The 230,686-nt window shown below is 47.8% G+C and carries 196 protein-coding genes, 6 pseudogenes, 1 riboswitch and 1 other annotated feature (2 of these 204 only partly in view); of the genes and pseudogenes, 119 read left to right on the top strand and 83 right to left on the bottom strand.

The window, feature by feature from the left end; all coding sequences use genetic code 11:
• Positions 1-2,984, bottom strand: partial view of a ribonuclease E gene (rne, locus tag EA26_RS15640; protein ID WP_039429839.1) — the 5' portion only. 181 nt of this gene lie to the left of the window's left edge; the window shows 2,984 of its 3,165 coding nt (coding positions 1-2,984); the start codon lies at positions 2,982-2,984; its stop codon lies off the left edge, out of view.
• Positions 2,985-3,582: 598 nt separating this feature from the next.
• Here rne and rluC point away from each other — a divergent pair.
• On the top strand, positions 3,583-4,536 hold the full coding sequence (gene rluC, locus EA26_RS15635) for a 23S rRNA pseudouridine(955/2504/2580) synthase RluC (protein WP_039429837.1): 954 nt from the start codon (positions 3,583-3,585) through the stop codon (positions 4,534-4,536).
• Positions 4,537-4,556: 20 nt separating this feature from the next.
• Here rluC and EA26_RS15630 read toward each other — a convergent pair whose 3' ends face one another.
• Entirely contained in the window at positions 4,557-5,141 is a 585-nt protein-coding gene (locus EA26_RS15630; RefSeq protein WP_039429834.1) for a Maf family protein, read from the bottom strand.
• Between the two features lie 149 nt (positions 5,142-5,290).
• Here EA26_RS15630 and yceD point away from each other — a divergent pair, with 149 nt between their 5' ends.
• The 14 genes from yceD (at position 5,291) to ptsG (ending at position 17,636) form a co-directional block, all read left to right on the top strand.
• Positions 5,291-5,815, top strand: coding sequence for a 23S rRNA accumulation protein YceD (yceD, locus tag EA26_RS15625; protein WP_039429832.1), 525 nt, complete (start codon positions 5,291-5,293; stop codon positions 5,813-5,815).
• A 36-nt stretch (positions 5,816-5,851) separates the two neighbouring features.
• Positions 5,852-6,022 (top strand): 50S ribosomal protein L32, encoded by a 171-nt coding sequence (rpmF, locus tag EA26_RS15620; RefSeq protein WP_039429829.1) that lies wholly within the window; start codon positions 5,852-5,854, stop codon positions 6,020-6,022.
• A gap of 9 nt (positions 6,023-6,031) precedes the next feature.
• Positions 6,032-7,057: a phosphate acyltransferase PlsX gene (gene plsX / locus EA26_RS15615; RefSeq protein WP_039429823.1), complete on the top strand. Its 1,026-nt coding sequence runs from the start codon at positions 6,032-6,034 to the stop codon at positions 7,055-7,057.
• A gap of 5 nt (positions 7,058-7,062) precedes the next feature.
• Positions 7,063-8,013 (top strand): beta-ketoacyl-ACP synthase III, encoded by a 951-nt coding sequence (locus EA26_RS15610; protein ID WP_039429821.1) that lies wholly within the window; start codon positions 7,063-7,065, stop codon positions 8,011-8,013.
• A gap of 73 nt (positions 8,014-8,086) precedes the next feature.
• On the top strand, positions 8,087-9,010 hold the full coding sequence (gene fabD, locus EA26_RS15605; RefSeq protein ID WP_039429819.1) for an ACP S-malonyltransferase: 924 nt from the start codon (positions 8,087-8,089) through the stop codon (positions 9,008-9,010).
• Positions 9,011-9,034: 24 nt separating this feature from the next.
• The gene (gene fabG / locus EA26_RS15600) at positions 9,035-9,769 is read left to right on the top strand and encodes a 3-oxoacyl-ACP reductase FabG (RefSeq protein WP_039431599.1); all 735 of its coding nucleotides are present in this window, start codon (positions 9,035-9,037) and stop codon (positions 9,767-9,769) included.
• 165 nt (positions 9,770-9,934) lie between these two features.
• Entirely contained in the window at positions 9,935-10,171 is a 237-nt protein-coding gene (acpP, locus tag EA26_RS15595; protein WP_039429816.1) for an acyl carrier protein, read from the top strand.
• Positions 10,172-10,262: 91 nt separating this feature from the next.
• Entirely contained in the window at positions 10,263-11,504 is a 1,242-nt protein-coding gene (gene fabF / locus EA26_RS15590) for a beta-ketoacyl-ACP synthase II (RefSeq protein ID WP_039429813.1), read from the top strand.
• Between the two features lie 80 nt (positions 11,505-11,584).
• Positions 11,585-12,388 (top strand): aminodeoxychorismate lyase, encoded by an 804-nt coding sequence (pabC, locus tag EA26_RS15585; RefSeq protein WP_039429810.1) that lies wholly within the window; start codon positions 11,585-11,587, stop codon positions 12,386-12,388.
• Entirely contained in the window at positions 12,385-13,401 is a 1,017-nt protein-coding gene (gene mltG, locus EA26_RS15580; RefSeq protein ID WP_039429807.1) for an endolytic transglycosylase MltG, read from the top strand. Before pabC ends, mltG begins: the two co-directional genes overlap by 4 nt.
• Complete coding sequence (tmk, locus tag EA26_RS15575; RefSeq protein WP_039429805.1) at positions 13,401-14,039, top strand: dTMP kinase; 639 nt, start codon at positions 13,401-13,403, stop codon at positions 14,037-14,039. The genes mltG and tmk overlap by 1 nt, the downstream gene beginning before the upstream one ends.
• A gap of 2 nt (positions 14,040-14,041) precedes the next feature.
• Positions 14,042-15,004 carry a DNA polymerase III subunit delta' gene (locus EA26_RS15570; RefSeq protein ID WP_039429803.1) on the top strand — a complete coding sequence of 321 codons (963 nt, stop codon included), beginning with the start codon at positions 14,042-14,044 and terminating at the stop codon, positions 15,002-15,004.
• Positions 14,995-15,762, top strand: a complete 768-nt coding sequence (locus tag EA26_RS15565) for a TatD family hydrolase (protein WP_039429800.1) — start codon at positions 14,995-14,997, stop codon at positions 15,760-15,762. Before EA26_RS15570 ends, EA26_RS15565 begins: the two co-directional genes overlap by 10 nt.
• 443 nt (positions 15,763-16,205) lie before the next feature.
• Positions 16,206-17,636, top strand: coding sequence for a PTS glucose transporter subunit IIBC (gene ptsG / locus EA26_RS15560; protein WP_039429798.1), 1,431 nt, complete (start codon positions 16,206-16,208; stop codon positions 17,634-17,636).
• A gap of 678 nt (positions 17,637-18,314) precedes the next feature.
• On the opposite strand, the gene EA26_RS21785 is transcribed toward ptsG, so the two are convergent.
• The 3 genes from EA26_RS21785 to EA26_RS15550 all read right to left on the bottom strand — a co-directional run bounded on the left by EA26_RS21785 (position 18,315) and on the right by EA26_RS15550 (position 20,925).
• A complete protein-coding gene (locus EA26_RS21785; protein WP_139046422.1) occupies positions 18,315-18,407 on the bottom strand; it encodes a MetS family NSS transporter small subunit in 93 nt (30 codons plus the stop codon).
• Positions 18,408-18,409: 2 nt separating this feature from the next.
• On the bottom strand, positions 18,410-19,870 hold the full coding sequence (locus EA26_RS15555; protein WP_039429795.1) for a sodium-dependent transporter: 1,461 nt from the start codon (positions 19,868-19,870) through the stop codon (positions 18,410-18,412).
• Positions 19,871-20,328: 458 nt separating this feature from the next.
• Positions 20,329-20,925 (bottom strand): outer membrane beta-barrel domain protein, encoded by a 597-nt coding sequence (locus tag EA26_RS15550; RefSeq protein WP_039429793.1) that lies wholly within the window; start codon positions 20,923-20,925, stop codon positions 20,329-20,331.
• Positions 20,926-21,049: 124 nt separating this feature from the next.
• Here EA26_RS15550 and cydH point away from each other — a divergent pair, with 124 nt between their 5' ends.
• Positions 21,050-21,142, top strand: coding sequence for a cytochrome bd-I oxidase subunit CydH (cydH, locus tag EA26_RS21780; RefSeq protein ID WP_139045625.1), 93 nt, complete (start codon positions 21,050-21,052; stop codon positions 21,140-21,142).
• Positions 21,143-21,157: 15 nt separating this feature from the next.
• Positions 21,158-22,336, top strand: coding sequence for a patatin-like phospholipase family protein (locus EA26_RS15540; protein ID WP_039429788.1), 1,179 nt, complete (start codon positions 21,158-21,160; stop codon positions 22,334-22,336).
• Positions 22,337-22,366: 30 nt separating this feature from the next.
• On the opposite strand, the gene pyk is transcribed toward EA26_RS15540, so the two are convergent.
• Positions 22,367-23,815, bottom strand: coding sequence for a pyruvate kinase (gene pyk, locus EA26_RS15535; protein WP_039429785.1), 1,449 nt, complete (start codon positions 23,813-23,815; stop codon positions 22,367-22,369).
• A gap of 262 nt (positions 23,816-24,077) precedes the next feature.
• Between pyk and mlc the strand changes: the two genes are divergently transcribed.
• Both mlc and EA26_RS15525 read left to right on the top strand, forming a co-directional pair.
• Positions 24,078-25,295: a sugar metabolism global transcriptional regulator Mlc gene (mlc, locus tag EA26_RS15530; RefSeq protein WP_039429783.1), complete on the top strand. Its 1,218-nt coding sequence runs from the start codon at positions 24,078-24,080 to the stop codon at positions 25,293-25,295.
• 216 nt (positions 25,296-25,511) lie between these two features.
• Positions 25,512-26,453 (top strand): chemotaxis protein CheV, encoded by a 942-nt coding sequence (locus EA26_RS15525; protein WP_039429780.1) that lies wholly within the window; start codon positions 25,512-25,514, stop codon positions 26,451-26,453.
• A 103-nt stretch (positions 26,454-26,556) separates the two neighbouring features.
• On the opposite strand, the gene EA26_RS15520 is transcribed toward EA26_RS15525, so the two are convergent.
• From EA26_RS15520 to EA26_RS15505, 4 genes are all read right to left on the bottom strand, one after another.
• Positions 26,557-29,631 carry an error-prone DNA polymerase gene (locus tag EA26_RS15520; RefSeq protein WP_039429777.1) on the bottom strand — a complete coding sequence of 1,025 codons (3,075 nt, stop codon included), beginning with the start codon at positions 29,629-29,631 and terminating at the stop codon, positions 26,557-26,559.
• Between the two features lie 6 nt (positions 29,632-29,637).
• Positions 29,638-31,041, bottom strand: coding sequence for a Y-family DNA polymerase (locus tag EA26_RS15515; protein WP_039429776.1), 1,404 nt, complete (start codon positions 31,039-31,041; stop codon positions 29,638-29,640).
• Between the two features lie 4 nt (positions 31,042-31,045).
• Complete coding sequence (gene imuA, locus EA26_RS15510; RefSeq protein ID WP_039429774.1) at positions 31,046-31,735, bottom strand: translesion DNA synthesis-associated protein ImuA; 690 nt, start codon at positions 31,733-31,735, stop codon at positions 31,046-31,048.
• 144 nt (positions 31,736-31,879) lie between these two features.
• Complete coding sequence (locus tag EA26_RS15505; RefSeq protein ID WP_039429772.1) at positions 31,880-32,620, bottom strand: YciK family oxidoreductase; 741 nt, start codon at positions 32,618-32,620, stop codon at positions 31,880-31,882.
• 131 nt (positions 32,621-32,751) lie between these two features.
• On the opposite strand from EA26_RS15505, the gene sohB reads away from it, so the two are divergent.
• The 16 genes and pseudogenes from sohB to EA26_RS22625 all read left to right on the top strand — a co-directional run.
• Entirely contained in the window at positions 32,752-33,813 is a 1,062-nt protein-coding gene (gene sohB / locus EA26_RS15500; protein ID WP_039429770.1) for a protease SohB, read from the top strand.
• A 228-nt stretch (positions 33,814-34,041) separates the two neighbouring features.
• A complete protein-coding gene (gene cmk, locus EA26_RS15495) occupies positions 34,042-34,722 on the top strand; it encodes a (d)CMP kinase (protein WP_039429769.1) in 681 nt (226 codons plus the stop codon).
• Positions 34,723-34,831: 109 nt separating this feature from the next.
• Positions 34,832-36,502, top strand: a complete 1,671-nt coding sequence (rpsA, locus tag EA26_RS15490) for a 30S ribosomal protein S1 (RefSeq protein WP_039429766.1) — start codon at positions 34,832-34,834, stop codon at positions 36,500-36,502.
• 246 nt (positions 36,503-36,748) lie between these two features.
• A complete protein-coding gene (ihfB, locus tag EA26_RS15485) occupies positions 36,749-37,030 on the top strand; it encodes an integration host factor subunit beta (protein WP_039429764.1) in 282 nt (93 codons plus the stop codon).
• Positions 37,031-37,166: 136 nt separating this feature from the next.
• The gene (locus EA26_RS15480) at positions 37,167-37,433 is read left to right on the top strand and encodes a LapA family protein (RefSeq protein WP_039429761.1); all 267 of its coding nucleotides are present in this window, start codon (positions 37,167-37,169) and stop codon (positions 37,431-37,433) included.
• 15 nt (positions 37,434-37,448) lie between these two features.
• A complete protein-coding gene (gene lapB, locus EA26_RS15475; RefSeq protein ID WP_039429760.1) occupies positions 37,449-38,618 on the top strand; it encodes a lipopolysaccharide assembly protein LapB in 1,170 nt (389 codons plus the stop codon).
• Between the two features lie 66 nt (positions 38,619-38,684).
• A complete protein-coding gene (gene pyrF, locus EA26_RS15470; RefSeq protein WP_039429758.1) occupies positions 38,685-39,380 on the top strand; it encodes an orotidine-5'-phosphate decarboxylase in 696 nt (231 codons plus the stop codon).
• 435 nt (positions 39,381-39,815) lie between these two features.
• Positions 39,816-40,838, top strand: a complete 1,023-nt coding sequence (locus EA26_RS15465; protein ID WP_081946318.1) for an ABC transporter permease subunit — start codon at positions 39,816-39,818, stop codon at positions 40,836-40,838.
• Positions 40,838-41,881 (top strand): ABC transporter permease, encoded by a 1,044-nt coding sequence (locus EA26_RS15460; protein WP_039431597.1) that lies wholly within the window; start codon positions 40,838-40,840, stop codon positions 41,879-41,881. The genes EA26_RS15465 and EA26_RS15460 overlap by 1 nt, the downstream gene beginning before the upstream one ends.
• Before the next feature lie 27 nt (positions 41,882-41,908).
• Positions 41,909-43,750 carry an extracellular solute-binding protein gene (locus tag EA26_RS15455; protein WP_039429755.1) on the top strand — a complete coding sequence of 614 codons (1,842 nt, stop codon included), beginning with the start codon at positions 41,909-41,911 and terminating at the stop codon, positions 43,748-43,750.
• Positions 43,751-43,773: 23 nt separating this feature from the next.
• Positions 43,774-44,640, top strand: coding sequence for an ABC transporter ATP-binding protein (locus tag EA26_RS15450; protein ID WP_052079803.1), 867 nt, complete (start codon positions 43,774-43,776; stop codon positions 44,638-44,640).
• Positions 44,641-44,642: 2 nt separating this feature from the next.
• Complete coding sequence (locus EA26_RS15445) at positions 44,643-45,473, top strand: ABC transporter ATP-binding protein (protein WP_039431592.1); 831 nt, start codon at positions 44,643-44,645, stop codon at positions 45,471-45,473.
• Between the two features lie 231 nt (positions 45,474-45,704).
• Positions 45,705-46,571: a hypothetical protein gene (locus EA26_RS15440; protein ID WP_039429753.1), complete on the top strand. Its 867-nt coding sequence runs from the start codon at positions 45,705-45,707 to the stop codon at positions 46,569-46,571.
• Between the two features lie 31 nt (positions 46,572-46,602).
• On the top strand, positions 46,603-50,721 hold the full coding sequence (locus tag EA26_RS15435) for a zinc-dependent metalloprotease (protein ID WP_081947170.1): 4,119 nt from the start codon (positions 46,603-46,605) through the stop codon (positions 50,719-50,721).
• Between the two features lie 84 nt (positions 50,722-50,805).
• Entirely contained in the window at positions 50,806-52,383 is a 1,578-nt protein-coding gene (locus tag EA26_RS15430; RefSeq protein ID WP_039429748.1) for a hypothetical protein, read from the top strand.
• 246 nt (positions 52,384-52,629) lie between these two features.
• Positions 52,630-52,729, top strand: a pseudogene (locus tag EA26_RS22625) (IS200/IS605 family transposase); the annotation flags it as partial.
• A gap of 90 nt (positions 52,730-52,819) precedes the next feature.
• On the opposite strand, the pseudogene EA26_RS15425 reads toward EA26_RS22625, so the two are convergent.
• From EA26_RS15425 to EA26_RS15415, 3 genes and pseudogenes are all read right to left on the bottom strand, one after another.
• Positions 52,820-53,908: pseudogene (locus EA26_RS15425) on the bottom strand (IS256 family transposase).
• Between the two features lie 138 nt (positions 53,909-54,046).
• On the bottom strand, positions 54,047-54,826 hold the full coding sequence (miaE, locus tag EA26_RS15420) for a tRNA isopentenyl-2-thiomethyl-A-37 hydroxylase MiaE (protein ID WP_039429745.1): 780 nt from the start codon (positions 54,824-54,826) through the stop codon (positions 54,047-54,049).
• A gap of 69 nt (positions 54,827-54,895) precedes the next feature.
• Entirely contained in the window at positions 54,896-55,660 is a 765-nt protein-coding gene (locus EA26_RS15415) for a hypothetical protein (protein ID WP_039429744.1), read from the bottom strand.
• A 336-nt stretch (positions 55,661-55,996) separates the two neighbouring features.
• Between EA26_RS15415 and cysB the strand changes: the two genes are divergently transcribed.
• Together cysB and EA26_RS15405 are read left to right on the top strand one after the other, a co-directional pair.
• The gene (gene cysB, locus EA26_RS15410) at positions 55,997-56,971 is read left to right on the top strand and encodes an HTH-type transcriptional regulator CysB (RefSeq protein WP_039429742.1); all 975 of its coding nucleotides are present in this window, start codon (positions 55,997-55,999) and stop codon (positions 56,969-56,971) included.
• Positions 56,972-57,026: 55 nt separating this feature from the next.
• The gene (locus EA26_RS15405; RefSeq protein WP_039429739.1) at positions 57,027-58,232 is read left to right on the top strand and encodes a methyltransferase; all 1,206 of its coding nucleotides are present in this window, start codon (positions 57,027-57,029) and stop codon (positions 58,230-58,232) included.
• Positions 58,233-58,361: 129 nt separating this feature from the next.
• Here the strand turns inward: EA26_RS15405 and ald are convergent, their stop codons facing one another.
• Positions 58,362-59,486 carry an alanine dehydrogenase gene (ald, locus tag EA26_RS15400; RefSeq protein WP_039429737.1) on the bottom strand — a complete coding sequence of 375 codons (1,125 nt, stop codon included), beginning with the start codon at positions 59,484-59,486 and terminating at the stop codon, positions 58,362-58,364.
• A 156-nt stretch (positions 59,487-59,642) separates the two neighbouring features.
• Here ald and lrp point away from each other — a divergent pair, with 156 nt between their 5' ends.
• The 5 genes from lrp to serS all read left to right on the top strand — a co-directional run bounded on the left by lrp (position 59,643) and on the right by serS (position 66,578).
• Entirely contained in the window at positions 59,643-60,137 is a 495-nt protein-coding gene (gene lrp / locus EA26_RS15395; protein WP_039429735.1) for a leucine-responsive transcriptional regulator Lrp, read from the top strand.
• A 145-nt stretch (positions 60,138-60,282) separates the two neighbouring features.
• Positions 60,283-63,156, top strand: coding sequence for a DNA translocase FtsK (locus tag EA26_RS15390; RefSeq protein WP_039429732.1), 2,874 nt, complete (start codon positions 60,283-60,285; stop codon positions 63,154-63,156).
• 70 nt (positions 63,157-63,226) lie between these two features.
• The gene (gene lolA / locus EA26_RS21775; protein ID WP_039429729.1) at positions 63,227-63,823 is read left to right on the top strand and encodes an outer membrane lipoprotein periplasmic chaperone LolA; all 597 of its coding nucleotides are present in this window, start codon (positions 63,227-63,229) and stop codon (positions 63,821-63,823) included.
• A gap of 6 nt (positions 63,824-63,829) precedes the next feature.
• The gene (locus EA26_RS15380) at positions 63,830-65,179 is read left to right on the top strand and encodes a replication-associated recombination protein A (protein ID WP_039429726.1); all 1,350 of its coding nucleotides are present in this window, start codon (positions 63,830-63,832) and stop codon (positions 65,177-65,179) included.
• 91 nt (positions 65,180-65,270) lie between these two features.
• Positions 65,271-66,578 carry a serine--tRNA ligase gene (gene serS / locus EA26_RS15375; protein WP_039429724.1) on the top strand — a complete coding sequence of 436 codons (1,308 nt, stop codon included), beginning with the start codon at positions 65,271-65,273 and terminating at the stop codon, positions 66,576-66,578.
• Between the two features lie 44 nt (positions 66,579-66,622).
• Here serS and bioA read toward each other — a convergent pair whose 3' ends face one another.
• The gene (gene bioA / locus EA26_RS15370) at positions 66,623-67,903 is read right to left on the bottom strand and encodes an adenosylmethionine--8-amino-7-oxononanoate transaminase (RefSeq protein ID WP_039429720.1); all 1,281 of its coding nucleotides are present in this window, start codon (positions 67,901-67,903) and stop codon (positions 66,623-66,625) included.
• A gap of 141 nt (positions 67,904-68,044) precedes the next feature.
• Here bioA and bioB point away from each other — a divergent pair, with 141 nt between their 5' ends.
• From bioB to bioD, 4 genes are read left to right on the top strand one after another with little or no spacing between them, the layout of a single operon-like run.
• Positions 68,045-69,097 carry a biotin synthase BioB gene (gene bioB / locus EA26_RS15365; protein ID WP_039429718.1) on the top strand — a complete coding sequence of 351 codons (1,053 nt, stop codon included), beginning with the start codon at positions 68,045-68,047 and terminating at the stop codon, positions 69,095-69,097.
• On the top strand, positions 69,081-70,238 hold the full coding sequence (gene bioF / locus EA26_RS15360; RefSeq protein ID WP_039429716.1) for an 8-amino-7-oxononanoate synthase: 1,158 nt from the start codon (positions 69,081-69,083) through the stop codon (positions 70,236-70,238). Before bioB ends, bioF begins: the two co-directional genes overlap by 17 nt.
• Positions 70,235-71,035 (top strand): malonyl-ACP O-methyltransferase BioC, encoded by an 801-nt coding sequence (bioC, locus tag EA26_RS15355; RefSeq protein WP_039429714.1) that lies wholly within the window; start codon positions 70,235-70,237, stop codon positions 71,033-71,035. Before bioF ends, bioC begins: the two co-directional genes overlap by 4 nt.
• Positions 71,032-71,715 carry a dethiobiotin synthase gene (gene bioD, locus EA26_RS15350; protein WP_039429711.1) on the top strand — a complete coding sequence of 228 codons (684 nt, stop codon included), beginning with the start codon at positions 71,032-71,034 and terminating at the stop codon, positions 71,713-71,715. Before bioC ends, bioD begins: the two co-directional genes overlap by 4 nt.
• Positions 71,716-71,787: 72 nt before the next feature.
• Here bioD and EA26_RS22065 read toward each other — a convergent pair whose 3' ends face one another.
• The gene (locus tag EA26_RS22065; protein ID WP_167520851.1) at positions 71,788-71,955 is read right to left on the bottom strand and encodes a hypothetical protein; all 168 of its coding nucleotides are present in this window, start codon (positions 71,953-71,955) and stop codon (positions 71,788-71,790) included.
• 321 nt (positions 71,956-72,276) lie between these two features.
• On the opposite strand from EA26_RS22065, the gene htpX reads away from it, so the two are divergent.
• The 9 genes from htpX to EA26_RS15305 all read left to right on the top strand — a co-directional run bounded on the left by htpX (position 72,277) and on the right by EA26_RS15305 (position 79,457).
• Entirely contained in the window at positions 72,277-73,146 is an 870-nt protein-coding gene (gene htpX / locus EA26_RS15345) for a protease HtpX (RefSeq protein ID WP_039429709.1), read from the top strand.
• Positions 73,147-73,341: 195 nt separating this feature from the next.
• Positions 73,342-73,761 carry a nuclear transport factor 2 family protein gene (locus EA26_RS15340; RefSeq protein WP_039429707.1) on the top strand — a complete coding sequence of 140 codons (420 nt, stop codon included), beginning with the start codon at positions 73,342-73,344 and terminating at the stop codon, positions 73,759-73,761.
• Positions 73,758-74,483 (top strand): SDR family oxidoreductase, encoded by a 726-nt coding sequence (locus EA26_RS15335; protein ID WP_039429704.1) that lies wholly within the window; start codon positions 73,758-73,760, stop codon positions 74,481-74,483. The genes EA26_RS15340 and EA26_RS15335 overlap by 4 nt, the downstream gene beginning before the upstream one ends.
• Positions 74,484-74,498: 15 nt before the next feature.
• Entirely contained in the window at positions 74,499-75,782 is a 1,284-nt protein-coding gene (locus tag EA26_RS15330) for an NAD(P)/FAD-dependent oxidoreductase (RefSeq protein ID WP_039429702.1), read from the top strand.
• Positions 75,782-76,600: a DUF1365 domain-containing protein gene (locus tag EA26_RS15325; RefSeq protein WP_039429700.1), complete on the top strand. Its 819-nt coding sequence runs from the start codon at positions 75,782-75,784 to the stop codon at positions 76,598-76,600. The genes EA26_RS15330 and EA26_RS15325 overlap by 1 nt, the downstream gene beginning before the upstream one ends.
• Positions 76,594-77,853, top strand: coding sequence for an SAM-dependent methyltransferase (locus EA26_RS15320; RefSeq protein WP_039429697.1), 1,260 nt, complete (start codon positions 76,594-76,596; stop codon positions 77,851-77,853). The genes EA26_RS15325 and EA26_RS15320 overlap by 7 nt, the downstream gene beginning before the upstream one ends.
• Positions 77,850-78,356 (top strand): DUF2878 domain-containing protein, encoded by a 507-nt coding sequence (locus EA26_RS15315; RefSeq protein WP_226978259.1) that lies wholly within the window; start codon positions 77,850-77,852, stop codon positions 78,354-78,356. Before EA26_RS15320 ends, EA26_RS15315 begins: the two co-directional genes overlap by 4 nt.
• On the top strand, positions 78,325-78,909 hold the full coding sequence (locus EA26_RS15310; protein WP_081947161.1) for a chalcone isomerase family protein: 585 nt from the start codon (positions 78,325-78,327) through the stop codon (positions 78,907-78,909). Before EA26_RS15315 ends, EA26_RS15310 begins: the two co-directional genes overlap by 32 nt.
• A gap of 29 nt (positions 78,910-78,938) precedes the next feature.
• The gene (locus EA26_RS15305; protein WP_039431586.1) at positions 78,939-79,457 is read left to right on the top strand and encodes a DUF3833 domain-containing protein; all 519 of its coding nucleotides are present in this window, start codon (positions 78,939-78,941) and stop codon (positions 79,455-79,457) included.
• A 64-nt stretch (positions 79,458-79,521) separates the two neighbouring features.
• Here the strand turns inward: EA26_RS15305 and purB are convergent, their stop codons facing one another.
• The 3 genes from purB to mnmA all read right to left on the bottom strand — a co-directional run bounded on the left by purB (position 79,522) and on the right by mnmA (position 82,787).
• Positions 79,522-80,892, bottom strand: coding sequence for an adenylosuccinate lyase (gene purB, locus EA26_RS15300; RefSeq protein WP_039429695.1), 1,371 nt, complete (start codon positions 80,890-80,892; stop codon positions 79,522-79,524).
• 142 nt (positions 80,893-81,034) lie between these two features.
• Positions 81,035-81,652 carry a high frequency lysogenization protein HflD gene (hflD, locus tag EA26_RS15295; protein WP_039429692.1) on the bottom strand — a complete coding sequence of 206 codons (618 nt, stop codon included), beginning with the start codon at positions 81,650-81,652 and terminating at the stop codon, positions 81,035-81,037.
• Between the two features lie 10 nt (positions 81,653-81,662).
• Entirely contained in the window at positions 81,663-82,787 is a 1,125-nt protein-coding gene (mnmA, locus tag EA26_RS15290; RefSeq protein WP_039429691.1) for a tRNA 2-thiouridine(34) synthase MnmA, read from the bottom strand.
• Positions 82,788-82,978: 191 nt separating this feature from the next.
• Here mnmA and EA26_RS15285 point away from each other — a divergent pair, with 191 nt between their 5' ends.
• Positions 82,979-83,248 carry a hypothetical protein gene (locus EA26_RS15285; RefSeq protein ID WP_039429689.1) on the top strand — a complete coding sequence of 90 codons (270 nt, stop codon included), beginning with the start codon at positions 82,979-82,981 and terminating at the stop codon, positions 83,246-83,248.
• A 117-nt stretch (positions 83,249-83,365) separates the two neighbouring features.
• Complete coding sequence (locus EA26_RS15280; protein ID WP_039429686.1) at positions 83,366-84,670, top strand: inosine/guanosine kinase; 1,305 nt, start codon at positions 83,366-83,368, stop codon at positions 84,668-84,670.
• Positions 84,671-84,720: 50 nt separating this feature from the next.
• On the opposite strand, the gene EA26_RS15275 is transcribed toward EA26_RS15280, so the two are convergent.
• A complete protein-coding gene (locus EA26_RS15275) occupies positions 84,721-85,134 on the bottom strand; it encodes an H-NS histone family protein (RefSeq protein ID WP_039429684.1) in 414 nt (137 codons plus the stop codon).
• A gap of 456 nt (positions 85,135-85,590) precedes the next feature.
• Positions 85,591-85,772, top strand: a riboswitch (Lysine riboswitch).
• Between the two features lie 110 nt (positions 85,773-85,882).
• Between EA26_RS15275 and EA26_RS15270 the strand changes: the two genes are divergently transcribed.
• The 9 genes from EA26_RS15270 to hisIE all read left to right on the top strand — a co-directional run bounded on the left by EA26_RS15270 (position 85,883) and on the right by hisIE (position 94,990).
• Positions 85,883-87,484 carry a Na+/H+ antiporter NhaC family protein gene (locus EA26_RS15270; protein WP_039429683.1) on the top strand — a complete coding sequence of 534 codons (1,602 nt, stop codon included), beginning with the start codon at positions 85,883-85,885 and terminating at the stop codon, positions 87,482-87,484.
• A 179-nt stretch (positions 87,485-87,663) separates the two neighbouring features.
• Positions 87,664-87,800 (top strand) — a sequence feature (His leader region).
• Between the two features lie 44 nt (positions 87,801-87,844).
• Positions 87,845-88,741, top strand: coding sequence for an ATP phosphoribosyltransferase (gene hisG, locus EA26_RS15265; protein WP_039429680.1), 897 nt, complete (start codon positions 87,845-87,847; stop codon positions 88,739-88,741).
• A gap of 5 nt (positions 88,742-88,746) precedes the next feature.
• Positions 88,747-90,042: a histidinol dehydrogenase gene (gene hisD, locus EA26_RS15260; RefSeq protein ID WP_039429677.1), complete on the top strand. Its 1,296-nt coding sequence runs from the start codon at positions 88,747-88,749 to the stop codon at positions 90,040-90,042.
• 10 nt (positions 90,043-90,052) lie between these two features.
• Positions 90,053-91,093, top strand: coding sequence for a histidinol-phosphate transaminase (gene hisC / locus EA26_RS15255; RefSeq protein ID WP_039429675.1), 1,041 nt, complete (start codon positions 90,053-90,055; stop codon positions 91,091-91,093).
• A 58-nt stretch (positions 91,094-91,151) separates the two neighbouring features.
• Positions 91,152-92,225: a bifunctional histidinol-phosphatase/imidazoleglycerol-phosphate dehydratase HisB gene (gene hisB / locus EA26_RS15250; protein WP_039429673.1), complete on the top strand. Its 1,074-nt coding sequence runs from the start codon at positions 91,152-91,154 to the stop codon at positions 92,223-92,225.
• A 13-nt stretch (positions 92,226-92,238) separates the two neighbouring features.
• On the top strand, positions 92,239-92,853 hold the full coding sequence (gene hisH, locus EA26_RS15245) for an imidazole glycerol phosphate synthase subunit HisH (protein ID WP_039429671.1): 615 nt from the start codon (positions 92,239-92,241) through the stop codon (positions 92,851-92,853).
• A gap of 12 nt (positions 92,854-92,865) precedes the next feature.
• Positions 92,866-93,603 carry a 1-(5-phosphoribosyl)-5-[(5-phosphoribosylamino)methylideneamino]imidazole-4-carboxamide isomerase gene (hisA, locus tag EA26_RS15240; RefSeq protein ID WP_039429668.1) on the top strand — a complete coding sequence of 246 codons (738 nt, stop codon included), beginning with the start codon at positions 92,866-92,868 and terminating at the stop codon, positions 93,601-93,603.
• Positions 93,585-94,358: an imidazole glycerol phosphate synthase subunit HisF gene (hisF, locus tag EA26_RS15235; RefSeq protein ID WP_039429666.1), complete on the top strand. Its 774-nt coding sequence runs from the start codon at positions 93,585-93,587 to the stop codon at positions 94,356-94,358. The genes hisA and hisF overlap by 19 nt, the downstream gene beginning before the upstream one ends.
• Positions 94,355-94,990 (top strand): bifunctional phosphoribosyl-AMP cyclohydrolase/phosphoribosyl-ATP diphosphatase HisIE, encoded by a 636-nt coding sequence (gene hisIE / locus EA26_RS15230; RefSeq protein WP_039429664.1) that lies wholly within the window; start codon positions 94,355-94,357, stop codon positions 94,988-94,990. The genes hisF and hisIE overlap by 4 nt, the downstream gene beginning before the upstream one ends.
• A 235-nt stretch (positions 94,991-95,225) precedes the next feature.
• Here hisIE and EA26_RS15225 read toward each other — a convergent pair whose 3' ends face one another.
• The 4 genes from EA26_RS15225 to EA26_RS15210 all read right to left on the bottom strand — a co-directional run bounded on the left by EA26_RS15225 (position 95,226) and on the right by EA26_RS15210 (position 98,411).
• The gene (locus EA26_RS15225) at positions 95,226-95,726 is read right to left on the bottom strand and encodes a YchJ family protein (RefSeq protein WP_039429661.1); all 501 of its coding nucleotides are present in this window, start codon (positions 95,724-95,726) and stop codon (positions 95,226-95,228) included.
• Between the two features lie 65 nt (positions 95,727-95,791).
• A complete protein-coding gene (locus EA26_RS15220; RefSeq protein ID WP_039429659.1) occupies positions 95,792-97,006 on the bottom strand; it encodes an EAL and HDOD domain-containing protein in 1,215 nt (404 codons plus the stop codon).
• Between the two features lie 121 nt (positions 97,007-97,127).
• Entirely contained in the window at positions 97,128-97,856 is a 729-nt protein-coding gene (lpxH, locus tag EA26_RS15215) for a UDP-2,3-diacylglucosamine diphosphatase (protein WP_039429655.1), read from the bottom strand.
• 60 nt (positions 97,857-97,916) lie between these two features.
• On the bottom strand, positions 97,917-98,411 hold the full coding sequence (locus EA26_RS15210; protein WP_039429653.1) for a peptidylprolyl isomerase: 495 nt from the start codon (positions 98,409-98,411) through the stop codon (positions 97,917-97,919).
• A gap of 200 nt (positions 98,412-98,611) precedes the next feature.
• Between EA26_RS15210 and cysS the strand changes: the two genes are divergently transcribed.
• Positions 98,612-99,994, top strand: coding sequence for a cysteine--tRNA ligase (gene cysS / locus EA26_RS15205; RefSeq protein ID WP_039429650.1), 1,383 nt, complete (start codon positions 98,612-98,614; stop codon positions 99,992-99,994).
• Positions 99,995-100,069: 75 nt separating this feature from the next.
• Entirely contained in the window at positions 100,070-100,648 is a 579-nt protein-coding gene (locus tag EA26_RS15200) for a thymidine kinase (RefSeq protein WP_039429648.1), read from the top strand.
• Positions 100,649-100,700: 52 nt separating this feature from the next.
• Here EA26_RS15200 and EA26_RS15195 read toward each other — a convergent pair whose 3' ends face one another.
• Positions 100,701-101,555, bottom strand: a complete 855-nt coding sequence (locus EA26_RS15195) for an NAD-dependent epimerase/dehydratase family protein (protein ID WP_039429646.1) — start codon at positions 101,553-101,555, stop codon at positions 100,701-100,703.
• Between the two features lie 133 nt (positions 101,556-101,688).
• Between EA26_RS15195 and EA26_RS21900 the strand changes: the two genes are divergently transcribed.
• Complete coding sequence (locus EA26_RS21900) at positions 101,689-101,850, top strand: hypothetical protein (protein ID WP_160173462.1); 162 nt, start codon at positions 101,689-101,691, stop codon at positions 101,848-101,850.
• Here the strand turns inward: EA26_RS21900 and EA26_RS15190 are convergent.
• The gene (locus EA26_RS15190) at positions 101,840-102,073 is read right to left on the bottom strand and encodes a TIGR02647 family protein (protein WP_039429644.1); all 234 of its coding nucleotides are present in this window, start codon (positions 102,071-102,073) and stop codon (positions 101,840-101,842) included. The two genes, EA26_RS21900 and EA26_RS15190, sit on opposite strands and share 11 nt — an antisense overlap.
• 339 nt (positions 102,074-102,412) lie before the next feature.
• On the opposite strand from EA26_RS15190, the gene EA26_RS15185 reads away from it, so the two are divergent.
• The gene (locus tag EA26_RS15185) at positions 102,413-103,777 is read left to right on the top strand and encodes a coiled-coil domain-containing protein (protein ID WP_226978261.1); all 1,365 of its coding nucleotides are present in this window, start codon (positions 102,413-102,415) and stop codon (positions 103,775-103,777) included.
• 236 nt (positions 103,778-104,013) lie between these two features.
• Positions 104,014-104,856 (top strand): formate transporter FocA, encoded by an 843-nt coding sequence (gene focA / locus EA26_RS15180; protein WP_039429643.1) that lies wholly within the window; start codon positions 104,014-104,016, stop codon positions 104,854-104,856.
• Between the two features lie 42 nt (positions 104,857-104,898).
• On the opposite strand, the gene EA26_RS22475 is transcribed toward focA, so the two are convergent.
• Positions 104,899-105,027: a hypothetical protein gene (locus EA26_RS22475; protein ID WP_264299472.1), complete on the bottom strand. Its 129-nt coding sequence runs from the start codon at positions 105,025-105,027 to the stop codon at positions 104,899-104,901.
• A 775-nt stretch (positions 105,028-105,802) separates the two neighbouring features.
• Between EA26_RS22475 and torE the strand changes: the two genes are divergently transcribed.
• From torE to EA26_RS15160, 4 genes are all read left to right on the top strand, one after another.
• Complete coding sequence (gene torE / locus EA26_RS15175) at positions 105,803-105,979, top strand: trimethylamine N-oxide reductase system protein TorE (RefSeq protein WP_039431579.1); 177 nt, start codon at positions 105,803-105,805, stop codon at positions 105,977-105,979.
• 47 nt (positions 105,980-106,026) lie between these two features.
• The gene (gene torC / locus EA26_RS15170; RefSeq protein ID WP_039429641.1) at positions 106,027-107,211 is read left to right on the top strand and encodes a pentaheme c-type cytochrome TorC; all 1,185 of its coding nucleotides are present in this window, start codon (positions 106,027-106,029) and stop codon (positions 107,209-107,211) included.
• Positions 107,212-107,235: 24 nt separating this feature from the next.
• A complete protein-coding gene (gene torA / locus EA26_RS15165; RefSeq protein WP_039429640.1) occupies positions 107,236-109,698 on the top strand; it encodes a trimethylamine-N-oxide reductase TorA in 2,463 nt (820 codons plus the stop codon).
• Positions 109,699-109,864: 166 nt separating this feature from the next.
• Complete coding sequence (locus EA26_RS15160) at positions 109,865-111,604, top strand: glycoside hydrolase family 36 protein (protein ID WP_039429638.1); 1,740 nt, start codon at positions 109,865-109,867, stop codon at positions 111,602-111,604.
• Between the two features lie 47 nt (positions 111,605-111,651).
• On the opposite strand, the gene EA26_RS15155 is transcribed toward EA26_RS15160, so the two are convergent.
• Positions 111,652-112,863, bottom strand: a complete 1,212-nt coding sequence (locus EA26_RS15155; protein ID WP_039429635.1) for a putative manganese transporter — start codon at positions 112,861-112,863, stop codon at positions 111,652-111,654.
• A gap of 210 nt (positions 112,864-113,073) precedes the next feature.
• Here EA26_RS15155 and EA26_RS15150 point away from each other — a divergent pair, with 210 nt between their 5' ends.
• Together EA26_RS15150 and EA26_RS15145 are read left to right on the top strand one after the other, a co-directional pair.
• Positions 113,074-113,979, top strand: coding sequence for a manganese-dependent inorganic pyrophosphatase (locus EA26_RS15150; RefSeq protein WP_039429633.1), 906 nt, complete (start codon positions 113,074-113,076; stop codon positions 113,977-113,979).
• 142 nt (positions 113,980-114,121) lie between these two features.
• Positions 114,122-114,511 carry a DUF2750 domain-containing protein gene (locus tag EA26_RS15145; protein ID WP_039429631.1) on the top strand — a complete coding sequence of 130 codons (390 nt, stop codon included), beginning with the start codon at positions 114,122-114,124 and terminating at the stop codon, positions 114,509-114,511.
• An 80-nt stretch (positions 114,512-114,591) separates the two neighbouring features.
• On the opposite strand, the gene EA26_RS15140 is transcribed toward EA26_RS15145, so the two are convergent.
• The 7 genes from EA26_RS15140 to pspF all read right to left on the bottom strand — a co-directional run bounded on the left by EA26_RS15140 (position 114,592) and on the right by pspF (position 121,917).
• The gene (locus tag EA26_RS15140) at positions 114,592-115,380 is read right to left on the bottom strand and encodes a DUF2927 domain-containing protein (RefSeq protein WP_226978262.1); all 789 of its coding nucleotides are present in this window, start codon (positions 115,378-115,380) and stop codon (positions 114,592-114,594) included.
• Between the two features lie 53 nt (positions 115,381-115,433).
• Positions 115,434-116,219, bottom strand: a complete 786-nt coding sequence (locus EA26_RS15135; RefSeq protein WP_039429629.1) for a peptide ABC transporter ATP-binding protein — start codon at positions 116,217-116,219, stop codon at positions 115,434-115,436.
• Positions 116,216-117,211 (bottom strand): peptide ABC transporter ATP-binding protein, encoded by a 996-nt coding sequence (locus EA26_RS15130; RefSeq protein ID WP_039429627.1) that lies wholly within the window; start codon positions 117,209-117,211, stop codon positions 116,216-116,218. The genes EA26_RS15135 and EA26_RS15130 overlap by 4 nt, the downstream gene beginning before the upstream one ends.
• Positions 117,211-118,098, bottom strand: a complete 888-nt coding sequence (gene sapC, locus EA26_RS15125; RefSeq protein WP_039429625.1) for a putrescine export ABC transporter permease SapC — start codon at positions 118,096-118,098, stop codon at positions 117,211-117,213. The genes EA26_RS15130 and sapC overlap by 1 nt, the downstream gene beginning before the upstream one ends.
• Positions 118,085-119,047, bottom strand: a complete 963-nt coding sequence (locus tag EA26_RS15120; protein WP_039429624.1) for an ABC transporter permease — start codon at positions 119,045-119,047, stop codon at positions 118,085-118,087. Before EA26_RS15120 ends, sapC begins: the two co-directional genes overlap by 14 nt.
• Positions 119,047-120,663 carry an ABC transporter substrate-binding protein SapA gene (sapA, locus tag EA26_RS15115; protein WP_039429621.1) on the bottom strand — a complete coding sequence of 539 codons (1,617 nt, stop codon included), beginning with the start codon at positions 120,661-120,663 and terminating at the stop codon, positions 119,047-119,049. Before sapA ends, EA26_RS15120 begins: the two co-directional genes overlap by 1 nt.
• A gap of 219 nt (positions 120,664-120,882) precedes the next feature.
• The gene (gene pspF, locus EA26_RS15110; protein WP_039429619.1) at positions 120,883-121,917 is read right to left on the bottom strand and encodes a phage shock protein operon transcriptional activator; all 1,035 of its coding nucleotides are present in this window, start codon (positions 121,915-121,917) and stop codon (positions 120,883-120,885) included.
• 226 nt (positions 121,918-122,143) lie between these two features.
• Here pspF and pspA point away from each other — a divergent pair, with 226 nt between their 5' ends.
• The 3 genes from pspA to pspC are packed head-to-tail and all read left to right on the top strand — an operon-like array spanning position 122,144 to position 123,445.
• Entirely contained in the window at positions 122,144-122,815 is a 672-nt protein-coding gene (pspA, locus tag EA26_RS15105; RefSeq protein ID WP_039429618.1) for a phage shock protein PspA, read from the top strand.
• Positions 122,816-122,829: 14 nt separating this feature from the next.
• Positions 122,830-123,063 carry an envelope stress response membrane protein PspB gene (pspB, locus tag EA26_RS15100; RefSeq protein ID WP_039429614.1) on the top strand — a complete coding sequence of 78 codons (234 nt, stop codon included), beginning with the start codon at positions 122,830-122,832 and terminating at the stop codon, positions 123,061-123,063.
• A complete protein-coding gene (gene pspC / locus EA26_RS15095; RefSeq protein WP_039429612.1) occupies positions 123,056-123,445 on the top strand; it encodes an envelope stress response membrane protein PspC in 390 nt (129 codons plus the stop codon). Before pspB ends, pspC begins: the two co-directional genes overlap by 8 nt.
• A gap of 144 nt (positions 123,446-123,589) precedes the next feature.
• On the opposite strand, the gene EA26_RS15090 is transcribed toward pspC, so the two are convergent.
• Positions 123,590-124,480 (bottom strand): IS982 family transposase, encoded by an 891-nt coding sequence (locus tag EA26_RS15090; protein ID WP_039429610.1) that lies wholly within the window; start codon positions 124,478-124,480, stop codon positions 123,590-123,592.
• A gap of 19 nt (positions 124,481-124,499) precedes the next feature.
• A complete protein-coding gene (locus tag EA26_RS15085) occupies positions 124,500-124,739 on the bottom strand; it encodes a LexA family protein (RefSeq protein WP_020432846.1) in 240 nt (79 codons plus the stop codon).
• Positions 124,740-124,812: 73 nt separating this feature from the next.
• Here EA26_RS15085 and EA26_RS15080 point away from each other — a divergent pair, with 73 nt between their 5' ends.
• From EA26_RS15080 to EA26_RS15070, 4 genes and pseudogenes are all read left to right on the top strand, one after another.
• Positions 124,813-125,937, top strand: coding sequence for an IS630 family transposase (locus EA26_RS15080; RefSeq protein WP_039428535.1), 1,125 nt, complete (start codon positions 124,813-124,815; stop codon positions 125,935-125,937).
• 13 nt (positions 125,938-125,950) lie between these two features.
• Positions 125,951-126,043 (top strand): annotated as a pseudogene (locus EA26_RS21770) (IS5/IS1182 family transposase); the annotation flags it as partial.
• 54 nt (positions 126,044-126,097) lie between these two features.
• A pseudogene (locus tag EA26_RS15075) lies at positions 126,098-126,508 on the top strand (YjaG family protein); the annotation flags it as partial.
• 16 nt (positions 126,509-126,524) lie between these two features.
• Complete coding sequence (locus tag EA26_RS15070) at positions 126,525-127,766, top strand: mechanosensitive ion channel family protein (RefSeq protein WP_039429607.1); 1,242 nt, start codon at positions 126,525-126,527, stop codon at positions 127,764-127,766.
• 679 nt (positions 127,767-128,445) lie between these two features.
• Here EA26_RS15070 and EA26_RS15065 read toward each other — a convergent pair.
• Complete coding sequence (locus EA26_RS15065; protein ID WP_052079801.1) at positions 128,446-129,396, bottom strand: IS982 family transposase; 951 nt, start codon at positions 129,394-129,396, stop codon at positions 128,446-128,448.
• Between the two features lie 92 nt (positions 129,397-129,488).
• Between EA26_RS15065 and EA26_RS15060 the strand changes: the two are divergent.
• The 4 genes and pseudogenes from EA26_RS15060 to EA26_RS15045 form a co-directional block, all read left to right on the top strand.
• Positions 129,489-130,247: pseudogene (locus tag EA26_RS15060) on the top strand (efflux RND transporter periplasmic adaptor subunit); the annotation flags it as partial.
• A 1-nt stretch (position 130,248) separates the two neighbouring features.
• Positions 130,249-131,334, top strand: coding sequence for an efflux RND transporter periplasmic adaptor subunit (locus EA26_RS15055; protein WP_039429605.1), 1,086 nt, complete (start codon positions 130,249-130,251; stop codon positions 131,332-131,334).
• Positions 131,327-134,434, top strand: a pseudogene (locus EA26_RS15050) (efflux RND transporter permease subunit). The gene EA26_RS15055 and the pseudogene EA26_RS15050 overlap by 8 nt, the downstream one beginning before the upstream one ends.
• Before the next feature lie 81 nt (positions 134,435-134,515).
• The gene (locus EA26_RS15045; protein WP_039429603.1) at positions 134,516-135,082 is read left to right on the top strand and encodes a DNA-3-methyladenine glycosylase I; all 567 of its coding nucleotides are present in this window, start codon (positions 134,516-134,518) and stop codon (positions 135,080-135,082) included.
• 70 nt (positions 135,083-135,152) lie between these two features.
• On the opposite strand, the gene EA26_RS15040 is transcribed toward EA26_RS15045, so the two are convergent.
• Positions 135,153-136,364: a cystathionine beta-lyase gene (locus EA26_RS15040; protein WP_039429602.1), complete on the bottom strand. Its 1,212-nt coding sequence runs from the start codon at positions 136,362-136,364 to the stop codon at positions 135,153-135,155.
• A 112-nt stretch (positions 136,365-136,476) separates the two neighbouring features.
• Positions 136,477-137,931: a cardiolipin synthase gene (cls, locus tag EA26_RS15035; protein ID WP_039429599.1), complete on the bottom strand. Its 1,455-nt coding sequence runs from the start codon at positions 137,929-137,931 to the stop codon at positions 136,477-136,479.
• Between the two features lie 347 nt (positions 137,932-138,278).
• Between cls and EA26_RS15030 the strand changes: the two genes are divergently transcribed.
• The 3 genes from EA26_RS15030 to EA26_RS15020 all read left to right on the top strand — a co-directional run bounded on the left by EA26_RS15030 (position 138,279) and on the right by EA26_RS15020 (position 141,411).
• The gene (locus EA26_RS15030; protein ID WP_039429598.1) at positions 138,279-139,622 is read left to right on the top strand and encodes a sodium-dependent transporter; all 1,344 of its coding nucleotides are present in this window, start codon (positions 138,279-138,281) and stop codon (positions 139,620-139,622) included.
• Between the two features lie 135 nt (positions 139,623-139,757).
• Entirely contained in the window at positions 139,758-140,450 is a 693-nt protein-coding gene (locus EA26_RS15025; RefSeq protein ID WP_039429597.1) for a TIGR01621 family pseudouridine synthase, read from the top strand.
• 28 nt (positions 140,451-140,478) lie between these two features.
• Positions 140,479-141,411 (top strand): class I SAM-dependent methyltransferase, encoded by a 933-nt coding sequence (locus EA26_RS15020; protein WP_039429594.1) that lies wholly within the window; start codon positions 140,479-140,481, stop codon positions 141,409-141,411.
• Positions 141,412-141,473: 62 nt separating this feature from the next.
• On the opposite strand, the gene EA26_RS15015 is transcribed toward EA26_RS15020, so the two are convergent.
• The 8 genes from EA26_RS15015 to EA26_RS14980 form a co-directional block, all read right to left on the bottom strand.
• Positions 141,474-142,517, bottom strand: coding sequence for an FAD-binding oxidoreductase (locus EA26_RS15015; RefSeq protein ID WP_039429592.1), 1,044 nt, complete (start codon positions 142,515-142,517; stop codon positions 141,474-141,476).
• A gap of 60 nt (positions 142,518-142,577) precedes the next feature.
• A complete protein-coding gene (gene hcp, locus EA26_RS15010) occupies positions 142,578-144,239 on the bottom strand; it encodes a hydroxylamine reductase (RefSeq protein ID WP_039429590.1) in 1,662 nt (553 codons plus the stop codon).
• Between the two features lie 165 nt (positions 144,240-144,404).
• Positions 144,405-145,937 carry a nitric oxide reductase transcriptional regulator NorR gene (gene norR, locus EA26_RS15005; RefSeq protein WP_039429589.1) on the bottom strand — a complete coding sequence of 511 codons (1,533 nt, stop codon included), beginning with the start codon at positions 145,935-145,937 and terminating at the stop codon, positions 144,405-144,407.
• A 177-nt stretch (positions 145,938-146,114) separates the two neighbouring features.
• Positions 146,115-146,723, bottom strand: a complete 609-nt coding sequence (locus tag EA26_RS15000) for a CDP-alcohol phosphatidyltransferase family protein (protein ID WP_039429586.1) — start codon at positions 146,721-146,723, stop codon at positions 146,115-146,117.
• The gene (locus EA26_RS14995) at positions 146,716-147,363 is read right to left on the bottom strand and encodes an ATP-binding cassette domain-containing protein (protein ID WP_039429584.1); all 648 of its coding nucleotides are present in this window, start codon (positions 147,361-147,363) and stop codon (positions 146,716-146,718) included. Before EA26_RS14995 ends, EA26_RS15000 begins: the two co-directional genes overlap by 8 nt.
• On the bottom strand, positions 147,329-149,038 hold the full coding sequence (locus tag EA26_RS14990; RefSeq protein ID WP_039429582.1) for an ABC transporter permease: 1,710 nt from the start codon (positions 149,036-149,038) through the stop codon (positions 147,329-147,331). Before EA26_RS14990 ends, EA26_RS14995 begins: the two co-directional genes overlap by 35 nt.
• 9 nt (positions 149,039-149,047) lie before the next feature.
• Positions 149,048-150,193, bottom strand: coding sequence for an ABC transporter substrate-binding protein (locus EA26_RS14985; protein WP_039431568.1), 1,146 nt, complete (start codon positions 150,191-150,193; stop codon positions 149,048-149,050).
• Between the two features lie 377 nt (positions 150,194-150,570).
• Entirely contained in the window at positions 150,571-151,017 is a 447-nt protein-coding gene (locus EA26_RS14980) for an META domain-containing protein (RefSeq protein WP_039429580.1), read from the bottom strand.
• 191 nt (positions 151,018-151,208) lie between these two features.
• Between EA26_RS14980 and EA26_RS14975 the strand changes: the two genes are divergently transcribed.
• Complete coding sequence (locus EA26_RS14975) at positions 151,209-151,463, top strand: DUF1289 domain-containing protein (protein WP_039429578.1); 255 nt, start codon at positions 151,209-151,211, stop codon at positions 151,461-151,463.
• A 114-nt stretch (positions 151,464-151,577) separates the two neighbouring features.
• On the opposite strand, the gene EA26_RS14970 is transcribed toward EA26_RS14975, so the two are convergent.
• From EA26_RS14970 to radD, 7 genes are all read right to left on the bottom strand, one after another.
• A complete protein-coding gene (locus EA26_RS14970; RefSeq protein ID WP_039429576.1) occupies positions 151,578-151,799 on the bottom strand; it encodes a hypothetical protein in 222 nt (73 codons plus the stop codon).
• Between the two features lie 373 nt (positions 151,800-152,172).
• Positions 152,173-153,894, bottom strand: coding sequence for a bifunctional UDP-sugar hydrolase/5'-nucleotidase UshA (gene ushA, locus EA26_RS14965; protein WP_039429573.1), 1,722 nt, complete (start codon positions 153,892-153,894; stop codon positions 152,173-152,175).
• 651 nt (positions 153,895-154,545) lie between these two features.
• Entirely contained in the window at positions 154,546-154,824 is a 279-nt protein-coding gene (gene rplY / locus EA26_RS14960) for a 50S ribosomal protein L25 (RefSeq protein WP_039429570.1), read from the bottom strand.
• Positions 154,825-155,021: 197 nt separating this feature from the next.
• Complete coding sequence (locus EA26_RS14955) at positions 155,022-156,359, bottom strand: ATP-binding protein (protein ID WP_039429568.1); 1,338 nt, start codon at positions 156,357-156,359, stop codon at positions 155,022-155,024.
• Positions 156,349-157,008: a response regulator transcription factor gene (locus EA26_RS14950; protein WP_039429567.1), complete on the bottom strand. Its 660-nt coding sequence runs from the start codon at positions 157,006-157,008 to the stop codon at positions 156,349-156,351. The genes EA26_RS14955 and EA26_RS14950 overlap by 11 nt, the downstream gene beginning before the upstream one ends.
• Before the next feature lie 12 nt (positions 157,009-157,020).
• Entirely contained in the window at positions 157,021-157,410 is a 390-nt protein-coding gene (locus EA26_RS14945) for a PepSY domain-containing protein (protein WP_039429565.1), read from the bottom strand.
• A gap of 81 nt (positions 157,411-157,491) precedes the next feature.
• Positions 157,492-159,237 carry a DNA repair helicase RadD gene (gene radD, locus EA26_RS14940; protein WP_039429562.1) on the bottom strand — a complete coding sequence of 582 codons (1,746 nt, stop codon included), beginning with the start codon at positions 159,235-159,237 and terminating at the stop codon, positions 157,492-157,494.
• Between the two features lie 73 nt (positions 159,238-159,310).
• Here radD and rsuA point away from each other — a divergent pair, with 73 nt between their 5' ends.
• The 3 genes from rsuA to EA26_RS14925 all read left to right on the top strand — a co-directional run bounded on the left by rsuA (position 159,311) and on the right by EA26_RS14925 (position 162,113).
• Positions 159,311-160,012: a 16S rRNA pseudouridine(516) synthase RsuA gene (gene rsuA / locus EA26_RS14935; RefSeq protein ID WP_039429560.1), complete on the top strand. Its 702-nt coding sequence runs from the start codon at positions 159,311-159,313 to the stop codon at positions 160,010-160,012.
• Between the two features lie 239 nt (positions 160,013-160,251).
• A complete protein-coding gene (locus EA26_RS14930) occupies positions 160,252-161,454 on the top strand; it encodes a Bcr/CflA family multidrug efflux MFS transporter (protein ID WP_039429557.1) in 1,203 nt (400 codons plus the stop codon).
• Positions 161,454-162,113, top strand: coding sequence for a DUF2913 family protein (locus EA26_RS14925; RefSeq protein WP_039429554.1), 660 nt, complete (start codon positions 161,454-161,456; stop codon positions 162,111-162,113). The genes EA26_RS14930 and EA26_RS14925 overlap by 1 nt, the downstream gene beginning before the upstream one ends.
• A gap of 23 nt (positions 162,114-162,136) precedes the next feature.
• Here the strand turns inward: EA26_RS14925 and EA26_RS14920 are convergent, their stop codons facing one another.
• Entirely contained in the window at positions 162,137-163,588 is a 1,452-nt protein-coding gene (locus EA26_RS14920) for a DUF2867 domain-containing protein (protein WP_039429538.1), read from the bottom strand.
• A 109-nt stretch (positions 163,589-163,697) separates the two neighbouring features.
• On the opposite strand from EA26_RS14920, the gene EA26_RS14915 reads away from it, so the two are divergent.
• The 8 genes from EA26_RS14915 to fabV all read left to right on the top strand — a co-directional run bounded on the left by EA26_RS14915 (position 163,698) and on the right by fabV (position 175,646).
• Positions 163,698-165,074 carry an MATE family efflux transporter gene (locus EA26_RS14915; RefSeq protein ID WP_039429536.1) on the top strand — a complete coding sequence of 459 codons (1,377 nt, stop codon included), beginning with the start codon at positions 163,698-163,700 and terminating at the stop codon, positions 165,072-165,074.
• A 112-nt stretch (positions 165,075-165,186) separates the two neighbouring features.
• Positions 165,187-165,858: an ABC transporter ATP-binding protein gene (locus EA26_RS14910; RefSeq protein ID WP_039429534.1), complete on the top strand. Its 672-nt coding sequence runs from the start codon at positions 165,187-165,189 to the stop codon at positions 165,856-165,858.
• Positions 165,839-168,292 (top strand): FtsX-like permease family protein, encoded by a 2,454-nt coding sequence (locus tag EA26_RS14905; RefSeq protein WP_039429533.1) that lies wholly within the window; start codon positions 165,839-165,841, stop codon positions 168,290-168,292. The genes EA26_RS14910 and EA26_RS14905 overlap by 20 nt, the downstream gene beginning before the upstream one ends.
• Positions 168,292-169,428, top strand: coding sequence for a lipocalin-like domain-containing protein (locus EA26_RS14900; protein ID WP_039429532.1), 1,137 nt, complete (start codon positions 168,292-168,294; stop codon positions 169,426-169,428). The genes EA26_RS14905 and EA26_RS14900 overlap by 1 nt, the downstream gene beginning before the upstream one ends.
• Positions 169,429-169,728: 300 nt before the next feature.
• Positions 169,729-170,886, top strand: coding sequence for a Na+/H+ antiporter NhaA (gene nhaA / locus EA26_RS14895; protein ID WP_039429530.1), 1,158 nt, complete (start codon positions 169,729-169,731; stop codon positions 170,884-170,886).
• Between the two features lie 411 nt (positions 170,887-171,297).
• Positions 171,298-171,924 (top strand): TetR family transcriptional repressor PsrA, encoded by a 627-nt coding sequence (gene psrA, locus EA26_RS14890; RefSeq protein WP_039429528.1) that lies wholly within the window; start codon positions 171,298-171,300, stop codon positions 171,922-171,924.
• A gap of 61 nt (positions 171,925-171,985) precedes the next feature.
• Positions 171,986-174,268, top strand: coding sequence for an acyl-CoA dehydrogenase (locus EA26_RS14885; protein ID WP_039429525.1), 2,283 nt, complete (start codon positions 171,986-171,988; stop codon positions 174,266-174,268).
• Positions 174,269-174,443: 175 nt separating this feature from the next.
• Positions 174,444-175,646 carry an enoyl-ACP reductase FabV gene (gene fabV, locus EA26_RS14880; protein WP_039429524.1) on the top strand — a complete coding sequence of 401 codons (1,203 nt, stop codon included), beginning with the start codon at positions 174,444-174,446 and terminating at the stop codon, positions 175,644-175,646.
• 69 nt (positions 175,647-175,715) lie between these two features.
• Here fabV and EA26_RS14875 read toward each other — a convergent pair whose 3' ends face one another.
• Complete coding sequence (locus EA26_RS14875; protein ID WP_039429521.1) at positions 175,716-177,395, bottom strand: aspartate:alanine antiporter; 1,680 nt, start codon at positions 177,393-177,395, stop codon at positions 175,716-175,718.
• A gap of 181 nt (positions 177,396-177,576) precedes the next feature.
• On the bottom strand, positions 177,577-177,840 hold the full coding sequence (locus tag EA26_RS14870) for a GrxA family glutaredoxin (RefSeq protein ID WP_039429518.1): 264 nt from the start codon (positions 177,838-177,840) through the stop codon (positions 177,577-177,579).
• A gap of 275 nt (positions 177,841-178,115) precedes the next feature.
• On the opposite strand from EA26_RS14870, the gene EA26_RS14865 reads away from it, so the two are divergent.
• On the top strand, positions 178,116-179,369 hold the full coding sequence (locus EA26_RS14865) for an iron-containing alcohol dehydrogenase (RefSeq protein WP_039431565.1): 1,254 nt from the start codon (positions 178,116-178,118) through the stop codon (positions 179,367-179,369).
• A 38-nt stretch (positions 179,370-179,407) separates the two neighbouring features.
• Here EA26_RS14865 and EA26_RS14860 read toward each other — a convergent pair whose 3' ends face one another.
• From EA26_RS14860 to EA26_RS14840, 5 genes are all read right to left on the bottom strand, one after another.
• Positions 179,408-180,262 carry a MurR/RpiR family transcriptional regulator gene (locus EA26_RS14860; protein WP_039429516.1) on the bottom strand — a complete coding sequence of 285 codons (855 nt, stop codon included), beginning with the start codon at positions 180,260-180,262 and terminating at the stop codon, positions 179,408-179,410.
• Between the two features lie 318 nt (positions 180,263-180,580).
• A complete protein-coding gene (gene panP, locus EA26_RS14855) occupies positions 180,581-182,236 on the bottom strand; it encodes a pyridoxal-dependent aspartate 1-decarboxylase PanP (RefSeq protein ID WP_039429513.1) in 1,656 nt (551 codons plus the stop codon).
• Positions 182,237-182,406: 170 nt separating this feature from the next.
• Positions 182,407-182,919, bottom strand: a complete 513-nt coding sequence (locus EA26_RS14850; RefSeq protein ID WP_039429511.1) for a hypothetical protein — start codon at positions 182,917-182,919, stop codon at positions 182,407-182,409.
• 72 nt (positions 182,920-182,991) lie between these two features.
• On the bottom strand, positions 182,992-183,897 hold the full coding sequence (locus EA26_RS14845) for a LysO family transporter (RefSeq protein WP_039429509.1): 906 nt from the start codon (positions 183,895-183,897) through the stop codon (positions 182,992-182,994).
• Between the two features lie 333 nt (positions 183,898-184,230).
• Positions 184,231-185,151, bottom strand: a complete 921-nt coding sequence (locus tag EA26_RS14840; RefSeq protein ID WP_039431562.1) for an HDOD domain-containing protein — start codon at positions 185,149-185,151, stop codon at positions 184,231-184,233.
• Positions 185,152-185,508: 357 nt separating this feature from the next.
• On the opposite strand from EA26_RS14840, the gene EA26_RS14835 reads away from it, so the two are divergent.
• The gene (locus EA26_RS14835) at positions 185,509-186,096 is read left to right on the top strand and encodes a TfoX/Sxy family DNA transformation protein (protein WP_039429508.1); all 588 of its coding nucleotides are present in this window, start codon (positions 185,509-185,511) and stop codon (positions 186,094-186,096) included.
• Positions 186,097-186,153: 57 nt separating this feature from the next.
• Here the strand turns inward: EA26_RS14835 and EA26_RS14830 are convergent, their stop codons facing one another.
• From EA26_RS14830 to EA26_RS14820, 3 genes are all read right to left on the bottom strand, one after another.
• Positions 186,154-186,702, bottom strand: coding sequence for a hypothetical protein (locus EA26_RS14830; protein WP_039429505.1), 549 nt, complete (start codon positions 186,700-186,702; stop codon positions 186,154-186,156).
• 215 nt (positions 186,703-186,917) lie between these two features.
• Positions 186,918-187,415, bottom strand: a complete 498-nt coding sequence (locus tag EA26_RS14825; protein ID WP_039429504.1) for a response regulator — start codon at positions 187,413-187,415, stop codon at positions 186,918-186,920.
• A complete protein-coding gene (locus EA26_RS14820) occupies positions 187,408-189,342 on the bottom strand; it encodes an ATP-binding protein (RefSeq protein ID WP_039429501.1) in 1,935 nt (644 codons plus the stop codon). Before EA26_RS14820 ends, EA26_RS14825 begins: the two co-directional genes overlap by 8 nt.
• Before the next feature lie 188 nt (positions 189,343-189,530).
• On the opposite strand from EA26_RS14820, the gene EA26_RS14815 reads away from it, so the two are divergent.
• Both EA26_RS14815 and serC read left to right on the top strand, forming a co-directional pair.
• Positions 189,531-190,793 carry a DUF945 family protein gene (locus EA26_RS14815; protein ID WP_039429498.1) on the top strand — a complete coding sequence of 421 codons (1,263 nt, stop codon included), beginning with the start codon at positions 189,531-189,533 and terminating at the stop codon, positions 190,791-190,793.
• Between the two features lie 125 nt (positions 190,794-190,918).
• Complete coding sequence (gene serC / locus EA26_RS14810; protein ID WP_039429496.1) at positions 190,919-192,013, top strand: 3-phosphoserine/phosphohydroxythreonine transaminase; 1,095 nt, start codon at positions 190,919-190,921, stop codon at positions 192,011-192,013.
• A gap of 103 nt (positions 192,014-192,116) precedes the next feature.
• Here serC and EA26_RS14805 read toward each other — a convergent pair whose 3' ends face one another.
• Positions 192,117-193,946, bottom strand: coding sequence for an ABC transporter ATP-binding protein (locus EA26_RS14805; RefSeq protein ID WP_039429494.1), 1,830 nt, complete (start codon positions 193,944-193,946; stop codon positions 192,117-192,119).
• A gap of 139 nt (positions 193,947-194,085) precedes the next feature.
• On the opposite strand from EA26_RS14805, the gene EA26_RS14800 reads away from it, so the two are divergent.
• Genes EA26_RS14800 through fhuB form a run of 4 tightly spaced genes read left to right on the top strand, consistent with a single transcriptional unit; the run spans position 194,086 to position 199,899 of the window.
• Complete coding sequence (locus EA26_RS14800) at positions 194,086-196,170, top strand: TonB-dependent siderophore receptor (RefSeq protein ID WP_039429491.1); 2,085 nt, start codon at positions 194,086-194,088, stop codon at positions 196,168-196,170.
• 53 nt (positions 196,171-196,223) lie between these two features.
• Positions 196,224-197,009, top strand: a complete 786-nt coding sequence (locus EA26_RS14795) for an ABC transporter ATP-binding protein (RefSeq protein ID WP_039429488.1) — start codon at positions 196,224-196,226, stop codon at positions 197,007-197,009.
• Positions 197,000-197,932 (top strand): iron-siderophore ABC transporter substrate-binding protein, encoded by a 933-nt coding sequence (locus EA26_RS14790; RefSeq protein WP_052079799.1) that lies wholly within the window; start codon positions 197,000-197,002, stop codon positions 197,930-197,932. Before EA26_RS14795 ends, EA26_RS14790 begins: the two co-directional genes overlap by 10 nt.
• Entirely contained in the window at positions 197,929-199,899 is a 1,971-nt protein-coding gene (gene fhuB / locus EA26_RS14785) for a Fe(3+)-hydroxamate ABC transporter permease FhuB (protein ID WP_039429486.1), read from the top strand. Before EA26_RS14790 ends, fhuB begins: the two co-directional genes overlap by 4 nt.
• Before the next feature lie 59 nt (positions 199,900-199,958).
• On the opposite strand, the gene cydC is transcribed toward fhuB, so the two are convergent.
• The 3 genes from cydC to trxB all read right to left on the bottom strand — a co-directional run bounded on the left by cydC (position 199,959) and on the right by trxB (position 204,527).
• On the bottom strand, positions 199,959-201,680 hold the full coding sequence (cydC, locus tag EA26_RS14780; protein ID WP_039429483.1) for a heme ABC transporter ATP-binding protein/permease CydC: 1,722 nt from the start codon (positions 201,678-201,680) through the stop codon (positions 199,959-199,961).
• Positions 201,673-203,460 (bottom strand): heme ABC transporter permease/ATP-binding protein CydD, encoded by a 1,788-nt coding sequence (cydD, locus tag EA26_RS14775; RefSeq protein ID WP_039429481.1) that lies wholly within the window; start codon positions 203,458-203,460, stop codon positions 201,673-201,675. The genes cydC and cydD overlap by 8 nt, the downstream gene beginning before the upstream one ends.
• Positions 203,461-203,567: 107 nt before the next feature.
• On the bottom strand, positions 203,568-204,527 hold the full coding sequence (gene trxB, locus EA26_RS14770) for a thioredoxin-disulfide reductase (protein WP_039429479.1): 960 nt from the start codon (positions 204,525-204,527) through the stop codon (positions 203,568-203,570).
• A gap of 434 nt (positions 204,528-204,961) precedes the next feature.
• Here trxB and EA26_RS14765 point away from each other — a divergent pair, with 434 nt between their 5' ends.
• The gene (locus EA26_RS14765; protein WP_039429478.1) at positions 204,962-205,621 is read left to right on the top strand and encodes a 2OG-Fe dioxygenase family protein; all 660 of its coding nucleotides are present in this window, start codon (positions 204,962-204,964) and stop codon (positions 205,619-205,621) included.
• A complete protein-coding gene (locus EA26_RS14760) occupies positions 205,605-206,840 on the top strand; it encodes a cysteine desulfurase-like protein (RefSeq protein ID WP_039429476.1) in 1,236 nt (411 codons plus the stop codon). Before EA26_RS14765 ends, EA26_RS14760 begins: the two co-directional genes overlap by 17 nt.
• 361 nt (positions 206,841-207,201) lie before the next feature.
• Here EA26_RS14760 and EA26_RS14755 read toward each other — a convergent pair whose 3' ends face one another.
• Entirely contained in the window at positions 207,202-208,026 is an 825-nt protein-coding gene (locus EA26_RS14755; RefSeq protein ID WP_039429473.1) for a DUF2797 domain-containing protein, read from the bottom strand.
• Positions 208,027-208,364: 338 nt separating this feature from the next.
• Between EA26_RS14755 and EA26_RS14750 the strand changes: the two genes are divergently transcribed.
• Positions 208,365-209,684: a diguanylate cyclase gene (locus EA26_RS14750; protein WP_039429470.1), complete on the top strand. Its 1,320-nt coding sequence runs from the start codon at positions 208,365-208,367 to the stop codon at positions 209,682-209,684.
• A 137-nt stretch (positions 209,685-209,821) separates the two neighbouring features.
• On the opposite strand, the gene EA26_RS14745 is transcribed toward EA26_RS14750, so the two are convergent.
• The 3 genes from EA26_RS14745 to EA26_RS14735 form a co-directional block, all read right to left on the bottom strand.
• Entirely contained in the window at positions 209,822-211,192 is a 1,371-nt protein-coding gene (locus EA26_RS14745) for an SLC13 family permease (protein ID WP_039429468.1), read from the bottom strand.
• Between the two features lie 215 nt (positions 211,193-211,407).
• Positions 211,408-212,085: a SanA/YdcF family protein gene (locus EA26_RS14740; RefSeq protein WP_039431556.1), complete on the bottom strand. Its 678-nt coding sequence runs from the start codon at positions 212,083-212,085 to the stop codon at positions 211,408-211,410.
• A 187-nt stretch (positions 212,086-212,272) separates the two neighbouring features.
• Positions 212,273-213,961 carry an NAD-dependent malic enzyme gene (locus tag EA26_RS14735; protein WP_039429466.1) on the bottom strand — a complete coding sequence of 563 codons (1,689 nt, stop codon included), beginning with the start codon at positions 213,959-213,961 and terminating at the stop codon, positions 212,273-212,275.
• 240 nt (positions 213,962-214,201) lie between these two features.
• Between EA26_RS14735 and EA26_RS14730 the strand changes: the two genes are divergently transcribed.
• Positions 214,202-216,550, top strand: a complete 2,349-nt coding sequence (locus EA26_RS14730) for a helicase-related protein (protein ID WP_039429465.1) — start codon at positions 214,202-214,204, stop codon at positions 216,548-216,550.
• 320 nt (positions 216,551-216,870) lie between these two features.
• Positions 216,871-217,260: a hypothetical protein gene (locus EA26_RS14725; RefSeq protein ID WP_039429463.1), complete on the top strand. Its 390-nt coding sequence runs from the start codon at positions 216,871-216,873 to the stop codon at positions 217,258-217,260.
• A 96-nt stretch (positions 217,261-217,356) separates the two neighbouring features.
• Here EA26_RS14725 and EA26_RS14720 read toward each other — a convergent pair whose 3' ends face one another.
• From EA26_RS14720 to EA26_RS14690, 7 genes are all read right to left on the bottom strand, one after another.
• Entirely contained in the window at positions 217,357-218,460 is a 1,104-nt protein-coding gene (locus tag EA26_RS14720; protein WP_039429461.1) for a phosphoribosylaminoimidazolesuccinocarboxamide synthase, read from the bottom strand.
• Positions 218,461-218,660: 200 nt separating this feature from the next.
• Entirely contained in the window at positions 218,661-219,053 is a 393-nt protein-coding gene (locus EA26_RS14715; protein WP_039429459.1) for a SulA-like leucine-rich domain-containing protein, read from the bottom strand.
• A gap of 338 nt (positions 219,054-219,391) precedes the next feature.
• A complete protein-coding gene (locus tag EA26_RS14710) occupies positions 219,392-219,574 on the bottom strand; it encodes a hypothetical protein (protein WP_039429456.1) in 183 nt (60 codons plus the stop codon).
• A 175-nt stretch (positions 219,575-219,749) separates the two neighbouring features.
• A complete protein-coding gene (locus tag EA26_RS14705) occupies positions 219,750-220,745 on the bottom strand; it encodes a tetratricopeptide repeat protein (RefSeq protein WP_039429453.1) in 996 nt (331 codons plus the stop codon).
• Positions 220,746-220,841: 96 nt separating this feature from the next.
• Positions 220,842-221,507: a YiaD family glycine zipper/OmpA-like lipoprotein gene (locus EA26_RS14700; RefSeq protein ID WP_039429451.1), complete on the bottom strand. Its 666-nt coding sequence runs from the start codon at positions 221,505-221,507 to the stop codon at positions 220,842-220,844.
• An 88-nt stretch (positions 221,508-221,595) separates the two neighbouring features.
• Positions 221,596-222,285: a DUF2786 domain-containing protein gene (locus tag EA26_RS14695; RefSeq protein WP_039429449.1), complete on the bottom strand. Its 690-nt coding sequence runs from the start codon at positions 222,283-222,285 to the stop codon at positions 221,596-221,598.
• A gap of 154 nt (positions 222,286-222,439) precedes the next feature.
• Positions 222,440-223,126: a DUF3334 family protein gene (locus EA26_RS14690; RefSeq protein ID WP_039429446.1), complete on the bottom strand. Its 687-nt coding sequence runs from the start codon at positions 223,124-223,126 to the stop codon at positions 222,440-222,442.
• 214 nt (positions 223,127-223,340) lie between these two features.
• Here EA26_RS14690 and ydiJ point away from each other — a divergent pair, with 214 nt between their 5' ends.
• The 3 genes from ydiJ (at position 223,341) to EA26_RS14675 (ending at position 228,622) form a co-directional block, all read left to right on the top strand.
• Positions 223,341-226,370, top strand: coding sequence for a D-2-hydroxyglutarate dehydrogenase YdiJ (ydiJ, locus tag EA26_RS14685; RefSeq protein ID WP_039429438.1), 3,030 nt, complete (start codon positions 223,341-223,343; stop codon positions 226,368-226,370).
• Positions 226,371-226,413: 43 nt separating this feature from the next.
• The gene (locus tag EA26_RS14680) at positions 226,414-226,875 is read left to right on the top strand and encodes a methyltransferase family protein (RefSeq protein ID WP_039429436.1); all 462 of its coding nucleotides are present in this window, start codon (positions 226,414-226,416) and stop codon (positions 226,873-226,875) included.
• A 154-nt stretch (positions 226,876-227,029) separates the two neighbouring features.
• Positions 227,030-228,622 carry a S1 family serine peptidase gene (locus tag EA26_RS14675; protein ID WP_039429434.1) on the top strand — a complete coding sequence of 531 codons (1,593 nt, stop codon included), beginning with the start codon at positions 227,030-227,032 and terminating at the stop codon, positions 228,620-228,622.
• A 71-nt stretch (positions 228,623-228,693) separates the two neighbouring features.
• Here EA26_RS14675 and EA26_RS14670 read toward each other — a convergent pair whose 3' ends face one another.
• Both EA26_RS14670 and hutH read right to left on the bottom strand, forming a co-directional pair.
• Positions 228,694-229,419: a DUF3581 domain-containing protein gene (locus tag EA26_RS14670; RefSeq protein WP_039429431.1), complete on the bottom strand. Its 726-nt coding sequence runs from the start codon at positions 229,417-229,419 to the stop codon at positions 228,694-228,696.
• 164 nt (positions 229,420-229,583) lie between these two features.
• Positions 229,584-230,686, bottom strand: partial view of a histidine ammonia-lyase gene (gene hutH / locus EA26_RS14665; RefSeq protein ID WP_039429429.1) — the 3' portion only. The gene runs 433 nt beyond the window's last position; 1,103 of the gene's 1,536 nt are visible here — the last part of the coding sequence; its start codon lies off the right edge, out of view — the gene reads right to left on this strand; the stop codon is at positions 229,584-229,586.

Below are 230,686 nucleotides of genomic sequence, written 5' to 3'. Positions count from 1 at the left end.
GCACTCACCGCTTGCTTTTCCAGCTTGGGCTGAGTTGCCTCTACCGGTGCTTCGACTTTGACCAGATTCTCTGCCGATTCCTCTTTGCTTTCTACCTGAGAAGAAGTCGTTTCCAGAGTCGTCACTTCAGCATTAGTTTCATCAACCGTTTCTTCAACGGCAACCGAAACCTGTTCAGCCGTTTCTTGAGCTGATTCGTTCACAGCTTCCACGTCTGCTTGTGATGTAGGTTCCTTTGCTGCAACGAAAGATTCTTCTGCCACAATGACAGCTTCTTGTGCATCGACAGGCGTTGCCACTTGCTCAATAACTTCAACAGCCGCTTGGTTGTGCTGAACAGAGTCTGCTTTCTGCTGTTCATGGTTGTCACGTCGAACAATAACTTTACCCATGGCGAGTTCTGGGCAAGCAACACCACCTTGTAAAACCACTGCTGATTTGACAACGGTTTCTGTCACAGGCTCTTTCGCGACTTGCTCTTTCTTCGCAACTGGTTTTGGAATGTAGCGCGGCATTACCTTACCCATTGCCATTTCTGGTGACGCAACACCACCTTTACGTAGGCGGAAAGGATTTGGACGGCGGTCACGACCACGACGACGGCGTTGCCCGCTGGCACGAAGATGACGTGGCGAACGACGATTGCGGCGTGGTTTCGCCTCTTTATCTTCGTCTTGCTCATCGACATTGTCTGTATCAATGGTTGCGGCGGTTTGAAGCGCTGCTTCAACTGGCGTAGCAACGAAACTTTCGTTTTGCTCTAGCGCAGGCGTCGCAGCCAATACGTTTTCTTCTACCGTTTCGTCTTGAACCTGATCTTTCACGCGTACAGATTTGTTCAGTTTACGACGCTGACGACGCTCTTTAACTTTCTCTGCCTTCACATTAGCTTTAACAGAATCCAGCTTCTGTGCCCCTTGTGCTTCTGAAGCGAGCTGTAAACCTTTTTCCGCGACTTTAGGGTTCGCTTTGTTTTCTACAGGTGCTTCTGCTTTCACCGGAGCCGCTTTCGGCTTACGCTTTTGTTGTTGGCGCGGTTTCGCGTTTTCATCTTGCGTGGACTCTACGGTAGCACTCTCGTCACGTGGCTTACGGCGACGTTTGTTGTCACGAGGTTCACGGTTGTCACGAGGCTCACGACTGTTAAGACGGCGATCATTACGATCGTGACGTTCACGTTTCTGACGTTTGTCGTCTTTTTCGCCTTCGCTTTGCGTCTGCTGTTTCTCTGTCTCAGCTTTGTCTTGTGCAGAGCCAAACAGGAAGTTACCCAGCGCACTAAAGAAGCGGCTAAACAAGCCTGGCTGCTGTGGCTGAGGTTGAGCTTCTACTTCTTTCACTTGTGGTGCTGGTTTTGGTGCAGGCGCCGATTGCGCCGGAGAAGCGAAACCTTTCAAAACAGGTTCTTCAATGCGTTTCGACTTGAATTCTGTTTCTGAACTCTCTTTTCCTTCCGCTTCTTTCATTGCTTCCAGTTTCTTCGGTAGCAAGTAAGAAAGCAGATCCACCTCTTCGCCTTCGCGTACACGGATCACTTCAAAGTGCGGTGTTTCCATGTCGGAGTTTGGCACCACAGTGATCTTCACTTCTTGAATGCGTTCAATGTGGTTCACTGAGCGACGTTTTTCGTTCAACAGATAAGAAGCAATCGGTACAGGTACCACAGCCAATACTTGGGCGGTATTGTCTTTCAGTGCTTCTTCTTCAATTAAACGCAAAACAGAAAGCGCTAGAGATTCGTTATCGCGAACCACACCTGTGCCGCTACAACGAGGACAAATATGATGGCTTGCTTCTGCTAAAGAAGGGCTCAAGCGCTGACGCGACATTTCCAGCAGACCAAAGCGTGAAATGCGGCCAATTTGTACGCGTGCACGATCGAGACGTACCGCTTCTCGCAAACGGTTTTCCACTTCGCGTTGGTGGCGCACTGGTGTCATATCAATGAAATCGATCACCACCAGACCACCTAAGTCACGCAGACGCAACTGGCGAGCGATTTCGTCGGCTGCTTCTAAGTTGGTGTTTAGAGCGGTTTCTTCAATGTCGCCGCCTTTAGTTGCACGGGCAGAGTTGATATCAATTGAAGTCAGTGCTTCTGTTGGATCAATAACAATAGAACCACCAGAAGGTAGGCGCACTTCACGTTGGAATGCGGACTCGATCTGGCTTTCAATTTGATAGTGACTGAAAAGCGGCACTTCACCATCGTACTTCTTCACACGGCTGATAAAGTCTGGGCGAACCAGTTGAATGTGCTCTTTGGCACGTTCAAAAATGGTGTTGCTGTCGATTAAGATCTCACCAATGTCGCGACGTAAATAATCGCGGATAGCACGAACAATGACGTTACTCTCTTGGTGGATCAAAAACGGTGCTGGATTTGATTCAGAAGCGTCTTTGATTGCCGCCCAGTGATTGAGCAGTACATTTAAATCCCACTCGAGTTCTTCTGCACTTTTGCCTACCCCTGCGGTGCGGACAATCAAGCCCATACCTTGTGGTAGTTCGAGTGTGCTTAAGGCCGTTTTGAGATCGGTTCTCTCGTCACCTTCGATACGGCGAGAAATACCACCTGCTCGAGGGTTATTTGGCATCAGCACTAAGTAGCTGCCCGCCAAAGAGATGAACGTGGTTAAAGCCGCGCCTTTACTACCACGCTCTTCTTTCTCGATCTGTACGATCACTTCCTGACCTTCTTTTAGCACTTCTTTAATGCTCGGACGGCCTTGGTAGGTGTAACCATCAGGGAAGTATTCTTTGGCGATTTCTTTGAGAGGGAGGAAACCGTGTCGCTCAGCACCGTAATCGACGAATGCGGCTTCTAAGCTTGGTTCAACGCGTGTGATACGCCCTTTATAGATATTTGCTTTCTTCGATTCATGCCCAGGACTCTCGATATCCAAATCGTAAAGTCGCTGGCCATCAACCAAAGCGACACGCAACTCTTCTTTTTGAGTTGCGTTAATCAACATTCTTTTCATTGAAAATTTCTCGTTGTCTTTATCTTTTGTTGTCTTTTGTCTCTGTCACAAAGTTCGCTATCTCATGGTGCCTGATCCCGTGGTTTACAGATTGCAGCCTCCCGGCTGGAGGGGGATGCTCTAGGGCACGTCAGTCATCACAAACAACATCGGTTGCCTGTGAGCCGCATCAATATCGGTAATTACTCAACATGAGTGTGCGATGAGTAGTGTGACAGTTATGTTGATGTTGAGATGTCTTACGCCAGTTGCCGCATTCAAACGTCAACAAACTACTCGGTGTGCTTGTGGACAAACGGTCGGTTATATACAAGTAATCAACCGGACCTACCTTCGCAGTCGTGAACTATAGCAGTGCGACGGAGTATCAGCAATCGCCTTTGACGCAAACGTTGAAAGTTTTTAGCTTGAGTTCAATTTTACCTATTGCCGCTGTTGGCTTTATAAACAATTGGTGGGTGATTAGTAACCTGTGGGTAACTTTATTGTTGGGAGAACAAAGCGAGAACGAACCTTATGGCGCAGATAGGTAAATTTTGTCGTTAAGGGAAAAGAAAGACTCTGTGAACTTAAGCCCGTTTACGTTTACAATAGCGCCATGAACGAAATCAGAACGAAAGTCCAATCCGTCGAAATCGATGAGGATATGGCTGGTCAACGCATTGATAATTTCTTGCGTAACCAATTAAAAGATGTCCCTAAAAGCATGATTTATCGAATCGTGCGTAAGGGAGAAGTGCGAGTAAACAAAAAGCGCATCAAAGCAGAGTACAAGTTGCAAGCTGGCGACGTGGTACGTATTCCACCCGTAACGGTGGAAGAAAAAACACCAGAAGTCGCACCCAGCACCAAACTCAACCGGGTAGCAGAGCTTGAGCAGCAGATTATCTTTGAAGACGATCACTTGTTGATCCTTAATAAACCCTCTGGCACGGCGGTACACGGTGGTAGCGGTTTAAAATTTGGTGCGATTGAAGCGCTACGAGCGTTAAGACCGGAGGCGCGTTTTTTAGAGCTGGTGCATCGTATTGACCGTGACACCTCTGGAATCTTACTCGTGGCTAAAAAGCGCTCTGCATTACGACATTTGCAAGCGCAGTTTCGCGAAAAAACAGTTAAGAAGTATTATTTCGCGTTGGTGATGGGTGAGTGGAAAAACAGCTGTAAGGTGGTTAATGCTCCACTGTTGAAGAATGAAGTGAATAGTATCGTTCGCGTTAATCCGAATGGCAAACCTTCTGAAACACGCTTTAGTGTGCTGGAAAAGTTTACCCAGGCGACGTTAGTGCAAGCGAGTCCGATTACCGGCAGAACGCATCAAATTCGTGTCCATACACAGTACAGCGGCCATCCTATTGCGTGGGACGATCGATATGGTGATCGCCGATTTGATGCTTACACAGGTCAACATGGCTTAGATCGTCTGTTTCTGCATGCGGCCAACATACGTTTTGTGCACCCGGCTACCGAAGCGTCAATGGAGATCAACGCGCCGATGGGTGAGCAGCTAGAGGCGGTGCTAGCCTCTCTTCGAAGTGAGAAAAAGGGATGATGGTCATCCCTTTATTCTGATTATCCCAGTACTTTACATCCGTGTTTTTCCAGTATATCGACCAGATCAATGAGAGGCAGCCCGATCAAGGTGTTGGGATCTTTGCCCTCTAACCGTTCAAACAGCGCAATGCCTAATCCTTCACTCTTGAAACTGCCAGCGCAGTAAAAAGGTTGTTCTACATCGACATAGTATTCAATTTGTGCTTGGGAAAGCTGGCGAAAGTGGACGCGAAAGGTATCTAGCTTGCTCAGCGTTTGTCCAGTTTGGCTGTTAAATACGGCTAAACCGGTATAGAAATCAATGCTTTTACCACTTTGTGAGAGTAGTTGTTGTATAGCCTGCTCTCTAGAGAGTGGCTTGCCAACAATTTCTCCACCAATCACGCAGACCTGATCGCTGCCAATGACTAAGCTTGGTTGGGTCAGTGAACAAGATTCCGCTTTGGTTTGTGCCAATCGTAAAACCAGATCTTGTGGAGATTCGCTTGGCAAAGGCGTCTCATCACAAATTGGCGATTGGGTCGTAAAGGGCAGCGACAGTTTTTCAAGCAGTTGCTGGCGAAATGGCGAGGTAGAGGCTAAAACTAGTTGGTAATTTTCCATTTTAATTTACAATTTGGCAGAGCATTTTTCCTAGCATAACGGATCAAAAGCGACCCTTGCTAATGCTCTGTATAGCAAGCGCAAAAAAGTATAACTTTTTTGCCTTTTTCTTTGACTAATTTCTATTTGGAAGATAATATTCGCGCCCTATGCAAAAGGTAAAAATACCGCGAACGGTGGATCCGGCGAAGGCTGCTCAAAAAAGATTGGATTACGATGGTATCATCCAAGCCAGTCTGTTTAAGCGTCTTGCTGAAATGACCGAAGGCGTAAAACGCGACGCAGAAGTCTATTTGTCATTTGAGATAGATGAACAGCGACTGGTTGTTATCTCTGGTAAAGCTAACATCGAAGTCGATTTAGAGTGTCAACGTTGTAATGAGTCATTCACACATCGCTGTGAAGTAGAGTTCACTTACACTCCCTATTACAGTGAGAAAAGTGAGCAAGATGCCCCAGAATGTTACGATTTGGTAGATCTTAACGAGTACGGAGAAGTCGATCTCATTCAATTGGTTGAAGACGAGTTCATTCTAGAATTACCTCAAATTGCCATGCACGATGAAGCGGATTGCAGCGTTGATTCAAATAACATGGTATTTGGCGATATTCCTGAAGAAATTGAGGAAAGCAAACCAAATCCGTTCGATGTTTTAAAAAGCTTAAAGCAATAAGCTTTACGCTGAACCCATAACATAGGAGTAGGGTCAATGGCCGTACAACAAAACCGTAAAACACGTTCAAGACGTGGTATGCGTCGTTCACACGATGCGCTAACTACAGCAGCTCTATCTGTAGACGCGACTTCTGGTGAAACGCATCTACGCCACAACGTAACCGCTGAAGGTTACTACCGTGGCAAAAAGGTTATCAACAAGTAAGGTTGACCTTTGCAAAGTATTACCGTTGCACTTGATGCAATGGGCGGGGATTTTGGTCCTCGCGTCACAGTGCCTGCCGCCGTGCAGGCACTGTCTCATTTCCCAGAGCTAAAAGTGATTCTCACAGGTGATCAACCTTTGATCACAACTCAACTTTCCCGATTAGGTTATAAACCTGACTCTCGTCTGACTATCCGGCATTGCAGTCGTGTAATCTCTAACTCGGAAAAACCTTCTCTGGCACTTCGTAACAGTCAAGACAGTTCGATGCGTTTGGCGATTGAACTGGTTTCTGATGGTAAAGCGGATGCCTGCGTCAGTGGTGGTAACACCGGCGCTTTAATGGCCTTATCTCGTTTTATTCTCAAACTACTGCCTGGCATAGACAGACCTGCATTAGTGTCTGCATTACCCACCGTGTCCGCTGGCCGCAGTTGGATGCTGGACTTAGGGGCGAACGTCTCTTGTGATGCTGACAGTTTGTTTCAGTTTGCGGTGATGGGGGCTGCGCTCGCCGAAGAGCACCTGAATCGTGTACCCAAAGTAGCAGTATTAAATGTGGGTGTTGAGGAGATTAAAGGTAACGATGTGGTCAAACGTTGTGCCGAATTACTTTCCCAAACCGACGCGGTCAATTTTGTCGGCTTCATTGAGGGAAATCAGATTCTACAGAATGTGGCCGACGTGATTGTCTGCGATGGTTTTGTCGGTAACGTTTGTCTTAAGGCGAGTGAAGGCACCGCTCAGCTCTTTATTGAAAAAATAAAAAATAGCATGGCGACTTCGTCTATAAAGGGTTGGATAGCTAAAAAACTGCTTTCTGGGCTATTTTATGAATTAAAAACACTGAACCCCGACCAGTATAACGGCGCAAGTTTGCTAGGATTGCGCGGCATTGTCATTAAAAGTCATGGAAGTGCTGATGTATCTGCGGTTGTTAACGCCATAGGCGAAGCAGTACACGAGGTCAAACGACAAGTACCAAGCCGGATAAGCGATCGTTTGGAAGCGGTTTTACTCGAGAGGCATTATTAGTCTTCATGTATAGCAAAATTTTAGGTACTGGCAGCTACTTGCCATCTCAGATCCGCACCAACGCTGATCTCGAGAAAATGGTAGAGACGAGTGACGAGTGGATTGTGACTCGTACAGGCATCAAAGAACGTCGTATTGCGGCAGAAAACGAAACTGTTGCGGATATGGGTTTCTATGCCGCTGAACATGCCATTGAGATGGCCGGCATTGATAAACATGACATTGATCTCATCATTGTCGCGACGACTAGCGGTAGCCATACTTTCCCTTCATCTGCGTGTCAGGTTCAGGCAAAGCTTGGCATTAAAGGCTGTGCAGCATTTGATCTCGCCGCCGCCTGTTCCGGTTTTATTTATGCACTATCGGTCGCCGATCAGCATATCAAAACAGGGATGTGCAAGAATGTCCTTGTAGTGGGTTCAGATGCGCTGTCAAAAACGTGTGACCCGACCGATCGTTCAACCATTATTCTTTTTGGTGATGGTGCGGGTGCGGTGGTATTAGGCGCAAGTAACGAACCAGGGATACTCTCGACACACATTTATGCCGATGGTGAATTTGGTGATTTACTTAGCCTTGAAGTACCTGAGCGTGGCAAAGACGCCAACAAATGGCTGCATATGGCGGGTAATGAAGTATTCAAGGTAGCAGTGACGCAACTGTCTAAGCTGGTGAAAGACACCCTGGACGCTAACGGCATGCATAAATCTGAGTTGGATTGGTTAGTGCCACATCAGGCGAACTACCGAATCATCTCAGCAACGGCGAAAAAGCTTTCGATGTCTTTGGATCAAGTGGTTATTACCCTAGATCGCCACGGGAACACCTCTGCCGCCACGGTGCCGACAGCATTAGATGAAGCGGTACGCGACGGCCGCATTAAGCGTGGTCAGACATTATTGCTCGAGGCTTTTGGTGGTGGTTTTACCTGGGGTTCGGCCCTAGTACGCTTTTAATTAAGAGTTTCATATTAAAGTCGTCAAATTGCAACGACTTCCCCTTATTTTGCTTTGGTTAAGGAAAATTGCTATGAGCAAGTTTGCTATTGTATTCCCAGGTCAGGGCTCACAAGCTGTAGGTATGCTTGCTGAACTTGGCGAACAATACGACATCGTAAAAGAGACTTTTGCGCAAGCCTCAGAAGCGCTTGGTTATGACCTTTGGTCTTTAGTGCAAAATGGCCCTGCGGAAGATCTCAATCAAACTTTTCGTACCCAGCCTGCTTTGCTGGCCTCATCTGTCGCGATCTGGCGCATATGGCAGCAATTAGGTCTTGCGCAACCTGCGAACTTGGCAGGTCACAGCCTAGGTGAGTATTCGGCGTTGGTCTGTGCGGGTGTTATCGACTTTAAACAAGCGATCAAACTGGTTGAACTGCGTGGGCAATTGATGCAAGAAGCGGTTCCTGCAGGTACCGGTGCGATGTATGCGATTATCGGTTTAGATGATGACGCTATTGCAAAAGCCTGTGAAGAAGCCGCGCAAGGTGAAGTGGTTTCTCCAGTGAACTTCAACTCTCCGGGTCAAGTGGTGATTGCGGGTAGTAAAGATGCGGTAGAGCGTGCGGGCGTGCTGTGTAAAGAAGCGGGTGCCAAACGTGCTTTGCCTCTACCAGTTTCTGTACCATCGCATTGTGCGCTGATGAAGCCTGCGGCAGACAAGCTGGCTGTTGCACTCGAAGCTCTCGAATTTAATGCCCCGCAGCTTTCGGTTATCAATAACGTCGATGTGGTTGCAGAAACCGACCCTGCGAAGATCAAAGATGCCCTTGTTCGTCAGCTTTACAGCCCAGTTCGTTGGACCGAAAGCGTAGAGCTAATGAGCAATCAGGGTGTGGAGAAATTACTTGAAATGGGTCCCGGTAAAGTATTAACCGGTTTGACCAAACGCATTGTTAAGTCTCTAGAAGCGGCAGCGGTGAACGATATGGCTTCGCTGGACGCTGTAAAATAATAAGGAAAACCAATGACAGACTTATTGAGTTTAAGTGGCAAAGTTGCCCTAGTGACAGGCGCAAGCCGTGGTATTGGCCGCTCGATTGCGGAAACCTTGGTTGAACGTGGTGCAACCGTTATCGGTACTGCGACATCAGAAAGTGGCGCAGCCGCCATTTCTGAATATTTAGGCGAAAATGGCAAAGGTTTTGCGTTAAATGTCACCCAAGCTGAGTCAATTGAGGCTACACTAAAGGCCATCAACGATGAGTTCGGTGCGATTGATATTTTGATCAATAATGCAGGTATCACGCGTGATAATCTGTTAATGCGCATGAAAGATGACGAATGGAGTGACATTATGGACACTAACCTTACGTCTATCTTCCGCCTGTCAAAAGCGGTTATGCGTGGCATGATGAAAAAGCGTGATGGTCGCATTATCAACGTCGGCTCTGTTGTTGGCACTATGGGTAATGCAGGGCAGGCAAACTACGCAGCCGCTAAAGCAGGTGTGATCGGCTTTACCAAGTCTCTCGCACGTGAAGTAGCATCGCGTGGTGTGACAGTGAACACGGTTGCCCCTGGTTTTATCGAAACCGACATGACTCGTGCGCTCAATGATGAACAACGTGCCGTCACTTTGGCGAATGTACCAGCAGGTCGTCTTGGTGATCCTCGTGAAATCGCTGAAGCTGTGGTATTTTTGGCGTCGCCAGCGGCGGCTTACATCACTGGCGAAACACTTCATGTGAATGGCGGTATGTATATGGTTTAAATTTTGTGCAGCATCTGTGCATGATTTAGGTCAAATATGTAATGAAAATCGGTTAAAATCGCGTAAATTGTGGTTTGACCAGAAAAGTTAGCCTTGCAACTTTTAATAGATTGAATAAACTACGGAAAACATCGCATAAAGCGAACTCTGTAAAGGAAAAGAAAAATGAGCAACCTCGAAGAACGCGTAAAGAAAATCATTGTTGAACAACTAGGTGTTGACGAATCTGAAGTGAAAAACGAAGCTTCTTTCGTAGATGACCTAGGCGCGGATTCTCTAGATACCGTTGAGCTAGTAATGGCACTAGAAGAAGAATTCGACACTGAGATTCCAGACGAAGAAGCTGAAAAGATCACAACTGTTCAAGCTGCTATCGACTACGTGACTGCTAACGCAGAGTAATAGTCTCTCCCAGGCGGTCACCTAGACCGCCTGTGTTTTTTCCAACTTCTTCTATCCTCCCATAGAAACTCAATTCCCGGAGAATTATATCGTGTCCAAGCGTCGTGTAGTTGTCACTGGCATGGGTATGTTGTCACCGGTCGGCAACACTGTAGCAGATTCATGGAAAGCCCTGCTGGAAGGCAAAAGTGGTATCGTCAATATCGATCATTTCGATACAACTAATTTTTCTACCCGTTTCGCCGGTCTGGTAAAAGACTTCAATTGCGAAGAGTACATGTCTAAAAAAGATGCTCGTAAAATGGATTTGTTTATCCAGTACGGCATCGCAGCAGGCATTCAGGCTCTGGATGACTCAGGTCTGGAAATTAACGAGCAGAACGCACATCGTGTTGGTGTGGCGATTGGTTCTGGCATCGGTGGCCTTGATTTAATTGAAACTGGCCATACCGCTCTAGTCGAGAAAGGCCCACGTAAAGTGAGTCCGTTCTTTGTTCCTTCAACCATCGTTAACATGGTTGCGGGTAACCTATCTATTATGCGTGGTATGCGTGGTCCGAATATCGCTATCTCTACCGCGTGTACAACTGGCCTGCACAATATTGGTCACGCTGCGCGTATGATCGCTTACGGTGACGCCGACGTTATGGTCGCTGGTGGTGCAGAAAAAGCATCAACACCGCTTGGCATGGCTGGTTTTGGCGCGGCGAAAGCGTTATCGACCCGTAATGATGAGCCACAAAAAGCGTCTCGCCCTTGGGACAAAGACCGTGACGGTTTTGTGCTGGGTGACGGTGCTGGCATCATGGTATTGGAAGAGTATGAACACGCTAAAGCACGCGGCGCGAAGATTTACGCTGAACTGGTTGGCTTTGGCATGTCTGGTGATGCTTACCACATGACCTCTCCGAGTGAAGATGGTTCGGGCGGCGCACTGGCGATGGAAGCGGCGATGCGTGATGCTGGAATTGTCGGCACACAAGTTGGTTACGTGAATGCTCACGGCACATCAACACCAGCTGGTGATGTGGCGGAAATCAAGGGTGTTAAGCGTGCTCTTGGTGAAGAAGGCGCGAAACAAGTTAAAGTTTCTTCAACTAAGTCAATGACTGGGCACCTTTTAGGCGCCGCAGGCTCGGTTGAGGCTATCATCACGGTGATGTCATTGGTTGATCAGATTGTTCCACCAACCATCAACCTGGATAACCCAGAAGATGGATTAGAGATTGACCTCGTGCCGCATGTTGCACAAAAAGTGGAGATGGAGTACGCCATCTGTAACTCTTTCGGCTTCGGTGGTACTAACGGTTCTCTGATCTTTAAGAAAATCTAAGTGCTTTAGAGTTTAGAAACTTGTATTTAAACGGCTTGATGCTTAGCATTGAGCCGTTTTTGTTTTTTAGGGATGCTGAAATGTTTTGGGTAAATGGTGTACCAAGTGAGATGGTTTCGCTTACCGACCGTTCATTTCAATATGGCGACGGATGCTTCACCACTATGTTGAGCCGGTATGGGCATATTGAGCACTGGCCTCTGCATATTGAACGTATGCAGGCGTGTCTAAGCGCATTGCATATTCCCATTCCCGACTGGTTACAAGTAAAACAGTGGCTAGACTTAGCGGTACTTGCCGATGAAAAGGCGGTGCTTAAACTGCATATTAGTCGAGGTCTTGGTGGGCGAGGGTACAGTTTTTCCGAGGTAACGCAGCCACTCGTGACGATCTCAAGTGCTTCCTATCCACCGCATTATGCCGCTTTACAACAAACAGGCTTGCAACTGGGGGTGTGTCAAACCCGTTTAGGTATTAATCCATTGCTTGCCGGGCACAAACATAACAACCGTTTGGAGCAGATTTTGTGTAAAGCGGAGATGGAAAAGCAAGGCTATCAAGACGGCGTCACCTTAAATGTGCAAAATCATGTTATTGAAACTACAATGGCCAATCTTTTTTGGCTCAAAGAGTCGGTTTTGTATACCAGTGATGTGTCGCAAAGTGGTGTGGCAGGTATTATGCGTCGTTTGATCCTCGCTCAAGCACAGCATGACGGCATGACAGTTAATGTGATTGATGCGCAGATAGCACAGTTACTTGATGCTGACGAAGTGTTTGTTTGTAACTCGTTGCTTGGTGTAGCGCCGGTGACTCGCATACAAGATCGCAATATGCCGATTGGTGAGATGACACGATACTTTCAAGGAATTTTCTGTTCGTGATTAAGAAGTTATTAGCCGTAATTATTGTTGCTGCCATCGTCATCGCGGTGGGTAGCCAGTATGTTTTATCGCAGATCAAGCAGTATGTGGAACTGCCAGTGAACATCGAACAAGCGCAAATTATCACAGTCCCAGTAGGCAGCGGATTTAGCCGTGCGCTGATCTTGCTTCAAGAGAAGCAATGGATAGGTGACACACCCTTTGCCCGTCTGCTACCGAAACTCTATCCTGAGTTGACGCAGATTAAAGCGGGCACCTATCAAATACGACCAGAGATGTCGCTCTATGATGTGTTGGTGCTCTTTAACGAAGGCAAGGAGCATCAGTTTAGTATCACTTTTGTGGAAGGAAGCCAGTTTAAAGAGTGGATTGAACAGATCGCCAATGAGCCGTACTTGATCCACAAGCTTGAGGGATTAAGTGAAGAGGAGATCGCCAAGCAGTTAGATGTGCCTTATACCAAGCTGGAAGGACTGTTTTTAGCCGAAACCTACCACTACACCATGGGAACATCGGATATTGAACTGTTAAAACGAGCGCATAGTAAACTGAATAAAATACTCGACAAGCATTGGCAGAGTCGTCAGGAGAAGTTGCCACTGCAATCCGCTTATGAAGCGCTTATTTTGGCTTCTATCATTGAAAAAGAGACGGCGATCGACGATGAACGCGAGCGAATTGCCTCAGTCTTTATCAATCGCTTGAATAAAGGTATGCGTTTACAAACCGATCCGACGGTGATTTATGGCTTGGGGGAACACTACGACGGGAATATCCGCAAGAAAGATCTTCGCACGCCGACACCGTACAATACTTATGTGATCAATGGCTTACCACCAACACCGATTGCGATGGCGGGTGAAGCCTCTATTCAAGCGGCATTAAACCCAGAAAAAAATAGCCACTACTTATACTTTGTTGCCAGTGGGAAAGGAGGACACGTTTTCTCGAAAACATTGGCAGAGCACAACAGCGCAGTACGTGCATATTTACGAGAATTAAGAAAAAAATAATGAACAAGACAAAATTTATCGTCGTAGAAGGATTAGAAGGCGCGGGGAAGAGTACCGCAATCAGTACCGTTTTGGATGTGCTTGGTCAGGCTGGTATTCAAGATGTCGTGCAGACTAGAGAACCCGGTGGAACCCCGTTAGCAGAAAAGTTACGTGCTTTGGTTAAAGAAGAACACTCAGGTGAGCATCTACACGATATGACCGAGTTGCTGCTGCTGTATGCGGCACGTGTGCAACTGGTGGAGAACGTGATCAAACCTGCTCTTGCCCAAGGGCAATGGGTGGTGGGGGATAGACATGATATGTCCTCACAAGCGTATCAGGGCGGCGGGCGTCAGATCTCTCCGCTATTGATGAAAAATCTGCGTGATACCGCGCTTGGTGAATTCAAACCAGATTTTACCATTTACATGGATATCGATCCCAAAGTGGGGCTTGAACGAGCTAGAGGGCGTGGGGAGCTTGATCGAATTGAGAAAATGGATATCAGCTTTTTCGAACGTACACGTCAACGTTATTTGCAGATTGCCCAAGCGGATCCATCAGTAGTGATTATCAATGCAGAACAAGCGATCGATGCGGTTGCGCAGGACATTCGCACCGTACTGCAAAAATGGTTAGTGGAAACACAGGATTGAGGATGGTACACGAGTATCCTTGGCTAGAAAATGTGTGGCGTGGGTTACAAGCGTCAATGGCAGCGCAGCGGCTACCTGGTGCGGTTTTGTTGCAAAGTGATGCCGATTTAGGCGTCGAAGTTTTAGTGGATGCGTTTGCTGCCGCTTTGCTGTGCAAAACCTACCCTGATCAAGCCTGCGGGTTTTGCCATAGCTGTGACTTGGTGAAGTCCAATAATCATCCCGATCTCCATCGTATTCTTCCCGAAAAGGAAGGAAAAGCAATTGGCGTCGAACAGATTCGCCATTGTAATCGCTTAACGCAGGAGTCGTCCCAGTTGGGAGGTTACCGACTTTTTATCATTGAACCTGCCGAAGCAATGAACGAGTCAGCCTCCAACGCGCTGTTGAAAACCTTGGAAGAATCGGGTGAGCAGTGCCTTTTTCTGTTGGTCAATCGGGATAAAAAGCGCTTGTTGCCAACGATTGTCAGCCGCTGTCAACAATGGACGGTAACGACGCCAGATCTCAATGCCGCGGTAGAATGGCTGCGTCAGCAGGGCGTGAAGGACGTTGCAAAAGACTTACTTAAACTCAGCCACTATTCACCACTGCAAGCCAAAGCGATGGCGCAAGCCGGAGGGGTTGCGGAGTATCAAAAATTAGAGGCGCTTTTTCTCAGTGTGCTGACCCAACCTTGGGGCGATATCACCGAGTTGGTTTCGTTAATACAAACGTCTTCGCAAAGAAATCTGACTTGGTTGTGGTATCTATTATCTGATGCGCAAAAAGCGGCATTTCGTTTAGACAGTCAAGATCTCTTGTTTGGCAGTCAAACATTGAGTCACTACCCACTTATCCGTTTGCATTCTGCTATGGAATCGCTCACGCAACTAATGCAACAATTGCGTACGTTTCCCGGCTTGAATGAAGAACTTCTTATTACCAACTGGATTATAGAAATCCGAGAGGCACTATGTTTGTAGACTCTCATTGTCATTTAGATAAGTTGAACTATGATGACCTGCATCTGGACATTGCAGATGTGATTAACAAAGCAAAACAAGTCAACGTCGACCAACTTCTCTCGGTGGGTGTGACTTTGGATTCTTTCCCCAAAATGCTTGAGATGATTGAGCCGTTTGACAATGTTCGTGCTTCGTGTGGTGTCCATCCGTTGGATGTCGAAAGCGATTTTTGTTTGGCTACGCTAAAAGAGTACGCCAGTCATCCGAAGGTTGTTGCCGTAGGGGAAACTGGGCTTGACTATCATTACCAACCTGAAACAGCTGCGCTGCAGCGCACTCGCTTTGAACAGCACGTAGAGCTTGCTGTAGAACTTAACAAGCCACTTATCATCCACACGAGACAGGCGAGAGAAGATACGCTGTCCATTTTGAAAAGTGGTGCAGCTGAGCAATGTGGGGGCGTTATTCACTGTTTTACTGAGGATATGCCTTTTGCTCAAGCCGCGATGGAACTGGGTTTTTACATTTCGATTTCAGGGATCGTTACGTTTCGACAAGCTACTGAATTGAAGGAAGTGGTCAAAAACCTACCATTAGACCGCTTGCTGATTGAAACCGATTCCCCTTATTTGGCTCCGGTTCCTCATCGAGGCAAGGAAAACCAACCTGCGTTTGTTGTCGAGGTTGCTGCATATATTGCCCAGCTTAAAGGCATCTCCTTAGCGGAGGTTGCGCAAAAAACGAGCCAAAATTATCGAGATCTTTTTTTGCGATAAAAATATAAAAACCGTTCAAAAAGAGAGCATTTGCTCTCTTTTTTTTCGTTATGTGTGTCGAAATAATCTAATGGCGCTTGTTAACGAAATGTGTTGATTGATTTTGCGACTATTCACCTAAATGTAATTTTGTTACTAAAAATAACATCGTAGCTCATTTTATTTACGCTATAAAATTAATTTTATTAATTACAAAATCATTTAAAAACAACAAGTTAATTTACTATTCATACCTATTGACAGACGTAAATGTGTGTGATCTAAGGCTTGTTTTGAAACTAAATTTCGTAACTTTGTAGAAAGTTTGAGTGGCATCAAGATATATTTAGAGGCGGAAAATATAATGACAAATGTGGTTACATTTTCATTGGGTGCTAACATTTAGGCTACGGGGGTGTGCCGTTAGAACCCAAAATACTAATAACTTAATCAGGAGCATAAACATGTTTAAAGACCTTTTTGCTAACCTGCAAAAAGTTGGTAAAGCTCTGATGCTACCAGTATCAGTTTTACCAGTTGCGGGTATTTTGCTTGGCGTAGGTGCTGCCAACTTCAGCTGGCTACCAGAGGTGGTTTCTCACCTAATGGAGCAAGCAGGTGGTTCAGTATTTGGTCAAATGGCACTACTATTTGCGGTAGGTGTGGCACTTGGCTTTACCAATAACGATGGTGTTTCAGGTCTATCGGCTATCGTTGGTTACGGAATCATGGTTGCAACGCTAAAAGTGATGGCAACCGTAATGGGTGCAGACAAAATCGACACGGGTGTCCTAGGTGGTATCCTTGCTGGTGGTGTGGCTGCTTGGGCATTCAACCGTTTCTACAAAATTCAACTTCCAGAATACCTAGGTTTCTTCGCTGGTAAACGTGCAGTGCCGATTATCACTGGTTTCCTATCTATTATTCTTGGCGTGATTTTGTCATTCATCTGGCCACCAATTGGTGCTGCAATTGCATCGTTCTCTGATTGGGCTGCGCATCAGAACCCAGTAACGGCATTTGGTATCTATGGCGTTGTTGAACGTTCTTTGATCCCATTCGGTCTACACCACATCTGGAACGTACCATTCTTCTATGAAGCGGGTACCTGTGTGAATGGTTCAGGTGAAACAGTACACGGCATCATGACCTGTTTCCTAACTGCTGATGACGCAACTCGTGCAGCGGGTAATGGTTTCGGTCAGCTAGCGGGTGGCTACCTGTTCAAGATGTTTGGTTTGCCAGCTGCGGCGTTTGCTATCGCTCACTGTGCTAAACCAGAAAACCGTGCGAAAGTAATGGGTATCATGGCGTCAGCAGCTCTGACTTCATTCCTAACCGGTATTACTGAGCCAATCGAGTTCTCATTCTTGTTCATCGCTCCAGTATTGTACGCAATCCACGCAGTGCTTGCTGGTCTGGCTTATGTGCTAACTAACTCACTGGGTGTTGTACACGGTCACACCTTCTCTAACGGTTTCATCGACTTCGTAGTTCAATCTCCACGTGCAGAAAACATGTTGCTGCTCGTTGGTTTGGGTGTTGCTTACGCAGTGCTGTACTACGTTGTGTTCACTTTCGTTATCCGTGCAATGGACCTGAAAACACCAGGCCGTGAAGATGAAACTGCAGACGCAACTGCAACATCAGGTACTGAATTAGCAGGTGAACTGGTTGCAGCCTTCGGTGGTAAAGCGAACATTACTAACCTAGATGCATGTATCACTCGTCTACGTGTGTCTGTTGCTGATACTGAAATCGTTGACCAAAACAAACTGAAAAAGCTAGGTGCGGCAGGCGTAGTTGTTGTATCAGGTGGCGTACAAGCTATCTTCGGTACTAAGTCTGACAACCTGAAAACTGAAATGGATGAGTGGATCCGTAACCACGGTTAATTTTCCATCGTCATGTGAAAAGGAGGCTTCGGCCTCCTTTTTTATTTTGCATCTTTTAGTGTTTATTTACCTGCTCACGTGAGTGGCTTTTGTTGTTATCACATTAGCTTTGCATTCCAGATTTTCTTAATTGAGTTATTCGCATAACCTGAGAAGTCGTGTTGTCCAGCGGTTTAAGGGGAAATGGCGTTCAGCGCTATTCTCCGACATTCATTCGGCTGAAACTCTTGAGTAAAGGTCGGTTTCTAGAAATCAGGCGCACAGTTTCAATGGTCGCGAACTGTTTCGTCTTTCCTTAAATATCTAACGTCCTCTGACTAAGCTTTCGGTATTCTAGACAGATTTCCTCTCAATTGGTTCGCTGTAAGGTCGAGTCTGATCATCCAGACGTTAATGACACGCTATCTGGGCTGACTTCAGACTATCGAGAATTTAGGCGGTAGAGGAGAAAAGCGAGTTGTTTCATTCGTTTCTGTTGGTCTAAACGTCGGTGGTATTTAACTGATGGAGTCGTGCTGTAAACAGGAGCAATGGCGGTGATTGAATTAGGATGATTATCACAATGTTTGGAACACGGAAGGCAATAAATGAAAGGCTAGAGTGATTAGTACTTAAATAAATGGTAGGTGCAAAAAAGCCGGCTCAAAAGAGCCGGCTGGAAAACAGATTGGATAGCGTTTACTTATCCATTGCGCGCTTAATGCAAATTGCCGCGCCGCCCCAGGTAATTCCTAGGCCAATAATCATCATGACGATCGCACCAGTTGTCATAATCATGCCTCCTTGCGATTGGTTAAGTTGATGGCAAAGCCAAAGATAAACAGAGCGCCGATCACGGCCCAACCCAGTGTCAGATCGTAGCCACCATAACCTTCCGTGAGTAGAGCCTGCAGCTTGGTTGCCAGAATCACCGCCAATACCGCTGGTGTGATGAACTTCAAGCAAACATCGAACCAAGTGCCGATGGTGAAGTCCGAAATATTGTTCACATAGCCACGGACGTCTGCCACTTTGTTAAGTAGCCATGCCATTAGCACAATCTCCACCAGACCACCGAACATGATGCCGACGTTATTAGCAAAGTGGTCAACTAAATCAAGTAGTAACAAGCCACCATTGGTTGCAAAGGCCATTGAAACCACCACACCAACACCCACTACAACGGTTGCCGCTTTTTTACGGCTCCAGTTAAGTTTGTCGATGATAGCGGACGTAACTGCTTCCATAATCGAGATGTGTGAGCTTAATCCAGCTACGGCAAGAGCGAAGAAGAACAGTGGGCCTAAGATATAAGGCGCAGGCAGTAGGTTGATCGCCGCTGGAAGCGTCACAAAGGCCAGTCCCACACCCGCAGAAACGACTTCGGTAAGTGGTTTGCCTTGTTCTTGCGCCATGTAACCAAGCACAGAGAAAATCATGATGCCTGCTAGGATAGAGAAACCACAGTTAATTAACACCGTCATAAAGGCATTATTTGTGATGTCTGATTTCTCTGGCAAATAACTTGAGTAAGCCAGCATAATGGCAAAGCCGATACTCAGGGTAAAGAAGATCTGTCCGTAAGCGGCTGCCCAAACTTTGACATCCCAAATTTTGCTAAAGTCAGGAGTAAACATATAGTTCACGCCATCTAAAGCGCCAGGTAGGAAAATCATGCGTCCAATCAGAATCAACACCATGATGAACAGAATAGGCATCATGATCTTGGAGGCACGCTCAATGCCGGATTTTACCCCGCCCACAATCGCTGCATAAGTGATTGCCCAAGCAATCAACATAGCAATCGCAATCTTCCACTGAATACTACCTAAGTTAGTGGGTGAGTTATCACCCAGACCAAGATACTCACTGAAGAAGAAAGCGTTCGTATCCGTTCCCCAACTTTGGGTGAAAGACATACCAAAGTAAGAAATTGTCCAACCAATTACAGCGACATAATAGACCGCAATCACGGCGGCAACACCAACTTGGAACCAACCCAGCCACTCAAACTTGGCATGGATTTTAGCGAGTGTTTTTGGCGCTGAGCCACGGTATTTTTGACCCATACTGAACTCAAGGATCATGAATGGAATGCCCGCGGTGATCATGGCAAAAAGGTAAGGAATAAAAAATGCGCCACCACCATTTTCATAGGCCATATACGGAAAACGCCAGATGTTTCCCAAACCTATCGCTGAACCTACAGCGGCTAAGATGAACCCCGCACGGGATCCCCATTGTTCTCGCTTCATATAAGACTCCTATACGACTCCCTGAGGAATGAAGCTTTTCTGCTCAAGTTTTTTGACTAGAGAAAGGAATAACGGTAATTCACAATCAACTTAGTAATTAACCTATTGATAACGTAATTCTTAGTGTATATGTCGTTATCGGCAGAAAAATCCAGAATAAAATGTTTAATTGTTGGATGTGTGTTTGCGAAATCTGAAATATTCAGCTGTCGCTTAAGCAGAAGACTAGCGATTTATCCGGTGCGGCGCAATAGATGACATTTGTTAATTTTGGCGATTTGTCTGGTTTATATCTTGTAACAAAGGGAGATGGCAGATCGATCGTGGCTGAGTATTGGTGGTGTGACAGACTATTATTCTGTAATTGAGCAAGTGTCTTGGAAGATAAACTGTTTTTGCCCACTAGGGTGTATGGCTAGTTTTTATACACCCTTGCAGCAGATATTGTTGTGCGGTTGTTAAAACTTGAAGGTCAATCCCAAGTTGGATTGCAACTGATTCATCCAGTCGGTTTCGAAACGAATAACGCAGTTCTGTCCAGCCTCTGATGAAGTACAAACACCCGATGTGTCATTATCGACCACAGTACCTAACCAGCGCAGTTGTGCAGTGAGTGCGAGATTGTCACTCACTTTATACTCGATACCGCCGAATATACTGGCTGAGAAGCCAAATTTTTTATCCGCCCAATCCACATCGGCATAGGAACTACCTAGCCCTAGTCCAAGATAGCCAGTGAACCCAGATTGGGATGGATAGTAAATACTGCTTTGGAAATGTAAGTAGTGAAAGCCGTATTGATTTTCGACACCTTGCAAATCTGATCCTTGGTAGGAATAGAAAAAGCCGACACGACCTTTCTCAAGTGGTGTTTCTAAGGCAACAGCATAGCTTGTCGAAGGATTGAGATCATAGCTTTTACCCGTATTATCTTCTACCGCACCACCTCCGATGAAACCGAGAAATGGTGTAATCATCACATTCGATGTTTGTGCCTGAACTTGCGTGGTGATCATCAAGCTGATAACAGCCAAAACGAGACTTCTACTTAGCATATAAACCCCTTTATCTCCAATTATTTAATTGTGATACTAGCTTCAAATTCGCGCTGGCATATTAGACAGTTCTTGAACATAATTCTTACAGCTGTTATTACTTTGTTACAGCATGGAGGTGCCTATGGAACACGATCTGAAAACAGCCCTAATCATCACAGCAACTGTGTTTGCGGTTCTACTCTCGTTTGGTTTTATTGCGATCGCTGCCGCTTAAAATCAGGTAACAGCGATGGCAATAAACAGTGGTATTGTCACGAACGGTTACATCAATCTGGATACGGAGCGTTTTGCGAAGTACCAGCATGGGAAAACCGCATTGGTCGCTCAAGGGGGCGGACAGAGAGGAATTTTCACCGCAGGTGTGCTGGACGCTTTTATTCTTGCCAATTTCGACCCTTTTGACGAGTTCTTTGGAACGTCTGCGGGGGCGTTAAACCTTTGCTCTTATCTATGTCGACAACACGGGCTCGGTAAAGCATTCATTACCGAATTGACGACGTCTCAAGAATTTTTCAATCTTTTCAGTTATATCAGGAACAAGCAGTACTTAGGGTTGGATTGGGCCTTGGATAAGATCTGCGCTTATCCTTACAAGCTTGACCTAGACCTAGGAGAAACGAGCTTGGCATATCGTCAAGCTTTTGCTTCTGTAACAGACACCAGCACGCTCACTGATAAGTACTTGCCGATCTTTGGGCCCAATTGGTATCAAACTATGCTGGCAACTTGTGCGATTCCTAAACTCTATTCCAATCCAGTGACGATTGGCGGGCGCGAATATGTGGATGGCGGTGTCTCAGCCTCCATTCCTGTTCAGGAAGCTTGGCGCCGTAACGCCAGAGCCATTATCGTGATTCGAACGGAGCCGTTTGTGTTGCCAGAAAAAGCGGATGTCAAGCAATCAGCCGCTGTGCAGAGAGAGGAAATTGAGTGGTTTCGCCGCTCTTTTGGCAGCGTGCAAGGTAAGTGGCAGAGTCGGCTCAATCGATGGAAAGACGACTGGAGTCATTTCTTCCAGCAGCAAATTGCCGCATCCCAAAGTGAAAAAGGAGAGCCTATTCGCTTGCTGAACGGAGGGCGTTGGTTGTTTGGTGCCGATAACATTTATCGTCTTAGCCATCTTATTGGCGACAACTTTGATTCAGGATTGGCGGATATGCTGATGGTGCACTATCAGACCTACACCTTAACGCGAGATTTTCTTGCCAAACCGCCAGATGACACCTTTGTGATTCAAATAACGCCGGATGGACCGTTACGTTCTTCGTCGTTGCTTAGCGATAAAAAAGATCTACTGGCGGATTATGAGTTAGGTGTACAAGCGGGAAATCGGTTTATTGCTCAGTACGAATCGCTGCGACAGGGGCGAGTGAGAGAAACTTTGCTTCGTTTAGATGAAAGCCAGTAATCACTGGCTTTCCCATCACTAAAGCAAAGCTTATTCGAACACAGGTAAGATGCGCATACAGTTGGTCGAGCCTTCTACATCCATAATGTCACCTTGGGTGATAATTACTAGGTCGCCAAATTCCAACAATTTTTTCTTTCTTAGCGTATTGAGTGCCGCAAGCGCAACATCGAAGCCTGTCTCCACTTTGGTATCAAAGAAAACGGGTGTGACACCGCGATAGAGCGAACAGCGATTGAGAGTGCGTTCGTTAGGCGATAGAGCAAAGATGGGCAGTAGAGAGTTAAGTCTAGATGTCATCAGCGCGGTGCGACCAGATTCCGTTAAGGTGACCATCGCTTTAACTCCCTCCATATGGTTGGCTGCATAAATGGTGGACATGGCAATGGTTTCTTCAGCGGTGGCGAACGATTTATCAATTCGGTAGTTTTGCGTACCTGCTTCAATCATCTTCTCTGCGCCGATGCACACTTCCGCCATGGAACGAACGGTCTCAACCGGGTATTTCCCCGCGGCGGTTTCGCCAGAGAGCATCACCGCATCGGTTCCATCGAGAACCGCGTTAGCGACGTCCATGACTTCGGCGCGTGTCGGCATGGGGTTTTCGATCATGGACTCCATCATTTGTGTCGCAGTAATCACCACGCGATTGAGTTCTTTGGCGCGGCGGATCAGCTTTTTCTGCACACCGATTAATTCAGGGTCGCCAATTTCAACCCCCAAATCGCCGCGAGCCACCATGATCACATCGGAAGCCATGATGATGTCATCGATATTTTCGTCATTCTTAACCGTTTCAGCCCGTTCCACTTTAGCCACCAGCTTGGCCTCTAATCCGGCATCCCGAGCGAGGCGTCTGGCGTAATTCATGTCTTCACCATTGCGAGGAAACGAGATGGCTAAGTAATCCACTTGGATTTCAGCGGCCGTTAGGATGTCTTGTTTGTCTTTTTCAGTGAGTGCGTCAGCCGATAAACCGCCGCCTTTTTTGTTGATGCCTTTGTTGTTGGAGAGCGGTCCGCCGACAATCACTTCGGTATGAACTCGATTTCCCTCGACGTTTAATACCTGCAATTGCACTCTGCCATCATCCAGCAGCAGAATATCATTTAGCCCAACATCTCTTGGTAAAGCTTTATAATCGAGACCGACCGAGTATTGATCCCCTTCGCCTTTGGGTAGGTCGCTGTCTAACGTAAATCGGTCGCCGACATTGAGTTCTATTTTGCCTTCTTTAAACGTCGATACACGAATTTTTGGGCCTTGCAAATCACCCAAAATCGCTACCTGTTTGCCTAATTTAGCCGCAATGGTGCGCACTTTTTCCGCACGTTGTTTGTGATCCTCTGTACTGCCGTGTGAGAAATTCATCCGCACTACGTTGGCTCCTGCGCGGATTATCTCTTCCAAATTATTACCTTTGTCAGTTGAAGGGCCTAATGTAGTGACAATTTTTGTTCTTCTAAGCTTGCTGGTCATAGAGACTCCAGGAATGTGTGTGACACTTTCTATTGAGAAGCGTGGTCGGTTTATGGCTGACTTTCCAGCGTTACAGGAAATTTTTCATTTAAAAATAAGTTATCCAAGAATAGATCTACCAGCGACTAATTTGTGGATATTTGATTGAATACACAAAGATTCATGTTTATACGTGATGCTTGTCACGGGGTTATATCAATTCACTTCACAATTACTTCGCAAAGTAAAAAAATTACCCAGTTATAGAATGTTGGAGTGCAAGATGTACATGGCTCAACCGGGCCATATTGATCATATCAAACAGATCAATGCTGGTCGTGTATATAAACTGATTGATCTCAAAGGGCCAATTTCCCGGATAGACTTATCCAAAGAAAGCCAACTGGCACCAGCGAGCATCACAAAAATCACCCGCGAGTTGATCGAAGCGCATCTTGTGCATGAAACAACAGTGCAGGAAGCGACCAGTCGTGGGCGCCCGGCGGTTGGGCTTCAGGTAAATAACGCCGGTTGGCAATTTCTCTCGATGCGGTTAGGCCGCGGCTATCTGACGATTGCACTCCACGAGTTGGGCGGCGAAGTGCTTATTGATACCAAAATCGATATTCATGAACGCGATCAAGAGGATGTGTTAGCCCGCCTTCTACACGAAATCGAAGAATTCTTTCAAACGTATGCAGAGCAGCTCGATCGCGTTACCAGTATCGCGATTACGCTACCTGGCTTGGTCAATTCTGAGCAAGGCATTGTGCTGCAAATGCCCCATTACAATGTTGAAAATCTCGCATTGGGCCCTGAAATCTATAAGGCCACCGGATTACCTGTTTTTATCGCTAATGACACCCGCGCTTGGGCGTTGGCCGAAAAGTTGTTTGGTCACTCGCAAGAAAATGAGAACTCCGTATTGATTTCGATTCACCACGGTCTTGGCGCTGGGATCATCCTAGACGGTCGAGTACTGCAAGGACGGCATGGCAACATTGGTGAGTTGGGTCATATTCAGATAGATCCCAACGGCCGTCAGTGCCATTGTGGAAACCGAGGCTGTTTAGAGACGGTGGCCAGTTCACAAGCCATACGCCAAGAGGTGTTTGAACGTATCGCTCAGGGAGAAGAATCCATTTTGTCTGGCATGGAAGAGATCACCATTGAGAGCGTTTGTGAAGCGGCGGCGAATGGCGATCCGCTGTGTGTCGCTGTGATTGAAAAACTTGGCCGCTATTTGGGCTCAGCGATTGCTATCGTCATTAACTTATTTAACCCAGAAAAAATTCTTATTGGCGGAGTCATTAACCAAGCCAAAGACGTACTGTATCCCTCGATTCGCCAATGTATTGAAGAGCAGAGCTTGCCCGTTTATCACCAAGATCTTGAGTTAGTCGAATCACGCTTTTATAAGCAGGCGACCATGCCCGGGGCAGCGTTAATTAAACAGGCGCTTTACGATGGTTTATTGCTGATGAAGGTCGTCGAAGGTTAACGACCCATTTTGGCCTGAATAAGCGTCAGGCCAATGCTGTTGTTATGAAATTTCAATTCTCTCGCATCTCGCTATTGCTCTTACGCCAGGTTTAGTGAGCTGCTTATCCCAAATCAGGCAAGTTGATTGCTATCTATTTTTCATTCATGTACTTTTGCTATGGCTTGCATTTTTTAGGCTATTTTTAATAGAGTTTTAACCCATTTAGGATGTTGTATGTCTGGAGTTTTAAATACTGTAGACCAGCGAACCAATCTGGTCGGCGAAAACCGTCTGGAGCTTTTGCTGTTCAGTTTGAATAGCCGTCAGTTATTTGCAATCAACGTGTTTAAAGTGAAAGAGGTGATGAAAGTGCCTCCTCTCACTAAACTGCCTGGCGCGCATTACAACATTCGCGGTGTTGCATCGTTGCGTGGTGAGCCTGTGCCTGTCATTGATCTTAGACGCTCTATCGGTTTTCCACCTTCGCAAATGGCTGGTCAAGAAGAAAACCTGATCATTACGGAGTATAACCGTACGGTACAAGGCTTCTTGGTAGGACAGGTACGCAACATTATTAACACCGCGTGGACCGAAATTCAGCCGCCGCCAAAAACGTCCGGACGCAGCAATTACCTCACCGCCATTACGCAAGTGAAAGAGGGCGACAAAACACAGATTGTCGAAATCATCGATGTGGAAAAAGTGTTGGCGGAAATTGTCGACTACGACGTGTCCATCTCAGAGGAAGTGCTTGATGAGAAACTGGTCAAAAACATGGTTGGGCGCAATGTGTTGGTTGTGGATGACTCTTCAACCGCGCGTAATCAGATCCGCGATACACTTTCGCAGCTCGGTCTGAATATTATTGAGTGCCGTGATGGCCTCGAAGCACTGAGATTATTGAAATCCTGGTGTGATGAAGGCAAGGACTTGACCAAAGAGTTACTGTTGATGATTACCGACGCCGAAATGCCGGAAATGGATGGCTATAAGCTGACACACGAAGTGCGAAGCGATCCAAGAATGGCCAAACTCTTCATCACCTTAAACACATCACTCAGTGGCAGTTTTAATGAAGCCATGGTGAAGAAAGTGGGTTGTGACCGCTTCATCTCCAAGTTCCAACCAGACTTGCTGGTGGAAGTCGCGCAAGACCGCTTGCGAGAAATCCTATAAGTGCCTCAGATTTGTTGCACATCACCAGAAAGGAAGCGAGCGCTTCCTTTTTTGATGCATGTTTCTTAGGTACAAAAAGAGTGTCTTCGCCGCGAGATATGGATTAGTGAAAGTCACGCGAGTGAGTACTCAGTTCTGCCAGATGTGGTGTCAGGTCGATGAGCTTGCCTGCAATTACATGAATTACCTCGCCCTCTCTTTCTAAAATGCCTTTCACCATCAATGCCTTTGCAGAAAGATAAGCGTGCTTTTGCGCTCTTGCAGTGGCTTGCCAAACGACCACGTTAATATTACCAGTATCATCTTCTAGGGTGACAAAAGTAACGCCCGTCGCGGTTCCCGGTGCTTGGCGACCCGTTACCAAACCTGCGACGGTTACGGCAGAGCGATGAGAAAGCTGGCTTAGCTCCTGACAACGTACGAATTTGGGCAACATTCCGGCCCGTGACAACATAGTGATGGGATGTTGGCCAAGAGAAACGCCCGTGGATGCAAAATCTTCAATCAAATTCTGGTAGTCACTCGGCGTGGAGTGAAGCGAGTGGTCACTACTTAGCATGCTGGAAAATAGGGGTAAGTCGCTCAGTGAGTCCATCACTTGCCAGCGAGTCTGATAGCGATTTCCAGAAATGCTGTGCAGTGCGTTGGCCGACGCCAAACTTTCCATATCTCGCTGGTGATTAAGTGTCTGCTTGACCGCATTAATCGTCTGGTAACCTTGTGCCGGGCGGTGCTGGATCAGCCGACGGATTCCTTCTTCGCTTAGCCCTTTGACTAAACTCAGCCCTAAGCGAATCGCAAGCGGCCTTTGCCCAACACGTACGAGAGTGTGCTGCTTTTCAGAGCCGTTAACGCACACAGGCAACACCTCGATACCATGTCGCTGCGCATCTTGAATAAGTTGTGATGCACTGTAAAAACCCATCGGTAAGCTGTTGAGTAAAGCCGTATAAAATTCAGCAGGGTAGTAATGTTTGAGCCAGGCGGAGCAGTAGGCGAGTACCGCAAAAGAGGCAGAATGACTTTCAGGAAAGCCATACTCGCCAAAGCCGCAAATTTGTTCAAAAATTCGTTCGGCAAATTGCGCTTCATAGCCGCGCTCAAGCATGCCATTGATAAGTTTCGATTTAAATTTGAACACGCTACCATTTTTCTTCCAAGCGGCCATCGCACGACGTAGCTGGTCTGCTTCACCGCCGCTAAAGCCTGCGGCGACCATCGCCAGTTTGATCACTTGCTCTTGAAATATTGGCACACCTAAAGTGCGTTCTAATACCGCTTGTACCTCTTTGGATGGGTAAGTCACGGCTTCTTCTTTGCGCCGCCGTTTTAAAAATGGGTGGACCATATCCCCTTGGATTGGCCCTGGGCGAACAATCGCAATTTGGATCACCAAGTCATAATAATTGGCTGGTTTTAAGCGTGGCAGCATGCTCATTTGAGCACGTGATTCAATCTGGAAGACACCAATCGTATCAGCACGTTGGATCATCTTGTACACCTGAGGATCGTCTTGCAGGCGGGTGATCTTGGCGAGGGAAAGCGTACGGTGATGGTGATGTTGAATCAATTGAAAGCAGCGTCGGATCGCCGTCAGCATGCCTAGCGCCAGTATGTCGACTTTCAGTAGCCGCAGGCTTTCAAGATCGTCTTTATCCCATTGAATGATCGTTCTTTCCGGCATCGCCGCGTTTTCCACCGGTACTAGCTCATACAGTGGGCCTGCGGAGATGACAAAGCCGCCCACATGCTGAGAGAGATGTCTGGGAAAGCCAATAATCTCGTTAACCAAGTGAATAAAATGCTGCCCTTTAAGTGAATCAGGCTTGAGGCCAAGTTCAACAATTTGTGCCTGCCAGCCGAGCGAGCGATCGCGGCGATTAATGTTTTTAATAAAAAACTCTAGCTGAGTCTCTTCCAGCCCAAGCGCTTTACCCACTTCTCGCAGTGCGCTTTTGAAGCGGTAGGTGATCACGGTTGCAGCTATCGCTGCTCGCTCTCGACCATATTTGCGGTAAACGTATTGGATAACCTCTTCGCGGCGTTCATGTTCAAAATCCACGTCAATATCAGGCGGTTCATTACGTCCTTTGCTAATAAAACGTTCGAACAAGACCGAGATTTGACGAGGATCGACCGAGGTAATTTCCAAGCAATAACACACGATAGAATTCGCAGCTGAGCCCCGGCCTTGATAAAGAATGTTCTGCCGTTTGGCAAACATCACGATGTCGTGAATGGTGAGGAAGAAAAAGGCGTATTGGAGCTCTTTGATTAATGCCAATTCTTTGCTAATGGTCTCCTCGATATGAGCAGGTACGCCGTTGGGAAAACGGCGATATTTGCCCGCATGGACGAGGTGCTGTAAATAGCCGTCGGGGGTAAAGCCATCAGGGATCAGTTCACTTGGGTATTGATATCTCAGCTCATCAAGGCTGAAGGTACAGCGTTTAGCAATCTGTACACTTTCGGCTAGCCATTCGGCTTTGAAGAGCTTTTGCAGTTTCCCGGCATCGCGCAAACTGCGCTCGGCATTGGTTAATCTATCCGCCCCCAGCTCTTCGACAGTGCAGCCTTGGCGAATGGCCGTTAAGGTGTGTTGTAAGGGCAAACGTTCGCTGTGATGCATGAGTACGCCGCCACAAGCGGTGATGGGTAGATTGAGCTCTTTGGCGAGAGATAGACAATGCTCGCGGTACGTTTGGTCGTCATGGTGCAGATGTCTTTGCAACCCGATCCAGAGCCGGGAAGTATGGTAGCGTTGCAACCATCTTCCCCAATGCAGATCGCGGCTTTTCCCACAAGGCAACCAAAGGATCAAACAGTGCTTGGCAGACATCAAATCCCACTCCGATAACTGGTATTCTCCTTTAGTGCAGCGTCTTCTGGCGTTAGTAATAATCCGGCATAACTCAGCATACGCAAGGCGGTCTGGGCACAACAACAGGCATTGGCACTCACCGCTTAACCAAAACATGCTGCCAACTATCTGACGGATGCTGAGTTGATGCTCTTTGATCGCGGTATGAGCTCGCACAACACCAGCTAGTGAGCATTCATCGGTGATGGCAATGGCGTGATAACGGAGAAAATCCGCTTGTAAAACCAGTTCTTCTGGATGCGAAGCGCCAGTGAGGAAAGAGAAGTTACTTTGGCAAAAAAGTTCGGCGTAAAGCATCGTCAATCAACAGAAAAGTCCGTGAACAAACCAGCGTTGCTGTGGATCGCGAAAGATCCATAGCCACTGACCATCATGAGTTCGGGCGATGAAGTAGTCGCGCATTACATCATCTCCATCCCACCAACCGCTGACCACTCTTTCTGGCCCGTGAATTAAATCGACTTGTTGGCGCAAAACCTTAGGAGTAGTTAGAAGAAAGCTAGGTCGCAATGCATGGCAATCAGGAAGGCGATGTGGGGACGACTGCAAAACGGGCCGATAGTCGGTGGCTTTTTCTGGCCGTGGATCTTGCTTAAGGGAAGGTTGTACAACGGCCTCGTTACCCAGTTTAGCCTGCAACAGCGAACAAAGCTCAGCAGCGGATAGAACGCCAGTCGATTTTGAAAACAGCTCCGCTTTATTGAGCCCATGCTCACCTAGCCTTTGCACTTCAAGCGTTAAACGCGTTACGGGGGCGTCTAAGGTTAAAGATTCCAGTGTTAGGCAAGCAAGCGTTTGCCACTTGTGCCAGAGGTAATCTCCTTGTGCTGAAGTAAAAATAACACGCTTGCGCTGTCCTTCGCGTTGTTGCAATGTCAGTGCTAATTCATAGGCAACCTGATCTTGTAATCGGAGGTGGTTTTCAAGCTGCTTTAATAACTTACTCAATGGCTTTTCTAACCACTGCACATTTTCAATCTCATACAGTAGCTCAAGTTCTTGGCGAAAATGGGCGGGCGGGTGATAAAAATCGACGGGATGTTTAAATTGCCCGGTCAGCCTACCGAGATAGTTGACCAGATCGATATCAAAACGCCGTGCAACCTCTGCAAGAGGCAAAGCCAATAAATCCGCTAAGGTGTTAATCCCGACGCGGCGCAGTTTCTCGACCGTTTCAACGGACAGTTCAGTGCATTGCAAATCGTGCTGCCCTAAGCGCAGGGCAATAGCGTCACGATCATCACTTAGCAAATCATTGCCTGCTTTGGCAAGCAGCATGGCGGCAAGGGGAGAGTAAGCACAAGCATAATGGAAGCGCAGTGAAAGCGGTTTTAAATGAGCCGATAAAACTTGCCAGTAACCTGCGAGGCCAGAGTACAACTGCAACATATGGCTAGCGCGGATCAACAGTCCTTGCGGAGGCATCAGCACCAGATCGGCGGTCACCAGATAGAGCCATTGGGCGATCTCTTTGAGCCTATTGTTCTCAATGTCTGCATCATAAGGCACGACCTGCAAATGGGCACAAAGTGCAGCAGCGCTTGCAAGGCCCATATTAGGCTGAACTCCGGCTGCTTTGGCGGCCGCATTGCTTTGCATGACCTGGTGAGAGTGCTTATTGACGATGGCAATTGCAACGTCCTTCTCTGCTTCGGCAAGACTGTCTAATTGCAAAGCGGGAAAATGGAGATAGAGCCATAGATTCATCGTACTAGCCCTCTCGAACCACAGGAAAAGAAAGCACGCTATCGGGTAACGTCGCGCTCGGTAAGGTTAACGATGTAAAGAGTGGCCGAAAGTCGATCTCAGTGGTACCTCGTGACCAACCGCCTTTGCGCTTTTTCACCTGCACACAGAGGCCAAATGGTCTTGGCTGTAGAGTGAGGCTGAGTGATACAGGTAATGAAAGACGCATGGGTTGCGGTAAACGAAAAACGAAAAGTAGACTGGCGCCTTGTTCACTGGCAACTTGGAGCCGTTTCACCTGATGGATTTCAAGCTCGTTTTGCCACAGCAAAACGCAGCGACAAGCGCCACTTTTTAAACATTGTTCTGCCGCCCACAATGCTTTTTTGGCCGAGTCAGGCAGGAGAACGAGCGTTTCTGCTAACGGATAGCCTAAGTAAGCGAAAAAGGCGGCATTAACCTGAGCTGGTGGTTGCAGCAAAACGACCATGCCTTCTTGGAAGCGTTGTTGCAACAAGGATGTCAGCAAACGCAGCTCGCCAATCGCCAGTTGAGACTCTATCTCCACCACGCCGTGAGAAGGAAAACCGCCACCAAGTAGATGATCTAGCTCGGTATAGCCTGAGCTTATGACAATGCCACTCTGCTCAGTCGAGGTTTGATCGGCTTGCCAGATTAAGTGCTGATTTTTTAAAGTTTGAATGATATCTTGCATAGAATGACACCTGTATATACATACAGTATATTGATGAGGGAGAAACTGGCAAGAAAATTTAGCGGCAAAAATGAAAAGGGCCACAATACGAAAGTACTGCGGCCCAAAAAAGTAGAGAGTTACTCAAACAGTGAAAGGCGATTATTAACGCTTTGGTTGAGCATCAATGCACTGACCATTGACCTGTGTGGCTGGATCCATCAAGTGCAGATAAAGCGGCATTAAGTCTGCCGGTGTTTTCAAACTATTTGCGTCTTCGCCAGGGTAAGCTTTCTCGCGCATGCGGGTACGGGTAGCACCCGGATTAATCGCGTTCACACGTATCGGCGTATTGCTCATTTCGTCGGCCAGGATCTGCATCATACCTTCAACGGCAAACTTAGAAATCGAGTACGAGCCCCAGAAAGAGCGGCCTACATGACCCACCGTTGACGAAGTAAAAATAATTCGTCCTGCTTCAGCTTTACGCAATAAGGGTAGCAGCGCTTGTGTCATCAGAAACTCCGCCTTGACGTTGATTTGCATCGTATCGTCAAAGTCTTCTTCGCTGATCTGATCAAACGGGCTTAAAGTGGCGAGCACACCAGCATTATGTAATAGGCCGTCTAAGCGACCAAACTGGCCTTCAATGGTCTCCGCCATATCGATGTAATTTTGCTTGCTTGCACCCTTGAGATCGAGCGGAATAATCGCCGCTTGAGGGTAACCCGCCGCTTCAATTTCATCGTAAATACTTTCGAGGTTTTTGACGTTGCGGCCTAATAAGATAACGGTCGCGCCGTGTTTTGCGTAGGTTAGGGCTGCTTGGCGACCGATGCCAGCACCAGCACCTGTTACCAGAATCACTTTATTGTTCAGGGCATCTGCAGAGGTTGAATAGTCCACCGTGCTCAATCCTTCTTGATTTTTTTGTATGGTTCCTATGTTGCAAAATCAAACAGATATGCAACGGAAAGTCTTGGTAATCGTGACAAGATGGTTACAATACACTAATTCACACTTTAGGGGGTATCACATTGGAATTTTTATTGGACTATGGCCTGTTTTTGGCCAAAGTTGTCACCTTTATTGTGGCGGTGGTAGTGCTGCTGGTGCTGGTTAAATCAGTCAGTAGCAAATCATCTTCGAGAAAAGGCCAACTGGAAGTGACGGATCTATCTGAGCAGTACAAGCATACGGTTGAGCATTTAGAACATTACCTGCACGATGAGGCTTTTCTTAAAGCTCGCGATAAAGCGAGTAAGAAAGAAGAAAAAGAGAAAGACAAAGCGCGCGATAAAGAGATCAAAAAAGCAGCCAAAGAGGGACGTTTAGAGAGTAAACGCGAGTCGCATCTGTTTGTGATCGATTTTCATGGCAGTATTGATGCCAAAGAAGTGGCTTCGCTCAGAGAAGAAGTGACTGCGATTTTAGCGGTCGCAAAACCCGGAGATGAAGTGTTACTCCGCTTGGAAAGCGGTGGCGGTATGGTTCATGGCTATGGGTTGGCCTCTTCGCAGTTGGATCGCATTAAAGCGGCCGGGTTACCTTTGACCATCTCGGTCGACAAAGTGGCTGCTAGCGGCGGCTATATGATGGCCTGTATCGCTGATAAGATTGTCTCTGCGCCATTTGCGATTGTCGGCTCGATCGGTGTGATTGCGCAGTTGCCTAATTTCAATAAATTATTGAAAAAGCACGATATCGAGTTCGAGCAGCTAACGGCTGGTGAATACAAACGCACCCTCACTATGTTTGGTGAGAACAGCGACAAAGCCAGAGAAAAATTCAAGCAAGAGCTGGAAGAAACGCATGGACTCTTTAAAGATTTCATTCGTCAGCATCGCCCTGAATTAGATTTAGATAAAGTAGCCACTGGCGAACATTGGTTTGGTACTCAGGCACAAACGCTTGGTTTAGTCGATGAGATTGCCACCTCAGATGATCTGATTGTGGCCGCTTGTAAAGAGAAAACGGTGCTTTCAATTCACTATACACAAAAGAAAAAGTTGGCCGATAAATTAGCGGGTGTGGCTGGCAAAGTGGCTGATGGCGTACTGCTGAAATTGGTAGAAAGAGGGCAAAAACCCATCTTGTAAAAAGAACCATATTAAATCGACAGCTCTGAGCAAAGCAGCCTGCAAACCTCTAGCGGTGAGAGTAAAAGCTTTCACCGCTTTTCTTTTTTGCCACTGCATTGAGAAAACATTTCCATGTGCAATGCTTTACACGGCTTTTATCCTCGCCCGAGAAGCGGTTTCGCTCTATAATATGCGCCGCTGATATGGGGCATACGCCCGAAGAAAGAAAACAAAGTGGAGAAGAACATGTCCTCTCAGACTCCGGTGATCACCGTAGATGGACCAAGTGGTGCAGGTAAAGGCACTCTTTGTATGTTGCTGTCGAAAAAGCTCGGCTTTCAACTATTAGATTCTGGCGCAATTTACCGTGTCTTAGCATTGGCCGCGATTCATCATGGTGTGGATACCGAGTCGGAAGATGCGCTTGTCCCGCTAGCTACACATCTTGACGTACAATTTATTGCTGAAGGCGACTTGGTCAAGGTGATTCTTGAAGGTGAAGACGTTTCTAAAGAGCTGCGTAAAGAAGAAACCGGTATGGCGGCGTCAAAAGTTGCAGCATTGCCACGAGTGCGTGAAGCGCTATTACGTCGTCAGCGTGCGTTTGAAACGGCCCCGGGTTTGGTGGCGGATGGCCGTGACATGGGTACCGTTGTTTTCCCACAAGCGCAGGCAAAAATTTTCCTTGATGCCAGCGCGCAAGAGCGTGCGCATCGACGCCTTAAACAGTTGCAAGATAAAGGGTTAGATGTTAAATTTGACGACCTTTTGAGCGAGATCCAAGAGCGTGACGACCGAGATCGTAACCGCCCAGTGGCACCATTACGCCCTGCAGAGGATGCGCTTGTGCTCGATTCTACGTCGATGAGTATCGACGAAGTGGTCGAAAAAGCACTACAATATATCGAATCGAAGCTGGCTGAGTAATTCTGCTCAGGCAGGTAAGAACGTCGATCGCAAGGATGATGATTGGCGAATTTAATAACCCCATGCGGTAGGATACCCATGGCAGTTTAATTTTTTGAAGATTAAATAAATGACTGAATCTTTTGCTCAACTCTTTGAAGAGTTTCTAAACGAGACTGAATTCCAACAAGGTACTATCGTTAAAGGTACTGTAGTTGCTATCGAAAACGGCTACGTTCTTGTTGACGCAGGTCTTAAGTCTGAGTCTGCAATCCCAGCTGAACAGTTCAAGAACGCTGCTGGCGAACTTGAAGTTGAAGTTGGTTCTGAAGTAGACGTTGCTCTGGACGCTGTAGAAGACGGTTTCGGTGAAACTCAACTTTCTCGTGAGAAAGCGAAGCGTCACGAAGCTTGGATCGTTCTTGAGAAAGCTTACGAAGAAGCTGAAACTGTTGTTGGTATCATCAACGGTAAAGTTAAAGGCGGTTTCACTGTTGAACTAAACGGTATCCGTGCTTTCCTTCCAGGTTCTCTAGTAGACGTACGTCCTATCCGTGACACTGCTCACCTAGAAAACAAAGAGCTAGAGTTCAAAGTTATCAAACTTGACCAGAAGCGTAACAACGTAGTTGTTTCTCGTCGTGCTGTTATCGAATCTGAAAGCAGCGTAGAACGTGACGAACTTCTAGAGACTCTACAAGAAGGCAGCGAAGTTAAAGGTATCGTTAAGAACCTGACTGACTACGGTGCGTTCGTAGATCTAGGTGGCGTTGACGGCCTGCTACACATCACTGATATGGCGTGGAAGCGCGTTAAGCACCCATCTGAAATCGTTAACGTTGGTGACGAGATCCTAGTTAAAGTTCTTAAGTTCGATCGTGATCGTACTCGCGTATCACTAGGTCTGAAGCAACTAGGCGAAGATCCATGGGTAGCAATCGCTAAGCGTTACCCAGAAGGTCACAAACTGTCTGGTCGCGTTACTAACCTAACTGACTACGGCTGTTTCGTTGAAATCGAAGAAGGCGTTGAAGGTCTAGTACACGTTTCTGAAATGGATTGGACTAACAAGAACATCCACCCATCTAAAGTTGTTAATGTTGGCGACGAAGTTGAGGTTATGGTTCTGGAAATCGACGAAGAGCGTCGTCGTATCTCTCTAGGTCTGAAACAGTGTAAAGCTAACCCATGGCAGTCATTCGCTGAAGCTCAAGCTAAAGGCGACAAAGTTACTGGTAAGATCAAGTCTATCACTGACTTCGGTATCTTCATCGGTCTAGAAGGCGGCATCGACGGTCTAGTTCACCTGTCTGATATCTCTTGGAACGTACCAGGAGAAGAAGCAGTTCGTGAATTCAAGAAAGGCGATGAAATCTCTGCAGTTGTTCTAGCAGTAGACGCTGAGCGTGAGCGTATTTCTCTAGGCGTTAAGCAAATGGAAAATGACCCATTCAATGCTTATGTAGCTGACAACAAGAAAGGCGTTCTAGTAAACGGTACTGTAACTGCAGTTGACGCGAAAGGCGCAACCATCGAGCTAGAAGATGGCGTTGAAGGTTACATCCGCGCTTCTGAAGTATCACGTGACCGTATCGAAGATGCATCACTGATCCTGAGCGTTGGTGACAAAGTTGAAGCGAAATTTACTGGTGTTGACCGTAAGAACCGCGTAATCAACCTGTCTATCAAAGCGAAAGACGAAGCTGAAGAGCAAGAAGCAATGGCAAGCATCAACAAAGCGGACGACGCTGCGTTTGGTAATGCAATGGCTGACGCTTTCAAAGCAGCTAAAGGCGAATAATTTACGTCTTAGAAAAGGAGCCGAAAGGCTCCTTTTTTTTGTCTGCGCGTCACACAAGTTAAAAATCATAGTATTGATTTCAGAAGATATTTACACAAAGTCTTGATAGTTTTGCTGATAAATCTACACTTATCTTTAAAAGAGGTAGTTGGGTGGTGGATTTTTCACTACATTTTGTAGCAAGTGTTTGTTGGAATTGATATTACTTACTATAATGAGTGGTAAAAATGACTCGAAGGGGAAACTATGACTAAGTCTGAGTTGATTGAAAGACTCTGTGCTGAACAGACGCATCTGTCAGCGAAAGAGATTGAAGATGCTGTCAAAGATATTCTGGAGCACATGGCTTCGACTTTAGAAAGTGGCGATCGTATTGAGATTCGTGGTTTTGGTAGTTTCTCACTTCATTACCGTGAGCCACGAGTTGGCCGAAATCCTAAAACAGGTGACAAAGTGGAATTGGAAGGTAAGCACGTTCCACACTTTAAACCGGGCAAAGAGTTACGTGAGCGCGTAAATCTTGGCTAAGTGAACAGAATATTGACGAAAAGCGGCATACTTAGCGTATGCCGCTTTTTTATGATTAGATAATTGCTATTATCCGTGGTCTGGAGAATCGTTTTCCTGCATAATCTATCGGCTAACACTCGAAGGGTGATGAAACATGAAAATTATAAAAATCATTGCTGTTATAGCTCTCTTTCTTATAGCTCTGGCTTTAGGCTCGCAAAATCAGCAAGTTGTTACATTTAACTATCTTTTGGCAAAAGGTGATTTCCATTTATCAACTTTGCTTGGCGTGGTTTTTGTTGCGGGATTTGCTCTCTCTTGGGCGATCTTTGCGAGTATCCAATTTAAGATGCAACTGAAGTTACGCAAATTGAACAAGCAGTTGAAAAAACAGAATACCCAAATGGAAAAGCAAGCCTAAGGACAAGTTAGCTGAATGCTTGAATTACTCTTCTTGTTACTCCCGATTGCGGCGGCTTACGGATGGTATATGGGCCATCGTAGTGCACAGGATGACAAGCGGAAACACTCTCATCAGATCTCCCAGCAATACATGACGGGTCTTAATCTACTCTTATCTGATCAATCAGATAAAGCGGTGGATCACTTCATTGAGCTACTACAGGTCGATAATGAAACGATCGATACACATCTAGCCTTGGGCAATCTGTTTCGCTCTCGAGGCGAGGTTGATCGTGCGATTCGTATTCACCAAAACCTTATCTCTCGCTCCGGCCTGACATTGGATCAAAAAAACCTAGCTCTGCAACAGTTAGCGAAAGATTACATGGCTTCCGGCTTTTTAGATCGGGCGGAAAAGATTTTTGAGCAACTTGTCGAAGAACCGGATCATCGTGATGCGGCTTTGCAGCAGCTGGTGAGCATCTATCAACAGACTCGTGAGTGGGAGAAAGCCATTCACTATGCTCATTTGTTACTCAAAACAGGCAAAACGTCGATACGTAAAAGTATTGCGCATTACTGGTGTGAGCTGGCGATGTTGGAACAGGCAGATGGCAATCGCACCAAAGCGATTGGCCATTTTAAGAAAGCCTTAGCAGAAGATCCGAAATGTGTTCGTGCTTCGATCTCACTTGGACGAATTTATCTCGATACTGAAGAGTATCGCAAAACCATCCAGCACCTGACCGCTGTGCTTGAGCAAGATCCCGACTTTGTCAGTGAAGCATTGCCCATATTGGCGGAATGCTACCATCACTTAGGGCAAGAAGATGAGCTGGTGGAATTTCTTCGCGAATGTATCAATAAGAAAGCGGGCGTATCGGCAGAATTGATGCTAGCTCAGCTTGTCGCACATCACGATAGCGTTGCTGCGGCTCAAGAGTTGCTCACCAGACAACTGATTAAAAACCCAACCATGAAAGGTTTCTATCGTTTGATGGATTACCACCTCACGGAAGCGGAAGAAGGGCGAGCAAAAGAGAGCTTGACCACCTTGCAAGCCATGGTGGGTGAACAACTGAAAGTTAAACCTCACTATCGATGTCGAAAATGTGGTTTTTCCACCCACTCACTGTATTGGCATTGCCCCTCTTGTAAGGGGTGGGGGACGATTAAGCCAATCCGAGGATTGGACGGTGAATAGTTTTAATGCAGTTGGTATCAAAGTACCAGCTGCATTTTTTTAGCAATGAGTATATTAGGAGATGAAATGATCGACCAAAAAGTTATCGTGGCTTTAGACTATGACAATCAAGCTGACGCGTTAGCCTTTGTGGACAGAATTGATCCCATGTCATGTCGCCTGAAAGTCGGCAAGGAGATGTTTACACTATTTGGTCCGGATTTCGTTCGTGAATTACACAAGCGTGGTTTTTCTGTCTTTTTGGATTTGAAATTTCACGATATCCCAAATACCTGTGCCAAAGCCGTGAGGGCGGCCGCGGAGTTAGGGGTATGGATGGTAAACGTGCATGCCAGTGGCGGTGAACGTATGATGAGTGCTGCTCAAGAGATTCTACTGCCGTACGGAAAAGAAAGGCCGCTTCTAATTGGGGTTACTGTGCTGACCAGCATGGAACAGAGCGATCTGGCAGGCGTTGGCTTAGATATTGAGCCTCAGCAGCAAGTGATGCGTTTGGCTTCTTTGACAAAAAATGCAGGTTTGGATGGTGTAGTCTGCTCGGCACAAGAAGCAACACTATTGAAACAAAATTTAGGGCAAGAGTTTAAATTAGTCACTCCGGGTATCCGTCCTCAGGGTTCAGAGCTAGGGGATCAACGACGTATTATGACTCCGGTCGAAGCAATCGCCGCAGGATCCGATTACTTAGTGATTGGCAGGCCAATCACTCAAGCAGCAAGCCCAGCAGATGTACTAGAGTCTATAAATACAAGTCTTCTCTAGTTTCATAGGTTCGCCATGTGATACTTATGAGGCTATAGTGTGAAATAGATCGCATTATTTGCGGATATTTATAAAAAGTTCTAAATGCATAAAAATGCACAAATAATGAATTTTATTTGTGCATTTTCTATTTTTACCGGAGGAGATAGTTCGGTAAACCTTGATGAAAAGGGAAACTATTGACTAGTTCAATAGTACAAAATGGAAAGATAGAAAAGATCCGTGATTATCTATTCAAGATGTGAAGCTAATGTGACAGGCATATTAGCAGTTTCGAATTTGATATCAGTTCAGTATTTTGTTTTAAATGCATGCCTAGCTGTCAAATCATGGCGGCTTAGGTGATCGAGTACCTTCTGCTTGGTCATGATTTTGTTGTAACGGGATTGTTGCAACTTTGGGAACTGATTTGTCACAGCATGGAGCTCGTTGTAGGTGTTATCGTATATCCTCCGACGTATGGCCTTAATTGTCCCTACGTTTCTCGGCATCACTATCCTCATTTTTGCGATTACGCGATTTGTGCCTGGCGGGCCAGTGGAGCGTATGTTAGCAAGCATGCATTCTGGCAATGACACCGCGACCGTCAATGTTGCAGGAAATAACTCGGCACTTTCTGAAGAGCAAATGGCCGAACTCAATGCATTTTACGGCTTAGATAAACCCGTCTTTGAAGCATACGCAGAGTGGCTTAGCCGATTATTGGTTTTAGATTTTGGCGAATCGACACGCTATTACGAACCCGTTGGTACGATGATCGCTGAACGTCTGCCTGTTTCGCTATTTTACGGTGGTATGACCTTTTTTATCAGCTATTTCATTTCCATCCCTCTGGGTTATTTTAAAGCGATCAAACACGGCTCTGTTTTTGATTCAACCTCTTCCATTCTGATCTTCGTGGGTTATGCTTTGCCCGGATATGTAGTTGGCGTTTTTCTTATTACTGTCTTTGCATACAACCTTGAATGGTTTCCAATGGGGGGATTTGTCGGGGATGATTTTTCCGATTACGAAACATTTTTAGAGCAAGTGAAAGATATTATGTGGCACGCAATATTGCCGCTCATCTGCTATTTAATTGGTGATTTTGCCACCTTAACCATGACGATGAAAAATAGCCTAATGGAGAATCTGTCTTCCGATTATATTCGTACCGCGATTGCCAAAGGCCTACCATTTCAAAAAGCGGTACGTAAGCATGCTCTGCAAAATAGTTTAATTCCCATTGCTAGCCACTTTGGTAATTCATTGTTGTTCTTTATGACGGGCTCCTTCTTAATTGAGGTTATTTTTAATATCGATGGTATTGGTTTACTCGGTTATGAATCGATTATTGAACGAGATTATCCCGTTGTGATGGGAATTGTGGCAATTAATGCAGTCATGCTGATGGTTGGAAATATTTTATCGGATCTCTGCGTAGCGCTAACGGATCCACGAGTGAGGTTCGGCGCATGATGATCAATGTAAGCCCTTTAACACAGAAGAAAATTCGTGCATTTAAAGAGATTAAGCGTGGTTACTGGTCATTTATCATCTTGGTCACTTTGCTGGTGCTCTCGCTGTTTGCTGAATTTCTCGTCAACAGCAAAGCGCTGGCGGTGAAATATAATGGCGATTGGTTTTTCCCTGTGGTGAGTGATGTTCGCCCAGGCACTGATTTCGGCTTGGACTATTCAAGCGAGACGGATTACCGCAGCTTGCAAAACCAATTTGCACAAGAAGGTGGCTCCAATTTCGTGCTGATGCCACTGGTGCCATGGAACCCTTACGAGCAAGATTTTAGCGGTGATTTCCCGCCTGTTGCACCAGATGCCCAAGCCAAACACTACCTCGGCACCGACGTGATTGGCCGCGATATTCTTGCCAGATTGGTGTATGGCTTTCGAACTGCGATGGGGTTCGCTCTTGTGACGATGGCGGTCTCCTATGCCATAGGTACCGTTGTCGGCTGCGCGATGGGTTTCTTTGGAGGTAAGTTCGACCTTTTTGTTCAGCGGCTTATCGAAGTTTGGTCTATGGTGCCTTTTCTCTATGTCATCATGATTTTGGTCTCCATTACACAACCCACTTTTGCCCTCTTTGTGGCGATAAACGTATTATTCGGCTGGATGGGGATGACGTGGTACATGCGTACCATGACCTATAAAGAGTCGGCTCGAGAATATGTTCTGGCTGCGAAAGCGTTGGGGGCGTCTACTTGGCGTATTTTAATGCACCACATCTTGCCAAATACCATGGTGATGATTGTCACGCTCGCACCATTTACCATTGCCGGGAATATCACGGCGCTGACTGCGCTGGATTATTTGGGATTAGGTCTGATGCCACCAACGCCAAGTTGGGGTGAGTTGTTACAACAAGGAAAGTCGAATCTGGATTCACCTTGGATAGTCTCGTCCGTGGTCACTTCCATCGTTGCCATTCTTGTCATGGTGACGTTTATAGGCGAAGCGATCCGCGCGGCATTTGATCCTAAAAAATTCACCAGATACGTATAGAAACGCCAAAACAAGGAAGAAACAGAAATGAAAAATAATAGAGTGGCGCTGTCCGTTTTTGCTGCGTTAGCGGCAGTCAGTTTTAATCTTCACGCACAGAGCTTGCCTGCTGACATCAATTGGATCAGCAATAACGAGGAACCGCTATTCGCCTCACCGGAAGCGAAACAAGGTGGGACACTGCGTACATACTTGACCAGTTTTCCGCAAACATTGCGTAGCGTTGGCCCTGATGCTAACTCGGGTCTGCGTCACTACTTTATGGATGGTGCGCCCAAATTAGCTCAGCGTCATCCAAATACAGGTAAGTGGATACCGCAATTAGCAGAAGCGTGGGCGTTTGATGCCGACAATAAAACGGTTTACTTCAAACTGGACAAAAACGCTAAGTGGTCTGACGGTGAGAAAGTAACCGCTGACGATTATGTCTTTATGATGAAATACTACCAATCGAAAGACATTATTGATCCTTGGTACAACGATTTCTTCACTAACAGCATCAGAGAAGTGGTGAAGTTTGACGATTACACTATCGCGATCAAAACGTCGACGGCGCAAAGCACCGATGCATTGATGGTGTTGATCAATATGCCAAGCAATGGTTTACAGCCGCGTCCACAACACTTTTTTAAAGGGGCTAAAGACGACAACAACGACGGCATGCCAGATAACTTTGTTCGTGCTTTTAACTTCAAAGCAGAGCCGACGACGGCGGCGTATTATATGGCGGATGTCGAAAAAGGTAAGCGCGTGACCTTTAAACATGTTGGTGACGACTGGTGGGGCTACCACAATCGTTACTACCAAAATCGCTACAATGTTGACAGGGTACGCATCAGCATCATCCGTGACCAAGACATCGCGTTGAAACATTTTGAGAAAGGCAACTTAGATTATTACGACATGATTTTGCCGGAATTTTGGCATAGCAAAGCGGATTCTGAAGGCTTTAAAAAAGGACATATCCACAAGTTTTGGGGCTACAACCAAGCGCCACAAGGTGCTGGTGGCTTGTGGATGAACACCGCTATGCCACTACTGGATGATATTAATGTGCGTAAAGGCATCATGTCTGCAACAGACTATGATGGCATGATTGTCAATATCATGCGTGGTGATTATTCTCGTAAGCCCCATGGCTTGGGTTTTGGCCATGGTCAATACGATAAGCCAGACAACAAAGCGCCTGAGTTTGATGCAGCAAAAGCAATTGAATACTTCGAAAAAGCCGGTTTTGATAAAGTGGGGGCTGATGGTATTCGCGTCAACACCAATGGCCAGCGATTATCCTTCTCTATCACCTATGGCTATCAGTCATGGACGCCTCGTATTGCCTATCTCAAAGAGCAAGCGAAACTGGCCGGTTTAGAATTTACTTTAAACTTGGTCGATGGCTCTTCGGCATTTAAATACATTTTGGAGAAAAAGCATCAACTGGCTTTCCTAAACATGGGGTCGGGCGAAATTCCGGCTTATTGGGAATACCTCCATTCGGACAACGCGAATAAACCGCAAACCAACGCCCACACGAACTTCAGCAGTCCTGAATTGGATAAGCTGATCGAAGCCTATGATGCGGAGTTTGACGAGCAAAAACGCTACCAGCTCTCTCATCAAATTCAGGACTACGTTAGTGACGCAGCCATTATTGTTCCTGGATATATGGTGCCCTATACCCGAGCCGTTCACTGGCGTTGGCTGAAAATGCCAGCAAATCCAATGACGAAGAAAACCGAAGATTTCTTCCATCCTATGGAAATCAGCAATTTCTGGATCGATCAAGATGTGAAGAAAGAGACAGAAAAAGCGATGAAAGCAGGCAAGACGTTCCCTGAAGTCACGGTTGTTGACGACAGATTTAAGCTGTAACCAAAGGATATAGGGTCAGGAAGATGGACAGTGAAGTTGTACTAAGTGTCAGAAACTTAGAAACTGAATTTCTAACAGACAGCGGGCCTGTGCAAGTACTGCATGGCGTCAGTTTTGATGTCAAAAAAGGCCGCACACTGGGCCTAGTGGGAGAGTCAGGATGCGGTAAAAGTGTCACCTCGATGTCCATCATGGGGTTATTACCGAAACCTTACGGGCGGATCATCGGCGGCGACATCCTTTACCGTGGGAAAAACTTGGCTGCGCTACCGGCACAAGAAATGTACGCCATGCGTGGTGATCGCATTTCTATCATCTTCCAAGACCCTATGACGGCGCTGAACCCAGTGCACACGGTCGGCAAACAATTGATGGAAGTGCTTAAACTGCACCGCCCAGAATTGAGTCGCAGTGAACGCCGCAGTCATGCATTGGAGATGCTGAAAAAAGTGCATATCCCGATGCCGGAGAAGCGCTTGGATGAGTATCCCCATAACCTTTCTGGCGGCATGAGACAACGTGTCATGATCGCTATGGCGTTGGCTTGCAAACCTGAAATATTGATCTGTGATGAGCCGACTACAGCGCTGGATGTGACTGTACAGGCATCTATTCTTGATCTGATCAATGAGTTGCAACAGGAAACGGGTATGGCCGTCGTTTTTATCACTCACGATCTCGGGGTGGTAGCGGAGATTTGTGACGATGTTGCAGTCATGTATGCAGGAAAAATCGTCGAGTATGCGGACGTCTTTGAGCTGTTTGATGCCCCCAAGCACCCGTACACAGAGCGCTTAATGGGACTCATGCCGAGCCTAGAGCATGCCCCTAAACAGTTGATTGAGATTAAACCCATCGATATCAGCAAATTTCCGGAATTCAGAGGGTGATCATGGAAGAGATATTGAGAATCGACAATCTCAAGCAACACTTTGTTTCGGGTAAAAAATTGTTTGCCAAAGGGTACACAGTCAAAGCCGTTGATGGGGTATCTCTTTCGGTTAAACGTGGTGAAACGCTTGGTCTCGTGGGCGAATCAGGGTGTGGCAAAAGCACCTTGGGCCGAACCATTTTAAAATTGTTCGAGCCTACTGAAGGCAAAATCTATTTTGAAGGGCGGGATATTACCCAACTTAGCCCGAAAGAGATGCGTCCTTTGCGTAAAGAGATGCAGATTGTTTTTCAAGATCCGCTCGAGTCGCTCAATCAACGCCATACCGTTGGCATGATTTTGGAAGAGCCGTTTATTATCCATAAAGTGGGCACGGCGGCAGAGCGTAAACAGTGGGTAGTTGAACTACTTGAAAAAGTCGGTCTACCAGCGAATGCGGTCAGCCGCTATCCGCATGAATTTTCTGGTGGACAGCGTCAACGTATTGGTATTGCCCGAGCCATTGCGCTTAAGCCTAAATTACTTATTTGTGATGAATCTGTATCGGCGTTGGATGTTTCCGTACAGGCACAAATTATTAATTTACTCTTAAGACTGCAGCAAGAAATGAATCTGGCCATGATATTTATCTCTCATGATTTATCAGTAGTGAGACAAGTATCCGATAATGTTGCCGTCATGTACTTTGGAAAAATAGTGGAATACGGAAAATCGATTGAACTTTATGATAATCCACAAAATGAATATACAAAGAAATTGCTTTCTGCTATACCAATTACTCATCCAAAGTATAGAAAGAAAAAGCGAGAACTCCCTCGGAAAATTTCGTAGCGAAGCTATATAAGCCAAAGCACTTTTTTAAAATACAGATTTATTTCAATTGATTTAGCATTAGTTACATTAGTAAAAAATGAATAAGGATTTAATCGCAAAGATACGCTTTGCGGTTAAGAGGTTTATCGAGGTTATTATGCCACGAAGGACACGTGCATTTTAAAATTGATAAACTGTTTAACTTTAAGTTTATTCTAATAAACTTAATTTTCATGGAAGTTAAAAAGTATGCAGCACACAACAAAGTGGAAGGTGACGCCACTTGCTGTGATATTAGCCGCATTATTCTCAACCTCAGCCTTGGCCGATGAGGATAATACGGTTGACAACAGCGGGGCAGAATCGACCCAAACTGAAGAGAGCGCATCTTGTTTTGTTTGTAATGTGAGTGGAGCCGTCTCTCTATCTTACGATACAAATATTTATAACAAGGATGATCATCGTTCTGTTCGCAATCTCTCTTGGAGTGGTGATCTAAGCTACAAGCTATCTAGCAACACCAAAGTTTACTTTTCGACTGGTGGATATCGAGCCTTTGAGGACGAAACCGGCACTTACGCGACGGATTCTGTTCTAGGTCTGAGCTATTCGAATCTCTACAATTTTGGTGAAACTGGAAAAATTGGTGCAAGTGGACAATTCACTATTCCGACCTCCGAATCCTCTGAAAAAGACGAATTGCAAACAGCGTTTCGTCTTTCGGTTCCTGTCACGCTAACAGCGTGGGACATTGACTTTAGTATTTCTCCTCGTTTGAGAAAGAATTTTCATAAATATAAAACAGCTGGCGGTAAGTCACTTACCGAGTGGACATATTCGCTGTCTACTTCGGCTGTAAAATCGTGGGATTCTCTTTCTATCGGTATAACTGCACTTGGAGGGAATACAGTTAGTTATCAGGGGACTCGGAGAAATAGTTGGAACTACGAAGGTTCACTGTATGCAGATTATAGCTTCAGTGATAGTTGGTCGATGACATTGACCGCATCATCTTCTGGTTTCTATCAAGATGCGGAAAGAGGCACCATAGGAAATATAGATCTGCTCGATCAAGAGAATGCCTCATATACAGCAACAGTAACGTTCTCCTTCTAGGAATAAAACAAATAACAAGGATTTCTAAATGATGTTTAAAAGATTAGCTCTTGCATCTGCAATTACAGCATTATTAGCAGGCTGTGGAGCCGATGATCAGGCCTATGACCATGTTGAAAGAGATGCGAAAGAAATCGCGGTAAAAGATCTTAAAGATGGTCGTTGGTTTTATGTTCCAACCACTGGAGCGGCACCTCGCTTCGCTTTAAACCAGTTCCCTTTCTTACAAGGCGATCCTCGCTACGTAGAGCTTTGCTTTACTAAGGAAGGCTTGGAAGTACGCAGCTATGATAAGAACTACCCAAATGCGCATTTACCAAAAGATGAAAATAATTATTGTGGTGATGACAAGTTTGTAGCCGATGATGACACGGTTAACTTTGCTCAAGTTTTGACTATCCCAGGTGATTTCGCTGCATATCGTTGCCAAGAAGACTCCTACGGTGACTGTACTAATGAAGAAGAAGTCAACGATGATGCAAGCTTAAGTTATAGAAAGAAAACACACTTTACGCCTATACCCGAGGATCTAGAAGTCTCTGAGTTTAACATGGAAGATCTTTATGGCCTTACGGATGGCGTTTCTGAGCAAGGCACACCAAGGCTTATTTCTTGGGAATTCGATCCAAAGAAAGGTGTTCTTAACTTTGAACTAGAGCGTACGTTCCGTGTCGATATGGACAAACTTACCGACTATATCGATTTTGATACCAAAGCTAGCATTTCAGATGCTTTGGTTGATGGCGCGTTCAAATCGCGTTTCTACTATTCATTAGTGCATGAGAGTGTAATTGCCACCGAAGGTTATCAACCCATTTTGTACCCAGTAGGTGACGAAAACGATATCGGCTTTTTTACAACCGCAACCAAAGCACTCAATCCTATCACTAACAAGTATGATCGCGATGTTGTTTATCTTAATCGCTTCAATCCAAACCAAGAGTCAATCAAATACTATCTGACAGACAATTTCTTTGAAGAGAAAAACAAAATCTTCTTAGATGCCACGCTGCAATCTATTGAAAAAATGAACCAAGCTTTGAACGTGTTTGGCGCAGATGCAGGGAAACCGGAAATTGAGATTGTCAACAAGTCTCAACCCGCAGGTGTGCATCCTGGTGACTTACGTTACAACGTGATCAATTTGGTCGATGAACCATTAGCAAATGGTCTTCTTGGATATGGCCCTTCGGTATCTAACCCGATGACTGGTGAGATCATAAAAGGTCATGTCAACCAGTATGCGGGCGTTTCACGTACGACGGTTCCTTACAACTGGGACAATTTAGCTCGCTTTTATAATCGCAATCAGTTGGATACTAACGGTTTGGATCCCTTGCCGTCCGAAGATAAGGCAGCCAAGACAGAAGTAGAATCTCGTGTGGCATCGTTGGCGACTATGGCGGCAATAGCAAAACTTGAAGCCGATGAAAACAGTCAAGTGCCTATGATAAGTAAAGAAGAACTGTTACCGGGTAGGCTAGCAACGAAAAATCCAACGTCACTGGTTAAGAACTTTAACGACGATATGGTTTTTGAAGATGTGGTTGCCGCTGAAGAAAACCGACTCGCTTTTTGGTCAGAAAATAATGTGTACCCAGTTGAGGCAACGTGGGTCTCTTCTACGAGCAAAGCAATGCTCGATAACTTGAAGTTAGATGATGATCGCTACTTTGACATTAAGATGGATGACTCTGGAAATGAGGTTTCACGTCAACTAAAGCGTTGGAAAGCACTACCTAAAGATCTACAGACTATCGTAGCGAATGCAATTACGGTCGCTACATACAGTAATACTTTGGTTCATGAACTTGGGCACAATATGGGATTGCGCCATAACTTTAAAGGGTCAAACGACAAGGCAAACTATTATACTTTGGAACAAGCTCATAAGTTAGGATTGACAAATATTCCAGCTTATAGCTCTACAATGGATTACGCACCAAGCATGTTGGATGAGACACCAACATGGGGGTTATATGATATTGCTGCCTTTAAGTTTGGCTATGGTCGAAAAGTAGAAACTATTCAAGCTGCTTCTGTTGCAAAACCAGAACCGTTGGTCGAGCCTAGTGCGAACGCTTCTGAAGAAGAAAAAGCAGCTTATAGTGCCTATCTTGCTGCTAAGAAAGCCTACGAAGAGAGCTTTGCTTATAAATTTGGTAACAATCCAGCAAATGAGTCACTGATGGTCTGCTCAGAAGTAGAAAAGCTATCTGGGCAAAACGACGGTAAATCACTTTACAATTGTGACTTTAGTCGCTTCGATGCTGCTGCGTTGAGCGGTAATGTCGATGATTACGCAAAAACACGCTATGGCGTACTTTATTACTTAGATAAAGCAAATGAGATTGAGCGTAAAAAATACGATTTCTGTACAGACGGAAATGTCTCTTTGAACAGTGATTGTAACCGCTTTGACGAAGGAACAACGTTAGATGAGATTGTTTCTTACGAGTGGCAAAATTATTTAGATAGTTACGATCGTCGTAATCTGGCTGTATACAGTACGACGGGATTATATTCATCAGACTATCCAAACTACATTGTTCGTCGTTATTCAGAAATGTCGTCAATTAGAGACAAAATGGAGGATCTAGAACGTATTGATAATATCTACACGAATCTAGGTTACAGCGCGAGTACTGATAAACCAGGAGATTTCTTACTACGCTTAGCTTCAAATCCTACTTACTGTATGGATGGCAGATCAACGAATACTTGGTTCTGTGATTATGCGTATGGTGCTCAAAAAGCGGCTGCATTCTTCCTTGATGTCCTTCGTACACCAGAGCATCAGTGTGTGATCGAAAATGCTTCTGGTACGCAAAAAATAGTCTCATTGGGCAAATTGTTGGACAACAATTCACATCTTATTCCTGCTGATTACGATTTAGCGGCAGCAAACTGTTTTGATAAGCTAGCTGCAGAGTTTATTGAGAGTTCTGACAGTGGATATAAATCTGTCGCGGAAACGAAGAATGGCCGTTTCTTAACGTCAATTGGTAGTATTGATCCAGATTATCCGTGGTCGAACGCGGTTTCTGTGCTAGGCAACTGGCCAGATAAAGCATTGGCAAGCTACTTCTTGGCACGTCGCTACTCAAATCGCTATACCGATGAAGTCAGTTTCGCTTCGTTGCTAGATATACCTGGTGTTCAAGCGGAATACGAAAACATTATGGCGAATATTGTGGCTGGTAAGTCATTGAATAAGCCAGTAGAACTTGTGGATAAAGCAGGTAACGCTTATACGAATCTGAAGGGTGTTAATGTCAATATTCATCTGACAGAACAAATGGAGTCACTATCTCCAATGCCACGCGGTATCAGGACGTTCTTTGGAATATCTAATCGCAGTCGAGAGCGTATTGCTGACGTTATTCTTAATATGGGCGTAAGTCAGATGAAATCGAACGATTTTAAAGTGAAAGCACGTGGCAAAGCCCAGTTTGATTCGTTCACTAAACAGCAAGATCGCTATGGCATTATCGCTGGTGACAAAGTTGAGTTTGTTATTGATGGTAAGAAGTTTGTAGCAACTAAATCTAATAAGCTGGCTTACAGTTATGCAAACCAACTCGTTACTTCAGATGGTTACGATTTGAAAACATACTTGGACGGTTACGATGCTGCTGTTTTAGCAACAATTGCATCAAATATTGATAAGGCATGGGGAGTATTCCGCACGGATATTAAACCTGCGTACCATGATGCGGTTCTATTGTTTGACGCACCTATGGTAAACGCAATGAAAGTTGCTATCGATGCAGATATCGCAGCAGATGTAGAACTTATTTCTACTTCATTTAATAGCTTTGTTACCGCCAATATAACGGCTGGCGATATTGTGTATGATAATGTCGCATCAACACTTAGCTATAAAGGAGGCAAAGCACACAGTGTTGACGATGTTTACGCTGCATATTACGACGCTTTTCTTCTGATATTTAATGAATATGGTGATGACATGATGTTTGCTGTCGATAATGTGTACGCAGGTTATACAGCGGCAGAATCGGCGGATAAAGATCTATGGTCAAAAGACCTAAACTTAATCCAAGCTTACCTAAAAGGTGATATTGGTGCAGTGGCTGGTAAGTATTATGAGCTATTAGATAGACTGCCAAATGCAGATAGATTTAATTAAATGAAAACTTAGAAATAAATACAAGCCCAATGTTTTGGGCTTGTATTGCATTAAATATTTTAAAACGAACAGTATGGATAGAAAATGAAAAAATTAAGTATGTATATAAGTGGGTTATTAGCTGGTTCAGTATTAAATCCGGTATTTGCCACAACAGAAATTGATCCTAGTATTCTTGAGGGGCGAGATACTATTGGTAAAATAACTATTCCGAGTAAGTGTGATAGTGCAATATGTATGGAAGTCGAAGGTGATTATATCCTAGACTTAGAACCGGATAATGATGAGATCCCCGCCAACGAAGGAACCGTAGTAATAAAAAATCCAAACATAAATATTGTCTATCCTCTTGGAAATGACAACCCTATTTACGATGTAATAATTGCTTCAGGCGTTCCTTTGAAGAGTACGCTGGAGGATTTGTTTATTTCTGGACCTGATTCAACACCGATGCCTTGGTATTTAAATAGGAACGGAGCTTATAGCGACTGTCAGGGAGAATGTTCTTCTTCTGATTCTAAAGATGAAAAAAAAGATTCAGAAAAAGATAAAAATGAACCAGAAAAAGATAAAAATGAACCAGAAAAAGATAACAATAAAGACTCTGATAGTAAAAATGAAAATGGCAAAGAAGATTCAAAGTCTTCGAATTCAGAGGAAAAATCTAATACTGATGTTATGTTAGAGGTAGTCGACCGTGTAGCTACCATGTTTGAAAATATGTGGGACTCCACTATAAATGGTTGGAGTGCAGATGCCGATGTAGAAGTAGGTGAAGAATATTCTGTTACAGAAAATGGAAAAACGGTAACATATAAAGGGAAATCCACATATAGTTTTACATTTGGTAAGAAAGGACCTGGTAAAGGCAAGAACAATTTCAGTATAGATGGTTGGGATAATAGCACATTCGATATTTCTATTGTCAGTAGCAGAGATATATTGTCTGATGGCATAGATCTGGCAGACAACCCATGGAGAGAATTTGACTCATTTGACTTTACGTCCGGTAGTTTGAATGCCTTTAGTATTAAAGATAATAGTTTTGTTTTCAACTTTTTCTCAGATGCGATAAATAAAAATGGGTTGGTTTATCTTGGAGGCGATTTAAATGCTCTTTCAAATGAACTAGTTAGTCGAGAAAATCCTATGAATCTTACTCTTTTGGATCTTGCTAATATGAGCCAAATTAAGTTGGTTGACTTAATGTCGGATCCAATAGTCGGTAGTAAGTTGGCATTTATTCCGCTGGGAATGTTATACTCTGAAAATGCAATTCATGCTAAGTTGCAGACTTTGAATACGGAAGAAGATATGGTTAAGTTTAGAGATGAGATGCTAAACTTAACTTTAGGGAGCATGGTGGCAATTAAAGGTTTTGATAGTATCACGTTACATGAATTCCTCTCAGATCCAAGTATAAATGATCAAGTATCAAAACTCAGACTTTTAGATCTTTTAGATGAAGATGTTGTATCCTATGCCCTTAAAAAAAATAACGATGATTCTGCTGTTGATAGTGTTCTAGGAGATAGAAACAATACGGGTGTATTATTTGATGAGAATAATGCAAAGCTTATTGATTCGAAGCCGATTGATCCATCTCTAACGCTTTGTTCATCTAATATCCAGTTTTGTTCAGAAATGTCTATTATTTATTAATGTTCTCCATTGAATTTATATTAAATATATCCATATAATTGAATTGATAATACTCTTGTCCTTCCATTGCTTTTAAATGAAAGGACATTTTTTATTTTAAGCCCTTAACCAGGTGGTTATTATTTAGTTTGGCTTTGCTTGTAAAACTACTCATGCTAGACGCTTCCTTAATTTTCCCAGAAGTTAAAGAGGACAAATAAAATGAGTAGATATAATCAAGCTTCCCACGTATTTTGGCAGTGTCGTAAGTTTCCGTATCTACGAAAGAACAGGTTGTGGAGAAACCACTTTGGCAAAAAGGCTATTTGTCGATAGTGTTGGAATCAACGAAGGAATATTATGCTGATATATACGGCATCAAGAGAAACAAAAGCGCGTGAAGCAACAACAGTCGGTGCTAGGAGGGCGTTCAAAAATCTGTGTCAGCTAATTTTGGCTAAATATCTAAGACGTCATCCAAGCGCCCCTCGAAGTGGATCGCTAGTTGAGACAATGTCATATTCCAGTTCTGGATTGGCATTGTCTATTTCTAGGAGGCGTTCAATATCCCAGCGTACAGCAGCTTAAGCAAGCTGTTTTCGTTCGGGAAACCGCGCCCTTAGTCTTGGTTAGTTTACGGAACTGACGGTGTACCGCTTCAATCGCATTCGTGGTGTAGATAGCCTTACGAACGTACTCCGGATACTTGAAGTAAACCGATAGATTTTCCCATTTATTTCGCCAAGAACGCAGTACGATCGGGTACTGTTGACCCCATTTCGACTCTAAGCGCTCCAGCTCCATCTCAGCAGCTTCTTTGCTGACAGTACGGTAGACTGGCTTCAGGAAAGCCTGTTAGCCCATCTACGCAGGCGATCAAGATATCTTCAACGCCACGGTTATACAAATCTGTCAGCACTGATAGCCAATAGTTTGCCCCTTCTGACTCTGATAGGTACAGTCCAAGAAGTTCCTTTTTACCTTCAATGTTTGACCCTAGGATCGTGTATATCGCTTTACTGACATAGCGTCCGTCTTCTTTAATTTTGTAGTGGATTGCATCGAGCCAGACAAACGGATAGAGCGCATCGATCGGACGTTGCTGTCACTCCTTCAGCTCAGGTATCAAACGGTCGTTAACACCTGTGATGGTCGCCTCAGAGATATCAATGCCATACATATCTTCTACGTGACCACGGATATCACGGTAGCTCATACCGAGCGAGAACATGGATTGGATCTTACGGTCGATCTCATCAGTCAGCTTGGTCTGGTTTTTTTTAACTAATTGCGGTTCAAACGACCCTAAGCGGTCACGTGGGGTATCCAGTTCAAAAGTGCCTACAGAAGACTTAATCGTTTTCTTGCTGGAGCCATTCTTTCGGTTTGGTTGTTCATCATTTTCCAGATGTTGTTCCAGCTCTGCCTTCAAGGCAGCTTCGGTGATCTGTTTGATGAGAGGAGTTAAGAAGCCATTTTTGCCAGTCAGGTCTTGGCCGGACTGAAGGGCTTTAATGGCTTGCTCTAGATCGAAGTTTTTGGTCATGTGGCATTCCTGTTTTGTATATCATCCTGAAATGACACAGATTTCTAAACACGACCGATGCTAGACTAAACAAAAGTCCTCCTTGCAGGGGGCTTACACAAAGCCACCATTTTTAGAAGGAGGTAATTTTCTCTTACATCACTTGATATACAGCGGCACACCACTATGAAACTTAAAGTCATCGTCTGGCGAAGAGACAAGCTGCGCTTCGATTTCGCCAAAGTAGGTGATTCTTGCACTGATATCTTTTCCTGCGATTTGCTCGGCTAGCGAGAGATAATCTTGGTAATGCCTTGCTTCTGAACGTAGCAAAGAGATGTAAAATTTCGCGATTTCATCATCCATGTGCGGAGCCAGTTTGGCGAAGCGTTCACAAGAGCGAGCTTCGATATAGCCACCGATGATCAACTTATCAATCAGTGTTTCAGGTTCGTGAGTCTTCATGTGTGAGAGCAAACCTTTTGCATAGCGACTGGCCGGAATGCTTTGATATTCAATCCCACGGCTTTGCATGATTTCCAGTACCTGATAAAAGTGATGCAGCTCTTCTTTGATAAGCAACACCATCTTATCTATCAGCTCTTGGCTGTAGGGTGAGTTTGATTTGGCCATAATCGCTTTAGAAATATTGCTCTTTCCCTTGAGCGTTTCAATCGAGCCAATCCCGCGATACGCAAAATCTTCATAGGGTTTAAACCAATCCAGCAGTGTGTGTGCGCTTTCTTTATCAACCGCGTATTTGCGGATAAGATACATGGCAGATTGGCCTGCTTTCAACTCACACAGTAAGTGATCGAGCAAAATAGTAGCTAGATTTTCTGGCTTTTTGGCTTGCTCAACCCATTCATCCGGTGTTTCACAGTGCAAAAAAGTGTGGATAGGCGCGAGTAGCTCCTGATAGGCATCGAGACTGATCATAGTTCTGTTCTAACAAAGTAAAAAGGCCGCCAATGGCGACCTTGTTGATTGGAAACCTGGAAGCGGATTCTACCACTTTTTCTTGTCACCGAAGAGTGCATCCATATCGTTATTGCGCTCTTTATCTTCCATCTGCTGCAACTCTTCAGCGTGCTTGTCGGAACGACGTTTATCGAGCTCACTGAGCATCATATCAAGCTTCTCTTTGGCTTGGATGGAGTAGGCGTCGTTTTTGGTGCTGAGGACGTCAATGCCTTTACGCAGCAGCTGTACCGCTGTCCCAGCTTGCCCACGAGCAATCGAGTCATTGGCACGTTTAATCACGTTTTCAATGTTAATGCGGATCTGCATGGTTTCCAAACGAGCGTTTTCTTCTACATAGGCTTGGGTTTCAAAACGGCCTTTGTTGTGTTCATTTCGAATGGTTTCACGCAAACGCTTAACCAATTTGAGCATCACAATGGCTTGCTTATCGCTGGTGGGCACTTTAAACGCAGTGCTTTCGCCGCCTTGATAGTTGTTCTTCAGATGTTCAATTTGCTGCTTCATGCCTTCAACTCGCTGTGCGAGTTGTTTGCTCTTAGGATCTAACGCCGCCATGTTTTCCAGCGCATCCAAGATGCGATTGTTAAGGCAGACAAGCAATTCCTTGCTAAAAGGAATATGGTGCGCATGACCAATCAGCTCTTCTGTGGCATCAATGATAGCAACGTAGCGGGCGGATTCTTGTCGTTTCGCGGTTTCCACTTTGACCTTGTACTGGAGCATGATGTTGTAACCAAGAACTAAAACCAGTAATACGGCGACCAAAGCGATAATTAAACCAATATTCATATCTGTGTGTGTCTGCTTTTATTATTGACGGCTAACAAGTAAGGATACACGAACACAAGGCGTTCATGCACCTATTAATCATATTCTTAGTGATTATTGCTGTTCTGAAAAGGATTAGTAATCAAAACTTACGAATCTAAGTAAAGAATGAGGCGTGGATTACAAAATAGTCGTCTGGTCGCGTCCTGAGCTGTGAAGGGATAGAAACTTTGTAATTTCGCTGTTCTTTATACGCTATCCACGTTATAACCTATTATTATATTTGAGAACCTAAAATGCATGGTTTTTACTCATGTGGATGAAGTTTAGTTATGAGTAACGGACTACGAGGCGACTATGAAACTGCAACAACTGAAATACATCGTTGAGGTTGTCAATCACAATCTCAATGTGTCTGCGACAGCAGAGAGTCTGTATACCTCACAGCCGGGTATCAGTAAGCAAGTACGATTGCTGGAAGATGAACTGGGTATTCAAATCTTTGAGCGAAGTGGAAAACATCTTACGCAAGTGACCCGAGCGGGTGAGGACATCGTACGGATTTCCCAAGAAATTCTCGCGCGAGTAGAAAGCATCAAAGCCGTGGCTGGTGAGCACACCCATCCGGAAATGGGTACGCTGAACATTTCAACGACCCACACTCAGGCCCGCTATGCGTTACCTGATGTGATTAAAGGCTTCACTGCCCGTTATCCGAAAGTTTCTCTGCATATGCATCAAGGCACGCCAAGCCAAATGTCAGAAGCCATTGCCAAAGGCACGGCTAATTTCGCCATTGCGACTGAAGCACTACACCTCTATCAAGATGCCGTTATGTTACCTTGCTACCACTGGAATCGTTCAATTGTCGTGCCGAAAGATCATCCGCTGGCGCGCAAAGAGAAAGTAACTATTCAAGATTTAGCCACTTACCCATTGGTGACGTACGTATTTGGTTTCACAGGGCGCTCTGAGTTAGATACGGCGTTTAATCGTGTCGGCCTCACTCCGAAAGTCGTCTTTACCGCGACGGATGCCGATGTGATCAAAACCTACGTGCGTATGGGAATTGGCGTTGGTGTGATTGCCAGCATGGCAGTCGATAAAGAGCAGGATAAAGATTTGGTCTCGATTGATGCCAGCCACCTGTTTGGTGCCAGCACCACCAGTATCGGTTTTCGTCGTGGGACTTTCTTGCGCTCTTATATGTATGATTTTATGGAACGTTTTGCACCGCACCTGACTCGCCCAGTGGTTGAGCAGGCGATTTCGCTCAAATCGAACGCGGAAATTGAAGAAATGTTTAAAGATATCGTTCTACCTATCCGCTAAACGCTTTCCAAGCGTATCGACTTCCTCCAAAATACCTGCTTGTTTTGGGGGAAGTATGCAAGCTCAATTTCATTTCATAAACGACTGGTTGCTGGAAAACGAAGATCTCTGGCGCTTCGAACCTTTTCACCGCAGTTTAGCCAACACACTGCCTTGGCAAGCTTCCCATCCTGAACTCTGCAACTGGCTGTCTCTGTTGAGCCATCAGCAAATCGCACAACTTAAAACACAGCCAGAAATACTGGAGGAGCAGCTAAAGCCTTTCTTCCCGAGTTTATCTATTGTCAAGGATATGGCGGATGTTGCTTCGCTCAACAAAAGGCAAATTAGCCTATCATCGATGATTAGCAACGGTATTCCAGGTCGAAAGTTGCAGCAAATTACCGCGATGGGCGCCGTTTGTCTGGATCACCACGCTGGTGATTCGTGGTTAGAATGGTGCGCGGGAAAAGGATATCTCGGACGCGTGTTGGCGGGCGAAAGTCAGCAGCCTGTTACTAGTTTTGAATATCAGCATGCTTTGTGTGAAGAGGGCCAAAAAGCGGCGGACGAGCTCAATTTGGCGATGTCGTTTGTTCAAGGCGATGCGTTTGATGAGCGATCTAAGCGGTTTTTTCACCCCAATCAACACGCGGTTGCACTGCACGCGTGCGGTGATCTTCATGTCCGCCTGATACAGAACGGTACGAGCGCTAACGTTGCCGCAATGAGCATTGCGCCCTGCTGTTATCATTTAATTCAGGATGAAGCTTATCAAGCGTTATCGATACCCGCGCAGCAATCCAAACTGAAGCTGAGTAAAAAAGAGCTACGCATTCCTTTGCAACAAACCGTTACCGGTGGTGAGCGCGTCAAACGCCAACGTGAGCAGGAAATGATTTATCGACTTGCTTTTGACTTGATATGCCGAGAGCAGTTGCAGCTGCAAGAGTACGTGCCTGTGCCCAGTATTAAAAAATCGCAATTAAATGCAGGTTTTGCAGCATTTTGCCGCTGGGCCGCGACGCAAAAGTCGTTGTGTTGGCCTAAGGTCGATTATGACCGTTTTGAAACATTGGGTGAAGAGCGCTTCTGGCGTATGGAGCGATTGAGCTTAGTGCAGCAAATTTTTCAGCGTCCGTTGGAAATGTGGCTAGTCTATGATCGAGTGCTTTTTTTGCAGCAGCACGGCTATCATGTCGATCTGTTCACCTTTTGCGAACGCAGGGTTACACCAAGGAATCTGCTGATCCAAGCGCGAAAAATGGCACCTACCAAGTGACATTGCTGTGAAATTGATTTTTTGATAGATCGTTTTTTCATAATTTATATGAATAAAAGAATAAAAAAAGCTCGCATCAGTGGCGAGCTTTTTGCGTCTCTAGCCGAGTGTTCGACTAGCGGAGTAACCTTAGTTGAACATAGCAATAGCGTCAGCTGGTGCGATGTACTCAAGGTTGAAGTTGTCTGCAACTTCTTTACAAGTGACTTTGCCGTGAATGACGTTCAAGCCTTTTAAGAAGCCTTTGTCGTCAGTCAGTGCGCGCTGGTAACCCAGATTAGCCAGTTTCACGATGTAAGGGAGGGTGGCATTGTTCAATGCGAAAGTGGACGTACGTGCAACTGCACCTGGCATGTTGGCCACGCAGTAATGAACCACATCATCAACGATGTAAGTCGGTTCTGCGTGAGTGGTCGCATGAGATGTTTCAAAGCAGCCGCCTTGGTCAATCGCCACGTCAACCACCGCCGAGCCTGGCTTCATTTTCGCAATGTGTTCTTTGGTTACCAGTTTTGGCGCTGCTGCACCCGGAATTAATACGGCACCGATAACAAGATCCGCTTCTAGAACGTGCTTCTCGATCGCATCTTCTGTAGAATAAACCACTTTAGCGCGGCCTTGGAATTCTTCGTCCAGTTTACGAAGCGTGTCTACGCTACGGTCAAGGATAGTGACATCCGCACGTAGACCAACCGCCATGCGCGCTGCGTTCGCGCCCACAACGCCGCCGCCGATAACAACGACTTTTGCTGGTTCAACGCCAGGTACACCGCCCAGAAGAAGACCACAACCGCCGTGAGACTTCTCAAGAGTCTGTGCACCAGCTTGGATAGACATACGACCAGCAACTTCAGACATCGGTGCGAGTAGTGGCAAGCGACCCATATGATCTGTTACAGTCTCATAGGCTATGCAGACAGCTTTGCTCTTGATTAGCTCTTCAGTTTGTGGAAAATCTGGGGCTAAGTGTAAATAGGTAAATAAAATTTGCCCTTCACGAAGCATTGCACGTTCGACAGCTTGAGGTTCTTTAACCTTTACAATCATTTCTGCTTTCGCAAATACGTCAGCAGCAGTAGGAAGAATGGATGCGCCTGCAGCAATATAGTCATCGTCTGAAAAACCGATGCCTGCGCCGGCATTAGTTTCAACAAACACTTGGTGACCATGAGAGATCACTTCTCTCACGCTGACTGGGATCATGCCAACACGGTATTCATGGTTCTTGATTTCCTTTGGAACGCCAATAATCATCCTGACTCCTTAAGTTATTATGGTTGTATTGACTATGTGTAGGGTAGTATTGTCGAATTAACGCCTAGTATAGGTGGGTTTAAATGAAATTTGATACTGAATATTAAAAAGTTGTAGTATATTTTTTTGCAAGGAAGTAATAAGGTGGAATAAAAAATGGCAGACAACTACAAAAAGCCGTCCAAGGATCTAGACCGTATCGACCGCAACATTCTGAATGAGTTGCAAAAAGATGGTCGAATTTCAAACGTAGAACTCTCAAAACGCGTAGGCCTCTCGCCAACGCCGTGTTTGGAGCGTGTGCGCCGTCTCGAACGTCAAGGTTACATCACGGGTTATACCGCGTTGTTAAACCCTCAGTATCTTGACGCTTCTCTATTGGTATTTGTTGAGATTACGTTAAACCGTGGTGCACCGGATGTGTTTGAGCAATTCAACACCGCAGTGCAAAAGCTTGATGATATCCAAGAGTGTCATCTGGTTTCTGGTGACTTCGACTATTTGCTGAAAACTCGTGTATCTGACATGGGGGCCTACCGTAAATTGTTGGGTGACACGCTTTTGCGCCTACCTGGTGTGAACGACACGCGAACCTACGTCGTTATGGAAGAAGTGAAGCAAAGCAATCAGCTGGTGATTAAAACCCGTTAAATTCTTGTAAGGAAAGCAGGTTATATGCCTGCTTTCGCAGACGAGACGTTGGGTTTTTCCTTTCGATGTGGTTAAATCAACTTATTAATCCGAGCGGCTTTGGCCGCTCGGAGTGTTTCAGATTAATAATGATTCAAGTTGATTTATGTTCAAAGAGAACGCGAAGAAAGTCGAAACGATTATAAAAACAAGCGAAGAGCCTCAGTCTTCCCGTCTGAACGGTTTTCAACGTCTCAAAGAGTGCGGTCTGATCCTCGGCGTGCTCAGCTCTGTTTTTCTAGCGATAGCACTCATCACTTTCAGCCCAGCCGATCCTTCTTGGTCGCAAACGGCTTGGGGCGGGGGAATTAGCAATGCCGGCGGCATTTTGGGCGCTTGGATCGCCGATACCCTCTTTTTTGCTTTTGGCTTATTGGCCTACCCACTTCCTTTGTTACTCACCATCGCTGCGTGGGTATTCTTCCGCAAACGAGACGAAGACGAACACATCGACCTGATGCTTTGGGGAACGCGTTTACTTGGTCTCGTGATTCTGATCCTGACCAGCTGTGGTTTGGCGGACATCAACTTTGATGATATCTGGTATTTCTCTTCTGGTGGCGTGATTGGCGATGTATTGACTAACTTAGCCTTGCCTGTGCTCAATTTATTAGGCACCACGTTAGTGTTGCTCTTTTTATGGGGGGCGGGCTTTACCTTGCTGACTGGGATTTCTTGGTTAGCGATTGTTGAATCGCTCGGCAATCTGGCTATTGGGTTGTTTGTTTGGCTAGTCAACAAAGTGCGTGGTGACGCGGGTGAGACATTGGAGCCTCAGTTACAAAATATCAGCTTAGAACGTGAGTCGTTAGATACGCCTAATGTGAGCGAGAAAACGCAAGACTTGCCGCAGCACCATGATGAAGAATATCTTGAAGAGTCCGCTGTGGCCGCTTCGCCGCAAACTAACTATCCCATTCATATGCCTTCTCAGGCCAATTACCACGCAGACATTGCGCCAGAAATGCCGCAAGAAACGCGCAGTCAAAAGCTGACGGCGACGATTGAGGAGTTGGAACAAGAGGCGATGTTTGCTGATGACATGCCAACTGAATCGCCCCTCTATTCGCAGCCTACAGCGTCACCCGTAGAACCAGCGCCAGAGAACGCAGAGCCGCTATGGCTTCAAGATGAGCCATCGTTTGAGCCTGTCATTTCGGCCTCCGAGCTGGATAAAATCGGGGATGAAATGGGTGAGCCGCATCGACGTGAACCAGTAATGTCGAGCTTGGAAGACGATCTCGATTCACCGCCTTGGATGCAAGAGGCAGAAGAGTATGAAGCGCAAACTCCGCTTGAGCAGCAATCGTGGTCTTTGTCAGAAACAGAGACATCTGCGTCTTATGAAAATGACGAGAGTGAAGAAGAGTCTCAAGCTGATGAAGATGTCACCGCTTTTCAGAATATGGTCAGCCAAGCACAGCAAAACATGGCAGGGGCAAACAATCCGTTCTTGATGAAAAAAGAGCAGAACCTGCCTGTACCACAAGAGCCGTTGCCGACGTTAGAGCTGCTTTATCATCCAGAAAAGCGAGAAAATTTCATCGATAAAGAAGCGCTGGAGCACATTGCGCGTTTGGTGGAATCAAAACTGGCCGACTACAAAATTAAAGCGCGCGTTGTGGGGATTTTCCCCGGCCCTGTGATTACGCGTTTTGAGTTGGATTTGGCGCCAGGGGTGAAGGTTAGTCGTATATCCAGCTTATCGATGGACTTGGCGCGTTCGCTGTCTGCTATGGCGGTGCGTGTTGTCGAGGTGATCCCCGGCAAGCCTTACGTCGGTCTCGAACTGCCCAACATGAGCCGCCAGACCGTCTATCTCTCTGATGTGATTGCGAGCCCTCAGTTTGAGCAGGCCACCTCACCGACCACCGTGGTGCTGGGGCAAGATATTGCGGGTGAAGCGTTGGTTGCCGATTTGTCTAAGATGCCACACGTGCTGGTGGCAGGTACCACGGGTTCCGGTAAATCTGTCGGGGTCAACGTGATGATCCTGAGCATGCTGTATAAAGCTAGCCCTGAAGAGGTGCGCTTTATCATGATCGACCCGAAAATGCTTGAGTTGTCTGTCTACGAAGGTATTCCGCATCTGTTAGCCGAAGTGGTGACCGACATGAAGGATGCTTCTAATGCGCTGCGCTGGTGTGTGGGTGAGATGGAGCGTCGCTACAAACTGATGTCAGTGATGGGTGTCCGTAACATTAAAGGCTTTAATGAAAAGCTGAAAATGGCCGCAGAAGCGGGTCATCCGATTCACGATCCGTTGTGGAAAGAAGGCGATAGCATGGATACGGAGCCGCCCTTGCTGGAAAAACTGCCCTACATTGTGGTGGTGGTTGATGAGTTTGCCGACTTGATGATGGTGGTGGGTAAAAAAGTGGAAGAACTGATTGCTCGCTTGGCGCAAAAAGCGCGCGCCGCAGGCATCCACTTGATCCTCGCGACCCAGCGTCCTTCGGTCGATGTGATCACGGGTCTAATCAAAGCAAACATTCCAACCCGAGTGGCGTTTACCGTGTCAACCAAAACGGACTCACGAACTATTTTGGACCAAGGTGGCGCGGAGTCGTTACTGGGAATGGGTGATATGCTCTATCTGCCTCCCGGTTCAAGTCACACGATTCGCGTTCATGGTGCGTTTGCTTCCGATGACGATGTGCATGCCGTGGTAAATAACTGGAAAGCGCGTGGCAAACCCAATTATATCGAAGAGATTGTCAGCGGCGATCAAGGCCCCGATGCACTGTTGCCGGGAGAGCAGATGGAAAGCGACGATGAGTTGGACCCGCTGTTCGATCAGGTGGTCGAGCATGTGGTTCAATCGCGCCGTGGCTCTGTGTCTGGCGTTCAGCGTCGCTTTAAAATTGGTTATAACCGAGCCGCACGGATCGTAGAGCAACTCGAAGCGCAGGGCATTGTCAGCGCGCCGGGCCATAACGGCAATCGAGAAGTCCTAGCTCCCGCGCCACCCAGAGATTAATGAACTTACGGATTGAATCGCCGTCCAATAACACGAGTTTTCTCGCCACAAGTTGTAGAAAGGTAGAAAAATGAAGAAATGGTTTACGTTGATGTTTCTAAGCGCGTCGGTAATGGCTTCCCCACAGGAGGAGCTCAGCAACCGCTTGGCGATCAACGATGGCTTTAGCGCCCAATTTTCCCAAACGGTCCTCAGCCCCGAAGGGGAAACCATTATGGAAGGGGAAGGAACCGTTGAAATTGCTCGTCCGAGTCTGTTTCGCTGGAACACCGCTTTCCCGGATGAAAACCTGTTAGTTTCCGATGGCAAAACGCTCTGGTACTACAGCCCTTTTATTGAACAGGTCAGCATTTACTGGCAAGAGCAAGCGACGGAGCAAACCCCCTTTGTACTACTAACACGCAATCGAGCCAGTGATTGGCAGAATTATCGCGTTGAGCAACAAGGCAATGTCTTTACCTTAATTCCGAAAGCAGTCGATTCGACTCAAGGCCAGTTTCAAATCGATATCGACGCCAAAGGCATAGTCAATGGCTTTAATGTGATTGAGCAAGACGGCCAAAAAGGGCTGTTCAAGTTCAGCCAAGTAAAGCTGGGCAAACCGAATGCCGACAGATTTACCTTCGCCATTCCAGAGGGAGTGGAAGTGGATGATCAAAGGAATTAATCGCTCGTGACCAATTACACGTTAGATTTTTCAGGGGACGAGGATTTTCGTCCCCTTGCTGCTCGTATGAGGCCAGAAACGGTAGAGCAGTATATCGGTCAGCAACATATTCTCGGGCCGGGAAAGCCGCTGCGCCGAGCATTGGAAGCCGGCCATTTGCACTCGATGATTCTTTGGGGCCCACCCGGCACGGGTAAAACCACCTTGGCTGAAGTGGCCGCAAACTACGCCAATGCGGAAGTAGAGCGTGTTTCTGCGGTGACATCGGGGGTCAAAGAGATCCGTGCGGCGATTGAAAAAGCGCGTGAAAACAAACTTGCTGGGCGACGAACCATTTTGTTTGTCGATGAGGTGCACCGTTTTAATAAATCTCAACAGGATGCCTTTTTGCCCCACATTGAAGATGGCACGGTGACGTTTATTGGCGCGACCACGGAAAACCCTTCTTTCGAACTCAACAACGCATTACTGTCGCGAGCGCGAGTGTACAAGCTCGCGTCACTTAGTAGCGATGAAATCTTGCTTGCTCTGCGTCAAGCAATCGAGGATAAGTCGCGCGGCTTGGGTAACATTTCTGCGTATTTTGCCGACAACGTTCTAAGTCGCCTCGCTGAGTTGGTGAATGGTGACGCGAGAATGTCACTCAACTATCTGGAACTGCTCTACGACATGGCCGAAGAGAATGCGCAAGGCGAAAAGCAGATCACCTTGGCGCTGTTGGCCGAAGTGGCGGGAGAAAAAGTCTCCCGCTTTGATAACAAAGGCGATATTTGGTACGACCTGATCTCCGCGGTGCATAAGTCGATTCGCGGATCGAATCCCGATGCGGCCTTGTATTGGGCTGCGCGCATGATTGCCGCAGGTTGTGATCCACTCTACATCGCCCGCCGTCTGCTGGCGATTGCGTCTGAAGACGTTGGTAACGCGGATCCAAGAGCGATGCAAGTGGCACTCGCCGCGTGGGATTGTTTCACCCGTGTAGGTCCGGCAGAAGGTGAACGCGCGATCGCACAGGCGATCGTCTACTTAGCCTGCGCGCCGAAAAGCAATGCCGTGTATACCGCGTGGAAACAAGCGCTGGCCGATGCCCACAACTTGCCCGAATATGAGGTGCCATTCCATTTGCGCAACGCGCCAACCGGACTGATGAAAGATCTCGGCTACGGTGAAGGCTATCGCTACGCACACGATGAGCCCGGGGCTTACGCTGCGGGAGAACGCTACCTTCCATTAGAAATGGCATCACGTAAGTACTATCAGCCAACAAACCGCGGTTTAGAGGGCAAAATCGCGGAAAAGTTAGATTACCTGGCTAATTTAGACGCAAATAGCCCACAAAAGCGCTATGAAAAGTAGGCGTTTTTGGATACATTTATTCGGTTAATTTTTTCAACGTGTTCGTCTGGATTGAGCACGTCATTTCACAACAAAAAGCATAGGATTAACAATGCTGGATTCTAAATTACTTCGTACAGAGCTGGATGAAACAGCTGCTAAACTGGCACGTCGTGGCTTTAAGCTGGACGTAGAGACTATTCGTGAACTTGAAGAACAACGTAAGTCCATTCAAGTAGAAGTTGAAAATTTACAATCCACGCGTAACTCCATCTCCAAGCAAATTGGTCAGCTTATGGCCGCTGGCGACAAAGAAGGTGCAGAAGCGGTTAAGCAGCAAATCGGTTCTCTAGGTTCTGATCTGGATGCGAAGAAAGTCGAGCTTGACGCGTTGATGGCAAAACTGGAAGAGATCACGCTTTCTGTTCCAAACCTGCCAGCCGATGAAGTACCAGATGGCAAAGATGAAAACGACAACCTAGAAATCTCTCGCTGGGGTGAGCCGAAAACTTACGACTTCGAAGTGAAAGATCACGTTGACCTAGGCGAAATGGGCGGTGGTTTAGACTTCGCCAGCGCAGTAAAAATCACGGGCGCACGCTTTATCGTAATGAAAGGTCAGTTTGCCCGTCTGCACCGTGCAATCGCTCAGTTTATGCTGGATCTGCACACGGAAGAGCATGGCTATACAGAAATGTATGTGCCTTACCTAGTTAACGCAGACAGCCTATTCGGTACTGGTCAACTGCCTAAATTTGGTAAGGATCTGTTCCATACTGAGCCGTTGACGGAAAAAGCCAGTGACGAAGAGCCGCGCAAGCTTTCTCTCATTCCAACGGCTGAAGTTCCTGTGACTAACTTAGTGCGCGATACCATCACGGACGAAGCGGATCTGCCAATCAAGATGACGGCACATACGCCGTGTTTCCGCTCTGAAGCAGGTTCTTATGGTCGTGATACGCGCGGTTTGATCCGTATGCATCAGTTCGACAAAGTGGAACTGGTTCAAATCACTAAACCTGAAGACTCAATGAACGCCTTGGAAGAGCTGACTGGTCATGCAGAAAAAGTACTGCAGCTGCTCGAGCTACCTTACCGTAAAGTGCTACTTTGTACTGGCGACATGGGTTTCGGTTCTCACAAGACTTACGACTTAGAAGTGTGGGTGCCTGCGCAAAATACCTACCGTGAAATCTCTTCATGCTCAAACATGTGGGATTTCCAAGCACGTCGCATGCAAGCACGCTTCCGTCGTAAAGCAGAGAAGAAACCAGAGCTGGTGCATACTCTAAACGGCTCTGGTTTGGCCGTTGGCCGTACCATGGTTGCGATTCTTGAAAACAACCAAGAAGCAGACGGTCGTATTGCCATCCCAACAGTGCTGCAGAAATACATGGGCGGCGCAACGCACATCGGTTAATTTGATCAAATCAATATCAAACCCAGCCTCTGCGCTGGGTTTTTTTATATCAAAAAACACTCTTCTCTTTGTAACGCGCTCTCGATGGCGTTGACCAGTTTTTCAATATGCTCTCGCTCACTGATAAAGGGCGGCATGATATAGATCAGTTTGCCAAATGGACGAATCCACACGCCGAGCTCGACAAACAGAGCTTGGATCTCTTCCATATTGACTGGACGATGAGTTTCAACCACGCCAATCGCGCCTAGCCAGCGCGTCTCTTTGACGATTGGGTAAGCTTGCAGTGATGGTAGTAATTGAGAAAACAGTCGCTCAATCTCACTCGTTTGCTTCTGCCAATCTCCTTGTTCGATTAGCTCTAAACTCGCCGTTGCAACCGCGCAGGCGAGGGGGTTGCCCATAAATGTTGGTCCATGCATAAAGCAGCCAGCTTCCCCGCTGCACACGGTGTCGGCGACCTGTTTGCTGGTCAAGGTAGCGGACAGCGTCATATAACCGCCCGTCAACGCTTTTCCTACGCACAAAATATCCGGTTGAACATCAGCGTGTTCACAAGCAAAGAGCTTGCCTGTGCGGCCAAAACCCGTGGCGATTTCATCGGCAATCAGCAGCAGGCCATATTGGTCACAAAGCGTTCGGACACCTTTTAAAAACTCAGGATGATAGATGCGCATGCCGCCAGCGCCTTGGACGATAGGCTCTAAGATCACCGCCGCCAACTGAGTATGATGCTGGTTGATTTGCTCGGTGAAATGGGCTAAATCGTCTGGGTTCCACTCATCCCAAAAACCGACCGTGGGCGAGTTGGCGAAAATATGCTCCGGTAAAAAGCCTTTGTATAAAGAGTGCATGGAGTTGTCAGGGTCGGTGACCGACATTGCGGCGAACGTATCACCGTGATAGCCGTGGCGTAACGTGAGGAATTTAGGTCGAGATTCACCTTTGGCGTGCCAATATTGCAACGCCATTTTCAAACTGACTTCTACAGCCACCGATCCCGAATCGGCTAAGAATACGTGCTCAAGGTTGCTCGGTGCGAGTGATAGCAGTTTCTTGCACAGATTAATGGCGGGTTGGTGCGTGATGCCACCAAACATGACATGGGAAACTCGATCAATCTGAGCGTGCGCCGCAGCGTTAAGGTGTGGATGGTTATAGCCATGAATGGCTGACCACCATGAGGACATACCGTCAACCAGCGTTCGACCGTCTTCTAACTGCAGTGTCACACCTTGCGCGGCACTGACCGGATAGCAGGTCAGAGGTGTTAAGGTTGAAGTGTAAGGATGCCAGATGTGGCGGCGGTCGAAGGCTAAATCCATGTGTTGTTCCAATAATTTGATGTTTAAAAAATAACCCAATGTAAACTTTGTTGTGTTTGATTTCGTTGACAGTTTATCGGGACTCAGTAGACTGTCAACAAAACGAAAACGACTTAACAAAAAGTTACGCAAGGAATACACGTGGAAGTACGTCACAACTGGACTCATGCACAAGTGCGTGAGCTAATGGATAAGCCTTTTATGGATTTGCTTTTTGCAGCGCAGCAAGTTCACCGTCATTACCATCCCGCCAACCAAGTGCAAGTCAGCACTTTGCTGTCGATTAAAACCGGCGCTTGCCCTGAAGATTGCAAGTATTGCCCGCAGAGTGCTCGTTATCAAACTGACGTTGAGAAAGAGCGCTTAATGGAAGTCGAGCGGGTGCTGGATGCCGCGCAGAAAGCGAAAAACGCAGGTTCTACGCGTTTTTGTATGGGTGCTGCGTGGAAAAATCCGAAAGAGCGTGATATGCCGCTGCTCAAAGAGATGATCCAAGGGGTTAAAGGGATGGGGCTAGAAACCTGTATGACGCTGGGTATGCTCACGCCTGAGCAAGCGAACCAGCTTGCCGAAGCGGGCCTTGATTATTACAACCATAACCTTGATACCTCGCCAGAGTTTTACGGCAACATCATCACCACTCGCACCTATCAAGATCGCCTAGATACACTTTCTCACGTGCGTGACGCGGGAATGAAAATCTGTTCTGGCGGGATCATTGGCATGGGTGAGAGTGCCCATGACCGCGCCGGATTGCTGGTGGAATTAGCCAACTTGCCGGTTCATCCGGAAAGTGTGCCGATCAATATGTTGGTCAAAGTCAAAGGGACGCCTCTGGAAAGCGCAGAAGATGTCGATCCTTTTGACTTTATTCGCTTAATTGCCATCGCCCGCATCATGATGCCGCAATCGGCGGTACGTCTCTCTGCTGGCCGTGAAAATATGAATGAGCAGATGCAAACCTTATGTTTTATGGCGGGTGCCAACTCCATTTTCTACGGTTGCAAACTTTTGACCACTCCCAATCCATCCGAAGACAAAGACATGTTGCTGTTTAACAAGCTGGGGATTAACCGCCAGCAAGTGTCGCAAAAACCGGATGAAATTGAAGAAAACGACTTGCTTGATCGCGTGGTAGAACGAGTGGCTGCTCGTCCGGCGAAAGACGACCTGTTTTATGACGCCAGCGTTTAAGTCCAGAATTGAAGGCGCGCTTTCGCAAAGAGCGCAGCAAGGTTTGAGCCGGCGCACTCAGGTGATTTTCTCTGGCAACCAAACCGAGCTCGAATGTGATGGCAAACGCTATATCAACTTCTCTGCCAATGATTATTTGGGTTTAGCAAACGACCAGTCACTAGTGCGCGCATGGCAGCAAGGACTGAGTTTATACGGCTGTGGCAGTGGCGCGTCGCCTATGGTGACGGGGTTTTCCCCGGCGCACAGCAACCTTGAAGCAGCCTTATGCGATTGGTTAGGCTTTGAACGGGCCATCTTGTTTGGCTCGGGCTTTGCGGCCAATCAAGCCATGTTGTTCAGTTTGTTAGAAAAAGGCGATTTTCTTTACCAAGATAAACTTAATCACGCCTCTTTGCAGGAAGCTGGCCACCTTTCGTCCGCGACGATGAAACGGTGGAAGCATAACGACACTCGTCATCTCGATACTTTGCTGGATGCAAAAGGGTGCAGCCTCGTGGTTACTGAGGGCGTTTTCAGTATGGATGGCGATCTCGCTCCGTTGGCAAACATTGCTCAGGTCGCCAAGCAAAAAAACGCTTGGCTGGCGATCGATGATGCCCACGGCATTGGCGTGCTTGGCGAGGAAGGGCGGGGCAGTTGCGATTTGGCTGCGATTAAACCAGAGCTTTTGGTGGTCACTTTTGGCAAAGCGTTTGGCTTGTCTGGTGCGGCGATCTTATGCGACCAATCCACTGGCGACTATCTGGCCCAATTTGCCCGTCATCATGTCTATTCGACGGCGATTCCACCCGCTCAGGCGTTTGCCTTAACCCACGCGATTGAGATGATACGTACGCAACGTTGGCGAAGAGAAAAGTTAGATGAGTTGCAACAAACGTATGCTCTGTTGCTGAAAAATGAGGCGGGCTACGTTGATACATCGACACCAATAAAACCTTGGATTATAGGTGATGCACAACGCACGATGGCTGTCTCTGAGCACTGTCGCCAGCAAGGCTTATGGCTGACGGCGATTCGTCCGCCAACCGTTTTACAAGGAACTTCGCGTTTGAGAATTACCCTCACCGCTAACCACAATACCGAGCAACTTAAAGTGCTGGCTCGCAGTTTGCTGCAGGCGATGGGAGAGAGCAAGTGAAGCAAGCATTATTAACCGACACAGCCAATAGCGATAAACAGGCGATTGCCTTGGCGTTTGGTAAAGCAGCGAAAACTTACGATCAACACGCGGCGTTTCAGCGTGATGTGGGTCATCGGTTGCTGGAGAAAATGCCAGAAGACCTCACTGGGCGGCGTGTTTTAGATCTTGGCTGCGGTACTGGCTATTTCTCAGAGTTGCTGCGAGATAGGGGAGCTTCGGTGGTGTGCGCTGATCTCTCGCCACAGATGTTAGCAACGGCTCGCAAACGCTGTGGCGATTGGCGCGTCACCTATCAGGTTGCTGATGCCGAAGCTTTGCCTTTTTCTGCCACTAAATTTGATTACGTTTTTAGCAGCTTGGCTTTGCAGTGGTGCCAGGATTTGGCCTATCCGCTGAGAGAAATCAAACGCGTGCTCAAGCCAAAAGGCATGGCGTTTTTCTCCACATTGTTGGATGGTTCACTGCTGGAGCTGAAAACCGCGTGGCAAAAAATTGATGCATATCAACACGTCAACCATTTCATCTCCGCCAATCAGGTAAAAATTGCGTTAGCGCAATCTCATTGCCATAACCATCATCTAGACTTGACCGACATCACAGTTTGGTACCCATCAGCGTTTGCCGTGATGCGAGATCTCAAAGGTATTGGGGCGAATCACGTAAGTGGTCGTTCACATGGTTTAACCAGCCGCAAAGTATTGACGCAGGTTGAGCGCGAGTATCAAACATTTCAAAACCATCTGGGGCATGTACCGGCCAGTTATAAGGTTTGTTTAGGGGTTATAGAGATATGAGTAGGGCATTTTTTGTTGCAGGTACGGATACCGATGTTGGCAAAACCGTGGCTTCAAAAGCCATTCTTCATGCGTTGGCAGCGAGAGAGGTAAAAACGATCGGTTACAAGCCCGTGGCTGCGGGCAGTGAAAAAACGGCCGAAGGTTGGCGAAATTCCGATGCGCTGCACCTGCAAGCCGCTGCAACAGTTGACGTTGCTTATGAGGATGTTAACCCGTATGCGCTTGAGCTACCCGCTTCTCCTCACATTGCGGCGAAACATGAACAGGTCACTATTGACTATGCCCTTCTAAGTGACAAGTTGGCGCAGCATAAGCAAAATGCCGATGTGGTGTTAGTCGAAGGCGCTGGCGGCTGGCGTGTGCCCATCTCAGATGAAGAAAGTTTGTCTACTTGGGTACAACAAGAACAACTGCCCGTTATTTTGGTGGTCGGTATCAAGTTAGGTTGCTTAAGTCACGCGCTGTTAACGGCAGAAGTGATCAAATCCGACGGCTTGAACCTGATTGGCTGGGTGGCCAATCGAGTGAATCCGGGGACCGAACACTATGCCGACATCATTGAAATGTTGGAAACGCGCTTAGCGGTGCCTAAGCTCGGAGAAATTCCTTATATTCCCAAAGCCAAGCGCAAAGATTTGGGTAAGTACATTGATGTCACTGCACTACTTGGGGCATAACGTGCCAAGATAATCGCTCAAATAAAAAGAAGAAGGGCTGCCTGTTGGCAGCCCTTCTTGCGTATTCAAAACTTACTTGTCTTGCACCAGCCCCATAAGAGCTTGCTGAGTATCAGAGATTTGCTTGGCAACCTGCTGCTCTGTCGAAATGCCTAGTTGTTGCTTCGCTTCCTCTTCAGAAATTCCCAGATGGCAGCACAATAGATCAATCGCCATTTGATAGTTGTTTGACTCTACCATAATCATTCCCTTAGTTTGATGGATGACGTCAATCTCAATTCCCTACCTAGCCGTACTTCGAGAATTCATCGACGTTGTTTTGTCTGCTAGAGAATCTATCATGATCAACAAGAACCACAATAAGACCAAAGTCTAACGATTTTGTTTAAATAACTATGCGTTATTTTTGCCTATTTTATACATCATTACCCACCATCTATTAGTAAACAAATGTTGCAATTTATCGCTTAACCTTGTTTTAAAAAAATTAGACTATATCTATCAGTCAAAGAAGTCAGATCACACTGACGTTAAAGTAAAAAGCTTCCCTGGAGAAAAGTCATGAAGCGAGTCATGTTGTTCTTAATCACCAACCTAGCTGTCGTATTGGTACTGAGCTTAGTGTTGAATATTGTTTACGCCGTTACCGGAATGAAACCGGGCAGCCTATCCGGGTTACTGGTTATGGCGGCGGTGTTTGGTTTTGGTGGTGCGTTCATCTCGCTGATGATGTCAAAGAGCATGGCATTGCGCTCTGTTGGCGGCATGGTGATTGAAAGCCCACGTAACGAAACCGAACATTGGTTGCTGCAAACGGTTAGCCGTCAGGCGCAGCAAGCGGGCATTGGTATGCCGACGGTGGCCATCTACGATTCACCAGACATCAATGCGTTTGCCACAGGGGCGAAACGTGACGATTCACTGGTGGCCGTTTCAACCGGGCTGTTGCATAACATGACCCGTGATGAAGCTGAAGCGGTCTTGGCCCATGAAGTGAGCCATATTGCCAATGGCGACATGGTGACCATGACGTTAATGCAAGGCGTGGTGAACACCTTTGTTATCTTCCTATCGCGTTTTATTGCCAATATGGTGGCTTCAAACGACGATGAAGAGGGCGAAGGCAGCAACATGATGGTCTACTTTGGTGTCTCTATCGCTCTGGAGTTGGTCTTTGGTTTCCTCGCTAGCTTTATCACCATGTGGTACAGCCGCCACCGTGAGTTCCACGCTGATGCAGGCGCGGCTCGCTTAGTGGGTAAAGAGAAAATGATTGCGGCGCTGGAGCGTTTGAAGATCAGCCAAGAGTCGAAACTGGATGGCACTATGATGGCGTTTGGCATCAATGGTAAACAGTCGCTGACTGAACTGCTGATGAGCCACCCGCCACTGGATAAACGAATCTCTGCTCTACGTGGTGGACAGTTCTAACCCCAGTGCATCTGCTCTTACTCAAGGCTTGGTTGAAAAACCAAGCCTTTTTCATATTCAGTGATCGCTTCCTCTCTTTTTTGCGTATCAAATTGCACAAGATACTTATACAAAATAATTCTTGTACAACTTTGACAAGCTGTTCTATCTTGTACGTAGATAAAAGTTGTACAACTAATCTGGGAGGCGGTGTTAATGGATGTATCACGGGTGGCGCAATGTTATCAAACCTTGAGTAAGGACAATCTGTTTTTACTTGAGCAGATTTACCACCAAGACGTGGTGTTTGAAGATGCCGCGCATCGTCTCGAAGGCTTTTCCAATCTATTTGATTACTTTCAGGCTTTGTATCGCAATGTGATTCGCTGTGATTTCTCTATCCATGAGCGCTGCCAAATGGAAGACAAAGGCTTTATTACTTGGACCATGACACTGCAACACCCCAAGCTCAAACAAGGCTGTGCGATTGAAGTGCAGGGCGTTTCCCATCTACGTTTTTCTGAGGGTAAGGTGATTTATCACCGCGACTACTTTGATCTTGGCGAAATGCTTTATGAACATCTGCCGCTGCTCGGTAGTGTCATTAAGGCGATTAAAAAGAGGCTAGGGCAATGAGTACAGCGGTTTTAATCACTGGCGCGACCTCAGGCATCGGCAAAAAACTTGCCCAAGATTACGCGGCGAGTGGCGTTGACGTGATTGCGTGTGGGCGTAACCAAGCCGCATTGAATGAGTTAGCGGCACACAGCCCCCGTATTTCCTGCTTGCAGTTTGATGTCACTGACTATGAGCAGACGAAAAAGGCTTTGGCGGCTCTGCCTTTTACCCCAAGCATGTGGATTTTCAACGCTGGCGACTGCGAATACCTCGACCATGGCGTGGTGGATGCCAAACTAGTGGCACGAGTGATGAATGTGAACGTGATGGGCGTGGTGAACTGCATTGAGGGTTGCCAACATCACTTTCAAGCAGAGCATCGATTAGTGATTGTCGGCTCGATTGCCTCAGAGCTTGCGTTGCCAAGAGCAGAAGCTTATGGCGCGTCGAAAGCCGCAGTGAGCTACTTTGCCAGAAGTCTGGCTCTTGACTTGCAACCTAAAGGTATCACCGTCTCGGTGGTTTTCCCGGGTTTTGTACAAACGCCTTTGACCGATAAAAACACCTTTGCTATGCCGATGATGATATCGGTCGATGAAGCTTCACAAGCCATTCGAACTCAACTGAACGCGGGCAAAGAGTTCCTCTATTTCCCCGCAGGCTTTACCACCATCCTACGTTTAATCGCTTGCTTGCCTTATCGCTGGGCAAAGGTGGCTAACGTCAAAACTGCTGTTTAATAATAAGGATCAAGCATGAAGATTGCGATTATAGGCACTGGAATTTCAGGGCTCACCTGCGGTTACTACCTACACAAAGAGCACGATGTCACTTTGTTCGAAGCCAACGATTATGTCGGTGGTCACACCGCCACCGTGGAGATAGAAAAAGATGGCCAGAACTACGCGATTGATACTGGGTTTATCGTTTATAACGACCGCACCTATCCCAACTTCATGAAAATGATGGACGAAATTGGTGTGCAAGGCTTGCCGACGCAGATGAGTTTCAGTGTGCGCAACGACAGCAATGGTCTAGAGTACAACGGACACACCGCCACCACGCTGTTTGCGCAAAAACGCAATTGGTTTAAGCCACAGTTTTATCGCTTTATCGGCGAAATCTTACGCTTCAACCGTCTGGCCAAGCAGGCGGCGCAGGATTCCTCAGCGCAAGTGCAGACACTCGGCGAGTTTTTGCAGTTACATAGCTTCAGTGACTATTTTAGTGATAACTATATTCTGCCTATGGGCGCAGCAATCTGGTCTTCGACTTTGGCTGACATGCGCGCGTTTCCGCTGACTTTCTTCTTGCGTTTTTTCCTCAATCACGGCTTGTTGGACATCACCAACCGCCCACAGTGGTACGTGATTAAGGGGGGCTCCAAGGCGTATATTCCTCCACTGACACAAGGTTTCGCCGATAAGATTCGTTTAAATAGCCCGGTCAGCAAAGTGGTGCGCCAAGCGGATAAGGTGGTACTGCATGTCAATGGCCAAACCGAGTGGTTCGATCAAGTGATTTTCGCCTGCCACAGCGATCAAGCGTTGCACATGTTGCACGATGCCAGCACAGCGGAAACCGAGATTTTGTCGGATATGGCCTACCAAGCCAATGAAGTGGTTCTGCATACTGACACCTCGTTATTACCCAAACGCAAAGCCGCTTGGGCCTCATGGAACTATTTTTTAGATGGTCATGCCGAAGAAGCGCAGCGCCTGCCTTCACTGACTTACAACATGAACATCTTGCAGCATATCCAATCAGAGCACACGTTTTGCGTCACGCTAAATCGCAGCGAAGCGATTCAACCAGACAAAATTCTGCGCCGTTTTGTCTACCACCATCCGGTCTTTACCACTCAGTCGATTGCCGCTCAGGCACGTCGTGAAGAGATCCAAGGGCAACATCAAGCTTGGTTTTGCGGCGCCTATTGGTACAACGGTTTTCACGAAGATGGCGTGCGCAGTGCGCTCGACGTGGTGAAAGCAATCTCTGCTGCAGCGCAATCTGAGGCGCAGCACAAAGGAGCGGCATGATGGCAAGCCCAGCCCAAAGTCAGTTGTACGTCGGCACTGTGCGTCATAGGCGCTTTACGCCGGTACAACACGCGTTGAATTACCCACTGTTTATGCCAGCGATTGATCTCGATGAGCTGGAAACATTGCAGCAGTCCGTTTGGGGTTTCGGCCAGCGCTGGTGGCATTGGGCGAGATGGAAACGCAGTGACTACCTAGGCAGCGGCGATCTAAAAACGGCGGTGCAAGAGAAAGTACGCCAACTGACTGGGGTCGATTGCCAGGGGAAAGTGATCGCAGTCTGTCATCTACGTTATCTCGGGCTCTACTTCAGTCCGGTCAATTTTTATTACTTGCATGACGCTGAGGGGAACTGGCGCTACATGTTGGCGGAAGTGAGTAACACACCGTGGAATGAGCGCCACTACTATGCGGTGTCTGCCAATCAAGACGACCAAACATATGGTTGGACGCAACAAAAAGCGTTCCATGTGTCGCCGTTTAACCCACTCGATCAACAATATCAATGGCGACTGAAACCACTTGGTGATCACTTGAGTGTTCATCTTGAGTGCCACAAAGGCGAAAAACACTTCGATGCGACCATGGCGATGAAAGCGTTGCCATTCAACAGCAAAAACTTGTTGATGCAGTTGATCAAAATGCCGAGCCAGACAGTAAAAGTGGTGTTCGGTATTTATTGGCATGCGTTAAAGCTGTGGCTAAAAGGGGCTCCCTTTTATTCCCATCCTAAATACCAGTCTGATTCGCACCCAGACAAGCAAACGTCAGCAACAGAGACAAAAAATAAAAAGCGCAAGGAGAATTCTGCATGCTAAATACGTCATCCATGGTTATGCCTCGTCAGCTCTCTACCACGCAAAAGGCGGCGCGCAGAATCATTTTCCAATGTCTGCAGAAGATGGAAACGGGCACTCTGACCGTTATTGAAAGCTTTCACACTGAGAGTCGCGAACGCAGCGAGCGCTTTGGTACCCCGGGTAACGATCTCTCTGGGACAAATGTCGTTGCGACGATCGAAGTCAAACATCCCGGCTTTTACTCGCGTGTGTTACGCGGTGGCAGTATTGCTGCCGGAGAAGCCTACATGGACGGTTGGTGGGACAGCCCGGATCTCACGGCTCTGATGAAGCTGATGGCCCTCAACTTAGCGGCCTTAGACGGTTTGGAAGAGCAAAGTAGCTGGCTGAGCAAGCTAGTGTATAAAATGGCCCACTGGGCAAATCGCAATACCCAGCAAAACTCGAAAAAGAACATTCATGCGCACTACGATCTTGGTAACGATCTCTATCGTGCTTTTCTTGATGAAAATATGCTCTACTCGTCGGCGATTTTTCAGCAGGAGACCGACAGCTTAGAGCAAGCGCAAATCCAAAAGATGGATCGTTTGTGCCAACAGTTGAAACTCAAGTCCAGTGACCACGTGATCGAAATCGGCACAGGCTGGGGAGCGATGGCGGTCTACATGGCTAAGCACTACGGATGTAAGGTGACCACCACCACCATCTCTGAGAAGCAATACGAATACACCCAGCAGTTGGTCGACAAGCTTGGCTTGTCTGAGCAGCTCACCCTGCTCAAGCAAGATTATCGCGATCTGCGCGGTCAATTTGACAAGCTGGTTTCGATTGAAATGATTGAAGCGGTGGGTAAGCAGTACTTGCCATCTTACATCAAGACCTGCCAATCACTGCTGAAACCCGGTGGTCTGATGGCGATTCAGGCTATTACCATCGCCGATCAGCGTTATGAGTACTACAGCGATAACGTCGATTTCATCCAGAAATACATTTTCCCCGGTGGCTTTTTGCCTTCCGTGACCTCGTTGACTCAGGCAACCACACAACACAGCGACTTGCTGTTGAGGGATCTTTACGATATCGGCCTCGACTATGCCAAAACCTTGGCACACTGGCACCGTCGCTTTAATCAAGCCGAAACTGAAGTGCGTGCTTTGGGTTATGACGAACGCTTCATTCGCATGTGGCGCTACTACCTGAGCTACTGTGAAGGGGGCTTTTTAGCACGCACCATCAGCACAGTGCACATGACTTTTCAGCGGCCTGCATGATGCGATTGTTGCTTGTCTCGACTTGGTTTCAACTTGGCTGGTTTTTGTGCGTGCTCGGCAAAGAGACTTGGCAGTGGGCAGCGCTCGGCTATGTGATTGCCACCTTGCTGTGGAGTTGGAAAACCCAGCCTCGGCAGCTGAAAAGCATCGCTATAGTTGCCATCAGTGGCATAGTGTTGGACAGCATAAACCAGCAAGTTGAGCTGCTCAACTTTGTCTCCGATGCGTTACCGCTGTGGATGGTCTGCTTGTGGTGGCTGTTTGCTTGGTATGCCAGCCAGCTCATTTCGGTTATCAGACGCTTTCGCCGCGCGCAAGTCTGTTTGATTGGCGGCATCGCAGGCGCGTTGAGTTACATCGCGGGTGAGCAGTTGGGCGCGGTGCAGTTTGGTTACGGCTTTTTGCTGACGGCCTTCATTTTGTTGATGCAGTGGATATTGATAACGTTTTGCATACTCAAGGTATACGACAATGAAAATTTCGTTCGTGAAAGCGCGTGTTAAGCACACACTGATTGCAATGATGTTTATTGTGATGAGCGTTGCGTTGCCGGTGAAAGCGCAACTGAGCGGTGCGGATACCCAGAATTGGCGCCAATGGCGCACCGTTGGCGAGGCGCAGCTAAGCTGGCTGTTTTTTGATATCTACCAGTCTCGCCTTTTGACCTCAACCGGGCGTTTTGAACAGGGGGCGGATGTCAGTCCTCATCCATTAGCTCTGGAGATCAATTACCTGCGTGATATCAGCCAAAAAGATCTGCTCAAAGCAACGCAGCAGCAGTGGCAAAAACTCGGTTTTTCGAAAGCGGCGCAACAACGTTGGATAGCGGTCCTCAGTGAGCTTTTTCCGGATGTTCAAACGGGTGATAGCCTGACCTATTTGACCAACGGGCAAACTGGACAACTGATGTTTAAACGCTTGGCGCAAAGTGACTACGAAGTGATTGGCTATGTGGCCGATGAAGAGCTCAATGACGCTTTTTTATCCATTTGGTTATCGCCGCAGAGCAATTATCCGCAGCTTCGTCAACAACTGATAGGGCAGGTAAGCCGATGAAATGGACATTGACATTACCAGCGAATGGGATGAAAAGCTGGTTGATCACCTGCTTGTGTTTTCTGTTGAGTGCGTGTTCAGCGGATCTCAACCAGTACAAAGCAACCTCGCCGACTTTTGATCTTTTTGGCTATTTTGCAGGAAAGACACACGCATGGGGTATGGTGCAAGATTACAGTGGCCAGCAGACGCGGCGATTTGAGGTCACTATTGTCGGCCAAGTCAGTGGTAACCAACTTACGCTGGTGGAAGACTTCGTGTTTGATGATGGCGAAGTCGACCAGCGCATCTGGACAATTACTCGCCTAGCGAATGGCCAGTATCAAGGAGAAGCTGACGATATTATTGGCGTGGCTCACGGCGCCGAGCAGGGCAATGCGCTGCAATGGCGGTACGACTTTGAACTGAAAATGGATGACGGCACGGTGACGGTTGCTTTTGATGATTGGCTGTATCGTCAAGATGACAAGCATGTGTTCAATTTGACCAAAATCAAGAAGTTTGGTATCGAGGTCGGGACGATTACTCTCTTTTTCCAAAAGCAATAATAAAGTTTGCTGAACAAAAAAAGGTTGATGTTTTTGCATCAACCTTTTTTTAACGCTGAGCGACTTACAGTTTATCAGTCAGCTCAATCGCTTGACCGATGTAGTTTGCTGGCGTCATCTCTTTCAAACGCGCTTTTTCGTGCTCTGGAAGCTCAAGGCCGTCGATGAATTGACGCATCGCTTCACCGTCTACGCGCTTACCACGAGTGAGCTCTTTCAGCTTCTCGTATGGTTTTTCAATGCCGTAACGGCGCATCACCGTTTGGACTGGCTCAGCCAGAACCTCCCAATTTTTGTCCAGTTCAGCAAGTAGTGCCTCACGGTTGACTTCCAGCTTGCTGATGCCTTTAAGCGTCGATGTGTAAGCGATGATGGCGTAACCAACACCCACACCTAGGTTACGCAGAACCGTTGAGTCAGTTAGGTCACGTTGCCAACGAGAGATAGGCAGTTTTTGCGCTAGGTGACCGAATACCGCATTGGCAAGACCAAGGTTACCTTCCGAGTTTTCAAAGTCGATTGGGTTCACTTTGTGCGGCATAGTTGAAGAGCCGATTTCGCCAGCAATGGTTCTTTGTTTGAAGTGACCAAGGGCAATGTAACCCCAAACGTCACGATCGAAGTCAATCAAAATGGTGTTGAAACGGGCCACGGCATCAAACAGCTCAGCGATGTAATCGTGTGGTTCGATCTGAGTTGTGTATGGGTTCCAAGTCACGCCAAGCGACTCAGTGATGAACTCTTCTGAGAATTTGTGCCAATCAAGCTCTGGATAAGCAGAAAGGTGAGCGTTGTAGTTACCGACCGCGCCGTTGATTTTCGCTAGGATCTCAACATTCTCGATCTGCTTGTATTGACGCTCCATTCGGTACGCCACGTTTGCCATCTCTTTACCCATGGTGGATGGAGAAGCTGGCTGACCGTGAGTACGAGATAGAAGAGGAATGTCGCGATATTCCACTGCCAACGCTTTGATGGCGTCAATCAGGTTACGGATTTCTGGCAGAATCACCGTTTCACGTGCTTCTTTAAGCATCAGAGCGTGAGAGGTGTTATTGATGTCTTCTGAGGTACAAGCGAAGTGGATAAATTCGTTTACTGCGTGCAGTTCAGGCTCGTCCGCCACTTTTTCTTTTAGGAAATATTCAACCGCTTTAACGTCGTGATTAGTGGTGCGTTCGATCTCTTTAATACGAAGTGCATCTTGCTCAGAAAAGTTTGCCGCGATGTCATCAAGGAATTGGTTAGCTTGGGCACTGAACGCTGGGACTTCTTTGATTGCATCGGTTGCTGCAAGCTTTTGTAACCAACGGATTTCAACGATAGTACGGTACTTAAGTAAACCGTATTCGCTGAAGATTTCGCGCAATGCAATCGTCTTACTTCCGTAACGGCCGTCTACTGGTGAAACAGCTGTCAATGCTGACAGTTCCATGATGTTCTCCTGAATTGGGTTTCTAAATTTTGTGAGCGTTATACCAATAACTGTGGCAATTGTCACGAATATTGCGCAATCGTTTGCGCGGGTTTATTTTAGCCTGAAAAAGTTAGCTCGCGTTTTATCGCGAGCTAAACAGTTACATTCTGGCCAAGAGAATTTGGGCCTGTTCGATCATCTTCTTACGACCGAAAATCAAATGGCGACGTTTGCCGCCAACCTGACGCCACAATACGGCGCAGCGAATACCAGAGAGCAGTAGTGCCCGAACCTTATGCTGATTGGCAGTTTGACGCAGCATAGCAGGGGTTCCGTTTACCTGAATGCGTGGGCCAATCGGACTCACTACGTCAAGATAAACGCTCGCTAAGTTGCTTAGCATCTGCTCTTCAAGGAGATCGTAGTGCTCGGTTTGACGCTGTAACATCTGAATTCTGTCGCCGAGCTGAGCCATTGCATCGTTACGACGTACCAGCTTTCTTTCCAAGGCCATCAGACTGATCAGATAGCGAGTAATTTCGTTGCCAGAAGGGGTACTGTCGATGCCTTTGACCAGACACTCCAACCCCAATTTGAGGCTTTGCTCATGGCCAAATACATCCAGTGTGTTGGCTGGATTGGTATTCACGATGGCTTTCATCGACGTTTCAAAGGCATCTTGATCACAATGTCCGTTTTTCGCCACTTCTTGAACCAGTGCCACAGCTTGGCACATGCCAGCAAATGCGATAGTGCGGTCATAAAGTGTATTCGCCACGTAACGTCTCCTAAGCTTGAGTGTATGGAATGCGTTTTTCGATGATACCGCCACCAAGGCAAACGTCGCCCTGATAGAAAACCGCCGATTGCCCTGGAGTTACGGCAATTTGCGCCTCATCAAAGATCACTTTAATGTTGTCATCATCAATAGGAATGATTGTACAAGCAATATCTTGCTGGCGATAACGAGTTTTTACGCTGCATTTCATCACTTCGCGAATTGGCTCACGATCCACCCAGTGCAGTTGAGAAGCCACTAAGCCTTCAGATTTCAACAGCGGGTGCTCTTGCCCCTGTACGGCGATGAGCACATTGCGTTGCAGATCTTTTTCGGCCACAAACCAAGGATCTTCATTACCGCCACCGCCTTTGCGGCCACCAATGTGCAAGCCTTTACGTTGACCTAAAGTGTGGTACATCAAACCTTGGTGCTGGCCAACGACTTCACCCTCTGGCGTTTCAATGTTGCCCGGTTGAGCGGGCAAATAGCGGCTAAGAAAATCGGTGAATTTGCGTTCGCCGATAAAGCAGATACCGGTCGAGTCTTTTTTCTTCGCGGTGATCAAACCTTGTTCTTCAGCGATACGGCGTACTTCGGGTTTTTCCAGTTCACCAACCGGGAAAAGGCTGCGCGCCACTTGGTCGTGGCTCAGGGTATACAGAAAGTAACTTTGGTCTTTATTGCCATCCAAACCACGCAGCATTTGCGGCTTTTCACCGTTAGCGGGGAAGGTACGACGCACGTAGTGACCCATCGCAATGTAGTCTGCCTCAAGAACTTCATCGGCAAACTCAAGGAAGGCTTTGAACTTAATTTCTTTGTTACAAAGAATGTCTGGGTTTGGCGTTCGACCTGCTTTGTACTCGGCAAGGAAATATTCGAACACATTGTCCCAATATTCTGCGGCAAAATTAATCGTATGCAGGTGAATGCCAAGTTTATCGCAAACAGCTTGAGCGTCCGCTAAATCTTCGGCTGCGGTACAATACTCAGAGTTATCATCTTCTTCCCAGTTCTTCATAAATAGGCCTTCGACTTGATAGCCTTGTTGTTTGAGGAGATAGGCAGAAACCGATGAATCTACACCGCCGGACATGCCAACGATGACCTTCTTTTGGCTGTTATCAGACATTACTTAACACCACTTCAATTAACTGGACGCAGATTCTAACAGAAAGCATACAGCGGCAACAGATCCGCGACGGCAATCACAAATCGTTTTGCCGAATTTTCCCGCAAAATAGTTCTGCCATCGATAATAGAGTGCGTAGAGAAAAGCGAACTGTGGCATAGTGGGCCAAATTTCAAATCGGAACAGAGTTTATGAGTAACGAAAACCAGTTTATAGAAGAAGCAGAATTGATTGAAGTCATCGAAAATCAACTCGAAGATAGCAATCCAATTAAAGTGAAAGAAACCTTGATGCGTTTAATGATGACTGGCCATTCGCGTGAGGAAGCCATTGCGATGATGGCATGCGCTGTTTCAATAGAGATTTTTGATGTGATGCGAAATGAAGGAAAATTCAATCTCAAACGTTACGCCGAACACCTCGATCAGCTACCTGATCTGGGCTTTATGGAAGGGGAATAATCGTACGCAAAAGAAAAAGAGCAGGGCAAACGTTTGCTATAATTGCCTTTATTGCCGCTGGTTAGGCAGCAGGTTAGAATCCGCTCTCTTTTTTAACCCCTTACTCAGACGAACACTATGAAATTTCCCGGACAACGCAAATCAAAGCATTATTTTCCTGTACATGCCCGCGATCCGCTGGTGAGCCAAGCGCAGGAAAGCAAACGAATGACGCGTACACATGTTATCGGTATTGACCAAACTTTGGTGGATATTGAAGCGAAAGTGACGTCAGAGATGATTGAGAAATACGGTCTGAGTAAAGGTCACTCATTGGTTATTGATGACCAAACGGCAGAAGCACTTTATCAGCAATTAAAGCAAGAGAATTTGATCACCAACGAATATGCGGGCGGGACAATAGGAAATACATTGCATAATTACTCTGTATTGGCCGATGATCGCTCAACGCTACTCGGTGTCATGAGCCAAGATATTAAAATTGGCAGTTACGGCTATCGTTATTTATGTAATACATCCAGCCGTATGGATCTCAATTACTTGCAAGGTGTGGATGGAGCAATAGGCCGCTGTTTTGCGCTAATTACCGAAGACGGTGAACGAACGTTCGCGATCAGTGAAGGCCAAATGAACCAATTGAAACCGCAAAGTATTCCTGAAAAGATTTTTAAAAAAGCATCAGCTCTGGTTTTGACGGCTTATTTGATTCGTTGTAAAGAAGGCGACCCCATGCCGGAAGCGACAATGAAAGCGATCGAGTACGCGAAGAAATATAATGTGCCCGTCGTACTAACCCTTGGTACTAAGTTTGTTATTCAGGATGATCCACAGTTTTGGCAAGCATTTATCCATGATCATGTCACGGTCGTGGCGATGAACGAAGACGAAGCCGAGGCATTAACTGGTGAAAGCGATCCGCTTGCGGCTTCAGATAAAACTCTCGATTGGGCTGACTTGGTATTGTGTACCGCTGGTCCGCTTGGGTTATTTATGGCCGGTTACACCGAAGAAAGTGCAAAACGTGAAACATCACTGCCTCTTTTGCCAGGCTGCATTGCAGAGTTTAATCGCTATGAATTTAGTCGCCCGACGCGAAAAGCCTCATGTGAAAACCCAATTAAGGTTTATTCACATATTTCACCATATATGGGCGGCCCTGAGAAAATTAAAAATACCAATGGTGCGGGCGATGCGGCGCTTTCTGCGGTGTTGCACGATATGGCGGCGAATAAATACCACAAAGAGAATGTGCCCAACTCAAGCAAGCATGTGCACGAATTTCTCACTTATTCATCTTTTTCTCAAGTGTGTAAGTATGCAAATCGTGCCAGTTATGAAGTTCTTGCTCAGCACTCACCGCGTTTGTCACGTGGCTTACCAGAACGGGAAGATAGCTTAGAAGAAGCGTATTGGGAACGTTAAATAGAAAACAAAAAAGGCTCCGCAAGGAGCCTTTTTATATAATGCAAAGCTTAGATTTCGAAATCTTCTAGAGATTTACCTGCATCTAACTGCGCTTGAATTGCTGATGGAGTACGACCTTGGCCTGTCCAAGTTTTTTCTTCGCCGTTCACATCAACATATTTGTATTTGGCAGGACGTGGAGCACGTTTACTTTTACCTTTGCTCTTGCTTTTGGTTTCGCCAGAAAGCGCGCTGATTAGCGCATCAACGTCAATGCCATCTTTTGCAATCTGCTCTGCAATCGCAGCCAGTCTTGCTTCTTGTTCAGCTTTTGCCGCACGCTCTTCCGCTTCCGCTTCTTGACGTTCAGCAACAACCGTTGACAGTTTGTCTAATGCTTCTTCTAGTTGCTCTAGAGTGAGTTCTCTTGAGTAAGCACGTAGGCTGCGAATATTAAGTAGAGTCTTTGTTAGTTCCGACATAACCTTTCCTATGTTAAGTAAGTCGACATCGCAATAATAATATCGAGGTTCAGATAAAACGAATAAGATTAAATTCTTTACGTTGCTAATATTAACGCTAAATACGATATAAGCAATATTTATAGTGTTTTTTTTATTGTTTAATCGTTACTAACTTTATATCTCACGTCTTTACTATAGACATATGCTAGCCGCGCAAATTTCTGTGACAAATGTTATGCATTGAGTGTAATTCATATCTATGATTCATAGTTGAGCGTGATAAAAATGACGCCTCCTTTTTTACATACTGGCGCAACAGGATACATATCGTGACCATTTTTCCTTGTTTTATTAGGTGATGTTTTTAGACAGATGTATTGCAAAGCCAATGAGGATGAGTACAATGACGTCTACCTGATGCGGTAACTTAGTTGGTTTGTTGTTTTTATAAACAATAAATGGTTAAAAATAAGTTATCGCCGTAGAGGCGCAACGACAAAGAGTAACTATTATTGGGGTGATGCCAATGAATAATAGTGAAAGGTGTAAGTTGCCGAAGTAAGTTGCATATCAAAGCGGCTTGCTGGTGTTGTATTCGAATAGGAACAACACTGCCATAGTCTTTTATGTATAAACTATGGAGCGCTACTGTAGGGTTGGGTGAAGTGTTCACTTCCCTGTCGCTTAGTTCAACAAAAACATCGGAAATTTTTCTGACGGTTTGTTCTGCAGTAGATCTCTAACCAAAAACTGGTTTTTGAAGATCATGAATTTAATAGATTTTTCTACATCTCCGATTTCTTTACTACCGCCAATAGTAGCCCTTACCCTAGCGATATTGACCCGTAAGGTGCTGGTTTCTCTGGGCGTTGGTATCATTCTCGGAGCCATTTTGCTCAACAGTTACTCTGTAATCAACGCAGCCACTTATGTTGGTGAAAAAGTATCAGCCGTTTTCGTTGAAGATGGCGGCCTCAATACTTGGAACATGAGTATTGTGGGTTTTCTTTTGCTACTCGGTATGACTACAGCGTTACTCACTCTTTCCGGCGGTACTCGCGCCTTTGCAGAATGGGCACAATCGCGAGTAAAAAGTAAGCGCGGTTCTAAATTGCTTGCCGCATTTTTAGGCGTGTTCATTTTTGTTGATGACTACTTTAACAGCCTAGCTGTGGGCGCAATTTCTCGCCCAGTTACCGATCGATTCTACGTTTCTCGCGCCAAGCTGGCTTACATTCTCGACTCCACCGCCGCGCCGATGTGTGTCGTGATGCCAGCGTCAAGCTGGGGTGCGTACATCATGACCATCATCGGCGGTATTTTGGTTTCACATGGCATCACTGAATATTCAGCGTTAGGGGCTTACCTGCGTTTGGTTCCAATGAACTTTTACGCGATCTTTGCCTTGCTGATGGTGTTTGCTGTCGCTTGGTTTGGCCTTGATATTGGTAAGATGCGTGAGCATGAAATTGCCGCTTCGCAAGGACGTGGATTCGACAATGACGCGGAAACCGATCTTAAAGAAGCCCATGAAATCGACGAAGAGCTGGATATCCGAGAAAGCGAAAAAGGAAAAGTATCCGATCTCGTCTTACCAATCGTTGCTCTGATTATTGCCACTGTGGCTTCGATGCTTTATACCGGCGCACAAGCGCTGGCTGCCGATGGAAAAGCGTTTAATTTTCTGGGAGCATTTGAAAATACGAATGTTGGCACTTCACTGATTTACGGTGGTTTAGTCGGTCTAGCAGTAGCGCTGTTTACCGTGCTAAAACAGGGCCTTGCCTTGGTCGAAATTGCTCGCACCTTGTGGATTGGCGCGAAATCAATGTTTGGCGCGATTTTGATTCTTGTGTTTGCCTGGACGATCGGCTCGGTGATTGGCGACATGAAAACAGGCTCGTACTTGTCGACGATGGCGCAAGGCAATATTGATTCCCATTGGCTACCTGTGATTCTGTTCCTGCTTTCCGGTTTGATGGCGTTTTCAACCGGCACCTCTTGGGGTACGTTTGGCATTATGTTGCCAATCGCTGGTGACATGGCGGGCGCGACCGACATTGCGTTGATGCTACCGATGTTGAGTGCAGTCTTGGCTGGTTCAGTCTTTGGTGATCACTGCTCGCCGATTTCAGATACCACGATTTTGTCATCGACCGGGGCGCGTTGTAATCACATTGACCATGTCGCGACTCAGTTGCCTTATGCACTTGCTGTTGCACTTGTCTCGTGTATCGGCTTTGTGGCTCTGGGCATGACGGCGTCAGTAACGCTCTCTCTGGCCGCTGCGAGTGCCGCTTTCATCGTAGTGTGCGCGGTGTTTTCTTGGATGTCTAAGTCCAAAAGAGTGAGCTTGCAAAAAGCTTAACTTGATGATTTATAAAAAGTAAAATGGGAGGCCAACGCCTCCCATTTTATTTGTCATATACAAATTGGTCATTTTTGAAAATAAACTATTGCAAAATTTCCACAGCTTGGTTAGTGTGGATAGCAACAAAGTCAACGACGTAAAGAGCAAATAAGTATGCGCAGTTTTGTAATGAACATTCATCACCATCATCACCCAGCCTAGTCTTTCGGGAGATGAGCGCATACCCGGGAGACAGGAATCTTCCGGAGGTGAAAATCGTCGAATTCAGATTTTAAACCCTCGGGAGACCAACATCTTCCGAGGGTTTTTTAATTTCAACGGTTTAACTATTTCAAATTGAAGCACAGGGATTATGTCATGCCAACACAACGTTTAAGAATTGCCATTCAGAAAAAAGGCCGTTTGAGCCAAGAGTGCCAACTGCTGCTGAAAAAATGCGGTGTTAAGTTCAACATTATGGGTGAGCGCCTCGTGGTTCACTCTGAAAATATGCCTATCGACTTACTCTTAGTCCGTGATGACGACATCCCAGGTTTAATCATGGATGGCGTGGTGGATCTCGGTTTCATCGGGGAAAACGTCTTGGAAGAGGTGCGCTTGGAGCGCAAAGCGACCGGGACTGCGTGTCAGTTCGAAACATTAAGACGTTTAGATTTCGGTGGCTGTCGTCTATCGATTGCCTTGGATAAAGACGCGGTGTACAACGGGCCTAAAGATTTAGCTGGTAAACGTATTGCGACCACCTATCCGCAGCTACTCAAAGCTTACATGGATGAGCAAGGCGTGCCATTTTCGACCTGTATGCTGACTGGCTCGGTTGAAGTGGCTCCGCGTGCAGGCTTGGCGGACGCGATTGCTGACTTGGTCTCCACTGGAGCCACTTTAGAGGCAAACGGTTTGAAAGAGGTTGAGGTCATTTTCCAATCGAAAGCGACGCTGATCCAACGAGCAGGGCAGTTTGACGCAGACAAACAAAATCTGATTGAAAAACTGCTGACTCGTATGCAAGGGGTTCAGCAAGCAAAAGAGTCTAAATACATCATGTTGCACGCACCTGTGGATAAGCTGGAACAGGTAAAAGCACTTCTTCCTGGTGCGGAAGATCCAACGGTACTGCCGCTGTCTGCGGAAAAGCAAAGAGTGGCGGTACATCTGGTGAGTTCAGAAAACCTTTTCTGGGAAACCATGGAACAGCTGAAAGAGCTCGGTGCGAGTTCTATCCTAGTACTGCCAATTGAGAAAATGATGGAGTAAGCAGCATGAGAACGGTTGTATGGCAGTCACTCAGTGAAGCGCAGCAAGATTCACTGCTCGAAAGACCAGCAATGGCAGAAGGCGCGAACATTACCGCTGCAGTAACTGCAGTGATTGAGAAAGTGCGCCAAGAAGGTGATGCGGCCCTGTTGGAACTGACCGAAAAATTTGACCGAGTCAAACCTGCATCGATTCGTGTCAGTACCGCAGAGATTGATGCGGCAGCAGAGCGCCTTTCGGAAAAGATGAAGCAAGCGCTGCAGCAAGCGTATGACAATATTTCCAAGTTCCACAAAGCACAGAAACCCACACCGATTAAAGTAGAAACTCAGCCTGGTGTGGTGTGCGAGCAAGTGACTCGCCCTATTCAAAAAGTGGGCTTGTACATTCCTGGCGGCAGCGCACCACTGCCTTCCACGGTTTTGATGCTGGGTGTGCCGGCACAGATAGCCGGTTGTCGTAAAGTGGTGCTCTGTTCACCGCCGCCAATCGCGGACGAAATACTCTATGTCGCCAAACTGTGTAATATCGACGAGGTGTATAACCTCGGTGGCGGACAAGCGATCGCAGCGATGGCTTACGGAACGGAAACGGTTAGCAAAGTCGATAAAATATTTGGTCCTGGCAATGCTTATGTCACCGAAGCGAAACGTCAGGTCAGCAAAGATTTTCGCGGTGCTGCGATTGATATGCCAGCAGGCCCATCTGAAGTGTTGGTGATTGCAGACGATACCGCAGATGCGGAGTTTATTGCGGCCGACCTGCTTAGCCAAGCAGAGCATGGCCCTGACTCTCAGGTGGTGCTCGTGACCCCTTCGGTGGTGATTGCTGATAAGGTGACCGATGCGGTTCAGCGTCAGCTCAAACAGCTCAGCCGAGCCGAGATTGCGCAAAAAGCGTTGGCATCGAGCCTCATCATCATTGCTGACTCGCTTACTCAAGCGGTCTCTATCTCCAACTATTACGGGCCAGAGCACCTGATTGTGCAGACCAAAGCGCCACGTGAACTGCTGCCACTACTGGATAACGCGGGTTCCATCTTCCTTGGCGATTGGTCGCCAGAATCGGCTGGTGATTATGCATCTGGCACGAACCATGTTCTGCCAACCTATGGTTACACTCGAACCTACTCAAGCTTAGGGTTAGCCGATTTCTCCAAACGCATGACGGTTCAGGAGCTCTCTGCGGAGGGGCTGAAAAACTTAGCGCCAACCGTTGTCACTATGGCCGAAGCCGAAGGGTTGGATGCGCACAAACGTGCCGTGACCATTCGCGTGGAAAAATTACAGTCGCGTCGATAAGGAAGAAAAAATGGAAAAATTAGCGCGTAAAAGTGTGCAACAACTGACCCCTTATCTCTCAGCGCGTCGCATCGGTGGTTGCGGTGATGTGTGGCTTAACGCCAATGAATCGCCATTTGACAATGAATATCGTACCGATTTCACCCGCTTGAATCGTTATAGTGAGTGTCAGCCGAAAGGGCTAATCGCCGCTTATGCGGCGTATGCTGGGGTAGCGCCAGAGCAAACCTTGACTTCTCGCGGTGCTGATGAAGGCATCGAGTTGCTTATCCGGGCGTTCTGCGAGCCCGGACAAGATGCGATTCTCTATTGTCCGCCGACTTACGGCATGTACTCGGTCAGCGCAGAAACGATTGGTGTAGAGCGAAAAACGGTGCCGCTGACGGCGGATTGGCAACTCAATCTCAACGAGATTGAAGCTAATTTAGATAAGGTCAAACTGGTGTTTGTCTGTAGCCCAAATAACCCGACAGGCAATCTCGTCAAACGCGAAGACATTATTACCCTGCTTGAGATGACCAAAGATCGTGCGATTGTGGTGATGGACGAAGCCTACATCGACTTTTGTCCAGAAGCTTCGACGGTGGGTTTGCTGAGTGAATATTCGAACTTAGCGATTTTGCGTACCCTTTCCAAAGCCTTTGCCTTGGCAGGATTGCGCTGTGGGTTTACCTTGGCCAACGAAGAGTTAATCAACGTATTGCTCAAAGTGATTGCTCCCTATCCGGTGCCCGTGCCAGTGGCAGAAATCGCCATGCAAGCGCTATCTGAGGCGGGCTTAGCGCGTGCGAAATACCAAGTCCTCGATTTGAACGCCAACCGTGCCTACTTACAAGTTGGTCTTTCTATGATCCCAGGATTGCAAGTCTTTGAAGGCTGGGGTAACTACTTGTTAGTGAAATTCCCTGATGGTGATGCGCTATTTAAAGCCGCGTGGGAGACGGGAATTATCCTGCGCAATTCACCGATTGAGGATTGTGTCCGAATCAGTGTTGGTAATCGTGAAGAGTGTGAGAAGACACTCGGTTTTATTCGCAATTACTACTCGTAAAGCAGAATGCATCGCCCTGAGCCAGCATGGACTTAGGGTAAAAAATAAGGAAGTGAGCGTGAGCAAGCAACAAAAAATTCTTTTCATCGACCGAGATGGCACCCTGATTGTCGAGCCACCGGTGGATTTTCAGGTAGACCGTCTAGACAAGCTGAAACTGGAGCCATTTGTTATTCCAAGTCTGTTATCGCTGCAAGCGGCAGGTTACCGCTTGGTGATGGTGACCAACCAAGACGGTTTGGGGACCGACAGCTATCCGCAGGAAGATTTCGACGCACCGCACAATATGATGATGGAGATTTTCGAATCTCAAGGGGTAAAGTTCGACGATGTATTGATCTGCCCCCATTTTGAGCGTGAGAACTGTTCGTGTCGTAAACCTAAGCTTGGCTTAGTCAAAGAGTACTTACAGGCCGGGAAAGTGGATTTCCAGAACTCTTACGTGATTGGCGATCGTCAAACGGATCTCCAACTTGCAGAAAACATGGCCATTCGCGGTATTCAATACCACCCAGAAACCATGAGCTGGAAACAGATCCTAAAAGATCTCACCTTGAAAGCGCGCGTTGCTGAGGTAGTTCGCACCACCAAAGAAACTGACATCAAAGTGGCGGTTAATCTTGATGAGCAAGGTGGTAATGAGATCTCTACTGGCCTTGGGTTTTTCGACCATATGCTCGATCAAATTGCCACGCACGGCGGATTCAAAATGGTGTGTCAAGTGCAGGGCGATCTGCATATCGATGATCATCACACCATCGAAGATACCGCACTGGCGCTTGGTCAGGCACTGAAAGAAGCGCTGGGTGATAAGCGTGGTATTGGCCGTTTTGGTTTCAGCTTGCCAATGGACGAATGTTTGGCGCAGTGCGCCTTGGATCTCTCTGGCCGACCATACCTGAAATTCGACGCGAAATTTGGCCGCGAGCAGGTCGGCGATCTCTCCACCGAGATGGTGGTGCATTTCTTCCGTTCGCTCACTGATACCTTAGCTTGCACACTGCACCTTTCTTCCTCGGGTGACAATGATCACCACATCATCGAAAGCTTATTCAAAGCGTTTGGTCGCACTTTGCGCCAAGCGATTAAAGTGGAAGGAACCGAATTGCCAAGCAGCAAAGGCGTGCTTTAAAGGAGAGAAAACCGTGACACAACAGAAAGTGGTCATTATTGATACAGGCTGTGCCAACGTCTCTTCGGTAAAATTTGCCATTGAACGTCTCGGCTACGATGTGGTGATTTCCAGAGATCCGCAAGTGGTTCTCTCTGCCGACAAGCTGTTCCTTCCGGGCGTAGGCACTGCGAGTGAAGCGATGAAAAACCTCGCAGAGCGCGATCTGATTGATCTTGTTAAGAAGGTAGAAAAACCGCTGCTCGGTATCTGCTTGGGCATGCAACTCTTGGGTAAGGTTTCTCAAGAAAAAGGCCAAAAAGCGGACGAACTGGTTGAGTGTCTTGGCCTGTGTGATGGCGAAGTGAAGCTACTTGAAACGGGCGATTTACCGCTGCCGCATATGGGGTGGAATACCGTGTCGGCAAAAAATGGGCATCCTCTGTTTAAAGGCATCGAGGAAGGGGAGTATTTTTACTTCGTCCACAGCTTTGCGATGCCAGTCGGTAGCTACACCATTGCAGAATGTGAGTACGGCAACCCGTTCACCGCCGCAGTGCAAAGTGGTAACTACTACGGCGTGCAGTTCCACCCAGAGCGTTCTTCAAAAGCGGGCGCGCAGCTGATACAAAACTTCTTAGAATTATAAAAGGGATTTAGTGTGATTATTCCAGCTCTTGATTTAATTGAAGGACAGGTCGTTCGCCTCTATCAGGGTGATTACGGCCAAGTCACCGAATACAAAGTCGACCCCGCAGAGCAGTTTAACTTGTACCACCAAGCTGGCGCCAACTGGCTGCACTTGGTGGATCTCACGGGGGCGAAAGACACCTCGGCACGCCAACTTGATTTGATTGCCAAACTGCTTGCCAGTACACCAGCGCATATTCAAATCGGCGGTGGTGTGCGCACAGAACAAGACGTAGTGGATCTGCTGGAAGCAGGCGCACAGCGCGTTGTGGTTGGTTCAACCGCAGTAAAACAGCCTGAATTAGTAAAAGGTTGGATGGAAAAATACGGCGCGGAGAAAATCGTTCTGGCGCTAGACATCAACATCGACCAAGACGGCACGCGCAAAGTGGCGATTTCTGGTTGGCAAGAAGATTCGGGCGTTACCATCGAAGCGCTGATTGACGATTACCTGACCGTCGGCTTAAAGCACGTACTTTGTACCGATATTTCCCGCGATGGCACCTTGGAGGGCTCTAATGTTGAATTGTATGTGGATTTGTGCAAACAGTACCCACAAGTGCAGTTTCAATCGTCTGGTGGCATCGGCTCGCTGGCGGATATTGAAGCTCTGAAAGGCAGTGGTGTGGCGGGCGTGATTGTTGGTCGAGCGCTACTTGATGGCAAGTTCAGCGCAGAGGAGGCATTTGCATGTTGGCAAAGCGAATAATTCCGTGTTTAGACGTTCGTGATGGGCAAGTGGTGAAAGGCGTTCAGTTCCGTAACCATGAAATCATCGGTGACATCGTTCCTCTGGCTAAACGCTATGCAGAAGAAGGCGCTGACGAGCTGGTGTTCTACGATATTACCGCTTCAAGCGATGGCCGCGTGGTCGACAAAAGCTGGGTGGCACGAGTAGCCGAAGTGATCGACATTCCCTTCTGCGTCGCTGGTGGGATTAAATCTGCCGAAGACGCAGCACGCATTCTTGAGTTTGGCGCTGACAAAGTGTCGATCAACTCGCCGGCATTGGCCAATCCGCAGTTGATTACCGACCTTGCGGATAAATTTGGCGTGCAGTGCATTGTGGTTGGCATCGACTCTTATTTCGACAAAGAAACTGGCCAATATCAGGTTTACCAGTTCACTGGTGATGAAGCGCGCACTAAAGCGACTCAGTGGCAAACCCGAGACTGGGTGCAAGAAGTGCAAAAGCGCGGCGCCGGTGAAATTGTGCTCAATATGATGAACCAAGACGGCGTGCGTAACGGCTACGATATTGAGCAGCTCAACATGGTGCGTGAAGTGTGTAAGGTGCCGTTGATTGCCTCTGGTGGTGCAGGTGCAATGGAGCACTTCGCACAGGCGTACCAAAAAGCCAATGTGGACGGCGCGCTGGCGGCATCGGTATTTCACAAGCAGATCATTAATATCGGTGAACTGAAACAGTATTTAAAACAACAGGGTATTGAGGTACGAGTATGAGTTTTAGTACAGCAGACGTGAACGCCCTGCAGGGACGGATTGATTGGCAGAAAGTCGACGGTTTGGTACCAGCCATCGTACAAGATTTTCAATCGAGCCAAGTGCTGATGATGGGTTACATGAATCAAGAAGCATTGGCAAAAACAAGTGAAACAGGGCAAGTGACGTTTTTCTCTCGCACTAAAGAGCGTCTTTGGACCAAAGGGGAAACCTCAGGCAACGTTTTGCAGTTGGTGAACATCGCGTTGGATTGTGACAGTGATACCTTGCTGGTCAAAGTGAAGCCGATCGGTCCGACGTGCCACACTGGCACGACAACGTGTTGGGATGGCGATGCGCAAGCGGAGTCACAAATGGTGTGGCTTCATCAACTTGAGCAGCTACTGGCTGCCCGCAAGAGTGCCGATCCTGACTCTTCCTATACCGCCAGTTTATACGCTCGCGGTACCAAGCGTATTTCGCAGAAAGTGGGCGAAGAAGGTGTTGAAGTCGCGCTTGCGGCGACGTCGGGCGATAAGGCGGAACTAGTGTGTGAATCCGCCGACTTGATTTATCACTTGTTGGTGCTTTTGCAAGATCAAGGCCTGTCGCTGAGTGATGTGATCAACAAGCTCAAAGAGCGTCATAAGTAAGGGAAGTTAAAGGTCCTAAGTTATAGGACCTAGATCCTAGGTAGGGTGCGCGGGGAGTCTTGCGCACTTTATTTATTTTAGCAAGTGTTATGGAATACAGATGCTTCGCTTACAGAATACGCAAATGTTGAAATATCTATTAAGTATATGAGCAATAATCCGTAATCCGTAATCCGTAATCCGAGATTTTAGGTCCTAGAACCTAGAATCTGCCTTTTAAACCTAGAACCTGCTTTCACCCACAACACTTCTTAAACTTTTTGCCACTACCACAAATACAGGGATCATTGCGCCCGACTTTCAAGCTGCTAATGGATTGACTAAGACGTGGGTCTGGCTCGGCTTCTTCGTCTGGAAACGTGCCATCAATGTAATACCAAAGCCCCTCTTCTTTAACGAAACGTGAGCGTTCGCTTAAGCAATATTGCTTGTCGTCTTCCTTAAAGTAGGCCTTGAACTCGACAAAACCTTCGTTCTCGTTGCTTCCCGCTTCTGCTTTGACCACTTCAAGCTTGCACCAATCATTCTCAATGGATTCAGCGATGCCTTCGCGCTGTTCTTCGGCATGGCAGCTTGGGTGGTAGGTATTCACAACGTAATCGACCAAACCCAACACATGAGCAGTGTAGCGCGAGCGCATCAACTGTTCCGGCGTTGTCGCATTACTATGATTACGGTGTGCTTTTTCACAGCAGTGTTGATAGGTGAGTTGAGAACCACAAGGGCATAAAGACATAACGGTATCCAGCTAAAATAGAAACACAAAGCCCTCGCTAGGAGGGCTTGCGGCAATATACTCGATTACGATGTTTGCGAAAGCAGTTCTTGTGTCCAACTAGTCGCTTGGCTGTAGGCTTTACACAACTGATTTTCACTGATATCGAGCTGTTGTTGATATCTGCTGGCCAGTTCCCAGTCCGCTTGTTCGTAAGCGATGATCATCGAGAGTAGATAGCCAAGCAATCCTTCTCGCTCGATAAGAGCAGTTTTGACTTCTTCGTCGACCGGAATGTCGTTCAGGATGTCGTTGAGTGGTTGGTCAAGCAGGGAGTCTAAAAGTGAAAATAGACCAGTTAGAAATGCTTGCCCCGGATCGTACTGCGCTTTGGTGTATCCAAGCAATAGTTCGCAAGCTCGAGCGCGTTGCACAGCGAGCGCGTAGAGCGAATCCGGCTTATCTTCTTGTACCGATGCCACCGCAACCAAAGAGATAAAGCGTCTTAATCTATCTTCACCAAGGTAAATTAGAGCCTGACGAAACGACTTAATTTTCGCCGCTAAGGTGTAACCCGAGTTGACATAGGTCATCAGCTTGTAAGAGAGCGTCACATCAATGGAAAACAGCCGTTCCACTTCATTAAAATCTATCGGCTCGTCGGCGATCTCTTTACAAAGTTGCACCACGGTGAGAAACGAAGGGTTGAGCTTCTTTTTCTGAATCATTTCTGGCTTACTAAAAAAGTAGCCTTGAAAATAGTGAAAGCCTGCATCGATCGCTTGTTCATACTCTTGATAGGTTTCGACCTTCTCTGCCAAGAATTCAATATTAAGGCGGGCGAGTGATCCAATATAGACGGCCGCTTTCTCAATCGGGACGATACGGATATCAAATTTAATAATGTGGATAAAAGGCAGAAAGCGTTTCCAAGCACGGTTCGGCACAAAGTCATCCAAAGCGATGCGATAGCCTGCACGGTGCAGCGTTTTAATCGCTTCAAGTAGTTCATCCGTCGGCGGACAATCTTCTAAAATCTCTACCACTAAGCTTTCTTTGGGAAACAGGGTAGGGACGAGATTGAGCAGGCTTTGATAGGGAAAATTAACAAAACCCAGTTTGTTGCCCAGCGTGCTGTAATGGGTGGACAAAAAATGATCGGACAGCAGACGGCTGGTAGCCAGCTCCGGCTCAACTTCAGGAAAGGTATTTTTCGGTCCATCCCTGAACAGGAGCTCGTAGCCAATCGTCTTTTTATTCCGGTTTAGAATGGGCTGTCGTGCAACGTATGAATACTTCAAGTGGTTTACTTAATCTGATCAACGCAGTGAGTTTGTCTTGATGATAGCGAGTTTTAACAAAAGATCTATGTTCAATACGACAGTTTGCCAACCCGGTCATCTCTTTACTTTTTGTTGTCTCTTAAGCGGTGAATGGCCGAGTTTGCAGCTCACACCGTTCTGCCGTGACACGTAAAACCGAGCCTTGTTGATACCAGTCGCCAAGAACAATACGTGTCATTTGTCCTTGCGCATTTTCGAAGTGATGGACGTTAGGTCTGTGGGTATGGCCATGAATCATCAGTGTAACCTGATATTGCGCCATCACCTTTTCGACTTCTTCCTGATTGACGTCCATAATCTCAAGTGATTTATGACTCTTGTCGTCGCGAACACCGGACTGGACTTTGGCAACAATACGCTTTTTGATCATCCAAGGAATGCGTTTAAACAGCCATTGCAGCCAAGGTTGATGCACGGTACGGCGAAATTTTTGATAGCTGACATCATCGGTGCAAAGAGTATCACCGTGTAAAATCACCGCCTTTCGTCCATACAGATCTATGGTAGTGACGTCTGCCAGCAGCGTTATGCCCGTTTGTTTGCAAAAGCGCTTACCCAGCAGAAAGTCACGGTTTCCTTGTACGAAATAAACCGCAACGCCGCTTTCGGTTAACCTTTTGAACTCGGAGCGAATTTGATTGGCAAACGGCGTTTGGTCATCATCGCCAATCCAAAATTCAAACAGGTCGCCCAAGACATAAAGGGCATCCGCGTGAGGCGCTTCATCACGCATAAAACGGACAAAACACTCGGTAATGTCGCTGCGTGCGGGACTAAGGTGCAGGTCTGAAATAAATAGTGTCGTCATAGAAATAAGGGGAGGCATTGCCTCCCCATCAACTCTTCGTGTTGAAAATACCGCGAGCTATTACGCGTGAATAGTGGTGCCAGTGATAACCACTTCTTCTAGTGGTACATCTTGATGCATGCCACGAGAACCTGTGCTCACACCTTTAATTTTGTTCACTACATCCATGCCTTCAACCACTTCACCAAACACACAGTAGCCCCAACCATCTAGGCTTTCAGAGCGGAAATCCAGGAAGGTATTGTTGTTTACGTTGATGAAGAACTGTGAGCTGGCTGAATGCGGTTCCATGGTACGCGCCATTGCGATAGTACCGATTTTGTTGCTCAAACCGTTGTTCGCTTCATTTTTGATCGGTGAACGGGTTTGTTTTTCACGCAGACCCGATTCCATGCCGCCGCCTTGAATCATAAAACCATCGATAACACGGTGGAACAGAGTGTTGTCGTAGAAACCGTCACGGCAGTACTGTAGGAAGTTCGCACTGGTTTCCGGTGCTTTTTCTTCGTTCAATTGAATCTTAATGTCACCAAAATTTGTGTGCAGGGTGATCATGCGCTGTTCCTTTACTGTTTTTGTCAAAATGAGAATTCTAGCCTAAGTTCAGTCGCATGCAAACGCAGTGCGAACATTTCGAGGTTTTGTGTCTGAAGTTTAGCCGTTTATCGTTTTATCGGTTAATTGCTATTACCTATTAGAGATTGAGTTGATATACTCGCCCTCCTGTAATTCATTCACAAGCTTAGATAGAGATCATGTTGAAGATATATAACACACTCACCAGACAGAAAGAGGAATTCAAACCAATTACGGCCGGTAAAGTTGGCATGTATGTCTGTGGGGTGACCATCTATGATCTTTGTCACATCGGGCATGGCCGCACGTTTGTGTCGTTTGATGTGGTTTCTCGTTACCTTCGCTACTTAGGCTATGACCTGACATTTGTGCGTAACATCACTGATATCGACGACAAGATCATCAAACGCGCAGCCGAAAACGGTGAATCGTGTGACTCACTGACCGAGCGTCTGATTGGTGAAATGCATGCCGATTTCGATGCCTTGAATATGAAGCGTCCGGATGTCGAGCCGCGTGCCACTCAATACATCCAAGAGATTATTGAGCTGGTCGAGAAGTTGATTGAGCGCGGTTTTGCCTATGTGGCCGACAATGGCGACGTGATGTTTGAAGTCAATAAGTTTGACGAATATGGCAAGCTGTCGAAGCAAGATCTGGATCAACTGCAAGCGGGTGCTCGCGTGGATGTGGAAACGGCCAAACGCTGCCCACTGGATTTTGTTCTGTGGAAAATGTCTAAACCGGGCGAACCAACGTGGGAATCGCCATGGGGCCCGGGTCGTCCGGGTTGGCACATCGAATGTTCTGCGATGAACTCGTCAATTCTTGGCAACCACTTTGATATTCACGGCGGCGGCTCGGACTTGCAGTTCCCGCACCACGAAAACGAAATCGCGCAATCTTGCTGCGCGCATGACACCAAGTACGTTAACACTTGGATGCACAGCGGCATGGTGATGGTCGACAAAGAGAAAATGTCAAAATCACTCGGTAACTTCTTCACCATTCGCGACGTGCTGTCTCACTACGATGCAGAAACGGTACGCTACTTCTTAATGTCAGGTCATTACCGCAGCCAACTAAACTACAGCGAAGAGAACTTAAACCAAGCACGTGCATCGCTTGAGCGCTTGTACACTGCCCTGCGTGGTTTGGATCTCAGCGCCGCACCAGCCGGTGGTGAAGAGTATGTAACGCGTTTTACCACCGCAATGAACGACGATTTCAATACCCCAGAAGCGTATTCAGTGCTGTTTGATATGGCTCGCGAAGTTAACCGCTTAAAAACCGAAAGCCTCGAGAAAGCGAGCGCGCTTGGTGCGCTGATGCGTGAACTGGCGGATGTGATTGGTATTTTGCATCAAGATCCAGAAGCGTTTCTCAAAGGCGATGCCGGTAATGACGATGAAGTGGCTGAAATCGAAGCACTGATCAAGCTGCGTAATGACTCGCGCGCGGCGAAAGATTGGGCTAACGCTGATTTGGCTCGCGACAGACTCAACGAGATGGGCATCGTTCTGGAAGATGGCCCAGAAGGGACGAGCTGGCGTCGCAAATAATTATATCTTTTTAAAAAGGGCTGATTATTCAGCCCTTTTCTTTGAATCTTTCACTTTTCATTTAGGTAGCAATCTGTGGCTCAGATGTATTTTTACTACTCAGCAATGAATGCGGGTAAATCAACAACGCTTCTTCAATCGGCATTTAACTATCAAGAGCGGGGCATGACGCCGGTTATTTTTACCGCCGCATTGGACGATCGTTATGGTGTCGGCAAGGTGAGCTCTCGCATCGGTTTGCAAGCAGAAGCGCATTTGTTCACTGGCGAAAGCGATCTTTATCATGAGATTGCCAGATTAAACCAAGCAGAAAAACGGCACTGTGTACTGGTGGATGAAAGCCAGTTTTTGTCGAAAGAGCAGGTCTATCAGTTGACTGAAGTGGTCGATAAGCTTGGCATCCCAGTGCTGTGTTATGGTCTGCGCACGGATTTTCTCGGTGAGTTGTTTGAAGGCAGCAAGTATCTGCTTTCGTGGGCTGATAAGTTAATCGAGCTGAAAACCATCTGTCACTGTGGCCGAAAAGCCAACATGGTCATTCGCACCGATGAGCATGGTAATGCCATTGCAGAGGGGGATCAGGTGGCTATTGGTGGCAATGATCGTTATGTGTCGGTTTGTCGTCAGCACTACAAAGAAGCGCTTGGCAAGTAACGTATTATAGGGCTGCCTTGAGTTTTTTATGGCAGCCCGTTGTCTAACCTTCTTACTGCCCCTTTGCCTCACTAGGCAGTGACAAGGCATCCAAAGTGGATTGATAGTGAAACTCAAACCCCAGCGAGAGCAGCTTTTCGGCGCTGATCTCTTTATCTGCTACATCGACTATCTCAGGTAACATCACGGGCATCCCTGCCGCGTCTAAAGCGCTTTGATAAAACGTCGCCTTATCGACGGTGCGCGGCGTTGTCACGTTGAGGATCTGATCATCAGCATGAGTGACGGCAAAAACCGCGGCACTCACGGCGTCTTGCTGATGCAACATATTGGCGGGTGCAAGGCGGCTCACTTGCTTTAAGTGTGCGACAAATCGTGCCGGATGACGTTGTGGTCCAATCAAGCCACTCAAGCGCAAAATGGTGAAAGGGTGGCCAGATTGAACGAGTGCGTTTTCTGCTTGCAGCATGATGCGCGCTTTGTCGCTAAATTGGTGATTATTTTGCGCTATCGCCAAATTGGCCGCATCTTCGACCATTTTCTCAGCACGATTTGGATAAACCGTGGTTGAGCTTATCATTATCACCTTAGTTGCAGGTGAGCTGCGAAGCGCATCGACAATCAGTTGCCAGTGCTGGGCATACTCAGCGCCTTGGCCCTTGCGAAAGCCGGGAGGAAAACAGCCAATGACCACGTCAAATTTTCTTGTATTGAGATAGTGGCTGAGCTGTTGGTGTGCATCAGAATGATTGAGATCCAGCGGCCATTTTCTGCTTTGGGGGAAATCGAGGCTTTCGAGCGCCTCTTGTGAGCGACGGGTAATAAACACCGTATGGCCAAGCGTTGTGAGTGTTTGTGCTAGAGGGAAACCGAGCCAACCCGTTCCAATGATAAGAATGTTTTTCATCGCTAAACCTTAAATCAATTTCTCAAAACAGTACTTATTGCAACATTAAGCGCATCTAAACAGTGTTCTGCTAAAAATGCCAGCCGAATTACGCTAACGCTTGCAAGTGGACTTTCTCCGTCAGCGAGTGAAAATGAATGAGAAGCTATTGGTCGAAAAACAGCTCCATATTGCCTTTAAAAACACGCCACTGGGAATTCAGTGGCGTGATACTTTTAATCAAGGATTGGCTCAAGTTGATAGGCTGGCCGTTATTGAGCGCGTTAAGCGTCTATTCAATACGACTAAGAACTGAGTACTCTAAGCGTACGCTCCGCATGCTCCGCGACTTCAATTCCTTCGTCGGTCAAATAACCGCCATCAATTTGTGTGCATAACCCTTTGTCAAATAGACGTTTTACCGCTTCTTGCGCCGATTGAGAGGCTTCTTTGTGAACTTTAATACCTGTGGCTGCGCTACTTAAATCGAACTGAAGTAATAGGTTCAGTTCTGCGATGTGCTCTTCGGTAAATTTCATGGACATACTCCGATTATCATTGTGGTTTCAACTTAGTACGACTGAGCGCGTCTGACAATGAATAAGGTCAAGAAATGTTAAATGCCTGAAAGATTGTGCTTCATTTTGTGCACTGAAAAAGCCTTTATACAAGAAACGCTGTTTTATTATTCGTCTAATCAATGCAACGTATTATTTGCCCATCAGTTGTATTATATTTAGGAAAGTTTATGAAATGAGCGGTGTGTTGGTTGCAACGTCAACGCGTTTTTGTAAGTGGTTGTCGACCCAGTCTGTGTGGCAATACTTTTTCACCAGAAAGCAAAAAAGCAGCCAATGAGTCGTAGAAAAGGAAAAACAATGAAAAAGATGAAATTAGCATTGGCGGTCTCAATGCTGTTGACGATTGTTGGCTGCCAATCCACTCCAGAAGAGAACGCGACGGCGAGTGAAACCAACCAAGCAAGCCAAGATACCAGTGCGCCATTTAAGGGTGTGCAAAAGTCTCACAAGTACTGGGTTGAGACTTTGGCAGAGGTGAGTGCTCTTAATATCTATGCGCCAGAAAACTACCGTGATCTGCTCAATGCTTGGAAAGAAGCTGGCAAGATCTATGCGGAAATAGAGAAAGAGCCGTCACTTGCGGGTAAAAGCTACTCACTCTTTTCGAGCGATACTTATGCGCAAGCGTACGATGAACAGATTAAATTGGTTGAGCAAAACTATCGCGCTCTAGAAACCTTAAAACAAAAAGCAGACGTTATTCTGGCCGATTCGATTGCTCAGATGGAGTATCTCGATGAGATCGACGCGGTGAGCTACTACAAAGCGGATTACGATCGCTTGGCGGTTCAGTACAAAAAACTCTTCACTTATGTGGTGGTCGATGAGCTCCAAGACGCTCAAGCGAAGCAGGTGGAGTTCCTCAACAACGCTAAACAACTTGAAATCAAAGTCGTTAAGAAAATCTACATTCTTCCGCTACAGCAAGAACTGAAAACGTTGAAGAAAGAAGATTTTAACGAAGTTGCGCCAGTGAGTTTTGCGACAGCGGAAAACGTGGTGAATATTGCGGCCAATATCGCGCAGACCAACCCACGTGACAAAACGGCGATCGAGCAAGCTGTGTTTAATGCGAAGTTTGAAATCGAGCACGTTAAGCAAGTGACTCACCAAGTGAAGTTATTGGCTTCAGTGAAAAGTAATCGATTCGAAAGCTCCGTATTGGAAATCGAGAACAAGTTGCTAGCGATTTCAAAAGCCGTGGATGGTTCTGACTACCGCAACGTGATGTTGCGTGAGCAGGCAGAGAAAATTTTAGCCAGTGTGGAAAGAATGCATGCCGCCGATAAGACATCGGATTTAGCCGATGAAGTGGCAGCCCTAAAACGCACAGTGGCTGAACTGAATGCGAAAAGCAGCGAGCAACAAAAAGCGCTAGAGAAAGCCAGCAAGCGCGAAGCTTCTCTACAAGCGCAAATTGATCGCGAAGCATCGCACATCAAGAGCCTTGAAGAGCTGATTGCGAATCTGAAACAGCAGTTAGCGCTGAGCCAAACTATTCCAGCGAAAAACGCCGCCGATACGCCTGCACAAGCAGAAACTGCCGATGTTGTAGAAGGTGTTGATGCAGCGGTAGCAGAAGCACCTGTAGCGGAAACGCCTGTAGTAGAAACGGAAGCGGCAGCAGTAGATGAAGTGGTAGAAACCACAGTCGCTGAGTAGTGTTCAACCCCTTATCCTTCGCCCTGATATTGGTTTCATTATCAGGGCGTTTTTGTATTTGGCATCCCTGAAGCTTGTTTTTTAACAACAAAAGGGATCTACAGAGTGTGATGGACGATTGTTTTATCGTCACGAAAGCAACAAATTTTGTAAGCATTCCAAATGCCCCTTGAAAAAGTCTGGAAAAGGAGAGATTATCCGCGCCATTCGGAATTGTTTCTAAATGTAACTCGTCAATGAACTTCAATCAGTTTGATTCGCTACTGCCACCTCAGGCTGCTGAAAGAGCGGCTGAAATCGGTGAAGGCAAAGCAACTAAAGACCCAGTGAAATCTTTTTTACTCGCTATATCTGCGGGTATTCACATTGGTATCGCGTTTGTTTTCTATACCACAGTCACAACCGGCGCTGGTGATCTCCCTTGGGGGATGACGCGTTTAGTCGGGGGCTTGGCTTTTAGTTTGGGCCTGATTTTAGTTGTGGTGACGGGCGGAGAACTTTTTACCAGCTCGGTACTTACTCTTGTGGCAAGAGCAAGCGGAAAAATCTCATGGCGGGTGCTGTTTAAAAACTGGATGGTCGTGTACGTGGGCAACTTGGTTGGGGCCATTTGGTTGGTGGCTTGTATGCTGACCACCAAACAGTACATGTTTGACCACGGACAAGTCGGGCTAAACGCCATGGCTATTTCCCAACACAAACTGCATCACGGTTTCTTTCAAGCCGTAGCGCTTGGCATCATGTGTAACGTGCTGGTTTGTATTGCTGTTTGGATGACTTTCAGTGGTCGTACGCTAACCGATAAAATCACGGTGATGATTTTACCTGTGGCGATGTTTGTCTCGGCGGGTTTTGAGCACTGTATTGCCAACATGTTTCAGGTTCCGATGGCGGTCGGCATAAAGCTGTTTGCGCCAGCGGAATTCTGGCAAATCACCGGCGCGAATATCGCTGACTATGCTGATTTGACCATGAGCAATTTCTTAATCAATAACTTACTGCCAGTGACGTTGGGGAACATCATTGGTGGCGGTGTGTTTGTCGGTATGTGGTATTGGTTAATCTACCTAAGAGACTGATAAACAATAGGGCAGGCGCGAGTCTGCCCTTTTTTATGCATGTCATGCCTGAAATTCAATCCACTCCTTGAGTTCGACCAACTCTTCGGGTTCATGTTTGAGCCAGTCTAAAACTCCTTCCTCTAACTCATTTTCGTGTCGGTGCAAGCTTGCCACGCCAAAAGTTTCCATTATCAAATGTCCTTATTGAAGCCATTGCTAAAACGATAGTGGCTGGATATTACAAAAGTGTGATTTGCACATCAGCAAGCGGAGCCTAGCGACAACGCAATGGCGAGAAAGATATTCAGGTTATCCACATTTTCTGTGGATAACTTGTCGCAAAGCGCGTGTGTATCTTTTTATTCGCTAACTTATCTAAAAATAACAAGTTAATCATTGCTTATCTGGGCGTTTTAGTTGCGATTTTATGTTGGAAAAATGGCGATAACGGCATCATTTCTGTTATTTGGTAGAAAATGCGTTGGCTAAAGTAATTAATCGTCAATGAAGTGGCTTACCAGCAGAAATGGGACAAGCATCTGTAGTGCAAAATAGGTCTATTTCCGACGTATATTTCGCAGCGAGAGCGCTTTTTGGCGATATGGGAATTTAGCATCTGCACTACAAGTTTTTTACATGCACACGTTTCTTAACGGCGAACTTCCCTACTTTTGCCATGAAATTCTCTTACGTTTCGCATTTTAATGTTTCACTAATGTTTCCGTTTTAACGAGTTTGCAAACACAGTAATTTGTCACATTTTTTCATAAGTTTATACATGAAATATCAATCAGACACATCTCTGGATGAGCTCAAAAAAGTGTTGAATAACAGGCGCTGAAAGCCGAGATTTGATTGAACCCTACAAATGGAATGGTCTAACATTTTGCTAAAGATGACGTTAAAAACCTCGTCGCATTCGATTGAGGTAAGAAAAACAAACCAATACAAAGTAGGCAAATGTATGAGTGATGTTAACAAAATTGAGAGTGGTGAAAAACGCTCCCTAGAGTGGCAATCCTTTCTCTTCATTACGGTCGTTCTCTTTCCTGCGTTAAGTATCGCTTTTGTCGGCGGGTATGGATTTATTGTCTGGATGCTACAAGTGTTCTTTTTCGGTCCTCCTGGCGGTCACGGCTAATCCTTAACCTCAGTCCATATCTTCGACACGTTTTTAGAGAACAAACCATGAAATCTATGATCATTAAAATTTGGCGCACTATGTCGCGCCCGGCGATGCATATCAGCTTGGGGGTGTTGACTATGGGCGGCTTTCTCGCTGGGGTAATCTTCTGGGGCGGTTTTAATACGGCCTTGGAAGCAACCAACACAGAAGAGTTTTGCATCAGTTGCCATACGATGCGCGACAACGTTTATCAAGAACTGCAAGAGACGGTGCACTGGAAAAATCACTCAGGCGTTCGTGCCACTTGCCCAGACTGCCATGTTCCGCACAACTGGACGGATAAAATTGCACGCAAAATGCAAGCGTCTAAAGAGGTGTTTGCACAGGTTTTTGGTAACTACGATGAACCCGGTGTATTTGAAGCTCGCCGTATCGAATTGGCTAAGCATGAGTGGGAGCGTTTCTCGGCCAACAAATCGCTTGAGTGCAAAAATTGTCACGATTATGACTCGATGGACTTCTCGCTGATGTCGCCGACTGCGCGCATTCAAATGAAGCAAGCAGCAGAGAAAGATCAGAGCTGCGTCGATTGTCACAAAGGCATTGCGCATAAGCTGCCAGCGGGTATGGACAGCATTGGCGGCATCGTTGGCGACTTAGAACAGATGGCCTCCAATACAGATTACTCGGTCGGAAAAGCACTGGTGAGTGTGCGCCATCTGCCACTCTATTTTGACGCTCAGGGCACCAACGAAGCGGGCCTACTGAACCCGGCATCTACAGTTAAAGTTTTGCAAGCGAAAGGCGAATATGTCGAGGTTGAGATCGATGGCTGGCGTAAAGCCAAAGGGTTTGGCCGTGTTATCCAAGAGGATTTCGGCAAAAACATTGCAGTGGCCTCGCTATTAAAAGAAGCCTCACTGGATGACAAAATGGTGACTACGGGCGAAGAAAAAATCGATGAGCTCACGGGTCTGCCATGGGAAAAAGTAGCGGCGAAAGTGTGGCTCAAAAAAGAGTCCATGCTCAATGACATCAACCCTGTGTGGGAAAAATCGAGCGAAGCGTACAAAACCAACTGCTCGGTCTGTCATACCCAACCAGATGAGGCGCATTTTGATGCTAACACCTGGCCGAGTATGTTCGATGGGATGTTGGCGTTCGTCAACCTCGATACCGACAGCGAAGCATTGATCCTCAAATATCTACAGAAGCACTCTTCAGATTATGCTGAAGGTCATCACTAATAAGCCTTGGATGGAGTAATTTACATGGCGATTACGCGAAGAAGTTTCCTCAAAGGGGTTGCAACGACAAGCGCAGCCTCAGTTATTGGTCCTAGCTTATTAGCATCGGCTTCGGCACACGCGGTAGAAACCACTGGAACTTGGAAGGTCTCTGGCTCTCACTGGGGCGCATTTCGCGCCCACATCTATGCGGGTAAAGTGCAAGAGATCAAACCGCTTGAGCTGGACAAAAATCCGACCGAAATGCTCAACGGCATTAAAGGCATCATATACAGTCCATCGCGCGTTCGCTATCCGATGGTGCGCTTAGATTGGCTGAAAAAACATAAGTACAGTGCGGATACACGCGGCAATAACCGTTTTGTACGTGTGACTTGGGATGAAGCGTTAGATCTGTTCTATCGCGAACTTGAACGGGTGCAAAAAGAGTACGGACCTTGGGCGCTGCACGCAGGCCAAACAGGTTGGAACCAAACGGGGTCATTCAACAACTGTACGGCGCATATGCAGCGCGCTGTTGGCATGCACGGTAACTACATTACCAAAGTGGGCGACTACTCGACTGGTGCGGGTCAAACGATTTTGCCGTATGTACTCGGCTCCACCGAAGTGTACGCGCAAGGTACCTCTTGGTCTGAGATTCTAGAAAATGCTGACAACATCATTCTGTGGGCGAATGATCCGGTGAAAAACCTGCAAGTGGGTTGGAACTGTGAAACTCATGAGTCGTTCGCTTACCTTGAGCAGCTAAGAGACAAAGTCGCGAAAGCTGAGATCAAGGTGATCTCGGTCGATCCGGTGAAGAACAAGACGCAGCGTTATCTGCAAAACGAACATTTGTACGTGAACCCGATGACCGACGTCCCATTCATGTTGGCGATTGCGCACGTGTTATACAACGAGAATCTGTATGACAAGAAATTCATCGAAACCTACTGTCTCGGTTTTGTTGAGTTTATCGATTATGTTCAGGGTAAAACCAAAGACAAAGTGGCGAAAACACCGGAATGGGCAGCAGAGATCTGTGGCGTGCAAGCAGACAAAATCCGCGAGTTCGCGCGCATGTTGGTTGGCGGGCGTACGCAAATCTTGATGGGCTGGTGTATTCAGCGCCAGGAACACGGTGAGCAGCCCTACTGGGCGGCAGCGGTTCTGGCGGCGATGATTGGCCAAATTGGTCTGCCGGGTGGGGGCATCTCTTACGGTCACCACTATTCAAGCATCGGTGTGCCGTCGACGGGTTTTGCCGGCCCCGGCGGTTTCCCGCGCAACCTAGATACTGGCATGAAACCAAAATGGGACAACAATGACTTCAATGGTTACAGCCGTACTATCCCCGTAGCGCGTTGGATCGACTGTCTGCTAGAGCCAGGTAAAGAGATCAACTACAACGGTGGCAAAGTGAAGTTACCGGATTTCAAGATGATGGTGATTTCCGGCTGCAACCCATGGCACCATCACCAAGATCGCAACCGTATGAAGCAAGCATTCCAGAAGCTACAAACCGTAGTGACGATTGATTTTGCTTGGACGGCAACGTGTCGCTTCTCCGACATCGTGTTGCCCGCGTGTACCCAGTGGGAGCGCAACGACATCGACGTATACGGCTCTTACTCAAGCCGCGGCTTGATTGCGATGCACCGTTTGGTGGATCCTCTGTTCCAGTCGAAGCCCGATTTCCAAATCATGAAGGAACTGACGGAACGTTTCGGTCGTAGCGAAGAGTACTCACGCGGTATGAGTGAGATGGATTGGATTCGCAGCCTCTACAACGACTGTAAGAAAGCCAATCAAGGCAAGTTTGAGATGCCAGAGTTCGATGAATTCTGGGAAAAGAGTGTGCTGGACTTTGGTCAAGGCAAACCTTGGGTTCGTCATGCCGACTTCCGTCAAGATCCGGAAATTAACCCGCTTGGCACACCATCAGGCTTTATCGAAATCACGTCGCGTAAGATTGGTCGTTACGGCTATGAGCATTGCCAAGAGCACCCAATGTGGTTTGAAAAATCGGAGCGCTCGCACGGTGGCCCGGGCTCGGACAAACATCCGTTCTGGTTGCAGTCGTGCCACCCAGACAAGCGTCTGCACTCGCAAATGTGTGAATCCGAGGCGTTTCGTGCCACGTATGCTGTGCAAGGTCGAGAGCCTGTCTACATCAACCCGCAGGATGCTAAGGCCAAAGGCATTAAACAGGGCGATTTAGTGCGCGTGTTTAACGATCGTGGTCAACTGCTGGCTGGGGCCGTTTTGAGCGACAGTTATCCGCGCGGTGTGATTCGAATTGAAGAAGGGGCATGGTACGGTCCGCTGAGTGAAAAATTGGGGGCGATGGATACCTATGGCGACCCAAATACGCTGACTCAAGATATTGGCTCGTCTGAGCTAGCTCAGGCGACCTCGGCCAACACCTGTATTGTCGATTTCGAGAAATTCACGGGTAAAGTCCCTCCGGTGACCTCATTTGGTGGGCCAATAGAAGTGGCTTAAGCATTGACGTGTTATCTACCAGCCTTCGGGCTGGTATTTTTTTAGCGCTTTCTCATGGTTGAAATATGCTCAGTCAGTACAAAGCGTGAGACAGCTAACACAGTGCGGAAGGCGTGTTGTTTGATAATAAAATTATCAACCTAAGAAGAAAGAAAAGAAGAAAGCCATGATGCACACGTTAGCCAACCATATTGAGTTCGAACTTATCGACGACGACCTCGCCGTTTGTATCGGGCAAAACCAAGCCCATTTTCGCTATCAAGGCATTCACGCCCGCACGGTAGGTTCGCGTTTGGTGCTGTTACAAACGCCGTTTAACTTTCCGGCTGAAGCACAATTGCATGGCGATGGGTTTCAAATGTTGGCGCAAACGGGCGGCACACGTCAGCATGTTGTTGATATCGGTCGCTGTGCCGACAATAGCGAGCAATATCGCCTCTATCCCGCCCACGCAAACAAACGTTACTACAATACTCTCGTGGTCGAAGAGCCGAACGGTTACACCTTGTTTGGCTTTACCTCTTGTCACCGTTTTGCTGGCTATTTTGAATTGGTCGAAAACGGCCACACGTGGCAGTTGTTGGCGTGTCTTGACGGAGAAGAGACTCAAGTCACCGATTGGACCAGTAATATGCTTGAGTCGCTGACCATTCTCACTGGTGAGTCACTGTCGTCTCTCTATGCCGAATACGCGGCGATGATTGGTAAACATCACCCAGCGCGCCGCGGAGTGACACAAACCGCGCCCATCGGCTGGTGTTCGTGGTACGCCTATTATGCTGACGTGACGGAGCACGACATTCACGCCAATTTGCAGCAGATGGAGGACTATTTGCCGGATCTCGAGTGGGTACTGCTGGATGATGGTTATCAGGCGTTTATGGGCGACTGGCTGACGCCTTCGGCAAAATTCCCCTCAGGCATCAAACAAGTGATTACCGATATCCGCGCCAAAGGTAAAAAGCCCGCCATCTGGCTTGCCCCTTTTATTGCGCAGCCCGAATCACAGCTGTTTCGTCAGCATCCCGACTGGTTTGTTCGCCATGCCGATGGGCATCTCCTTAAAGCTGAAGAGATCACCTATGGCGGCTGGCGCTGTACGCCATGGTATCTGCTCGATACCTCACATCCTGAGGTGCAAGACCACCTAACCCAAGTGGTGAAAACCATGCGCGAAGAGTGGGGTGTGGAGCTGTTTAAGCTGGATGCAAATTATTGGGGAGCGCTCAAAGGTCATCGCTATATTCAAGGTATCACCTCGGTCGAAGCGTATCGACTTGGTATGCAGGCCATCGCCAAAGGTGCGGGAGAGGCGTGGCTGCTAGGCTGCAATGCGCCAATGTGGCCGTCGCTTGGTCTGGTGGATGCTATGCGTGTGTCCGACGATGTTGAACGGCATGCGGCACGTTTTGAGCAAATCGCCAAAGAGACTTTCTATCGCAGTTGGCAGCATCGTAAGTTGTGGCAAATCGATCCAGATTGCGCCACGTTTACTTCGCTCTCCAATCAGGGCGCAAGTCACGCAGACTATGAGTTTCATCGCACCGTGCTACTTGCCAGTGGTGGTTTGCTACTGAGTGGCGATCCACTGCCGGAGCTCTCCGCTTTTGCCAAGTCCAGCCTGAGTAAATTGATGGTGCGGCAGAAACACAATCAGGAAGCGGCGAAATTCACCGCGCTCAGTCTCGATCACGCTTTTTTGAAACTCACAGAGCACAACGATCTGCACTGCTTGTTCAATTATCATGGGCAAGAGGAAAAAACTATCACCTTGATCGCCGACACTCCCGTGTATTGGTATGACTATTGGACACAAGAGCGGTTAAGCGAAGAACCCTGCCAGATGTTTATTTTGTCGCTGGCCAAGGGGCTAAACGCCAAAGCGATTTTTACGCACCGAAAATAGCGAATAGCGCCCCCCTCGCGAGAGGGGGGCACGGCCGATAAAGTGGTTTACTCAAACAGAAACAGATAACCATAACCGACCAAAAACGCCGGGATAGACGAGTAAATCGTCGCAATCAAGGCCGCTTTGGGCGCCATCGCAATCGCAGGGAAGAGCGCATCACCGTCATTAGAAATGGCATTTGCCAATTGTGCTGACAAAGGAACTGCGCCAGAAAGGTACAAACTTGTGACCAAAATCTGCGGACCGCATCCGGGCAGCATACCAACCGCTAAACCAACCAGCGGCATCCATAATCCCCAACCTGCCAGCGATTCGGTGAGATTGATGCCGGAAAAATGGTTGAACAGCTCAAAGGCGAGAAAAGCCATGATTACCCAAGCGCTGACGAAATTGGTGTCTTGCGCCGCTTTTTGCATTGGGTGTGAGCCCGCCTTTTTGTCATCTTCAGCCACCGTCGACTGGTAATCCTGTAACTCTTTGGTGAGCGCCCAAAGCAACATACAAACAATGGCTAACACAGCACCCAGCCATTCAATGCGCTCTTCACCAAGGCCCAACCACTGATTGATATCAACTTGAAATGAGCCAAGCAGGGCAACGACAGCACCTGGTACAATCATCCATTGCCAGAACATGCCTTGCAGATTAATCGCATGCTGCTGCACCTGAGTAAGATCTTCAGACGTTTTTTGGCACGAGACATCACACACCGCTTTTTCAGGTTTGTTTGGACGCAGAAAATCATCGGCATGAAAGTAGTTTACCGTCAGGCCCGAAAGCGTACCCACTACTACACCAAGAGCAACCACACCCAACCCAGTGATGGGCTCGCTGGCCAGCAAAAGAAACGCCGCATCGCCCATAGTGGCGGTCAATACGGCAACAATAGCGCCAAAGCCAATTCGCCCGCTGACAAACTGAGTGGTGACGACAATCGCACCGCCACAGCCGGGTAGCGCGCCTAACAGGGCGGCAAACAATACCTGATAGTTCCGAGAATAATGGTACAAACGGGTTAGGGCGTTATCTTTTTTCACCACAAGCGCCAAGTAATGATAAATCACTAAAGTGAGCGCGACATAACAAGAGACAGCCCAAAATGAGTCAGATAAGGCGGCAACCGTCAGGGCTTGAGTGCTTGGCGTCACCAGTAAAGCGACCAGGAATACAGGTAACACCAGACGTTTGTACGCAAAGTGAAACTGTGAGAGATAAAATGGATTTGTCCATTGTTGTACAGATTTCGTCATCTCCATAGGCACCTCACCACATACAAATAGGAATTATTCTCATTATATGTAAATGACAATTATTCTCAAATGATTTCATGCCCTTTGTTTGAAACAGCGCTTTTCTTGTTTTCGGCCAATGACATTCTAAAAAAATCAGGTAAAGTATGCGGCTTTGTGAGCATACCCGCTGAGCGGTAGCGTGGCGGGAATAACAATATTGAGATAGGAAAGACAATGATTCTAGTTGTAGGTCATAAAAACCCGGACAGTGACAGCATTTGTGGCGCTTTGGTGGCAACTGAGCTTTTGAAAGCTCGTGGCCTTGAAGCGAAAGCGATTCGCCAAGGCGAAATCAACCGCGAAACTCAACACATTCTTGAAACCGCTGGCGTTGACCAGCCAGAACTGCGCACCAGTGTTGCAGGTGAGAAAGTGTGGCTGGTTGACTACACGGACTTGGCTCAAGCGCCAGATGACATCAACGAAGCAGAAATCTTGGGTATTGTTGACCACCATCGTTTGGGCGACGTGATGACTGTCAATCCACTTGAAGCATGGATCTGGCCTGTAGGCTGTACCTGCACCATTTTGTTCAACCTGTTCAAAATGGAAAATGCGCCAATTACACGTGAGCTGGCAACACTGATGATGTCTGCCATTCTTTCCGATACCGTTGGTTTCGCTTCTCCAACTTGCACGGAAAAAGACAAAGCGGCAGTGATGGAGCTGGCAGAATTGGCTGGCGTGGCGGATCTTGATAAGTTCATCAAAGATCTACTGATTGCTAAAACAGACATTGAAGGATTGTCTGCGGCGCAGTTGGTGGAAAAAGATCTTAAAGCTTACCCATTTAATGGCCGTGATGTGGTGGTTGGTCAGGTTGAACTGGCGACGCTTGAGCAGGTTGATGGCATGATTAATGCGCTTGAAGCGGATCTGCAACGTCGTTGTGACGAGCAAGCGCTGGCGTTTGCAGCCGTGATGCTCACCGACATCACAACTGCGCAGACACGTTTGATTTACAAAGGTGAATGGGCTGAGAAATTGGCAAAACACGAGAAAGACGGTTTGCTGATGATGGAAAACACCTTGAGCCGTAAAAAACAAGGCTGGCCTTGGCTGCAAGTTGAGCTGGCTTAACCTGCGGATGAGCGCGGAGTGTTTGCACTCGCGCTGGTAGAAGTATGGGGATTACCCCATAATGGAAACGCCCATTTGCGACCGCAGGTGGGCGTTTTTACTGGTCAATTTTGACCCATAACGGCACGAGCGGAGATTCGCCATGACGACCCCTTTATCTCAAGATCAAATCCGAACTATCAACAGCTACGACCAAGAGCAGCGCCTGCGTTACTGCATTAAAGAGATTGTTGCCCAGCGCCAAGTGTGGATCCTCACCGATGAGCATGGCTGTGTGATGCTCAACAGTGACGAAGACGAGTGCGTGCCAGTCTGGCCAAACAAAGAATTTGCCGAAGAGTGGGCAACCGGCGATTGGCAAGAGTGCCAGGCGGAGTCTATTTCGCTCAATAAATGGCACAGCCGTTGGACGCAAGGTTTGGAAGAAGACCAACTGTCGGTCGCAGTTTTTCCTAGTATCAACGAAGAAGGGGTGATTCTGTTCCCTGACGAGTTCGATTTTGAGCTGAAAAAACAGGCCGCTCGCAAATAAGCTGGCTGACAGAAAAGTGATAAGTATAGAAACGGCGCATGTGAGCGCCGTTTTTATTTCAAGCAGTATTTTTCGCCCAATCAGTAACCTACTAGCGCAAAAAGCTCCGCACTCTTGGCCGTTTTAACCGCGTTTTTCAAGGTACCATCGTGCTCGAACTGACGTAAAACCCGCTCAATGACGGGTTTGACTTCGCTTTCTGACATGCCTGCTTTAATTTCTGGATGATAGAGCAGGGTAATCAATACCACATCCAGCGGTGACAGCAGCTCTTCCGGTGAGTGGTCATTAAATATCGAAGGATAGGCCTCATCAGAATCATTCGGTAAGCCAAGCACTTGGGTAATCTCTTCCACCACGCAGGCGACCAACTTGCCATATTCTCGCGCCTTATCGACCGGGATCACCACAGCGCCAGAATAGATCGCGCCATTTTTTTGCTTGAAGCCTGCTTTACAAATGGCGCTGGCGAGCTCTTCGTCAGACGCTTTGCCTATCCATTGACTCACCACTTGTTGATAGTTTGCTTCTTGAGTGAACACCCAAACCACGTTGGCTTTTTGTCGGCTATTGGTGACTTCAATCGTCAATCCCGTGAGTTGTGCTAAATGGGCGATGTGCATTTGTAGCAGTTGATTGTGCAGCGCTTGGTCACCAACTTGATGCTCAACAAAAATAGAGATGGGATCTTGCCATTTGCGGATGGGCTTTTCGCCTGGGCTGTATTCGTCACGCAACGCCACTTGAATAAAGGCATTTTCGATATACGCCGGGTCAAGCCAAGTCTCGATATTTGGGGCAGAGTACAGGGCGGGAGAGAAAAGCAGCGCAAGAAATCCTTTCCACAGCGACTTCATCTTGAGATTCATTAGTGACTCCAATGCGTGATCTTCTCAATCGCCCAATGTTATTTCTGCCGAGATCAATAATGAACGGGCGCTTTGTAGAAATGGTTTTCAACCAAGCGTTGTGTGATCGGGTGTTGAGGATCGCCAAGGACCAGTTGTGTCTCACCAGACTCGACTACATCGCCATCATGCATCACCATCACTTTGTCCGTAATGTGTTTGATGATACCTATGTGTTGCGATACATAGACAAACGACACGCCCATTTCCTCTTGAAGTTCAAGAAAGAGGTTGATGATCTGCGAACGCATGGCCATATCCAAACCGTTGAGTGCTTCATCGGCGACAATAACCGAGGGTTGCAGAATAAGCGCTCTGGCCAAACAAACACGCTGCTTTTGCCCGGTGGCCAGCATCTGCGGGTAAAAGTAGGCATGTTCAGGCAGCAAGCCAACACGCAGTAAAGTGTCTTTGACACGTTTGAGACGCGCTTCTGGTGGCATGTTGGTATTTCGTTTCAGCGGACCTTCCAAAATTCGCCCAATCTGAATGCTCGGATTGAGCGAGGTGTTAGGATCTTGGAATATCATCCGGATCAGCTTGCAGCGCGTGGCGTAATCTTTGTGTTCCAGTCTTTCACCATTGACGCGGATCTCGCCTGAGGTGGGTTCAACCATCCCCGCCAGCATGCGAGCCAGAGTCGATTTTCCAGAGCCGTTTTGACCGATAAAACCGATCGTTTGCCCTGCTTCTAGGGTAAAACTCACCGGTTTGACCGCATGCTGAACTTTGCGTCTAAACAAGCCTGAACGAGTGACAAAATCTTTGCACAGATTGTCCACTTCCAGCAGAGCACTCATGAATCTTTCTCCGTATTAAGAGGGAAATGACAACTGAACTTATGATTTTTAATTCGTCTTGCGTAAGGGATCTCCACACATTGGCGCTGCGCGTATGGACACCGAGGGCCCAGTCGACAGCCTATAGGCAAATGCTGCAGAGGCGGAATGGAGCCGGGCAAGGATTGCAATTTCTGTTTGTGCGGGATCCAGTGGTTAAAATCGGGCATAGCTTTAAGCAGGGCGTCCGTGTACGGATGCTTAGGCCCTTCCAAGATTTTGTCGGTATCTGCCGATTCGACCGATTGGCCACAATACATCACAGTGATACGGCTAGCCCACTGGGTAATATTGGTTAAATCGTGGCCGATCAACAAAATAGTGGTGTTGTTAAGCTGGTTCATGCGACTGAGCAGACGCAAGATCTGATTTTGTGTGATCGGATCTAAGTCATTGGTCGGCTCGTCAGCGATAAGCAGTTTTGGCGCGGTGGCGATGGCCATCGCAATCATCACTTTCTGACATTCCCCATCGGTTAGCTCATAGGGGTAGCTTTTCATCAAGCGCTCGTGATCTTTGATACCCACTTTGTGCAGCAAGGCTATCGCGCGTTTTTTGCGCCATTTAAAGCGCTCCCACCATTTTCCATCGAAAGTGCGCGATGGAATCGATTCAATCAGCTGATGGCCAACCTCTTCAGAAGGGTCCAAACAGGTCGAGGGTTCTTGAAAGATCATCGCGATATCGCGAGCAATAACACGCCGCCGCTCGCTCGGAGTGAGCTGAAGCAAGTCAATGTTACCGAGTCGCATACGGTCTGCGGTTATTTTCCAGTTATCCTTACACACGCCGACAATTGCTTTCGCGACCAAGCTTTTACCCGAGCCAGATTCGCCCACCAAGCCACGAATTTCCCCTTCATTCAAGGTTAAACTCATTCGGTCAACCGCTTTGACCAAGCCTTGAGGGGTTTCGATTTCTATTGTCAAATGACGAATATCTAACAGCGGCATTATTCAATCCCCGCATTGAGCGCGCGGCGCACGCCTTCGCCGACCAAGTTGATCACCACCACAGTAAACATGATCGATAATCCCGGCAGGGTCACCGTCCACGGCGCCAAATAAATCAGTTCAACCGAATCACCAATGATTGCGCCCCATTCGGTGCTGGGCGCTTGTGCACCAAGGCCAAGAAAACCGAGTGCGGTGATATCGAGAATTGCCACCGAGAGCGCCAAGGTCAGCTCAGCGGCGATAACCGTCAGCACATTCGGCAAAATTGAGTTCCACAGCAAATAGAAGTCATTTGCTCCATCAAGCCGCGCGGCCATAATGTAGTCTTTCTCTACTTCTGTGTGCACCGCTATGTAAACCGAGCGAATAAAACGCGGGATAAGCGCTAAACACACCGCGAGCAGCACTGTCATCTCGCCAACGCCGAAAAACGCCACAAAGATGATCGCCAAAAGGAGCGAAGGGATGGACATAATGGTGTCGAGCAAATGGTTTAAGGTACTCGACAATAGGCCTTTGGTCATGCCAGCCAAAATGCCGATGGCGCAGCCAATCAAAGCGGCGATAGCAGTGACGATGACGGCAGCGCCGAAGGTCGGTTGAGTGCCCATGATCAAACGCGACAAAATATCGCGGCCAAGGTCATCGGTGCCGAGAAAATAATCCACAGTGCCTGCCGGGTTCCATGACGGCGGATGCAAAAGCTGGCTGGTTTGCGCTTGTGGATCGTAAGGCGCGAGCAGCGGCGCAAACAGCGTGACGAGCGTGATCAGCGCCAAACACCATAAACCAAACATCGCAAGATTATTACTGCGGAAACTACGCCAGAAACGCTCGAATTGCGTTGGAATATGCTCTTCCTGGTAGACGCTATCGGTTAGCATACCATTCCTTCCTTACCAGAGGGTTTATCATCGCGCCAATCAGATCGGACAGAATGTTCGCCGTCAGAACCAACGTAGCCACTACCATAACGCCTGCCTGAATGGAGACATAATCTCGGTTGGAGAGGGCATCAAGCAGCCATCTTCCTACTCCAGGCCAGTTAAAAATCGACTCGGTAATGATAACCAGCGTCAGCATACTGGAAAGCTGTACGCCCACTTTGGGGATAATTGGCGGTATGGCATTGCGCATTACGTGTTGGGTGACAATCTGCCTGGTGGTCAAACCTTTGATTCGCGCAGCACGAATGTAATTCTGGCTCATGACATCGGCCACAGAAGCACGCATCAGGCCAATCACCTGTGTGGTTGGCGCGAGTGCCAGTACCAAGCAAGGGAGCACTAAATGCTCAAGTACACTTTGCAGTGCATGCGCTTTGTAAGGTCCTTGAGCCAAAAACGCATCAACAATAGCGAAACCGGTGACATGTGGAATTTCGTAGAGCAAGTCATAGCGGCCCGACACGGGGAAGAGTTCAAAGTGCAACGAAAAAACCATCAACATTAGCAGGGCGACCCAGAAAAGCGGCGCAGAGTATCCTGACATGGAGATGAATGAGATGGTGGTGTCGACCCATTTTCCTTGCTTCATACCCGCAATCGTGCCAAACGGAATACCGATAAATAGCGCCAGTAGAAAGGCCAGAATACACAACTCCAGTGTCGCGGGAAACACCACTGCCAGCTCATCAAAGATTTGGTTGCCATTCTTACTCACGCCAAAATTAAGCTGAGTTAATTCGCTGAGATAAAGCTGCCAACCTTGCCAAAAATCCGCTCTCGCCCAGACGGAATCAGGCTCTAGACGCAGAATGGAAAAGCCAGCGATGGTCAGAATCGTCAGCGTAATGACAAACAGATTCAGTCGTCGAACCGTGTACCAAAACATTAATAGGTTCTCTCCACACTGTCGAAAGGTTGTGAGTTAAACGGGCTGGATTTAAAACCAACCAGGGATTTGTCGTGGGCGCGAAATTGCACACCGTGTGCCAATGGAATGACAGGAAACTCTTCATTGAGGATGTTCTGTGCTTGGCGATATAAGTTTAAACGATAACGATTTTTTTCGGTTTCAAGCGCCAGATCGAGCAGAAAATCGAAGTCACTGTTGCACCACATCGCCACGTTAATGCCAGCAAGCTCTGAATTACACGACAGCAGTGGGCGCAGAAAGTTATCCGGATCGCCTGTGTCAGCGACCCAGCCAGTGAGAATCAGATCCGCGGCCGTTTCGTCTGGCAATACTCGCTCGAAACGCTCTTCATAAAGCAGATTGAGTTGAATCCCAATATCGGCCAAATTGGCTTGAATCAGTTCTGCGGTTTTGCGTGGGCTCGGATTGTAGGCACTTGGCTCAGATGGGACCCACATAGATAGCGTTAATCCGCTCTCATAGCCCGCCTCACGCAGCAGGGCTAAGGCGTAGTTACGGTCAAAACGGATTTTGACGCTATCTTTTTGGTAAGCCCAAGAACTTGGTGGCAGCAAGGTGTAAGCGAGTGTCCCTGTGCCATAGTAGACAGAATCAAGGATATTTTGTCGATTGATGGCTAAGTTGAGCGCCTGTCTAACGCGGACATCTTGTAGCGCTTGATGGCTGGTATTGATGGCTATAAACGCAACGTTCATTGCAGGTGTTGCCGTTAGAACCATGCTGGGGTGCTTTTCAATCACGGGGATCTGGCTTGAGATCGGCGAGCTAAGCACATCGCATTCGTTACGCAGCAATTTCGCTAAAGTGCCTGTTCCGCGCTGAGAAATATCGAACACCACTTGCTCCATCTTAACTGGCCCTCGCCAGTAATGCTCATGGCGGCGCAGACGAACCAGATCGTTGATTTGGTACTCTTCGAGCGCAAAAGGGCCGCTACCCACAGGGTAGAGATCCAATTTCTCTTTGCTGTCTTGTTGTGCCAACTGATGGCCATACTCGGCGGAAAGGATCACCGCGTGGCTGGTGGCGAGATTCGATAAAAAAGCAAAGTTAGGACGGCTAAGAATGAATTTTACCTGATGATCGGAAAGGGCAACCACATCGGTTAATAAGTTCGCTAGATCGATTCCCGTAAACCAAGGATAACTGCCACCGCCAACCAGATGGTAGGGGTGTGTTGGGTCAATGATACGGCGAAAACTGAACACTACATCTTGCGCGTTGAGGTTGCGCGTTGGGGTAAACCAAGCCGTATTTTGAAACGCGACATCAGTGCGCAAATTAAAAATGTATTCGGTGCCAGATTTATTCACCTGCCAATCTTGGGCAATACTCGCTATCGGTTGATGTGTGGTGGGATCCAACGTGAGCAGGGTATCGTAAATTTGCGGACTCAATGCGTCTGCAGTAATCCCGCTATCAATCAGCTGAGGGTTAAAAGTTTTCAGATTACTCTGGCCACAGAAAACAAAACCGCTCTTACGGATTTCCGTGTGGTCAACTTCATTACCACATCCCGTAAGCAGGCCGATGCCAATCAATCCGAATGCAAGCTGTATTAATGTTTTCATAAAATGAAACGTTTCGTATGGATGAGCTGAGAATCAGCGTCAAAATAGCGCACTAATCTACCATTTTTATCACTGGGGTCCAAACACAAATTCGTTTTTCAGCAAGGCGTTATAACGGCTATTTTTCTCATCAGCCGAAGTATGCCAACTCGAGCAAACGGACTCTGGTGATTGTGTTAAGTGTAACATTGTCACGCTGCTTTTTCGTGCTAGGTTAGGCTAGTTTTGCCCAACTAATGCGTATTTTCTCACCATGCCGCGAAACTGATGATAACTCAAGCCGAGCAAGTCAGCCGCTTGGCGTTGATTGTATTTGCTCTCTTCCAGTACTTGTGTGAGTAGCAAGATATCTTGATTTTCTTGCCACTGTTTATAATCCAATGGGAATTTAAACTCGGTGGAGGGAGGTTCTTTCGCTGCGCTAGGGTTGCTCTCTTCTTGGTTAGCGGGCGAAGCCGCCAGAGTCACTAAGGCGTTTTTCTGTGTCCAACTGGTGGCAAATGGATTGAAACTTAGTTCGTCGATGGGATCAGGATCGAGCCCGTGGCGGTAGATAGCACGTTCGACCACGTTTTTTAACTCACGCACATTGCCCGGCCATGGGTATTCGTTCAACTGGTTTTGGGCGTTTTGCGTAAAACCGACGAAGTAATCGAGTTTTAGCTCGCGACACATCTTGATTGCATAGTGTTCGGCCAACAATAAGATATCTTCGCGACGCTCTCGAAGCGGCGGCAACATAATGACGTCAAATGCCAGCCTGTCTAACAAGTCGGCGCGAAAAACACCGCTTTCTGCCATTTGCGGTAGATCAGCGTTAGTCGCGCAAACTAAACGCACATCGGCGGTCAGTGATTGGTGACCACCAACTCGCTCGTATTCGCCGTATTCAATCACCCGCAGCAGCTTTTCCTGAACCATAAGCGGTGCTGTCGCCAGCTCGTCGAGAAACAAAGTGCCACCTTCAGCCCGTTCGAAACGGCCTTTGTGCTTTCCTTTTGATCCCGTAAACGAGCCAGATTCGTGACCAAACAGTTCAGAATCAATCAAGCCTTCACTGAGTGTTGCGCAATTGAGCGACAACAATGGCTTATCCCAACGTTTTGAGAGATAGTGAAGCCGCTGGGCGATCAACTCTTTTCCCGTACCACGTTCGCCAATGATCAAGACCGGGCGCTCAATAGGTGCCAGTTGCGATACTTTGTCTAGCACAGCAAGAAAAGCCGGCGATTCACCGATAAGGTTTTGCTTCATAACATCCTTCTCATGGTCAGCAGAGGCGAAGTGGTAAAATTTGCCAAAAATTGGTGAGAATCATCATAGCATAGTGTGGTGATCAGACAAGTGACTTGCTATCTGCATGAAAAAAAAAGAAAATTTAAGTTGGCACGCTTATTGTTATACCTTTAGCAAGCAAGTATTTTATGTCGTGCACCCTAACACAGCGCACGAGTCCAGAGAGTCACAGAGGAGTTTCATTATGGGCATTTTTTCTCGCTTTGCAGACATTATCAATTCCAACATCAGCGCATTGCTCGACAAGGCTGAAGACCCGGAAAAAATGATTCGTCTCATTATTCAGGAAATGGAAGACACACTCGTTGAAGTACGCACCAACTCGGCTAAAGCGTTAGCGGATAAAAAAGAGCTGGCACGTAAAGTTGAAGCGATGGAAGCACAGATCGCCGATTGGCAACAAAAAGCGACCTTAGCGTTGACCAAACAGCGTGAAGATCTGGCGCGTGCCGCGCTGATTGAAAGACAAAAATTGCAAGATATTATCAAAGGGTTGCATACGGAGCAGACCTTAGTTGAAGAAACCATCGAAAAGTTGACGGGGGAAATCGGCAAACTGGAAACCAAAATTGCCGAAACACGTGCCAAGCAGCAAGCGCTGACCATTCGCAATCAAGCGGCGTCAAATCGTCGCGATGTACAACGTCATCTAAGTTCTGGCCGCACCCATGAAGCGATGGCAAAGTTTGAACAGTACGCGCGTAAAGTCGATGAGCTTGAAGCGGAAGCGGATCTCTACGCCAACAGCGGTGCGTCCAAGTCACTTGAACAAGAGTTTGCAGAACTTCAGGCGCAAGACGAAATTGAACAAGAGCTGGCAAAGCTAAAAGAACAAGTTAACTCACAAGAAAAATAATCCAAGGAGCCACTATGACGACATTTGTGATCGCTGGACCATTAATTGTCTTTCTGATTTTTGTCGCACCACTTTGGTTGTTCCTTCATTACCGTAGTAAGCGCAAAGCCAGCAGCGGGCTATCTAATGTCGATCTGCAAAGGCTAGAGTCTCTATCGGAGCGAGCGGAATCGTTGCAAAACCGACTAGAGACTCTGGAGCGCATTCTCGACGCAGAAACACCCGATTGGAGGCGCAGATATGAGTGATAGAGAACTATACCGTGACCCGGTGAATGGCAAACTTTCTGGAGTATGCGCAGGCATTGCCAACTTTTTCGGTGCGGAAGTGTGGCTGATTCGTATCTTGGTGATTTCGGCGGCGCTACTCGGCGGCAGCTTTCTCGTAATCTTGGCCTATGTCGCGATGACGTTGATGCTGGAGAAGCAGCCGGTGAGATATGAAGAGAATCTCAAGGTAAAACAGGAACACAAACTCAAAGCAAAGCCTTGGCAGGCTGGGCAAAGCGCGGAAGAGCTGCTGTCTGTGTTGGAAAGAGACTTTAGTAAAATTGAAGGCAGGGTACGCGATATGGAAGCGTATGTGACGTCTAATACGTTCAAAGTGAACCGCGAGTTTAGCAAGCTCTAAGCGAACTAATACCCTAAAATCAATAAGAAAAGTGAGAGCAAGCTTCGGGCTTGCTCTTGTTTTTTGCTGATTCTAACCTTGTTCAAGTTCTAAACTGGAACAAAAAGCGTATGTCATCTAAGGTTTAGTTAACCTGAGATCGGTTTAAGCCATCGCCATCAATCCTGATTTTTCAGTGGTTGTGATGTTTAACGATGGCTTCTCTGGTTTTAGGCAGTAAGCGATTAATCCACCGAGTAAGTTCAACATGAAACCATGTAGACTTCTGTGTCTAGAATGCTCTATCTGAGAGATATTCTTTAGTTGGTCGTTGATGGTTTCAATGATGAACCGTTTAGACAACATCGCTCTGTCCCAAGCCGCTAATACCTTAGGTTTCATGTTCTTCCGTTGAGTGGTAACAAGGGTAATCCCGCCCTTTTTCAAATCGTCAGTAAGTGCCTTACTGATATAGCCTTTATCAGCATAAAGCTTATCTAATAGCCCTTTTGACAGCTCCCGAACGGGCTTTCTGTCATCCGTATTAGCGGGCGTAAGTTTAGCTGCCACAATACCGCCAAGATGATTGGTAATAATGTGCAGCTTAAATCTATAAAACCAACCCATTGTTCCTTTACCTCTTGCCGCTGTTCCTTTGAATACCTTGTGTCTTGGTATGCGTAAGTTATGGCAGACTTTAATACTCGTAGAATCAATAAACTCAATACCAGTAGGCTCTCCTATAACGTGGGTAAAGAAAGAACTTAGTGGTATAAGCACGGATGGCATCACTTCAAGAAATCGGGTGTAGCTGAGGAGTGTTGGAAAATCACTTTTGTAATAACGACAGATAATTCCCAGATAAAAATTTTTGAAATCACGTTGGTGAGACATATGGAAAGCGACAATGATGGTCATAATTTCGCTTTCAGACATTCGTCCTTTCCGGTTACGTTTCCTATCGCCACTTTCGAGTTGAAGTTTTTGCCATTGGGGTAGAAAAGCCTTACAAAAATCATCGACATGACAGAATAAGTCTACTAGTACCGTTTCCATTTAATTCTGATCGATTGAGCTACCAATCCAATGGTAGCTCTTTTACATCAATAGCCACCTTGATACTTCGGCTGACACCAGCTTCTTTCGTTATCAATCCACGCTCTTCAAGCTTCAATAACATCTGATGAACACTTGGTGGTGATACCTCAAAGTAATCTTGTAGATCTGCATGAGCTGGCGCTCGTCCATTCACTTTGGTGTAGTAGTAAATATAGGCCAGATACTGCCCTTGTTTCTTGGTGTATTTCCCAGACATTTTCCCATCTTAGATCGACATTTTTACCGGAGTATGATCAATTGTTGGTTTTAAGAATGAAGCCTATCATGCCATGAATATCTCCTACCGTGTTGAACTAACTTGTGAAGAAATTGCTGAACTTAACGAACTCACCAGTAAAGGGAAGCACAACGCCAGAAAGCTAAAACGTGCCCAAATCCTTTTACTGGCAAATCACAGGCAACATACAGACGCTGAAATATGCCAGCTCTTAAACACCAGTACTTCAACGGTCTATAGAACCAAACGCGGTTTTGTTGAAGAAGGCCTGCAATCTGCCCTGGAAGAAGGAAAACGTCGTGGGCAGCCGAAGGCATTAAGCTCAAGCGAGGAAGCCACACTTATCACTATCGCCTGTACCAAGCCACCTGAAGGGGTCGCTCGCTGGACGCTTTCTTTAATTGCAGACAGGCTGATTGCTTTGACGGACTTAGAAAGTATTTCTCTGGAAACAATCCGCTCACGACTTAAGGAAAATCAACTCAAACCATGGCAGAAAAAAATGTGGTGCATTGGTCAACTCAATGCGGACTTCATTGCACAGATGGAAGAAGTTTTGGAGTTGTATGCTCAACCTGCCAACCCCAAAGAGCCGGTCATTAACTTCGATGAGGCCATGAAGCAGATGGTTTCCCATACAAGAGAGCCTATTTCAGCTAAACCTGGACAACCAGAACGCATCGATTATGAATATCGCAGGGAAGCGGTAGCGAATATCTTCCTGATGTATGACCGACATAATGGTTGGCGACATGCGAAAGCAACAAAAACCAAAAAGTTCGAAGACTTTGCTTGGTGCATGAAAGAGTTAGTTGATGAACATTACCCGGATGCAGAGCAAATTCATGTTGTATTAGACAATTTTACCACTCACAAGGCTGGCGCACTTTATCACACGTTCCCTGCGGGAGAGGCTCGTCGAATATTAAGGAAAATCACTTTCCACTATACTCCCCCTCATGCCAGTTGGCTCAACATGGTGGAGATTGAGATCGGCGTTATGAATCAGCAATGCCTTAATCGACGTATCGGGAGTTGGGAGGAATTACATCGGGAACTTAAAGCTTGGGAGACTATGCGCAATACAGAGAAAGCATCCATTGAATGGTTGTTTGATGTAGACAAAGCCCGGAATAAACTTCACCGGGCTTATGATGAACTAACCATTCAAAACTAAATGGAAAGGGTACTACAATGCTCAGGTTGGTGAAACTTACGCGATGATTAAAGCGCTGAACAAACTTACAGGACTTGGTATGCCTGAAACTCAGTGTATTGTATAAGAATCAACCAATTGCAGGCAGTTTGGTTCTCTGACCGAATTACGCAACAAAGCCGTTAAAAATGCGAAGATCAACTTCGAACGTCAGTTAGAAAAGTTAGAAGACTTAATTCCAACCACGGATGAGTTTGAGCTTTATTTGGTGTATCCCGCTATTGATGCTTGTGAGGCATTGTCTACCTTACTACATGGTTTGTTGGATCGCGATGATCTGTACGAATCAATGCAAAAAATCAGTCAGATTTCAGTGCGAACGGTGGCGCAGTTGGAAGAAGCTCAAACCGGTGATAAGATTACCAATGATAATCAGAAAGAGAATGAAGCGGTATGTGCGGAGTGGGATGTGCAATGGGCGATTTTCCGACCATTACGTGAAGCGACAGAACGTGATATTGATTTAATTAAAGATTTACGCCAAGAATTGCGTGACGAGTGCATGAGTAATATTGGTTTAACCCTAGATTAAGAAAAAGGAGTAAAGCATGCTGGAATCCATGGCTCAGTGGTTGAGTCAGTATGATATTGAAATATCCCAAGTGATTCATGTTGCTGAAGCGCTGGGCTTAATCATGCTGATTGCCATTGCTATCCATGTCCTGTTACATCGGGGTGTGGTTGCTTGGTTAAAAAGGCATGCTGAGCAATCTCACGCGTCTTGGCGTCATGTGCTCTTTGCTGGCAACTTGTTTAGCCGTATTGCATTGTTGATACAAGGCATCGTGATCGGCATTCAAGCCAAATGGTGGCTTTCTCCTGACAGTGCTATTCGGGAGGGAATCTTAACGTTTGTGGCGCTATGGATAGTGGTTTATGCCTTGCTAACCTTATATTCGCTATTGAATGTTTTGGAAGTGTTGCTTGCTCGGACTCCCGTTGGGCGAAATATGCCCCTAAAAGGCATTGCCCAAAGTCTCAAAATTATCTTATTTATTATTGCGGCTCTGCTTGTCACCTCTGTTTTAATTGGGAAATCGCCATTGATTCTGCTCAGTGGTGTTGGTGCGATGACCGCAGTGATCATGTTGGTATTTAAAGACCCCATTTTGGGCTTAGTGGCTGGCGTTCAGCTCTCAGCGAATAAAATGCTCAGTGTGGGGGATTGGCTAGAAATGCCTAAATATGGTGCTGACGGTGATGTTATTGATATCAGCTTAACCACCGTTAAAGTTCAAAATTGGGACAAAACCATCACCACGATTCCCACGTATGCACTGATTTCCGATTCTTTTAAAAACTGGAAAGGCATGCAGGAATCTGGGGGGCGGCGGATTAAACGCAGCGTGCTGATTGATGCATCCAGCGTTCATTTTTTATCTGAGCGCGAAATCGAGTGTTTAACCCATGCTCAGTTACTTGAACCTTATATAATACAGAAGGTTGAGGAAATTACGGCTTATAATCGAGCCCACAACGTGGATGAGAGTTACCTGATCAATGGTCGCCGCCTGACGAACTTAGGCAGTTTTCGAGCATATTTAGAGCGTTATCTACGAGCTCATTCTGATGTTCATCAACAGATGACGTTGATGGTGCGACAGTTGGCCCCTACCCATGAAGGGATTGCTTTAGAGCTATATTGTTTTACTGCTACCACAGTTTGGGTGGAATACGAGCGTATTCAATCTGATATTTTTGACCATCTTTATGCGGTGTTGCCAGAGTTTGGTTTACGGGTCTCTCAAGCTCCTACTGGCAGTGATATCCGTCAGTGGCAGAAGCATTGATATTCAAAGAAAAGCGTTTTCGATATCGATTTTTTCAGCCTGAAGAGCATCATCCCCGCGTAGGCGCAATGCTGATCGTTTAAGGAGAATGAATAACTTGAACGATCCGTAAATTCAAGCAAACTACTGGCTCGACTGAAAGGAGCCCGTATGTTTGCTGCTGAATTAGAAGACTTTTCTTCAAGCTACCCACTGCAGAGCGATTACTTACATGTCTTGAATGCTCACCTGCTTATTGAGTGGGTAAACAACGCATTGAGTATGACATCCCATGCGACGGTCCGACGTTGAAAAATTCAGCTACAAGATGTTCTCAGACTCGTGATTGGCATGTCTTTGCTGAGACAGGAATCTATCTAGCGGCTAAGGAAGCGAAAGTCAGCCCCCTGAGAATTAGCTTTAAATTCGGTTTTAAGGTGGTTTTGTATATGTCAGACGAGCAACTTACAGTCGATACCAGCACGACTCAAAGATTTAACTGATGACCTGAAAGATTTCATTCTCCCCAAACCAGACCGCCCAAATTATGAACGGTCGGTCAAGATAAGGCCCAATAAATATCCTTTAAAGAGTAGCCGAAAGAAGAAGTATTCTTAATCGAACAGCATTGCGCGTAGGCGGGGAGCTCATTTTATTTGGTGGAGAATACGTTTATTGTGGTTCTTCTTCATCTCGGCTTTCAATCACACCATGCTCTTTTTTCCATAACTCCCAACGTTCGGTAGCAAGTTGCTGCATGAACTAAGCAATTACTCTCTAACAGCTCAAATTCTTGAGCTGTTAGATCTAGACTGGGCTTTCTATCCCTCAAGCAGTACGCGATTAATCCTCCCAACAGATTCAGGATAAAACCATGCATACTTCGATGGCGAGAATGCTCGATATACGAAATGTTCTTCAACTGGTCATTCACTGTCTCGATAATAAAACGTTTTTTCAGTAACGCTCGGTCCCATAAAGAGATAAATTTCTTCTTCATGTTCTTACGAACCGTGGTAATGAGTTCAACGCCCTTATCCAGAAGCTCACCTGTTAAAGCTTTGCTGATATAGCCTTTATCACCGTACAGTTTCCCCCAGATTGTATCAGCCATCTCTGGTACTGGCTTCCTGTCATCTTCATTGCCTTTAGTCAATTTGAGGGCGACAAGCTCGCCTAGGTGATTGATGATCAGATGAAGTTTGAAGCCGAAAGACCAGCCCATCGTCCCCTTTCCATGGCAGGCAACACCTTCAAACACTTTATTTCTTTTGGCTCGAATGATGTGGCAAACCTCAATCTTGGTCGAGTCTACAAACTGGATACCCGTAGGCTTACCTAGCTTTGATGTCAGATAACTGCACATTGGCACGACTACGCTAGCCGTCATACCAAGGAATCTCGTGTAACTTAAAAGGTTTGGAAAGTATTTGGTCAGATTACGGCACACATAGAGCAAATAGTAGCTCTTGAAATCTCGATAGTGGGATTGGTGAAAGTGAATAAGGATGGTCATTATCTCAGCTGGAGATAGCTTACAGGCCCTACGGCGCTTGAGTTCACCGACTTCGATGAGTTGCTGTTGCCACTGCTCAATAAACAACTGACAGAAATCATCGACATCACAGAAGGTTTCAATTAATTTGTCCATGCTCTTTCCTTGGAGGTATCTGTTCCTTTTGGTCGAATGATCAGATCGGGGAACGAGCAATTAGTTCCTCTGCCAGCTCAGTTTCTTATCCAGAGTTCAGGTTACTTAGCAAACAAGCCAAAGCGAATTTTACCTTGGCTGACGTGCAGTATGAACGCTTTAAAAAACTGCGTGCTGACAAAGTGGTTTCAGAACAAGACTTTGATCAGGCTCAAGCCAATCATAATTCGGCGCGTGCCACCTTAGAGCAAGCGGAAGCCAACTTGCGGTACACCAAGCTTGTTGCTCCTTACGACGGTACCGTATCGCTGGTTGTGGCGGAAACGCACGAATACGTTGGCGCGAAGCAGGCGGTCATGAATATCCAGAGCAATCAACTGTTAAAGGTGATTTTCCAATTGCCAGACCATCTGCTCGGGCGTTTTTCATCAGAAAAAGAACCCATGGCCAGTATGAAGTTTGATGCTTTTCCTGAGCATGAATTCCCTTTGCGTTTTCAAGAAATTGATACGGAAGCCGACTCCAAAACAGGCAGTTACAAAGTCACCATGATTATGGAGCGCCCTCAAGAGCTCGGGGTATTACCTGGCATGGCCGGTAATGTGCACCTTGTGGCGTCTTCCAATACCGCAACGCAGATCCCCAACAATGCCATTTTTATGCGTGAGCAACAGCAGTATGTCTGGCGTGTGGATGAACAAGGTATCGTTCAGGCTGCGCCGATTGAACTCAATCCTAAGCGTGAAGTATTGAGCGGACTGCAGGATGGCGACAAGATCATTATTTCTGGTGTCAGTGGTATAGAAGCAGGAATAAAAGTGCGTGAATGGATCAAAGAGCGAGGGCTGTAACGTGAAGCAATGGACATATTTTAGCGCGTTGGCCTCCATCGTGCTGCTGAGCGGATGTGGAGAGGGGCAACAAGCCATAGCGCCAGCGATTCCTAACGTAAAAGTAGCAGGTCAGGTAGACAGTGCAACGCCAGACACGCTTTATTTTCCTGCGGTGGCTCATGCCGCACAGAGATCTCAATTGAGCTTTCGCGTCGCGGGTGAAGTCACTAATCTGCATGTTCGTGAAGGGGATAGGATCCTCAAAGGCGCAGTGATCGCAGAACTCGACCCAACCGACTATCGATTAGAGGTTGAAAATGCCCAAGCGCGCTTTTCCGTGGTGGACAGCCAGTTCAATCGCTCCAAGCCTTTGGTTGAAAAAGGGCTATTGGCAAAATCGCAATTTGATGAAATTGCGGCGCAAAGAGAAATCGCCCTAGCCGAATTAGAACTGGCTAAATTACGCCTCTCATTTACTCAACTGAAAGCGCCGATGGATGGCATTATCTCTCGCGTTAATGTGGAGAAGTTTGAGAACGTGCAAGTTGGCCAGCAAGTGGTCAATATCCACAGCTTGGATGCGGTAGAAGTGTTGATTCAATTGCCAGATCAGCTTTATACCAATCAGCCATCCCAAGAAAAATTATCGCAAATTCAAGCAAGTGTCCGTGTTCCCAGTGGCAATGAATATGTGGCAAGTGTTCAAGAGTTCACCACAGAACCCGATCCTACAACGGGCACGTTTACCGTCACCTTGTCGATGCCTATGCCGAAAAACGAATTTATTCTTGACGGCATGGCAGTGGAAGTGACAGCGAGAGGAGAGCAAGTGGGATTGGATCTCAATCGAGGGATCCGAGTGCCAATCGAAGCGGTATTCAATGCTGACGGTGATTCGCTCAATGCTGACAATAAGTTTGTCTGGATTGTGAACGCCGATAGCACGGTAAGTAAGCGCAAAGTTGTGGTCGGTAAAGCTTCGAAAGAGAGCGTGCAGATCTACCAAGGCTTAAACAAGGATGATCAAGTCGTGGTCGCGGGAATTGCCAGACTGCGGGATGGTATGGCGGTGAAAGTGGTTGCTCAGGAGGCTGGCAATGAATGATAAAACACAACGATCGCCTCAAAGCGACCAAGAAATAGCGGGAATTGCGGCCTATTTTATTCGTAATCGTGTGATCAGTTGGATGATTTCGTTGATTTTCTTGATTGGTGGCACGGCGGCCTTTTTTGGTCTGGGGCGTTTGGAAGACCCTGCTTTTACTATTAAAGACGCCATGGTGGTGACCTCCTATCCCGGAGCAACACCGCAGCAAGTCGAAGAAGAAGTGACCTATCCGCTAGAGAAAGCCGTTCAACAGCTTCCATATGTAGACGAAGTGAACTCCTTGTCGAGTCGAGGATTGTCACAAATCACCGTCTCAATGAAAAAGAACTACGGGCCAAATGACTTACCGCAGATTTGGGATGAACTTCGTCGCAAAGTCAATGACTTGAAAGGCCAGTTACCGCCGGGTGTTAATGCTCCACAAGTGATTGATGATTTTGGTGATGTGTACGGCATTTTGTTGGCGATAACCGGGGAAGGTTACAGTTACAAAGAGTTGCTGGACTACGTTGATTATTTGCGTCGAGAGCTGGAGCTGGTGGACGGAGTTAGTAAGGTATCGGTGTCTGGGCAGCAACAAGAACAAGTGTTTATTGAAGTTTCGATGAAGCGCTTGAGTAGCCTTGGTCTCTCTCCCAATACTGTGTTCAACTTACTTTCAACCCAGAATGCGGTATCGGATGCCGGGGCGATTCGCATTGGTGATGAGTACATTCGCATACATCCTACTGGTGAGTTCCAGAATGTGGATCAACTGGGCGACTTGATCATCACAGAGAGTGGCGCGCAAGGGTTGATATATTTGCGTGATGTAGCAGAGATCAAACGCGGGTATGTTGAGGTACCGAGTAACATCATCAACTTTAACGGCAAATTGGCGTTGAATATTGGCGTTTCCTTTGCTCAAGGGGTCAACGTGGTGGAAGTCGGTAAGCTGTTTGACCGACGTTTGGCCGAACTCAAATATCAACAACCGGTTGGGATTGATATTGCAGAAATTTACAGTCAGCCGAAAGAAGTGGATAAATCGGTGAGTGGGTTTGTCGTGAGTCTCGGGCAAGCCGTGGCGATTGTGATTATTGTCTTGCTGTTTTTTATGGGGTTACGCTCAGGTCTACTGATCGGTTTGATCTTATTGCTGACAGTGCTCGGTACCTTCATCTTCATGCTGTATTTTAAGATCGATTTGCAACGTATCTCCCTAGGAGCTTTGGTTATCGCGCTGGGGATGCTGGTCGATAATGCCATTGTGGTGGTCGAAGGAATCTTAATTGGCACGCAAAAAGGCCGGACACGTCTTCAAGCCGCGACGGATATTGTCACGCAAACCAAATGGCCTTTGCTCGGCGCCACGGTGATCGCAGTAACGGCATTCGCACCGATTGGTTTGTCACAAGACGCAACGGGTGAATACTGTGGCACGTTGTTTACGGTTCTATTGATTTCTTTAATGTTGAGCTGGTTCACCGCTATCTCCCTAACCCCATTTTTTGCCGATCTCTTTTTTAGAGGACAAAAAGTAAATGCGTAGCAAAATGGCGACGAGGTTGATCCGTACCAAGGGATGATTTTTGTCGTATACAAAAACTTTCTCGAGTTCTGTATGCGGCGTGCGTGGCTGACAATGGGGATTCTATTAGTCGGCTTGTTTGTTAGTTTGTATGGTTTTACCTTGGTTAAACAGGCGTTTTTCCCATCGTCGACCACACCGATATTCCAAGCGGACATCTGGTTGCCTGAAGGCACTGATATCCGCGCGACCAACACCAAACTCAAAGTGTTGCAAAACTGGCTGGCTGAACAAGATGGTGTGGAACATGTCACCACAACGGCGGGTAAAGGTTTACAGCGTTTTATGCTGACTTACGCACCAGAGAAAAGCTACGCAGCCTATGGCGAAATCACCACTCGCGTGACGAACTATGAAGCACTGGCACCGCTGATGGCGAAGTTTCGCCAATATGTCGGCAATCATTTTCCTGAAATTAACTACAAACTGAAACAGATTGAATTAGGCCCCGGTGGCGGCGCGAAAATCGAGGCGCGTATTGTGGGATCGGATCCGACGGTGCTACGCACTATCGCATCACAGGTGATGGATGTCATGTATGCGGACCCCGGTGCTACCAACGTCCGTCACGATTGGCGAGAACGGACTAAAGTACTTGAACCGCAATTTAATGAAAGCCAAGCACGCCGCTATGGCATCACTAAATCGGATGTGGATGAATTCCTCGCGATGTCATTCTCGGGAAAAGCGATCGGGGTCTATCGTGATGGGACAACTCTGATGCCGATTGTGGCGCGTTTGCCCGAAGCTGAGCGTGTTGACATTCGCAATATCGAGGGTATGAAGATTTGGAGCCCGGCCTTGGGTGAGTACATTCCATTGCAGCAGGTTACCTTGGGGTATGAACTCAAGTGGGAAGATCCGATCATAGTGCGGAAAAACCGCAAACGCATCCTCACTGTAATGGCCGACCCGGACATTTTAGGTGAAGAGACCGCCGCGACACTACAAACGAGATTGATGCCAGCCGTTGAAGCGATTTCGTTGCCTCCCGGCTACTCGTTAGAATGGGGCGGAGAGTATGAATCGTCGCGAGATGCGCAGACGTCACTGTTCCAGACTATGCCAATGGGTTACCTGTTCATGTTCTTGATCACCGTGTTCCTGTTTAATTCAGTTAAGGAACCTCTCATCGTCTGGTTAACGGTACCACTGGCGGTGATTGGTGTGACGACTGGGTTACTTGCGCTCAATACCCCATTTGGCTTTATGGCGCTACTTGGCTTCTTAAGCCTCTCGGGCATGTTGCTGAAAAATGGTATTGTGCTACTGGATCAGATCGAAATAGAAATGAAATCGGGTAAAGACCCTTATATTGCAGTGGTTGATGCCTCACTCAGTCGTGTGCGTCCGGTGTGTATGGCGGCAATAACCACCATTTTAGGCATGGTGCCGTTACTGCCTGATATTTTCTTCAAACCGATGGCAGTGACCATTATGTTTGGTCTTGGATTTGCGACGGTACTGACATTGATTGTCGTGCCTGTGTTGTATCGTCTGTTCCATAAAGTGGCCGTGCCGAAATAGGGCTCGGGAGAGCATTGATTTGATGCGCTTTGTTGGGTGAGGTTATCGTGACCGCAAAGCGCATTGTTTAGGGATGATAGAATGACAGAACAGAATACCTGTGCATGGGCGATGAACCACCCCTTGGAGCGTGAATATCATGACGCTGAATGGGGCAAGCCTGTTTATGATGACAGAAAATTATTTGAATTTATTACCTTAGAAGGGGCTCAAGCTGGGTTGAGCTGGATTACGGTGCTGAAAAAGCGCGAAGGTTATCGTCAGGCATTTGAGGATTATGATATATCGCTTCTCTCTACGTATGGTGAGGAGCGTGTCGCTGAAATTATTGAACAGTTTGATGTGGTGAGACATAAAGGAAAAATTGCTTCGGTGTTTAGTAATGCAAAAGCGGCGATTGCGCTGCAACAAGAGTTTGGCTCACTCAGCAACGCGTTGTGGCAGTTTGTCGAGCATAAACCTGTGGTGAATCCGTGGACGTCGATGCAGCAAGTTCCTGCCTCTACAGAGCAATCAAAAGCGATGAGCAAGTTTTTGAAAAAACGTGGGTTTAAGTTTGTTGGAGAGACGATTTGTTACGCCTTCATGCAGGCAGTTGGTATGGTCGATGATCACGTGGTTGGCTGCCCTTGTAAAGCGCAACCCTAACTCAGGTATGAGTAAGACAAACCCTTTAACACAACTCGCCCTCTACAATGGAGGGCGAGTTACCTCTAGACTACTGACTGAGTGAAACTTCTTTTTCTAACAGCACAGCGTTGTAGCGTTCAAGCCCAGCTTGTAGATCGGCAATCAGGTCGTTGATATCTTCCAGCCCAATATGTAGGCGAATGAGCGTGCCTGTAAAATTTGGATTGGCGATGGTGCGCAGGCTGTTAAAGCTCTTGGGCTCATTGGCCAAGATCAAGCTTTCAAACCCGCCCCAAGAGTAGCCCATGCTAAAGTGTTGCATTCCATCTAACAGTGCCGTGGTCGCTTTTGGGCAGCTGGTTTTTAGCACGAATGAAAACAGTCCGTTACCACCAGTGAAATCGCGCTTGAAAAATTCGTGCCCCGGACAGCTCGGTAGAGCGGGGTGGCGAACATGGTCGACTTCGGGGCGCGTTGCGAGCCATTCGGCAACTTTTAGGCTGTTTTCCGCATGTTGGCGCAGACGCACGTCCAAAGTACGAATGCCGCGTAGGCCAAGATAAGCGTCATCTGGCGAAACGCACTGGCCCATCAAGTAGCTTTGCTCGCGCAGTTGATCCCAGTATTGCTCGCTGGCAACCGCGGTGCCTAACATCACATCAGAATGACCAACGATGTACTTAGTTGCTGCTTGAATGGAAATATCGACACCATGTTCAAATGGCGAGAAATTCACGCCTGCCGCCCAAGTGTTATCCAGCATGACAATGATGCTGTGCTCGTGAGCGATGCGCGCGAGTGTCGGAATGTCCTGTACTTCCATGGTGATAGAACCCGGAGATTCGGTAAACAGCACTTTGGTGTTCGGTTTGATCAGTGAACGGATGTCTTCACCGATCATCGGATCGTAATAAGTGGTCTCAACGCCGAATTTTTTAAGGATTTTGTCACAGAAGTCGCGGGTGGGTTCATAGCAGGTATCCACCATCAACAGATGGTCGCCGGACTCGACGAACGAAAGAATCGCGTTACTGATGGCTGCGGTGCCGCAGGGGTAAAGCGCACAGCCCGCGCCACCTTCAATTTCCACCATCGCTTCTTGAAAGGCAAAGTGCGTTGTCGTACCGCGACGTCCGTAGAACAAGGTTTTGTTGGCGCGATTTACCATCGCATGATGCTTTTCCGCCACACTCTCAAAAACGACAGTCGAAGCGCGTTGTACTGGAGGGTTTACCACTCCGTTGGTCCATTTTTTATTGCGTCCCGCCGTCACGAATTTTGTTTGTTTGCCTTCCGACATATCAGTTCCTTGTCCCAAATAAGAATCCTCTATTTAAAACATGGACAGCAGGGGATTGGCAAGGGGACAAGCCAAACAAAAAAGCATTTCTTAAAAGCGTTTGGCCTAACGTTCACAGCAAAGGATTAAACAGATAAAAGAGCCTTTCAAGGAAGCGAGAATAGAGGCTGCGTTCATTCCATTGTTGTAGTCGTAGTTTGTGTGACTGCGCTTTATATTCTTGCTGGAGCTGGTGCATCTCTAAGGTAAATTGCAGATCCTCAATAGCGAGCGTGACTTCGAAGTTCAGCCACAGGCTGCGCATATCAAGGTTGACCGTGCCGACTAGGCAGAATTGCTTATCGATGACGACCGATTTGGTGTGCAGTAAGCCGCCGTAAAACTCATAGATTTTCACACCCGCTTCCATTAGCTCAGTATAAAAAGCGCGTGAGGCCCACTGCACCATCATGGAGTCGTTCTTGTGCGGAATGATCAACTCAACCTGAATCCCTCTTTGCGCGGTCATTTTGAGTGTTTCGAGCAAATCGGCACTCGGCACAAAGTAAGGGGTTGTGATCGTCACTGAGTGGTTGGCTTGGTTGATCGCCAGCGTCAGCGCTTGATAGATCAGATACTCAGGCATACCTGGGCCAGAGGGAACCACTTGAATGGGATGCTTGTGCAGCTCGGCATCCAAAGGGCATTCGGGTAATCTAGGCAGGAATCGAGAGCCAGTTTCCACTTCCCAGTCCCAGCAATGGATGGCTGAGAGCACATTCACCGTAGGCCCGGTGATACGCACCATGATGTCGATCCACTGTCCGACGCCGCTGCTCTGTTTGAAAAAAGCCGGGTCAACCAGATTCATTGAACCAGTGTAAGCAATTTCATCATCTATAACGATGATCTTGCGATGTTGGCGTAAATCGAGTCGGCGTAGGAATATCCGCCAAGGACTCACTTCAAGTGCCTGAACCACGTGAATGCCGGCGGTTTTCATCATCGAATACCATGGGCTACGGAAAAAGCGTGGGCTGCCTGCGGAATCGAGCAGCAGTTTCACATCCACCCCTCGTTTGGCTGCTTGAATCAGTGCAGAGGCGACCGAATCCGCAAGCCCTCCGGGATGCCAGATGTAAAACACCATACGGATACTGCTTTGCGCCGCTTCGATATCGCGAATTACAGAATGCAGTATCTCGTCTGGTGAGCGTTGCAGCGAAAGCGAGTTACCGCTTAGAGCGGGTAAGCCGAGGCGATTGTTACACAGCTCATCTATCCGATAGATATGGTGCCCCATCGATTCTGGTGTGTGCGCTTGGCAATCGTTTAGTTGCGAGAACCATTTCGCGTAGGGAGTAAACATCTCTTTGGCTCGCTCGGCGCGTTTACGGCCTAAGTTCAACTCACCAAACAGGAAATAGCAGGCAATGCCCAACACAGGCAAGATGTAGATTATCATCAGCCATGCCAGCGAGACGCTCACAGCTCGTCGCTTCAACACAACTCGCAAGGTGACCCCGGCAACCAGTACCCAGTATAAACCGATGCCTGCCAGAGTAAGAAAGTGGTAGAACTTATCCATCATGATCTCTAAACATTTTTTCTCGTTTTCGATAGTAAGCGCAAACGCGCCAATTAGGAATAGGTAGTAAATGATACCAGTGTCACGCAAACAGAATGAATATGTTTAAAGATTGTTAACAACAGGTCGTAAATGTTGCATTGTGGGCAAATAATCAGCGGTTAATGATGATTATTACAGTTGTGGCAGGAAATTATGTCAGCCGGGCTTTCAATTTTATGCTCAAACTGATTTACTTGCCACATTAATGATTTGGCCGATATTTTCGATGGGTGTACAAAAATTATTACACCTCATCGTTTGACGCCGAAACAAGATAAAAAGCAAACACAACAGCGGTAACAATTATGGCAAGTAACAATCGAGGCCACTTCTCATCGAGACTTGGCTTTATTATGGCGGCAGCAGGTTCGGCTGTCGGTCTGGGTAATGTTTGGGGATTCCCAACCAAAGCGGCGAGCAACGGCGGCGCAGCATTTTTAGTGATCTATTTGGCGATGGTTTTCCTACTGGCATTTCCTATGCTGGTGGCTGAATTGACGATTGGTCGTCATGGTCAATCGAACCCGATTGCTTCACTGCGGACGATTTGGACGAAAAATCGCGCAGCCGCAGGCTTGTTTGGTTTGATCGCCATGATCGCCGCTTCCATGATCCTCAGTTTTTACTCAATTTTGGCAGGTTGGTTGATGGGTTTTGCCGCAGCGCCTGCATTGGAAGTGGTCGGTTTACAAAGCGCAGCCGACTGGCTGGTCAACTTCGGTGGTGCGCGTAACGTCGTCTTAGCCGTTCTATTCTCGCTCTTAACCATTCTTGTTGTGCAAAAAGGCGTCGCCGATGGTATCGAAAAGTGGTCAACTCGCTTAATGCCTATGCTGTTCGTCCTTTTCGCGGTGATGATCGCGTACATTTTTACTCAAGATGGAGCGATGGAAGGCCTGAAAATGTATCTGATCCCTGACATTTCCCACATCACGCCAAGCTTGATGGTCGATGCGATGGGACAAGCTTTCTTCTCGCTCTCTTTGGGCGTGGGCTCAATGATGGTGTACGGCTCTTACCTGCAAAAAGAGGTCAATATTCCCAAAACCGCTGGCCAAGTCGCGGCAATTGATACTGGCGTGGCGTTAGCGGCGGGCTTGCTGATTCTTCCGGCGATGTTTGTTGCTAAAAACAACGGCGTGCAAATTTTTAACGATGCAGGCCAGTTGATGAGCTCTGGTGACTTGGTGTTCGCGGTGCTGCCTGCAATGTTTGATACCATGGGCGGGATCGGCGTGATTCTGGGCATCGGTTTCTTTGTGCTGATGGTGATTGCTGCGTTAACGTCTTCGATCTCTTTGCTGGAGGTGCCTGTCTCCTGTGCGCAAGATGAGCTGAAAATGGAGCGCAACACCGCGACTTGGCTTATTGGTGGCGCGATCCTCATTGTCAGTATTGTCATTTCGCTGAACTTTGGCGCTCTGTTTGGTCTAGTTGCTGATATTTCAACCGTTTACATGCAGCCTCTGCTCGGTGTGGTATGGGCTATCGTGGTGGGTTGGATCTGGAATCGCAACAACCTGCTCAACGAGCTGAAAGAAGGCAACCCAGACATCGCTCAGGGCCTGTTCTGGAAAATCTGGCCTTGGTATGTGCGCATCGTCTGCCCGGTAGCGATCATGACTGTGTTCCTCTTCTCGATTTTATAACCTTTTAAGCCCCGCAAGGGGCTTTGCTTCTTGCGGCTCGTCTTGCTGGTATTCAGAGTGAGAAAAGGTATACTTCGCCCCTCATAATGAAACCAGCCATGGTGATGGCTGCCACCCGAAAGCTACTTGACTACCATGTTTGACATTCTGTTTACTCACCCTGATTTTCTCATTATCAACAAGCATCCTAATGTCTCCGTACACAAAGATGATGGTGAGACCATGTTATTGCATGAAGTGGCAAAGCGAAGTGGTGATACACAGCTCTATCTTATCCACCGTCTCGATAAAATGACCTCAGGTATTTTATTGCTTGGTCGACACGCCGCTGCGGCCAGTGCGCTTTCACGCGCTTTTGCCGAGCGTAAGGTAGCCAAATTTTATCTAGCGCTTGGAGCTAAAAAACCGAAGAAAAAGCAAGGGCTGGTGATTGGCGATATGGAACGCTCGCGCCGCGCCGCGTGGAAGTTACTCAGCAGCAAGCATAATCCTGCGATTACCCAATTTTTCTCTCTGGCGGGGGAGCCTGGAGAGCGACTGTTTTTATGTAAGCCGCACACGGGGAAAACCCACCAGATCCGCGTCGCGCTCAAATCGGTTGGTTCCGCGATCATCGGCGATGCTATCTACAATGCGGGTAGTGAAGCAGATAGAGGCTATTTACACGCATTTTGCCTCTGCTTTTCCTACCAAGATGAAGCGTTCCACTTTGTCTGCGACCCGCGACACCAGCCTGCGTTAGGTGAAAAATGGAATAGCGATGTGGTTTCACAAGGCATTGAAAGCTGGCTGACGCCTTGGCAGCTGTCGTGGCCGACCATCAAATAATCAAACAACCCATCAAAAAGAGAATTCAATGCAAGTTTCCCAACTGACGCAGTTTTTTCAACATATCGAAGTGCAATTGGCGAGTGTACCTGATGAAATACGACGTCTGTTTCACGGCCGTGGTCGCCGTTTTATTGGCTTAGAACAAATCACTTGTGATTGGCTGCAAGGTCAGATGATCGTCAATCTGTTTCATCAAGTTGACCAAGACTTTTTGACTGAGCTAAGAGCGGGTTTACTGCGCTTTGCACAGTCGGACATCTGGCGGGAGAAGCAAGGCCGCTGCATGCTGATCCAACATCGCTACGCAGAGGGTGCGCCGTCAGAAGTGCTGCTGGGCGATCTGGATGCACGTCCTGTGGTAGTTGAAAGTGGCCTTAAATATCAATTGGATATTGGACGCAATCAAAACTTTGGCCTGTTTTTGGACATGCGCTTTGGTCGTGATTGGGTACGTGAGCACGCTAAACAGAAGAATGTGCTCAATCTGTTCGCCTATACCTGTGGCTTTTCACTGGCGGCGATCGCCGGAGGGGCGGACAAAGTGGTCAACGTCGACATGGCGAAAGCCTCGCTGTCCAAAGGGCGTGAAAACCATAAACTCAATGGACACAACCTCAATCAGGTGTTCTTCCTTGGCCATGATATTTTTAAATCTTGGGGCAAAATCAAAAAGGCAGGCCAATACGATTTGATCATTATTGACCCACCGTCGTTCCAAAAGGGCAGCTTTGCGCTGACATCCGATTACAAGAAGATTTTACGCCGTTTACCCGACTTACTCGCCACGGGTGGAGAGGTGCTGGCCTGCGTTAACTCGCCTTCCGTGAGCAGCGACTTTTTGATTGAAAGTATGCAAGAGGAAGCGCCATCACTGACTTTTCGCGAACGTTTGCTCAATCCGCCGGAGTTCATGGACATCGACAGCGAAGCGGCGCTGAAAGTGCTGCGCTTTAGCTAACGTCACATCGCCAAAACTGCCACATCGCAAAGACAAAAGCGCCACCTCGGCGCTTTTGCCCTTTAGCCTAAAGTCACTTCAAGATCCGATTCTATTTGTGACGAACACGCTAACACAAAGCCTTGTTCTATCTCTTGTGCACTTAAGGTTTCCTGACTGCTGGAGATGACCGAACCGTGGCGAACTTGACATTTACACGATCCACAGAGACCACTTCGACAGGCGACAATCAGGGGCAGTCCTGCGCCCTCTAATACGTCGGCCAACACTTGGCCTCGCTTGGCATCAATGGTTTGTGCAAAGTTTGGTACGCTTACCTGTACCTCTTGTTCGCTTTGCACAGGCGATGGGTTTTCGGCAGGGGTAAAGCTCTCATGATGAAACTGCTGCATATCAAAACCAAGTTGTTGCAAGTAAGCTTGCGTATCTTGCATAAACTGGTTCGGCCCACACAAATAGACGGTCCGCTGGTGCAAATCAGGCACCAGTTTTTGCAGCCACTGTGCATCCAATCGGCCTTGAGGGTGGGAGGTGCCTTGGGCATTTTTCAGCAGCAAGTGCAGATGGAAATCGTCGTAGACACTTTGATAGGTGTGCAAATCGTCAAAATAGATGGTCTCATCGGCAGAGCGGGCTACGTGTAGAAAGGCAATATCGACCTTTGCATCGTTACACAACCAGTATTTCGCCATGGCGAAAACCGGAGTCACACCACAACCCGCGCTGATCAGCAGTGCTTTTTGTTGCCCATGGCTCCATTTGGGCGGGGAATCGATGCAGTTAAATTCGCCAGCTGGGGGAAGTGCTTGTACTGTGTCGCCCAGCAGCAGTGACTCAAAAATGTAGTTGGAGACCAAACCACCTTCCACACGTTTAATGGTGAGCTGCAGGTAATCTTCGCCAGAAAGTGAACTTAACGAATAAGCGCGAAAAACCCACTTCCCCTCAATTTCGACGCCCAATGTGATGAATTGTCCGGCTTTGAACTGGAATAGCTGCGATTCTGACAATTCTGCCAAACAGATACTGACGGTGTCATCGGTTTCAAAATATTTGTCGATGCAGCGCAGTGTCACTGGCGTATTGCCTTGCCATTGAAAAAACATAGAACTCTCTTTGTGCAAATCTGTGGTGCCCCTTTTTCTGGGGCACCAAGGTGGAGGGAATTACGCGGCAAGGATCGCGTTGAGGTCGTCTTGGACATTACCGATGCTGCGCATATCGAACTTCTCTTGAATGATGGCGATAAGATTCGGGGTGAGAAACGCGGGCGCGCTGGGGCCGGTGTAGATGCCTTTGACGCCGAGAGCGAACAGAGTCAGCAGAATCACAATCGCTTTTTGTTCAAACCAAGAGAGCACTAAAGTCAGCGGTAGATCATTGATGCCACAATCGAACTCTTGCGCTAAGGCCAAAGCGAGCTGGATAGCGGAGTAGGCGTCATTACACTGACCAACATCGAGTAAACGTGGAATACCGTTGATCTCACCAAACTGATTTTTGTTGAAACGGAACTTACCGCAGGCCAGCGTGAGGATCAGAGTGTCTTCAGGCGCGGCGGCAGTGAAATCGGTGTAGTAGCTGCGTTCTGCTTTGTCGCCATCGCAGCCGCCCACTAAGAAGAAATGTTTGATATTGCCTTGTTTGACCTGATCAATCACGGCCGGAGCGGCGTTCATCAGTGCGTTGCGACCAAACCCGACGGTGATAATTTGCTCGATTTCATCATGTTGGAAGCCCGGCTGCGCGAGTGCACACTCGATGACGGCGCTAAAATCATCACCTTCGACGTGAGCCACGCCCGGCCAGCCAACGATGCTACGGGTAAACAGGCGCTCAGCGTACTGACCGACATTTGGGTTCAGCAGGCAGTTGGACGTCATGACAATTGCCCCTGGAAAATTGGCGAACTCCTTCTGCTGGTTTTGCCACGCACTGCCGTAGTTACCGACCAGATGCGGGTACTTATGCAGTTCAGGATAGCCATGGGCAGGCAGCATTTCACCGTTGGTATAGACGTTGATGCCCGTCCCTTGCGTTTGTTGCAATATTTTCTCCAAGTCATGCAAATCATGGCCAGAAACCAGAATACATTTGCCTTTGACCGGTTTAACATTCACCGCCGTCGGCTGCGGATGACCGAAAGTGGCCGTCTCTCCATGGTCGAGCATCGCCATCACCTGGTAGTTCATCAAACCGATCCGCATGGAGCAATCGAGCAGTGCGCTGAGATCGTCGGGATCGCTGCCTAACCAGGCCATGATCTCATGGTACTCGGCGTAGATCTCTGCACTGGTTTGCTCCAGCACTCGGGCATGTTCCATGTACGCTGCCGCACCTTTTAATCCGTAAAGGCAAAGTAGACGTAAGCCGATGACATCTTCATGCACACTCCCTTTACCACGGTTGACGGCGACTTGAGGCGCTATAGCGAGGATCTCAGCGGCAGCGCTGGGGAGTGCAAAATCGGCTACCTTGGGGAGTTCACCCAATGCTTGGGAGGAGAGTGCGCTCGCTGAAAGTACCGCGTTTTTCAACTGGGTTTTGTACTGTTCTGCAGTCGAGGTCAGCGCTAGGATGCGTTCGGGATCGAAGTTGACGTTAGTCAGAGTGGCAAAAAATGCTTTTGGAGCCCACTGATCGATTTCATCGTTGATGATATTGAAACGACGCGCTTGGGTTGCCCAAAAAGAGACGCCTTGCAAGCAATAAACCAATACATCTTGCAGGTCTGAGACTTCAGCGGTTTTACCGCACATACCTTGGGCGAATGAACAGCCTTTTACTACAGGGGTTTGAATTGTCTGTTCACATTGAATACAGAACATTTTGCTTCTCCGGTCATGATTATGTTGATCAAGTTTCCCCCAGAGAGCAGATAGCGTGCCATAATTTAACTTATTGATATATATAAATTAAATTGTTTTTTCTTGAGTGTTGTGATGTCTAAATAACAACGTGTTTGTTGTCATTTAGACATCGGACTCTGTTTTTCACGCTGTTTGAATGCCTAATTTTTTACCTAGGCGATAGAGATTGCCGCGATCCATCTGCAAAAATGTGGCGGCTTGTGACCAAATTTGGTTCGATTGGCTCAAAGCATGCTCAATCAAATCCTTTTGATATTGCTCTACTAACTCGCGCATTGGCTGGCTGCTTTTGGGTAAATAGTGTGATGTGTTTTTTACATCATCAAAGGCGAGTGAGGCATCAAAGTGGCTGAGCAGAATGGTCTGTGCCCCTTGCTGAAAAGCATGCAAGGCTGCGCGGGTTAAGCTGTGTTCTAGCTCACGTACATTGCCGTGCCAAGGGAGCGACTCAAGCTTGGTTAACACCTTCGGATGCACGTGCAGGTTAGGTGCATTGAACTGATGGCGCACTTTTTCTAACAGATATCCTGCCAGAACGGGCACATCGCCTTGCCGCGTTCGCAAAGGAGGGACGTGAATAGGGAACACGTTGAGGCGATGAAACAGATCGGCGCGGAACGTGCCCTTTGCAACTTCGCTGTCTAACTGGCGGTTGGTTGCGGCGATGATGCGCACATTGACCAACAAGTGTTGATCGCTGCCGACACGTTGTAGCTCCCCTTGTTGGATGACTCGCAAAAGTTTTGCTTGCAGGATGAGTGGCAGTTCACCCACTTCATCAAGGAAAATGGTGCCGCCATCGGCCAGTTCAAATTTGCCAGCACGGTGAGAGTTAGCGCCAGTAAATGCCCCTTTCACGTGGCCAAACAGTTCGCTTTCTGCCAGTCCTTCCGGGAGCGCCGCACAGTTGACATAAATCATCGGTTTATCACTGCGGTGAGATTGTGCATGGACTTCATGGGCGACCAACTCTTTGCCTGTCCCGGTTTCTCCCGTGATGAGAACCGCGTAGTCTGATTGTGCCACCGTGGCGATGCTGCGGCGTAATTGTTTAATTTGCGGGCTCAACCCAACCAGTTCGCCGTGCTGCGAGCGTGCTTGCTGGATCAGGGTTTGCGTGATGTGCTTGTGCTGACGATTTTGTGCTTTTAGAGCGGTCAGCTGAGCGATGTTACGTAGTGTGGCGGCGGTGAGCGCGGTAAAGGTGTCGATAGCGACCGGATCGATGCGATCAAACGCGCCAACAGTGAGTGCGTCCATGGTGAGCACGCCGACTAATTGCCCTTCAACGTAGAGGCTGCAGCCCAAACAATCATGCACATCAATACCTCCATCGTCACTGAGCAACGCACCGTCAAAGGGATCTGGCAGCGAGCAATTGGCATCGAATCTGATTGGGGTGCGACTTTGTACAATTTCATTCAGGCGAGGGTGCGTTTTGGGGAAATAGCGTCGTCCGAGTACCGCGGTAGTTAGCCCTTTCACCGCAACTGGGGTAAGGAAACCTTCGGCATCGAAAATGAACAGACAGCTTGCATCGCAGGGGAAGACTTGTGTCACCCCGTCAATCAGGTTTTGATACTGCTGTTGATCGGAAAGCGTGGAGCTAAGGTTAAGGGCAATATTGAGCAGCACTTGGTCAAAATGGGCAGACATAACTCGTTCCTGAGAGAAAATATGCCCGCCATGCTAACAACTTGATGTGCTTTTAACATCGAGAAATGAGGCTAAGTGATGTGGGATTGACGACGATCAATTTTGCCTACTTCGCTTGGTTTTATCCGCGCAAGGTTGCTCCCTAAAGACGCACCGAAAACCGGCTTTGTCGTCCCATTAGCTTTTCAATGTGTGAAAACCGGAATAAATCCGAGTAAAGGTTGTGAACCAGCAAGCCGCGCCAAACAGGTAAGCAATCAGGGCAAAATGGTGCGGGAAGAGGCAAAAGGCGATAAAACAGGCGATGGTTTCTGTCCCTTCGGTCAGACCGCTCATGTAATACAGCGATTTATGTTGATAGACAGGGTTATCAATGCCGCGTTTACTGGCGAGCACCGTGAAAGCGAGAAAACTACTGCCAGTCCCGACAAAGGAGAAAATGAGAAATGTCCCCGCTATGGCATTTTGCTCCGGATTGGCCAGTACAAAACCAAATGGGATCAGTGAGTAAAAAAGAAAATCCAAACTGATATCGAGAAATCCACCCGCATCGCTGATACCTTGCATGCGCGCCAGTGCGCCATCTAATCCGTCACAAATGCGGTTGAGCACAATAAAAGCCAGTGCCCAGTGATACTGTTGCCAAACTAGGGCGGGAAGCGCCAAACAACCGATGGCAAAACCGACCACTGTGGTTTGGTTGGCGCTGATCCCCAACTGATTAGCCAGTTTTGCGCTGTGGGTTAACGGCCAGCGAATGGCTTTGATTGTGAAACGGTCAAGCATTTTCCTTCTCCCAAGGCCAAGTCAGACAGCGGCTTCCTGCCGGGGTGTCATCCTCGTCGTGAGTCACCATCAAAGTTGGGATGTTCGCCTGTTGCAGTTGTTCGACCACCCACTGGCGAAATTGAGCACGCAAATCTTTATCCAGCTTGCTATAGGGTTCATCCAGCAGCGCCACCTTGGGTTGGGCCAACAGCATACGCGTCAGGCTAATGCGCGCGCGCTGTCCGCCGGAAATTTGGTCGGGAAAGGAGTTGGCGAGCATAGTGAGCGAAATGGACTTCAGCGCTTCCATCGCGTGAGTTTTGCGCTCGGCGCCCTTGATATTATCAGGCAGGGCAAAAGCTAAATTTTCCCAAACCGTTAGGTGAGGAAACAGTAGGTCGTCTTGAAACAAGATGCCGACTTGGCGTCGATGAGCGGCGAGGGTATCAAGCTTCTCACCATCGAGCCAAATTTGCCCACTATAGCGAAAACCGCTAGCAAGGTGGCCCGCGATTGCATCCAACAAGGTCGACTTACCACAACCGCTTGGCCCCATTAGTGTGACGATCTCGCCTTTTTGCACGGTGAGATCCAACGCGGAAAACAGTGGCTCGCCGCTGGTTTTATGGATGGCGAGGTTTTCGAGACAAAGACTCATGGATGAGTAACCCTTTTATGGAAATACGACGATATTTTGCCTGCCAACGGCTAACGACGATCGCGATGGAAAAAAACAGCAATGGCAGCAATGCTTGCCAGAGAGCATAAATGGCGGTCACTCGCCGATCAAAACCGCTCGACAGAGCAACCGCTTCGGTCGTAATGGTGATGATACGGCCTGCACCCAGCATTAAGGTTGGTAGATACTGTGCCAAGCTGACGCTGACACCGACCGCCCAAGCAAAGGCGACAGCTGGCAGCAAAATAGGTAATTTAACTTTAAGCCAAACTTGCAGTGGTGATTTACCTAAACTTAACGCGACGCGAGTCAATCCTTGATCAAAGCTTCGCCATGGGCCACCCAACGATAGATACACGAACGGAAACGCAAAAAAGATATGCGCCCAGCAGACCCAAAAAAAGTAGCCGTCGCCGCTTAGATAAAGTGTCACGACTTGCATGCCAAATAGGATTGAGAGTTGAGGGATCAACATAGGAATTGCGATCACGTAGCCAGGAACTTGCCAGCGATAGCGCAGCCGATATTCATGAGCAATCAGTGCTAGCAACAACGCAATTGATGCACAGATAACGGCGATAAGCATACTTTGTTGCAATACGCCCAGTGTTCCCTGCCACTCGTGTTGCCAGAAACGCAAGCTAAACTGACTGGGTATCAGATCAGGAAAACGCCAACGCTGGGCAATGCTCCACAGCAGTAAAAGGGGTGCCATCAATACGGTAAGCAGGGCGATAGACAGAAAGAGTGCTCGTCCTGGTAAAGCAAAACCAAACCGACCAGCGTATTGCCATCGTCGATATTTCTGTGTCACAAGCCATTCAACCACTCTGGCAAAGGCTATCAGCAAGCTGGCGACGGCAAACAGCACCACAGCGCCAGCGGCAGCGCGTGGTAACAGCGATAGATCGGGATCGTTGAACCACTGCCATACCAATACGGCAAACGTGGGAGGATTGGTCGGGCCGATGATGAGTGCCACATCGACCACCGACAAGCTGTAGGCGATGACGGCGAGCATCGGGAAACGCAGTTTGCTGAACCATTGAGGAAAAATGCATTTCCACCAAGTTTGTGCCGAGTCATACCCCAACGAGTGACAAACTTTCTCAACTTGTTCGACTTTCAACTGGCGCAAAATAGGAATGCTCATTAACAGCAAAAAGGGCACTTCTTTTAGTGCGAGCATTACAATTAAGCCCAGCGCGTAAGGGTCTTTAACCAATAGCGCCAGATCGTTAACGGTCTGATCGCTGGGATCGTAACCAAAGCACTGCTGTAAAACGCGCATGCCTAGTCCTGTCGGGGCAAACAAAAAAGCAAAACCAATCGCAAATGCGACGTGCGGCATGGCGAGTAACGGCGAAAGGCTTAGTTCCACTTTGCGCCAAAATGTGCGATTCCAAGTTGCCTGTAAGATGGTAAATGTTATCAAACAGGCAAGATAGCTGCTTAGGATGGCGGAATAAAGTGTCAGACCAATCGACTGCCAAACGCCATGCCAGGCAAAAACGGCGGAAAAACCAGTCAGTGAAAACTGATTGAGGCCGATAGGCGGTACATAGCCAAGCGCGGAAACCATCACCCCAATCAGACCCGGTAGGGTCGGGAGAATACACACCGCGATCATGGCGAGATAAAGCGCTCTTAGCATCGGTTTATCTTAGTTGCCGTAACGCTTGAGCCACTCTTTCTCCAACGCCGATTGCCAGCTTGGATGAGGCTCGGCAATGGATTTAAACTGCTGAGTGTTTTTCGCACTGCCTGAGAGATATTGGCTGTTCAACACCGAAGGATCTCCCCAAATGTTCAGATCGCCTTTGCGCGATTGAGCTTCTGGGCTGAGCAAGAAGTTGATCGCAACGCGTGCTCCAGCGCTGGCGTTGGCATTCCATGGAATCGCGAGAAAATGAATGTTCGAGAGTGCCCCCGCGTCCATCGCGTATGCTTTGGTGGTTGGGGCTAAATTGCCGCTTGCTTGAGCTGAAAAGACCGCATTGGGATTGAACGTAATCGCGAGATCCGTTTGTCCATCATCCAGCAACTGGAGTGATTCTGCGGTGCCAGCCGGAAACTGTTTACCGCCACGCCAAGCCACTTTGTGAAACTGGTCTAAGTAAGCCCAAAGAGGCTGGGTGATTTTTGCAAAGTCGGCATCAGAGACTGGTTTTTGCAACGCAGGGTCGTTTTGAGTCAACTCAATCAACATCGCCTTAAGAAAACTGGTGCCATGAAACTCCGGTGGGCGAGGGTAGGTTAAGCGATTGGGAAAAGCTTTCGCGTAGCTGAGCATTTCCGCAAACGAGCGAGGGGGGTTATTCAGGTTTTGCGCATCATGAATAAAGACCAACTGGCCAACACCCCATGGCGCTTCCAAACCATCGGTGGCGACCGAAAAGTCGACTGTGACGGGCAGTGATTTATCCACGTATTGCCAGCTCGGTAGCTGCTCGACAAAAGGACCGAACAGCAGTTGGTTGTCTTTCATCGATTTGAAGTTTTCACCGTTGATCCAAACCATATCAACACTACCGCCGCTATTTTTGCCCGCCGCCTTTTCTGCAATCAAACGCGCGGTGGTTTGTGCAATGTCGCTTACTTTGACGTGGTTTAGAGTGACATTGTAGCGCGCTTTTAACTCACTCCCTGCCCACTGCAGATAGCGATTGATCTCTTGGCTGCCGCCCCAAGCGTGAAAATAAACTGTTTGCCCATCGGCTTGCTGTTCAACTTCTTGCCAAGTTTCTGCGTAGCCAGAAGCAGTCAATGTGGTGGCTAAAATACCAAGGGTGCTCAAAAGCTTTTTCATACGTAATCCGTGTTTTTCGTTGGTTAGCTTGCAACGGTAAAGCCACTGGCGAGCAGCCAATGGCTTTGTTTCCTCTAGTGGATACTAATCTATCCCCTTTGATTATCAACGCAAAGTTAATAAAAATCGCCCTCAAGGAGATTGATCTGAGTGGTGAAAAGTCAAGAGTCATTGTTTGTTAGAAAAGAGAGACCAGATTAAGGTTGAAATTCTTTCAATAGGGAAGGAGATTTTCATTGATTGCGCAATGTGTTGGCTAATCGATGAAGATGGCCGCGTTTTAAGAGCGGTTCAATCTCTTTGGTGCTTGGACAACACAGAAGAAAAAAGCAGCGTGACGCTGCTTTGTAAAAGGCGTTGTTGAGGATATTGGAACGTTAGTTCACCCAATCACGCAGAGTAAAAACTAACTCGTGCTGCGCATTTTTTAAGGTCAAGGTTTGGTTTGTCAAAGTCACCTCACTCCAATTAGTGAGAGTGCTGGAGACTAGCTGTTCAACTTGCATCTGTTCTTCGTGACACATTTTCATCGTCATCGCCATTTTCTCGATACGCAGCTGCGCCCCTTTGAGTTCGGCTTGGCCAAAAAATTGGTTACAACCCGCAAAACCGTTGGCGGTAAGATTTTCTCCAATTTCTAAGCGTGGAATGAGAGTGGCTTCATTTTCTGTCAGCGCTTTTCCATCAATATGGCTTAACTGCCAGTGATGGTGCTGCAGATCTTGCGCGCTTATTGAGGTCATAGAGTTTCCGTTGCTAACACAGGCGCTCAGTAGCAAAGGGAGAGAAATTGCTGCGAGCAAGGTTTTTGAACTAAGCTTCATAATATTGATTCCTAATGAGCAAAACAGAGCAAGTATAGTTAAGCGCACGGCGTATTTGTCAGTTTAAGGTCATCATTCTATGGGCTTTTTTGACTGGCTTATGCGAAGGTCAAACTTTGTGGAAAATCGGCTTCCACGATGTTGAGTGACCAGATTAGAGTAGAACGAGAAATTCAGTAAACAGGACGGATATGGAACAGCTCGAATTTTTCAACGTACCCAGTCCTTGTGTGGGCGTCTGTACGGTCGATGACAAAGGCTATTGCAAAGGGTGTATGCGCAATCGTGACGAGCGCTTTAACTGGCTGACGTTTACCTCTGCGCAGAAACTGCACATCATCAAGCTCTGTCGTCAGCGTTATCAGCGCAAACGCGTGGCGGGTAAAGCCAACAAACCATCTCAGCAGGACGACACTGGATTTTCACCACAACAGGAACTGTTTTAAGCTCCCCTTTCTCTCGACGGAAAATGACCAAATCAACTCTCGATTCCCGGCCTAGATTGACAAAGCACTCTGTTAAGCCGGGAATTTGTCACCATTGCTCCCTATCATCCACGGCTATTTCATCGCCCAACGATCGCTTATCCAACCGCCAGCATGTTCGTCGAAATGGCAACCAGAGAAACGATGGTTTGTCTCGGCATCCGATTTGCTGTTAGGATTTTCCGTTAATAGTTGATGAATGTAGTTGGCCATGGGGTCATTACACGCTTGCTGTTCTCTGCGAGTGACCACTTCTTTAATAAGTTGCAGTCTGTAGCTATTGCTGATTCGTTTCATTTTTGACCTCCCGAACTCGATGCAGCAGTCCAAACACACTGGCGTTTACGCACTGCTCACTGAGGCACACATCGCGGTGTCCCCATGGTTCGGGGTCTTTAAACAGACACAAATTGTATGAGAGCAGTATTTTTAACGCCAAACTCTTCTTTCTACAGCAATCATCATGCTCTGCGCGCGAATAGAACGGCGCAGAGTCAATCAATTCAGCTGACTGAAAGACAATATCAAACATAGAAGTCGCTTAAACGGCCGTCAATCGTACTTTAAACGGTTTTTTATCAGCTAACGAAAAGCCACAGCAAATTCATAAGATTACCCGCACAAAAAAAACCGGAGCACTGGGCTCCGGTCTGAGGGAAAGGTTGAAAGCTTATGCGCCCGGCTGAGCAGGTGCAGGACACCCTTTCACCGCTTGGCCGTTGCTGAAGTACTGAACGTTGTTCAAGTTCTTCTCGTAGTCAGATGCAGAAATCGATGGGTTTTTAACGAAAAACTCACGCAGCACCGACGCATCGGTCATTTGAGTTGATTGAACATTGATGACAGGGTAGTTGTCTCCGCCAGCGGCACTGAAGCTGATCACAGCGAAGCTATAACTCGCGTTGAGATCAAAGCCTTTGTTGTTGATGTCTGTAATGGTGACTTGTTTGGCATCACAATCTACCGACATGGTAATGTTGTCGAGCTGCGCGTAACCGCCAGAACCGGCCGTTAAAGTGGCCACCACATTCAAGTAATCTTTGACCTCTTGGCCGGTCATGGTTGCTTTGGTAACAAAGTTGCCAAATGGCTGAACCGTCAGTACGTCGCGGTAGGTAATATCACCCGCCTCGATAGACGCGCGCACACCACCAGAGTTCATCACAGCAAAATCCGCGTCGACTAAGTTGTACGTGCGATAAGCTTCACCCAGCAAGTGACCTAAGTTGGTTTGCTGTGAACGGACGATAGCGCGATCGCCAATCAGGTTGCCATCGGTCTCTGAAACTTTCTCATCCAGTAGCGCTTGGCCTTGTTTCTGATAAGGGTAAAGGAGCGATTTTACCGTTGGGTCAGCTTTGATCTCGTCGGTAATAAATTGATATTTTCCGTCCGTGTCTTTCTTCTTCAGGTTGACCGGAATCAGGGCGTAATTGGCTAAATGCAGCTTGCCATCATAGTACTCGAAGTCAGCACGACCAACGTATTTGCCCCACTCATGTGCTTGCATGATGTAAGTGCCGTTCTGTTGATCTGGAGCACAGGCATCGCCTGGCTTAAAGTTGGCATATTGATTGGTGCCCGGTTCCATACAGACGGGGTTTTGTGAGTGGCCACCAATAATCGCATCCAACTGGCCGGATTCCAACGAGCGCGCGAGCATTACGTCGCCAGGTGCTTCAGTACCATGTGTTCCGTTGGCATAGTGGCCCATGTGCGTTGTAGCAAAGACAAGATCCACTTTCTCGTTAGCTTCGATTTCTGCCAGAACTTTCTTGATTTCCGTTTGCGGATCGGCAAAGTGGATGCTCGCCACGTTGTCTGGGGTGACCAGCTTCGCGGTATCTTTCGTGGTTAGGCCAACCACAGCAACTTTTACGCCATTGAGATCAAATACTTTATACGGCTGGAAGTAACGCTCATTCGTGACTTTACCATCGGCGTCTTTTTTGTAGATGTTGGCCGCCAACATTGGGAAGTCAGCCAGTTTTGCTTGCTTGTCCAACACGCTAAGTTCGTTATCAAACTCGTGGTTGCCGACCGCCATGGCATCATAGCCGAGCAGATTCATGCCGATAAAATCAGGTTCGGCGTCTTGCATGTCGGACTCTGGAACACCCGTGTTGATGTCACCACCAGAGAGCAGAATTGAGGTGCCACCATTGCTCGATACTTCTGCGCGGATCGAATCAATCAGCGTCTTACGCGCTGCCATACCATATTCACCGTTGCTGTTTTCCCAGAAACGGCCGTGATGGTCATTGGTGTGCAGCACCGTAAATTTGGTGCAAGAAGCTGCGGTGGCACAGGTGACTGAGTTATCGCTATCTGAACCACATCCCGCCAGAGCAATACCGACGGACAACACCAACAGGGATTTGGAGAACTTCATAAGGGATCCTTTCTTTGTGATTTCTATATCGCTACGGCGTGCAATATACGTAATTAATATTAAATTTTAGTGATCCTAATCTTATTAGTACTTTTGTTAGCAGGGGAAATTTATGAGCTTGTAATCTTTATCGGAAAATACACAAATTTAGTGTTTTGGCTGAGGTGTTTTATTAAATTCAAATAAATCTGTGATTTGGGTCGTTGAAACTGAGCTGATTAAGATATGAAAAACAAGAAGTGCGTAATTGGTGAACAATATTAGCTGGTTTTTTGACGCACTGTAGAAATTAGTGACTGAATAAGAAATATTTGATTAAGATTTGGTCTGTTAAAAGAATGGGATGAGAAAGGTACCTCCGTTTAACGTCACCGCAGTGTGATTATATGTGCCCTAAATTATTTAGGAAGTGCTAATTAATCATCTTGCTCTTTATGATCTTTGTTCATTTTCAAAATAGATCAGTGAACAAACAATATGTTCGAGAAGACCAATTTAAAATAGAAAAGAAAATCAGTATTGATAAAAAGTGAAACCCCAGAGGTGGTAAGTCTCTGGGGTCTCGAATTTTTAGATTGTCCGGTTGGTAAGGCCGTAAATCTTATTTATGCAAAAGGCTGGAAGTTATCCATTTAATTCCTTGGTAGGGAATTAGATACGGATGAAGTCCATGTGCTCAACTTTTGGCTTGAACGCGTGACGTTGAACGTCTTGTGGCTTAACCTTAACTTCTTCGCCAGCGATCACTAGAGTGATTGCTTCGTAGAATGCTGGTTTGTCCATTTGGTTCACGATGTCATCGTGGTTCAGAGCGATTGCAACTGGTGCTGCTTCTCCGCCGTATACAACAGCAGGAAAATTACCAGTGTTACGTAGGCGGCGGCTCGCACCTTTACCTAGTTCAGTACGTACGACTGCTTCGAATTTCATAGTTTTACTCTCAAATTAGTAAACATTTTTAACTTCATATTCTGTAATGCGACCTTACAGATATATGGGAAAGCTTCAAGCGGAATCAAGATTCCTGTTAAAGCGAGCGCGGATACTAGCACTCAATTGCGCTCTGAGCAACTGAAATTGCTGTGAATACCCCCATGCCTCAGCTTTTTCTATCAGAAACGGCAGACTTATGCCGATTTGAGTGACAAAATGGCTTTCAGGCCACCCAGCTGACTTTTTTCTAGCGTTAGCTGACCTCGATAACTGTGCGCCATTTCGGAGACGATGTTCAGCCCAAGACCAGTGCCTGCGGTGGTTTCATCGAGCCTGACACCGCGATGGGTCACCCGTTCAAGATGTTTTTCGTCGATGCCAGGTCCGTCGTCTTCAATCACAATGTCGATAGTGTTTTTTTGGCGGATTGCATAGATACGAATGAAACTTTTGCCCCACTTGTAGCTGTTTTCCAGCAAGTTACCAAGCATCTCATCCAAATCACTTTGCTCGACGGCTACGTCAAGTTCATCATCCAGCTCATTGACCAGTACGATTTCTCGTTCGGCGTAGACTTTATCAAACGCCATAGCGATGGCGTCGACACGTTGGCTTGGGTTGGATTTGACCGAGAGAATGTTCATCGCTCCTGCCATTCTTGCCCGGCTCAAGTGGTAATCAATGTGGTTTTGGATCTGTTGCAACGACGGTAAGAGGCGCTGTCTTTCTGACTCGTTAAGCTGCGATATTTCATTTTTCAGCACCGAAAGCGGCGTTTTTAGGGAGTGGGACAGATTGCCTGCGTGGTGACGTGCGCGCTGTAGCAGTTCCTGATAGTGAAACAAGAGAGCGTTGAGGTCTTTAATTAGCGGTGCTACTTCCGCGGGATAGCTTTCTTGCAACTGATCTTGCTGGCCTGATTTCAGTGCCTTGAGTTCTTGTTGCAGTTTATTGAGCGGACGAAATGACCACGCGATCTGCATGCCAATCACGCTCATTACCCCAAACAGCAGCAGCCCGAGAATCATCCACAGCTGTTTAGTGAGCTGGCGTAGGGTCTCTTTGACGGGGGTTTCATCGATGCCAATCACAATGGTTATCGGGGTCGAAAACTCGGGCAGATATAGGCGCTGTTCTATCGCGATCAAGTTCTCTTCCTTGGCTCCAATGAGACGCTGACCAAGTGGAGTTGCTTTGGTTTGGATGTTTCTGTCCCACAGTGAACGGGATCGTAGAGTTTGCTCACCCAATGTCGCGTTCCAATAGAGCCCACTGTAGGGCTGACTGAAACGGGGGTCAGAAAGACGCGCAGGGAGCAATAAATTACCTTGAGCATTCGCTTCTAAGTTGGCGGCGATTTCGTCCATGGCAAGCTGCAATTGGCCTTTGATATCACTGACTAAGTACTCTTTGACGAGCGTGGGAATACCAACTCCCGCAGCGAGGAGCATTGAACTAACCCAAAGAAATGAAGCGAAAAAGAGACGCCGCTTAAGGCTAAGGCTCTTGAGTAAGTCCAGTTTAGCTGGCATCAAGTTGGTACCCTAATCCGCGTACGGTTTTGATGATGTTTGGCGCGATTTTTTTGCGGATACGACCGATAAACACTTCAATCGTATTGGAATCGCGGTCAAAGTCTTGCTTGTAAATGTGTTCAACCAATTCCGTACGGGAGATCACTTTGTCGGCGTTGTGCATGAAATAGGCGACTACCTTGTACTCAAGTGCGGTTAAGCTGACGGGTTGGCCTTGCCACATCACCTTGGAAGAGCGGGTGTCGAGGCTCAAATCGCCAACTTGCAGTACGGGCGAAGCGTTGCCAGAGGCTCGGCGCAGTTGCGCTCGAATACGGGCGATCAGCTCGACCATTTCAAACGGCTTGGTCAGATAATCGTCTGCACCCGCATTTAACCCTTCTACGCGCTGGGTTAAGGTGTCGCGTGCGCTTAAAATGACGACGGGCGTATTGATGTTTTCGTCGCGTATGCCTTTAAGGACAGTAAGCCCATCTAATTTGGGCAGCCCCAAATCAAGCACGATGGCATCCCACTCTTCTGACGTGGCCCGATACAGGGCGTCAATGCCATCTTGCGATAACTCTGGTACCCATCCCGTTTGCTCGAGAGATTGAACAATTTGCTCGCCTAAACGCGGCTCGTCTTCAACAACTAAAATTTTCATCGGTAAGAAACTCTATTTTTTGATCACGTCTTGTAGATTACGCCCTTTGATTTCCATCAGTTCTAAAGTGGTCGCGTTATACTCGACTTTAATGACGTTGTTCTCATGCACCAATTTAAGCTCATATACCCACTCGTTGTCGTCTTCTTCAAGTTCTACTTTAATTAAACGTCCATTGAGCTGCTTGTCCACGGTGGCATAGAGTTCAGAGAAGGGCTTAATCAACCCTTTTTTAACCGCGTCGTACACTTCATCCTGATCCTCATCAAATTCGATGCGCGCGCCTTCTTTGTGAGCATCTTGAATGAGTTCATGCCCATTTTGTGTGTCGTTGCTGGCGAATGCTGGCATGGTCAGCATACAAGGGAGTATCAGCGCAAGCGCCAGTGTTCGGTTTCGCATATCCGGCCCCTACATTACAAAGTTGCCCGAGTATAAAACTGGCAAGATGAATAGAAAGTGAACTTGCCCACGGGATGGGGTTTAAGGACGGTTTTGTAACTCATCTTCAAAAATCTTGTCGCGCATTTTCCAAAAACGACCGCTTTTGCGGGCGATAACAAATTGTGGTGGGCGAAAACGGTGTTGATTAGCGACCACTCTGCTTGGCGTGGCATCGTCAAAGGGCCGATGTTTGTCCGCTAAATGGGGGCGAACAAACTGACTCTTGAACATGGCCTTCTGCTTGTGGGTGGTGAGGGACCAAAACTCATGCACCTGAGCTTGGTTTTCGCCCAAATAGCTGACTTTCAACTGGGATTTTCCTTGCGCCGTTTTATGAACGCTGAGCACCATCTCGAGGCATTCAAACACCAAAGCGTCTTTCAGACTCAGGGCTTCTTTGAGCTTTTTGTCGGGGTCCACCAAGGTAGCATCGCACTCGTGACAAATTCGCGCTGCGATGTCGTTATCTGCACCACATTGGTTGCAATACTTGGCGCGGAAACGGTAGCCGCAATGTTCGCGTTCGCCGCTCTCTTCATCGGTGAAATAGCCTTGGCAGCGCCGGCCAAAGTGCTCAAGCAAAAAACCGTTGCTGTCTAACTTTCCCCAAAAATTATTGTTAAAGCCGCAGGCGGGGCAGGGAATGGTAATGATTTCACTGTCAGAATCGGGCTTAGGATCACCCACTTCGGGTTGATACAGATCGTAATTATTACCTGCGTAGTCCAGCACCAAACACTCTTCTTTACCCGGTGCTAGCCGCAGACCGCGACCGACAATTTGTTGATAAAGACTAATCGATTCGGTTGGGCGCAAAATGGCGATGAGATCGACATGCGGCGCGTCAAAGCCGGTGGTCAGTACCGAAACATTGACGAGAAACTTTATTTCACGCGCTTTAAACTGGCGAATAATCGCGTCTCGCTCTGGCGTTGGCGTATCGCCAATCACAAGCGCAGTTTCATTTTCTGGCAACAAATGGTGAATTTCTTGCGCGTGTCTGACGGTGGCCGCGAAGATCATCACCCCTTGCCGCTGTTGGGCAAGCTGGATAATTTGCTGAACAATCTGCGGCGTGGCGCGTTTGGCGTTATCGATCACCATATCCAGCTCAGCTTCTTTATAGCGCCCGGTATTGGCGGGTTTTAGCTGGGAGAAATCATACGAGAGCACAGGCGCATCCATCATTCGCGCTGGGGTGAGAAAACCTTCGTCGAGCAAATAACGTATCGGTAATTCGAAAATGCAATCACGAAAAAAGCATGGCTCTTCACTACGCACTTGTCCGCGGCTGTGGTATTGATAAATCCAACCGACACCGAGGCGATAAGGCGTGGCGGTCAGGCCGAGTATTTTCATCCCCGGATTAAGATCTTTTAGGTGCGAGATCACTTTCTGATAACTGCTCTCTTTGTCTTCCGGAACACGATGGCACTCATCGATCACCAGCAGAGAGAATTGATTGCGAAAAGATTCCAAGTTGCGTACCACCGACTGCACCGAGGCAAAAACCACTTGATGCTGCGTCTCTTTGCGACCTAGCCCCGCGGAGAATACCGAGCCTTTGAGCCCGTATCCTTCGTACTTGGCGTGGTTTTGTTCCACCAGCTCTTTGACATGTGCCAGCACCAAAACTCGGCCGCGCGCTAGCCTTGCCAGTTCGGCAATCACTAAACTTTTGCCTGCCCCTGTTGGCAGCACGATCACCGCCGGTGTGGAGTGCTGACGAAAGTAGTGGATAACGGCCTTTACCGAGTCGGCTTGATAGGGTCTGAGGGTGTACATGAAAACGGTGAAATCACTCAACTATTCTTTGCAGGGTCGCTATAATACCCGACCTTAACCAGTTGAGGTATTCATGCGTTTAGATAAATTTCTTTGTGATGCGCTGGGCGCGACACGAAAAGAGGCGACAAAAATCCTGAAAAGCGGGGAAGTCACCGTCGATGAACAGGTACAAAAAAGCGGTGCGTTCAAAGTCTCTGAGCAAAGCGTGGTTGAATGGCAAGGTCGCGAGCTGGCCGTGCAGGGGCCGCGTTACATCATGCTGTATAAACCAGAAGGGTTTGTGTGTTCTCACGAAGATGGTTTCAACCATACGGCTTTTGTTCTGCTGGACGAAATCAAAATGGACGAGCTTCACTTTGCTGGTCGATTGGACGTGGATACCACTGGCTTGGTGTTAATCACCGATGATGGCAAGTGGTCCCATCGCATCACGTCTCCAAAGCATAAGTGCGACAAAACCTATCGCGTTTGGCTCGCCGACCCGATTGGCAGCGACTATCAGGAAAAGCTGGCGGCAGGTATTCAACTGCGCAATGAAAAGGAGCTCACCTTACCTGCGCAGATGACGGTCGTGAATGAAGCAGAGAATGAGCTGCTGCTGACGATTCACGAGGGCAAATATCATCAAGTAAAACGTATGTTTGCCGCGCTGGGCAACAAAGTCGAGCAGCTGCACCGTGAGCGAGTGGGGGAGATCGTGCTGGATGAAAATCTCGAACCGGGTGAGTACCGTTATCTGACTCAGGAAGAAATAGATTCAGTTTGGAAATGATTTAGTTCCTAAATGGAACTAGTGTTTAGGCTTGATCTGTATCACAATATGGGCAGTTTTTCCGCTCTTTCATGGGGCGGATTTTTCAGAATCAAGCCTTTTCTGGCTGCAATGCGACATTCCTAGCGTTCCTCGATTACCAATCTGTGTCAGCTCTGTTCTGACGACGATAGAGAGTCAACCTAATCGGTGGCGTTGCAGCGTCAAGCTTATTCCTAACCCATTTCTCGGGAGAATAAATGACGGATAAATCACAACCGACTGCACAATCACACATCAGTTTTTTCCTTTTTGTCGTTCTGGGCGCGATTGGTGCGCTTACGCCATTGGCGATTGATATGTATTTGCCATCCATGCCGACAATTGCCAAAGATCTTGGTGTGGATGCTGGTGCGGTGCAGTTGACTCTGACGGCCTATACCGCAGGCTTCGCATTGGGGCAATTGATTCACGGCCCACTTTCGGACAGTTTCGGTCGTCGTCCGGTGCTGATCCTTGGTGTGCTGTTTTTCGGCCTAGCGGCGGTTGTCAGTGCAACCACTAACGGCATTGATTCGCTGACCTACGTGCGTGCCGCGCAAGGTTTTGCTGGAGCAGCGGCCGCGGTGATCATTCAGGCCGTGGTGCGCGACATGTTTGACAGAGAAGACTTTGCTCGGGCGATGTCGTTTGTCACCTTGGTTATCACCATCGCGCCTTTAGTAGCACCGATGATCGGTGGACACCTTGCGGTTTGGTTTGGCTGGCGCTCTATTTTCTGGGTGCTGGCAGGATTTGCTGTCTTGGTGATTGCGCTGGTGTGGTGGCAAATTCCTGAAACGCTGAAAGCGGAAAATCGTCAACCACTGCGCTTTAAAACCACGTTACGCAATTATGCCAAGTTGTGCAGCAACAGCACCGCATTAGGTTTGATGCTGGCTGGGGCTTTCTCTTTTTCTGGTATGTTCGCCTTTTTGACCGCAGGTTCGTTTGTTTACATCGATATTTATGGCGTATCGCCAGACCAATTTGGCTATCTGTTCGGGCTTAATATTGTCGCGATGATCATCATGACCAGCTTAAATGGCCGCATGGTGAAGAAAGTCGGGTCACATTTTATGCTGCGTTTGGGGCTTAGCGTACAATTAGTCGCCGGATTCGGTTTATTTATTAGCTGGCTACTAGACCTTGGTTTGTGGGGCACGGTACCATTCGTGGTTCTTTACATCGGTACACTCTCTACCATCGGCAGTAACTCAATGGCACTGCTGCTTTCTGGGTATCCGCAGATGGCGGGAACCGCTTCTTCTTTAGCGGGTACTCTGCGCTTTGGCACCGGTTCGCTGGTTGGTGCGCTGGTGGCTGCGTTGCCATCCGCCGTTGCGTGGCCGATGATTTTGGTGATGTCAGCCTGTTCGTTGCTGTCAGCCCTCTTTTACTGGATATTCGGAAGAAAAGCATAATGTCGAACTACACAACGGAAATTCAACGACTGGTTAATACCGCGCTGCAAGAGCTAGAGGCGGAGCATCGCGCAGGTAAACTGGCTGACGCGCCTGTCGCGAACAACCACTTTCTCGTGCGTTGGGTGACCAAGACGCTGAAAGCACAGCGTTTTCACCGCTGCGTCGTCGATGATCTGACTCGCTGGCAAAAGGCTGGTCGCTCGAAAGGCAACGATGCCGCACTATTGCCGACTTTTAAGCGTATCGCCGCATTTTATGCCTCTTTTTTCTGTGCAGACAAAGAGCCTGCGGTGATTACCGATAAGCAGATAGAAGCGTTTTTAGATCAGATGGAGCAAGCCGACTGGGAAGTTTCCACGGCCGAGCCGTTAGTGGGCTGTGGCAAAGTGCAGATTTTTACCGAAGGCCAACACTCATTGGCGCTTTGCGCCCAGCAGTGTGAAAGCTGCTTCGATGGCGACACCTTGGTGAAACCGATGAGTTGGTTTGTACGGGGCAATCACGCTGAGTTTGTCGCAAAGGCCACTGAGGCGGGATTTATGGTACACAAGGTGACAGATTACAAGTCGAACGTGAAATACCATGGTGAGTACCTGATTTTTCCGGCCAATTTAGGCAATCAGCTGGCAGAAATTCCGCTTAGTTTTCAATATTAACTGTTATTTTTAAGGCGCTGTGATTAAGCGCCTTTTTTGTCGCGGTTAAACGAGAGTGCTTTTTTGGCGATGGCTTTGACCATACCGTTAAAAACAAACAAGTGGGCGGGCATCATGGCAAACCAATAGAGCAGTCCGCGAAAACCTTGCGGATGCCACCAAGCGGTGACCGTGAGTTGGCGGTAGTGTCCGTGATCGTCGATAGTGAACTCCAGCCGCCCGAGCCCGGGGCCTTTCATACCAAAGAACAGAGAAAGAAAATGCGGTTTCTCGCAGCGGATCACTTTCCAAGAGTCGATGTAATCACCGACTTTAAGCTCTGGCCCAGATGGGGCGCGGCGAACCGGTTTTTTGCCGCCGAATAGCACATCAAGCCACTCACGTGTTCGCCACAGCAACGTAGCAAAATAGTAGCCTTGTTCCCGACTGCCTATTTTTTCCACCCATTTCCAAAGTGCCTCGGCAGAGGCTTGGGTTTGAATGCTGGCGCCTGCTTTTTTCGCGTAATAGCCGTAACCCGGCTGCCAGCGCTGTAATGCCTCGGGTTCAAAACCCCAGACATTGCTTCTAACAAAGGTGCCTTCTTGCTCAATTGCTTGTTCAACCGCCTGCTGGTATGAGAGCAAGGCTTGTGGGTACTTTTGCCGCAATTCTGCGCTGTTTGCTACATAGTCATGTTCCAGCCCAGCTAAAAGGGCACTACCAATGCTCGAAGGGACCGAAGTAATTAGCCCAAGCCAGTATGAGGCCATCTTTGGAGTCAGGAGCGCCGTCGAAAAAAGGTGAAAAGGGCGCTTTGTCGCTTGGCAGATGAGGTGAAATTGTTCGCGGTAGCTCAGTGTGTCTGGCCCACCCGCTTCGTAAATTGCATGAGTGGCGTGGCTTTCTTCGGCTAATCGCAACAGATAGTAGTTAAGGTTTTCCAGTGCGATCGGGTTGGCTTTCGATTCAACCCATTTTGGGGTGATCAACAGAGGCAAGTGATAGACAAAATCACGCATGATTTCAAAGGCGGCGGATCCCGGGCCGATAATCACCCCAGCACGCAGTTCAATAATCGGAATCCCTGCTTTGCGCAGCACATCGCCGGTCATTTTTCGCGCTTGAAGATGAGCGGAGCTGCCACTTTGCGGCTGAAGTGCGCTTAGATAAATCACCTGTTTGACGCGGCTTCCTTGCAGGGCTTGATAAAAATGGTCAGCGAGAGAGAGTTCATAATCAATAAAGTCGTGCCCTTGGGCCATGCCATGAACCAGAAAATAGATCAGGTCAAAGTGTGGGATGAGCGCGTGAGCCGCGCTTTGATCTGCAAGATCAAGGTAAGCAAAGTTGAGATGCGGATGAGGTTTAACCCGCGCTTTAAGATAGTCGATTTGTCTCGCGGCGGCCGTCACTTGATAACCTTGCGCCAAAAGAAGTGGCACTAATTGTGACCCAACGTAACCTGATGCGCCCAACACTAATACTTTTTGCACTGCGCTCTCCCTTAACTAACGGATAAATAGTTGGTGGTTTATTCACCCAATTGGTTATAATCATCGGCTATTTTCTCCGCTTCTTCAATAAGTTGTATCTGAGGTGCCTATGTCCTTTCTTGCTCAGGTGGCAAAGCATGCCGATGCGGCGTTTTTGCGTCGTCTGCTGCTGATCGCATTGCCAATCGCTCTGCAAAGTATGATGTTTTCCAGCCGAGGTTTGGTGGACGTTTTGATGCTAGGACAACTGGGTGAGGCGGAGATCGCCGCGGTTGGCGTTGCGGCCAGAGCGACCTTTGTGACTACCATTATGCTGGTCGGTGTCACCACCGGTGGCGCTCTGCTGACCGCGCAATATTGGGGAGCTGGAGATAAAGACGGTGTTAGACAGAGCACGGCGTTGACTTGGTTGGTGTCGATGGCGTTTGCCTTGCTAACCGCACTGCTTTTTCTGCTCTTTCCTCAGCAGATCATGGCGCTAACCACCGATTCATCACAAGTGAATCAACTCGGCAGCGAATACCTGGTTCTCACCTCGTTGTCCATGCTCAGTGTCGCTTGTGTGGCGAGTATGGCGGTTGGGCTCAGAGCGATGCACAAGCCTGGTATCAGCACTTTCTTTAGTGGTATCGGTATTCTCTCCAACGTATTTTTGAACTGGCTATTGATTTTTGGTCATTGGGGATTGCCAGCAATGGGGATCAAAGGCGCCGCAATCGCGACCTTGCTCAGCGGGGCGATCGAAGTGACAACGTTATATGGTTACCTCTACGCGAAACAACATTTACTGGCTTTTGGCCGTGCGGATGTACACTCCATCCTTGTTTGGAAAAAAATTGTTCGTTTTCTCAAACTCTCATTACCCACAACCTTTAACTTCTTGGCTTGGGCTGGTGGACTTTTTGCCTATCATGCCATTATGGGGCAAGCGGGCGTGCAAGGGCTTGCAGCGTTGTCAGTGATGACGCCAGTGGAGTCAATTTCGCTGGCGATGATGATTGGTCTGTCCAATGCAGCTGCCGTGCTGGTGGGTAATCAACTGGGGGCGAAAAATTTTGAGCCCGTTTATTATCAAGCGTGGGCGACGGTGCTGATGAACGTTATCATTGGGGTTGTGGTCGCAGCGCTGCTGTATCTATTTCACCAGTCGATTCTAAATGCCTTTAGCGCCTTAACCCCAGAAACCCGACAACTGGCAGAGCAGTTCATGATGGTGCTTTGCGCCGCTGTTGTACTGAGATCGCTGCCGATGATGGCGATTGTTGGCGTGTTGCGTGCGGGTGGCGATGTGAAATTCTGCCTCTATCAGGATTTGCTCGCTCAGTGGGTGATTGGTATTCCTTTGGCGGCGTTTGCAGCTATCTACCTTGAAGTGTCGCCCGTGTGGGTATATCTGTTGTTCTTGGTCGAAGAAATGGTCAAGTGGGTCGGTGTTTTGTATCGTATCGTCAGCCGCAAATGGATGCGAAATCTCATCGAAGATTAGATATGCGCTGATTTGCATTCATTTAATGTGATCCAGCAATCAAAATACTTTCGATAATCAGCTTTTTAGTGTAGATTCTGGTTCCAATTTCTGAAGCGAAGCGGCAAAGTTAATGTTACAACTGTCAGACCTATGTAAAGGCTATGTGGATGGTGGAGAATTTCATCCGGTATTGCAAGGGGCTGAACTGACGTTGCAACGTGGCGAACAAATTGCCCTAATGGGTGAGAGTGGCTCGGGTAAAAGTACGCTGCTCAATTTAATCGCAGGGCTAGACATTGCCGATTCCGGTGCGATCAATTTTCCCGGCTTCGCGATGCATGATGCGCCTGAATATCAGCGCACAACTTATCGCCGTAACAATATTGGGCATATTTTTCAGCAGTTTAATTTACTTCCCACACTCAATATCGCCGATAACATTCGTTTCTGCCGTCAACTTAAAGGCTTGCCGGAAGACAAAGGATTGTTGCGCCAAATTCTTTCTGCGCTCGATCTCATGCCGCTACTGGGCCGCTATCCCGAAGAGGCTTCCGGCGGGCAGCAGCAACGTGCTGCAATTGCACGTGCTTTGTATATGGAGCCCAAGTTGCTGCTTGCAGACGAGCCGACCGGCAGTTTAGACGAGCGTAACGCTGAAGCGGTGATGCGCTTACTGACTTCACTCACTCGCCAACTCGACTGCACCTTGCTTTTAGTCACGCACAGTGAAAAGGTCGCCCAACATATGGAAGGAAGAATTCGACTTCAAGGAGGACAGCTGCATGTTATGGCCCGTAGTTAAAGCACTACTCGGTCATTATCGGCGCTATCCGCTGCAAATCATTTTGGTCTGGCTTGGCCTAACGCTCGGCGTTTCCCTGCTCGTCGGGGTCACCGCGATCAACCATCATGCGAAACAGAGCTATCAAAACGGCGAAAAGCTCTTTTCCAATCCGCTCCCTTATCGTATTCGGCCAAAGCATAACGCCAACAAGATCCCTCAAGGATTTTACATTCAACTGCGCCGAGCGGGTTATCAGCGATGTGTTCCGATGGATATGCATCACATCGACACCGCCAACGGGATTGGCTTGACCTTAGTGGGCATCGATCCTGTTGCGATGCTCTCGTTGGAGCAGCCCAATGCGATGGGAGATCTCTCTCTGCTGGCGTTGATGAACCCGCCTTACCCGATCTTAGTCAGCAACGCGCTTGCCAAGCATATGGATTGGCAAGATGGCGATTCTATTCCGCTCGATGATGGGAGCCTGCTTGGCCCGTTGAAAATCGAGAGCGAACAGCGTCTTAACGGCACGCGGATCGTGGCTGACATCGCCACATTACGTATGCTGAAGCGCAGTTCGGGTCTCTCGGTGATTGCCTGCGGTGAAATGCCGTCAGAAAAGCTGGAAGCGTTAAAACAATCATTGCCCAATGGCTTGTCTTTGGTGCGCAATAGCCGAGATGAGCTTAATGCGTTAACCAAAGCTTTTCATCTTAATCTTACCGCCATGGGTATGCTGTCGTTTTTGGTCGGCCTGTTTATCTTCTATCAAGCGATGTCGCTCTCGTTTATCCAACGCCAACCTTTAGTGGGCATTTTGCGCCAGACGGGTGTCACCGGCATGCTACTGGCGAAAGCATTGATTCTTGAGTTGACCATACTGGTGGTCGTGGCTTGGCTTTGCGGCAATGTGCTTGGACTGTTATTGGCCAATGAGCTGATCCCGGCCGTCTCTGCCAGTTTGAGCGATCTGTATGATGCCAACGTCGGGCTTTCGATTGGCTGGAGTTGGCAATCGAGCATGTACGGTTTGCTGATGGCGGCGCTCGGCGCTCTGATTTCCTGTCTCTGGCCTTTGATTCGCTTGTTGAAATCTCAGCCGATTCGTCTGTCTGCCAAACTCTCGTTGGTGCGTTTTGCTGGACGTGAGTTTGCGTGGCAAGCACTCGCCGCGTGTGCATTCTGCGTAGCGGCCATTGCCGTTTACCAAGCCCCCAAAACTCAGGAATCGGGCTTTGCGATTATCGCTTTAATGTTGATCAGCGTTGCCTTGTTTACTCCCTTTTTGATGTGGGCGGTATTTAATAGCTTTTCCTACACGTTACGCTGGGTAAGGTTGCGTTGGTTCTTCGCCGATACGGCGGCCAGCATGAGCTATCGCGGTGTGGCGATGATGGCATTCATGTTAGCGTTGGCGGCAAATATTGGTGTCGAGACCATGGTGGGCAGTTTTAGAGACACGACCGATAAATGGTTAACCCAGCGTCTTGCCGCAGATCTTTATATCTACCCAACCAATAACTCGGCAGCAAGGATCAGCAGTTGGCTGATGGCACAGCCAGAAGTGGACCAAGTTTGGTGGCGCTGGGAAAAAGAGATTCAAACTGACGCAGGGCAGTTGCAAGTGGTCAGTACCGGTGCTTCGGAAGGGGAACTTGATGCATTGACGGTCAAACTTGGTGTACCCAATTATTGGTACTATCTCAACAGCACCCGCAGTGTGATGGTCAGCGAATCGATGGCGTTGAAAATGGGCATTCGTCCGGGAGATTTTATCAATCTGACGGCGCCTTTAGGCGATAAGTGGTTGGTGGTTGGCGTCTATTACGACTACGGCAATCCGTATAATCAGGTACTTTTATCCCATCGTAACTGGCTGTACGCCTTTGCTGGTAATGGGAATGTCGCACTGGGTGCTGTCATGCACGAAGGGGTGAATATTGAGGGGCTGAAAGGGCGTTTAGAAAAGATTTTCCGCATGACGCCTGAGCGTGTGCTCGATAATAACAACATTTATAAGCAAGCAATGCGAGTGTTCGACCATACTTTTGCCATTGCCGATACCTTAGGCAATATCACCCTCGTTATCGCGGTGTTCGGTTTGTTCTTCGCCACGTTAGCCGGAGAGGTTTCGCGTCAGCGTCATGTGTCGATTTTGCGTTGTCTCGGCGTATCGGGCAAAGAATTGATCGCGCTGGGTGGGTTGCAACTGTTTGTTTTTGGTCTTATTTCCGCCATTATCGCTGTGCCGCTTGGTATGGCACTGGCCACCTTGATTGTTGACATCGTGATTAAGCAATCTTTTGGCTGGTCGCTGGAGCTACAAATTAATCCCGCCGAATATGGTGAAACCCTTGCGTGGGCAATGCTGGCGATCATGCTGGCGGGTGCCTTGCCTGTGCTCAGAATGGTAAGAAATACGCCGATGAAGTCATTAAGGGATGCCTTGTAATGAAGCGAGTACGTGGTCGATTTATCCTAATGTCGCTGCTTTTTTCTGCCATAGTTGTTGCGAGTTTTGTGTTCGCTTGGTATCTGCTTTTTTATGGCAAAAACGTAACAACGCACAAACAGTATCAATTTAACAGCGTGTTTAATGCATCACCGCAGACGGTGTTTGAGCCTGTGCTGCCGGGGCAAAAAGTTCGCCTGCCGAACGATTTCCGTTTTCACTCACAATACCAGCACGAGTGGTGGCACTACTTTGCGAGCCTGCAAGATGCACATGGTACCCCTTACTCGGTGCAGTGGAGCTTTTTTCGTCTGGCTGGTGATGAAAGAGACGTCAATGGCTGGCAAAACCCACAGATTTACCTTGCTAATGTGGTTGTCAGTGGCAACGGCAAAGTGTGGAAAGACCAACGCATAGCCCGTGGAGGGATCGGTCAGGCGGGCTCGAGCGATAAGCCGTTTCGCATGTGGATTGACAACTGGACTTGGCGAGCCTTAGGGGTGACGCCTTTTCCGGGGAGTCTTATCGCGGCCAGTGACGAATTTTCGCTGGAGTTGGCCACGCGAACCAGCGGCCCTTTTGTCCTCAATGGCGAAAGTGGTTATCAGCTCAAACATGATTTGGAATCCGTAGCGTCGTTTAGTGTCAGCGCACCGTTTCTGCAAACGGATGGTGTTTTGCATCTTGATGGCAAAAGTATCAAAGTGAGTGGCTCTGCGTGGCTGCAAAAAGAGTGGGGCTCAGATCTGGTAGGACAAGATCAACAGGGCTGGGACTGGCTGGTGTTTAATCTCGACAACGGTATGGCGTTGAGCGTCAATCAGTACCGACATAAAAGCCGATTGCCTTATGTGTTTGGCACACTCTCTACCCCGTCGGGTAAAGTTTTCCCCCTCAAAGAGCAAGATATCAAGATCACCCCCTTAGAGGAAAGCGAGCTGGCCGATGGTACGCGTTTACCTCTGCGATGGTCTGTTGAAGTGCCAAAGTATCAAATCCGCCTCACCGCCACGGCTGTGGATCAGGAAATGTGGTTACCCTTTTTACTGCCTTACTGGGAAGGACCTATTCAGGTGGCGGGCAGCCATCAGGGTTGGGGTTTTATGCAGTTAACTGGCTACGGTAGAACCAACTAAAGCGCATTCGAAAGTAAAAAGGGTCCCGACGATGGGACCCTTACTTTTTTCTACGTATTTACAATTTGTTGCGTAGTTGTCATGCTTATGTTCACCAGTATGTCACTCATTGACTATAATCTTATCAGTCAGTTATCGGGATACTGCGGCTATTTTTTAATGAGTGACGTTGACATCAATGTAGGAAAAACCGAAGTTTAACATCTAAACAAGCGATTATTCCTACATTATTCTTCACTATACACTGCTACACATTGTTAGTTGTTCATTTATCACGATTATAAATATAAGGGCGAAATCATGAACGATGCTATCCGTGACTTTTTCAAAATGGAATCCGCAGGCGGCATCCTGCTGGTGATTGCTGCAGCCATTGCTATGGTGATTGCCAACACTTCGCTAAACGATATATACCAGTCAGTACTGCATAGCTATGTATTTGGTATGTCTGTATCGCACTGGATTAACGATGGTTTAATGGCCATCTTCTTCCTTCTGATCGGTTTGGAAGTGAAACGCGAATTATTGGAAGGCGCGTTGAAATCAAAAGAGACGGCGATTTTTCCTGCGATTGCGGCCGTTGGTGGTATGTTGGCTCCTGCGCTGGTTTATGTGCTATTTAACAGCGGCGATCCACAAGCGGTGCAAGGTTGGGCTATCCCTGCCGCCACCGACATTGCATTCGCACTGGGAATCATGGCCTTACTTGGTAAGCGTGTTCCGGTGAGTTTGAAAGTATTCTTGCTCGCTCTGGCGATTATTGATGACCTAGGCGTGGTCGTTATCATTGCCTTGTTCTACAGCGGCGATTTGTCCACATTGGCGCTGACAATCGGCTTTATCATGACGGGTGTGCTGTTCTTACTGAATGCGAAAGAAGTGACAAAGCTGACATGGTACATCGTAGTGGGCATTATCTTGTGGGCTGCGGTACTGAAATCAGGCGTACATGCAACGCTAGCTGGCGTGGTCATTGGTTTTGCTATCCCTCTCAATGGCAAAAAGGGTGAGCATTCTCCCCTAAAACATATGGAACACGCACTGCATCCTTATGTTGCGTTTGCGATTTTGCCTCTATTTGCTTTCGCGAATGCGGGTATATCTCTGGAAGGCGTTTCGGTGTCTGGTTTAACATCAATGCTTCCACTGGGTATCGCTTTGGGCTTATTGATTGGTAAGCCTCTGGGAATTTTCTCCTTCAGTTGGGTGGCGGTAAAAACGGGCGTTGCGAGATTGCCAGAGGGGATCACCTTCCGTCACATTTTTGCAGTGTCAGTACTGTGTGGTATCGGCTTCACCATGTCGATATTCATCTCTTCGCTGGCATTTGGTGGAGTGAGCCCAGAATACGATACTTATGCACGACTGGGGATCCTGATGGGGTCAACCACAGCCGCTGTGATAGGTTACTGCTTACTGCACATCTCTTTGCCAAAGAGTGCCAGCATTAGCCGCTAAGCCCACCTAGGTTCAACTAAAAACCTCCGAATTTCGGAGGTTTTTTTATTGCTTTAAAAAGGGCAAGAGAAAAGGGGAGATAAAAAAAGCCCAAATCAAGCGGATTCGGGCAGATACAAACACAGGAGTTAATGATGAAAAAGCAGCAACGTAACAAAAGTCTGAAACAAGTTTGACGGCCAGTGAAACTTAGCAATGCGCTTGTTGTTACTTCTATTCAGACCAAGTGATTAGGCGGCAGTTCCCTAAATCAACGAAAATATCTAAAAAAATTTTCTCTCGCTAACCCCTTGGCGAAAGGGCGAAATTCCATTCTGGTCCGACCAATATTAAAAAATGTGATGTTAATTGCTTGTTAATTATTGGTGTCAAAAGTATATTTCAAACAGTTGTTTGATACGAGTGATTGAAATGGCACCAAGAAGCAGTACAAAAGAAAAAATTCTCGACATCGCCGAAGGGTTGTTCGCCGAGTACGGGTTCAATGACACTTCACTTCGTACCATTACTGGCAAAGCCGGTGTGAATTTGGCTTCGGTCAACTATCACTTTGGTGATAAAAAAACTTTGGTTCGAGCGGTGTTAGATCGTTATCTCGAAGCGTTAATGCCAGCAATGAAAATTTCGTTAGTACAACTGAACAGCAAAGAGTCTTACACCATGGCCGAAGTGTTTGAATCGCTTCGCGTACCGCTTAAAGAGCTCAATGAAGTGCGCCCGAATGGCACGAGTTTGTTCATGTTGTTGATTGGCCGCGGATATACCGACGTACAAGGGCATTTAAGATGGTTTATCACTACACGTTATAACGATGTATTGAAGCTGTTTACTGAATCCGTGCTGAAAGCCAATCCGACCTTAACCGAAGAAACGCTTTTTTGGCGCTTGCATTTCACACTGGGAACCTGTGTTTTTACTATGGCATCCAGTCAGGCGCTGTCTGAAATTGCTGAAAGCAATTTCAATAAAAAAACCGACGTAAAATCAGTTGTTGACCTCTTGATCCCCTATATGGCGGCAGGAATGTCAGCAGAGTAACTAAAATAACAGATAACCAGGACCTGATCGGGTTCCACCAGTGAACAAAAGGATCTGAACTATGAGCTCTCTAAGAAGGAAGTGGGTTAGCGACCCGGCGTTTAAAGTATTCAAAAAGGTTTTGCCTCCTCTGTCTATTACAGAGAAGGAAGCGATGGAAGCCGGCAGCGTCTGGTGGGATGCAGAACTGTTTTCAGGTAAGCCTGATTTTCAGAAATTGCATCACTATCCAAAACCTGTTCTTACCGCAGAAGAACAATCTTTCATGGACAACGAGCTGGAAACGCTGCTTGAAATGCTTGATGACCATAAAATGGTTAAGGAAGATCGCGATCTGCCTGCGAAAGTTTGGGAGTATCTGCGTAAAGAGCGCTTCTTTTCGCTGATCATTTCTAAAGAGTACGGCGGTCGCCAGTTCTCGGCGCTGGCGAATTCAACCATCGTTTCGAAGATTGCGACACGTAGCATCAGTACTGCCGTGACGGTCATGGTGCCAAACTCACTCGGCCCGGGTGAGCTTTTATCGCACTATGGGACACAAGCGCAAAAAGACTACTGGCTACCACGTTTAGCGGATGGTACCGACATCCCTTGTTTTGCCTTGACTGGTCCTGAAGCTGGCTCGGATGCTGGTGGCATTCCAGACCAAGGTGTTGTCTGCTACGGTATGCACGAAGGCAAAGAAGTCCTCGGCATCCGTGTGAGCTGGAATAAACGCTATATTACCCTAGCACCGGTCGCAACCGTACTAGGGCTGGCGTTCAAACTGAGCGATCCTGATCACCTGCTTGGCGATAAAACAGACATCGGTATTACCTGCGCTCTGATCCCTGCCGATCACGAAGGGGTTGAGATTGGTGAACGCCATGATCCGCTGGGTTTGGCTTTTATGAACGGGCCAACTCGTGGACAGAATGTTTTCATTCCGATGGATTGGCTGATTGGCGGTGCGGATTATGCGGGCAAAGGCTGGCGCATGCTGGTTGAGTGTCTCTCTGCTGGACGCGGTATTTCGCTGCCTGCACTGGGCACAGCGATTGGTCACCTGACGACACGTACAACCGGCGCTTATGCCTACGTGCGTAAACAGTTTGGTATGTCGATTGGTAAATTTGAAGGTGTTGCAGAGGCGATGGGCCGCATTGGCGGTTTAACTTATCTGCTTGAAGCGACACGGACTTTGACCACCACGTCGCTGGATCTGAAAGAGAAACCAGGGATTGTGACGGCGATTGCCAAATACCATATGACCGAAATGGCGCGCACCATTCTTAATGATTCCATGGACATCCATTCAGGCCGTGCGATTCAAGATGGGCCAATGAACTATCTGGCGACGCATTACCTCGGCATTCCGGTGGCGATTACGGTGGAAGGTGCGAATATCCTGACACGTAACTTGATGATCTTTGGTCAAGGTGCAACACGTTGTCATCCTTACGTGCTTAAAGAGATGGAAGCGGCGGCAAACCCGGATGAGAGAGAGGGAGCCAAGCAATTTGATGACCTGTTGTTTAAACACATCAAACATGCCACTGGCAATACCTTCGGCGCATTCGCTGCGGCACTGACAGGTTCACGCTTTGTCAAAGCGCACATGAGCGGTCCGACTCAGCGCTACTACAAAGATATGACACGTTTGAGCCGTGCGCTCGCCGTGAGTGCCGATTTTGCGATGTTAACGCTCGGTGGTGAGCTCAAGCGCAAAGAGATGATCTCGGCGCGTCTTGGCGACGGACTTAGCTATCTGTACATGGCCTCAGCAGCGTTGAAGAAGTACGAAGATGAAGGACGCCAGCAGGGCGATCTCAACTTTGTCCACTATGCGGTTCAGCACTGTTTGCACCATGCGGCCAAATCGCTCAACGAAGCTTACGCCAATTTCCCAGTGAAATACGTAGGTGGTGTACTGAAAGCATTGCTTTTCCCACTGGGTAATCATTTCAAAAAGCCGAGTGATGATCTGTGCATCAGCCTTGCTGAAGCGATGATGACTCCGGGCGTACAGCGCGATCGCATGACAAGCCTCTGCTACATCGGCAAATCTGCAGATGATAGTGTTGGTTTGATGGAGCAGGCATTCTTAGCCATGTATGACATCAAACCGCTAGAGCGCAAACTGATGAAAGCGGTCAAAGAGGGCAAAGTGGCACGTAAAGGCTTATTGCACGACCGCTTACAGCAAGCGTTTGAGGCCGATGTATTAAGCGAGCAAGAGATCGATAAGATCCTCGCGGCGGACAAACTGCGCTATAAAGCGATTCAAGTTGACCACTTCAGCTTCGATTTTTCCGAAACTTTGACGGATGCCCCCGTTAAAGCAAAGCTGACTAGCGCTGCTTAGCTCGCAGCGCATGGCCGAAAAAGCACCTAATTTAAGGTGCTTTTTCTATTTTTAACGGAGAAAAATCTATGAGAGTGCTCCAACCACTTGCATTTTCGCCGCATTTTTACAGAAATTAGATGCGAATTGTGGTCGAAACTTTTATCCTAGCAGCGTTTTTTAAAGGAAGTTGAATATGATCATCAAACCTAAAATTCGTGGATTTATCTGTACCACAACGCATCCAGTGGGTTGTGAAGCGAACGTAAAAGAACAAATTGCTTACACTAAGGCGCAAGGCCCGATCAAAAACGCACCAAAACGCGTTCTTGTTGTTGGTTCGTCAAGTGGCTACGGTTTATCTTCTCGTATTGCAGCGGCATTCGGTGGCGGTGCAGCAACCATTGGTGTTTTCTTCGAAAAAGAAGGCACAGAGAAGAAACCAGGCACAGCGGGTTTTTACAATGCGGCGGCATTTGAGAAGCTAGCGCGTGAAGAAGGTTTGTACGCGAAAAGTCTCAATGGCGATGCTTTCTCCAATGAAGCGAAAGAGAAAGCCATCGAACTCATCAAAGCCGATCTGGGCCAAGTGGATATGGTGGTTTACTCTTTGGCATCGCCAGTCCGTAAGCTTCCAAGCACCGGTGAACTGATTCGTTCAGCGCTCAAGCCAATCGGTCAAACTTACACGTCTACGGCGGTTGATACCAACAAAGATGTGATCATCGAAGCGAGCGTAGAGCCGGCGACGGAGCAAGAAATCCAAGATACCATTACGGTTATGGGTGGCGAAGATTGGGAACTGTGGATCAATGCGTTGGCCGAAGCGGGCGTGTTGGCAGACGGCTGTAAAACGGTTGCTTACAGTTACATCGGTACCGAGCTGACTTGGCCAATCTACTGGGATGGCGCGTTAGGTAAAGCAAAGATGGACCTAGATCGCGCCGCCGCTGCACTGAACGATAAGCTAGCCGCAACTGGTGGTAGCGCGAACGTCGCAGTGTTGAAGTCAGTGGTTACTCAGGCGAGCTCTGCGATTCCAGTGATGCCTTTGTACATTGCGATGGTGTTTAAGAAAATGCGCCAAGAAGGTGTACACGAAGGGTGTATGGAGCAGATCTATCGCATGTTCAGCCAGCGTCTTTATAAAGAAGATGGTAGCGCGGCAGAAGTGGACGAGAAGAACCGTCTGCGTCTGGATGACTGGGAACTGCGTGACGACATTCAACAATACTGCCGTGATCTGTGGCCTCAAATCACCACTGAGAACCTGAAAGAACTGACAGACTATGTGCAGTACAAAGAAGAGTTCTTGAAGCTGTTTGGCTTTGGTATTGATGGTGTCGATTACGATGCAGAAGTCAATCCACAAGTCGCGACGGATTTTATCACTATCTAATCTGACACTAGACAACACATAGACAAGGCGCTCAATTGAGCGCCTTTTGTTTACTTGTGATGGCTGGTGCTAGCTAAGAATAATCAATATCGTACCCGCCAACGTCATCAAAATATTGGCGATAGCGTATGTGCCGGCATAACCAAGGGCAGGAATGGTTGACTTAGCATAGTCATTCACGATGTCCATGGCGGGTGCACAGGTACGAGCACCAATGATGGCACCAAATAGTAACGCGCGGTTCATCTTAAGGATGTAGGCACCAACAAGGTAGGCAAAAACCACAGGCACGACACTGACCAAGAAGGCGATGCCAATGATTTTCGGTCCAACGAGGGCCAGATGGTCGAACATCTTACCACCTGCGCTAAGGCCGATCCCCACCATAAAAATCATCAGCCCCAAGTCTTTGACCATGTTTAGTGCCCCTTGTGGCACGTAGCCAAAGGTAGGGTGGTTTGCCCGCAAAAAGCCCAGCGAGATCCCAGAGAGCAACAAGCCGACCGCATTGCCCAAACTGAAGGAGACTTGGCCGAATGTCATGGTGACTAAGCCGAACATAATGCCGAGAATGAAGAAACTGCAGAAAGCGAGCAGGTCGGCCATTTGACTGTGGATCGAGATAAAACCGATGCGCTCAGCTAGGCCATGAACACGGCTCTTTTCACCACTGACTTGCAATACGTCGCCTTTGGCTAGCACGATATCAAGATCCATGGGCATTTCGATCTGTGCACGTACTACGCGGTTAAGAAAACAGCCATATTCTGAAAGATTAAGATCGGACAGACGCTTGCCGGCAATCGCATCGCTTTTTACCACGATCTCTTCTTCTACGATACGCAAATCCAGCAGGTTTCGGTCGAAAACCTCTTTGCCGTTGCGAAAGCTCGGGTCAAGCCGTGCATGGCTATCGGGGAAACCGACCAAGGCAATCTCATCGCCCTCTTGCAAAATCGCATCACCATCGGGATGGGCGAGGATACCGTTGCGGCGAATACGTTCGATGTAGCAGCCCGTCTGGCGGTAGATACCCAGTTCACGCAGATTTTTACCGTCCGTCCAGTCAATAAGTTCCGCGCCGACTCGATAGGCGCGAATGATCGGCAAATAGACTTTACGCCCTGAACCACCCAAACCGCGCTCTTGCGCAATTTGCTGCGCTGAGTCAGACAGATTTTGCTTTTGTAACTTAGGCAGCAACTTGGCAAACATGATCATGCTGACCAAACCGACGAGATAGGCCATGGCGTAACCGACCGAAAGGTTTTCCAGCACCAATGAAAATTCCATGTTTCTTGGAATGGTTGCTAATCCCGAATTGAGAGCGTCCTGCGCCCCTACCAATACTGGCGTTGCAGTGAGTGCCCCCGCCATCATGCCGGCGGACAAACCAAAATCCAGCCCCATGTAATGGCTGGCAAAGTAGGCTATTGCTAACGCCGTGACTAACACTACTAGGCTCAGTGTCAAATAGTGTTTGCCATCTCGAAAGAAAATACCGAAAAAGTTGGGTCCGGCTTCGATACCAACGCAATAGATAAACAGCATAAACCCGATGGTGAGCGCCTCGGCGTTAAACGAGAAACCGAGATGGCCCATGATCAAGGAAGTGATCAGAACACCAATCGAGTTGCCAAGCTGCATGTTACCAAAGCGAATTTTGCCAAAAGAGAGGCCGATGGCCAACACCACAAAGATGAGCAGAATCGGATTTTGCTCAAGAAGAAGTACGACGTCTATATTCACGTTGTCGCTCTAAAAAGTTAGGTCAGGGAACAGGGTTAGAACGGGAATTGTAACCAAATATAGCTAAAAGATAAGAGAAATTTTTCAGTTTTGCCAAGAGTTGACTTGCACTGGCTATTTCAACAAAAACCGTTATAAAAAAACCCGCAGCATAGCGGGTTTAAAGAAAAATGAGCGGAGACTAGTCAAATAGACCTAGGTGCTCTTTTGCATAAGCTTCGAAGTCATCACAGCCACCGATGTGCTGCTGGTCGATGAAAATTTGTGGCACGGTTTCAACCGGCTTACCAACAGTTTTCTCTAGGTCTGCCTTTGAAATGCCTTCAGCGTGAATGTCTACATAACGATAGTTGAAATCGTCACGTTTGGCTTTCAGGGTTTCCGCATGCTCTTTTGCACGCACACAGTAAGGACAAGACGGACGACCAAAGATAACTACGAACATATACTTTCTCCTTTATTTTGATAGCTGCAACTATGCCCGATCCGATAGCGGAAATAAAGGGGCAAATGCCTCTCGCTCTGATAGATGAAACACATTGAACACTTGCTGGACAATTTACGTACCAGACGATGTGAGGCACAGCAAAAAGTCTTACAAAATACAAGGTTAATGGGTTCGAGTTGCACTTGATCAAACATTTTGTCGATAAATCAAGGCACAGTGAGCAACATTAACTTGCGCTGCAAAACAGTGATGACAGGAAGAGGATGTACGCTATGTTTCAGTTTATGACGGCCACGAGGATCATCTTTGGCGAGGGAGCCCTGCAAGCCTCATTGTCTGTGCTTAATCAGTTTGGTTACAGCGTGCTGTTAGTGACAGGGCAAGATATCTCCCGCGCTCAGCCTGTCATTGGTTACCTGAAGTCACAGAATATGCGCTATCAACATGTTGCCATCTCTGGTGAACCTTACATCGCAATGGTGGAAGAGACGGCCGTCCTTGGACGAAAATTCAAACCCGATATGGTGGTTGCCATTGGTGGTGGTAGTGTGATTGATATGGGTAAAGCACTTGCGGCTATTATTCCCAATCTAGGCAACGTCTATGACTACGTTGAAGTGGTAGGGCGAAACGTCCCTCTCAAGACGCATCCATTGCACTTTATCGCGATTCCGACAACAGCAAGTACAGGTTCTGAAGTGACCCGCAACGCGGTATTAAAATCAGGCCAAGATAGGGTCAAGGTGAGCTTACGCAGCCCAGACATGTTGGCGGATGTGGCGATTATTGATCCAACGCTGACTTACGGAACCGATCCTTATACTTCGGGCCGTGGTGCCATGGATGCTTTTACTCACTTGATGGAAGCATATGTGTGTGGAGAGCCGAACCCTCTGACTGACATGATATGTGAAGAAGGGTTGCGGCGATTGACGAGTTCCATTTTACCCGCTTGTTTACAAGATGATCACAAAGCGCGCTCTGACATTGCCTTTGCCGCTTTACTCGGTGGTATGGCGATCACCAATGCTAAATTGGGCGCAGCGCATGGTTTAGCTTCGGCATTAGGTGGCAAGTTAGATGCGCCGCACAGTGTAATTACAGGACGCTTGGCTCCTCATGTGATGCGGGAAAATATTATGGCCGCACGCACCGCGGGTCGCAGTGACTTGCTGTATCGCTACCGCTCTATCGCGCGCATCGTAACGGGAAGAGCAGAGGCGAATGAAGAAGAGGGAGTTGAATGGGTGTCGGAACTTTTAGATAAGCTGTCGTTGCCTCAGCTTAGCCAGTTTGGCGTCTGTGCCACTTCGTTTACTCAGGTAGCGGAAGATGCCTTGAAGTCCGTCGCGATAAAGGGAAACCCGTTACCGTTAACCAAAGATCGCCTCATCTACATTCTTAATCAGGTGTGCAGTTGCGGTTGGGGTGAAGAACAAGATGCGCAGCCAATCAATGCCGCCGTGATAGAGGTGCTGGGAGGAAATCAGCGAAGCTTACCAAGTCGCGATAACGTGGAAAACTAAACAAAACGGAGCCTGAAGGCTCCGTTGAAAGGGGATGTTTAGAAGTGAGATAGCTTGTCGTATCGACTGTCTTTAAGTGCTTCTTTTACGCGCTTGAGGTTTTCGCGAAAGCCCGAGCCGCGACGTAGTGTGAAACCAGTAGCTAAAACATCGATCACGGTCATCTGCACCACGCGGCTTGCCATCGGCATATAGACGTCAGTGTCTTCTGGAACGTCTAAAGAAATTGCCAGTGAGGCCGCTTTTTCCAACGGCGAGTCTTTTGCCGTGATAGCGATGACGGTTGCGCCATTTTCGCGTGCAAGGTTGGCAATCTCTACCAAACTTTTAGTGCGACCTGTGTGGGAGATCAGCACAAACACATCGTTATCGCTGCAATTGATACAGCTCATACGCTGCATCACCACATCTTCAAAACAAGTAATGGGGATATTGAAACGAATGAACTTGTTTTGTGCGTCTTTGGCCACCGCAGATGATGCGCCTAAGCCAAAGAAGGAGATGCGCTTAGCTTGAGTGAGCAGGTCCACCGCGCGGTTGACTTGCATCGGGTCCAAACTGTTTTTGGCGACATCAAGACACGCCATGGTGGATTCGAAAATCTTGTGCGTGTAGGCGTCTGGGCCGTCATCTTCCTCGACATTACGGTTAACATAAGGCGTTCCGTTCGCCAAACTTTGCGCTAAATGGAGTTTGAAGTCGGGGAAGCCTTTCGTATCCAATCTGCGACAGAAGCGGTTGACCGTTGGCTCACTGACGTCTGCCATTTTTGCCAGTGTTGCGATACTTGAGTGGATAGCCGTTTGCGGTGACGCCATAATCACTTCAGCGACTTTGCGTTCCGACTTGCTAAAGTTCTCAAGGTTTTTTTGAATTTTTTCTAATGTATTCATAGTGTTCACGAGGGTATAGAGAACAACTCGCCGATAATACCAGTCCAAATGATACTATTCTTGGGAAAAACGTATATTTAGGACGGCAACCTGCAATCAGCGCCATAGCGAGAGTATAAACCTAATAAGCGATACGACTAAAACAAATAGCCGTACTATTTAGTGAGAATTTGACAGGCCTCAAACAAAAGTTTGTTAAAACTACAAAACTGAATGTTGTCGCACGCTGTTTCGGCAAATTCTACGGCATATTGACTTTGTAATTACAGCAAAAGAGAAAGAAAATTTCATTTTGCTGTAATTCACTAGGAGAAGAGTTCAGTGAGACTTGCTCAGTATCTGGTCGCTTAACCGCCCAATTTCTACCATCAAGTTGGGGGCTTGCTGCTGAACAATTTGCCGCTGCTGTTGCAAAACACAAGCGAGGATATCGTTGCTAGTTAATGGGTTAGCGAGCACCACACGAAAGACGATCGTGTCCATTCGCGACCACTGAGCTGGGTTTAATCGGGTTCTCGACACGAAAGACTTACCCGTTTCGCGCTGGCGCTTTTGTACAAATTTGGTGAGTTCGTTGAGTAACTCGTTAAGCTCAACACGTTCTTCATCATTAGCCAGCGTCAAAGCCTGTTTCACTTTGGCAGGAATGTAGCGATAGGTTAGCAGGCAAAGCTCTGGTTCTGAGATCAGCTCAAAGTCTTCTTGCTGTTTAATCAACGTAGCAAAATATTTTGCTTTCTCAATGCTTTGATTGATCAGCAGTTCATAGCCTGGACGGCTAATAATGTGCATGCTGGCGTAAACCAACATCGCCATACCAGAGCGTGACCCTTCGAGCGTATGACTGCCTAGATCCTTCGAGCCTTTACGCAGGATATACTGCGCGTGGTGCTCAATCGAACTCATCGCGTTGGGATCTTTAAAGAGAACCATGCCCGCGCCCATTGGCACATAAAGCTGTTTGTGGGCATCAATAGTGACAGAATCGGCAAGCTCTGCGCCATCAAGCAGATGACGATATTTATTGGACATCAAAGTCGCACCGCCCCAAGCGGCATCAACATGGAAATGGCAAGCATGGCGTTGACACACTTGCGCGATGGCGCGCAGTGGATCGACGCTGCCCGTTTCTGTGGTACCCGCGACGCCGATGACTGCAAACGGTTTAATGCGCTGCGATTTGAGCTCTTGAATTTTCTCTTCTAACGCCTGTGGGCAGATACGGTTATTTTCATCGGTCTTGATAGCGACAAGGCCACTTTGGCCGATACCAAGTACATCGGCGGCTTTTTTCAGTGAATAGTGTCCACGCTCTGAAACAAGTACGGCTAAGCCTTCATATCCGTAGTGTTTCATCGCTTTGAATAAGCCTTCTTTTTCAACACCTTGAAAAGTACCCTCGGCTCGTAGAGCATTATTTCTTGCTACCCACAAGGCGGTGATGTTGGCGATGGTACCGCCAGAGCAAAAAGCCCCAAGTGAGTGCTCAGCGCTATGCATCCACTGTGAATAGAAAGCGTCGTCTTGTCCGTAGATCAAACGATGCAGCATACCGAGCACTTGACGCTCTAAAGGCGTAAAGGCTTTTGATGTTTCAATCTTCACTAAGTTTTGATTCAGAGCGATCATGATCTTCGATAATGGCATCAGAAAATAGGGCAATGCCGAAGTCATGTGACCGATAAAACTGGGTGACGAAGTATGCACCGAATGAGAAACCAGAGTGTCCAACAAATGTTCTGTATGGTCAGAGACAAATTCGGGTTGCTCCGGAATCCTAGCAGAAGAAAAGTCTTTCTCGATTTCACGTAAAGGCTTTTCTTCTGCCACGATGTGTTCACCGAGGAATTTATTGAGGTTTTGTGAGAGCTTTGCTTCGATTTGCGTCAAAGTGGAATCTGGACCCTCAGGGATGGTAAAGATTTTTAACAGACTTTCGAAGCTGACGTCAGCGATTTTTTGTTCCATTGCCATATAAACAAATCGACTTAATTATACTAGTAGTTCGAGCGGGACAATCTAAACCAAAATGGCCGCAAAGTCCCGTTTTTATTCAACGATCACTGAGGCGTGTTTCTCTTTTGCCACGGGGTGGGTGGCAGAAAAGAAACACGCCCTAGAAATAAAATGGTTCTGTTTGTGATTTAGTTACACTTAACCTGACTGACACCAGCGATGGCATCGTTGTAACGATTCAGCGCAGCTTCTATCTTTTTCGGATGGCTGAGGAGATCGGCAAACGCGGAGCGCAGCTCGTAATTCTTCTCATGGTTTGCCGCTTGGCGATCTTCAAAGGTTCGTTTAGCAACTTCACCTAGTTCATCACTGCGACTCGCGAGCTGTTTAATGTCGCTTTGCTCCAGTTGCAACCAGTTTTCAATCGATTTGTCGGTCGCGACTCGGCTCGCATCGTGTTTTAGGTAGTAATGCACGGCTGCCCGATTGAGCTCGAAATGGTGCTGGCGGCCTTCAAGAAACCAGCCACTCACATCTTGCAATTCTGGGTATTGCTGCGTGGTTAGTTGGGCAAGATCTGAGTACCAATTCAGAGAAGCATCGATGTAAGCGTCGTATTTTTGGGCTAAACATTGGCTGTCGGCAGCCAGTGCAACAGATGAAGTTGAAGCTAGCATAAGAGCGACAACGAAACGTTTCATAGTTCTTCCTTTTGACACATGTTTTAATTTTTAGCGCGTATTGTAACGAATGTGGGCGTGTCATCCTGCGATCTAGCTAGCAAGTGACACAAAGAATAACATTAATACGGGAACGAGTAGGCTGAGTATAAAACCGCTGACAATCGCTATTGGTACGCAGCGAACTCCGCCTGTTGTCTGAATCACAGGAAGCGTGAAATCCATTGCCGTCGCGCCAGCATAACCGATCGAGGTACAAGGGTAGCTCCTAATTAATAGCGGAATAACCACTAGTGCCACCAGCTCTCGCAGCAATTCGATCATAAATGACGTTCCACCAAAGACGGGACCAAAAGCGTCCCCCATGAGTATGCCTGCTAGCGAGTACCAACCAAATCCAGAAGCCATCGCTAAGGCTTGATAGATGGGCAAGCCTAAAAGGTGCCCGGCAAGTAGACCGCCAAGCATAGATGTGACGATAATGACCAGTGCGATCAACATACCATGTTTATTGAGCAGTATTTGTTTGAGCGTCAGGCCACTGTTACGCAGTTGAATGCCAATAAAAAACAGCAAGATAAACAATATCCACTCGCTAGCGGTATCTACCCAATGCAACTCAAAAGGCAGCAACAAACCAACTAGGAGTCCCCCGCCTACCACAAGGATCAGTTTGGCCGATTCCAACGCCATGGCGGAAAGTGGCAGTTTCTTGTGTGTATTGTCTGTGACAACGGGCAGTAGTCTGTCTATCAAGGGTAAGCCCGCCAAATTGCAGATGCCCAAGCAAAAGAAAAACGTGGCGGTATAGAGGAGAATCGTTTGTAAGTTACTGCTTAGGTTATCCAAAGCGGCTAGGCTAAGTCCCATGAGGGAAAGGATCACGTAAATCAGCTGAGACGTAACCTTGTTAATTGTCACTAAGGTTGCTTCACGCGAAATGGAAATGAAATAGCCGAAAACAAGCGGAGCAAAAATAAATAGCATCCCTGACAACATGAAAACTCCTGATTCCTTCGATAGTTTTTCGATGTAGAGCGTTGGCCTAAATTAGCTTTTTCACGCAACGTAATTAGTCTGACAAACAGTGCCTGTGTTCGAAACCATTGAACAATGGCGATCAACAAAGAGTGTGCAGTATACGATTTGTCTGAGGACGAACGCTAATGAGTAGAGCATGTGTTTGCAAACGCTCAACCTACATCGCTAGGTGAACGCTTGCATAGAATACAGAACAAACCCGTGATAAACCACCAGAAACTGGTGGCTTTTCACAGTCAGTTACTCATTTGTAGCTCGGAATTTATGGGCTTGAGCGAAGGGGCGGTAATTTTATAAACCACTAGCGTTTAGCACGTCGTTAATCTTCGATTGGAATTCATTGTCGTTGAGGTTACTTAGCTCAAACAGCACTTCAGCACCCGTTAAATTAAACTCCACTTCATGATCTTCAATGCGCTCATCTTGGCTACGGAACATGAGTAAGTGATTCGCGATTCGGGCGATATCGAGGTAGCTGACCTCAGGGCGAATTTGAGAAAAAGAGTGGTTGGATGCCACTTCAATAAAATCACGGTCAAATCCCCAGTTTTCTAATACCAGCTTACTGGTCGCTGAACATCGTGTCTGAAAAATTTGCAGAGCGATCTGGTGATCGAGATAATTACCTTTATCAAGATACAGGTGGTATTCATTAACTAGGCAAAAGAGACCAATATCCGCCAATAAACCCACCAAGAGCGCTTTTTCCGCCTCAAGGTGAGCATATTTATCTGCACCAAGCTTTCTAAAAGCATTCACCACCAGAACCATGGTTGCGCCCAACTCGCGTGAAACCGCAGCGCTGTTGACTAACACTGCATTACACTCTTTGTTGAGATTAACCGAATGTTTAAGCTGTTCGATGGCTTGAGCGGTAACTATGTCTCTGACACGCAATATCCCCAAACGAGATACCGCTGTGGTCAAATCAGTACAGGTGATGTTACGTCGGTTGAAAATGACCGAGTTTGCTACGCGTATGACAATGGCCGCTAAGCCAGGATCTTCGAGCAAGCAGTCCGCAACGTCGACAATACCTGTCGATTCTTGTGTACACAGTTGTTGAATTTTAAGGACAACATCAGGGATAGACGGCAGAGCAATTTTGCCCGTGGAGAGTGATTGCTCTACAAGTTGAGCAAACTCTGACTCCAGTGCCTGCACCAGCATATCCTTATTGTTGGGCAGCCAAAAAAATGATAGATGTTCCATAGGTAATCTGAACACGTGAGCTTTCATACAGTGTACTCCTACCAGTGCAGAAAGCGCAATCAAATGCACCTAACGCGGCAGTTTGTTTGATGTTTTTTCGACCTTACAAAAACTTGACGTCAAAAAAATAGCACGCAACTTTTCCAAGATGTGAATTTAGTCACGCAGTTGTGAGACGTGATACTTTATTTGTGACACGAATCCCGACTTATTTTTTATCGTTAAGTATGATTTAGGACATTGGCGCTTCGTTACTACAATCTAATTAAGCCAATTTATAAATTTTTATTCGCTAAAAATACAATGCTGCTATCTGGTGACATAACTAATCGGGGTTAATCTTTGAATTAGGAGTCAATGGATATGACAGAGCAAACTTTTTTTAACTATGTTAGTCAGTTTGGTGATTTCCAAAAACGTTCTATGTTTGGTGGTATCGGTTTATTTGCTGATGATGCGATGTTCGCTTTGATCAGCAACGATTGCTACTACCTTCGTGGCAGCAACGGCTTGGATGAACAACTGACAGAACTAGGATGCGAAAAGTATCGTCATATAAAAAAGCAGACGACTGCAACGGTAAACTACTACGACATTAGCGCGTTGTTAGAAGCACAGTATGCAGATCTGGATAGTCTGGTCAGAAAGTCAATTGAGTGTTCCGTTCATCATCGTAGTTTTCAGAAATCATCCGCCAGTCGTCGGCTCAGAGATTTGCCGAATATGCAGCTGACATTGGAGCGTATGGTGAAGAAAGCGGGCATAGACGATGTGGAGACGTTTATCGAACTTGGTGCCGTGGAAGTATTTAATCGAGTACGACAAGCGTATGGTAATGATGTCGATGTCAAACTGCTGTGGAAATTCGCCGGTGCGGTAGAGGGTATCCATTGGAAACTGCTGCAAGAGCCTCGTCGTCGCCAACTGCTTTCTGCTTGTCAGTAATTCATCTAACTTGAAATAAAAAACCGAGACACATGTCTCGGTTTTTTGATCTTCGTTTTAGAACTTAAAGCGAGCAGAGAACATCAACTGATCATCATAGAAGTCGTTGATGCGTGCTTCAAGACCAAGAGAGAAAAGCTCAGTAGAGTGGAAGCGTGCGTAAGCTGAACCAATCCAACTATCGTCATCATCAATCGACACATAACCCACTTTACCGCCAACTTCCAGTTGTGGGCCAAGCCATTGGCGAATACCAAGGTTTAGCTCCATACCCATGTCGGCACTGCTGGCATCTTCTGGCTCTACGACACGTAGCAGCATAGCACCGGTCAGATCGGCCCAGTTGTTAATTGGTGAGTGGAAGCCAAAACCCGCGGCGGCATCGAAATCCCCTTCAAATTCCGAATCAACGCGAGCGAGCAAATGAGCGTTTGGATGCACCGATTTGCTGAAACCAGCACCGAAGGTCATCGGGCTAGCGCCAATACGAGCTTCGAAATAGTCGTAGCTAAAATTGCTCATGGTTTCCGGACGATTAGAGTCTTCTTTTGCCAAAACCTGGCCAGATGTGATCAGCAGAGCTGCGGCTAGAATTGTTTTATGCATATTTCGGTAAACCTTTTTAGATGAATTGTTTCCTGGTGAAGCTCCTAGGAGCTTGCCCGATAATCGATTCGCGACATCTTAATCAACTTGCATGCAAGTGACCAATAAAAAAATGCCATAGTTTCGTCGTCTAGCCAATATTTAAGCAAAAACAGTACCATTTTTAACAGAAGGCTTACATTCATGCTCGGGTTTAGTTACCTCCAAGAGAAAAATTATTCTCCGAAGCTGCTGCGTCTTTCCGCCATCGCGTTAAGAATCGCTTCCGCGTCGAGCACAGAAATCCAACTGAGTAGATTATCGTCGTTCTTAATGACAAATTGAGTGAGCTGTTTCTTGATCGCAGACCGAAGCTCCTCAACATGCCAAGGCTTTGAAATATAAAAATCTAGGCTGGCATGATTCACCGCCTCAACCGTCTCTTCTAATCCTGCTTGCCCAGTCAAGAGTACTTTTCTCGCTTGGCGTGTACGCTCATCATTGCTCAGTTCGATCAAAAAGCTGATGCCAGTTTGCTCGGGCATAATGTGGTCACACAGGATCAAAGCCAGATCGATATCGTCATCTTGGAATTCTTCAATCACTGTGCGCGCCTCAGATACTGACTCTGCACCTTCGAGGACAAAATGATCTTCAAAAGGGGTAAGATCTTGCAGCACGCTATCCAAAACTTCTCGTTCATCATCAACGCATAAGATCAGATATCTATTCATGGTGTGTTCCTTCTGCTTCGAGCGGTAACCAAATGGTCATGCAGGTGTATTGATCCACGACAGAGTCTACATCTATCCATCCCCTGTGCGCGTGAATGATTTGTAAACAGATCGACAAACCGATGCCGAGTCCAAAATTACCTTCTTTTTTTGTGGTGTAGTTCAGTTCAAAAATGGCCTCTTTTTGCTGGGCGGGAATACCACAGCCATTATCTAAAAAGGCGACCGTGACATAATTTTTCCCGTCGCGTGTTTTCAACTTGGTGGTAATGGTTAACTCACCTTGATCTGGCATCGCGTCCAATGCGTTAGAGATCATATTGGTCCAAACCTGTTGCAAAGCGATCGGTTGGCAGTAAATCGGTTCCAACTGGCAATAATCTGTGATGACTTTATGTCGTTTTAAGCGGTTTTCAAAGATCACTAAGGTGTCTTCAATGCCTTCGTGAATGTCGACTTTATGGACTCTCTCATCGTCGGCGCGGGCGTAGCCTTTAAGGCTTTTCACCATATCGGCAATGCGCGCTGCGCAGACATCAATAGAACGTAGTGCGTTACCAATTTGGAAGTAGTTTTCTAATACCTCCACCTCTTTCACACCGGTTTCTGAGCGTTTTACTCGGCCTATCAATTCGCTGTCTTGCTCTAGGCCAAGAGTGACAATTTTGCGCGCGAGATTACGGTTGTCTAAATTAAGCTGATTGGCTTTTTCTCTTAAGGTTGCGGTGGAGAGCGGCTTACTCAGCTTGGCGTTATCGAGCACTTTGATCCCTTTCGATTGTAGTGCTTCACAATGGCGGCTTTGTAGCACCAACTCCAGACTCTGAGTGAGGTTTTCGATGCCGCGCAAAATGGCAGCGATGGGGTTATTCAATTCGTGAGCCACTCCGGCCACAAGTTGACCCAACATCGCCATTTTCTCTTTTTCGATCAGTTGCTGGTGAGCAGATTCCAATGACTCAAGCGTTTTTTGCAGTTGCAGTTTGGTGTTGATGCTGCGCTGCAAACGACGGTTGAAGTGACGCAGTAACAGATTAGTAAATAGGGGCAGCAGGTTGGAATCGGATTGCATCACTTGCGAGAAAACACTGCGGTCCAGCTTGATCACTTCGGTTTTGCACAAGGTCAGCGCAGTTGAGAAGGATTTCTCTCCGGTCACGAAGGACATACCGCCGACGAGATTTCCTTTGCCGTGACGGACCACTTCCCGCTGCATGCCCATATCGTCACGTTTATAGAGCGCCACCTCGCCCGAGGTGATAAACCAGAGGAACTTGTTGGCTTCGCCTTCGATGGTCAGTAAATGATCCGCCGAATAAGTACGACAGGCGCGAGTCTCGTCTTTTTCGCGAAAGAAGGCTTGCAGCGCGCCAATAAAACGTTCAGTGAGTTCGACGTCTGACAGGGTATGGTAATCATGAATGAATCCGGCTTGATAGCTACGCATCTGATTATCAATGTGCGCACGCAGCAAGCGATTTTGATCCAAAACGCCGCTGTAACTGAGTAATTCTTCTTTATCAAATTTGAGAATAAATTGCGTCAGCTCCTTTTGAACAGTGTTCTGCAAGACTTTGTCTGGGAGTGGTTTGGTCAGGCAATGGTCGAGCCTACCTTCGTTTACCGCGGTCAAAATCGCCTCGATATCGCTTGAACCGCTGATCAAAATTTTCCGCGCACTTTCGGTACGTGGATTCTTATCGAGACCAATCAAGAAATCGACGCCATTGAGCTCGGCGTGGTGGCTGGCGATAACCAGCGCCATTTCCTGCTGGCTTTGTTCCAAATATTCAATGGCGTTGTGTGCTTCTTCGAGCGAATCGGTGGTGAACACGTCAAACTTATGAGAAAACGTCGCCAATTCCTGACGAAACTGCTCAGTACTAATCGGATTGTTATCTAAACAGAGTATGGCGTAACGGTTCACCTTGACCTCGTCGATTGGCGCAAATCACACCACATTACGTTAACAGGAAGTGAACAAGCGGTTTGAGAGCTGAGTTTGAGTTTTATCAGCCTTAAGCTGGCAACTGGTAATAGCCTGATATATCTCAATGTTTTATCCCATACTCAGATAGGTTAGACTGTGGCAAATTTCTCACTGAAAGTGACTTTATGAACACGTTAAAAAAATGGGCTGCGCTTGGTGGCGCGGTCTCTCTGGCGGTGTGCTGGCCTCTAGCGGTTGGTCAAATTGGTCAATCGATCATTGAAGATGGCATTGCCAAGCTCGACAGCCAAACGCTGAAAGCGCAAATTATCAGCTATGAACGTGGTTATCTCTCATCTGTGGTCACCACTCGCTATACCATCATCGATCCAGTGATTGCGGAGCAGTTTGAAGCTGACGGCTTACCGGTGGAGTTTGAGATGCGCTCTGACCTTACTCATGGTTTGACTTCGCTTGATGCGCAATCATCGCTACTGGGTGTAGAAACGCTACCGCTGACGATTTCCTCCACGACTCAGCTTAACGGCAATACCGATTTTACTATCGCGATGGACAGTTGGAACTTGCAAAGCGAGGTGGAGGGTGTTTCCGTCTCCACCGCGCCGATGAGTGTCAATGGCAGAGCAACAGTGCTTGGCGATCTCAGTTTCGAGCTTGATGTACCGTCGATTCAGGTGGATTTTGAATCGGGTGAAGAGTTGCATTTATCTCATCTCAAGGGGACAGGGCAAGGAAAACAACAAAACGGCTACTGGCTGGGTAAACAAGATATTCAAGTGGGTGAGTTACAACTCAGTGATGTGGATGCTCAACCGGTATTTGGCCTGTATCAAAGTCGCTACCTCGGCAACACTCAGTTAGATGCCAAAGGCGAGCGATTGGAAAGCCAACTCAGCTTCAAAACCAACAAATTGCTGATGTCTGACGGTAATGAAGCGCACAATCTGAATCTCGAGTTTTCTTTGAAAAACCTTGATCGTCAGGCGTTTGACCAAGTGATGGCGATTTATCACGGTTCTCCAGTGTTGATGGAAGAAGATATCGCGAAAATCTTGCCGCACATCGACACCTTGTTTGATAAAGGCTTCGCGATTGCGATCGATAATCTCTCTATGACGTTGGGAGAGGGCAAGTTTGAAAATCAATGGCATCTGCAGATTCCTCAAGGAACAGATAAAATCACTCAAGATCCGATGAAAATCATTACGGCAATGCAAGGGGATTTGTACACCTATTTTTCCAATGAACTCATTACACAATACCCGTTCATCCAAGAAGGCGTTGACGAGTTATTGGTGATGGATCTCCTAGAACAAATTGAAGGTGGTTATCAATTAAAGGCCGATATTAATGAGGGCAAACTGGTGTTTGAAAATGGCCAGGCGTTCCCGCTGTTCTCTTTGTTGATGCCCGCGATGATGCAGTAATTGCCAATTAATCTGCTTTAAAGAAAAAAAGAGGTCGTAAGACCTCTTTTGTTGTTTTTCGTCAAAGAAAAACATGCTATTACTTGAGCAGTTTTTTATATCATCGAGCAGGAGCAAAGAGCGTCATGGAAAAAAATACGGACATCGTATTTAATTTTAGTGCTGGTCCAGCAGCACTACCAAAACCGGTTATGCAGCAAGCGCAACAGGAACTACTTGATTGGCAAGGGCTAGGCACGTCGGTGATGGAAATCAGCCATCGCAGTAAAGAATTTGTCGCGGTGGCGGAACAGTCCGAGCGAGATCTTCGCGATTTGCTCAACATCCCAGACAACTACAAAGTGCTTTTCTGTCAGGGTGGCGCGCGAGCACAATTTGCTGCGGTGCCGCTCAATTTGCTGGGTGACGCACAAACCGCCACTTATATCGACGCTGGCTACTGGGCGCAGAGTGCCGTAGAAGAAGCGAAGAAATATTGTGAGCCGGATGTGTTCGATGCCAAAACCAGCATTGATGGCAAAGTCGCGGTATTGCCTGCTTCGCAGTGGAAAATTCATCCAGATGCTGCTTATGTGCATTTTTGCCCGAATGAAACCATCGATGGCATTGAAATCAATGATCTGCCTGTTACCGATAAACCGATTGTGGCGGACATGTCTTCCACCATTTTGTCTCGTGAAATCGATGTTTCCCAATATGGGGTGATTTACGCTGGTGCGCAGAAAAATATCGGCCCATCTGGTATCGCGATTGCCATTGTCCGTGATGATTTACTCGGTCTGGCGAAACAGGTCTTGCCAAGCATTTTGGATTACAAAACGCTGGCAGAGCAGGATTCGATGTTCAATACACCACCGACCTTTGCATGGTACTTGTCTGGTTTGGTGTTTAAGTGGCTTAAAGCGCAAGGCGGCGTGAAAGCGATTGAGCAGATCAACCGTGAGAAAGCGGCACTGCTGTATGACTACATCGATCAATCGGACTTCTACATCAACAACATTCATCCGCAAAACCGCTCGTTGATGAACGTGCCGTTCCAGATGGTGAAGCCAGAGCTAGACGCATTGTTCCTCAAGCAAGCCGATGCCGTTGGCCTTAAATCGCTTAAAGGTCACCGTGTTGCGGGTGGTATGCGCGCTTCCATTTACAACGCCATGCCACTTGAAGGCGTGCAAGCGCTGGTGGATTTTATGCGCACATTCGAACAAGAAAACGCTTAACCGGTTTTCTCTATTGCTTGATTTTTAAAGAAAAAGCGCCGAAAGGCGCTTTTTTATGCTCGGTATTTAAAACACGACGCGTGGTTTAAAAACGGCGTAGACGCTATTTCTCGCCGAGGAATCCACCCGTTTGGTGCGCCCAGAGCTGGGCATAAATACCTTGTTTGGCGAGCAGCTCGTGATGGGAGCCTTGTTCGACTATCTCGCCTTTGTCCATCACGATCAGGCGGTCCATGGCGGCAATCGTCGACAGTCGATGGGCAATCGCAATCACGGTTTTGCCTTGCATCAGCACTTCTAAGTTATCCTGAATAGCAGATTCCACCTCTGAGTCCAATGCCGAGGTCGCTTCATCCATAATCAGGATCGGGGCATTTTTCAGCAGCACACGCGCAATGGCGATGCGCTGACGTTGGCCACCAGACAATTTCACCCCGCGTTCACCCACTTCCACATCGTAACCTGCTCGGCCTTGCTCATCTCGCAAGCTAACAATGAAGTCATGAGCGTGCGCTTGTTTTGCCGCTTCAATCATCGCTTCTTCACTGGAATCAGGTGCGCCGTACAAGATGTTTTCTCGGATGGTACGATGTAGCAAGGAGGTGTCTTGCGTGATCATGCCGATTTGATGGCGCAATGACTCTTGAGTAACCAAGGCGATATCTTGATCATCGATGGTGATGTTCCCTGCATTAACATCGTAAAAACGCAGCAGCAAATTGACCAAGCTCGATTTCCCTGCGCCAGAACGACCCACGATGCCGACCTTTTCTCCGGGCTTAAGTTGCAAGTTGAGCTGATTAAATACGCGAACTTCGTCGCTATAGCGAAAGTCGACGGCGTTAAACGCGATGGCACCGCGACTCACTTGCAGTGGCGTGGCGCGAGGAGCGTCTTTAATTTCCACTTCGTTTGAGATGGTATTCATGCCGTCGACCACCGTACCTATGTTTTCAAACAAGGCGCTGAGTTCCCACATGATCCATTTCGACATTCCCTGCACACGCAGCGCGATGCTGATGGCTATCGCAATCACCCCGACCGTGACCGCCTCGTCAAGCCAGAGGTTAATCGACAGAGCGGTAATCGAAAACAGCAGCAAGTAGTTGATCGCATCGACGCTAAACAGTAGGCAAGTCACCATTCGCATTTGACGATACACGGTTTGCAAAAACTGCTGCATGCTGTTTTCTGCATACGCAAGCTCACGCTCGGAGTGGGAGAACAGTTTGACGGTGGTAATGTTGGTGTAGCTGTCGACAATACGTCCCGTCATTTGCGAACGGGCATCGGCTTGATCGGTCGCCACTTGTTTCATGCGTGGAATGTAATAAAACTGAATCGCAATGTAGACCAAAAGCCAAATCAGGATGGGTAGCATTAGAACCTGATCGGACTCACCCATCATCCAGACCATGGAGGCAAAATAGACGCTGATGTAAACCATCACGTCCACCAACTTCATCACGGTTTCTCGCACCGCCAGAGAGCTTTGCATCACTTTGGTCGCAACGCGGCCAGCGAAATCACGCTGAAAAAAGCCCACGCTCTGCTTGAGTAAGTAGCGGTGAACCAGCCAGCGAATGGACATCGGATAGTTCCCCAGTAGCGTCTGGTGCATGATCATCGAATGGAAAAAGGCGAGGCAAGGCATCACCACACAAACCAGTAACGCCATGGTCCACAGCGTTTCAGTTTGATCTGTCCAGAAGGTTTCTCTGGACTGGTTGCCGAGGATATCGACCAACTGCCCCATGTAACGGATCAAAGTGACTTCAGCGATGGCCACGCAAGCGCTAAGTAACGACATAATAACTAAAGGTTTTTCAAATCCTTTGGTGTAGTGTCGGCAAAAAGCGAACAGACTTTTGGGCGGTTGGGTGGGTTCCTGCATAGGGAACGGAGTAGTGAGTTTTTCAAACCAGCGAAACATGAATTACTTGACCTAAAACAAATTAAAACGAGAAAAGTTCGCATTCGTACTATTAATTATGAAATTTATCATTAGAATGCGAAAACATAATAAAGCCAATGCTAATACTTCTCAATTGTTATTCTGTTAAGGTTTCCCCATGGAAAAAAATTGCTTAACCCCGCTTGCCCGCGTCATTGGTCGCATTTTGTCTTATGCGACCATCCCAGCACTGTTTACCTGTAGTGCGGTTGCCCAAGATGTACAGCAGATGGAGACCATCGTGGTCACTGCTCAGGCGCTTAAGATAGAAACGCCAGCACAAGAGACGCCTAAAGCGGTTTCGATCATCGACGAAGACGCGCTGAAAGCCCGCGCGCCGCAAAAGCTGGATGAAGTCTTGCGCTACACCGCGGGTGTCACCGCGCAGCCGTACGGCTCTGATAATGATACCGACTGGTTTAAAGTGCGTGGTTTTGATGCCGCGAGCTACCTTGATGGTAGCCGACTGTTTCGCGATGGTTACTACACTTGGTTGCTTGAACCATACGGCTTGCAACAAGTGGAAGTGGTGAAAGGGCCTTCGGCCATCTTGTTTGGTGATGCGCCTCCGGGCGGCGTGGTTAACGCGATACAGAAGAAGCCAACTTACTCGCCTCAAGGTGAAGTGCGTCTAGAAGTGGGGAACAACCGCCATCATTCGATTGCTTTTGATCTTTCCGATGTCGCCAATCAACAAGGCAACATGCGTTACCGTTTGGTCGGCTTGTTCAAAAACAGCGATGGTGAACTGAACGGCAGTGAGAATGAGCGTTTCTATTTGGCGCCGAGTTTGGAAATTGATCTTTCTGACAGCACTATGCTGACTCTGATGGCGACCTATCTGCATGACGACGGTGTGCCAACCAATGGTTTCTTTCCCGTTGCAGGAACGTTAAAAAACGCCGATCTGGGTAGCATTGATCCATCAACCAATCTTGGCGAGCCTGATTACGATCAATACCAACGCACGCAAATTTCCGTTGGTTATTTGCTTGAGCATGAGCTGAATGATCTCTGGACGTTGTCGCAGAACTTTAACTACGGCTACAACGAACTGTTTTTGCGTAGCACCTATGCATTCCCCAATGCCGATCCGAGTGCAACCGAGCTTGGTCGTGGTGTGGTGTTTCGCGATGGCGACAACCAAAGCTTCTTTCTCGACAACAAAGCGCTGGCCAATTGGTTTGGTGCACGTAGCGAGCAAACCTTACTCGCTGGTGTTGAATTGCAATACCACAAAAACAGAGGTGAAGAGCAAGAGTACTACAGCTTTAGTCGCATCAATCCATGGAACCCAGTCTACGGCAATTACACGCCACTGGACGCGACCAAGAATATTGACCGTCGCATCGAGAAATCACAGCTAAGCCTCTACTCCCAGTATCAGATGAAATGGGAGCAGCGTTGGATAGGCCTGCTTGGTGCTCGTCAGGATTGGGTTTCAACTGAGAACCAAAGCAAAAAAGGCAAGGAAGAGGATGCTCGTAACGACAGTCAATTGTCGCTTAATGCCGGAGTAATGTACCTGTCGGATTTGGGTTTGTCGCCTTATGCCAGCTACTCGCAATCGTTTGAAGTGCTCAGCACCATTGATAAAGCGACCTTACAGCTTTACAAACCTTTGGAAGGCGAGCAAGCCGAGTTGGGGGTAAAGTACACGCCAAGCTTTGTTGATGGTTATCTCAATGTAGCGTGGTTTGATATTGAGCAGAAAAACGCGCTCGTGACCAATCCAGCCGCTTCGGGGAAAACTCAAACTGGGAAAATTACCTCTGAAGGGGTTGAAGTTGAGCTGGTGGCGCAGGTAAGTGGCAGCACTAAAGTCTCAGCAGCGTATACCTATACCGAAGCGAAGACAGACGAAACCGGCGGCAAAGGACACCAGCAAGTGGCGCTCATCCCTAAACATTCGGCATCGCTGTGGGTGGATTACAACGCGGCTTTTGTCGGTATTAATGGACTGAACATCGGTAGCGGCGTTCGCTATATCGGTGAAAGTAAAGATAACCCTGTTAGTAGTAACTTAACCGTGCCGAGTGCGACCTTGATAGATTTGGCGGCTAGCTATGAGCTCTCGGCCAATTGGCAAGCGCAATTGAATATCAACAACCTGCTGGATAAAGAGTACATCTCAGGTTGTGACTACTACTGCTACTTTGGCCAGTCACGCTCTGTGGTTCTCAGCGCCAACTACCGCTGGTAAGGCCTAGCTCACCCTCTGCATGGAGGGTGAGCTATTAACAAAGATGAGTTTGTATGTACGCTCTTTCAGATATATCTATGGTTCGCGGTGGGCGAACCATTCTTGCTTTCGATTCCTTAAATATTCCCAGCCAAGCTTTGACCGTGGTGTTGGGGCATAACGGCTCAGGTAAGTCCACCTTAGTAAGCCTGCTGGCTGGCCAACAAAAGCCAGACACTGGTTCGGTGCAATTGCACCAACAAGAAGTGAGCCGTTTTAGTGCGAAGGACTTCGCCAAACAGGTGGCGTTTTTGCCACAAAAGTTGCCTGTTTCGGCTGGCTTGACGGTGAAAGAGCTGGTCAAGCTAGGGCGATTTCCATGGCGTGGCGCGCTTGGCCGTTGGCAAGCGCAAGACGAAATGGTGGTTAACCAAGCGATGGAAAAAACCGGGGTGATACCGTTCGCTGATACGTTGGCTGACGATCTCTCGGGCGGCGAGCGTCAACGCGCTTGGGTGGCGATGTTACTGGCTCAGCAATCGCCACTGCTGATCCTCGATGAACCGACCTCGGCGCTGGATATCCATCATCAATACCAACTGATGTCTCTGCTGGCTGAGTTAAATCACACTCAGGGTGTGGGCGTGATTGTCATCTTGCACGATCTCAACCTCGCCTTGCGCTATGCCACTCACATTGTGGCGCTGAAAAAAGGACAGATTGCCTTTGAAGGCCCAGCAAATTTGTTGCTCGACGAGCAGCGATTGTCCGATCTATATCAAACTCGTATTCGTTTGATCGACCATCCTGATGAAACGCAAACGGGCTCTGCGCGTAAGGTGGCGGTGGTATGCGCTTGAACCCTCGCTCTGCTTATTTTGTTTCGATAGCGCTGTTGGCATGGCTGCTTTTTTCAACCACGAGCCAAGCGGCAATCCAAATTCGTGATGGGCAAGGAGACAAACAGTTTGCCCGGGTGCCAGAGCGAGTGGTGGTACTGGATTGGGATCTGCTGGAACAAGTGTTGGCACTTGACGTGCTGCCACTGGCCGCGCCAAACCTTGCCAGCTATCAGCAGTGGGTCGCGAACCCGCCAGCACCAGACTCGATGCAAGATCTCGGTACGCGCGCCGAGCCCAATCTGGAAACAATCGCAGCGCTTAAACCGGATGTGATCCTTGCCAGTGCGCAGCAGCGCGATCTCTTGCCCGTGTTGGCCTCCATCGCACCTGTGGTCTATCTGCCCAATTTCGCTAAACAGGACAGTGCCGCTGAGGTCGTCATCGAACAGTTAAAAACCTTAGGCACATTGTTTGGTAAAAGTGAGCGGGCACAGCAGAGACTCGACGCGTTAGACGTGCGTTTTGCACAGCTCTCCGCACAACTGCGCAATACGTTTACTGAGCCCCCAGAAGTGGTGGTGATACGCTTTTCCAACCTCAATACGCTACTGCTTTCGAGCGAAAACTCGATCAATCAATATGTGTTACAGCGATTGGGGCTGATTAACCCGCTCGTGCTCCCTGCGCAGCCTTGGGGAGTGAGCCAAAAGCGTATCAATGTTTTACAACAGCTGACTTCGGCTTACGTGCTTTACATTCGCCCATTTCCGCAAGAGAAAAATCTGCGGGATGCTGTACTGTGGAATGCCTTACCAGCGGCTCAGCAGGGGCGAGTCAACGGGGTGCGCTCGGTGTGGAGTTATGGCGGCGTGCTGTCGCTGCAATCGACCGCCGAGGCGATCACTGAGAGTCTACTTGAGCTAGCGAAGGAGCCCAAATGAGCAAAATACCCGCATGGTCGCTACTTTGCTTTTTGCTGCTGTTAAGCGCCCTAATGAGTGTGCAAATCGATACGTCGCTTTCGCTCAGCAGCCAATGGCAACTCTTGTGGCAACCACAAAAGGCGCAAGCCTTTGCCGATGTGTTTTTTGTCTATGCACAATTGCCCCGCTTGGTAATAACGTTATTGGTGGGTGCCTCACTTGGGTTGGTAGGCAGCTTAATGCAGCAACTCACGCAAAACCCTCTGACGTCACCGCTGACCATGGGCACTTCATCCGGCGCATGGCTGGCGCTGGTGGTGATCAACATTTGGTTTGTCGATTGGGTGGCGGATTACAGCGCTTTAGCCGCTATGGTCGGTGCTCTGGTCGCCTTCGCCTTGATTATCATCATTGCTGGAATGCGTAACTTAACCGGACTGCCGCTGGTCATCTCTGGCATGGTGATCAACATATTGCTTGGTTCGCTAGCGACCGCGTTGATTATTCTTAACGCCCAGTTTGCGCAAAATGTGTTTATGTGGGGCGCGGGCGATTTAGTGCAATATGGTTGGGATTGGGTGCAATGGCTGTGGCCGAGATTGCTACCCGCGCTGTTACTGCTGTTGTTGGCGCCGCGGATACTGACTCTGATGCGACTTGGCCATGAAGGCGCAGCTGCGCGAGGTTTGTCTGTGCTACCGAGTTTCTTCTTGCTGCTTGTTGTCGGGATCTGGCTGGTGTCAGCGTCGATCACCGCTGTCGGGGTGATCAGTTTTATTGGTTTGCTTACGCCCAACATTGCCCGTTACCTCGGAGCACGCACCGCGAAGCAAGAGCTTTATTGCAGCCTACTGCTTGGAGCAATACTGCTTCTTTTGACCGACTCACTGTCGATGTTGCTGGCGATGTGGAGCGAGCAAGTGATTCCAAGCGGGGTGACCGCCGCGGCGATCGGTGCACCGGCTCTGCTGTGGTTTAGCCGGCGCAAACTGAGCGCGCAAGATCAAATGCCGCTCTCTTTTGCCAGTCAACGCCGCCAGCTCACTCCCGCGACCATGCTGCTCAGTGCCATACTCTTGCTATTGGCGATTGCGGTTTACAGCTTGCTCTCATATCAACAAGGTTCGCTAAGTTGGGGATTACCTGGGGAGTATCAGTGGCAACTGCGCTGGCCAAGAATGGCGACGGCGCTGTGTGTCGGCGTCGCTTTGGCGATAGCAGGGACGTTACTGCAACGAGTGATTCATAACCCGCTCGCTAGCCCGGATATTTTAGGGGTTTCCGCCGGGGCAACTTTTGCGCTGGTGGTGTTATCGCTGTTTTTTGGCTCGACGCTGCTGATCGCCGATTGGCAAGTCGCGTTTGCCGGCAGCGCAGCTGTGCTGCTTATTTTGTTGCTACTCGGTAAACGCCACCAGTTCTCCCCCCCAAGCATCATTTTGATTGGCATCGCTTTGACGGCACTTTTGCAAGCGCTGGTGCAATTTGCGCTGGCAAAGGGCAGTGGTGACAGCTACAAGATTTTATTGTGGCTTGCTGGGTCGACTTATCGCGTCAGTGCGGCGCAGGCAAGCGCACTAATCTTGGATGTGGCGCTGTTGTCGTCACTGGCCTTAACCCTTTCTCGCTGGCTCACCTTAATGTCGATTGGCCGAGATTTCGCAGCAGCGCGCGGCCTGAAACCGATGCACGCGCAGGTTATCTTACTCAGCTTAGTGGCGCTATTGTGTGCGCTCAGCACCGCAACCATGGGACCGGTGGCGTTTGTCGGTTTGATTGCGCCGCATATGGCAATGATGCTGGGGGCGAGAGGGAGCAAGCAGCAAATGGCGCTGGGCGGTGTGATTGGCGCGGCGCTAATGATCTGGGCCGATTGGCTGGGGCAGATCGCGCTCTATCCCAACCAGATTGCCGCAGGCACGTTAGTCGCGATTCTGGGTGGCAGTTATTTCTTGTTGCTGATGAGCATTAATCGTCTGCGCTAATAGAGATAGAGAATTGCGTATAGAAATAACCCGGGCGAGCCCGGGTTATTTGTTGACCTTTAAAGAGATTGTGCCAGTTGATAGTAGCGGCCTTGCTTGGCCAGTAACTCACTATGGCTGCCGTGTTCGACCACTTCACCCTGTTCAATCAAACAGATGCTGTCCATCTGGTCTAAGTTGACCAAACGGTGCGTAATGAAAACGACGGTCTTGCCAGCAAAGTGGCTGGCGAACAACTGCATGATCTGCTGTTCGGTTTGCTTATCCAAGCCTTCCGTCGGTTCGTCGAGCAGTAAGATCGGCGCATCGTGCAGCAAGGCGCGAGCGATGCCAATACGGCGCTTCTCACCACCGGAAAGCTGGCGGCCACCATCACCGAGCCACGCATTTAAGCCGTCGTGGTCGAGGAGGGTACCAAGTCCCACTTCGTTTAGTACTTGGCTGATGGTCTCGTCACTGGCCTGCGGAGAGGCCATCAAAAGGTTATCACGCAAGCTGCCATTTAAAATGTCAACCCGCTGACTCACCACGCTCAAGGTTTGACGAAGCTGGCTTTCATTCCATTGCGTTAACGGTTGACCGGCGATTTCAATCGAACCGCTCTGCACATCCCAATAGCGATTGAGAAGCTGAAGGAGCGTCGACTTGCCCGAACCCGTTTGCCCAACAATCGCGATTCTTGAACCTGCTGGGATAGACAGATTGACGTTTTGCAGCGCCATTTTTTCACTGTCTGGATAGCGGAATGATACATTGTTGTAGGCAATCGAGAACTCGCCGCTGTGCGCCACTGGCTTGGCAGGGAAGCGTACTTCCGGTTCCGACAAGATCACTTCGTTGAGCCTGCGCGCGGATGAAAGCGTCTGACCAAGGTGTTGAAACGCGCCCGCAATCGGCATTAGCAGTTCCACGCTCGCCATGGTGGCAAACGCCACTAGGGCGATCATCGGATCAGGTGGATTGCCACCAACCCCATCGGCGGCTAACCAAAGCATCAGAACCAGCGTCCAGCCATTGGCCAGCATCAAAAGTGCTTGAGCTAAGCCTGAAAAATGGGCGTTGAAGTACTGATTGCGCATCAAGCGTTGCTGCGCCTCGCCAATGGCGGTGCGATAACGTGTTTCTGCGCCAAACAGTGTCAGCTCGCTGTAACCTTGTAACCAGTCGAGCGCGGCGATACGTAATTGCGCGCGATGTTGGGTAAGTTCTGCGCCGTTGCGTTTACCCAGCTTGTAAAACAGCACTGGCCAGCAAAGCAGTAGCGCCAGCAAAATGGCCCCTAGCGTGAGGCCGAGTGTCATATCAAACCAGCACAGCACTGCAGTGAGGCCAGCAATGCCCAGCGTACCCACTACCATAGGGCTGATAAGGCGCAGATAGACATGATCCATCGAATCGATATCGGCCACTAAGCGGTTGAGCAGATCAGCATCACGCAGGTTAGATATGCGGCCGGGGATAAGCGGTGCCAGCTTGGAGAAAAAGAAAATTCTCAAGTCAGTCAAAAGCTTAAAGGTTGCATTGTGGCTAACAACGCGCTCGCCCCAGCGCCCAGCAGTACGTCCCATGGCAAAGCCGCGTACAAACGCACCGGGCAACATGTAGTTGAAGGTTTCCCGTGCGATGGTCAAGCCGGCAATGCCAGCAGCGGAGAGAAACCAACCAGAAAGCGTCAACAGGCCGATGGAGGCACACAGGGTCAAAAAGGCCAGCAACATCCCGAGTGAGAGGCCGAACCAATGTTTCTTATACAGTTTCAGGTAGGGAACTAAATCACGCATCAAGATTCCCCTTGTTGGTTTGATGAAGTGCTTGATTGGCGTTAAGCATCTGTTGGAATAAGCCCGCTTGCTCTGCGAGCTCCTGATAACCACCGGACTGAACCACTTGGCCGTTTTGCATCACTAGGATCTGTTCAACGTGCTGTAACGGCGTCAACTGGTGTGTCACCATCAAGGTGGTTTTCCCTTGAGTTTGGCTGGCAAGGCCTTGCATCACTAGCCGTTCACTGCGTGCATCTAAGCTGGCGGTTGGTTCGTCTAAAAGCCAGAAAGCGCCGTTTTGCACCATCGCTCGAGCCAGTGCCAATCGTTGTGCTTGCCCGACAGAAAGACCACCGGAGCGGTCGGTGATGAGGTAATCCAACCCGTGCTGATCAACAAACTCGGCTGAGAACGATTGTTCCAGCGCGGAGCGCAGCTGGGTTTCGCTTACTTGCTCTTTGCCGAGCGTGATGTTGTCGCGAATCGAGCCGTGCAGCAGCAGCGGGTTTTGTCCGACCCAACTGATCTGTTTGCGCCAGCTTGCTAAATCAAGCTCGCTACGCTCAATACCGTTGATAGTCAGTGAGCCTTGATAAGGCAAAAAGCCCAGAATCGCATTGATTAAACTGGTTTTGCCTGCGCCGCTTGGGCCCACCAATGCCGTGGTTTGATTGGCGTAGAGGGAAAAGCTAATTGGACCAACTAAGCGCTCTCCTTGTGGTGAAAACACCTCTAGATCGTGAGCGACGATCTCAATTGCTTGGCGATGGTCAAAGCTTTTGTCCCCTGAGCGTACACTGCTCGCTTCTGTTTCGAGAAAGTCAACGATGCTTTCAGCTGCGCCAACTGCTTGCTGCTTGGCGTGATAGAAGGTACCGAGATCGCGCAGTGGCTGATAGAACTCCGGCGCGAGGATAAGGATAAACAACCCCGCGAACAGCGTGACGCCAGCGCCGTAATCACCAAAGTTGAGTTCGCCAATAAAGGCAAAACCAAAGTAGACCGCAGTTAACGCGATAGAGATGGAGGTGAAAAACTCCAGCACTGCCGAAGAGAGAAATGCGATACGCAGCACGTCCATGGTGCGGCTGCGAAACACTTCTGACGCACCGCGCATGATTTCCGTTTCCGCTTGGGTACGGTCAAAAAGGCGTATTGTGGTCATTGCTTGCAAACGATCATAAAAATGGCCCGAGAGACGTTGCAGCGCTTTGAAGTTTTTGCGACTGGCGTCGGCGGCTTTCATTCCCACCATGGCCATAAAGAGCGGCACCAATGGCGCTGTGATCAAAAAGATCAGCCCTGCGGCCCAGTTGACTGGAAAGACCACCGCCAAAATGACGAAAGGCACCAGCACCGCCAGTGACATTTGCGGCAAATAGCGAGCGAAGAAGTCCTGCATGTTTTCGACTTGCTCAAGCACTAAGGTTGCCCACGCGCCAGCAGGTTTACCTTTGATGTAGGCGGGGCCAAGTTCGCGCAGTTTATCGAGGATCAGTTGGCGAATGTAAATACGGATCTGCTCACCACAACGGTAACCTGCGATCTCGCGTCCCCACGAACACAGGGCTCGCAGTGCGATGAGTGCCACTAGGCCGAGAAACTGCGGCAGCAGTTGCGACTTATCGACTTGCTCTATGATGAGCTGATGAAGAATGGTGGCGAGCAAAGCGGCTTGGGCCAACAAAAACACGCTCGACAATACGCCTAGGCCAACAGCAATCATCAACCAGCGCTTGGCCAGTTTACTCTGCTGCTTGAGCCACTTGTTCAAGCTGCGTTGTTTCTTTTTATCCATCGTGAAGGCTTAATGAGAATTGTTTTATTTCGAGGAGGCCAAGTATACAAAAGAAAGCCCGGCAGGAACACTGCCGGGCTCTAAGGTTATGACACAAATGTGAAAAGTTATTTATCGTTCAGCGAATCAAGGTAGCGCTCTGCATCCAGCGCCGCCATACATCCAGTGCCTGCTGAGGTGATGGCTTGACGATAGTTGTGATCCATCACATCGCCAGCGGCAAACACACCTTCGATGCTGGTTTGGGTCGCGTTACCTTCTAACCCTGATTTCACCACGATATAACCATCTTTCATCTCAAGCTGATCTTGGAAAATCTGCGTGTTTGGCTGGTGGCCGATAGCGATAAACGTGCCCATGACGTCAATTTCTTCGAACTCGTCAGAGTGAACGTTTTTGATGCGCACGCCCGTGACACCCATCTCATCGCCGAGCACTTCATCCAACACGCGGTCAGTATGCAACACGATATTGCCATTTTGCACTTTGTCCATCAGACGATTGATGAGGATTTTCTCTGCGCGGAAGGAATCACGACGGTGGATAAGATGCACTTCGGCCGCGATGTTTGACAGATAAAGTGCTTCTTCAACCGCGGTATTGCCGCCGCCAACCACCGCAACTTTTTGATTACGGTAGAAGAAACCGTCACAGGTGGCACAAGCTGAAACGCCGCGACCTTTAAACGCTTCTTCTGAGTCTATACCTAGGTATTTGGCTGATGCGCCCGTTGAGATGATCAGTGCATCACAAGTGTACTCGCCAGAGTCGCCTTTAAGGCGAAATGGACGAGAAGTCAGTTCAACTTGGTTAATGTGATCAAAGATGATTTCAGTTTCAAAGCGTTCTGCATGCTCTTTCATGCGATCCATCAGAGCAGGGCCAGTTAGGCCTTCCGCATCGCCCGGCCAGTTTTCCACTTCAGTGGTGGTAGTGAGCTGACCACCTTGTTGCATCCCAGTAATCAGCACTGGGTTTAAGTTGGCTCGAGCTGCGTAAACCGCGGCGGTGTACCCCGCAGGACCAGACCCAAGAATTAATAATTTACAGTGTTTTACGTCGCTCATTTCGACTCCCTATCGGGCAGATAAATTTGCCTGATTGTATGGAAAATATTGGCCTATTAAAAGATGCAAGCCACACACTGTGACGAATTTCTGGTTATAGGTTATAGCTAAGTTTGTGCTTTAGCGCGGGCGTTCTATTTTTTCGATGAGCTAACGTGATAAAAGACCCCTTATTGTGAAGAATTGAGCTTAATATCATGAAAATATTAGCTTTATTTTCAATGTTAGTGAACTTCACTGCTTTTGGAATCGGCCAAGTGCTCAGCTTGGGTTATTAAACTGGCATTTGAAATTATCATGGAATCATATGTGGAATATACAAATATATTGAAATTATTTGTGGTCAAACGTTGCTTTGGCGATATTTGTTCGTATCCTAGATGTGAATTTATTGTTAACAAACATAACAACAAATGTATCTATCAAAGGAGTGAATGATGCTACATTCGCACGAGAACACTTTACATTTAACCCAACTGAGCCGCCAAGCGATCGAACAACTCTCTCCTTCGTTCGCGACCTTGCCACATACGGAACATGCTGATGGGAAGTACCGTCTGCGTCGCTATTCCGTGGTGCAGATGAAGCAAGGAAAGTTGATCGATCTGCAGAAAAATAACTTTGTGCAGAGTTCGGATATCAACCGTTTTCAAGGCGATGTGACAAGGCAGTTCGAACCGATCGAATCACATACGTTGCACAGTGAAGGTTTCCGCGAAATGTGTCAGCTCTTTGCCCATAAAAATAATCTGCGTGATGGGCAAGAAATTGAGATCCATCAGATCCGTATCACCGCCATTTACGACCAAACCGAAGTGGCGCCGGAAGGGGTGCATCAAGATGGTTTTGATCACATCGCTATTGTCGGCATCGGCCGTAATAACATCGAAGGCGGTGATATTCTGCTGTATAGCGACTTCCACTCCGAGCCTTTCTTTAGAAAAGTGCTAGAAAATGGCGAAGTAGCCATGCTGGCAGACAGCAAGTTGTGGCACAACGCCAAACCGATCCGCGCTCTGGAAAATGCTCAGGAAGGGTATATGGACGTGTTTGTGTTGACTGCCAAAGGGGCTCTGCATGAACTTCAATCTTGAACAAGTGCGCGGACAGTTTTCCGCGTTGCATCAGTACCATAATGATAAACCGGTGACCTTCTTTGATGGTCCAGGCGGCTCTCAAGTGCCGCAATCGGTGCTGGATGCGATGATCGGCTATCTGGGTCATTACAACTCCAACTTAGGCGGGCACTATTTTTCTAGCCAGATCACGGTGGATGTCATGGCGCAGGCGCGCCGTTCCGCGCAAGCGTTGCTCAATGCCCCCAGTTCCGACAACATTGTGTTTGGTGCGAACATGACTTCGCTGACTTTCCAATTGAGCCGTGCCATCAGCCGTGACTGGCAGGCGGGCGACGAAGTGATTGTCACCGCATTGGATCACTACTCCAATGTCTCGAGCTGGCAGCAAGCGGCGCAAGATAAAGGGGCCATTGTGCATCAAGTGCGAGTCAACGAGTCAGACTGCACGCTGGATATGGCGCATCTTGAGCAATTGATCAATGCGAAAACGCGGTTGGTGGCAGTTACTTATGCCTCAAATACCACGGGTTCGATTGTGGATGTCAAGCGGGTGGTAGAGTTGGCACATGCGGTGGGCGCGCAGGTTTACGTGGATGCGGTGCATTATCTGCCGCACCACTTGGTCGATGTGCAGGCACTTGGCTGTGATTTCCTTGCTTGCTCGGCGTACAAGTTCTTCGGCCCGCACGTTGGCATCGCGTTTGTCGCAGAACCTTGGCTGCAATCACTACAACCTTATAAAGTGGAACCTGCCACCAATGTTGGCCCTGGCCGTTTTGAAACGGGCACCCAGAGTTTTGAAGGCTTGGCGGGTGTGACGGCGGCGGCGGAGTATCTGGCGCAGTTTGGCGAAGCGCATCTGCCGCTGCGCCAGCGTTTAGTGCAGAGCTACGCACAATACAATCTGCATGAAGAGCGCCTCAGCCAGCACTTTTTACAGCGTTTAAGTGCGTTAGATGGCGCGACCTTATACGGCATCAACGACAGTGCCAGTGACAAACGTACTCCGACGTTTGCAGTGCGTTTTGCGCAATATCCACCGGGTTTTATCGCCAAGACCTTGGGTGAGCACAACATTTGTGTGTGGAATGGCCACTTCTACGCCTTGGGTTTGGTTCGTCAGCTTGGTCTAGAGGAGAGCGGTGGCGTGATCCGCATTGGTTGTATGCACTACAACACCGTTGAAGAGATCGATCTGCTGTTTAACGTGTTGGAAAGTATTCTCGATCAGTAGTCACTCTAGGGTCTGTTGACCTTTTGCGGTTAAATTTTGTTCGAGATAAAAGCGTTTTAATCGCGGCGAGAGGTTTGTAGCCTAGTCATTCTAAGCAAAACACCTCTCAACAAAGAGTAAAACGCTTTTTGCGGGGGCGCCTAGCTCGAACCCTTCGGGCAGCGTTTGTGGCTCCTTTTTGCTGCGTTATCGGCTTATCATGTAGGCCCCTACAATTCAAAGCCTCTGCCTTGCACAAAGAACCCACAAACTGCTGCAAAAATCATCTCAAAAGGTCAACAGACCCTAGTTACATGAGAACTCAGAGCCCGCCAAGTGCGGGCTCTTTCTGTCATTGCGGCGATTATCATTTAGGCAATGTCTAGCCTTCGAATTCCACTTCGTAAGATGTGAACTTGCGAATATTGATAACGCCAGTATCTAAAATCAGGTATTGCCCTTTAATTCCCTGCAAAACGCCGCTCACTTGTGGCTCTTTATCAAAGTTGTGCGACGTGATCTTGGTTGGGTAGTGCTCAACCGGGTACGCCAGTGAGGTCAAGCTGTCATGCACGACTTCAACGCTCTCTTCACCAAACTCGGCTTTTACTTGAGCGATTTTCTCTTCCAGCAGTGGCAACAATACGTTGGCTTGCTCTACGAGATCGAGCGGTTGGCCATCACCTTTAAGAAGGGCCCGCCAGTTGGTTTTATCGGCGATGTGTTTCGCCAGTTCCACTTCAAGCAAACCGGAAATATGACGAGTTTTTACCTTCAATATTGGCAAGCCTTGTGTCGCCCCTTGATCAATCCAACGGGTCGGAATTTGCGTATGACGTGTGATGCCCACTTTGAGGCTGGAGGTGTTAGAAAGATAAACGAAGTGATCCACCATGCAGTGGCTCTGTGCCCACTCAGGCTCGCGACAAGTGCCCGCCGCGTAATGGCAGGTTTCGGGCTTCATAATACACATATCGCAGCTGGCCAGTTTGCTCATACAGACGTAGCAGTGGCCTTGTGCGTAGCTTTTCTTGGTCTTTTTGCCGCATGAACTACAAAAAATATTGCCCGTATAAGTAAGGCGGATGGGCTGGCCAATCAGGCGGTTGAGTTCAACTTCCTCTTCTCCGACCGGGAGGCGATACGACACAACGCCGTCGAGCGAAGCACGCAGTTTATCCAGCGTGCCAGTGATTTGTATTGACATGACATTACTCATTGTTTTGCTTTTTTCGCAGTATATCAGGGCTGATAGCGGCTGTGGGCAGCTTTTGCCGTATTCGGTTTGCAAACGCCTTGTCTTTGACCGATAGGTAAGTGGGAGCCCACTGGTGTGCTATGTGATTGCATGCTTATTTTGCGACGTGAACTATGTCGCAATTGTGCGCTTTTATGCAGACTTGGCCATTTCTGAACTAATATCACATTAGCGATTGAGATAAGATGTAACGAAATTAAGAATAACAATAAAAACCTAAAAAAAGGTTTGCATTTAAAACTTCTGTTGTTCCAGCACTTTTGTCTGGGACTGTGTGGAGAGCAATGATGAAATCGATCCCTAAACTGGTATTCGCTTTGGCAATCTGTACCATCGCGCTGTTTTTGCTCTATCGGGCGCTAGGCGATACACGCGTGTTACTCGTCACGCCAGAACAATTCGCTTTTTATTCCAATGATGATCGCCTCGATGGGGGAGTCAGTCAGTCGGAAATGCACACCCAAAACCAAGCCCTCGATCTGCAATGTCAACTCAAACTGGAAAACTACCTGTGGCCTTACTGTGGTATTTCCATTCACACCGATACGGTGACAAAAACGCAGGGTCTTGATCTTTCCAACTATCATACAGTCAGACTGCGCCTTCGCTATGAAGCACCTGAGAGTAGCGAGCCTCGACTGCGTTTTTATTTGCGCAACTTCAATCCGAGTTATTCGGTAGCAGAAAAAGAGTACAGCTATAAATACAACGGAGTGGAGTTTAGCGTCGCGCAAGGCGCCCAGACGATTGAAATTCCTCTGGCTAACTTGCAAGTGATGAGCTGGTGGCTGTCCGACAACAAAATTCCGATTGCCGAGTCGGGGCCAGAGTTCAGCAACATTGTACGCATCGACTTAGCGACGGGCTCGGGGGCACCTTTGGGCAATCACCATCTGCAAGTCGAAAGCATCGAATTTGAAGGCGCTTATCTTGCTAAAGAGACACTGCTTACCACGTTGCTTTTTTCTTGGGTGTTGCTCGGCTTGGCGTTTTCACTCAATGAACTGCATAAAAGCAAACGAGCCTTTCGTGAGGTGCGCGCGCGTCAATTGCACTTGAAAAAGCTCAACGCCGATTTACGTGCGCAAAACTATGAGTTTGCTGAGCTGGCGCATCGTGATGCTTTGACCGGAGCGATGAACCGTCATGCGGTGCGTGATTGGCTCAATCAAACCGCTCGGCAAGTGCGTTGGGGGCAAGAGTCTTTGTCGCTGCTCTATCTCGATCTCGATAAATTCAAGCACATCAACGACCGCTATGGCCATCAGATGGGGGATGACATTCTCCGTGAGTTTGTCATGGTGGTCGCCAGTTTGCTTGAAGGGGATGAACGGTTAGTCCGCTGGGGCGGGGAAGAGTTTGTCGTGTTTTGCCCAGGGACCCATTTGCATCAAGCGAGTGAAAAGGCGGAGCGCCTACGTCGTCACATTGCTCAGCATATTTGGTTACATGGTGGACTGCTGACGTGCAGTATTGGTGTGGCGGAAATGGGCGCAGAGCGGGTAACTGAGGTAATGGCGCGTGCGGATGAAGCTTTATATCAGGCCAAGCACCGCGGGCGTAATCGGGTTGAAGTGAACTACGGCAATACCGCCGCCTCTGCATAAATGCTGCGTTGAAAATAAATTAAAAAAAGGTGGCACTTGGTGGCCACCTAACAGGGTCTGCAGATTGCCCCGGGGGAAAGGGCTAGCTCTAAATACGTCATCCTAGACGGATTTGCGTCTCTGCAGTGTGGAATCGATTACCAAAAAATCGCGGCGAAGAGAGTGAGCGCGGCAATACAGGCGATGTTGAGCACCATACCAATACGCATCATTTCACTCTGCTTGATGTGCCCGGTGGCAAACACAATCGCATTAGGTGGCGTCGCCACTGGTAGCATAAATGCACAGGAAGCTGAAATCGCAATCAACGCGGAAAGGATCACTGGCGAAATTCCTAGCGCTTCCGCGATGGTGGCAAACACAGGAACAAGCAGCGCCGCACTGGCGGTGTTACTGGCAAATTCGGTTAAGAATACCACAAAAGTCACCACCGCTAAGATAGTCAGCAGCATGCCCGCTTGGTCAAGGAAAGCACTGAGCCCTTGAGCGAGGAAGACGCTGGTGCCAGTTGTTTTCAGCACATTACTCAAGCAGATACCGCCGCCAAATAGGATCAGAACGCCCCAATCGGTGGTTTTTTCGATATCTTTCCACTCAACCGCGCGAGAAACGCCGAGCGCTAAGATGGCGCCGATGGCAACCAGTGTATCGAAGCTTTTAAAGCCACCGAGCATACCGTTAATCGGTTTAGAGAAGATCCACAGAGTGACCGTGACTAAGAAGATCGCTAGGGTGATCAACTTGCCATTGGTCCACTCAACGGGTTTGTGGTCTAGCTCAAATGAGTGCTTGAGGTTCGGCTTGGTCATGCTGTAGAGAACGATTAGCGCGATTGGCAGTAGCAAGAAGGTGATCGGCATGCCGAGCTTCATCCAGCCAGTGAAATCGAGGCCAACTTCTGCTGCCGCGATGGCGTTTGGTGGGCTACCGACGATGGTGGCGATCCCGCCAATTGATGCGCAGTAGGCGATACCCAGCAGCACAAACAGGTAAGTGTTATGGCTTTTTTCGCGGTCAAGTTTGCTCATCACGCCCAAAACCAGAGGCAGCATCATTGCGGTGGTGGCGGTGTTCGAAATCCACATCGACAAACCAGCGCTGACACCAAACAGCATGAATACCGCCGTTGACATTTTGCCGCCTGCAATCAGCAACACCTTATCCGCAATCGTTTGGTCAAGTTTCTGCTTGTGTAGTGCCGCTGCGAGAGCAAAACCGCCTAAGAACAAGAAAATGATCGAGTTAGAAAAGTTGTTTAGCGCAGCTTGCGTGTCGAAAATGCCGGAGAAAATCGCCAGCAGCGGCACCAACAAAGCGGTGATACTGACGTGGATTGCTTCAGTCAGCCACAATACCGCGACGAAAGTGAGAATGCTTAAACCGATCACCACTTTGGGGTCAAACGGTAGCGTCTCCAGCAGAGTGATGAACAACAAAATATTGGCGATGAATATCATGCTGTTTCTGGTAAAAAACCAGTTTCTTAGAGTAACGACGAGTGCAGTCATAGAGTGCTCCTTTTGCTCTGCCTCTGTAGCGTGTTGTTGTTTTGTCAACCGCTCTTGAGCCCAGCACAATGCTGGGCATGGTGAGAACGGTTGTTGCAGAGGCGAATATCTGACTTGTGTTACTCGGATGTTACGAGAGTTGTGCGATCTATGTTGGTGACTTTTAACTTAATAGCAACAAAGTGTGAGGTGTTGGAATAAAAAGGTGTAGATTTCTACCCATTGGCCGCAGGGATGGTGTCGGACAGGGGCGCATCTCCATTGTCTGTTTCGCGCAGAATGGGCTGCTGAGGCCCAAGAAAACGAGGTTGAGTATCAATAATGTAAAGATCCAGCAACGCTTTGCTGCGCGCAAAAATCTCTCGAATACGCACCGACCACGTTTGCGCTGGATTGTCAGGCCCAGCAACCGCTAGGCACTGCGCGTTAATGTGGTATGCATTGGCGATAAGAAGTGCGCGCTCACAGTGAAAGCGTTGCGTGATGATGAGAAAGTTTTCGGAAACAAAAATCTTTTTTGCCCGCACAATCGAGTCGAGCGTGCGAAAACCGGCATAGTCGAGATGAATGACGCTTTCAGGTACGCCCGCTTTGAGCAGATCGCGTTTCATTGTCCAAGGTTCGTTGTAGGAACGATGGGCGTTGTCACCGCTGAGCAAAAAGTACTGCACCTTGTCTAAGCGATAGAGTTCAATCGCAGCTTCAATTCGGTGGGTGTAATAGCTGTTGAGTGTCTTGCCGATGTATTTGCTGGTGCCAAGCACCACAGCAACATCGAATGGCTGAACTTGGTCGTAAGAGGTGATGATGCGTTCACTCGCTTGATAGCTGACCCAGCGGTCAACCGCGATAACCGCGACGGCAAAAAGGATCAGCAACACAAACACCAGCAGCGCCAGTTTTTTCCAGCGACGTTTTGCGTGTGTTTGGCAAAGCGGATGATCCAATGCTCTTCACTCCAAGTTATTGAGAACTCACATCATAACGGAAAGTAAAGCCGACAATGAAGCCCTATCCTCGTAAAAATCGACAAATTGGCAAAGAAAAAGCCCTCGCATGCGAGGGCTGAAAGGGAGAGGCTTAGAACGCGGTACGCTTGTAACGACGATAGACCGGTTGCCAGAAATGCTGTTCAATGGCCACTTGCAGGGCATCGTCGGCGATCTCCAACGCGACGCCTTGTTCAATGGCTTTCTTCGCTACCGCATAGGCGATGCGTTTAGATACCGTATGGATCTCTTCCAGTGGTGGCAGCAGGGCGCCACGACCATGAATCGCCAACGGCGAACAGGTCGCCAGCGCGCGGCTCGATTCCATCAGCATTTCGTCAGTGACGCGTCGCGCGTTAACCGCCAACACGCCAAGGCCAATACCCGGGAAAATGTAGCTGTTGTTGCACTGGGCGATCGGGTAGGTTTTGCCTTCATGAATCACAGGATCAAACGGGCTGCCAGTTGCCACCAGCGCTTCACCTTTGGTCCAGCGAATAATATCAGCTGGAATTGCTTCCACACGGCTGGTCGGGTTTGACAGCGGGAAGATAATTGGACGCGGGCAGTGCTTATGCATCTCTTCGATGATCTCTTGGGTAAACAGACCGGGGGCACCAGAGACACCGATCAGCACCGTCGGTTTGGCGTTCATCACCACATCAAACAGAGAGAATCCGTTTCCTTCCGATTGCCACTCGCCAGTGACGGCGTGCTTTTGCACCAAACGCTGTTGGAAGTCGAGTAGATTTGGCATGCCTTCTTGCAAGAGGCCCCAACGGTCGACCATGAATACTTGCGAGCGCGCTTGCTCATCCGAAATGCCTTCCGATACCATCTGCGCAATGATGGCTTCTGCAATGCCGCAGCCTGCAGATCCAGCACCCAAGAAAGTAATACGCTGCTCTGACAACTTGCTACCTGCCGCTTTACACGCCGCCAGTAGTGAACCGACTGTAACGGCAGCGGTTCCTTGGATGTCATCGTTGAAACAGCAGACGCGATTTTTGTAACGCTCAAGCAGCGGCATGGCGTTTTTCTGCGCAAAATCTTCAAACTGGATCAGCGCATCCGGCCAGCGGCGATGTACTGCCTGCATGAATTCATCAATAAACGCATCGTAATCTGGGCCAGTAATGCGTGGATGACGCCAGCCCATGTACATTGGGTCTGCCAAACGTTGTGGGTTATTGGTACCGACATCAAGCACGATAGGTAGTGTATAAGCCGGGCTGATGCCGCCACAGGCGGTGTAGAGGGAAAGTTTTCCGATAGGAATGCCCATCCCGCCGATCCCTTGGTCACCCAAGCCAAGAATACGCTCACCGTCGGTAACAACAATCACCTTGGCGTTATGGTTAGACGCATTGTTGAGCAGGTCATCGATGCGATCGCGGTTGGCGTAAGAGACAAACAGCCCTCGGCCACGGCGATAGATATTGGAGAAGTTTTCACACGCCGCGCCAACCGTTGGCGTATAAATGATCGGCATCATTTCGGTGATGTGATTTTGTACCAAACGGTAGAACAGCGTTTCGTTGGTATCTTGAATGTTACGCAAGTAGATGTGCTTATCCATGTCGCTTTCGAACGCTTTGTACTGCATATAAGCACGTTCAACTTGCTCCTGAATGGTCTCTGTGGTTTCGGGAAGCAGACCTTCAAGGTTAAAAGAAACGCGTTCTTCACTGGAAAATGCGCTTCCTTTGTTGAGTAATGGCGTGCTGAGAAGCGCAGGGCCCGCGAAAGGGATGTAAAGTGGGCGTTTATCGTTATTCATTGGGTGCCTTAACGTAGGGTTTTGAGGAAACGGCGAAAATGATAACGGCTTCACTGTTTAGTTGTAAATAGGACTTGATATACATCAAAACATTCGTTGGCAAAATTGTTTACACGCTAGCCAAAACGCCTTTTAAAACAATTGATACCAATTGGAATACGCAATTGTTAGCCGTTAAGCCTGTTGTTACCTGCCTGTTTGACTATAATGCGAGTCCAAATTAAACACGGCGAATTTGTTATGACTGCTCTGCCCATCGATAGTGTTAAATCACAATTTGAAACAAAAATTTTACATTCTCATTTGGTGGTAGAGGCAGAAACCGGCTCAGGAAAGTCAACGCGTTTGCCATTGTGGGCGTCAGAACATGGCCGGGTGTTGGTGATAGAACCGCGCCGCATCGCCTGCACGTCATTGGCGCAATACCTAGCGCAGCAGTCGGGTTCAGCGCTCGGTGTACAGGTCGGCTACGCGATAAAACTCAAAGCGGTTTTTGAAAAGAATACACCGATTGTGTTTGTCACACCGGGCGTGGCGCTGCGCTGGTTTGCCGAGGACGGTCTAAAATCGTTTGATATTGTTTTGATTGACGAATTTCATGAACGCCGCTGGGATATGGACTTACTCACCGCGATGCTGAAAGTGCGCGGCGAGCATCGTTTGATCGTTACGTCAGCGACCATGGCGGGAGACCGCTTGGTCAGCTATCTTGCGGCTCAGCGCATCGTCTCTCACGGGCGCTGCTTTCCGGTCGAAGTGCAGCATCTGGCGCAAGAGAGCAGGCAGTTGCCGCAGAAGAAATTTCTAGAACGCTCCGTGGTTGAGACCATCGGCAATGAACTGACGCGAGGCGGGGAAGATATTTTAGTGTTTTTGCCCGGGCGAAAAGAGATAGCGCAAGTGGCGCAGGCGCTAAAAGCCTTCACTGACATCATGGTGGTAACGCTGCATGCCAGTGTGAGTGACGAAGAAAGACAGCGAGCATTAACCGTCCAGCCGCTGCGAAAAGTGGTTCTTGCCACCAATGTGGCTGAAACCTCGCTGACCATTCCTAACATCACCTGCGTGATCGATTCTGGTTTAGAGCGGCGTAACGTGCAACGCAACGGAAGAACCGCGCTGGTATTAAGTACCATTTCCAAAGCGAGTGCGGCGCAGCGAGCGGGGCGCGCAGGTCGAGTGATGGCTGGTCGCTGCGTCAGACTGTTTGGCGAACATGCGCCGATGGAACTGGCTACGCCGCCTGAGCTGCAACGTGAGGAGCTCACCGAGCCGATGCTCGCTGCAGCCTGTTGTGGCTATCAATTGGCTGAGTTGCCGTTTCTCGACCCGTTGCCGGAAAAATCGCTTGGTCAGGCCAGCGAAGTACTGCGTACCATGCAAGCCATCGATCAACTCGGGCGTGTGACAGAGCACGGCAAGATACTCAACCCACTGCCAATTGACACACTGTACGCCGACCTTGTTACACGTATGCCCAGCAAAGCGCTTAAAGAGGCGATGATTGACCTTGCCGCCGCGCTCTCGGTGCCCGCTAACTTGTATCAGCTCGCTGGTGGCGAACAAGCGCAAGAGCTTGATGTTGTAGAACCGAACTTGTGTGATGTCACGTTATTGATTGGCCTAGTACGTGGCAAACGCTATCCCGGCGTCAACATCGATGAGCAAGCTCTGACAGAGGCGATGGGGCTGGCAGAGCAAATGCGCGCGCTGTTTGAGTTACCAGAACTGGAGGTTGCGTCGCGCTATCAACGGGAAGCGCTGGCAAAAGCAATCGCCACGTTACACCCAGAGCTGCTGTTTGTTCGCCGCGCCAAAAGGCAGGAGGCGCTTGGTAACGGCCAGATGGAGATGCTGGTGGGCAAACAGAGCCGCTTTGGGGACAAGGCGCAAGCGGCAGTGGTGCTGGATAGCCACTCTTTGCCCGGTCGCGGCGTTAAGCAGACGCTCAATCTCGCTTCGGTAATGATGCCCGTGGCGCTAACCTTGATTGATGAGCTCGATCTGGGGGAGTGGCGTCAGGCTGAAAGCCGCTTACAGACTGAGCAAGGGAAAGTTTTGATGGAGCGAATATTCGCTGGACGGGTTGTCGCTAGCAAGCTCGTTCAGCCGCAAGGTGAAAGTGCGATCCAAGCGATTGTCGCGCAGGTGAAGTCGGGTCAACTGCTGGACGGATTTTACACCCAGCGCAGCCAAGAGATTGAACATTGGAAACTTTTTTGTGCATTAGGTCTGAATGAGGATAATTCAGTTCACCGTAAAGAAGTCAATTTTGATGTTTGGTTTGCCGAGCAGTTAGAAGCACTGGGGGTGAATACGCAAGAAGAGATGGCGCTGTTTGAAGCCGCCGACTTTCCTTTTACGGGCATTCCAGACTGGCAGTACGACGATTTCACACAGCAGTATCCATTATCGTTGACCTTATCTGATCTGCAATTGCAGGTGGAATATTTCCCGGGGCGTAAGTTGGTGCAGGTGATCCACTGTGGCGGCAATCGCAAAGACGATCCGAAACGTTGGGAGTTGCCGCGCTTTTCAGGTTGGAAAATCCAGTATCGTAAAGCGAGCCGTATAGTCGATGTGCGCTAGTAACCGATAAATAGGAATAGTATTGGCTTTCTCAAACGATGAGTGCTTACATTTCGGTTTTCTAGTTTTCTAGTTTTCTAGTTTTCTAGTTTTCTAGTTTTCTAGTTTTCTAGTTCGCAATTTGTTTCTAGCTTGAAATATTAATCAATCAGATGCGCATAGTTATAGAATGTGTGCTGTTATTGTTACGAATTTGCTTTTGATATTTCCTTTTTCCTTAAAAGAAGGGCATAAAAGACGATTGTTTTATATCCTATTGCTATATCAAAGTAATTGTCTAATAGTGGATAGGCTGTATTGACAGTCTGTCGGGGGACAAAATGGAAAAGAATGAAAAAACGCATGTTGAGTTTGATTACACCAGTTTTCTCGGGGCTTCTTGCAACAAAAAATGGACATTCTTAGAAGCGATGACCACCTTTGCGCCAGTGTTTAGTACGGTGTGGAAAGATAGCATTGCTGAACTCGCCAAGCCAGAAGATCGTCTTTGGGATGCGGCACTAAAAGCGATGTCTTCTCGTCGTAGCGATGAATCCAATCTGGTGACTCTACTTCGCCTCGCGAAACTGGAAGGTATTGATGAGCTTACCGTGGTGATGCCTTATGCATTGGAGTCTAAACAAATCGATTTTATTCAAAGCCGTAGTGACAGTGTGATTAACTGCTACGAGCAGGATGTTTTTACCATTCATCTCAAAGATTTTAGCTAGAACCCTGCAGTTAACCGCTTTAAATGCAGCAATGGGATAAAAAACAGCCCGCTTGGTGGCGGGCTGTTGGCGCTGACGTTGTTATATTGAATTCATTTAATCGATAAGGTCGTAATCACGCGCAAGAATATCAATAATCTCTTGTTTTGGATTCTCGCTTAAAGTGATCGATTGACCAGTAATTTTCTCTGCGATGCCGATGTAGGTGCGAGATACTGCCAGTAAAGCCTCTTCTGGCAAGGTGTTGTCACGCGCTAGCGCTTCGCGCTCAGGCATACGATCTTTGTTGAGCAGAATATCAGGGTCTGGAAAGTAGTTAAGCAGGAACTGTCTGAAACCTTCTTTCGAGTTTTCGACAATTTTACCGGCTTTATACGCTTCGCTATCCCAAATACGCGATGAATCAGGTGTGCCCACTTCGTCCATGTAAATCAGCTTTTCGTTGCCTTGCGCATCTTGCACATAACCAAACTCGAATTTGGTATCGACAAAAATTTGTCCTACTTGTGCTAGAGCATCACTGATCACAGCAAAACCTTCTTTCAGCAGCTTTTCGTAAGTGGCAATGTCGTCAGCGCTGGAAAAGTTAAATGCGGCAAAGTTGTCGGCAATATTTTGTCTGGTAATGTTCACATCATCGGCTTCAGGCACGCCAGGAATTCCTTTTAAAATCCCTTTGGTTGATGGTGTCATCAGTAGTTCGTCCAGAGGTTTGTCTTTGCCTAACCCTTCTGGTAGTTGAATACCACAAAACTCACGCTCGCCTTTTTCGTATGCGCGCCACATGGAACCTGTGATGTATTTGCGACAAATGGCTTCAATACGCACAGGCTTGGCTTTCTGCACAATCCAAACAAACGGGTGTGGAATATCAAGAATGTGGCTATCTGCCAATCCGTTGTCTTTAAACAGTCTAAACCAATGATTAGAAATGGCGTTCAATGCAGCCCCTTTACCCGGTACACCGTTGAGCCCGTATTCACCGTGCCAAATACAATCGAAAGCGGAGATGCGATCGCTGATCACCATGATGGCAAGAGGCGCATCAGGGGCAACGTTGTAGCCTTTTTCTTTTATTAGGCGGGCACTATCTTGCTCAGTGAGCCAGTAGACAGAGCGAACTTTTCCACTGTGAACGGGTTTATCGGTGCGGATGGGCAGATCGTCATTGACGGCAAGTACTTGATCAGCGAGGCTCATTTTGACATTCCTATTATAATTTCAAACGTCATGCGGAGACGAATTGGATAACAAAATCCATCAGATTCGTCGATTACCGGGGCATGATACCAGAACTATTTGAACTCGCCAGAAGAAAAGCAAACGTTTGCCTCGCTTTGGCGAAATTTAAAAAGCCTTCACAGAGAAGGCGAAATGCATAATGGATAACGTTGAATTTATTAATGATACTGTGTTGCTCTGCCTTCAACGAAAAAGACTTCACAGCCAAACTCTTTTGCCATCTCCTGCAGCAGAGATTGGTTGACTAAGTCAATCTGACTAGACGCGACAACCGCAGAAGCATTGCCAGAGCGTATCGCTTTCATCACAATTTCAGTCTCAGTGAGAGAGTGGGACGGTTTCATCTGGATGACATTTTTACAGCAAATATTAGACGCAGAGAGTTGGCTAAGATCCGGGCGTGGGCACTCGGAGGTAAATAAGATCCATTGATTGAGATGAGACAGAGCAGCTAATTGTTGCAACAACTGCGCCGAGGCATTGATTGGCTGAGTCGGTTGTGCCAGAACATTGAAATGTGAATATGTACGAGTTTGACCTTGAATCTGCATTTTACTGTTCCTATATACATACTGTATGTGTATACAGTATTTTTTCCCGCGCTGTTCGTCAACTTATTTGCTCTCTTTTTCGCCATGCATGAGTCTCTTTTGTTAGAGTGAATTTAATTAAGTTATTGTTTTATATTTGATATTTTTGGATTTCTGGTGTTTGGGAGAGTGTGATGTTTTGTGATGCATCTCTCACGGGAGACTGGCGATTTATACAGGGGTATACAGTGTTGCTCAGTAAGGTTGGCAGGGGATTCGTGTGGAGCAATAACCATAGGTAAAAGAAAAGCACCCCGTAGGGTGCTTAAGGAATCCGTTCTTGTGCGTGACTTCGTGTCTTAGCAGGCTCGCGCCTGACGGTCACGCATTTGCTGCTCACCAAGGTTAAACAGACGGACGTCAATCTTGGCGATGTCGTGACACTCTTCACAAGAATGGTTGGATTTGCCATCCAGATAATCGTGGCGTGTCAACAATCTTGGTCTCTTGCACCAATCGCAGGTGCCTTCAATATTAAACATGCTGCTTCTCCTCACCAGGCTTCTTGTTATGCTGGTGTCATTTTCGAGGCACATTATGCCATAAATATCGTTACTGCGTTAAATATCTGTTAATAAAAAATGAGAGAGAGATCGATTGCGATCCTTTATTAATAAGGTGAAACAGTCGAATTGAGCGAAGAAATACGAATTATGTTTACGACTCTGCAACATTTTTCAGCAGAACTTTTAATGCGCCATTCAGACGTTTCATTTCTTCTTCACTGCCACGGGCGTCAGGATGATAGAGACGAGACAATTGGCGAAAGCGAATCTTGATGGATTTTTCATCGGGAATGGCACTCGGCGAATAACCAAACATTGCACACGCCAGAGAGAGTTTCTGCTTTCCAGCTTGGCTTTGCACCTTTTTGTATTCGCTAAAGACTTTTTCCAGCTGCCGCTTGAGCTGTTTGTTACTATAGCGTTGCCTTTTGAGCTCACTTTCCAGTTCAAGCAGTTGCGTCGTTTCCCGCGACACTTTTTTACGGCGACCGTAGAACATGACGCTACTAAAAGAGAGCGCGAGTAACAAAATGACGCTGATGGAGAACCAGTCGGTGTAAATAGGCGAGGGCGGAGCGGTGGTTGCAGCAGAAGTTTCTAGTCCTGTTTCTAGTGGTTGCGTTTGAGCCTTCAATGCCGAATCCAACTGTGAAATGGCAGAAACCTGCTTGGCGCGCATGGCATTAAATTTGATTTCTAGAATGCGATTGTAAGCGTCTTCCGCTTCGGCAGAATGCTTGGATGCAATTCCAAACCAGAACTGGGCGATATCAAGTTGTGAAAAGAGAGAGCCTTGCTCTTCAAACAGTGTCCCTAATTTGATTTGCGCGTCCAGATTACCTTGTACAGCCACTTGCCAATACCAATTGGCAGCAAGTTTAAGATCGACTTGTGTGCCGATACCGCTTTCGTAGGCTTGAGCTAACTTGATTTGTGCGGGCTCATAGCCCAGTTGTGCCGATTGTTGCAACCAATAAAAAGCATCGGCTTTGGCCGCCTCGCCGTCTTCCTTGGCCAACTCAAGTGACAACTGGTATTGCGCGTTAGGATCTCTTTGATTGGCTTGTTCGGTTAACTGTTGCACTGATTGGCCGAATGCCGAAGTGGACAAGAGAAGTCCGATAAGAATCAAAAGATTATTGCGCAAAGTTGAGTCTCTTAAATTCAGGTTCAGTGCCAAGTATAGACGGAACCTGAATTGAAATCAGCAGTAAACACGGCCGTTCATATTGGCCAGTTCGCGCTATTTTAAGGGCAGGATCTGAATTTCTACTCGGCGGTTACAGGCCCGGCCTTCCGCAGTGCTATTGGTGCAAAGTGGATAACGTTCGCCGTTTCCGCGTGCAATCGCTCGGCCAGCAGCCACGTTTTGCGAAACTAAGAAAGCACGCACAGATTCAGCGCGGCGTTCAGACAAAATTTGGTTGGATGAATCGCTGCCCGTGCTGTCGGTATAGCCATCTATTACTAAACTGGTGTCCGGATACTCAACCAAAACGCGTGCGACGCCTTGCAGTGTGTTGTGGATGGAAGCGTCCAGGTTGTACGACCCTGAGCTAAAGCCGATGCCATTTTCCAAACGCAGCAGCAGTTGATTTTCGCCAACGCGCTCGACCTGAACCCCTGAGTTGAGCAAGGCTTGACGAAGTGCTTTCTCTTGTTGATCAAAATAGTAGCCGACACCACCGCCGATAGCTGCACCGCCTGCCGCGCCAATCAGTGCCCGTTTTCCACGGTCATCTTTATCGCCACTGGCTGCGCCTGCAACGGCGCCAGCGAGAGCCCCAAGTAGTGCGCCTTTGGTCGCGGAATTGGTTTCGGCTTCGCCAGTGGTGGCATTCTGTCGTTGAGTCGCTTGGCAGCCGCTAAGGGTCAGTAGAATCGCTAAGGCAAGTGAAAGGTTTTTCAAGGTTATCTCTCCATGTGAATCGGAGGCGAACTTCTGCCTCCAAGAGAGAATTATTCACTGCATTAATGTTTTCTTTGTCAGTGTAAAGTTATCTTTTTTCTATTTTTCTGGTGGCTTGTTGACTACCAACCGGGCGGTTAACTGACACTTTTCGGCCTTTCTTCAAACCCACTTCATAATCGGCCGTGAGATTTTTCATCGCTTCACGCAACTGCTTCTTGAATGTTTCGCGATCAATGTTTTGAAACTCTTTGTCGATGTAGCTGTTGATTTTGTTCGCCGACTCTTCATCGGGCGTGATTACTGGCAGTTTTTCCAAAGCGCCTTCTACCCAACCGGAAACGTAGGAGTTGACTCGTCGGGTCACCTCAAGACTGGACGTGCCAGAACCTGCGAAGCTATTGCGAAACTGTCCGGTACTTTCGTTCATCTCACGGTAAATGATGTCAAAGGCAAAGGCGGCAAAGATAGCGCGGTCGGCTTCGCCAATAAACTCCAACCTCTTTAAGCCTTTATGGTTAAGCAGCACCGCTTCGACGCCGAATTTGGTATTGATTCCACGGATCACACGGAGCAAAACGGAGCTGACGTTGGCTGGCAACAGATGACTCGACTGTGTCTTGCCCATTTTAATGAACTCGATATCGTCTTTGTCTAGCCCGTATTTCATCATCAGGCGATGGGCCATTTTAATCGCATTGGCCGCTTCGTTAACGTTCGCAGAGTTACCTAGTTCAAGGCACTTGGCGATCTTCTTCAGTGCTTTTTGTTTATCCATGGAAAGTGACAACAAATCCTGGTGGCTCAGAAAAGTCGCATATTTTACCTGTTTTCGTTAGAAAACTAAATCCTGCATCTTTAACCAGTGTCGTGCGATAAAAAGAAAAGCCGCCTCACTAGGGGGCGGCTTGAAGTTCGCTTAGCAAAACGAGTTAGATGCCCAACTCGTCCAAAAGGTCAGAGGCAATATCCAAATCATCACTGGAGGATTGGCTTTGCTGCTTGCTGCGCATGTTAGCTTGCGTCATTTCTAAGATGTCATCTGGGTTTTCATCTTCACTCACTTCAAAATCTTCTAACTGGATGAATTCCGTTTTATCCATGGCTAGCTCAAGATAGAAAATGTTGTTGTTCTCTGTGGAGAAAGTCACGCGACGTGCTTGAGGACGGTCGAGGTTAGTATCCACCGACAGCAAAACCTGCTTATTCAAAGAAAGCATTTTAGGTTGGTTTTGTGTGATGTTGGTTTGCAACTCTTTGCGGATTTTGTTGGTAAAATCGCCTACCAGTTGGTTCATCAGTTCACCAAGCACATCGCCCACTTCGTCGGAAGTATGTAACACGGCAAGTTCTTCCTCTGGCATGCCCATGTTACGCATGTAGTTGGTGTAGATTTCTAAGGCCGCTTTTGCAGTGAAATTGATGACGACTAATCCAGTAAAACCGCCATCAAACAGCACGAAACAGCCAAAATCGGGTTTTAAGCTGGTTTTGTTGATTTTCTGCACCATGGCAGAGTAGTTGATTTGTGATGAGGTGGCGGAAGTTAATACGCCAGAAACGGATTGGCACAATTTTAACAGGATGTCTTCAGTCGTAACGACTTTATTTTTTTTCATTATCAATGCTCTGTGTGTGTTCTTTACAATATCTCTTGTAATGAATTTAGGTTTTAATCTGCAGAAAAGAAAGCAACTCTTCCATTTTTGCATTGAGATTCTGATTTGATCACCTTTTTAAATGTTGTAAAGTGACGAAATTCAAAGATTATTTTCAAACTCAAAAATATTAACCCGCAACTGATTGGATCAGTGTTGTAGGGGCAGGAAGCAAATGTTACCAAAACTTAACTCGCAATCGGATGTCGATCCTGTTGTGCTGAGCTTTCTCAAAGAGCTCAAGCAGGCTGGTTTTAGCGGCGACATCGAATCCCAATACTCTAGCCGTCTCGCGGTCGCCACAGATAACAGTGTTTATCAGCAGCTTCCTCAGGCGGTTGTTCATCCTAGAACTACCCAAGATGTGGCTTTGATTGGCAAACTAATTCAAAAGCCTATTTATGAACGGGTTACCTTCTCTCCGCGCGGTGGTGGTACCGGAACCAATGGCCAGTCGCTGACCAAAGGCATTGTGGTGGACTTGTCGCGGCACATGAACAAAGTTCTGGAGATCAATGAGAAGGAAGGATGGGTTCGCGTTCAGGCTGGGGTGATCAAAGATCAACTCAATGATGCAGTGAAACCCTACGGCTATTTTTTCTCTCCTGACCTCTCGACCAGCAACCGCGCGACGCTGGGCGGAATGATCAACACTGACGCTTCTGGCCAAGGCTCGTTGAAATACGGCAAAACCTCCGACCATGTGATCTCATTGCAAGCGGTATTTGCCGATGGTTCCATTCTTGAAACCGATCTCTCACATGGTTTGCCGCAAGAAGGTGAATACGCGCACAAAGCGCTGCAAGTGACGGAAGCCGTTTGCCGGGAAAAACGTCAGCAAATTGTGGATAAATTTCCGCCGCTTAACCGTTTTCTTACCGGTTACGATCTGAAAAACGCCATTGACGATGAGAGTGGCGAGTTTAATTTTACTCGTGTCTTGTGTGGCGCCGAAGGGTCGTTGGCCTTTATCACAGAAGCGACGCTCAACCTCACGCCAATTCCCAAAGCGCGTACTTTAGTCAACGTGAAGTACAACAGTTTTGATGCTGCGCTGCGTAATGCCCCATTTATGGTGGAAGCTAAAGCGCTCTCGGTAGAAACGGTCGACTCCAAAGTGTTGAACCTTGCCAAGCAGGACATCGTTTGGCATACCGTGAGCGACTTAATCACCGATGTGCCGGGACAAGAGATGTTGGGCATCAACATGGTTGAGTATGCCGGGCAAAATCCGCAAGAGGTCAGCGAGCAGGTGAACGCGTTGGTCGCTCGCTTAGATGAGATGTTGGCAAATGGCGAAGCGGGCATTATTGGCTACCAAGTGTGTGATGATCTGGCCAGCATTGGTCGAATTTACAACATGCGCAAAAAAGCGGTGGGCTTGCTAGGGGCTGCGAAAGGGCGCGCTAAACCTGTTGCTTTTACGGAAGACACTTGTGTGCCACCGGAAAACCTCGCCGACTTTATTGCTGAGTTTCGTCAATTGCTTGATAGTAAACAGCTAGACTATGGCATGTTTGGTCACGTTGATGCCGGAGTGCTGCACGTACGCCCAGCGCTGGATTTGTGTGATCCTCAGCAAGAGCTGCTGATGAAGCAGATATCCGATGAAGTGGTCAAGCTGGTGTCTAAGTACGGCGGTTTGATGTGGGGTGAACACGGCAAAGGTTTCCGTTCCGAATACGGCCCGGAATTTTTTGGTGAGGAGCTGTTTACCGAGCTCAGACGCATCAAGTCGGCGTTTGACCCGCATAACAAAATGAATCCGGGTAAAATCTGTACGCCGCTCGAGAGTGACGAACCTCTGGTGAAAGTGTCCGATACCAAACGGGGTTATTACGATCGGCAAATTGACGTCAAGGTGCGAGACAGCTTTAAACAGGCAATGGAATGTAACGGCAACGGTTTGTGCTTTAACTACGACACCAGCTCGCCGATGTGCCCCTCCATGAAGGTCACCGCCGATCGTCGCCACTCGCCTAAAGGGCGTGCGGGCTTAGTGCGTGAATGGCTACGCCAGTTGACGGAACAAGGCATTGATATTCTTGATTTGGAACAGCAGCTTGTCGCTGGCTCGCCCACGGTGAAAAGTTTATTGGATAGAGTGAGAAACTCGATCAATAAGCGTCATGAGTATGATTTTTCGCACGAAGTGTACGAAGCGATGAACGGCTGTTTAGCTTGTAAAGCGTGTGCCAGCCAATGTCCGATCAAAGTGGATGTGCCGAGTTTCCGCTCGCGATTCCTCAATATTTACCACAGTCGTTATCAGCGCCCAGCGAAAGATTACTTAGTTGCCAACATAGAGAGTTTATTGCCGCTGATGGGCAAAGCGCCCAAGTTGGTCAACGGTGTTATTTCTCAGTCTTGGGTGCAAAGCCTGACGGAAAAAACGGTTGGTTACGTCGATACGCCGCTGCTATCTGTGCCGACGCTGAAACAGAGACTCACCACGTTGAAGAGCTTTGATCTGCAGGCGCTCAATGCGTTGTCTTCTGAGGAAAAAGGCAATCATGTGCTGATTGTGCAAGATCCCTTTACCAGCTATTACGATGCACAAGTGGTGGAAGATTTTGCCAGCTTGGCCATCAAGCTGGGTAAAACGCCAGTGTTGTTGCCCTTTAAGCCCAATGGCAAAGCGCAGCACATCAAAGGATTCTTGAAACGTTTTGCCGCGACGGCGGCAGATACCGCAAAATTCCTTACTATGGTGGCCGATCTTGGTATCCCTATGGTTGGCGTCGATCCGGCCCTGGTGCTCTGTTACCGTGATGAGTACAACGAAATCCTGGCCGATAAACGCGGCGAGTTCCAAGTGCTTACCGCGCACGAGTGGTTGTTGCCACGCCTAAAAGAGTTTTCTCTCACCGCCGAAGATAGCCAGCCTTGGTATCTCTTTGCCCACTGCACGGAGAAAACCAAGCTGCCAAATGCGGAAAAAGAGTGGGGCGCTATCTTTAGCCACTTTGGCGCTGTGCTGCAGACGGTTCCGGTAGGCTGCTGCGGTATGGCGGGAACCTTCGGCCATGAAAGTGACAAACTGCAGATGTCGAAAGATATCTATGCGCTGAGCTGGAAGCCAAGCTTAGAGGGGCTGCCTAAGGAACGTTGCTTGATTACTGGCTATTCATGCCGTAGCCAAGTAAAACGTTTTGAAGGCACGAAGCAGATGCACCCGATTCAAGCGCTGCTCAGCATTCTGTAATACCACAACCCGGCGCTTAGCCGGGTTATTTTTTGGAGAAGTTATGCGTAAGTTAGAGCTCAAAATTCCCCCGGTAGCGGTTTTCTTGCTGATGTGCACAGGCATGTTCGCCGTTGACCTATGGCTGGCTGAGCCTTTGCTGCGCTTGACGTTTCCCCGTGTGAGCGCCTTGCTGCCGTTCGGACTTTCCGGTGTCATTGGTATTGCGGGTGTGAGAGAGTTTCGTAAGGCAAAAACAACAGTCAATCCAGTCAAACCAGAGACGGCCTCAACTGTGGTAGCGAGTGGCATTTTTGCTTACAGCCGCAACCCGATGTATTTGGCGCTGTTGCTACTGTTACTCTCGTATGCTTGCTGGTTGCAAAATGCTATCACTTTTGCGTTTGCTCCTTTGTTTGTGTTGTATATGAATCGCTTTCAGATCGAGCCCGAAGAACGTGCGTTAGAAAAGCGGTTTGGTTCGGCTTATTTGCAATATAAACAAAAAGTTAGACGCTGGATTTGATGGTCGGCGGTTGGAAGCTGTCGCTATATCGTCATGGTAGTCATATTTGTATTTTGGGCGTTGATAGAGTATCCCTTTATATATTGAACGTGAAGTCACTTACATCTGCGTGTTAATTGTTACCTGTCAGGCGATTAGAATACAAGGAAGTCACATGCTTAAGAAAAGCGTCGTCAGCAATGTTTTGATTCTATCTGGCCTTTTTACCTCAAGCACTCTTGTGATTGCCAAACCTGTAACTCACGTTGAAGAGCGTATTATCGGTGGAGAAGTGGCACAAGCGGGGACTTGGCCGACGATGGCTGTCCTCTACCGTGCTGACGCAGAAAGCGTTTATAAAGGGCGATTTTGTGGCGGAAACTATATCGGTAATGGCTATGTGGTGACCGCTGCGCACTGTGTCCATCATTCTCAAGCTAATTCGTTGAAAGTCGCGATTGGTCTCACCGAGCTCTCTCAAGCGGGTACGCAGGGTGCTACCGCCGATGTTGAGCGTATTTACGTTCATGAAGCGTATAATGCGGTGACTTCTGGCTTTGATATTGCCATTTTACAGCTTAAAACCAAGCCAAACATTAGCGGGGCAACACTTGCCAACCAGTCCTATTTTGATTCCCTTGGGCCGGGTGAAGAGCTGACAGTGATTGGCTGGGGGAACCGTGATGCAACGGGTAACCCAGATTATCCCGATGCGCTGCACCAAGTCAATGTGCCGCTGGTAGACAGTGATGTTTGTCGCGCGCTCGGTAATGGCTACCAGAATGTTGGCGATGATGCGTTCTGTGCAGGCTACGCTCAAGGTGGCAAGGATTCTTGTCAGGGTGACAGCGGCGGCCCTATCTGGGCGCTCGGGAACAGCTCTAAGATTCAAGTCGGGGTGGTGAGTTGGGGGAACGGATGCGCTCAAGCCAATGCGTACGGTGTGTATGCCAACGTAGGCAACTTGCTCTCTTGGGTCAAGTCTCGAACGGCTGGGGTCGATTTTACCCAATACCATGACTTGGGCTATGTGGAATTTTCGGACATTGCCCACGAATTTGTGGTGAGCAACAATTCAACTCAAACAATGACGTTTAATCTCAAGAGCAACTCCGGTGTTACCATTTTAGACGACCAGTGTAGCGCAGTGCCCTTAAACAATGGCGAGCGCTGCATTATCAAAGGCACAATCGGCGTGAATTCTGCTAAGTCGACGAGCGCGCAACTGACAATGCAATCAGATTCGAATCTGGTGCCGGAGATTAAGATGGAATTGGCCTATACAGGGATTGCTCTTGCCGCAAATGATGTCGCCTCGCTCTTTTCGATGGCCAACAGTGGCGTGTTTAGTAGTGAGAAGCCTTGGTCTGCTAATAATGGCACACTTCAATCTGCGGCAATTACCCATGGTGAAGAATCTACGCTGGTGGTCAAGGGGCTGGAAAAAGGTTACTTGAGTTTCAGCTATTCGGTTGATTCTGAAGCGGAATATGACGGTTTGAAAGTTTACGTTAATGGTAAGCAAAAAGCGTTCTTTAGCGGCAATAATGTAAGAGGGACGCAAACCTTAACTCTCGACCAAGCTTCGAACGAAGTCAGTTTTGTCAGCATGAAGGATGAAGAAGTCACAGAGGGTAGTGACATTGCCACATTAAGTAATCTCAAGTTCTCCACCAGCAACAATGCTTCATCAGGCTCATCTTCAGGCGGTTCACTCGGCTTTATCGGCCTTGCGCTGTTAGCTGGTTTGCTACGTCGTCGTGGATAAAGGGTCAACTCAGTAAATAGTTAGCCAAAAAGAGCAAGGGGCCAAATGGCCCCTTTTATCATTTCGCTTGGTTAAGCCGCCGCGGCAAAACGTTGCAAGAACTCTTCTTTACGCAAATGAAAGCGATTGACTAAATCGTCCACTGCTTCTTGGTCGTAAGGCTTCAAGCCGCTGGCGACCATTCGTTTGATGCCATGGCCAACCACTTCACCTTCTTCTTTAAACGCAAAGTTCATGGTGACTACACCACGTTTGCCATCGACGTCAAATGTTGCGCCAGTAAATTCCACTTCAGGGTGGGTCAGGTCGAGACGGCTAAATTCCACTTCCATGCTCTCGTAAATGACCAAAGGGCGCTGGCAGTTGATCATCATCTGCTGCTCTTCCATCAACGGCACCATAATGTGCGGGAAGTTCATTCCAGAGAATTGAACGTAGTTGGTGACCACATGCTTGATAAATTCGGGATTGTGATTCACTTGGCCTTCACGCTGCATATGCAAATACTCTTTGCCTGCGGCATCGACCACTGCGCTCTCTTTCTCACACTTATTTTCAATGTGCAGTGCAACGCCATCGCTGACCATCCCAGAGAAGTCGAAACGCATTTTCTGGCTCACGCCCTCTTTACGCAATAGCACAGCAAAAAGCAGATCGCCGGGTACGCAAAAGCGTTTGCTGTCTTCATCATGGATAGGGTTGAAATCACCGGCGACCTTTTTGGCAAAGTGGCTTGCCTGTTCGCGGGTAAACTGGAATTGTCGTTGGTTGCTTGAAAAATAAGGTGCTAGAAACATACTTCATCTGACATAACTTAAACTGCCGTGGATTATATGCCAACTTTGAGAGGTCAATGGTCCATCCAGTGTCAAGATTGCGATGTGCTCACGGATTTATATGCAAAAGATGAATCAAGCAGGTGAAAAGCCGAGAGAATCGCAACTCTCTCGGCTTTCTTCGCTTAGATAACGCTGGGCAATAGCGCTTCAGGCATCAGTGGGTTGTGTACCGCCAGTGCGAGTAACGCATTGGCTTTTTCGATATCTGGCGCAAAGTAGCGGTCTTTATCGTAGAAAGCGACTTTTTCACGCAACATCTGTTTTGCTTGCTCAATACGTGGTGAGGATTTGTGCGGTGCACGGAAATCCAACCCTTGCGCAGCGGAGAGATACTCAACCGCAAGAATGCCGCGCGTATTTTCGCCCATTTCACGCAGTCTGCGCCCCGCAAAGGTTGCCATCGACACGTGGTCTTCCTGATTTGCCGAAGTCGGTAAACTGTCGACAGATGCAGGGTGAGCCAAGGTTTTGTTCTCGCTGGCCAGAGCGGCTGCAGTGACCTGAGCGATCATAAAGCCTGAGTTCACGCCGCCGTTGTCTACCAAGAAAGGAGGAAGCTTCGACAGCGCGCTGTCGATCAGCAGCGCCATACGTCGCTCTGACAAACTGCCGATTTCAGCAATCGCTAAGGCGAGGTTATCCGCTGCCATTGCCACCGGTTCTGCGTGGAAGTTACCACCAGAGATGATGTCGTTGTCTTCGGCAAACACCAACGGGTTATCCGACACAGAGTTCGCTTCAACCAGCAATATCTCGGCTGAGTTGCGGATCTGTTGCAAACACGCTCCCATCACCTGTGGTTGACAACGTAGTGAGTATGGATCTTGCACTTTTTCGCAGTTGCTGTGGGAATCGCCAATTTCGCTGTTGTTTTCCAGTAAGTGACGATACGCCGCTGCGGCATCCATTTGGCTGCGGTGACCGCGTACGCGGTGAATGCGCGGGTCAAACGGACGACGACTGCCGAGCGCTGCTTCCACCGACATTGCGCCGCACACGGTGGCTGAGGCAAACAGATCTTCTGCAATAAACAGACCTTCCAGTGCAAAGGCAGTAGACGCCTGTGTGCCGTTCAAAAGTGCTAAGCCCTCTTTGGGTGCCAACGTAATTGGCTCGAGTCCGGCGATTTTCAGTGCTTCCAAGCCTGAAATGACTTCGCCGTTATGACGCGCTTGGCCTTCACCGAGCAAAACTGTGCTCATATGAGCCAGCGGCGCGAGATCGC

Source organism: Vibrio navarrensis (genome assembly GCF_000764325.1).
Taxonomy (GTDB): Bacteria; Pseudomonadota; Gammaproteobacteria; order Enterobacterales; family Vibrionaceae; genus Vibrio; species Vibrio navarrensis.
The sequence above is the reverse complement of the archived record's forward strand: the minus strand, read 5'-3'. Positions and strand labels throughout refer to the sequence as shown.

What these genes read in the sequence shown, in the direction of transcription:
- EA26_RS15455 (WP_039429755.1), top strand. Translation starts at nt 41,909, where the DNA reads ATGAAAAATAATAGAGTGGCGCTGTCCGTTTTTGCTGCGTTAGCGGCA.
- EA26_RS14745 (WP_039429468.1), bottom strand. Translation starts at nt 211,192, where the DNA reads ATGACTGCACTCGTCGTTACTCTAAGAAACTGGTTTTTTACCAGAAAC.
- EA26_RS15040 (WP_039429602.1), bottom strand. Translation starts at nt 136,364, where the DNA reads ATGTCGGAAGGCAAACAAACAAAATTCGTGACGGCGGGACGCAATAAA.
- EA26_RS15565 (WP_039429800.1), top strand. Translation starts at nt 14,995, where the DNA reads ATGTTTGTAGACTCTCATTGTCATTTAGATAAGTTGAACTATGATGAC.
- EA26_RS15430 (WP_039429748.1), top strand. Translation starts at nt 50,806, where the DNA reads ATGAAAAAATTAAGTATGTATATAAGTGGGTTATTAGCTGGTTCAGTA.
- cysS (WP_039429650.1), top strand. Translation starts at nt 98,612, where the DNA reads ATGTTGAAGATATATAACACACTCACCAGACAGAAAGAGGAATTCAAA.
- ushA (WP_039429573.1), bottom strand. Translation starts at nt 153,894, where the DNA reads ATGAAGTTCTCCAAATCCCTGTTGGTGTTGTCCGTCGGTATTGCTCTG.
- EA26_RS14790 (WP_052079799.1), top strand. Translation starts at nt 197,000, where the DNA reads ATGCGCTTGAACCCTCGCTCTGCTTATTTTGTTTCGATAGCGCTGTTG.
- lpxH (WP_039429655.1), bottom strand. Translation starts at nt 97,856, where the DNA reads ATGACGACACTATTTATTTCAGACCTGCACCTTAGTCCCGCACGCAGC.
- EA26_RS14830 (WP_039429505.1), bottom strand. Translation starts at nt 186,702, where the DNA reads ATGCATAAAACAATTCTAGCCGCAGCTCTGCTGATCACATCTGGCCAG.
- EA26_RS14900 (WP_039429532.1), top strand. Translation starts at nt 168,292, where the DNA reads ATGAAGCGAGTACGTGGTCGATTTATCCTAATGTCGCTGCTTTTTTCT.
- EA26_RS14995 (WP_039429584.1), bottom strand. Translation starts at nt 147,363, where the DNA reads ATGAGTCTTTGTCTCGAAAACCTCGCCATCCATAAAACCAGCGGCGAG.
- panP (WP_039429513.1), bottom strand. Translation starts at nt 182,236, where the DNA reads ATGGCAATGGAACAAAAAATCGCTGACGTCAGCTTCGAAAGTCTGTTA.
- ihfB (WP_039429764.1), top strand. Translation starts at nt 36,749, where the DNA reads ATGACTAAGTCTGAGTTGATTGAAAGACTCTGTGCTGAACAGACGCAT.
- EA26_RS15140 (WP_226978262.1), bottom strand. Translation starts at nt 115,380, where the DNA reads ATGAATCTCAAGATGAAGTCGCTGTGGAAAGGATTTCTTGCGCTGCTT.
- rsuA (WP_039429560.1), top strand. Translation starts at nt 159,311, where the DNA reads ATGCGTTTAGATAAATTTCTTTGTGATGCGCTGGGCGCGACACGAAAA.
- EA26_RS15280 (WP_039429686.1), top strand. Translation starts at nt 83,366, where the DNA reads ATGAAATTTCCCGGACAACGCAAATCAAAGCATTATTTTCCTGTACAT.
- mnmA (WP_039429691.1), bottom strand. Translation starts at nt 82,787, where the DNA reads ATGTCTGATAACAGCCAAAAGAAGGTCATCGTTGGCATGTCCGGCGGT.
- norR (WP_039429589.1), bottom strand. Translation starts at nt 145,937, where the DNA reads ATGTCTGCCCATTTTGACCAAGTGCTGCTCAATATTGCCCTTAACCTT.
- EA26_RS14955 (WP_039429568.1), bottom strand. Translation starts at nt 156,359, where the DNA reads ATGCCAGCTAAACTGGACTTACTCAAGAGCCTTAGCCTTAAGCGGCGT.
- EA26_RS15340 (WP_039429707.1), top strand. Translation starts at nt 73,342, where the DNA reads ATGGATGTATCACGGGTGGCGCAATGTTATCAAACCTTGAGTAAGGAC.
- cydC (WP_039429483.1), bottom strand. Translation starts at nt 201,680, where the DNA reads ATGCGTGATTTAGTTCCCTACCTGAAACTGTATAAGAAACATTGGTTC.
- hcp (WP_039429590.1), bottom strand. Translation starts at nt 144,239, where the DNA reads ATGTTCTGTATTCAATGTGAACAGACAATTCAAACCCCTGTAGTAAAA.
- EA26_RS15270 (WP_039429683.1), top strand. Translation starts at nt 85,883, where the DNA reads ATGAATTTAATAGATTTTTCTACATCTCCGATTTCTTTACTACCGCCA.
- serS (WP_039429724.1), top strand. Translation starts at nt 65,271, where the DNA reads ATGCTGGATTCTAAATTACTTCGTACAGAGCTGGATGAAACAGCTGCT.
- pspB (WP_039429614.1), top strand. Translation starts at nt 122,830, where the DNA reads ATGACGACATTTGTGATCGCTGGACCATTAATTGTCTTTCTGATTTTT.
- cydH (WP_139045625.1), top strand. Translation starts at nt 21,050, where the DNA reads ATGGAACACGATCTGAAAACAGCCCTAATCATCACAGCAACTGTGTTT.
- EA26_RS14950 (WP_039429567.1), bottom strand. Translation starts at nt 157,008, where the DNA reads ATGAAAATTTTAGTTGTTGAAGACGAGCCGCGTTTAGGCGAGCAAATT.
- EA26_RS15540 (WP_039429788.1), top strand. Translation starts at nt 21,158, where the DNA reads ATGGCAATAAACAGTGGTATTGTCACGAACGGTTACATCAATCTGGAT.
- EA26_RS14715 (WP_039429459.1), bottom strand. Translation starts at nt 219,053, where the DNA reads ATGCAGATTCAAGGTCAAACTCGTACATATTCACATTTCAATGTTCTG.
- EA26_RS15460 (WP_039431597.1), top strand. Translation starts at nt 40,838, where the DNA reads ATGATCAATGTAAGCCCTTTAACACAGAAGAAAATTCGTGCATTTAAA.
- lrp (WP_039429735.1), top strand. Translation starts at nt 59,643, where the DNA reads ATGGCAGACAACTACAAAAAGCCGTCCAAGGATCTAGACCGTATCGAC.
- nhaA (WP_039429530.1), top strand. Translation starts at nt 169,729, where the DNA reads ATGAACGATGCTATCCGTGACTTTTTCAAAATGGAATCCGCAGGCGGC.
- hisC (WP_039429675.1), top strand. Translation starts at nt 90,053, where the DNA reads ATGGAAAAATTAGCGCGTAAAAGTGTGCAACAACTGACCCCTTATCTC.
- EA26_RS15045 (WP_039429603.1), top strand. Translation starts at nt 134,516, where the DNA reads ATGACAGAACAGAATACCTGTGCATGGGCGATGAACCACCCCTTGGAG.
- EA26_RS15135 (WP_039429629.1), bottom strand. Translation starts at nt 116,219, where the DNA reads ATGAGTGCTCTGCTGGAAGTGGACAATCTGTGCAAAGATTTTGTCACT.
- EA26_RS14870 (WP_039429518.1), bottom strand. Translation starts at nt 177,840, where the DNA reads ATGTTCGTAGTTATCTTTGGTCGTCCGTCTTGTCCTTACTGTGTGCGT.
- EA26_RS15150 (WP_039429633.1), top strand. Translation starts at nt 113,074, where the DNA reads ATGATTCTAGTTGTAGGTCATAAAAACCCGGACAGTGACAGCATTTGT.
- fhuB (WP_039429486.1), top strand. Translation starts at nt 197,929, where the DNA reads ATGAGCAAAATACCCGCATGGTCGCTACTTTGCTTTTTGCTGCTGTTA.
- EA26_RS15195 (WP_039429646.1), bottom strand. Translation starts at nt 101,555, where the DNA reads ATGAAAAACATTCTTATCATTGGAACGGGTTGGCTCGGTTTCCCTCTA.
- EA26_RS15090 (WP_039429610.1), bottom strand. Translation starts at nt 124,480, where the DNA reads ATGGAAACGGTACTAGTAGACTTATTCTGTCATGTCGATGATTTTTGT.
- EA26_RS14915 (WP_039429536.1), top strand. Translation starts at nt 163,698, where the DNA reads ATGTCCTTTCTTGCTCAGGTGGCAAAGCATGCCGATGCGGCGTTTTTG.
- EA26_RS15520 (WP_039429777.1), bottom strand. Translation starts at nt 29,631, where the DNA reads ATGCTTTACGCCGAACTTTTTTGCCAAAGTAACTTCTCTTTCCTCACT.
- trxB (WP_039429479.1), bottom strand. Translation starts at nt 204,527, where the DNA reads ATGAGCGACGTAAAACACTGTAAATTATTAATTCTTGGGTCTGGTCCT.
- EA26_RS15320 (WP_039429697.1), top strand. Translation starts at nt 76,594, where the DNA reads ATGCTAAATACGTCATCCATGGTTATGCCTCGTCAGCTCTCTACCACG.
- yceD (WP_039429832.1), top strand. Translation starts at nt 5,291, where the DNA reads ATGCAAAAGGTAAAAATACCGCGAACGGTGGATCCGGCGAAGGCTGCT.
- EA26_RS14675 (WP_039429434.1), top strand. Translation starts at nt 227,030, where the DNA reads ATGCTTAAGAAAAGCGTCGTCAGCAATGTTTTGATTCTATCTGGCCTT.
- EA26_RS15480 (WP_039429761.1), top strand. Translation starts at nt 37,167, where the DNA reads ATGAAAATTATAAAAATCATTGCTGTTATAGCTCTCTTTCTTATAGCT.
- EA26_RS14795 (WP_039429488.1), top strand. Translation starts at nt 196,224, where the DNA reads ATGTACGCTCTTTCAGATATATCTATGGTTCGCGGTGGGCGAACCATT.
- EA26_RS15020 (WP_039429594.1), top strand. Translation starts at nt 140,479, where the DNA reads ATGCAAGTTTCCCAACTGACGCAGTTTTTTCAACATATCGAAGTGCAA.
- EA26_RS15525 (WP_039429780.1), top strand. Translation starts at nt 25,512, where the DNA reads ATGTCTGGAGTTTTAAATACTGTAGACCAGCGAACCAATCTGGTCGGC.
- hisD (WP_039429677.1), top strand. Translation starts at nt 88,747, where the DNA reads ATGAGAACGGTTGTATGGCAGTCACTCAGTGAAGCGCAGCAAGATTCA.
- EA26_RS14760 (WP_039429476.1), top strand. Translation starts at nt 205,605, where the DNA reads ATGAACTTCAATCTTGAACAAGTGCGCGGACAGTTTTCCGCGTTGCAT.
- EA26_RS15000 (WP_039429586.1), bottom strand. Translation starts at nt 146,723, where the DNA reads ATGCTTGACCGTTTCACAATCAAAGCCATTCGCTGGCCGTTAACCCAC.
- EA26_RS15415 (WP_039429744.1), bottom strand. Translation starts at nt 55,660, where the DNA reads ATGAATATTGGTTTAATTATCGCTTTGGTCGCCGTATTACTGGTTTTA.
- cls (WP_039429599.1), bottom strand. Translation starts at nt 137,931, where the DNA reads ATGGATAAGTTCTACCACTTTCTTACTCTGGCAGGCATCGGTTTATAC.
- rpsA (WP_039429766.1), top strand. Translation starts at nt 34,832, where the DNA reads ATGACTGAATCTTTTGCTCAACTCTTTGAAGAGTTTCTAAACGAGACT.
- EA26_RS15310 (WP_081947161.1), top strand. Translation starts at nt 78,325, where the DNA reads ATGAAAATTTCGTTCGTGAAAGCGCGTGTTAAGCACACACTGATTGCA.
- EA26_RS15445 (WP_039431592.1), top strand. Translation starts at nt 44,643, where the DNA reads ATGGAAGAGATATTGAGAATCGACAATCTCAAGCAACACTTTGTTTCG.
- EA26_RS14980 (WP_039429580.1), bottom strand. Translation starts at nt 151,017, where the DNA reads ATGAAGCTTAGTTCAAAAACCTTGCTCGCAGCAATTTCTCTCCCTTTG.
- fabV (WP_039429524.1), top strand. Translation starts at nt 174,444, where the DNA reads ATGATCATCAAACCTAAAATTCGTGGATTTATCTGTACCACAACGCAT.
- EA26_RS14850 (WP_039429511.1), bottom strand. Translation starts at nt 182,919, where the DNA reads ATGAAACGTTTCGTTGTCGCTCTTATGCTAGCTTCAACTTCATCTGTT.
- cysB (WP_039429742.1), top strand. Translation starts at nt 55,997, where the DNA reads ATGAAACTGCAACAACTGAAATACATCGTTGAGGTTGTCAATCACAAT.
- EA26_RS14690 (WP_039429446.1), bottom strand. Translation starts at nt 223,126, where the DNA reads ATGAAAAAAAATAAAGTCGTTACGACTGAAGACATCCTGTTAAAATTG.
- EA26_RS15610 (WP_039429821.1), top strand. Translation starts at nt 7,063, where the DNA reads ATGTATAGCAAAATTTTAGGTACTGGCAGCTACTTGCCATCTCAGATC.
- EA26_RS21785 (WP_139046422.1), bottom strand. Translation starts at nt 18,407, where the DNA reads ATGACAACTGGTGCGATCGTCATGATGATTATTGGCCTAGGAATTACC.
- pabC (WP_039429810.1), top strand. Translation starts at nt 11,585, where the DNA reads ATGTTTTGGGTAAATGGTGTACCAAGTGAGATGGTTTCGCTTACCGAC.
- lolA (WP_039429729.1), top strand. Translation starts at nt 63,227, where the DNA reads ATGAAGAAATGGTTTACGTTGATGTTTCTAAGCGCGTCGGTAATGGCT.
- tmk (WP_039429805.1), top strand. Translation starts at nt 13,401, where the DNA reads ATGAACAAGACAAAATTTATCGTCGTAGAAGGATTAGAAGGCGCGGGG.
- EA26_RS14670 (WP_039429431.1), bottom strand. Translation starts at nt 229,419, where the DNA reads ATGTTTCTAGCACCTTATTTTTCAAGCAACCAACGACAATTCCAGTTT.
- ptsG (WP_039429798.1), top strand. Translation starts at nt 16,206, where the DNA reads ATGTTTAAAGACCTTTTTGCTAACCTGCAAAAAGTTGGTAAAGCTCTG.
- EA26_RS15440 (WP_039429753.1), top strand. Translation starts at nt 45,705, where the DNA reads ATGCAGCACACAACAAAGTGGAAGGTGACGCCACTTGCTGTGATATTA.
- hisIE (WP_039429664.1), top strand. Translation starts at nt 94,355, where the DNA reads ATGAGTTTTAGTACAGCAGACGTGAACGCCCTGCAGGGACGGATTGAT.
- EA26_RS22065 (WP_167520851.1), bottom strand. Translation starts at nt 71,955, where the DNA reads ATGGTAGAGTCAAACAACTATCAAATGGCGATTGATCTATTGTGCTGC.
- EA26_RS22475 (WP_264299472.1), bottom strand. Translation starts at nt 105,027, where the DNA reads ATGGAAACTTTTGGCGTGGCAAGCTTGCACCGACACGAAAATGAGTTA.
- EA26_RS15015 (WP_039429592.1), bottom strand. Translation starts at nt 142,517, where the DNA reads ATGTTTTTTCAATGGCAAGGCAATACGCCAGTGACACTGCGCTGCATC.
- EA26_RS14860 (WP_039429516.1), bottom strand. Translation starts at nt 180,262, where the DNA reads ATGAATACATTAGAAAAAATTCAAAAAAACCTTGAGAACTTTAGCAAG.
- EA26_RS15335 (WP_039429704.1), top strand. Translation starts at nt 73,758, where the DNA reads ATGAGTACAGCGGTTTTAATCACTGGCGCGACCTCAGGCATCGGCAAA.
- EA26_RS14735 (WP_039429466.1), bottom strand. Translation starts at nt 213,961, where the DNA reads ATGAATAACGATAAACGCCCACTTTACATCCCTTTCGCGGGCCCTGCG.
- purB (WP_039429695.1), bottom strand. Translation starts at nt 80,892, where the DNA reads ATGGAACTGTCAGCATTGACAGCTGTTTCACCAGTAGACGGCCGTTAC.
- pspA (WP_039429618.1), top strand. Translation starts at nt 122,144, where the DNA reads ATGGGCATTTTTTCTCGCTTTGCAGACATTATCAATTCCAACATCAGC.
- EA26_RS14765 (WP_039429478.1), top strand. Translation starts at nt 204,962, where the DNA reads ATGATGCTACATTCGCACGAGAACACTTTACATTTAACCCAACTGAGC.
- EA26_RS15225 (WP_039429661.1), bottom strand. Translation starts at nt 95,726, where the DNA reads ATGTCTTTATGCCCTTGTGGTTCTCAACTCACCTATCAACACTGCTGT.
- mlc (WP_039429783.1), top strand. Translation starts at nt 24,078, where the DNA reads ATGTACATGGCTCAACCGGGCCATATTGATCATATCAAACAGATCAAT.
- radD (WP_039429562.1), bottom strand. Translation starts at nt 159,237, where the DNA reads ATGTACACCCTCAGACCCTATCAAGCCGACTCGGTAAAGGCCGTTATC.
- ald (WP_039429737.1), bottom strand. Translation starts at nt 59,486, where the DNA reads ATGATTATTGGCGTTCCAAAGGAAATCAAGAACCATGAATACCGTGTT.
- imuA (WP_039429774.1), bottom strand. Translation starts at nt 31,735, where the DNA reads ATGCAAGATATCATTCAAACTTTAAAAAATCAGCACTTAATCTGGCAA.
- EA26_RS14910 (WP_039429534.1), top strand. Translation starts at nt 165,187, where the DNA reads ATGTTACAACTGTCAGACCTATGTAAAGGCTATGTGGATGGTGGAGAA.
- EA26_RS14985 (WP_039431568.1), bottom strand. Translation starts at nt 150,193, where the DNA reads ATGAAAAAGCTTTTGAGCACCCTTGGTATTTTAGCCACCACATTGACT.
- EA26_RS15190 (WP_039429644.1), bottom strand. Translation starts at nt 102,073, where the DNA reads ATGAAATTTACCGAAGAGCACATCGCAGAACTGAACCTATTACTTCAG.
- EA26_RS14990 (WP_039429582.1), bottom strand. Translation starts at nt 149,038, where the DNA reads ATGCTAAGAGCGCTTTATCTCGCCATGATCGCGGTGTGTATTCTCCCG.
- EA26_RS15085 (WP_020432846.1), bottom strand. Translation starts at nt 124,739, where the DNA reads ATGTCTGGGAAATACACCAAGAAACAAGGGCAGTATCTGGCCTATATT.
- EA26_RS14930 (WP_039429557.1), top strand. Translation starts at nt 160,252, where the DNA reads ATGACGGATAAATCACAACCGACTGCACAATCACACATCAGTTTTTTC.
- EA26_RS15025 (WP_039429597.1), top strand. Translation starts at nt 139,758, where the DNA reads ATGTTTGACATTCTGTTTACTCACCCTGATTTTCTCATTATCAACAAG.
- serC (WP_039429496.1), top strand. Translation starts at nt 190,919, where the DNA reads ATGGAAAAAAATACGGACATCGTATTTAATTTTAGTGCTGGTCCAGCA.
- EA26_RS15305 (WP_039431586.1), top strand. Translation starts at nt 78,939, where the DNA reads ATGAAAAGCTGGTTGATCACCTGCTTGTGTTTTCTGTTGAGTGCGTGT.
- EA26_RS15435 (WP_081947170.1), top strand. Translation starts at nt 46,603, where the DNA reads ATGTTTAAAAGATTAGCTCTTGCATCTGCAATTACAGCATTATTAGCA.
- EA26_RS14750 (WP_039429470.1), top strand. Translation starts at nt 208,365, where the DNA reads ATGAAATCGATCCCTAAACTGGTATTCGCTTTGGCAATCTGTACCATC.
- EA26_RS14905 (WP_039429533.1), top strand. Translation starts at nt 165,839, where the DNA reads ATGTTATGGCCCGTAGTTAAAGCACTACTCGGTCATTATCGGCGCTAT.
- htpX (WP_039429709.1), top strand. Translation starts at nt 72,277, where the DNA reads ATGAAGCGAGTCATGTTGTTCTTAATCACCAACCTAGCTGTCGTATTG.
- EA26_RS15130 (WP_039429627.1), bottom strand. Translation starts at nt 117,211, where the DNA reads ATGCCGCTGTTAGATATTCGTCATTTGACAATAGAAATCGAAACCCCT.
- torA (WP_039429640.1), top strand. Translation starts at nt 107,236, where the DNA reads ATGGCGATTACGCGAAGAAGTTTCCTCAAAGGGGTTGCAACGACAAGC.
- EA26_RS14925 (WP_039429554.1), top strand. Translation starts at nt 161,454, where the DNA reads ATGTCGAACTACACAACGGAAATTCAACGACTGGTTAATACCGCGCTG.
- acpP (WP_039429816.1), top strand. Translation starts at nt 9,935, where the DNA reads ATGAGCAACCTCGAAGAACGCGTAAAGAAAATCATTGTTGAACAACTA.
- EA26_RS15390 (WP_039429732.1), top strand. Translation starts at nt 60,283, where the DNA reads ATGTTCAAAGAGAACGCGAAGAAAGTCGAAACGATTATAAAAACAAGC.
- EA26_RS14695 (WP_039429449.1), bottom strand. Translation starts at nt 222,285, where the DNA reads ATGGATAAACAAAAAGCACTGAAGAAGATCGCCAAGTGCCTTGAACTA.
- ydiJ (WP_039429438.1), top strand. Translation starts at nt 223,341, where the DNA reads ATGTTACCAAAACTTAACTCGCAATCGGATGTCGATCCTGTTGTGCTG.
- rplY (WP_039429570.1), bottom strand. Translation starts at nt 154,824, where the DNA reads ATGAAATTCGAAGCAGTCGTACGTACTGAACTAGGTAAAGGTGCGAGC.
- pyrF (WP_039429758.1), top strand. Translation starts at nt 38,685, where the DNA reads ATGATCGACCAAAAAGTTATCGTGGCTTTAGACTATGACAATCAAGCT.
- EA26_RS14805 (WP_039429494.1), bottom strand. Translation starts at nt 193,946, where the DNA reads ATGTTTCGCTGGTTTGAAAAACTCACTACTCCGTTCCCTATGCAGGAA.
- EA26_RS21900 (WP_160173462.1), top strand. Translation starts at nt 101,689, where the DNA reads ATGAATGAGAAGCTATTGGTCGAAAAACAGCTCCATATTGCCTTTAAA.
- EA26_RS14970 (WP_039429576.1), bottom strand. Translation starts at nt 151,799, where the DNA reads ATGAAACGAATCAGCAATAGCTACAGACTGCAACTTATTAAAGAAGTG.
- EA26_RS15285 (WP_039429689.1), top strand. Translation starts at nt 82,979, where the DNA reads ATGAGTAACGAAAACCAGTTTATAGAAGAAGCAGAATTGATTGAAGTC.
- EA26_RS15330 (WP_039429702.1), top strand. Translation starts at nt 74,499, where the DNA reads ATGAAGATTGCGATTATAGGCACTGGAATTTCAGGGCTCACCTGCGGT.
- focA (WP_039429643.1), top strand. Translation starts at nt 104,014, where the DNA reads ATGAACTTCAATCAGTTTGATTCGCTACTGCCACCTCAGGCTGCTGAA.
- pspC (WP_039429612.1), top strand. Translation starts at nt 123,056, where the DNA reads ATGAGTGATAGAGAACTATACCGTGACCCGGTGAATGGCAAACTTTCT.
- EA26_RS15515 (WP_039429776.1), bottom strand. Translation starts at nt 31,041, where the DNA reads ATGAATCTATGGCTCTATCTCCATTTTCCCGCTTTGCAATTAGACAGT.
- EA26_RS14755 (WP_039429473.1), bottom strand. Translation starts at nt 208,026, where the DNA reads ATGTCAATACAAATCACTGGCACGCTGGATAAACTGCGTGCTTCGCTC.
- cydD (WP_039429481.1), bottom strand. Translation starts at nt 203,460, where the DNA reads ATGGATAAAAAGAAACAACGCAGCTTGAACAAGTGGCTCAAGCAGCAG.
- EA26_RS15570 (WP_039429803.1), top strand. Translation starts at nt 14,042, where the DNA reads ATGGTACACGAGTATCCTTGGCTAGAAAATGTGTGGCGTGGGTTACAA.
- EA26_RS14815 (WP_039429498.1), top strand. Translation starts at nt 189,531, where the DNA reads ATGAACACGTTAAAAAAATGGGCTGCGCTTGGTGGCGCGGTCTCTCTG.
- EA26_RS14680 (WP_039429436.1), top strand. Translation starts at nt 226,414, where the DNA reads ATGCGTAAGTTAGAGCTCAAAATTCCCCCGGTAGCGGTTTTCTTGCTG.
- EA26_RS14885 (WP_039429525.1), top strand. Translation starts at nt 171,986, where the DNA reads ATGAGCTCTCTAAGAAGGAAGTGGGTTAGCGACCCGGCGTTTAAAGTA.
- EA26_RS15080 (WP_039428535.1), top strand. Translation starts at nt 124,813, where the DNA reads ATGAATATCTCCTACCGTGTTGAACTAACTTGTGAAGAAATTGCTGAA.
- lapB (WP_039429760.1), top strand. Translation starts at nt 37,449, where the DNA reads ATGCTTGAATTACTCTTCTTGTTACTCCCGATTGCGGCGGCTTACGGA.
- EA26_RS14825 (WP_039429504.1), bottom strand. Translation starts at nt 187,415, where the DNA reads ATGAATAGATATCTGATCTTATGCGTTGATGATGAACGAGAAGTTTTG.
- bioA (WP_039429720.1), bottom strand. Translation starts at nt 67,903, where the DNA reads ATGGATTTAGCCTTCGACCGCCGCCACATCTGGCATCCTTACACTTCA.
- EA26_RS15120 (WP_039429624.1), bottom strand. Translation starts at nt 119,047, where the DNA reads ATGTTTTGGTACACGGTTCGACGACTGAATCTGTTTGTCATTACGCTG.
- torE (WP_039431579.1), top strand. Translation starts at nt 105,803, where the DNA reads ATGAGTGATGTTAACAAAATTGAGAGTGGTGAAAAACGCTCCCTAGAG.
- EA26_RS14720 (WP_039429461.1), bottom strand. Translation starts at nt 218,460, where the DNA reads ATGAGCCTCGCTGATCAAGTACTTGCCGTCAATGACGATCTGCCCATC.
- EA26_RS15030 (WP_039429598.1), top strand. Translation starts at nt 138,279, where the DNA reads ATGGCAAGTAACAATCGAGGCCACTTCTCATCGAGACTTGGCTTTATT.
- EA26_RS14800 (WP_039429491.1), top strand. Translation starts at nt 194,086, where the DNA reads ATGGAAAAAAATTGCTTAACCCCGCTTGCCCGCGTCATTGGTCGCATT.
- bioD (WP_039429711.1), top strand. Translation starts at nt 71,032, where the DNA reads ATGAGTAGGGCATTTTTTGTTGCAGGTACGGATACCGATGTTGGCAAA.
- EA26_RS14840 (WP_039431562.1), bottom strand. Translation starts at nt 185,151, where the DNA reads ATGGAACATCTATCATTTTTTTGGCTGCCCAACAATAAGGATATGCTG.
- psrA (WP_039429528.1), top strand. Translation starts at nt 171,298, where the DNA reads ATGGCACCAAGAAGCAGTACAAAAGAAAAAATTCTCGACATCGCCGAA.
- EA26_RS14835 (WP_039429508.1), top strand. Translation starts at nt 185,509, where the DNA reads ATGGATATGACAGAGCAAACTTTTTTTAACTATGTTAGTCAGTTTGGT.
- rpmF (WP_039429829.1), top strand. Translation starts at nt 5,852, where the DNA reads ATGGCCGTACAACAAAACCGTAAAACACGTTCAAGACGTGGTATGCGT.
- EA26_RS15405 (WP_039429739.1), top strand. Translation starts at nt 57,027, where the DNA reads ATGCAAGCTCAATTTCATTTCATAAACGACTGGTTGCTGGAAAACGAA.
- EA26_RS15185 (WP_226978261.1), top strand. Translation starts at nt 102,413, where the DNA reads ATGAAAAAGATGAAATTAGCATTGGCGGTCTCAATGCTGTTGACGATT.
- hisF (WP_039429666.1), top strand. Translation starts at nt 93,585, where the DNA reads ATGTTGGCAAAGCGAATAATTCCGTGTTTAGACGTTCGTGATGGGCAA.
- EA26_RS15315 (WP_226978259.1), top strand. Translation starts at nt 77,850, where the DNA reads ATGATGCGATTGTTGCTTGTCTCGACTTGGTTTCAACTTGGCTGGTTT.
- EA26_RS14845 (WP_039429509.1), bottom strand. Translation starts at nt 183,897, where the DNA reads ATGTTGTCAGGGATGCTATTTATTTTTGCTCCGCTTGTTTTCGGCTAT.
- EA26_RS15555 (WP_039429795.1), bottom strand. Translation starts at nt 19,870, where the DNA reads ATGAAGCGAGAACAATGGGGATCCCGTGCGGGGTTCATCTTAGCCGCT.
- EA26_RS15210 (WP_039429653.1), bottom strand. Translation starts at nt 98,411, where the DNA reads ATGATCACCCTGCACACAAATTTTGGTGACATTAAGATTCAATTGAAC.
- EA26_RS14945 (WP_039429565.1), bottom strand. Translation starts at nt 157,410, where the DNA reads ATGCGAAACCGAACACTGGCGCTTGCGCTGATACTCCCTTGTATGCTG.
- EA26_RS15160 (WP_039429638.1), top strand. Translation starts at nt 109,865, where the DNA reads ATGATGCACACGTTAGCCAACCATATTGAGTTCGAACTTATCGACGAC.
- EA26_RS14710 (WP_039429456.1), bottom strand. Translation starts at nt 219,574, where the DNA reads ATGTTTAATATTGAAGGCACCTGCGATTGGTGCAAGAGACCAAGATTG.
- pyk (WP_039429785.1), bottom strand. Translation starts at nt 23,815, where the DNA reads ATGACCAGCAAGCTTAGAAGAACAAAAATTGTCACTACATTAGGCCCT.
- EA26_RS14725 (WP_039429463.1), top strand. Translation starts at nt 216,871, where the DNA reads ATGGAAAAGAATGAAAAAACGCATGTTGAGTTTGATTACACCAGTTTT.
- EA26_RS15155 (WP_039429635.1), bottom strand. Translation starts at nt 112,863, where the DNA reads ATGGAGATGACGAAATCTGTACAACAATGGACAAATCCATTTTATCTC.
- EA26_RS14865 (WP_039431565.1), top strand. Translation starts at nt 178,116, where the DNA reads ATGTTTCAGTTTATGACGGCCACGAGGATCATCTTTGGCGAGGGAGCC.
- pspF (WP_039429619.1), bottom strand. Translation starts at nt 121,917, where the DNA reads ATGAAGCAAAACCTTATCGGTGAATCGCCGGCTTTTCTTGCTGTGCTA.
- EA26_RS15070 (WP_039429607.1), top strand. Translation starts at nt 126,525, where the DNA reads ATGCTGGAATCCATGGCTCAGTGGTTGAGTCAGTATGATATTGAAATA.
- bioF (WP_039429716.1), top strand. Translation starts at nt 69,081, where the DNA reads ATGACGCCAGCGTTTAAGTCCAGAATTGAAGGCGCGCTTTCGCAAAGA.
- EA26_RS14730 (WP_039429465.1), top strand. Translation starts at nt 214,202, where the DNA reads ATGACTGCTCTGCCCATCGATAGTGTTAAATCACAATTTGAAACAAAA.
- hisG (WP_039429680.1), top strand. Translation starts at nt 87,845, where the DNA reads ATGCCAACACAACGTTTAAGAATTGCCATTCAGAAAAAAGGCCGTTTG.
- sapA (WP_039429621.1), bottom strand. Translation starts at nt 120,663, where the DNA reads ATGAAAACATTAATACAGCTTGCATTCGGATTGATTGGCATCGGCCTG.
- EA26_RS15065 (WP_052079801.1), bottom strand. Translation starts at nt 129,396, where the DNA reads ATGGACAAATTAATTGAAACCTTCTGTGATGTCGATGATTTCTGTCAG.
- EA26_RS15450 (WP_052079803.1), top strand. Translation starts at nt 43,774, where the DNA reads ATGGACAGTGAAGTTGTACTAAGTGTCAGAAACTTAGAAACTGAATTT.
- EA26_RS14975 (WP_039429578.1), top strand. Translation starts at nt 151,209, where the DNA reads ATGGAACAGCTCGAATTTTTCAACGTACCCAGTCCTTGTGTGGGCGTC.
- sapC (WP_039429625.1), bottom strand. Translation starts at nt 118,098, where the DNA reads ATGCTAACCGATAGCGTCTACCAGGAAGAGCATATTCCAACGCAATTC.
- EA26_RS15275 (WP_039429684.1), bottom strand. Translation starts at nt 85,134, where the DNA reads ATGTCGGAACTAACAAAGACTCTACTTAATATTCGCAGCCTACGTGCT.
- torC (WP_039429641.1), top strand. Translation starts at nt 106,027, where the DNA reads ATGAAATCTATGATCATTAAAATTTGGCGCACTATGTCGCGCCCGGCG.
- EA26_RS15325 (WP_039429700.1), top strand. Translation starts at nt 75,782, where the DNA reads ATGGCAAGCCCAGCCCAAAGTCAGTTGTACGTCGGCACTGTGCGTCAT.
- cmk (WP_039429769.1), top strand. Translation starts at nt 34,042, where the DNA reads ATGTCCTCTCAGACTCCGGTGATCACCGTAGATGGACCAAGTGGTGCA.
- EA26_RS15550 (WP_039429793.1), bottom strand. Translation starts at nt 20,925, where the DNA reads ATGCTAAGTAGAAGTCTCGTTTTGGCTGTTATCAGCTTGATGATCACC.
- EA26_RS15145 (WP_039429631.1), top strand. Translation starts at nt 114,122, where the DNA reads ATGACGACCCCTTTATCTCAAGATCAAATCCGAACTATCAACAGCTAC.
- fabD (WP_039429819.1), top strand. Translation starts at nt 8,087, where the DNA reads ATGAGCAAGTTTGCTATTGTATTCCCAGGTCAGGGCTCACAAGCTGTA.
- rluC (WP_039429837.1), top strand. Translation starts at nt 3,583, where the DNA reads ATGAACGAAATCAGAACGAAAGTCCAATCCGTCGAAATCGATGAGGAT.
- EA26_RS15630 (WP_039429834.1), bottom strand. Translation starts at nt 5,141, where the DNA reads ATGGAAAATTACCAACTAGTTTTAGCCTCTACCTCGCCATTTCGCCAG.
- miaE (WP_039429745.1), bottom strand. Translation starts at nt 54,826, where the DNA reads ATGATCAGTCTCGATGCCTATCAGGAGCTACTCGCGCCTATCCACACT.